Source organism: Pseudonocardia sp. Ae331_Ps2 (assembly GCF_001932405.1).
Taxonomy (GTDB): domain Bacteria; phylum Actinomycetota; class Actinomycetes; order Mycobacteriales; family Pseudonocardiaceae; genus Pseudonocardia.
In genome coordinates this window covers 3,093,444-3,316,506 of the sequence record NZ_MCIM01000001.1, presented here as the reverse complement: position 1 = coordinate 3,316,506, position 223,063 = coordinate 3,093,444, and the positions used below count along the sequence as shown (strand labels likewise).

Below are 223,063 nucleotides of genomic sequence, written 5' to 3'. Positions count from 1 at the left end.
AAGCGGGTGTGAGCCATGAGCATCGACTACTCCGAGAAGATCCCCAACAACGTCGACCTCGCCGGGGACCGCAAGCTGCAGCGCGCACTGGAGTCGTGGCAGCCCAACTTCCTCACCTGGTGGAAGACGATGGGCCCGGCCGTACCGACCCAGGACGTCTACCTGCGCACCGCCGTCGACGTCGGGAAGGAGGGCTGGGCGCAGTTCGGGCACGTCGCGATGGAGGAGTACCGCTGGGGCGTGTTCCTGGCCGAGCGCAGCGACGACCGCCGGATCGCGTTCGGTGAGAACCGCGGCGAGCCGGTCTGGCAGCAGGTCCCCGGCGAGTACCGCGCCGACCTGCAGCGCCTGATCGTCATCCAGGGCGACACCGAGCCGGCCTCGGTCGAGCAGCAGCGCCGCCTCGGTGAGACCGCCCCCAGCCTCTACGACCTGCGCAACCTGTTCCAGGTCAACGTCGAGGAGGGCCGCCACCTCTGGGCCATGGTGTACCTGCTGCACGCCTACTTCGGCCGCAACGGCCGCGAGGAGGCCGAGGCGCTGCTGCAGCGCAACTCCGGTGACCTCGACAGCCCCCGCATCCTCGGCGCGTTCAACGAGGAGACCCCGGACTGGCTGTCGTTCTTCATGTTCACCTACTTCACCGACCGGGACGGCAAGTACCAGCTCGGCACGCTGAAGGAGTCCGCCTTCGACCCGCTCTCGCGCACCTGCGAGTTCATGTTGAAGGAGGAGGCCCACCACATGTTCGTGGGCACCACCGGCATCGACCGGGTGATCCAGCGGACCTGCGAGCTGATGCGCGAGCACGACACCGCCGACATCGCCCCGCACGGCGGCATCCCGCTGGACGTGATCCAGAAGTACATCAACTTCCACTACTCGGTCAGCCTCGACCTGTTCGGCTCCGAGCAGTCGACCAACGCCGCGAACTACTTCACCGCCGGGCTCAAGGGCCGCTGGCAGGAGGAGCGGCGCCGCGACGACCACGTGCTGACCGAGGACGGCTACGGCATGGAGCAGGTCCGCGACGGCCGCGTCGTCACCGACGAGGTCCCGGCCCTGCTGGCGCTCAACCTGGACCTGCGCAACGAGTACGTGAAGGACTGCGGCTCCGGGCTGAAGCGCTGGAACCGCATCCTGGAGAAGAACGGGTTCGACGACCGCGTCTACCTCCCGCACGTCGGGTTCAACCGGCAGGTGGGGCTGTTCTCCGGGCACGAGCTGACCCCGAAGGGCGACCTGATCTCGTCCGAGGTGTGGGCGTCCCGCCGGGACGACTGGCTGCCGTCGGAGGCGGACCGGACGTTCGTGCAGAACCTGATGCGCCCGGTCTACGAGCCCGGGAAGATCGCCGGCTGGATCGCGCCGCCGTCGAACGGGATCAACGGCAAGCCCGTCGAGTACGAGTACGTCCACCTCGCCTGACCCGGGGGGCTCCCGGACCGCCCGTCAGCCGAAGTTCTCCACGTGCACGCGACGCTCCGGCACCCCGGCGGCGAGGACGGTGCGCCGGACCATCGCGGTCCACCGGCCGGGCCCGCACACGTACACCTCGCGCACCGCGATGTCCGGGATCCGGGCCCGCAGCGCGGCGAGGTCGTCGGCCCGGCCCGCGTCGGCGCCGAACCACGACCCCGACCGCCGGCGTGGCCCGGGCGAGGTCACGACGTGCAGCTTCCGCTCCCGGGCGAGGCGGGTGAACTCCCGGGCGAACAACGGCTCGCGGGTGAAGCGGTGCACCACCACGACGTCGGCGGACTCGTTGAGGAACTTCTCCGCCAGCGCCCGCAACGGGGTCATCCCGACACCGGCACCGATCAGGGCGACCCGCGGGCTGGTCCGCGTGCGCGGGGTGAGCCTGCCGTAGGGGCCCTCGATGTAGACCCGGGTGCCCTGCCGCAGGTTCGGGACGGCGGCGCTCCCGTCGCCGAGCTGCTTGACGGTGATCCGCAGCGAGCGGGCCGTGGGCGGCGCCGACAGCGAGTACGGGTTGCCCGCGGGCCAGCCGCGCCCGGACCGGAACCGCCAGACGAAGAACTGCCCGGCCGAGGCGCCGAGCTCGCGCAGCCGTTCGCCGGTCATGTGCACCGACACGCTGCCGTCGCCCTCGGGCAGCACCGCGGCGACGGTGATCCGGTGCCGGCGCGACCGCACCACCGGGACCGCGACCCGCCAGACCGCGACGGCGAGCACCGCGGCGATCCACAGGCCCCACCAGAACACCGTCCGCGACGGCGAGGTGGTGAACTCCCGCCCCGCCCACAGCTGGTGCGGCAGCGCGAGGAACACCCCGGCGTAGCCCCACAGGTGCAGCAGGTGCCACCACTCGTAGCGCAGGCGGGTGCGGATCCAGCGTGCGCTGGTCACGACGACCAGCACCACCAGGACGGTCCCGAGCGAGGCGACCGCCATCCCGGGCCAGGTCCAGGTCAGCTCCCAGAAGCCGGCGGGGACACGACCGGCGCCGGCGGGGCCGTGCGCCCAGCTCGCGCATCCGACGTGCGCCAGCACCCCGGCGAACGAGGCGATGCCGGTCCCGCGGTGCAGCGCGATGAGGTGCCGCTGGCCGAACGCGTGCTCCAGCAGCGGGATCCGGGCGGCGAGCAGCACCTGCCCGAGCAGCAGCAGCGACGCCAGCAGCCCACAGAGCCGTCCGGTCTCGGCGACCGCGCTGGTGCCGCCCTCCAGCAGCCCGGTGGGGCCACCGCCGTCGACCCACCAGGCGATGACGAGCAGCACCGCCAGGGCGGCGAGCACCCCCGTCGCACGGCGGACCCGGCGGTCGGCGCGCGCGACGTCGCGTGCGGGGACCGGTGGGTCCGGTTTGAAGCGGCCACCGGGCACCCGGACGGTGGGGGCGAAGAGGGATGACACAGTGTGGTCGTCCTCCCCGACCGCCAGGCGGCGCCGTCGCCGGACCCGGAGTTCGGCGCGCAGACGCGACCACCGACCGCCACGACCGGGTGGCCGTCCGCACCGCCCGGGGCCGGTCCGCGCGGCGGCGACGAGGATCGACGTCGATGTCCGAGTCGAACCTCCTCCTGCTCGTGACCGTCCTCGCGGTCGTGCTGCCCGTCGTCGTCGCGGTCGTCGTCACGGTGGTCACCGTGCGGCGGATCCGGCGCGATCCCCGGCGGCTGGGCAACGCCTACTGGCTGCTCGCCACGGCGGTGCTCCTCGGGTGGGTGCTCTCGATCGCCGGGTCGAGCGGCAACCCGGTGTTCGGCGCGCTCGTGCTCGCCGTGGTGCTGTCGCCACTGATCACGCTGGTGTTCGCGGTGTTCTGCGTCCTCAACGGCGCGGTCATGCTCCGCCGGGAGCGTCTCTCGCTCGGCAACTCGCTGTCACTGCTCACCGGCCTGGCGATCATCGGCCTGCTCGTCGCCGTCTGGCCGGTGCTGGCGCTGGACTCGCTCGTGCTGCGCGCGCTGTGGCTGGCCTGCCTGCTCGCGGCGGCGTTCCTGGCGTTCCAGTTCGCCGCGTTCCTCGGCTACGCGTGGCTCCACCGGTGGCTGGTGCGCGACCGGCCCGCGGACTGGGTGGTCGTGCTCGGCTCCGGGCTGCACGGCAGCGAGGTGCCACCGCTGCTGGCGTCGCGGATCGCGACCGGGATGGACGAGCTGGCCCGGCGTCGCGCCGGGCGGCTGGTGCTGTCCGGCGGCAAGGGCGACGACGAGCGGCTCGCCGAGGGCGAGGCGATGGCCCGCTGGGCCGCGGCGCACGGCGCCGACCCGGCGGTGCTGACCGCGGAGACCGGCTCGCGGACCACCGAGGAGAACCTGCGGTTCAGCTCGGCGCTGGTCGGCGACGGCCCCGGGGTCATCGTGACCAGCAACTACCACGCGTTGCGGGCCGCGCTGCTGGCCCGGCGGCTGGGCATCGACGCCCAGGCCGTCGGGGCGCCGACCGCAGGCTACTACTGGCCCAGCGCGGTGCTGCGCGAGTTCGTCGCCGTGCTGCGCGAGTACCGAGTGGCCAACGCGGTGCTGCTGGCGCTGGTCGCCGTCCCGGTACCGCTGGCGCTCGTGCTGCTCGCCGGCTGAGCCCCGCTCAGCTGCCCGCGGTCGTCGGGGACGGCGGCGGCAGCGGCGGGCACTGCTTGTCCGACCGGTCCCCGCCGGTCCGCTTCGGCAGCACGCCGGTGAGCAGGTAGTCGGCGACCGCGTCGTCGGTGCAGGCGATCCCCGACAGCGACGACGAGTGGGTGTGCCCCCCGACACCCTCGATCAGCGACGAGCCGGGGAAGGTCCGCCGGGCCTGCAGCGCGCCGGCGTAGGGGGTGGCTCCGTCGTAGGTCTCGGAGATCAGCAGCGGACCGGTCTTCAGCGTCCCGGCGACCTTCGGGGCGGGCCCGGGCTTCACCGGCCAGTCCCGGCAGGGCGCGTTGTACCAGGCGTTGCCCCAGGTCTCGAACGGCGCCTTCCGGTCGGTGGCGGTGTTGTCGCGCTTCCAGGTGGCCCAGTCGCGCGGGAACGGGGCGTCGGTGCACTGGGTGGCGAGGTAGACGGCGTAGTTGTTGTCGTCGGTCGGCGAGCCAGCCTGGTCGAAGGCGGCCTTGAGCGTCGCGGCGTCCTTCTTCGCCCCCGCGACGAACGCGTCGGCGACGGAGGTGTACTCCGCCACGTTGTAGCCGGCCCGCAGGAAGATGTCGGTCCACTCCGAGGAGCCGATCTTCCCGCCCAGCGGGGCCCTCCGGAACTCGTCGTAGAGCGCGTAGAAGCGCTTCTCGACGGCGTCACCGGTGTTGCCGAGGTGGTAGACGGCATCGTTCTTGGCGACCCAGTCGAAGAAGGTCTCGATGTTGCGCTGGAACGCGACGTCCTGGTTCAGGTTGGCCCGGTACCACCAGTCGCGGGGGTCGACGACGCCGTCGAGGACCATCCGGCGGACCTTGTCCGGGAACATCGTCGCGTAGACCTGGCCGAGCAGCGTGCCGTAGGAGAAGCCGTAGTAGTTGATCTGCTTCGCGCCGAGCGCCTGGCGGATCAGGTCCATGTCACGGACGGTGTCCTCGGTGCGCAGGTGCGCGAGCAGCTCGCCGCCGGCCTTCCCGCAGGCCTGGGCGTAGGCCTTGGCCTTCGGGAGCCACGCCTTCTCGGCGCCGTTCTCCGGCCGGTAGTCCGGGCGCGCGTAGCCGCCGTAGTCGGGGTCGCAGCTGAGCGCGGGCCGGCTGGTGCCGACCCCGCGCGGGTCGAAGCCGATCCAGTCGTAGGCGGCGCCGGCGTTCTTCGGGACGGCGGCGCCGAGCCGGGACAGGCCCAGCCCGGGGCCGCCCGGTCCGCCCGGGTTCACGAGCACGACGCCCTGGTACTGCGCCTGCGGGACGGTGTGCCGGATCCGCGAGACCGCGATCTCGATCTTCTTGCCGGCGGGCTTCGCGTGGTCCAGCGGGACCTTCAGGAAGCCGCACTCGGCCTTGGCCTGCTGCAGCGACGGGCTGGTGCACGCGCCCCAGACGATGCCCGCCCCCGGCGGGGGCGGCGCGGGTGCCGCCGGCGCGGCGACGGCGGGACCGGCGGTCCCGAACGTCACCCCCACGGCGACGAGCAGCGTGATGATCGTCCTGCGCACCGGCTCCACCTCTCCGGGCGCACGCGCCCGCCCCCCGACCGAGAGCCAGACCGTGCCACCGGCGACGCTGCGTCCACAATCGCCACGCCCGACGGTAGCCCGAACGGATCAACGAGAAACGGACGTCTCAGCCTCGACCGCCACAACCTCCGACGAGCGCGCAGGTCGCGCACCGTGCGGACGGCACCAGTCCCTCGATGACGTCCGCGGCCGCCGCGGCCCCGCCGGCAGCACGGGCGCTCGCCTTCTCCTCGGCGCAGCGGCGAGCGACCTCCTCCGACGACGACACCCGCAGCACCGCGTCGCGCAGGCTCTGCGGGGTGACCGCGTCGGCGGGCAGGTGCTCCCCCACCCCCAGCGCGGCGATCCGGTCGGCGTTCCCGAACTGGTCCACGGCCTGCGGCACGGCGACCATCGGCACCCCGTGCCAGAGGCCCTCGGTGCAGCCGCCCATCCCGGCGTGGGTGACGAACGCCGACGCGTGCGCCAGCACCGCCAGCTGCGGCACCCACTCCCGGACGGTGACGTCGTCGGGGATCGCGCCGAGGTCGGCCGGGGAGACGTGCGGGCCGGTGGCCAGCACGGTCTGCCAGCCGGTGCCGGTCATGGCCTCGATGCAGTCCCGCCAGAACGCGGGCCGGTCGGTGTAGGCCGAGCCGAGCGACACCAGCAGCAACGGGGCCTTCGGCTTGGGCCACAGCCCCTGGTGGGAGCGGTCGCCGATGACCGGGCCGACGAAGGTGTAGCGGTCGCGGTCGACCCGGTCGAGCTCGGGCTGCATCGCCTCCGGGATCAGCACCACCGAGCGGTCCGGCCGGCCGAGGAACTCCCGGTTCCCGACGCCCGCGCCGACCTCGTCGAGCCAGGCGTCCAGCTCGGCCCGCCAGGCGAGCCCCTCCGGGGTCTCCAGGAACGCGAAGGCCTCTGCCATGTCGGCCTCGAAGCCGTCCCAGGCCACCATGTGCGGGGCCAGCTCGATCCGCGGGATGCCGCGGACCCGGGAGAAGGCGTGCCCGGCCCAGCCGGAACCGTCGTAGCAGACGACGTCGGGGTGCTCGTACTGCAGCGCGTCGGCGATCTGCGCGTAGGCGGAGCGGGCCTCGGCGGAGAACAGCCGCATCGCCACGACGCCGCCGTCGGGCCACTGCTCGCCCTTCGCCGGGTCGGGCAGGTCGGTGCGGATCCGCAGCGGGGTCGCCCCGGTCGCGGCGACGGCCTCGGCGAACCGCTCGGAGACCGGGTAGGTGACGCGGTGGCCACGTGCGACCAGCTCGGCCATCACCGGCAGGTTCGGGTGGACGTGGCCGTGCGCGGCGGTGGTCGACATGAGGACGTGCACCACCCGAGTGTGCCTTGACCGGCCCGGGACGCGCCGACGAGTATCGCCGGATGGCCCGGCTGCGCTGCGACGTCGTCGCCGACTCCCTCGGACTGGCCACCTCGGTCACGGTGCTGCTGCCCCAGCCGTCGCGGACCCGGATCGGGGGCGGGGTGCGCGACCTCGACGCCCCGCCGCCGGTGCTCTACCTGCTGCACGGCCTGTCCGACGACGACACCGCCTGGACCCGCTACACCTCCGTCGAGCGTTACGCCGACGAGCTGGGGCTGGCCGTGGTGATGCCGCAGGTGCACCGCAGCTTCTACACCGACCAGGCCTACGGCGGCCGCTACCGCACCTGGGTGACCGAGGAGCTGCCCGCGCTGGTGGCGCGGTTCTTCCGGGTGTCGGCCGACCCGGCGGAGACGTTCGTGGCCGGGCTGTCGATGGGCGGCTACGGTGCGCTGTCCTGGGCGCTGTCCGAGCCGGACCGCTTCGCGGCAGCGGCGTCGCTGTCCGGGGCGCTGGACCTCGCCGCGCTGGCCGCGGGTCCGCCGCGCGAGGAGGACCCCCGGATCTGGGAACGGATCTTCGACGGCGCCCCGGTGGCCGGGAGCGACGCCGACCTGTTCGCGCTGCTCGACCGGCTCGACCCGGGAGCGGCGCCCGCCCTGTACGTGTGTGCCGGGACCGAGGACCCGCTGCACCCGCAGTCGGTGCGGTTCGCGGAGCGGGCCCGGGCCGCCGGGGTGGCCGTGACCTCCTCGTTCGGCCCGGGCGAGCACGAGTGGGGCTACTGGGAGGCCCGGATCCGCGACGTCCTGGACTGGCTGCCGCTCCCCCGCTGACCCCGCCCCGGTCCCGCGGCGTTCGACCGTCGCGGCCGGCGTCGAGCTGCACGTTTCCGCCCTGCGCGGGGCGGAAACGTGCGACTCGGCGTCGGCCGGAGTGCGGGCCTCGGCGCGGTGAGGGCAGGGCGGGGCGGGGCGTCAGCGGGGCGCGGGGACCAGGCGGACGGGCTCGCCCGCCGCGGGGTGCAGGAGCAGGGCCTCACCGTCGGTCTCGACGCGGACGGCCCCGGAGACCCAGCGCGCGACCGGCACGTTCTCGCAGCCGATCAGCGTGCTGGGGCCCGCCGTCGCGCGCAGGGCGCCGTCGCCGCCGAGGGTCCACTCGCCGCTCTGCCCGTTGCAGCCGTCCGAGCCGGTCCAGGTGCCGTCCGGGGCGAACTCGGCGAACGCGCGGCCCTGCGCGGTGCCGTCGGCGGGCAGCCAGCGCACGCCGGTGAGGTCGGAGGCCTCAGCGGCGCGCGGGCCGTCGCGGTCCGCCGCGCCGTCGGGATCGCCGTCGGGATCGCCGGCCGCACCGCAGCCGGACAGGACGAGCGCGGCGGCGGCGAGTGCGGCGAGTGCAGTTGTCCGGTTCGTCACCTCCCCGGTGTACCGGATCGCGGCCCCGGCCGGGGCGGTCAGCTCCCGGCCTCGTCGTCGCGGTGCGCGGCACCGATCTCGAAGGCGGGCAGGCAGACGGCCACGTACTCCGCCCCCTCCGGACCGGGCGAGCTGTAGCGCACCCACTCCCCCGGCGCGGTGTGCACGGCCTGCCCGGCGGCCACGGTGAGCTCGCCGCCGTCGTACTCGACGCGCAGCGCGCCCCGCAGGACCAGGGTGTACTCGTCGAACTCCGGGGTCTGGCCGGGCTCGGCCCAGCCGGACGGGCTGCGCATGTGGGCGACCGACACCGCGTCGTCGCCGGAGTTCACCCGGCCCACGTACTCGTCGATGGTCTTGGGCGGGGTCCCGGCGGCGGTGACCCGGCTGGCGTTCTCGATCAGCTTCGGCACCGCACCATCCTGCCGCCTCAGTGCTCGGCGGGCGGTCGGGGTGCGGGCAGCGGTGGCGCGGGGCGCCCGTCCACCGGCTCGGCGGGGAACGGTCCGCCGTGTGCGGACAGGTCGATGCACACCGACCAGGCGGGCAGCGCGACGAGCACCGTCTGGTCGGCACCGGGCCGCATCGGGTGCCGGTAGTGCGCGGCGACCCAGCTGCGGTTGCGCCAGTGCCCCTCGACCCGGACCACGCCGACCACCTCCCGTGGTGTCCCCGCGGGACGACCGCGACCGTACCCCGCGGGAACCGCCCCGGGGGAATACCCTGGGGGGGTATGAGCGCTCCAGCGGGCGTCCACGACGTCGGGAGGTAGACGATGCACGGCGAGCCACGGGCGGCCTCGGCCCCGCAGGAGCACGGGACGCACCCCGGGGGTGGTCACGGAGGGCACGCCGACCACACCGGACACGGACACGCCGACCACGCGGCGGCGTTCCGGGACCGGTTCGTCGTCGCGCTGGTGCTCGCCGTCCCCGTCGTCGGGTTCAGCGCGATGACCGGGATGCTGCTCGGGTACACGCCACCGACGTGGTCGGCGTGGGCCCCACCGGTGCTCGGCACCGTGATCCTCTTCTGGCCGGGGTGGCCGTTCCTGTCCGGCGCCGTCGCCGAGATCCGGGCGCGCCGGCCCGGGATGATGCTGCTGATCGGCATGGCCGTGGGCGTCGCGTGGGTGGCGAGCCTGCTGAGCTCGCTCGGCGTCGGCGGGCTGGACTTCTGGTGGGAGCTGGCGCTGCTGGTCGTGATCATGCTGCTCGGGCACTGGCTCGAGATGCGTGCGCTCGGCCAGGCGTCCGGAGCCCTCGACGCACTGGCCGCGCTGCTGCCCGACACCGCCGAGCGGATCGGGGCCGACGGCACGATCGGCGCGGTCGCACCGGCCGACCTGACTGTCGGCGACGTCGTGCTGGTCCGGTCCGGCGCCCGGGTGCCCGCCGACGGCACGGTCGTCGACGGTGCTGCCGAGGTGGACGAGTCGATGATCACCGGCGAGTCCCGGCCGGTCGCGCGCGGGACCGGCGACCGCGTGGTCGCGGGCACCGTCGCCACCGACTCCGCACTGCGGGTCCGGGTCGACGCCGTCGGCGAGGACACCGCGCTGTCGGGCATCCGCCGCCTGGTCGCGAACGCGCAGGCCTCGCGCTCCCGGGCCCAGGCACTCGCCGACTGCGCGGCGGCGCTGCTGTTCTGGTTCGCCGCGGGTGCCGGGGTGGCGACCTTCGCCGCGTGGACGCTGCTCGGCGACACCGCGCAGGCGGTCACCCGTACCGTCACCGTGCTGGTGATCGCCTGCCCGCACGCGCTCGGGTTGGCGATCCCGCTGGTCATCGCCATCTCCACGGCCCGCGCGGCGCGGTCGGGGGTGCTGGTCACCGACCGGCTCGCGCTGGAGCGCACCCGCACCGTCGACACGGTGCTGTTCGACAAGACCGGCACGCTGACCACCGGCAGCCCCCGGGTCGTCGGGACCGCGGGCGCCGAGCAGACCCTGGCCCTGGCCGCCGCCGTCGAGGCCGACAGCGAGCACCCGCTGGCCCGGGCGGTCGTCACCGCGGCCGGCGGGCGGGACGTCCCGGTCGCCGAGGGGTTCCGCTCGTACACCGGACGCGGTGTCTCCGCGACCGTCGACGGGCGGCCGGTCGCGGTGGGCGGCCCGGCGCTGCTGCGCGAGCGCGGTCTCGGTGTGCCCGCGGAGCTCGCCGGCGACGTGCGCCGGTGGGGCGACGACGGCGCCACCGTGCTGTACGTGGTGACCGGTGCGGAACCCGGCGAGGTGGTGGGCGCGCTCGCGCTCGCCGACGCGGTCCGCCCGGAGTCCCGGGCCGCGGTCGACGCACTGCACGCCCGCGGTGTGCGGGTCGTGATGCTCACCGGCGACGCGCGCCCGGTCGCCGAGGCGGTCGCCCGCGACCTGGGCGTCGACGAGGTGGTCGCCGAGGTGCTGCCCGAGGGCAAGGACGAGGCGGTGGCCCGGCTCCAGGCCCGCGGCGCGGTCGTGGCGATGGTCGGCGACGGCGTGAACGACGCCCCGGCGCTGGCCCGGGCCGACGTCGGCATCGCGATCGGGGCCGGAACCGACGTCGCCGTCGCCTCGGCCGGGGTGGTCCTCGCCTCGTCCGACCCGCGCGGGGTGCTGTCGGTGATCGCACTGTCCCGCGCCGGGTACCGGAAGATGCTGCAGAACCTGTGGTGGGCGGCCGGCTACAACCTGGTCTCGGTGCCGCTCGCGGCCGGAGTGCTCGCCCCGGTCGGGTTCGTGCTCCCGCCCGCGGTCGGTGCGCTGCTGATGAGCCTGTCGACGGTCGTCGTCGCGCTGAACGCGCAGCTGCTGCGCCGGGTGGAGCTGCGCCCGGACCGGCTGGTCAGCTGACCCGCGGTGGCGCCGTCGTCGCCCGGACCACCAGCCGGGTCGGCACCTCGACATCACCGGGGACATCACCGGAGACGCCGCCGGGGACGCCGCCGCCCAGCGCGGCGAGCAGCGCCCGGGCGGCGAGCTCACCCTGGCGGCGAACCGGCTGGGCGACCGTGGTGAGCTCGGCGACGGCGGCCGAGTCGTGGTCGTCGAACCCGACCACCGACACCTGTCCCGGCACCGTCACGCCGGCGCGGCGCAGGGTGCGCAGCACGCCGACTGCGAGCTCGTCGGACATCGCGAACACCGCGGTCGGCATCACCGGCAGCGAGAGCAGCTCGGCGGCCGCGGCGTCGCCGTCGGCCACCCCGGCCCCGGTGGCGACGACCGGGCCTCGGGGGCGCCCGGCCTCGGCGTGCGCGTCGGCCCAGCCGTCGCGCCGGTCGGTCGTCGTGGCGCGGCCGTTGGCCTCGTCGGGGTCGAACGACACCAGCGCGACGCCGCGGTGGCCGAGCCCGAGCAGGTGACGGACGGCGGTCCGGGCACCGGCGCGGTCGTCGATGCCGATCCGCGGCCGCCCGGGCATGTCCCCGCCGAGTACGACGACCGGGATCCCCAGCGCGTCCAGCGCCGCGGCCTCGGTGGTGTCGATGGCCGAGGCGACGACGATCAGCCCGTCGGCGCGACCGCGCACCGGCAGCGGCGCGAAGAAGTGCGCCCGCGCCTGCGGGTCGCCGAGGTTGTGCAGCTGGGTGACGTGCCCGGCCGCGGACAACACGCCCTCCACCCCGGCGACGGCCTCGGCGAAGAACCAGCGGGTCGGGAAGCGGGCGAGCACGGCGACCGTCAGCGGCCGGACCGGGACGGAGTAGCCGAGGGAGGCCGCCGCCCGCCGGACGCGTTCGCGGGTGTCGTGCGAGACGGGGGTGCCCTCGCGCAGGGCGCGCGACACCGTCGCCGGCGAGACCCCGGCGAGCTCGGCGACCCGCCGGACACCCACCCGGCGTACGACCTCGCGCACCGGCTCGTCCGTCACGGGGGTCATCGTGCCCGCCTCTCGACAGCGGTTGCAACCGGATGAAACACTCTGCAACACCGCCCCGCCCACGATCCGTCCCCGGGAGCATCATGTCCGTGCACGAGCAGGACTGGTGGCGCAACGCCGTCGTCTACCAGGTCTACATCCGCAGCTTCGCCGACGGGAACGGCGACGGGACCGGTGACCTCACCGGCCTGCGCAGCAGGCTCGACCATCTCGACCGGCTCGGCGTCGACGCGATCTGGATCAACCCCTGGTACCCGTCTCCGCTGGCCGACGGCGGCTACGACGTGGCCGACTACCGCGCGATCAACCCGATGTTCGGCGACACCGCGCAGGCCGAGGCCCTGATCGCCGAGGCGCACGAGCGCGGCATCAAGGTGCTGCTCGACATCGTCCCGAACCACCACTCCGACGAGCACGTGTGGTTCCGGCAGGCGCTGGCCGCCGGCCCCGGCTCGCCGGAGCGCGAGCGCTACATCTTCCGCGACGGCCGCGGCACCGACGGCGCGCTGCCGCCGAACAACTGGCAGTCGATGTTCGGCGGGTCCGCGTGGGAGCGGGTCGTCTCCCCCGACGGGACCCCGGAGCAGTGGTACCTGCACCTGTTCGACATCCGGCAGCCGGACGTGAACTGGGAGCACCCGGAGATCCGCGCCGATTTCGAGGAGACACTGCGCTTCTGGTTCGACCGGGGTGTGGACGGGTTCCGCGTCGACGTCGCGAACTCGATGGTGAAGGAGCCCGGGCTGCCCGACATCGTCGAGGGCGTCAACGACGTCCAGGACGGCAGCCACCCCTACCTCGACCGCGACGGCGTGCACGACATCTTCCGGTCGTGGCGCCGGATCGGCGACACCTACGACCCGCCGCGGGTGTTCGTCGCCGAGGCCTGGGTGCCGGACCCGCAGCGGCTGGCCCGCTACCTGCGCCCGGACGAGCTGCAGACCGCGTTCAGCTTCAACTTCCTCACCGCCGCCTGGCTGGCCGACGACCTGCGCGCCAACATCGACGACGCGATCGCCGAGAACACCCGGGTCGGCGCACCGGCGACCTGGGTGCTGTCCAACCACGACGTCTGCCGGCACCCCAGCCGGCTGGCCCGCAAGCCCGAGGCCGGACGCGGCTGGAACCTCGACGACGTGATCGCCCTGCCCGCCGACCCGGAGCTCGGGCTGCGCCGGGCCCGGGCGGCGACGCTGCTGATGCTCGCGCTGCCCGGCACCGCGTACCTCTACCAGGGCGAGGAGTTCGGGCTGCCGGAGGTCGAGGACATCCCGACCGACCGGCTCGACGACCCGACCTGGGAGCTGTCCGGGCACACCCTGCGCGGACGCGACGGCTGCCGCGTCCCGCTGCCGTGGGTCGCGGACGCGCCGGGCTTCGGCTTCGGCCCGTCCGGCGAACCGTGGCTGCCCCAGCCCGCGGTCTTCGCCCGGCACGCCGCGGACGCCCAGGAGGCCGACCCGGACTCGGTGCTGCACCTCTACCGCGACGCGCTGGCCATCCGCCGCGCCCACCCCGCGCTCGGCGGCGGCACCCTGGCCTGGCAGGAGTCGCCGGAGGGCACGCTGGCCCTGACCCGTACCTCCGACGCCGGCGACGGCGGCTTCACCTGCCTGGTGAACGTCTCCTCCGCGCCGGTGTCACTGCCCGAGGACGCCGAGGTGATGCTGGCCAGCGGCCCGCTCACCGCGCGCGGCGAGGTCCCCTCCGACACCGCGGTGTGGCTGCGCCACTGAGCTGCGGCACTGAGCTGCGTCACTGACCGTCCACACCACGACGGCCGGGCCGGGCGGGTGCCCGGCCCGGCCGTCGTCGGCTCAGGCCACGATGGGCAGCCCGGCGAACCAGACCTCGCGCAGCGTGCGCTCGGTCCAGCGCCAGACCCGCCGCGCGACGACCGGGTCGAGCGCGTGGGCGGCGACCCCGCCCGCCACTCCCGGCCCGACCGGTCCCGCCTCCGCGAGCCCGGCGAAGTAGCGCCCGCTGATCCCCCCGACCAGCGGTGACGCCGCGGCCAGTACGACCGTCGCGGCCCCCTGCTCGGGGTCGACCCCCACCGGGCCGGGGTCGGCGGCATTCACCGCGATCCCGTCGCCCGACCAGCGACGCGCGGCCTCGACCGCGTGCAGCAGCGCTGCACTCCGGGACCGGGCGTGGGCGAGGTGGGCGTCGTAGCGCTGGTCGGAGAAGTGCGGGTCCTCCGGGTCGAACGCCGCGTCCCGGTGGGCGGCGGAGGTCACGGTGACCACCCGGGCGCCGTCGACCGCGGTGAGCGCCCAGTGCAGCCCCGAGGTGAGCGACGCCGGCCCGAGGTGGTTGACGGCCAGGTGCAGCTCCCAGTCGTCGACGGTGCGGGTCAGCGGGGCACCGGCGACGGCGGCGGCGTGCACGAGCATGTGCAGCGGGCCGTCCCACAGCCGCACGAAGCGGGCGACCGAGCGCTGGTCGGACAGGTCGAGCTCGCCGACGGCGACGCGCTCGTTGCCGGTGTCGGCGACGATGCCGTCGCGGGCGACGGCCCCGGCCTCGGCGTCGCGCACGGCGAGGGTGACCTCGGCCCCGGCGGCGGCCAGTGCGCGGGCGGTGGCGAGGCCGACCCCGGTGGTGGCACCGGTGACGACGGCGCGCCGCCCGGTGAGGTCGACGCCGGCGAGGACGTCGGCGGCGGTGGCCGCGGCCGGTGCGACCGGGAGGACGGCGGCCGCCGTCGAGGTGGTCGAGGTGATGGTGGAGACGGGACGGGATCGGTCGGTCGTGGAGCGGAACAGCATGGCGTGATCCCTTCTGAGCACCGGGTACGCGGTCGGTGACGTCGTCGTTGCGTCGCCGTGTCCCCGGGGACAAGTAAGCGGAGGATCCTCCGCATGACTCGGGACTCTATCCGGAGCATCCTCCGGATCGCAAGACGTATCGTGGGATCGTCAGTCCACCCGAGGAGGCACCGTCATGGGCACCAGCACACGTTCCGGCCTGCGCGCGGACGCCGCGCGCAACCGTGAGCTGCTGCTGGCCGCGGCCGTGCGCGCGTTCACCGCGGAGAGCCGCGGCGGCCCCGCCACGACCCTCGACGGCATCGCGAAGGACGCCGGCGTCGGCATCGGCACGCTCTACCGGCACTTCCCGAACCGGGACTCCCTGGTCGAGGCGGTCTACCGCAACGAGCTCGACCGGCTCTGCGCCGCGGCCGAACAGCTGCGCACCGAGCTGCCCGCGGACCAGGCACTACGGGCCTGGATGGACCGCTTCGTCGACTACGTGATCACCAAGAAGCATCTCGCGGACTCGCTGCACGCCCTCGTCGCCTGCGGGCACAACCCGTTCGCCCAGAGTCGCGAGCGGATGGTCGAGGCCGTCCGCCTGCTCCAGCAGGCCGGCGTCGCCGACGGCACCCTGCGCGACGACGTCGACGCCGCGGACGTGCTCGTCGGCACCAGCGGGATCTGCATGGCCGTCGCCGACCCACAGGCTCGCGAGCAGGCCGGACGGCTGCTGGACCTGCTCGTCGACGGCCTGCGTCCGCGCTGAGCCCCGGCCCGGGCACCCGGGGTGATCGTCCGGACACGTAGGATCCGTCCCGGACGAGGGCACCGGCCCGGACGAGCACGGAGGCATCATGGGCGAGCCGTTGCGCCGCGGAACGGACCGCGGGGAACACCGCCGCCCGACCGTCGCGACCGCTCCGCCGGCCGACCTGGTCGCCGCCCCCGGCTACGGCGCGCGCCGCATGTACCAGGCGTACCTCGCCGCCTGGAGCCGCCACGTCGACCCGGTGCTGACCGGCCCGCAGTTCGCGGTGCTGTCGGCGATCCGCGCCTACCCGGAGTCCGACCAGAGCTCACTGGCCGGCGCCGTCGCCCTGGACACCTCCACGATGGCCGACGTCTGCCGCCGGATGGAGCGCCGAGGACTCATCGAGCGCACCGAGTCCCCCCGCGACGCCCGGCGCAAGATCCTCTCCCTCACCGACGACGGCACAGCTGCCCTCGCCGAGGTCACCCGCCGTACGCGGCGCCTGGACGCGGAGCTGCTGGCCGCGGTCCCGCAGGACCGGCGCTCGGAGATCGCCGGCCTGCTCAACACCCTCGGTGCCCACTGGGAGGCGGTCGCGGAGCGGACGTCGCTGCCCGGCGACGACTGAACCCGCCCGCCCCGTTACGTCCCGGTTTCCCTTCCGGGTCGTTCCCGCGAGAACCTTGCGTATCCGGATAGTACGTGCTCGGATTACTTCTCGTGCGGGCCACGTCACAGGTCCGCCGGATGCGAGGAGGTAGTCGTGGCACCCAGCCAGTCCCTGGAGATCACGGTCACGGGCGGCGGCCTCGGCGGGCTGACCGCCGCACTGGCCCTGCGCCGCCAGGGCTTCCGGGCCACCGTGCTCGAGGCCGCGCCGCAGCTCGGCGAGGTCGGCGCCGGGATCCAGACCGCCCCCAACGCCAGCCGCATCCTGTTCGGCCTGGGGCTGCGCCGGTCGCTGGAGCGGATCCACACCGCCCCGCAGGACCAGGTGCGGCGGCGCTGGGCCGACGGCTCGATCATCGCCCAGCTCCCGCTCGGGCAGCAGGTCGTCGAGGCCTACGGTGCGCCGTACTGGCACTACCACCGCGCCGACCTGCACCGCGTCCTGCTCGATGCCTGCCTCGACCCGGACGGCCCCGGCCCCGCCGTGACCGTGCACACCGACGCGAAGGTCGTCGAGCTCGACCGCAGCGACCCGGACCGCCCGGTGGCGGTCACCGCGCGCGGGCTGCGCGTCGCGGGCGACGTGCTGGTCGGCGCCGACGGCATCCGGTCCGGGGTGCGCGACCTCGCCGGGTTCGACGACACCCTCGCCTTCTCCGGCGAGATGGCCTACCGCGCCCTGATCCCCGGCGAGCTGATCGCCGCGGACCCGGCGACCCGGTTCCTGCTCGACCGCTACCACTCCACGATCTGGTACGGCCCCGGCAAGCACCTGGTGCACTACATGATCCGCCGCGGCGAGTACCTCAACGTCGTCGCGATCGTGCCCTGCACCGAGCAGGTCGAGCGCGACTGGAGCGCCCCCGCCACCGCCGAGGACCTCGTCGCCGACTTCGCCGACTGGGACGACCGCGTCCCGGCGATGCTGTCCAAGGCCAAGGACGACGTCTCGGTGTGGGCGCTGTACCGGCGCCGCCGCGACCCGGTCTGGCTCGACGGCCGGGTCGTCCTCCTCGGCGACGCCTGCCACGCGATGCTCCCCTACCAGGCCCAGGGCGCCTCGCAGGCGATGGAGGACGCCGCCGTGCTGGCCGAGGAGCTCGGCGCGGCCGGCCGCGGCGGGATCGACACCGCGCTCGCGCGGTACGTGCAGCGCCGCGCCAAGCACGCGGGCGTCGTCCAGGACGCCTCGCTGCAGAACATGGACTTCTACCACCTGCCCGACGGCCCCGAGCAGCGCGAACGCGACGAGAAGCTGCGCCGCTTCCAGGGCGAGTCCGACGTGTCCTACGACTGGCTGTGGCGGGGTTCCCCGTTGAACGATCCGGACGACGAGTCCGTCACCTACCCCTTCGCCCGATAGAGGAGCACCGACATGCGTACCGGAGACCAGGTCGTCCAGGACCTGCCCTGGCGCTGGGGCGTCCAGGGGAAGATCTTCCTCATCGGCGGCCTCGGCTACATGTTCGACGCCTGGGACGTCGCCCTCAACGGCTTCCTCACCCCACTGCTCGGCGTCGAGTTCGACCTCTCGACCGGCCAGCGCGGCCTCGTCGCGACGGCCAACCTCATCGGCATGGCCGTCGGCGCCGTCGCGTTCGGCACCATCGCCGACCGGATGGGCCGCAAGCGGGTCTTCAGCATCACGCTGCTGATCTTCGCCCTGTTCTCCGTACTGGGCGCCTTCTCCCCCAGCTGGGAGGTCTTCCTGGCGCTGCGCTTCCTGGCCGGCATCGGGCTCGGCGGCTGCATCCCCGTCGACTACGCGATCGTCAGTGAGTTCTCACCCCGGCGCTACCGGGGCAAGGTGCTCGCCGCGATGGACGGCTGGTGGCCGATCGGCGCCACCCTCGCCGGGCTGTCGGCGACCCTGCTGGTGCCCGTCGAGGGCAACTGGCGCTGGATGCTCGCGCTGATGGTGCTGCCCGCGCTGCTGCTGGTCTGGGTCCGCCGCGGCGTCCCGGAGTCCCCGCTCTACCTGGCCCGGACCGGCCGCGAGGCCGAGGCCCGCGCCGTCATCGACGACATGGTCCGCCGCACCGGCGCCCCCGTCGAGCAGTACACGATCACCGCCGCCGCGCCGGAGCCGACCACCTCGCGCCGCCGCGGTCTCGGCGCGCTGGCCGAGCAGCTGCGCATGGTGTGGTCGTTCAACCCGCGCATCACCGGCGTCGCCTGGTCGCTGTTCATCACCGTCATGGTCGTCTACTACGCCGCGCTGTCCTGGATGCCGTCGATCCTGCGGGCCCAGGGCATGGGCGAGGTGGCCGCGTTCGCCTCCACCACGGTCATGAACGCGGTCGGCATCCTCGGGGTCATCACCTCGGTGCTGCTGGTCGAGGTCGTCGGCCGCAAGTGGGTCATCGGCGTCGCGGGACCGTGCGCCGCACTGTCGCTGGTCGTGTTCTCGCTGGTCATGGGCTCGTCCACGGCGGCGGTCGCGATGATCGCGGTGTTCGGGTTCTTCGCCCTGGTCGTCATCCCGGTCATGTACGCCTACGTCTCCGAGCTCTACCCCACCGAGCTGCGGGCCTCGGGCTTCGGCTGGGCGTCGTCGTCGAGCCGGGCGGTGACCGGCTTCGTCCCGCTGATCTTCGGCAGCCTGCTGTGGCCGGTGCTGGGCCTGCCGCTGACCTTCACGCTGATGGCGCTGCTGGTGCTGGCCGCGGTGACGTTCATGGCGCTCGGCGCCCCCGAGACCCGGGGCCGCGAGCTGGACCGCATCACCGGCGACGAGCAGACCCTCGACGCGCCGGCCGTGGAGCGGGTGGAGAAGGCGTGAAGCCCGCCGCGTTCACCTACCACCGGGCGTCGTCGGTGCGCGGGGCGGTCGACCTGCTGACCGAGCTGGCCGACGACGAGCCCAAGCTGCTCGCCGGCGGGCAGAGCCTGGTCGCGATGATGAACTACCGGATGGCCCGCCCCGGGCACCTGATCGACCTCACGCACGTGCCGGGCCTGGCCGGCATCCGCCGCACCGGCGGTGCACTCCGGATCGGCGCACTCACCACGCACCGGGCCGTCGAGCGGGCCGACCTCGGGCCGGACTTCGCGGTCCTGTCGGCCGCGATGCGCTGGGTCGGGCACCTGCCGATCCGCACCCGCGGCACCGTCGGGGGGTCGATCGCGCACGGCGACGCCACCGCCGAGTGGTGTCTGCTGGCCGTGCTCCTCGACGCCGTGGTCGTCGCCGAGGGGCCGGGCGGGCGCCGCGAGATCCGGGCGCGGGAGTTCTTCCTCGGCCCGTTCACCACCGCCCTGGCCCCCGACGAGGTGATCGTCGAGGTCGTGTTCCCCCGGCCCGCGCCGCGGGCGGCGCTCACCGAGTACGCCGACCGGCGTGGCGACTTCGCCGTCGTCGCGGCGGGGGTGGACCTGGACACCGAGGAGGTCGTGCTCGGTGGGGTCGGCGCCGTCCCGGTGCTGGTCGGCCCGGCAGGGACGCCGTCGGAGGTCGCCGACGGGCTGGAGCTGCGCGACGAGGCCGGGATCCCCGCGGCGTACCGCCGCGGCCTGGTCCGCACCCTCGTCGCCCGGGCACGGGAGGAGGCCGCCGGTGGCTGAGCCCGGATTCCGCCGCGACGGCAGCTGGGTCGGCGCGTCCGTCCCGCGCCGGGAGGACCCGCGGCTGCTCACCGGCCGCGGCCGGTTCGTCGACGACATCACGCTGCCCCGGATGCTGCACGCCGCGTTCGTGCGCAGCACCGAGGCACACGCCAGGGTGGTCGACGTCGACCTGTCCGAGGTCCGTGCGGTCCCCGGCGTCGTCGCCGCGTTCGCCGCCGCCGACCTCGCCCTGCGCGACATCACCGCGTTGCTCGACCGGCCGATCGAGGAGTTCGTCCCGACCTCGATGCCGGTGCTGGCCGGGGAGAAGGTCCGCTACGTCGGCGAACCGCTCGCGATCGTGCTCGCCACCGACCCCTACGCCGCCGAGGACGGGGTGGAGGCCGCCGTCGTCGAGCTCGACCCGCTCGACCCGGTGGTCACCGAGGCCGCCGCGCTGGCCGCGGCCGGCCCGCCGGTGCACGACGAGGCCCCCGGCAACGTGCTCGTGGACGTGTCGCTGTTCGCGACCGAGGGCATCGACGACGTGTTCGCCGACGCGCACACGGTCGTCTCGGTCGAGGCACGGACCGGTCGGCAGAACGCGCTCCCGCTGGAGACCCGCGGCGTCGTCGCCGACTGGGACGACCGCGACGAGCAGCTGGTCGTGCGCACCTGCACCCAGGTCCCGCACCAGGTCCGCACGGTCCTGGCCCGCTGTGCCGGGCTCGACGAGAGACAGGTCCGGGTCCTGGTGCCGGACATGGGCGGCGGGTTCGGGCAGAAGTGCGTCGTCGGCCGGGAGGAGATCGCCGCCGCGGCCGCCGCGAAGCGGCTCCGCCGTCCGGTGAAGTGGATCGAGGACCGGCGCGAGGCGCTGACCGCGAGCTTCCTGGCCCGCGAGCAGCACTACACCGCCCGCGCCGCGTTCACCGCCGACGGGGAGATCCTCGCCCTGGAGTCCGACGTCGTCTGCGACATGGGCGCCTACTCCTGCTACCCGTTCACCGCGGGCATCGAGCCGCTGATGGCCTCGGCGGAGATGCCCGGCGTCTACCGGGTGCCGGCCTACCGGGTGCGCGGCCGCGCGGTCACCACGAACAAAGCGCCGACCGCACCGTACCGCGGGGTGTCCCGGCCGCAGTACGTGATGGTGATGGAGCGGCTGATGGAGCGCGCCGCCCGCGAGCTCGGGCTCGACGCCCTGGAGGTCCGCCGCCGCAACCTGATCACCGAGTTCCCCTACCGCGGGGTCAACGCGATCACCTACGACCCGGGGTCCTACCGGGAGTCGCTGGACCTGTGCGAGCAGGTGCTGCGCGACGAGGGCTGGCCCGGGCGCACCCTGTCCGACGGCCGGGTCCTCGGCATCGGCTACTCCTGCTTCTCCGAGCGCACCGGCTACGGCTCCGGCGCGTTCGCGGCGCGGAAGATGCAGGTCGTCCCCGGGTTCGACCTGTCCCAGATCACGATGGACCTGGACGGCACGGTCACCGTCACCACCGGCACGCTCTCGCACGGCCAGAGCCACGAGACGACCTTCGCCCAGATCGTCGCCGACCGGCTCGGCCTGCCCTACGACAAGGTCACGATCGTCCAGGGCGACACCGACCGGATCACCTACGGCTGGGGCTCGTTCGCGTCCCGCTCGGTGACGATCGGCGGGTCCGCGGCGGCCGCGGCGGCGGTGAAGCTGGGCGACCAGCTCCGTGCGCTGGCCGCGCACCTCGCCGGGAGCGACGTCGACTCCGCCGAGCTCGACGGCCGCGGCGGCGTCCGCGCCGGGGACCGCACGTTCTCCTACGCCGAGCTGGCCGACGTCGCCTACCTGCGCGCGCACCTGCTTCCCAAGGAGGTCGGGCCGGGCCTGACCGCGACGGCGAGCTTCGACGTCGGCGGCGACGGCACGTTCTCCAACGCCACGCACGGCTGCGTCGTCGCGCTGGACCCGGGCACCGGCGGCGTGGAGATCCTGCGCTACGTCTGCGTCGAGGACTGCGGCGTCGCCATCCACCCGCGCGTGGTCGAGGGGCAGGCCCGCGGCGGCATCGCCCAGGGCATCGCCGGGGCGCTGTTCGAGCAGGTCGTCTACGACGAGCTCGGCCAGCCGCTCGCGCCGAGCTTCATGGAGTACAAGGTCCCGACCGCCGCCGAGATCCCCGACGTGCGCATCGAGCACCTCGAGACACCGTGCGCGTTCACCGCCGACGGCGCGAAGGGCGCAGGCGAGGGCGGCACGATCGGCGCCCCCGCGGCCGTGCTCAACGCCGTCAACGACGCGCTGCGCACGACCGGCGTCGAGCTGGACTCCACCCCGATCCCCCGCGCCGCCCTCTTCGCGGCCCTGAACCAGGAGGCATCGTGACCGACGTCCAGCTGGTCGAGCTGACCGTCAACGGCGAGCGTCACGAGCTGGCGATCCCGCCGCGCCGCACGCTGGCCGACGTGCTCCGCCACGACCTGGGGCTGACCGGCACCCACGTCGGCTGCGAGCACGGGATCTGCGGGGCGTGCACCGTGCTCGTCGACGACGCGCCCGCCCGCGCCTGCCTGCTGTTCGCCGTGCAGGTGGAGAACGCAGCGATCCGCACCGTCGAGTCGCTGTCCGGGCCCGACGGCGGGCTGTCGGACCTGCAGCAGTGCTTCGGCGAGCACCACGGTCTGCAGTGCGGCTTCTGCACCCCCGGGTTCCTGATGCTGGCCGAGGGCTACCTCGCCGAGTCCCCCGACGCGGATCGCGAGGAGATCCGCGAGGTCGTGGCGTCGAACCTGTGCCGGTGCACCGACTACCAGACCATCGTCGACGCCGTGGAGGACTGCGCGGGCCGGCGCCGCGCCGCGCTGCAGTCCGCACTGGACTCCGCACCCCGTTCCGCCCCGCAGTCCGCCCCGCAGTCCGCACTGGACGGAGCATCCGCATGAGCCCGCACGCCACCGGTCCGCACGGGGCCGGCACCGACGCGACCTATGCGACCGCCGGGTTCGGCGCGGCCGCGCGGCGCGGGACCCGGCCCGCGGTCGTCGTCGTGGACCTGACGGTCGGGTTCACCGACCCCGCGCTGCCCACCGGCAGCGAGCTGTCCGAGGTCGTCGCGGCGACGTCGACCCTGGTCGGGGCGGCCCGCACCCTCGACGCCCCGGTGGTGTGGACGACGATCGCCTACACCCCCGCCGAGCTCGACACCCTGCCCTGGCTGGTGAAGGCGCCCGGCATGCGCTCGCTCGTCGAGGGTTCGGCCGCCGTCGGCTTCGACCCTCGGCTCGACGTCCGCGGCACCGACCACACCCTGACCAAGAAGGGTGCCTCGGCGTTCTTCGACACCGGGCTCGCGACCCTGCTGCAGTCCTCCGGTGTGGACACCGTGCTGGTGTGCGGGGCCACCACCTCGGGCTGTGTCCGCGCGACCGCCGTCGACGCCGTCCAGTCCGGGTTCGGCGTACTGGTGCCGCGTGAGTGCGTCGGCGACCGCGCGGCCGGGCCGCACGAGGCGAACCTGTTCGACATCCACGCCAAGTACGGCGACGTGATCGGTCTCGACGACGCGCTCGCCTACCTGAAGGGACTCCTGTGACCGTCACGTCCACCCGCCTCCGGCAGGTCCGCCAGGACGCGCTCGCCGACCTCGCCGACGTCCCCGCCGTGTCCCGCTGGGTGCGGCACGGCGACCTGGCGCTGCACGCCCTGGACTACGGCGGCGACGGCGTCGCCGTCCTGGTCCTGCCCGGCATCACCAGCCCCGCGGTGACGATGGACTTCGTCGCCCGCGAGCTCGTCGACCTGTGCCGCCCGGTGGTGCTCGACGTCCGCGGTCGCGGGCTGTCCGACACCGGCGGCTCCTGGACCCTCGACGACTACGCCGGCGACGCCGTGGCCGTGCTCGACGCGCTGGACCTGGGCCCCGACACGGTGCTGTTCGGGCACTCGATGGGCGCCCGGATCGCCGCCGTCGCCGCCACGCGACGGCCGGTCGGCGGCGCCGTGCTCGTCGACCCGCCGCTGTCGGGACCCGGCCGCGCGCCGTACCCGACGACGCTGGAGGCGTTCCTGGGCCAGCTGCACGAGGCACAGCACGGCACCGACGCCGACGGGGTCGCGCGGTCCTGGCCTCGCTGGCCCCGCCGCGAGCAGGAGCTGCGCGCACGCTGGCTGTCCTCCTGCGACGAGGCCGCGATCGCCGCGACGCACGCCGGGTTCGAGTCCGAGGACTTCTTCGACGTCTGGCCGAGCGTCCCGGCGCCGGTGACCCTGCTGTACGGCGCGGACTCCCCCGTCGTGCCCGCGTCCGGGGTCGCCGAGCTCGCCGCCGCCCGGCCGGGCTCCCGGCTCGTCGCCGTCCCGGACGCCGGGCACATGGTGTTCTGGGACAACCCGGCCGAGGCGCTGGAGCTGCTGCGCACGACGCTCACCGGGCTCCTCCGGGGCTGACCCCGCCCCGCCCTACGCCGCCCCGGCTCCCGGGGCGATCGGCGCGGGCCTACCGTCTCGGTGTGCAACCGTGCCCGCGCCCGATCACGTCCCTGCTGCGGGCGGCCGTCCTGCTGGTGGCCGCCCTGCTCCTGGCAGGCTGCTCCGCCGACCGTCCCGCCGCCTCGTCGGCGCAGGACACCGAGCCCTGGCCGGGACAGACCGCCTCGGAGCGGGTCGGCGCCCCCGGGCTGGAGGCGCTGCGGACCAAGTTCCGCTTCTACGCCCAGGACCCCTGCTGGACGGGCGACGCGGCGAAGGTCTTCCCGCGCTGCGGCCGGTTCACCACCGAGATCCGCAACGTGCTGCCCCAGGTCCGCCACGACGCACCCGCCGCGGCCACGCAGGCCGACCTCGTCGGGAAGGCGCTGGACGACTTCGCCGCGAAGGGCTGCCAGGCCGACCCGGGAACCCTCGCCGAGGGCGAGGCCACCGTCTGCGGCCCGGCGTTCCGCGCGGTCCAGGAGACCGTCCAGGGCATGGCGACGGCGGCGGGCGCCGGAACCTGAGGGCCCTGCGCCGTCCATGATCGCCAGGAGTGGAGTCCGGAGCGCAGTCCGCCCACCTCCACGCTCCACTCCTGGCGATCATGGAACGGCGACGCGCACCCCGGCCGGCCCCGGCGCGTCGACCGGCGAGCCCGCGGCGGGAGCGGCCCCGCCATCCCGCGGCGACGGAGCACACCGCCGTCCCGCGGCGACGGCGCACACCCTCACCCCGCGGCAGCCCCGGTGAGGAACGCGTCCAGCTCCGCCCGGGTCGGCGCCGTGGCCGGCCCGTGCCGGGTGACCGCGAGTGCCGCGGCCGCACCGGCCCGGGCGACCGCCTCGGACCACGCGGTGCCGCGCAGCAGCTCCGCGGCCAGGACACCGCAGTGCGCGTCCCCGGCGCCGTTGGTGTCGACGGCGTCCACCACCGGCGCCGGGACGGCCTCCACCGCCCCGTCGCGGACGACCACGCAGCCCGCGGCTCCGTCGCGGACGACCACGGCCGCGTCGTCGCGCAGTTGCCGTGCCAGCGCCTCGGCGGCGCGCGCCGCGGTCGGCTCCCCGGTCAGCAGCCGCGCCTCCCGCGCGTTGGTGCTGAGCACCCCGGTCGCGGCGAGCATCCGCTCCCACAGCGTGTCCGGCACGTCCGTGACCAGCGGCCCCGGATCGAGCAGGACCGTCGCCGACGACTCCTCGGCCGCGGCGAGCAGCGCCCCGGCCTTGTCCGGGACGAGCAGGCTGTAGCCGGACACGTAGAGCACGTCGTCGGCGGTGGTCGCGGGGAGCCCGGCGGGGAGCGCGGTCTCGACACCGCTGCCGGTGACGAAGGTCCGCTCCCCGGACGGGTCGACCAGGGTCACGCAGATCCCGGTGTCGCCACCGAGGTCGGGCGGCGCGGTCACCGTGACACCCTCCGCGGCCAGCGCGGTCCGCACCAGGTCACCGTGCGGACCGGTGCCGTGCCCGCCGGCGTAGAGGACCTCGGCCCCGGCCCGGGCGGCCGCGGCGACGACGTTGAACCCGCCGCCGGGCAGCATCGTGGTGCCGGTGGCGAGCACGTCACCGCCCGGCGGAGGCAGCGCGGGAACCTGCATGACCAGGTCGACCAGGACCTGTCCGGAGTGGACGAGCTGGCCGGTCACCGCTGCTCCCGGGCCCCGCCCAGCGCGGCGTACACCCCGGCCGCGACGACGAAGGTGATCACCCAGGCCAGCCCGTTCTCGCCGAACCAGGTGCCGGCGAGCGGCCCGGTGAACCACGGCTCCGACGACGGCCCGACGGTGGCGAACAGGTAGCCGACGACGATCGCCAGCGCCCAGGCCGCCGTCGCCCGCGGCTCGATCCCGCCGCGGTACCAGTAGCCGCTGCTGCGCGAGGTGTCCATCAGGGCCACCGGGTCGTAGTGACGGCGACGCAGCATGTCGACGGCGAACACCCCGACCCAGGCGGTGATCGGCACGGCGAGGGCGCTGATGAAGGCAATGAACGGCGGGTAGAAGCCGTCGGCGATCAGCATGAAGTAGATCGCGCCGACGAAGGTCACGAGCACGTCGACGACGACGGCGTACACCCGCGGCAGCCGCACGCCCAGGGTCAGCGTGGTCAGCCCGGCCGAGTAGACCGACAGGTGGTTGGACAGCAGCAGCCCGCCGAACGCGGCGACCAGGTACGGGATCGCCATCCACGCGGGGAGCAGGTCGCGGATCGCGGCGACCGGGTCCTCGGCGGTGGCCAGGGTCGGGTCACCGGCGGCGAGCAGGCTGCCCAGCGAGATCAGCAGCACCAGCGGGATGCCCGCACCGGCGGCGGCCGAGGCGACCAGGGAGCCGGCCCGCACCGACGGGGACTGGTAGCGGGACATGTCGGCCGAGGCGTTGGCCCAGCCGATGCCGGTGCCCGCCGCGATCACCCCGACCGCGGCGACGACCGCACCCGACGGCGCGGGGGCGGCCGCGGCGACCGCGGCCCAGTCGACGGTGGCGACCAGGAACCCGCCGACGACGATGTTCAGCGCGCCGAACACCCAGGTCGCCCAGCGCTGCACCGCGACGAGCACCGCGTGCCCCAGCCCGGCGACGAGCACCGTGCACAGCACGAACACCGCGATGCAGACGATCGTGATCACCGGGTGGTCCTTCGCCGACGGGCTGGTGCCCGCGATGATCGTGACCAGCGACAGCAGCGCGAACGCGGCCGTGGTGGTGTTGACCGTCTCCCAGCCCAGCCGCGACAGCAGCGACACCAGGGTCGGGCCGATGTTGCCGCGGGCGCCGAACACCGCACGCGACAGCGTCAGCCCGGGGGCCCCGCCGCGCCGCCCGGCGATCGAGACGGCGCCGACGATCGCGAACGACCCGACGCTGCCGAGCACCGCGGCGATCACCGCCTGGGTGATGTTCAGCCCGGAGGCGACCAGCGTCGCGCCGAGCGGGAGACCGAGGATGGAGATGTTCGCGGCGAACCAGACCCAGAAGAGCTGCCCCGGGCGGCCGTGCCGTTCGGCGACCGGGACGGGTTCGATGCCGCGGGTCTCGAGCGTGCCGGTCCCGGCGGTGCCGGTGTCGGTCGTGCTGGTGGCCATGTCGGCCTCCTGTCAGGATGGAAGGCGGAGGCGGAGCAGCCCCTCGACCACGTCGTCGAGGGGATCGAGCAGGGCGGCGTTGACCCGGCGAACGGTGCCGACGAGGTCGGCGGGCAGTGCGGCGGCGCCGTGCACCGCTCCGAGGACCGCGCCGCAGATCGCGGCGACGGTGTCGGTGTCACCGCCCAGCGAGGCGGCGGTGACCAGCGCGGCCCGGGGATCGTCGCCGAGGGCGGCGGCGAGCCCGAGGGCCGCGACGACGGACTCGGTCGCGGTGACCGAGGTGCCGACGACGTCGACGACGGTGTCGGCGAGCGCGGCGCGGTCGAGCCCGGGCAGGACCCGGAACGCGACGTCGAGGCGGGCGGCGACGTCGGCGCCCGCCGCCCAGCCGCCACGTCGCGCACCGGCCCGGGCGGCGTCGAGCGCGGCGTCCAGCGCGGCAGGGAGCCCCGCGCCGGACACCCCGGCCGACACCGCGGCGGCCACCGCGGCGGCGGCGGCGATCCCGGGTGCGGTGTGGTGGGTGACGACCGCGGACTCCACCACGGCGTCGAGGAGCCGCGGACCGGTGTGCGCGATGCCGACCGGCGCGACGCGCATCGCGGCGCCGTTGGTGACGCCGTCGCGGCCCGCGAGCTCCGGCGGCTCACCGTCCGCGAGCCGGGTCAGGGCCCGGCGGGTGGACGGGCCGAGCAGGTCCAGCGACCCGCGCCGGATCATGTCCTGCTCCCACGCCTCCAGGGCACCGGCGAACACCCGGGCCGGGACGTGGCCCCCGTGGTCGAGCAGGATCCGGGCGAGCAGCAGCGCCTGCTCGGTGTCGTCGGTGACGGTGCCCGCCGGGAGCTTCGGGGCGATCGGCTGGTCGTCGGCGCCGTCGAGGAGCCGGTCGACGACGCCGTAGCGCTCGGTGATCGCGGCCCGGGACAGCGACTGGGTGGGCATCCCGAGGGCGTCGCCGACGGCGAGGCCGAGCAGCGCGCCCATGGCGCGGTCGTGCGGGTCGCTCACCGCTGCTCCCCGAACGCGAGGTGGAACCGGAAGCGCTGCGGATCCAGCAGACTGACGACGTGCTCGACGAGCCCGCCGCGGGCGTCGCGGGTGACCCGGACGGCGCGCAGGAACAGCTCGCCGGGCTCGCGTTCGAGGGTGACGGCGTCGGCGGTGTCGAGCGGGGCGACCGAGATCCACTGCTCCCCCGCGACGCCGAGCAGGCCCGCCGCGGCGAGGGTGGCGGTGATCGATCCGTCGACGAGACCGGTCTCCGGGAGCCGGGCGAGGTCACCGGTGGCGGGCAGCGAGGCGGTCTCCAGCGAGACCGGGTCGGACCCGGCCCGCCGCAGCCGGCGCACGGTGACCAGCGGCCCCTCGTACCCGGTGGGACCGGGGTCGCCGCCGGCGGCGATGCCGAGCAGCTCGGTGCGGACGGCCGCGCCGGACGCGGCGAACGCCTGCGCCCAGCCGAGCCGCTGGTCCAGGGGCGACCCGTCGAAGGTGACGAACGAGCCGACACCGGTCTCGGTGGTGATGAGGTCGCGCCGCGCGAGCTCGGCCAGCGCGCTGCGGACCGTGCCGCGCGAGACGGCGTAGGTGCGGGCGAGCTGGTTCTCCCCCGGGAGCTGTTCACCGTTCGGCAACCGGCCGGAGCGGATCCGCCCGGCGAGGTCCTCGACGAGGCGCGCCCTCTTGGAGCGGCCACCCTGTTCAGGCATGTACAAACATGTACAGCAGCAGGGCGTCCCCGTCCACCCCCACGTCGGCACCGGTCCCGATCTCGTGATCGCCGGGTGGGGAGTGCGGACGCCGGCCCGGCGACCCCCGCGCTCCACACCCGGCGATCACGGAGGCGGTCGGGCCGCGGACACGACGGAGACCCGCGTGCCGGTGCGGCACGCGGGTCCCGGCCCCACGGGGCTCAGCCGGCGAGCAGCGCCCCCGCCCCGGGCACCCGCGGCTCCAGCCCGAGCTCGGTGAGGATGCGGTGCGCCGTCGCGGTGGCCGCGGACAGCACCGGGATCCCCACTTCCTCCTGCACGGCCTCGATCGAGGGCAGCGACGGCATCTGCACGCACGCGCTGAGCACCAGCGCGTCGGCACCGGCCAGGTCCAGCCTGCGCCAGTGTTCGCGCAGGGCGGCCGGGTCGAGCCGGGCGACGGCGAGGTTGTCGGGCACCTCCAGCGACAGCGAGTCGACGACCCGCACCCCCGCGTCCTCGATGTAGTCCACGACCGCCTTCGTCAGCGGCTCCAGGTACGGCGTGATGATCGCGACCCGGGTCGCACCCAGCGCCGCGATCCCGGACAGCAGCGCCCCCGCACTGGACACGACGGGCGCCGACGAGCCCTCGGCCCGCAGCGCGGCGGTGATGTCGTCCTCGGCGGTGCAGTGGTAGCCGGGGCCCTGCGCCATGATCGCCACCAGGCAGGCGGTCGCGACGACGTCCGGGCGGGCGTCGGCCAGCTCGGCCGCGGCCCGCCGGGCCTGGGCGTTCATCGCACGCAGCTGCTCGGGCGTCACGTGCTGCATCCGGGCCCGCGCCGCGTGGAAGACGAACCGGTCGTCGGGCAGCACGTCCTCGCGGGCGCGCAGCATCCGCGGGAGCTCGGTCTCCATCGTGAGGTTCGAGCTCGGGACGATCATCCCCACGTGGTGGTCGGTCATCGCTTCCCCACCGGGCGCATCTCCGGGACGGTCAGCTCCCCGGCGTCGACGATCAGCTCGTCGTCGAGGAACAGCGAGTTGCCGCGCATCGGGATGTCGAAGTGGCAGGCGGTGTCGTTCGGGCCGCCGAGCTCGTTGTTCGGGCCGATCGAGAACATGACGTTGCCGTAGAAGCTGCGCAGCTCCATGCCCATGCCCCCGCCGAACTGGGTCAGGCCGTGCCAGTGGGCGCGCTCGTCGAGGCCCCAGCCGACGTGGCTCATGCCGTAGCCGCGCGGGTCGTCGAAGCTCTCGATGTAGGAGCGCAGCAGGTCCGCGTCGAGCCCGGAGGAGCCCGCGCCACCGCGGATGTCGCGGATGAAGCCCTCCTCGATGGTGATCTCGACCGGGGTCTGCACGTAGGTGTTGAACGGCAGCAGCACGTCGCCGGGGGCGAGGACGATCTTCCCGTCGACGCCGTCGTCGGCACCGCCGGTGAACACGAACGCGGCCGGCCAGTGGTCCCAGCGGCCGGGGGTGTCGGTGTAGCCGTACTCGCTCATCGTCGGGTACATGCCGAGCCGGTAGGTGACGTCGGTGCCGTGCGGGCTGGTGATCCGCATGGTCGACGCCTTGGCCAGCAGCTCCGCGCCGGTCTCGACGCGCTCGCGCAGCCCGGTGGTCGGCATCAGCCGGGCCAGCAGCTCGGGCGGCTCGACGGCGGTGAGGATGCGGGTGCCCGCGTCCTGGATCGCGAACTGCTCCTTGCTGAACAGCAGGAACGTGCAGTCCACGACCATGTCCGCGGCCTTGAGCGCGTCCACGGCCAGCGGGATGTTGCCCAGGCCGGAGTCGCCGACCGCCCAGGCGCCGCCCGCGCTCGCCGGCGACGGCAGCCGCATGTGGTAGCCGGTCGCACCCAGCTTCTGGATCGCCCAGAGGAAGGCGTCGGCGTACTCGGTCCGTTCCGCGCCCCGGGTGAGGACGACGACCGTCTCCCCCTCGTGCACGCCCGACAGCGTCAGCTGCTGCAGGCAGATGTCGTTGAACAGGTTCTGGTCCATCGCGCACCTCCGTGTCTCGTCCGATTAATCCGAGCACGTACTATCCGGATACGCAATGAGGTGTTCTCAGTAGCGGGTTGATCATGTCGTGCGGTCGTACTCGGTGTGGAGTAGTACGAGCGCAGCTGCGGTGATCGCGCCGGTGCGCCAGGGACATAGCGTGACTCGCCGCAACGCGGCGAAGGTGGTCTTGAGCAGGGCGTTTCCGCGTTCGGCCAGAGCACGAAGGGCTGAGTGCAGGGTGTTGACGGTGCGCTGGTTGACCGTCTGCCCGCGGCCGGGGGCGAGTTTGATGGGCACGGTGAGCCGGTCGGCTTCGCCTTCGTAGCCGAGGTCGCCCAGCGCGGCGTGGGTGTCGTCGGTGAACGCGGCCAGGCCCTCGAGCAGCCCGGGGTGGGTACGGGCGCAGCGGGTGTCGTGCTCGCGGCCCGGCCGCACGTCGCTGGTCCATAGCGGCCATCCATCAGGTGCGGTGAGGACCTGGATGTTCCCGCCGTGGCGGCGGTGCTTGCCCGACCACCACAGGTCGACCCCGGGGGTGAGGCCGAGCGCGCGGCACCGGTCGGTGGCGATCAGGGTGCCGTCGAGATTCACGTGGGTGTGCCCGGCTGTGCGGGCGGCGAGCAGGGCTCCGTGCAGGCCGGGTGCGGCCGCGGCGAGGACGTCGATGCCTTCGTGCAGGTAACGGTAGGCCGTTGCAGTGCTGATCGCGTTGTCACCGGCCAAACATCGGACCCGGGTAGCATCACAGAACCAGCGGATCACCAGCACTGCCTGGGCGAACGGGGTCAACGCCCGCCGCCGGGTGCCACGTCGACGGCGTTGAAGGACCAGGAGCCGCGCCAGATAGGCCACGGTGCGCTCCCCGATCGGGAGGACAGCGGTGTAGGTGACAGGATCAGACATGCAGGACCTCGGTGACGGTGTCGATCTGTGCTGGACCGAACCGATCTACCGGGGTCCTGCCCCGTTCCCGCTCATCTCACCACCCTCGGCGTGTCGCCACGACCTGCCACCCCGCTACTGAGAACACCTCAATACCTTGCGACGAGCGGAAACGGCACCGTCACACGGGACGGATCAGCCGGGGGCGCCGTCGCAGACGGACTTCAGCGACCGCCCGAGGGCGTTGCGGTGGACCTCGTCGAGCCCACGGGCCTGTTCGACCGCGGCCTGGGCCAGGGTCGACGGGCACTCCTCGTTCGCCCGGGCCGGGCCGGCCAGCTTCAGCGCGGCCACCAGCTCGTCGCCGATCCGGTCCAGCTGCGGCCGCACCCGGGCCAGCTCGGGCCGCTGCGCGGGACGGGTGTCGGGCCGGTCGGTCCACTGCCGGATCAGGTCGTTCTGCACCTGGGTGCTCGCCGCGATCTGGTCGGCGACGATCCGGGCCGCCCAGTCGGGGTCGACGCCGTCGCGGGTCGCGTCGGCCCGGGTCTCGGCGACGACGGCCGCCTCCCGGCCTGCGTCGGTGACGGCCGTTGCAGTGCCGAACTTCGCCGCGGCCACCTGGTCCGAGATCCGGGCGCGCTGCGCGGACAGCTCCACGATCCGGATGAGCCCGTCGGCCGGGGACGCGCCGGGCGGACCCTCGGTCAGCGGGAGGGGCTGGTCGCCGCACCCGGCCAACAGCCCCAGGGCCAGGACGGCCCCGGCCAGTGCGGTACCGCGTCTGCCGATCACAGCGGCGAGCCTACGACCGCAGCGGTCGTGGCCCCCCGCCGCCCGCGACATTCCCGGAATCCGGCCCACCCGGTAATCCTTTCGCCACGACACACCGCGGGGGTGCGTTCCGGTCCCCCGGACACGCACCCCCGCGGAGAATGCAACGACGCCGGCCGTCACCCGGTCCGCGGATTCCCGTGACCGAGTCCGGCCGGCCCGGTCAGAACCAGGCCTTGCGTCCTCCCACCGGCCGTCCGATCGCCCCCAGGATCAGCAGGACCACACCGACGATCACCAGCAGGCCGCCGAGGTAGTAGAGAATGGAGATACCGGTGAAATAGCCCACCAGCAGCAGGATCAGACCAAGAATGATCATTTCGCGTCCCCTCCCAGGAATGTGAGGGGAAAGTACTCACGTCCGGATGGTTCCGCAGCGCGGGAATCGATTCCGATGCCCGATTCGTGACCTGCCGTGCGCCGGGCGGTACGCGGGGACCGTCACACGCCGGAACGGTTCGGCCCGGCGCCGGAGGGGGAACACGGCTCTCGCACCCGAGCGCGAGGAGGACGACATGGGCCGCACCGTGGCCGACCAGATGATCGAGCTGCTGCACCAGGCCGGCGTCGAACGGATTTACGGCCTGGTGGGCGACAGCCTCAACCCGATCGCGGACGCGATCCGCCGCGACGGCCGCATCCGGTGGGTGCACGTGCACAACGAGGAGGCCGCGGCGCTCGCGGCCGCGGCGGAGGCCCAGCTCACCGGGCGGCTCGCGGTCTGCGCCGGCAGCTGCGGCCCCGGCAACACGCATCTGATCCAGGGCCTGATGGACGCCCACCGCACCGGTGCGCCGGTGCTGGCGATCGCCTCGCACATCCCGTCGGTCCAGATCGGCACCGGCTACTTCCAGGAGACCCACCCGGAACGGCTGTTCACCGAGTGCTCGGCGTACTGCGAGCTGATCTCGCGGCCCGAGCAGATGCCCCGGATGCAGCGGATCGCGATGCAGACCGCGCTCGCCGAGTCCGACGTGTCGGTGCTGGTCCTGCCGGGCGACGTCAGCGCGCTCGATGCCCCGAACGACACCGGCTCCTCGCACCTGTCCCCGCCCACCGGCGTCGTGCGACCGTCCGAGGAGCAGGTGGCCGAGCTGGCCCGGCTCGTCGACGCCGCGGACACCGTGACGCTGTTCGTCGGGGCCGGCATCGAGCGCGCCCGCGAGCAGGTGCTCGCACTCGCCGACAGGGTGAAGGCGCCGATCGGCCACTCGCTGCGCGGCAAGGAGTGGATCCAGTACGACAACCCCTACGACGTGGGCATGTCCGGACTCCTCGGCTACGGCGCCTGCTACGAGGCGACGCACGAGGCCGACCTGCTGATCCTGATCGGCACCGACTTCCCCTACGACTCGTTCCTGCCCCAGCGCGGCACCGTGCAGATCGACGTCGACCCCGCACGCCTCGGGCGTCGCACCCTGCTGGAGCTGGGCGTGCACGGCGACGCCGCGTCCACCCTGGACGCGCTGCTGCCGCGGATCGCGGAGAAGACCGACCGCTCCTTCCTCGACCGGATGCTGCGCAAGCACGCGGAGGCGCTGGAGAAGGTCGTCGGCGCCTACACCCGCAAGGTCTCCGACCTTCGCCCGATCCACCCCGAGCACGTCGCGGCGGTCCTCGACGAGGAGATGGCCGAGGACGCGATCGCCACCGTCGACACCGGCATGTGCAACGTGTGGGCGGCGCGCTACCTGTCCCCCAACGGCCGGCGCCGGATCATCGGCTCCTACCGGCACGGGACGATGGCCAACGCCCTGCCGCACGCGATCGGTGCGCAGTTCGCGTACCCGGACCGCCAGGTCGTGTCCCTGTCCGGCGACGGCGGGCTGACCATGCTGCTCGGCGAGCTGCTGACCGCGGCCGAGCACGACCTGCCGCTGACCGTCGTCGCGTTCAACAACGGGTCGCTGGGCATGATCCGGCTGGAGATGATGGTCGCGGGCTACCCGTCGTTCCAGACCGACCACGGCCCGGCCGACCTGGCCGGGATCGCCCGCGCCGCCGGCCTGTACGCCGAGGCCGTCGACGACCCGTCGGACGTGCGCGCCGCGCTGCGCCGGGCGCTGGACCACCGCGGCCCGGCGCTGGTCGACGTGCGCACCGACCCGAACGCGCTGTCCATCCCGCCGCACATCACCGCCGCGCAGGTCCGCGGGTTCGCCCTCGCCGCGACCCGCACGGTGCTCGACGGCGGCGTCGGGAGGATGGTCGAGCTGGCGCGCAGCAACCTGCGGTCGATCCCGCGCCCCTGAGCGGGGCGCGTCAGCCGGCGCGGGCGGCGAGCCCGGGGGCCGAGACCGCGTGGTCCAGCGCGATCGCGGCGGCGCCCCGGAGCACGCCGTCCTCGCCGTGCGCGTCGTCGTGCACCGGCGGCGCGAGGGCGCGACGGAAGGCCATCAGCCCGTCGTCGTAGGCGACGGCGAACGCCTCGGGCGCCGCGGCCCGCAGCGCGGGGCCGAGCCCGGCCAGCACGACGACCTCCGGGTCGTGCGCGTTGACCAGCCCGGCGGTCCCACGGGCCAGCGACGCCGACGCGCTCGTGACCGCGGCCGCCGGGCCGGGTTCACCGGCCGCGGCACGGTCGAGCACGGCGCGGGCGTAGCTGTACGGGGCGTCCGGCTCGGGCTCGCCCAGCATCCTGGCCAGCGCCCGGCCGTCGACGCCGGTGGTCCAGCAGCCCCGCGCGCCGCAGGCGCAGCGGGCCGCCGGGTCACCGAAGGGCAGGTGCCCCAGCTCCCCCGCCGCGCCACGGGCACCGGCCTGGGCGCGCCCGTCGAGCAGCAGCGCCCCGCCGATGCCCACCTCGACGGTGAGGAACAGCGCCGTTCCCGCACCGGCCGCGGCACCGTCGCGGACCTCGGCGATGCCCGCGAGGTTGGCGTCGTTGCCGACCAGCACGGGCAGGCCCGGCCCGGCGCCGATCCGGCGCACGTCCAGCGGGCTCCAGCCCTGGCCGCCACCGGTCTCGGCGAAGTGCTCGTCGACGACCGTCGCGGCCACACCGACCCCGACCGCCACCACCGGTCCGGGTGCCTGCGCGACCAGCTCACCGACCACCCCGTCCAGCTCCGTGGCGACGGAGTCCGGGTCGCGACGCCGGTGCGGGCCCGACCGCACCGCGAACGGCACGCCGTCCAGCCCGGCGAGTCCGGCCCGCCATCCCTCGAACCGCACGTCGACGGCGACGACGCCCGGCCCGTCCGGGTTGGGTGTCAGGGTGGTGGTCGGCCGCCCGCGCCCACCGCCGGGGGCGCGCTCCTCGGTGACCCAGCCCAGGTCACGCAGCCGGGCCGCGATCTCGGTGGCCGAACCGCTGGCCAGGCGCAGCCGCCGGGCGAGCTCGACACGGGTCAGGCCGGGCTCGCGCCGGACCTCGGCCAGCACCTCGGCGGTGGCACGCCAGCGGTCGGTCTCGGCCCGTCCGGGGCGTTCACCCGGATCGGCGGCGGGCCCGGAACGTGAACCCGCCGACATCGCGGTCATCGTCGTTGACACCTCCGGCCTGCCACGATTTATCCTCGTGTCACGATGAAAAAGGCTCTCACCTCGCCCCAGTCTCCCACCACCGGGCTCGCGCTCGCCGCGATGGCCCTCGGCGGCCTGGCCATCGGCACCACCGAGTTCGCCTCGATGGGCCTCCTGCCCGCCTTCGCCGCCGACCTCGGCGCCACCGTGCCGCAGGCCGGAACCGCCATCAGTGCCTACGCGATCGGCGTCGTCGTCGGCGCGCCGGTCCTCGCCGTGCTCGGCGCACGGTGGCCGCGCAAGCACCTGCTCCTCGCCCTGGCGGGCGCGCTGGCGGTGGCCAACGTGGCGTCGGCGTTCGCCCCGACCTTCGGCACCTTCGTCGTGACCCGGTTCCTGGCCGGACTGCCGCACGGCGCCTACTTCGGCACCGCGTCGGTGCTCGCGGCCTCGCTGGTGCCGCGCGAGCGGCGCCCGCGCGCCATCGCCACCGTCATGAGCGGGCTGATGATCGCCAACATCGTCGGTGTGCCCGGGGCGACCTGGCTCGGGCAGGCGGCGGGCTGGCCGGCCGCCTACCTGACCGTCGGCGTCGTCGCGGTGGTCACGATGCTGGCCGTGTGGCGCCTGGTCCCCGACGTCCGCGAGGAGCGCCGGGGCTCGATCCTCGGTGAGCTCTCCGCGCTGCGCCGCGGCCAGGTGTGGATCACCATGGCGGTGATCGCGACCGGGTTCGGCGGGTCGTTCGCGGTGTACAGCTACATCACCCCGGTGCTCACCGAGGTGTCCGGCCTGGCCGCCGCGGCCGTGCCGCTCGCGCTCGCCGTGTTCGGCCTCGGAATGACGCTGGGCAACCAGGTCGGCGGCCGGCTCGCCGAGGCGGCACCGGTGCGCACGATCGCGGCCGGGCTCGGCGCCGCCACGGTGTCGATGGCCCTGTTCGCGCTCACCGCGTCCTCGCCGGTGTTCGCGCTGCTGGCGCTGTTCTCCCTGGCCTTCACCACCACCGCGACCACCCCGGCGCTCGCGACCCGGCTGATGGACGCCGGCCGCGAGGGCCCGACGCTGGGCGCGGCGCTGCACCACGCGGCGTTCAACGTGGCGAACGCCCTCGGTGCCGCACTGGGCGGACTCGTCCTGGCCGCCGGGTGGGGCTGGACCTCGCCCGCCGCCGTCGCGACGGTGCTGCCGCTGCTAGGCCTGGTCGCCCTGTGGCAGGCGGTGCGGATGGAGCGCGCCGAGCGGCGCGCGGAGCTCGCCCTGGCCGCCTGAGCACTCCGGTGTAAACGAGAGGTGTCGATCGGATCACCTCTGGGAAGCCTGCCTCCGAGTTGATCGTTGCGTTAAACAACGATCCCGACGGGAGGAGACCCGCGATGACCACCGGTCTGCACGAGGACGTCCTGGACGGCGCTGTCCCTGACGGCGCCGTCCCGGACGGCGGGGGCCTGTACAGCGACGTCGAGGAGCTGCTCGACGCCCTCGCCGCCGACCGCGACCGCGAGGCGCTGGTGCACCGCGACCGCCGGATCCGCGCCGGCGAGCTGGTGGACACGGTGCACCGGCTCGCCCACGTCCTCGACGGGCGGGTCGAGCGGGGATCGGTCGTCGCGCTGCTGGCGGGCAACACCCCCGAGGCCGTCGTCGCGCGGCTCGCGGTGACCCTGCTCGGTGCCGGGATCACCCAGCCGCACGAGGGCCTGTCGGCCGCCGCCACGGCCCGGATCGTCGCCGACGTCGAGGCGCCGATGGTGCTCGCCGACGCCGACGCCGCCGCGTCCGCCGAGGCGGTCCTGGCTCTCGTCGACGGCGTCGAGGTCCTCTGGCTGGGTGCCCACGACGGCGGCACCGACCTGCTGGAGCTCGCCGCGGCCGCGTCGGCCGAGCCGGTCCGGGGCCGGGCCCGCCCGCACGACGTCGAGCAGATCCGCCACACCGGCGGCACCACCGGGCACCCGAAGGGCATCACCTACACCTTCGACCACCACCGGCGCGGCGCCGAGATGCGCCGCCGGGCCGGCAACTTCGGCGCGGGCGCCACCGGCGGGCGGCTGCTCGTGGCCACCCCGGTCGCCCACGTCGGCGGCTCGATGGCCGACCGCACGCTGGCCGAGGGCGGCACCGTCGTGCTGCAGGACTCCTTCGAGCCGGGTGCGTTCCTCGCCGCGATCGAGCGGGAGCGGATCACCCACACCTTCCTGCTGCCGCCGCTGATCTACCGCCTCCTCGACCACCCCGACCTGGACCGGACCGACCTGTCGTCGCTGCGGTCGCTGGTCTACGGCGGTGCCCCCGCCAACCCGCGCCGCATCGCCGAGGCGCTGCGCCGGATCGGCCCGGTGTTCACCCAGTTCTACGGCCAGACCGAGGCCGGCGGGATCAGCGTGCTCACCGCCGAGGAGCACCGGAACCCCGACCTGCTCGGCACCGTCGGGCGGCCGATCCCCACCACCACGATCGCCATCACCGACGCCGACGGCCGGCCCGTCGCCCCGGGCGAGCGCGGCGAGCTGTGGGTGCACACCGGCATGGAGATGGACGGCTACTGGAAGCAGCCGGAGCTGAGCGCCGCGACGGTCGTCGACGGCTGGGTCCGCACCGGTGACGTCGCCCGCCAGGACGGCGACGGCTACCTACACCTGCTCGACCGCGTGAAGGACATGATCGTCGTCGTGGGCGGGCACGTGTACACCTCCGAGCTGGAGGACCTGCTCATGGAGCACCCGGCCGTCCGGCACGCCGCGGTCTTCGGGGTGCCCGACGACGACGGCACCGAGACCGTGCACGCCGCCGTCGTCACCGACTCCCCGTCTCCGAGCGCGGACGAGCTGACCGAGCTGGTCGCCGACCGCGCCGGTGCGATGTACGTGCCGCGCACCGTGGAGTTCGTCGAGCGGATCCCGCTGACCGGGATCGGCAAGACCGACAAGAAGCGGCTGCGCGCCGAGCTCGCCGGTCAGCCGCGCTGACGGACCGCCTCGTAGAGCACCACGGCCGCGGCGATCGAGGCGTTGAGCGAGTTGACCCGCCCGCGCATCGGGATGACCACCGTGGCGTCGGCCCGGTCGAGCCACGCGTCGGTCACCCCGGTCGCCTCGGTCCCGATGACCAGCGCGCTCGGCCCGGTCAGGTCGGTGGCGGCGAGCCCGGTCGTCCCCGCAGGAGTGGTGACGAGGGTGGCGATGCCGCGCCGGTCGAGCCAGTCGAGGACCTCGGGGGTCGACGCGGACGCGACCGGCACCGCGAACACCGTCCCCTTGGACGCGCGCACGACGTTGGGGTTGGCGAAGTCGGTGCCGCCCCGCTCCGGCGTCGCGATGACCACCGCGTCCACCCCGCACGCCTCGGCGGTGCGCAGCATCGCCCCGACGTTGCCGGGCTTCTCGACGCCCTCGGCGACCAGCACGAGCGGGTCCGGCCCGAGGTCCAGCTCGTCGAGCGGGCGGCCGGGGGCCGGTGCGACGGCGAGCCAGCCGTCCGGGGACTCACGGTAGGCGATCCGGGCGAACACCTCCCGGCTCACCGAGAACACCCGCGCCGACGGCATCCGGGCCAGCAGCGCGTCGGACCGCACCACCTCCGGCGCCCAGTACACCTCGCTCGGCTCGACGCCGGCGTCGAGCGCGAGCGCCAGCTCGTCGTGCCCCTCGATCACGGTGACGCCCGCCGCGTCGCGGTGGCGACGGGTGCGCAGCCGGACCAGGTTCTTGACGCGCGGGTTGGCGGTGCTGGTCAGGTCGGGCACCGGACGAGCCTAGGACACCGCCGTCCTACTCCGGGGTAACCTCCCGGTGACCGGGCTGGACACGTGGAGGGTGGGACCGATGGGCGAGCCGACGGGGATCGCGGTCGAGGTGACGGACGGGGTCGCGCGGCTGCGCCTGGACCGCCCGAAGGCGGCGAACGCGCTGCACGAGCCGATGTGGTTCGGGCTGCGTGACGCGGTGCGCGAGCTGGACGCCGACCCCGCCGTGCGGGTCGTGGTGATCAGCGGCAACGGGCGGCACTTCTGTTCGGGCATCGACGTGTCGATGCTGGGCGGGCTGCGTGAGAAGGCCTCGGGTGACTCGGTGGGTCACGGCGCCGACGCGCTGCGCCGCACGATCCTCGATCTGCAGGACTGCCTGACCGCGATCGAGCGCTGCCGCACACCGGTGATCGCCGCGATCCACGGCGTCTGCCTCGGCGCGGGCCTGGACCTGGCCGTCGCCTGCGACCTGCGCTACGCGACCGCCGACGCGTCGTTCGTGCTGAAGGAGGTCGACATGGGCCTGGCCGCCGACGTCGGCGTCCTGCAGCGGCTGCCACGCATCGTCGGCGAGGGCGTCACCCGCGAGCTGGCCTACACCTGCCGCCCGGTGTCCGGCACCGAGGCGAAGGAGCTGCGCCTGGTCAACGGCGTGTACGACGATGCCGAGGCGCTGGAGAACGGTGTCGCCGAGCTCGCCGCGTCGCTGGCGGCGAAGTCCCCGCTGGCGCTGCGCGGCACGAAGTACGCGATCACCTACGCCCGTGACCACTCCGTCGCCGACGGGCTCGACCAGATCGCCACCTGGAACGGCGGGCAGCTCGTGTCGGCCGACCTGACCGAGGCCGTCACCGCGTTCATGGAGAAGCGCCAGGGCGTCTTCCGGGACTGATCCGCCCTACCGTCGCGGGACGACCTCACCGACGACCGCGTACATCCCGGCGGGGCCGGCGGGCGACCGCCCGGCCTCGGCCCGCCAGTCGGCGACGTCGACCATGCCCGGCTCCAGCAGCTCCAGCCGGTGCCCGGGCCGGTCGACGAGCAGCCTGCGCAGCAGGGCCCGGTCCCGGGACCGGGCCGGCTGCGCGGTGTCCTGGGTGAACCGCTCGACCGTGCGCATCCGTTCGGCGATGCGCGGGTCGTCGACATCGGTGCTGCCGTGCGAGACGACGAGCATGCTGCCGGGTCCGAACGCCGTCGCGTAGCGGTCGAACAGGGCGCCGAGCAGGTCGTCGTCGCCGACGAAGTGCAGCACCGAGACCGCGAGCACGGCGACCGGCTCGGCCGGGTCGAGCAGGCCCGCCACGCCCGGGGCGGCGAGCACGGCCTCGACGTCGGTGAGGTCGGCCGCGGTGATCGAGGCACCCTCCACACCGGTCAGGAGCTGGCGGCTCATCGCGACCGACACCGGCTCGACGTCGACGTAGGCGACACGCGCCGTCGGGTCGGCACGGTGGGCGATCTCGTGCACCGGCTCGGCGGTGGGGATGCCGGAGCCGAGGTCGAGGAACTGGCGCACCCCCCGGCCGAGACAGGCACGCACGGCCCGGCCGAGGAAGGCCCGGTTGGCGAGCGCGAGCTCCCGCGTGTCGGGCAGCGCGACGAGCAGGCGCTCGGCGAACTCCCGGTCGGTGGCGAAGTTGTGGCCGCCGCCGAGCATGTAGTCGTAGATCCGCGCCGGGTTGGGCAGCGTCAGGTCGATCTCGTCCACCGGGACGGGTGCGGGTTCCGGGACGGTCATGGACCTCACCCTCCCGCCGGTGTCTCCCTGGCCGCAAGTCCCGACAGGACCTCGTGCAGCTCCGCCGCCGTGGCCGGGGTCGTGCCCGGGAGGCCCACCAGCGCGAGCAGCCGCGCGACGGCCGGTGCCCACGCCGGGCCGAGCCGGGCGTCCGCGAGCAACGCGGCGTCGCCGAGGATCTCGGCCGCCGGACCGCGCCGCACCCGCCCCCGCGCGACGACGGCGACGTCGTCGGCCCAGCGGTGGGCGAGGTCGACGTCGTGGGTGGACAGCACGACCGCGGTCCCGGCGCGTTGCAGGTCCTCCAGCACGACGACGAGCTCCTCCACCCCGGCCGGGTCCAGGCCCGCGGTCGGCTCGTCGAGCACCAGCACCCGGGGCCGGACGGCGAGGGCACCGGCGATCGCGACCCGCTTGCGCTGTCCGAACGACAGCCGGTGCGTCGGCCGGTCGGCGAGGTCGGCGATGCCGACGGCGGCCAGCGCGTCGTGCACCCGGGCGTCGACCTCGGCCCCGTCGAGACCGAGGTTGAGCGGCCCGAACGACACGTCCTGCGCGACGTCGGCGGAGAACAGCTGGTCGTCGGGGTCCTGCAGGACGAGCTGGGCGGACTCGCGCAGCCGCACCAGCCCGCGGCGGGTGCGCCGGACCGGCTCACCGTCGAGCAGTACCTCTCCGGCCGCCGGGGCGAGCAGCCCGAGCAGCAGCCGGAACAGGGTGGTCTTGCCGCCGCCGTTGGGTCCGAGCACGGCGAGCCTGCGCCCCGGGTCGACGGCGAGGTCCGCCCCGTCGAGCACGACCGGCCCGTCCGGGTAGGCGAAGACCAGTCCGCGGGCCTCCAGGACCGCGGTCACGGGAGGACCACCAGTGCCGTCAGCGGGACGGCGACGAGCAGCGCCGCGCTCGCCGCGACGAAGGCGGGCGAGACGGTGCGGGCGGGCACCCGGACGCGCAGCGATCCGTCGTAGCCGCGGGAGGCGAGGCCCGCCTCGAGGCGGCGGGCACGGTCGAAGGCCCGGACGAACACCGCGCTCCCCTGCGCGGCCAGCGACCGGAAGGTGGTCCGCCGCGTCCGGAACCCCATCCGGAGGGACTGGGCCTCCCGGACCGCGGTCAGCGAGTCCAGCAGCAGGAACAGCATCCGGTAGACGAGCAGGGTGATCTCCAGGACGGCGGGTGGCACCCACCGCAGCCGCGGCAGGGTGTCCGCGAGCGGCGTCGTCGCGGCGAAGAGGATCAGGCAGGCCACCGCCGCCAGCGAGCGTCCGACGAGCGCGGCCGCCCGGGCCGGTCCGCCCGATGCGAGTGCGAGCCACGGGTCCCCGCCCACGGTCACCAGCAGCGGCAGCGCCCCCACGACGACGAACCCGAGCGGCAGGGCGAGCAGCCGCAGCGCGGTCCGCCACGGCACCCGGGCCCCACCCAGGAGCAGCACCAGCGCCGCGCCACCGGTCAGCACGGCACCGGGCCACGGCGGGAGGACGACCGCGAGCAGCAGGAGCCCCAGCGCGAGGAACGCCTTCTCCCCCGGGTGCCGGGACCGCCAGCGGTTGGCGTGGGCGGTCTCGTCGATCAGCAGCATCAGGTCTGCCGGGCGGCCTTCTCCCGGCTGCGCGTGCGGGCGACGCCGATGCAGTAGCCGAGCACACCCGCGCCGGCCGCGGCCTGCATCGCGAAGATCCCGGACTCGATCTCGCCCGACGGCGGCTCCCACACCGGGCTGAACCACGGCTGGTAGCCGGTGGCCTCGATGGCCTCACCCGCCTGGCCGTCGGACCCGGCGTACTCGCCGGGCACGAACAGCACCGGCACCGCGAACAACGCGACGACGGCGACGACCAGCAGGATGTTCACGACGGTCGAGCGACTCACGCCGACGCCTCCTTCTCCGGGCCCTGCGCGGTCGCGGCCGGGGCGGCGCCACCGGTGTCGGTGGTCGTGCTCGTCGTCGTGGCCGTGCTCGTGGCCGGACGCAGCACGCCGAGGCGGCGCAGCTCGTCCGGGGTGATGCGCACGAGCAGCCGCACGACGAGCACGGTCAGCAGCCCCTCGGCCACGGCCAGCGGGATCTGCGTGATCGAGAAGATCGAGGCGAAGGTGACGAAGGCTCCGCCGAACCCGGAGGTGGGGTCGGGGAACGCGAGCGCCAGCTGCGCGCTGGTGATCGTGTAGGTGCCGAGGTCACCGAGGAAGGCCGCGGCGAACACCGCGGGCCCCAGCGACCCCCCGAGCCTGCGGACCACGACGTAGGCGCCGTAGGCGATCCACGGCCCGGCGATCGCCATCGAGAACGCGTTGGCGCCGAGCGTGGTCAGCCCGCCGTGGGCGAGCAGGACGGCCTGGAAGAACAGCACCACCGTCCCGAGCAGCGCCATCACCGGTGGTCGGAACAGCACCGCGCCCAGCCCGGTGCCGGTCGGGTGCGACGACGACCCGGTCACCGACGGGATCTTGAGCGCGGACAGGACGAAGGTGAACGCGCCGGCCGCGGCGAGCAGCAGCTTGGTGTCCGGATCCTCGCGCACGCGCTGTACCACGGCCCGGGCGCCGTGCACGACGAACGGCGCGGCGACGACGGTCCAGGCCGCCGCGTGCAGCGGCGGGAGATAGCCCTCGGCGATGTGCACGGGCGAACGTTACGGTCCCGCCGTTGGCTCGTGCAAGCCTGAATATCCGGACAGGTGTGCAGGATCTGACATACGGCGACGCCCGGACCCGGCCGGGTCCGGGCGTCGCCGGTGCTGCGGTGTTCTGTTCGGTGGTCAGACGCGCGCGCCGTTGGTGTGGTGCACCTCGGCGGGGCGCTCGGCGGTGGCCTTGTGCTCGGCCGCGGCGGCGAGCCGGCCGGCCGCCTGCTCGGCCTCACGACGGCGCTGCTCCCGCTCGGCGGGCGTGGTCTCGGGCGTACCGACACCGCTGCCCGGCTGCCCGGCGACGACCCGCTCCTTCGCCAGCTTCCGGGCCTTCTTCTCCGCCTTCGCGGCGGCGTCGCGCTGGGCGACCTTCTCCAGCCGCGCGGCCTTCGCCTTCGCGGCGGCCTTCTTCTCGGCAGCCGCCGCCTTCTTCTGCGCAGCACGCGCGGCCTTCGCCTGCTCGCGGGCCTTCTTCTCGGCCTTGCGGGCGGCGCGGACGGCCTTCTCCGCGTCCTTCTCCTCCGCGCGGCGGGCCTTCTTCGTCTCGGCCTTCGCGGCCTCGACGGCCTCCCGGCCGCTCTTCTTGCCCTTCTTGCTCTTCGTGCTCTTCTTGCTCACGGACTTCTTCTCCTGCACGGCCATACCCGGGTCCTCTCCTGTCCTCGCGACCGACGGCACCACGCGGGACCGGCCGACGGGGACACCGACCGGGCGCTGAGGTGAGGGTCGCGGGACGACGGTCTCGCCGACATCGTCGGATGCGCGGCACCGCGACCCGGTGAACGGGCGGCGGCGTGCGCGGAACACGACAGGGTGCCCCCGGAGACCGGCGGGGAAACGCCCAGGTGACGGCGAGGCAACGACGACCGGCCCGGCTGCCCCGGTCGGACCATCGCGGGCACCCGACCGTCGTAGCGGGAGGGCGGTCAGCCCGCCTCGGGGACCCCGTCGTGCTGGTCCTGGTCGTCGGCGAGATGACCGCGCAGGGTCACCAGGGCCCGGGCGAGCAGCCGCGACACGTGCATCTGCGACAGCCCCACCTGGGCGGCGATCTGGGTCTGGGTCTGGTTGCCGAAGAACCGCAGCATGAGGATGGTCCGCTCCCGCTCGGGGAGCTTGCGCAGGGCCGGGCGCAGCGACTCGCGGGCCTCGACCGCGTCCATCCCGGCGTCGATCCCCCCGACGATCTCGCCGAGCGGGTTGTCGGTGTCGCCGACGAGCTTGTCGAGCGAGTCCGACCGGTAGGAGTCCTGGGCCTGCAGCCCCTCGATGACCTCCTCCCGGCTGATGTCGAGGTGCTCGGCGAGCTCGGAGACCTTCGGGGCGCGGCCGTGCCGCGAGGCCAGCTCCTCCTGGGCGCGGGTCATGCGGCTCTGGATGTCCTTGAGCCGCCGCGGCACCCGCATCGACCAGGTGCGGTCGCGGAAGTACCGGCGGATCTCCCCGGTGATCGTGGGGACGGCGTAGGCCAGGAACGGGGTGCCCTGGTCCGGGTCGAACCGGTCCAGCGCGTTGAGCAGACCGATCGCGCCGACCTGCTCCAGGTCCTCGACGGGCTCGCCGCGGTGCCGGTAGCGCCCGGCGATGTGTCGGACCACCGGGTGGAAGCCCTGTGCCAGCTCGGAGCGCAGCCGCTCCCGTTCCGGGTCCCCGGGGCCGGCGGCCGCGAAGGCACGGAGAGGCTCGACGAGGTGGGTGTACTCGTCGGGGCGGGTGTCCGCGTCCGTACTCGGCTCAGCCATGCCGTCTCCGCGGCCGGCAACGATCGACTGCCATCACCGATCGACGGTAGGCCGCGGGCCGCGGGCCCGCACGTCGAACTTCGCGTGACCTGGTCGACATTTTCGATCGGCGGTCACTCCGATGAGTTGCACGGCGACCTGGTGGGTACTGCTGCCCCATGCCCCCGACTCTGCGTGTCGAGCTGCCCGTCGAACCCGCGTCGGCAGGTCGCTCCCGCCGGGAGACCGGCAGGTGGCTCGCGTCGCTGTGCGGGACCGACGAGCAGTGCCCGACCGTGCAGGACCTCGTCCTCGCGGTGAACGAGGCCGTGTCCAACTGCATCGAGCACGCCTACGGGGCCGCCGGCTCGGAGGACACGGGCTCGGAGGGCGCCGCGACGGTCCTGCTGCACGGCGAGGCCGAGGGGTACCGGGTGCGGATGGAGGTCAGCGACCGCGGGTGCTGGCGCGACCCGCCCACCGACCCCGGCCACCGTGGACGGGGCATCGGGATGATCGAGGCGGTCGCGGAGGACGTGCGGGTGGAGCCGGGTCCTGACGGGACCACCGTCACGTTCCGGGGCCGGATCGGCCGCTGCCCGGGGCTGTGCACCCCCGCGTCCTGAGACGCCCGGGCCCACGACGGGCCCCGCAACGACAGGCCCCGCAACGACAGGGTCGCCGCACCCCACGCCCGAGGGCGGGTGACGGCGACCGGTTCTCATCGGGCCCGATCCGTCGCGGACCGGGCGGTGGGGTCGGGTCAGTCCCACATGGCGGTCGACGGGTCGTCGGACCGGTGGCCGCGGTGGCCCCCGCGGGCGACCGGGGTGTAGCGCCCGTCGTGTCGGGCCTGCTCGCTCTCGGGGTGGGGCCAGGTCTCGTTCGCGTGCTGCGTGCTGCTCTCACTCATGGTCACAGGGTGCCCACCGGACGTTCCGGGCAAGCGGAGCGCAGGAGTCGGCTCGGTAACACCTGCGCCCCGCCCGGGTGAAGACGCCCGACGGTCAGCCCGTCCTCGCGAGGCTCTTGATCGAGGCCAGGATGTCCTGCACGCGCTCCTTGGCGTCGCCGAACAGCATCTGGGTGTTGTCCCGGAAGAAGAGCGGGTTCTGGACGCCCGCGTAGCCGGTGGCCATCGACCGCTTGAAGACGATCACGTCCTTGGCGTCCCACACCCGCAGCACCGGCATCCCGGCGATCGGCGAGCCCGGGTCCTCCGAGGCGGCCGGGTTCACCGTGTCGTTGGCGCCGATCACCAGCACGACGTCGGTCTCGGCGAGGTCGTCGTTGATCTCGTCCATCTCCAGGACGATGTCGTAGGGCACCTGGGCCTCGGCGAGCAGCACGTTCATGTGGCCGGGGAGCCGTCCCGCGACCGGGTGGACACCGAAGCGCACGTTCACGCCGGCGTCGCGCAGTGACCGGGTCAGCTCCGCCACCGGGTACTGGGCCTGGGCGACCGCCATGCCGTAGCCGGGGGTGATCACGACGCTCTCGGCGTTCGCGAGCAGCTCGGCGACGCCGTCGGCGTCGATCTCGCGGTGCTCGCCCTCCACCGCCGCGGCCGCCGAGGAGGTGGCCCCGAAGCCGCCGGCGATGACCGAGATGAACGACCGGTTCATCGCCTTGCACATGATGTAGGACAGGTAGGCACCGGAGGACCCGACGAGCGCGCCGGTGATGATCAGCAGGTCGTTGCCGAGCAGGAAGCCCGCCGCCGCGGCGGCCCATCCGGAGTAGGAGTTCAGCATCGACACCACGACCGGCATGTCACCGCCGCCGATCGAGGCGACCAGGTGCAGGCCGAGCAGCAGCGCCAGCACCGTGAGCACGGCCAGGATCCACATCTGCGGCGTGATGACGAAGAACACCGTCAGCACCGCGAACGCGACGAGCGCGCCGAGGTTGAGGACGTTCTTGCCGGGCAGCATCAGCGGCGCCGACTTGATCTTCGCCGACAGCTTCAGGTAGGCGATCACCGAGCCGGTGAAGGTCACCGCCCCGATGAACACCCCGACCGCGACCTCGGCGTGGTGGATGCCCAGCAGCGGCCCCTCCAGCACCAGGTGCCCGGCCTCGACCTCCAGGAAGCCGTTCCAGCCGACCAGCACCGCGGCGAGGCCGACGAAGCTGTGCATGAGCGCGATGAGCTCGGGCATGCCCGTCATCTCGACGACGCGTGCCCGCCAGAGCCCGATCGCCGCACCGACGACGACGGCCGCGAGCAGCAGCGCGACGCCGAGCCCGGACGCCTGCCCCAGCGCGACGACGGCGGTGGCGACCAGGGCGATGGTCATGCCGGTGATGCCGAACAGCACACCGGACTTGGCGGTCTCGTGCCTCGACAGCCCGGCGAGGCTGATCACGAACAGGATGGCGGCGATCAGGTACGCCGCAGTGGTCCACGTCTGCACGGCTCAGCTCCTCGTGAACATCTGCAGCATGCGGCGCGTCACCGCGAAGCCACCGACGATGTTGATGGCGGCGAGCAGCACCGCGACCGCGGCGAGCCCGATGACCAGGGCGTCGCCGCCGGTGCCGATCTGCAGGATCGCGCCGACGACGATGATCCCGGAGATCGCGTTCGTGACCGACATCAGCGGCGTGTGCAGCGCGTGGTGCACGTTGCCGATGACGTAGAAGCCGATGACGATCGCCAGCACGAACACCGTGAGGTGCCCTGCGAGCTCGGCCGGGGCCAGTGCCGTGACCGCGAACAGCGCCACCGCGCCGACGACGCCGGCGGCGAGCCCCGTGTAGGGGGACCGTGGCTTCTCCGGCTCCGTCGCCACGGGCTCGGCGGCCGGCTGGGCCGCGGGCGCCGCACTCACCTTCACCTCGGGCGGGGGCCAGAGCGTCTCCCCCGCATGCGCGATCGTGATGCCACGGACCACCGTGTCGTCCAGGTCGAGCGCGAGCCGCCCGTCCTTCTCCGGGGTCATCAGCTTGAGCAGGTTCAGTACGTTCGTGCCGTAGAGCTGCGACGCCTGCGCGGGCAACCGGGCGGCGAGGTCGGTGTAGCCGATGATCGTCACGCCGTGGTCGGTGACGACGGCCTCGCCGGCCACCGACCCCTCCACGTTGCCGCCCTGTGAGGCCGCCATGTCGACGACCACGCTGCCCGGGCGCATCGACGCCACGTCCGCGGCGGTGATCAGTTTCGGCGCGGGCCGCCCCGGGATGAGAGCGGTGGTGATGATGATGTCGCAGTCCGCGGCCTGCTCGGAGTAGATCTCGGCCGCACGCTTGTCGTAGTCCGCCGAGGTCGCCTTGGCGTAGCCGTCGGTGGACGCCTCCTGCTCCACCTCGACGGCCAGGTACTCCCCGCCGAGCGACCGCACCTGGTCGGCGACCTCGGAGCGCGGGTCGGTCGCCCGGACCACCGCGCCCAGGCTGTTGGCGGCGGCGATGGCGGCGAGCCCGGCGACGCCCGCCCCGGCCACGAGCACCTTCGCCGGCGGGACCTTGCCCGCGGCGGTGACCTGACCGGTGAAGAACCGGCCGAACACGTGGGCCGCCTCGATCACCGCCCGGTAGCCCGCGATGTTCGCCATCGACGACAGCACGTCCATCGACTGGGCCCGCGAGATCCGGGGCACCGCGTCCATCGACAGGGCGGTGACGCCCTGGGCGGCGAGCGCGGCCGTGCGTTCCTCCTCGAAGCGCGGCGCGAGCATCGCGATCAGCACGGAGCCCTCGCGCAGCTTGCCGATCTCGTCGGACTGCGGGGCGTTGATGCGCACCACGACGTCGGTGTCCCAGACGGGGCCGTCGGCGACGTCGGCGCCCGCTTCGGCGTAGGCCTCGTCGGTGAACCCGGCCCGGGCACCGGCCCCGGACTCGACGGTGACGGCGTAGCCGAGACCGACCACCTTCGCGACCGTCTCGGGGCTCATCGCCACGCGCGTCTCGGGCTCGGACTCCGCGGCCACACCGATCCGCATCACCGGTCCCGACGGCTCAGGGCTGTCGCTCATGCACTCTCCTCGATCTTGCGCGTGCCTCGTCGCTCGCACCGGTCGTGGGTCTTTCGGAAGGTAATGCCGGAAGCGGGCGCGTGCAGTCACGACTACGTCACAGGCCGGACCGGTACCCCGGCGAGGCACGGCTGACGTGGGCGGCAGCGTAGCGCCGGGAAGAAGCTCGCAGCCCCTCCGATGTGCTGGGCGGGGGGAACGCGGACCCGGTCCCGGCGCCGCCGGCGCGCGACCACGGCGCGGGCGGCACCGGGCCGGCGCGGGCCCGCGCCGGGGCGAGCGGTCAGCGCTGACGGGCGGGCCGCACCACGATCTCGTTGACGTCGACGTCCTCGGGCTGGGCGAGGGCGAAGGACACCGCGCGGGCGATGGCATCGGGGTCGATCGCGTGGGCGCGGTAGGTGCGCATCCCGCCCGCGGCGTCCGGATCGGAGATCGAGTCCGCGAGCTCGGACGTGACCACGCCGGGGGTCAGGGTGGTCACGCGGATCGAGGGGTCGCTCTCCAGGCGGAGGCCCTCGGTGATCGCCCACGCCGCGTACTTCGTGCCCGAGTACACCGCCGCCGTCGGGACGACCTGGTGCGCGCCGATGCTCGCGGTCGTGACGAAGTGCCCGCCACCCTGCTCGGTGAACACCGGCAGGGCCGCGGCGATGCCGTGCAGCAGACCGCGCAGGTTCACGTCGACCATCCGGTCCCACTCGTCGACGAGCAGGGCGTCGAGCCGGGACAGCGGCATCACGCCCGCGTTGTTCACCAGGACGTCCACCCGGCCGTGTCGTTCCCGGGCGGAGTCGACGAACGCCCGGACGTCGTCGCGGTCGGTCACGTCGACGCGCACGGCCTCCACAGCGCCCTCCGCGCTGTCGGCCAGCGCGGCGAGCCGGTCAGTACGGCGCGCCCCGGCCACGACGACGTGCCCCTCGCCCGCGAGCCGGCGCACCACCGCCTCCCCGATCCCGCTGCTGGCCCCCGTCACCAAGATGATCTTCTGTGTGGTCATGGGCCCACCGTCGCCGGTGCGCGCACGCACCGGCAGGCCCCGGTCGTCCGGGGGTGTGCCACACCCACCCACGGCCGCGGCGGACCTCCTACCGTGTGCGCCATGGCTTCGGAGCTCGGCGCGTACCTCGCCACCCGGCGCGCCCGGATCACCCCGGACGCGGTCGGTCTGCCCTCGGCGGGGCTACGCCGGGTCCAGGGGCTGCGCCGGGAGGAGGTCGCGATGCTCGCCGGGATGAGCGTGGACTACTACGTCCGCCTGGAGCAGGGGCGCGAGCGCCGCCCGTCGGCGGAGGTCCTCGAGTCGCTGTCGACGGTCCTGCAGCTCGACGCCGACGAGCGCTCGCACCTGTTCGCCCTGGCGGGGGCCACACCCAGGAAGGCCACGGCCGTCGCGACGGACCGGGTGGACCCCGCGCTGCGGCAGCTGATGGACGCGTGGCCGGACAACCCGGCGCTGGTCCACAACCGGGCCTTCGACGTCCTGGCGACCAACGAGATCGCCGATGCGCTCTTCGACGGCTGGTCGTTCTCGCGGAACCTGATGGAGATCGTGTTCTGCGACCCGGCCGCCCGCAGCTTCTACGTCGACCGGGACGCCGTCGCGGCGAACACCGTCGCGGGGTTCCGGCTCCACCACGGCCGCGCCCCGGAGGACCCGCGGATCAGGGCGGTCCTGCACCGGCTGCTCTCGAGCGGCCCGGAGTTCGAGGCGCTGTGGGCGGCGCACGACGCGCGGGGCAAGTCGCTGGAGCGCAAGCGCCTCCGGCATCCCCGGGTGGGGCCGCTGACCCTGACCGTGCAGACCTTCGACGTCCGCTCGGCCCCAGGCCAGCAGCTCGTCGTCTACCACGGTGAGCCGGGCGCCTCCGGCGACGCCCTGCGGCTGCTCGGCTCGCTGGCCGCCACGGACCGGGCACGGGGCTGAGGCGGCTCCCCGCTCGACGTCGTCCCCCGGCCTCGGCGGGCCCGCTGTTCCGCCCGTGACGGCCGACCCCGCCCGTCGCAGGAGGGGACACCGACCGGCCCGTCGAGGCCGAGCCGCCCCGACTGCAGGCGGGCGCCGGGCCGGTCGGCCGGGTCAGGTCCGGGGCGGGGCCACCGGAACGTCCCCGCCGGCCGGAGCGGAGTAGAACTGCCGGGCCCACCGCCGGTAGCGGCCGACGGGCCCGTCACCGGGGGCGAGCTTCGGGTGCTCGACGTAGATCTGGTGGTTCCACACCGGGAAGTCGGGAGCGGCGTCCCGGAGGGTGATGTGGTGCGCCAGGCGGCTGAACAGCTGCGAGAGCGGGTCGGTGATCAGCCGGCCCAGGACGTCGGGCACGAACGGGACCTTCTCCAGCGCCACGGTGGCGCCCAGGCGAAGGTGGAGCCTGCCCGGCGCCGTGGGGGTCGCGTGCAGCAGGACGTACATGTCACCGAGCGGGCCGAGCCGCGCCACGGCCGCCAACGTCGAGAGGCCGACGACGGTCAGCTCGTAGGACGCGCTGGGGACCAACGCCCGCCCGCCCGCGGTCACCGGGATCGTGCAGGTGGGCTCCCCGATCACCGGATCGGCGTCGATGGTGAGCCCGCTCAGGCCGTGCAGCTGGGTGAGGTGCCCGAAGTCGAACGCGTTCTCGACGATCATCTGCGGATGGCCCGCGAGGTCGACCGTGGTGTGCCGGAAGACGCTGGGCCGCGGGCCGTGCAGGGCGGGCACCTCCCAGGTCGGCGGCTCTCCCAGCGCATGCCGCCACACGTAGACGGAGCTGTTCACCTCGCACACGTCGTACCGCGTCAGCGCGGCCTTCGGCGGCTGCAGCCCGTAGCCGGTCGCCACGCAGGTCCCGCTCGTGTCGAAGGCGAACCGGTGGAACGGGCAGACGATGTTCTCGCCCTCGACCGCGCCGCCCGCCCCCAGATGTGCTCCCAGGTGCGGGCAGTAGGGCCGCACGGCCCGCAGCACTCCCCCGCGGGTGCGAAAGAGCACCACCTCCTCCCCCATCAGCGTGCGGGTGAGGACGCCACCGGGCGGGAGCTCGTCGGAGAAGGCGAGGCAGAACCAGCCGTCGGGATAGGGCAGCGCGGTCGCGGTGGCGGTCGCGGTCAGCGCATCGGCGCGGGCGGGACCGGAGTCGTCGTGGACGTAGCGGGTGAGACCGGACATCGCAGGTCCTCCGTGGTGGTGGGGGTGCTCACGGGCGGGGCCGCCGGCCCCAGGCGGAGATCAGCAGGAACGGCAGGTCGGCATGCCCGGGGTCGTCGAGCAGGGCGAGGCAGTCGGAGATGTCGTCGTCGGAGACGAGATCGTGCTCGCGTAGCAGCGGGCCGAACTGCGCCAGCGAGACACGCACGAGGCTGGTGGCGTTGCCGGTCGACCCCACGACGCCGGGGGTGCAGAGCACGCCGACCTCCACCAGCCCGGCTTCGGCGAGCATCAGCGGCAGGCCGGTGGCCCACCCGATGTCGGCGCCCATCCGGCCGGACGCGAGCCGGGAGAGCCCCTCCAGGCAGCGGTGGAAGGCGGTGCGGCTGCCGCCGGGCGGGGTGATGCGGAGCGTGGCGTCGACGCAGACCCACCCGCCCGGCGCGGTCCACCCCACCATCCTGGCCAGCGCGGCGGCCCGGTCGGGCAGGTGCTCCAGCAGGGCGCGGGCGTGCACGAGGTCGAACGAGGCGGCCGGGAAGTCGTCGTGCAGGACGTCGTGCCGCAACGGCGTCAGGTTCGCGACGTCGGTCGGGAGCAGGGTGGTGTCGAGATCGGTGACCACCACCTCGCCCGGCGCACAGCGCCGGGCCAGCCAGCGCCCCACCGACCCGGTCCCCCCGCCCAGCTCCAGGCATCGCCAGCCGGGCATCGGGTCCAGTCCGTCGAGGGCCCGTCGGGAACCTGCGTCGGCGAACTCCTCGTGGGCCCGGAGTCTGCGCAGCTCCAGCGGCTCGTCGTGGTCGAGGTGACCCGCTCCGTAGCCCGCCGTCATGCCGGGCACCCGGCCCCTGCCGAGGGCTCGCCGACCGCCGGTGCGGCGTCCCGTGCCACGACCCGCAGGGTCAGGCCGCGTGCGGTGATGGTGGCCTCCACCGCGGGCCGGAACGGCTCCGGGGAGAGCGGCTCGACGCGCCACCGCCGGAGGACCGCGTGCAGCGCGGTGACCATCTCGGTCAGTGAGGTGTTCTCAGTAGCGGGTTGATCATGTCGTGCGGTCGTACTCGGTGTGGAGTAGTACGAGCGCAGCTGCGGTGATCGCGCCGGTGCGCCAGGGACATAGCGTGACTCGCCGCAACGCGGCGAAGGTGGTCTTGAGCAGGGCGTTTCCGCGTTCGGCCAGAGCACGAAGGGCTGAGTGCAGGGTGTTGACGGTGCGCTGGTTGACCGTCTGCCCGCGGCCGGGGGCGAGTTTGATGGGCACGGTGAGCCGGTCGGCTTCGCCTTCGTAGCCGAGGTCGCCCAGCGCGGCGTGGGTGTCGTCGGTGAACGCGGCCAGGCCCTCGAGCAGCCCGGGGTGGGTACGGGCGCAGCGGGTGTCGTGCTCGCGGCCCGGCCGCACGTCGCTGGTCCATAGCGGCCATCCATCAGGTGCGGTGAGGACCTGGATGTTCCCGCCGTGGCGGCGGTGCTTGCCCGACCACCACAGGTCGACCCCGGGGGTGAGGCCGAGCGCGCGGCACCGGTCGGTGGCGATCAGGGTGCCGTCGAGATTCACGTGGGTGTGCCCGGCTGTGCGGGCGGCGAGCAGGGCTCCGTGCAGGCCGGGTGCGGCCGCGGCGAGGACGTCGATGCCTTCGTGCAGGTAACGGTAGGCCGTTGCAGTGCTGATCGCGTTGTCACCGGCCAAACATCGGACCCGGGTAGCATCACAGAACCAGCGGATCACCAGCACTGCCTGGGCGAACGGGGTCAACGCCCGCCGCCGGGTGCCACGTCGACGGCGTTGAAGGACCAGGAGCCGCGCCAGATAGGCCACGGTGCGCTCCCCGATCGGGAGGACAGCGGTGTAGGTGACAGGATCAGACATGCAGGACCTCGGTGACGGTGTCGATCTGTGCTGGACCGAACCGATCTACCGGGGTCCTGCCCCGTTCCCGCTCATCTCACCACCCTCGGCGTGTCGCCACGACCTGCCACCCCGCTACTGAGAACACCTCAGTAGGCAGGGCGCCGGTGCCTGTCGCGGCGGGGCGGGTGGCTCCGATGTAGTCGTCGCCGTTGTAGCGGTACCAGGCGGTCTGCACCGGCTTGCCGAACGTCGGCGCGTTCACCATCCGTCCGGAGCCGATGTACATGCCGACGTGGTGCACCTTCCTGTAGGTGCCGTAGAAGACCAGGTCCCCGGGCTGCAGCAGGGTGCCGTCGGGCACGCGGGGGCCCTGGCGGAACTGGGTGTGCGCGGTGCGCGGCAGCTCGACCCCGGCCTTGTCGTAGGCGAAGGTGGTGAGCCCGGAGCAGTCGAATCCGCGGTGCCCGTTCTCCGGGCCGTTCCCGCCCCAGATGTAGGGCAGCCCGATCTGCTTCATCGCGACCTCGACCGCGATCCTCGCGCGCTGGTCCGGCATGGCAGTGGTGGCGGCCGCTGGCTCGACGCCGGCCGTCACAGTGGACGTTGTCGACGGTGGCCCTGCTTCTGACACGAAACCGGGGCCAGAACCGAGGGACGACGGCGCCGATGCCGGGGAAGCCGGGTTCTGATCATCGATCGCAGCGGGGACCGACGCCAGACCTGAGCCGCCGAGCGACGTCACCGACCACAGCACCAGGCCCACGCACACCGCGGTCGCAGCCGACCCAACGGCATCCGGGCGCTCGGGGCGGTGCCGAGGACCCGGACCACGACCAGTGCGTTCCACGGATCCTGCGCTCGGAACGCGGGGAACCGCCGACCGAGCAGGACGTGCCAGAGCCCGATTCACTCGTCGCCTCCGGCCTCAGCCGACCAGCCGCGCCGGGGTGTGCCCGTCGTCGGCGGGGTCGGTGTCGGTTGCTGCTCGGGTCTGTCGACGGGGGAGGTTGCGGCACTGCTCGGCGGGAACGAGCAGGACCGTCGGGCTGCCGGCGAGGCCGGGATGGGAGCAGCTGCTGCGCAGGCCGTCGGACAACGACAGTCGGACGAACCCGCGTCCGACGAGCCGCTCGAGGAGCTGGTCCAGCGAGGAACAGCGGTGGTAGCCGTGCAGGAACACGATGGGGCGCCGCTGTTCCACGAGGGGCAGGAGCTGGGGCAGGGTGGCTGCACCGGTCCCGGTCAGGTCGAACCTGACCAGGTCGCAGCCGGTGAGCAGCGGCCCGGCCAGGTCCAGCAGCGCGGTTGCCCCGTCGCCGGTCGGGCAGTGGACGTGGGCGCGGTCGAGGCCGTCGAGGTGCAGGTGCCGCCGTGTGGCCTCGGCGGAGTCCCGGTCGCCTTCCACGACGATGTAGTCCCCGCGTGCGGCCCCGGCTCCCGCCCTGGTGTGCCCGCCGCCCGCCGAGCCGATCTCCACGACGCAGGACGCCGCGCCGCAGAGCCAGGCCCACCATGTCGTCGACGACTCCACCCGCACCTCGGCACCGTCGGCGCGGGCGGGGGCGTCGCGTTCGGTCGGGGTGTGGGTGTGGCGTCGCCGTCGTTCGCGCATCCGGGCGACGAATGCCCGAGGTGGCCCGAGTTGCTCGTGCTGGTCGTGCATCGTCGCTCCTCCGTCCGGGAGTGGCGTCGAGCCGGATCGTCGCGGTCGCACTCGGAGGGTCCGGTGCGCCGGAACCGGCCGTCATCGCCGCATCGTGTGCTCGTGAGGTGGACGGGCACCGAGGCCCGGTTCACCTGCTGGCTGCGGCCCACTGCTTGACCGACGCTGTGTAGGTTACACAGCGTCGGTCACCCCGGAAAGAGCAAAGTCGCATCACCCGCTTGACGGCTACGTCGAGGTCATGCACGCGGAACTCGCCGGGCCACTGGATGCCCCTGCCGCTCGACGACGGGGGTCATCGCCGTGACCGACACCCGCTCCGGGCAGGCCTGCCGCGGTGAGGGCGGGGGGCGCCGCCCCAGATCCTGATCCCCGTCCTAGCCGGTTCCGCGTCGTTCTCGTGCGCCTGACGTCGGCAGGTCCGAACACTGCAGCCCGAGGGCGATCGACGCAGGATCGGCCCGTCACATGCTGTGCAGCGCGGCGCTGGTGTAGCGGCGGTAGGCGCCGATGACGTCGTCGCGAGAGGCCTCGCCACGGTGTCGGAGCCACCAACGGCCCAGCTGCTCGCCGCCACCGGAGATCATCTGCGCGGCGACCATGACATCGGCCTCGCTCAGCTCCGGACGGCGAGCACTGATCAGCGCGGCGATGACCTGAACGCTGTCCTCACGCAGGCTCTCCAGCTGTTCGGCCGCTTCCCCGTACAGACCCGGGAAGCCGTAGAACAGAGCCCAGCGGCGCGGATCCTGCTCGATGAGAGAGAAGAACGCCTCCCCCGCGACCTGGAACAGGACCGACAGCTCCGCCGTCTCGGTCCCGGCCATCTCGGCAACCACCATCTCCTGGAACTCCACGCGGATCCGGCGCACGCAGGCGATGTAGGCGCCGGTCAGGGAGTCGAAGTGGTCGTAGAAGACCGGCCGACTCACCCCCGCCGCCCGGCAGACGTCCTCGACCGACACAGCCTGCAGTCCGCGTTCGAGGAACAACGCCTCCGCGCACTCCACGAGCTGTCGTGCGCGTACCGCCCGCGGGACCCGACCGTGGCGGAAGCCCTGGACCTCGCGGGGGCGGGTCCGGCCGTCGGGTCGTTCACCTCGAGCCGCCATGCTCTGAGGCTACATTGTGTAGGTCTAGGGCAAGCCTCATCGTGATGGAGGGGACCGGCGATCACCAGGGGAGGGCGAGGTTCTCCCACGTCGTGAAGGTGCCGTGCGCTCCGTCCGGACCGAGCCGGGCGACGCGGAGGATCTCGCGAGCGGCGTCCTCGATCGTGTCCGTCCCCTGGAAGTTGACCAGTTGGGTGTTCGCGAAGCCGGGTGACACGAGGTTGACCTTGATGCCGGTCGTCTCAGATTCGATCATCATGGCCAGCGTCACCGCGTTCAGTGCCGATTTCGACGCGGCGTACGACGTGCTGAAGTTGGCCCGGAGGTCGAGCTCGGGGTTCTCGGCAAGGGTCAGGGATCCGAGGGCGCTGGTGACGTTGACGACCCGGGCGTCGGTGGCCGCCTGCAGCAGCGGCACCATGGCCTGGTACACGGCCAGCGCGCCGATGACGTTCACTTCCCACACACCCCGCACCTCGTCGAGCGGGACCACGCTGGCCATGGACGCGGCGCGACTCGACTCGAGGTCGCCCCTGCCCGGGCGGGTGGTGGAGATCGCCGCGTTGTTGACCAGCACGTTCAGGCTGCCGACTTCCTCACGGATCCGCCTCGCCGCCGCCGCGACCGACTCGGTGTCGGTGACCTCGAGCTGAACGGCCACCGCGCCCTCCCCGATCTCCTTGGCGGCTATCTCGCCCCGACCCAGATCCCGGGAACCGATGTACACCGTGTACCCGTCTGCCACCAGGCCCGTGGCGACGTGCTTCCCCATGCCTTGATTCGCGCCGGTGACCAGGGCCGTGCGATTGTTCGTCATGGGGTTCTCCTTCGACCGGTGTGTGGGGTACACGGTTTCCTGCTTCCACTGGTGAGCCGTGCGTCCCCTCTCATTCTGCGAATCCTCGGATCGGGAGGAAGGACTCGACGATCCTGGGAGTGCCATACCCACCGCCCCTGGGGCCGAGCCCGCCACGGACCGCGCGACGAGGACGGACCACGTTGAGCGACGGCGTCGCCCCTACCCGCCTTCGTCCTCGGTCGGTACGCGGACATCCTCGTGAGCAACCCGTCGGCGGTGGCACTCTCGCCGCTCCTGACGATCACGCGGACGACCGCTGAACACCCCTGTGGACCAGTACGGCCAGGTAGACGCTCATCAGGAGCGCGATCATGATGCTCAGGCTGATACGGCCTGCGTCGAGCGGGGCATCGCCCCACAACAGCGCCGGGCCGAGCTGAGCCAGAAGAAGCAGCGACGTTGCGAACGCCTGTCCCCAGAGCGACACGGTCGGGAACTGGTGCCGTACCTTCCGCCCGATTCTGCGAACGGCCCGCTCGTCCTCGGCCCCGGTGAGGATCGCCGACACCAGTGGAGCCACGTGCCTACCGTGATCCACACCGAGCCTCAGCACACTCTCACGCCCTGGCGTCTCGATGCACAGCACGCGATGGCTGCCCCAGGACGTCGGTCGACGGATGCTCCGGGGCTCGACCGACACCGACCGAATGTCGTGTGCCGGGACCGAGAAACCGTCGGCGCGTAGCCGCTTCTCTGCCGTGTTCGGCTCGAAGACCACTTCATCCGGGGTCACCGTCACGACACCACGGCGCGGCCATCGGCCGGCATAGCTCGTCGCCGGAACCCGCACCCTCTGCACCTCCCGCGACCCCGGACCATCTGCGCCCGTCGGCGCACCGTGATCCCGTCGGACACAGCGCAAGTCAGCCGCCGATCGGACCGCCCGGCATGGACACTCGGCTGATCACTCACAACGACTGCATCCGGGTAAGAAAAAGGCCGGGACGTTAGTCCTGGCCTGGTGAAGAAGGGTGGAGCTGAGGGGATTCGAACCCCTGACCCCTTGACTGCCAGTCAAGTGCGCTACCAGCTGCGCCACAGCCCCTTGCGACATGAAGAACACTACACCGGCCGGTTTCCGGCCCGGAAAGGGGGGTGCCCCTCCCGGCGTCGCGCCCTACCGTCGACCCCGTGCAGCCCTCTGACATCGGACGACTGGTCACCCTCGGCCCCCCTGCAGTGTCCCCGGACGGCGCGCACGTCGCCGTCGCGGTCCGCCGCGTCGACCTCGGCGCCAACCGGTACCGGACGGCGATCTGGCTCACGCCGACCGACGGCAGCGGTCCACCGCGGCGGCTGACCGGCTCCGAGCACGGAGACTCCTCCCCCGCCTGGTCGCCGGACGGGACGCGGCTCGCCGTCGTCACCGGGCGCGACGGCGGCGGCGCACGGCTGCGGGTACTGCCGATCGGCGTCCCGGGCGAGCCGGTGGTGGTCTGCGAGCGTCCGGAGGGGATCTCCGAGCCGGTGTGGTCGCCGGACGGCACCCGGATCGCGTTCGTGTCCCGGGAGCGGGCGGCCCGGTGGGCCACCGGCGACGACGACCGGGCCCGCGAACCCCGCCGGATCGACCGGCTGTTCAGCCGGCTGGACGGGGAGGGCTGGATCATCGACCGTCCGTCGACGGTGTTCGTCGTCGACGCCGGGGGCGGCGACCCGGTGGCCGTCGCGGGCGGGCCGTACGAGCACTCGTCGCCCGCCTGGTCGCCCGACGGGCGGACCCTCGCCGTCGTCGCGGACCGCGAGCCGGGGTGGGACCTGGACGAGACGGCGCGGATCTACCTCGTCGATGCGGCGGGCGGAGACGCGGCGGGCGGAGATGCGGCGGGCGGCCGCGAGCCGCGGCTGCTCACCCGCAGCGGTCGCCACCACACGCACCCGTCCTGGGCGCCGGACGGCACCCGGCTGGCCACCCTGGCCTCCGACGACCACCTGGCGGCCCCGGCACACGCGTCGCCGGCGCTGGTCGACATCGCGACCGGGCGCGAGGACGTCCTGGCGACCGGCATCGACCGCACCTGGCGGCCCTTCCCCGGCGCCCGCGCCCCGATCTGGGACGACGGGCACCTGCTGGTGTCCTGCGAGGACCGCGGCGGGGTGCACCTGTACCGGGTCGCGGCCGACGGACCGGGCGCGGGCACCGCGGAGGCGCTGCTGACCGGCGCGCGGGCCGTCGCCGCCTACGACCGGGCGGGCGGGAGCACCGTCGTGCTGGTCACCGACCACGACCATCTCGGGGAGCTGCACGTCACCGACGACGGGTCGCTGCGCCGGCTCACCGCGCTCACCGAGCCCTTCCACGACGCCGTGCCGCGCGGGCGCACCCCGTACCGGCTGGCCGTGCCGTCCCCGGCCGGGGACGGCGACATCGACACCTGGGTGCTGCTGCCCGACGAGCCCGCCACCGGCGCCGGCGGCCGGCTGCCGGTGCTGCTGTCGATCCACGGCGGCCCGATGACCCAGTACGCCGACGCCTGGTTCGACGAGTTCCGGCTGTGGGCGGGCGCCGGCTACGCCGTCGTGTGGTGCAACCCGCACGGATCGACCGGCTACACCCAGGACCGGGTACGGGCGATCCGCAGCCCGCTGGCGGAGACCGCACCCGGGACCGGCTGGGGCGGGATCGACGCCGACGACGTGCTCGCCGCGCTCGACGGCGCCCTCGCGGAGTTCGACCAGCTCGACCGGGACCGGGTGGGCGTGCTCGGCGGGTCCTACGGCGGATACCTCACCTCGTGGCTGGACGCCCACCACTCCGACCGGTTCGCCGCCGCCTGCAGCGAGCGGGCGGTGAACAACCTGGAGTCGCTGGACTGGAGCTCCGACGCGGCCGGGTGGTTCGGCCACGAGCTGGGCCGCTCGTGGCTGGACGCGCCGGAGGAGTACCGGCGGATGTCCCCGCTGCACCACGTCCGCGGCATCGACGTGCCGATGCTGATCCTGCACTCCGAGGACGACCTGCGGTGTCCGGTCGAGCAGGCCGACGCGTTGTTCGTCGCGCTGCGGCTGCTCGGGCGGCCGGTGGAGTACTGGCGGTTCCCGGAGGAGAGCCACGGGATGTCGCGGGACGGGTCGCCGCGCCACCGAGTCCAGCGGGCGCAGATCATCCTCGACTTCTTCGGCCGGCACCTCGGCGGGCGCAGGCCGGCGCAGGTGCCCGCGGGCTGAGGGCGCGGGCCGAGGGCGCGGGGGGCCGTGCTCAGCCGGCCCGGCTCCGGCCGTCGTCCCCGGCGGGGTCGGCGGCGTCGCCGAGATCGTCGACGCCGCCGACGTCACCGAGGCCGCCGACGGTGTCGGTCTCCGGGCCGACCGAGCGCGGTGCGCCGTCGGCGGCCCGGACCGGCTCGCCGACGGGCTCGCGCAGCCGTCGCAGGGCGGGGTCGTCGGCCCAGAACTCGTCGAACCCGTGCTCGGCGAACCGGTCGGCGACGCGGTGCATCGCGATGTCGTGGCGCACGTAGAGGTGCGCGAGCAGCACCGCGGCCGGGTCGTCGGTGTAGAGGCCCCAGGTGCGGTCGGCGGTGAGGCCCCCGATCACCGCCTGGTCCCGGTCCGCGACGACGACGAGCATCCGCCGGCCGAGGTTGTCCTCGACCGCCGACGGGGCCGAGTAGCGGTGTTCGATGTGCCAGCCGACCGGGTCGTCGTCGACGCCGAAGACGACCGTGGCGACGTCGACGCCGTGCTCCTCGGCCCGGCGGACCGTGGGCTTGAGGGTCTCGACGTCCTCCGGCCAGCCGAGCACGTACAGCTCGGAGCGGGCCGCGGCGGCGACGTCCTCGGCCCGTTCGAGCAGCATCCGGCGCTCGGTCAGCGAGTGCACCAGCCGTACCTGCGGCGGCGCGGTCAGCCGCGGGATCTCGTTCTGCAGGATGCCCAATGTGCGGTCGAAGTCGCGGCGCATCCGCTCCAGCAGCGTCGCGGGCGGCAGCGGGACGTAGCCGGTGCCGTCGGCGGCCCGGACCTCGAAGGCCGCGCCGCGGCCGACGAGCTTGCCCAGCGTCTCGTAGACGGTGCTGCGCGGCACCCCGGACCGCTTCGCCACCTCGTACCCGTTGACCGCCTCGCCCGCGCTGACCAGCGCCACGTAGGCCTTGGCCTCGTAGCCCGACAAGCCCAGTCGCTGGAGCTCTTCCGTCACCCGACGTACGGCCATTACAAGATCATCTCAATCGTTCGTCACCGTCCCGCGACATCTCGCCGCGTCCACTCCCCAGGTCGATCGCGGGCGACCGATCGATACGCCCGAATCCGCACCATCATCACAATCGTTGATCGGGCGCGCGCGTCACGCCGGCCCGCATCGCCGCATCCGCCTCACGGAGGATCTCCCGCATGGCCGCTCCGGCGGCAGGGGCGTCACCCGCCCGGACGGCGTCGGCGACGTCGCGGTGCAGCCGGATCGCCTCCGGTTCCGGACGACTGGGCATCAGGTGGTGCCGGGTCCGCCCCGCGAGCACCTCGGCGACGACGTCGCCCAGCGCCGCGACCATCTCGTTGCCCGAGGCCGCGAGCAGGGTCCGGTGGAAGAGCTGGTCGGCCTCCAGGTAGGCGAACAGGTCCCCGGCGCGGCCGTGCGCGGTCATGTCCATCACCGCGCCGACCAGTACCCCGCACTGCTCCGGGGTGGCCCGGTCGGCCGCCAGCTCGGCGGCCAGCGGTTCGACGCCGCAGCGCAGCTCGGACAGCGACCGCAGCTGCTCGTCGCGACCCGGGCCGTCGAGCCGCCAGCGGATCACCCTCGGGTCGTGCACGTTCCACTGCCCGCGCGGGGAGACGGTGGTGCCGACCCGGCGCCTGCTGCGCACCAGGCCCATCGACTCCAGCACCCGCACGGCCTCCCGGACGACGGTCCGCGACACCCCGTAGCGGTCGCCCAGTTCCTCGGCCCGCAGGACCTCGCCGGGGCCGATCGTGCCTGCGGCGATCGCGGTCCCGAGCCGGTCCAGGACGTCCGCGTGCAGTCCCGTGCCCTCCGTCGCGCCGCTCACGGTCGAATCGTGCCACCTCACGATGCCGGGCACCGGAAAAGGCATATCTGAACCGATCCGGTATTGAAAAAGTAATACTTTTGACCGACTCTGGACCCACAACGGCCCGGGTACTCCCGGTCCGCGTGCCGATGCCGCCACACCGTGAGGAGCCGATGCAGTGACGCAACAGCCGGCGACACACCAGCCACCACCCCGCCCCCTCGTCGTCGTGATGGGGGTGTCCGGCTCCGGGAAGTCCACCGTCGGTGCCGCCCTCGCCGACGCACTCGGTGTCCCGTTCACCGACGCCGACGGTCTGCACCCGGCCGCCAACGTCGCGAAGATGACCCGGGGGATACCGCTCACCGACGCCGACCGCGAGCCCTGGCTCGACGCCGTCGGCGCCCGGTTGGCCGAGCACACCGGCACCGGGCTCGTCGTCGCCTGCTCGGCGCTGCGCCGCACCTACCGCGACCGGCTCCGCGCCCACGCGCCGTCGACGGTGTTCGTGCACCTCTCCGGCGACGCGGCGGTGCTCGCCGAGCGCATGGGCGGACGTTCCGGGCACTTCATGCCGACCGCGCTGCTCGACTCCCAGCTGGCCACCCTGGAGCCGCTGGCCGCCGACGAGGCCGGGACGACCCTGGACATCCGGAGGCCGGTCGACGAGATCGTCGCGGGCGCCGTCGCCGCCACCGGGTCGGAGGTGGCCCCGCGATGACGCTGCACCCCGCACTCGTCCTGGCCGCGGAGCAGGCCCAGCCGGTCGCGTCCGCCGGCCGCCTGGTGACCGCCGCGCTGGTGGGGATCGTCGCGCTGGTCCTGCTGATCACGCAGTTCTCGCTGCACCCGTTCCTGGCCCTGACCATCGGCTCGCTGCTGGTCGCGGCGGTGGCGGGCATGTCGATGGGCGACGCCGTGGCGGCCTTCTCCGACGGGTTCGGCTCGACCGCCGCGAGCGTCGGCACGCTGATCGCGCTGGGCGCGATGTTCGGCAAGCTGCTCGCCGACTCCGGCGGTGCCGACCGGCTGGTCGACACGATCGTCTCCCGCTCCGGCCCGCGGACCCTGCCGTGGTCGATGGCCGCCGTCGGGGCACTGATCGGCCTGCCGATGTTCTTCGAGATCGGTCTGGTCATCCTGATGCCGGTGATCTTCCTGGTCGCGCGCCGGGCCCAGGTCTCGCTGATCGCCGTCGGCATCCCGGCACTGGCCGGGCTGTCGGCGATGCACGGTCTCGTCCCGCCGCACCCCGGCCCGCTCGCCGCGATCGGCATCCTCGACGCCGACCTGGGCATCACCCTGGTCCTCGGCGTGCTCGTGTCGATCCCGGTCGTCGTGCTGGCCGGGCCGCTGTTCGCGACGCTGGCGGCCCGCTGGGTCGACGTCTCCCCGCCCGCGTTGTTCGAGTCCCCGGTCGCGGCCGGGAGCACCACCGCGTCCGCCGCGTCCGCCGGATCGGCCGGGACCGGCGCGGGTGCCGACGCCGGTCCCGGGTCCGGTGCCGATTCCGACGCCGGTGCCGATTCCGGTGCCGGCCGCGACGTGCCGGACGGCGGTCCCACCCGGCGCCCCGGGTTCGCCGCCACCCTGTTCACGGTGCTGCTGCCGGTCGTGCTCATGATGAGCAAGGCCGTCGGCGACATCGCCGCACCCGAGGGCAACCCGGTGCGCGCCGCGCTGGACTTCGTCGGCACGCCGCTGGTCGCGCTGCTGCTGTCGGTGCTGGTCGCGATGGTCACCCTCGGCACCGGCTCGGGGATGAACCGCGCCGGGATCATGGGCTCGCTGGAGAGGTCGCTCCCCGCGATCGCCGGGATCGTGCTGATCGTCGCCGCGGGCGGCGGGTTCAAGCAGACCCTGGTCGACACCGGGATCGGCGCGATGATCGCGGGCTGGGCCACCGGCGCCGGCATCTCCGCACTGCTGCTGGGCTGGCTGGTCGCGGTGGCGATCCGGCTCGCGACCGGGTCGGCGACCGTCGCGACGGTGACCGCCGCGGGGATCCTCGTGCCGCTGCTGCCGACGCTCGACCCGACCCAGACCTCACTGCTGGTGCTGGCGATCGGCGCGGGCTCGCTGTTCTTCTCCCACGTCAACGACGCCGGGTTCTGGCTGGTCAAGGAGTACTTCGGGCTCACCGTCGGCCAGAACATCAAGACCTGGTCGATCATGGAGACCGTCATCTCGGTCTCCGGCCTGGTCCTGGTGCTGCTCATCGACCTGGTGATCTGACCCCGCTCAGACGACGACGCCGGCCCGGGTCGCCGGGTCGGCGGCGGTCGCCCGGGACCCGGGTCCGTCGACGTCGGCGACAGTGCGGGCGAGCCGGCGCACCGCCTCGGTCAGCACCGGTCCGGGGTGGGTGAACGGCACCCGCAGCCGGTCGGTGAACGCGTGCCCGGCCCCGAACCGTGGGCCGGGCGCCAGCACCAGACCGTGCCGCGGGGCCGCCGCGGTCAGCGCCGTCGAGACGTGGGCACCGAGGTCACACCACAGCGCGAGCCCACCGTCGGGGACGGTGAAACGCCAGTCCGGCAGGGTCGCGGCGAGCTCGGCGGCCAGCAGGTCGCGCCCGGTGCGCAGCACCCCGACCCGTTCGGCCCGCAGCACGTCGAGCCGTTCCAGCACCTCGACGGCGACCAGCTGCTCCAGCACCGGCAGCGCCAGCTGGGCCCTGGCCAGTCGTCGTCGCAGCCGGGCCGCGCGCTCGCGGCCGGCCCGGACCCACCCGATCCGCAGCCTGCCCCAGGCGATCTTGCTGAGTCCGCCGACGGTGACGACGTCGTCGGGTCCGGCGGCGTGCGCGGCACACGGCAGCGGCCCCGTGGCGCCCCCGCGCAGGTCCAGCTCGGCGAAGGTCTCGTCGACCAGGGCGACCGTGCCCTGACGGGCGAGGCGCTGCACCAGCCGGGCGCGGGCGTCGTCGTCGAGCAGACGGCCGGTGGGGTTCTGGAAGTCCGCCATCAGGTACGCGGCCCGCGCCGCGGTCTGCCGGGCGGCCCGAGGCAGCACCGTCTGGGGCGTCGCGCTGGCGCCGTCCACCGCCACCGGGACGGCGACCGCTCCCGCGTCGGCGACGACGTCGAGCGCCGACGGGTAGGTGGGATGCTCGACGAGCACCCGGTCCCCCGGCCCGGCCAGCTCGGCGAGGACGATCCCGATCGCCTGCAGCGCCCCGCCCGTCACGACGACCTGCTCCGGCCCGGTCGGGAGCCCCCGGGTCGTGAACCGGTCGGCGATCGCGGCCCGCAGCGCAGGCAGGCCGTCCGGCCCGTAGCCGTGTCCGGCCAGCTCCGCGGCACCCCGCTCGACGGCGCGGGCGACCAGGTCGGGCAGTACCGCGGGCGCGGCGGGGGCGGCGTGGGCGAGGTCGATCGCGCCACGGTCCACCGGCCCGGGTGCCCACACCCCGTCGACGCCACCGGTCCGGTCCGGGAGCCGCACCCAGGTGCCCGCCCCGTGCCGGGCCTCGGCCCAGCCGTCGTCGCGCAGCTCGCGGTAGGCACGGGCGACCGTCACCCGGCTGACGCCCAGTGCCTCGGCCAGCGGCCGCTCCGCCGGCAGCCGGGTGCCCGAGGGCAGCCGGCCGTCGCCGGTCAGCACCCGCACCGCATCGGCCAGCACCCGGTACGCCGGGCCGCGCCCGCCGTGGACGTCGCCGCACAGCGCGGCGAGGCGCTCCGCCCCGATCCCCTGCGTCATTCCCGATCCACTTTCGCTCGAGTGGCACGGTGACGACAGGCCACCGGTGGAAGCAGCATGCCATCTCGTGACGATCGACAACTCCCGCTGGTCGCTGCGGATGCCGCGGCGCACCCGGCGACTCACCCAGCTCGTGGCCGGCCTCGTCGCCTACGGGGTCTCGATGGCGCTGACGATGCGCGCGACCCTCGGGTCGACCCCCTGGGACGTGTTCCACCAGGGCGTCGCCGGCCGTACGACGCTGTCGGTGGGCGCGGTGACCGTCGTCGTCGCGGTCGGGGTGCTGCTGCTGTGGATCCCGCTGCGGGAACGGCCGGGGATTGGCACGGTGACCAACGTCGTCGTCATCGGGGTCACGGTGGACCTGGCGCTCGCGTTGCTGCCCGCCCCGGAGGCGCTGTGGCTGCGGGTGGGGTTCGCCGCCGCCGGGATCGTGCTGAACGCGGTGGCGACGGCCGCCTACATCGGGGTCGGGCTGGGACCGGGCCCGCGGGACGGGCTGATGACCGGGCTCGCGGCCCGCACCGGCCTGTCGGTACGGCTGGTGCGGACCGCGATCGAGGTGACGGTCGTGCTGGTCGGGTGGTCGCTCGGCGGTGTCTTCGGCCCGGTGACGGTGGTCTACGCGCTCGCCGTCGGGCCGCTGGTGCAGTGGTTCCTGCCGCGTGTGAGCGTGGGTGCGGTCAGCCCGTCACCTTCGACAGCCAGTTCCCGTTGCTCAGATCCATCTTGACCCCGTCGACCATCACGGTCGGGGTGCCGAACCGGCCACCGGGCGCCACCGCCGGGTCGGCGACGGCGGCCCTGGTCGCGTCGGCGATCGCCTGGCTGTTGGCCTGGCGGGTGACGCAGCCGGCGAAGTCGCCCTTGGCGCCCAGCTCCGTGCCGAGCGCGATCAGCTCCTGCACCGACTTCCCGGCACTGCCCTCGGCGGGCTGGTCGGTGTAGAGGCGGGAGTGGTAGGCGGGAAAGATCCCGGCGTCGGCGGCGCACAGTGCGGCGTTGCCGGCGCGGGTGGAGTAGCCGGGCGGGGTCGAGCGCTCGTCGAGGATGACGATGTGGTGATAGTTGATCTTCGCCTTGCCCTCGTTCACCGCGGTGGTGAGCTGGTTCCCGACGCCGCTCTCCAGCTGCTTGCAGGCGGGGCAGAGATAGTCCTCGTAGAGGTCCACGGTCACCGGGGCGGCCTGGTTCCCGGCCTTCACGACGACGCCGTCGCGGGTCACGGGGTAGGTCGCGACGGTCGCCTGCTGGTAGTTCTGGTACAGCACGTAGACGCCGGTGGCCAGGGCGATGACCAGCACCAGGGCGCCGATCCCGAGGTTGCGACCGAGCCCGCCCGAGGTCCGCGGCGGGCTGATCCCGGCCGCCTGCAGCCGGGCCTGCGCGGCCTCCCGGCGCTCGCGCTCACTCTGTCCCATCAGTGCTCCTCCGTCGCGTCCGCCGGCGCCCGCCGGTCGTGGTCGTGTGTCCCGGCCCGGTCCCCGCGCCCGTCGAGGGAGAACAGCGTCCGCGGGCGCACCGCCAGGAACACCGCGGCCGCTGTGAAGGCGAGGTCGCGCAGCAGGGACGGGCCGTAGCTCGTGTCGTCGGGGTCGACCGGCCCGCCGCCGCCGAAGCAGCCGCAGTCGATCGCCAGCCCGCGGGCCCACGCCTGCACCAGCCCCGCGACGAACGCGAGCAGCAGCACGGTGCCCACCACCGCGGCGAGCCGGGTGGCGAGGCCCGCGAGCAGCAGCATGCCGAGCGCGATCTCCAGCGGCGGCAGCAGGGTCGCCACCGGCACGACGAGAGCGTCCGGCAGCACCCGGTAGGCGGCGACGGCGACGGCCGTGGTGAACGGCTCGCTCAGCTTCACCGCTCCCGACACCAGCCAGACCGCGGCGAGTCCCAGCCGCAGCACGGTGCCCAGCACGTCGAGCGGGCGGGCTGCGGTCACGACGGAGGAGCCTAGCGATCCCGCCGGGTCAGAACTCCTCGCGGGCGGACTCCTGCTCGAGCAGCGCGTCGAGGTCAGTCAGCCGCTTCATCGTGGCGACGGCACGGACGGTGCGGTTGTTGCCCGCCATCGTCTCCTCGTGGCGGTGCACGAACTGCCAGTAGCCCGCGGTGAACGGGCAGGCCTTCTCCCCCACCCGCACCGTCGGGTCGAAGGCGCAGCCGGAGCACAGGTCGGTCATCCGGTTGATGTAGGCGCCGCCGGAGGCGTAGGGCTTGGTGGCCATCCGTCCGCCGTCGGCGTGCTGGCTCATCCCGATCACGTTGGCGGGCATCACCCAGGCGAACCCGTCGACGAACGCCGTCGCGAACCAGTCGTTGAGCTCCGCGGGCCGGTAGCCGCGCTGCAGGGCGTGGTTGCCGAGGATCATCAGGCGCGGGATGTGATGGGTCCAGCCGCGGTCGCGGACCCCGCCCAGTGCGTGCGACAGGCAGTTCGCGGTGACGGCGTCGGCGTCGAGGTCGGTCCACCAGTCCGGCAGCGGCGTGCGGGCCCGCAGGTGGTTGCGACGCGTGTAGCCGCGCCCGAAACGCCAGTACAGCTGCCAGACGTACTCCCGCCAGCCGAGGATCTGACGGACGAACCCCTCGACGCTGGACAGCCGGGCGTCCCCGTCGCGGTAGGCCTGCTCGGCGGCGTGCACCGCCTCCAGCGGGTGCAGCGCACCCAGGTTCATCGGCACCGACAGCAACGAGTGCGCCATCGCCCAGTCCTGCTCCAGCACCGCGTCCTCGTACGGGCCGAAGGTGTCCAGACGGTGCCGGACGAAGTGCCGCAGGGCCGCGGTCGCCTCCTCGTGGGTGACGGCGAAGCGGCGCGGTCCGTCCCGGCCGACGGTGGGGTACCCGGCCGCGTCGAGGTCGGCCCGCACGCGTGCGTCGACGTCGTCCTCGCGAGGCTCCCAGGGCGGCTCGACGTCGAGTGTCCGGGCGCCCTTCGGCGGGGACTCGCGGTTGTCGTGGTCGTAGTTCCACGTCCCGCCGACGGGCTCCTCCCCGTCCATCAGCACGGAGAACCGCTCGCGCTGGGCGCGGTAGAAGTCCTCCATCCGGAAGGTCTCGCGGTCACCGGCCCAGGCGTCGAACTCGTCCTTCCCCAGCGCGAAGGTGGGGGTGGGCCGGACCTCGGTGACCAGCCCCTCCCGCACGAAGCGGCGGACCATGTCCGAGGCGGGGAACGACGTCGGCTGGTGCACCACCACCGGGCGGCCGACGCGTTCCAATGCCTCGCGGTAGGTGTCGGTGCGCAGGTGGGTGGCCCGGTCGCCGAGCTGCTCGGCGAGGTGGCGCATCCCGGACAGGACCAGGTGCAGCTTCTGGCGGTGGTGGCGACGCCTGCCCAGCGCCCGCGCGGACTCGACGATCACGATCTCGCGGTCGGCGAACTCCTCGGTGTCCCACACGTGCGGACCGAGCTGGTCGGCGAACAGCCAGAGCGGAGCCGTGTCATCGGACGACATCGACCCAGTGTCGGGCCGGTCGCGCACCGCCGCGCGGCGACCGCATCCGTCCTATCGTTGCGGGCGTGAACGATCCGGAGCTGGAGGCGGAACTCGCCGACCACAGCCACGACCACTCCCATCGGGACGTCTCGGGCGGCTGGCTGCGCGCCGCGACGTTCGGCGCGATGGACGGCCTGGTCACCACCATCGCGCTGATCGCGGGCGTCGGCGGGGGCGGGGCGGACCGCGACCTGATCGTGCTGACCGGACTGGCGGGCGTCGTCGCGGGGGCGTTCTCGATGGCCCTGGGCGAGTTCGCCTCGGTCGGCACCCAGAACGACGCGCTCGACGCCGAGGCCGCCGTCGAACGCCGCGAGCTCGTGCTGCACCCGCGCGCCGAGGAGCACGAGCTGGCCGCCCGGTTCCGCGAGATGGGACTGACCGGGCAGACGGCGGACGCCGTCGCGCGCGAGGTGCACCGCGACCCTGAGCTGGCGCTGCGGATGCACGTCAGCCAGGAGCTGGGCGTCAGCCTGGACGACAAGCCCTCGCCGTGGGTGGCGGCGACGTCGTCGTTCGCCGCGTTCGCGGTCGGTGGCCTGATCCCGCTGCTGACGTTCCTGCTCGGCTACGGCTCACTGGCGCTCGGTCTCGCCGTCGGCGGGCTCGGCCTGCTCGTCGCGGGGGCGCTGACCTCGCGGTTCACCTCCCGGTCGTGGTGGGCGGCGGCGCTGCGCCAGCTGGCGTTCGGCGCGATCGCGGCCGGTGCGACCTACCTGGTCGGGATGCTCATCGGGGTCAGCGCCGCCTGAGCGGGCTCAGTCCTCGACGCTGATCACGCGGGCCGGGCACACGTGCTCGGCCTCCTTCACCGCGTCCCGGTCGCCCTCGGCGGGCGAGTCGGTCAGCAGATCGACGATTCCGTCGTCGTCCTGGTCGAAGACGTCGGGCGCGGTCACCACGCACTGGCCGGCCCCGATGCACAGTTCCTTGTCCACGATCACGCGCATGGACATCAGAATGCCACCGGCAGCGCGTGCACGCCGTAGACGGCCATGTCGTCGCGGAACGCGATCTCCGAGTCCGGCACGGTGACACGCAGCCCCGGGAAGCGCCGCAGCAGCGCCGGATAGGCGATCTGCAGCTCGAGGCGGGCCAGCGGCTGCCCGAGGCACTGGTGCACCCCGAACCCGAACGCGACGTGCCGGTTCGTCCCGCGGGACACGTCGACCTCGTCGGGGTGCGGCCACTGCCTCGGGTCGCGGTTGGCCGCCTCGGCGGCGAGCACCACGCCCTCCCCCGCCCGGATCGTGACGCCGCCGATCTCCAGGTCCTCGGTCGCGACCCGGCGACGGCCGATGTGGGTGACGGTGAGGACCCGCAGCAGCTCCTCGACCGCGCCGCGGACCTGCGTGGCGTCGCCGTCGCGGACGGCGGCGAGCTGGTCGGGGTGGAGCAGCAGGGTCAGCGTGCCGAGGGCGATCATGTTCGCCGTCGTCTCGTGCCCGGCGACGAGCAGCAGCAGCGCCGAGGCGCTCGCCTCGTCGACGGTGAGGTCCCCGGCCGCGACCCGGGCGGCCATGCCGCCGAGCACGTCGTCGCGCGGCTCGGCCAGCCGGGCCCGGACGAGTCCGGCCAGATAGTCCTGCAGCGCGTCCGACGCCGCGGCCGAGGCCTCCGCGCTGGAGGTGAGGTCGACCATGATCCGGCTCTGGGCCTCGAAGAACGCGTGGTCGACGTAGGGCACCCCGAGCAGGTGGCAGATCACCAGCGACGGCAGCGGCAGCGCGAACGCCTGCACCAGGTCGGTCGGGTTCTCCCCGGCCTCCATGGCGTCCAGCAGCTCGGTGACGGTCTGCTCGATCAGCGGCCGGAGGCGCTCGATGCGGCGCACGGTGAACTCGCCGATGAGCATCCGCCGGTGCCGGGCGTGCTCGGGACCGTCCATCATGATGAAGCTGCGGCGGCGCCCCTGGGACCGCACGTGTCGCGACCGCGACGTGGCCGGGTAGCCCTCGCGGTCGGCGTCGGCGGACAGCCGCTCGTCGGCGAGCGCGGTGCGGACGTCGTCGTAGCGGGTGACGAGCCACGGCGTGCTGCCGTCCCAGATCCGGACGCGGGCGACGCCCGACCCCCCGGCGGGGCACTCGTCCTCACGGATGCGGGCGAGTTCGGCGGGCGGGTCGAAGGGACACTCACGCGCCATCGGGTAGGTGGGCACGGGTTGGGTCACGGCGGTCATCGGCATCACTCCCACCAGAGATGTTAGCAATGCACAGTTTCGCCGCGCAACGATCCTTCCCGGGGAGCGACCCTCCCGGGAGACGGGAACGGCCCCGTCCCGGGGTCGGGACGGGGCCGCTGGGCGGTGGAGGTGCCGGGAATCGAACCCGGGTCCTCCGTCGGTTCACGAGGGCTTCTCCGTGCGCAGTCCGCTGTGTCTCTACTCGGATCCACCGGTCACGCGAACAAGCCGGTGTGACGATCCCAGCCGCTGTTGGATGTCCCCTGCGGTTCCGCGGCCGAACCGCAGGGTGAGTCCCCTGAATGATGTCGGGACCCGGAGCGGGGACGCCTCCGGCCCGACAGCCCCTACCTGGTGATCAGGCAGCGAGCGCGTAAGCGCTCTGGGCAGTGCGACTGTTGTCGGCACTTATTTTTTTGCGACGCATGGTTAACGAGATCATCGTCGCCTTCCTCGGCACGCTTCACCTCGATCAACGATCGGAGTCGAAACCGTTCACCCCCTGGTCGGGTCCCGCGGGACCCGCGGTCCATCTGCACTCCGCCCGGACGTACCCGGACGGACGCACAGCATAACGCCCCGCGCCCGCCCGGACATTCCGGTTGCCGGTGGGTGGCGTGTCACCCGGCCGCGACCTCGTAGGTGTGCCCCGCGGCGCGCAGCCGGTCGACCAGCACGTCGCCCAGCGCGGTGGCCGGGGTGAGGCAGCCCGCGCGGTCGGGCAGCGCGGACCCGCCCAGGGCCAGGGCGAGGCCCGCCTCGGCGAACATCACCGCGGTGGCCGCGTAGCCGGGGTCCCCGGGGCCGGACACCCGCACCCGGTAGCGACGCCCGGACTCGGTCTCGGCGCGGACGTCCATCCGGAACCAGCCGCGCTCGCGGGTCCGCTCCGACGGCCCGGTGCCCGGCGCGGGCAGCACCCGGTCCAGCAGCGGGCGGATCGGCCGGACCATGAACGCGCCGACCAGCGCGCCGAGCCCGGCGGTGACCACCGCCGCTGCGACCGCGCCGGACACCCCGCGCCCGCAGCCCTGCAGCTCGCCGTAGCGCAGGCCGCGGCCGTAGGCGTGGTCGAGCAGCGCGTTCGAGCGGCGCACGATCCGGGTGTTGTACGACGCCATCACGAACGGCGCGGTCCAGGTGCCGTCCGGGAGCCGGGCCGGCGGCCCCGCGTCCGCGGGCTGCGACGGCGTCGGCTCGGCCGCGGGGTCGGGGCTCAGCGAGTGCGGACGGGCGGCCAGACGCCGGGCGTCGCGATCGGTGCGGACGGTGTCCAGCTGCCCGCGCAGCGAGTCCACCGTGCCGCCGGAGACCCCGCCGCGCATCGTCGCGACCGTGCGGACCTCGGTGAGCCCGCCGGCGCCGTCGGCCTGCGCGGCCCGGTGCGCGAGCCACACCCCCAGATCGGAGGGGACGGAGTCGTAGCCGCAGGAGTGCACGATCCGCGCACCGCTCGCGCGGGCGGTCTCGTGGAAGCGGTCGATCGCCTCGCGGACGAACAGCCCCTCACCGGTGAGGTCGGCGTAGTGGGTACCGGCCTTCGCGCACGACCCGACCAGCCCCAGGCCGTACTTCGCGTACGGGCCGACCGTGCTCAGCACCACGCGCGCGCCCGCGGCGAGCCGGTCGGTCGCGGCCGGGTCGGCGGCGTCGGCGACGATCAGCGGCCAGTCCCGGGCCGACCCGGGCAGCGACGCCCGGGTCGCGGCGAGCTTGGCCTCCGAACGCCCGGCCAGCGCGATGCGCACCCCGGGCGGGGCGTGCTCGGCGAGGTGGCGGGCGATGAGGCCGCCGACGAAACCGGTCGCGCCGTAGAGGGCGATGTCGACCGGTTCACCCGGGGCGGCTCCTCCGGTCGGGTCGTGCTGTGGGCTGACCATCTAGGAACTCCTCGTGTCGTCGACGCCCAGCAGCGCGGCCGGGGCGTCGTGCAGGACCGAGCGCAGGAACGGCGCGCCGAGGCGGGGTTCGGCGGCGGCCCAGTCGGCGATCGCGGCGAGCTGTTCGGCGTAGGCGTAGGGGATGTTGGGGAAGTCGGTGCCGAGCACGATCCGGCCCGGGTACTCGGCCAGGCGCGCCGGCCAGTCCGACGGCAGCGGGGAGAGCCGCTGGGAGAACGCGGTGCCGACCATCGTCGTGTCGAGCACCAGGTTCGGGAACCGGTCGAGCAGCTCCAGCGCGCCCCGGAAGTCCGGCATGCCCGCGTGGGCGAGCACGATCCGCAGGTCCGGGTGGGCCTCGAGCACCTCGGCGAAGATCTGCAGCCCGGTGTACTCGCCGGGGATCGGCCCGTCGCCGCAGTGCACGACCGCGGGGACACCCGCGTCGGCGAGCAGCCCCCAGGCGTCGCGCAGCAGGGGGTCCCGCGGGTCGAACCCGCCGACCTGGACGTGCACCTTGACCAGCCGCGCCCCGTCGGAGACGGCACGGCCGAGGTAGTCCACGACCGAGGGCTCCGGGTAGAGGGTGGCCGTGCGCACCGCACGCGGGTGGCTGTCGGCGAACTCGCCCGCCCAGCCGGTGAGCCACTCCCCCATGCCCGGCTTGTGCGGGTAGGTCAGCGGGGCGAACGCGAGCACGCCGAGCCGCTCCAGGACGGCATAGCGCTCATCCTCGGGCAGCCGGTAGTGCACCGGCCACGGGGTGCCGTAGTGGGTCTCGGCGGCGTCGAAGTAGGCCCAGACCTTGTCGAGCATCCGCTGGGGCAGGAAGTGCACGTGCACGTCGACCAGGCCGGGCAGGCCCAGCTCGGCGGTCCAGCGAGGCACGTCGGCATCGTCGACCGGCGGGACGGGAAGATCCACGGCCCCACCCTAGGCGGGCCGTGGCTCAGCCGCGCAGGTCCCGGGCCCGCCCCTTGGCCGCGCGGCCGACGGCACGCGCGATCTCCTTCTGGGCGTCCTTCTTGGCCAGGTCGCGGCGCTTGTCGTAGTCCTTCTTGCCCTTGGCGAGCGCGATCTCGCACTTGACCTTGCCGTCGTTGAAGTACAGCGACAGCGGCACCAGGGTGAGCCCGCCCTCGCGGGTCTTGCCCATCAGCCGGTCGATCTCCCCGCGGTGCAGCAGCAGCTTGCGGGTGCGGCGCGGCTCGTGGTTGGTCCAGCTGCCGCGCACGTACTCCGGGATGTGCAGGTTGCGCAGGAAGACCTCGCCGTCGTCGATCGTGGCGAAGGCGTCGACCAGCGACGCCCGGCCCAGACGGAGGCTCTTCACCTCGGTCCCCTTGAGCGCGACCCCGGCCTCGAACTCCTCCAGGATCGCGTAGTCGTGCCGGGCCCGACGGTTCTGCGCGATCACCTTCCGGCCCTGTTCCTTCACACCACCAGCCTACCCGCGGTGCGCCACCGGTATCCGACCGCGGCATCGCCGGAGCAGTGCTCTTGCACTTCGGCGACGCCGCGTGCAGACTCATCTGCGAGAGCACTGCTCTCGTATCGGACCAATGATCACAGGAGGCGGGCATGACGACGACGGTGCTGGTGACCGGGGCGAGCGGTGGGATCGGCGGGCATCTGCTGACCGCGCTGGCCGGCCGGGACGTGACCGTGCGGGCGCTGGTCCGCGATCCCGACCGCCTGGCCGGTGCCGGTGCCGGCGTCGGGGTCGAGGTCGTGCGGGGCGACCTGCGCGACCCGGGCGCCGTCGCCGCGGCGCTGCACGGGGTCGACGCGGCGTTCCTCAACTCCCCCTCGGCTCCCGACGCCGCGACGACCCAGATCGCGGTGGCCGACGCCGCCGCGACCGCCGGGGTGAACCGGCTGGTACTGCTGTCTCAGTTCGCGGCGCGGGCGGACTCCCCGGTGCGGTTCCTGCGCTGGCACGCCGCGGTGGAACAGCACGTCCGCGACCTGGGCATCGGCCACGTGGTGCTGCGGCCGAACCTGTTCCTGCAGGGCCTGCTGGCCTTCGCCCCCCTGGTCGCGGCGACCGGCCGGTTCGGCACCCCGATCGGCGACGCCGCGGTGAGCGCGATCGACGTGCGCGACATCGCCGACGCCGCCGCGGCGGTGCTCACCGGCGCCGGATCCGACGGCGTGGTGCACGACCTGACCGGACCGCGTGCCGTCACCCACGCCGAGATCGCGGCGGCCCTGGCCGAGGCGACCGGACACCCGGTGTCGTTCGACGACCTCACCCCGGAGGCGTTCGCCGCCGCCCTGGACGGGGTGCTGCCACCCTGGCAGGCCGCGGGACTGGTCGAGGACTACGCCCACTACGCGCGCGGCGAGGCGGCCCGGGTGGACGACGCCGTCGCCGTCCTCACCGGCCACCCGGCCCGCACCCTGGAGGAGTTCGCCCGCGACCACGCCGCGGCATTCGCCCCCGCGGGGCCGAGCGCTCAGACCTTCACGTAGGCCCGCAGCGTCACGTAGCCGGTGATCCCCGCGACGAGCGCACCGGTGGGCACGAGCAGCGCCGAGACCACCAGCACGTCGGAGATCCGGACCGGCGGGATCACCCCGGCCTGCCCCATCGCGGCGAACAGGTCGTCGACGACGGCGTACTTGGCCGCGACCAGACCGATCCCGGCGAGCGCCCCGCCGACGGCACCGGCGATGGCGGCTTCGACCAGGAACGGCAGCTGTGTGGTCCAGCGCGTCGCCCCGACCAGGCGCATCACGCCGACCTCCGTGCGCCGCATGAACGCCGACACCTGGACCGTGTTGGAGATCAGCAGGATCGCCGCGAGCGCCTGCACGACGGCGAGTGCGAACGCCACGTTGCGCACCCCGTTCAGGAAGTCGAACAGGGTCCCGACGACGTCGCGCTGGTCGATCACCCCGCGCACCCCGGGCCTGCCCTCGACGGCGGCCCGGGCGGCCGCGGCGCCCGCCTGCTGGTCGGTGAGGGTGACCCGCAGGGTGGCGGGCAGCGACTGCGGCCGGGCGACGTCGGCGACCGACTGCCCGGCGAACAGCTCGCGGAAGCGGGTGTAGGCCTGCTGCTGGGACTCGAACGTGACCCCGCCGACGCCCGGGGCGGCCTCCAGCGCGCTGCGCAGCGACGCGCACGTCGGCCCGCTGCAGTCGGGATCGGTCTCCGAGACGTCCGGGGTGAGCGCCACCTGGATCTCGAGCCGGTTCGTGTAGAGCGCGGAGATGTCGTCGATGGTGCGCAGCACGAGCAGGCCCGCACCGACCGACATCAGGGTGACCGCGGTGGTCAGCACCATCGCGACGGTCATCGTGACGTTGCGGCGCAGGCCGGAGGAGACCTCACGGGTGAGCAGGGCGGGGCGCATCTACCGGCCCGCCCCGTACACCGCGCGGGCCTCGTCGCGCAGCACGGCGCCGTCGGCCAGCTCGATCACCCTGCGGCGCATCGCGTCCACGATGGACGAGTCGTGGGTGGCCATCAGCACCGTGGTGCCCCCACGGTTGATGCGCTCCAGGACCTGCATGATCTCCCGCCCGGTCTCGGGGTCGAGGTTGCCGGTGGGTTCGTCGGCCAGCAGCAGCGGGGGCCGGTTGACCGACGCCCTGGCGATCGCGACGCGCTGCTGCTCGCCGCCGGACAGCTCGTGCGGCAGCCGCTCGGCCTTGCCCTGCAGCCCCACCATCTCCAGCAGCTCCGGGACCGCGATCCGGATCTCCGACGGCTTGCGCCCCAGCACCTCGAGCGCGAACGCCACGTTGCCGGCGACGGTGCGCTTGGGCAGCAGCCGGAAGTCCTGGAAAACGCAGCCGATCCGCTGGCGCAGCCGCGGCACCTTGCGCCGGGGCAGCCCAGCGACGTCGAGGCCGTCGACGAGGATCGATCCCGAGGTGGGGACGTCCTCGCGCAGCAGCAGCCGCAGCAGCGTCGACTTGCCCGACCCGGACGGTCCGATCAGGAACACGAACTCGCCCGCCCCGACCGTCGCGGAGACCCGGTCCAGCGCCGGACGCCCGGACGTCGGGTACCGCTTGGTGACGTCCCGCAGCTCGATCACGGAGCGGGACGGTACCGCCGCCCGGAGTGCACGGGCGGTGACGACACGCCCGTCAGTCCGGTCCGGCGACGACCGGGGCCCGCGACGGGTCGAGCGCACCGGCGAGCCGGTCCAGGGCCGGGGCCGCCGCCCGCAGCGTGACGGCGTCGGCGTCGTCGAGGTCGTCGAGGGCAACCCGGATCTGCCGCGACCAGGCCGCGACCAGCAGCTCCCGGTGCCGGGCGGCCCGCGCCGTGGGGTGGAGCAGGGCACGACGACCGTCGGCCGGGTCGGCCCGGCGCTCCACGAGGTCACGTTCGACCAGCGATCGGACGGTGGTGCTGACGTTGCTGGCCTGCAGGCCGAGCCCGCGCGCCACCGTCGAGACGGGATGCCCGGGACGCGCGGCGACCCACCGCAGGACCTCGTGCTCGGACCCGGTGATCACGTCCAGCCCGACCGCGTGCTCACCCGCCGCCCGCAGCACGCGCGACAGGTCGTGCACGGCGTCCACCATGGCCGCCCAGTCGTCGTCACGCTCCTTGACCTCGGTCACAGACGCGATACTACGCGACAGGTCATATATACCTTCATAGGTAATCGTCACAGGAGAGGACAGTCATGACCGTGGGTACCGAGCAGGCCGCGCCGAGGACGGTGCGGGGCCGCACCGTCCCGGACGGCGTGTGGATCAGCGTCCTCGCGCTGCTGACGGCCGTCGCGCCGCTGGCCACCGACATGTACCTGCCGGTGCTGCCGACGGTGGCGGCCGAGCTGGGGACCTCGGCGTCGGCGTCGCAGCTGACCCTGACCGCGTTCCTGGTGGGGCTGGCCGTCGGGCAGCTGGTGATCGGCCCGCTCTCGGACAGCTGGGGGCGGCGACGCCTGGTCGTCGCCGGCACCGTGCTGCTGTTCGTCGCGTGCCTGGCGAGCGCGGTCGCGCCGTCGGTCGCGGTGCTCGTCGTCGCCCGGTTCCTGCAGGGCTTCGGCGGGGCGGCCGGCCTGGTGCTGAGCCGGGCGATGATCTCCGACCGCACCACCGGTGCGCGGACCGCGCAGCTGTTCTCACTGATGATGGCGATCAACGGGATCGCGCCGGTGGTGGCACCGGTGATCGGCAGCTCGCTCGGCGGGGTCGTCGGCTGGCGGGGCATCTTCGTGGTGCTGGCCGGGCTGGCCCTGCTGATGCTGGTGTCGTCGCTGGTCGCGGTGCACGAGACGTTGCCGGTCACGGCCCGCAGCACCGGCGGTGTGCGACGGACCTTCGCCGACGTCGGCGCGCTCCTGCGCCGCCGTCGCTACGTCGGCTACGTGCTGGCCTTCGCCACGGCGTTCTCGATGATGTTCGCCTACATCTCCGGGTCGCCGTTCGTGCTGCAGCAGACCCTCGGCCTCTCGACGACGCAGTACGCCCTCGCCTTCGGGGCGAACGCGGCCGGCCTGGTGCTGGGCAACGTCGTCAGCGGCCGGCTCGCCGCGCGGATCGCCCCACGGCGCCAGCTCGTGACGGCCGTCGGCGGACTGGTGGTGCTGTGCGCGGCCCTGCTGGTCGTCGCGCTGCTGGGAGCGGCGCGCTGGCCGGTGCTGGTGCTGCTGTTCGCGACGCTGACGACGCTGGGCTTCGTGATGGGCAACAGCGCGGCGCTGGCCACCGGTGAGGTCCGTGACCGCGCCGGGGCCGGCTCGGCCCTGCTGGGGGCCACCCAGTTCGGCCTCGGGGCCCTGGTCTCGCCGCTGGTCGGGTCGAGCGCGACGGCGATGGCCGTGACCATGCTGACCGCGGCCGCGCTCTCCGCCGTGTCGCTCGCCGCCCTGACCCGCGGGGCGACCGCGGCCGACTGAGCCCGCCCGGGCTCGCCCGCGGCACCGCCCCGCCGCGCCGCCCGGCCGAGCCGACCCGCCGCACCGACCGACCCGCCGCACCGCCGATCCGTCCCGCCGCGCGTCGGACGCGCGCCGAGATGCAGCTCAGCGGGAGTTGTCGATCTCTGCGGCCCGCTGAGGTGCATCTCGGCGCACCGCGACCGACCCGGGGCGCGGCGCGGACCGCGACGCGCACCCCGCGACGCGCGAGGCAAGAGGCGCGAGGCACGAGACGCGAGGCGGGCGAACGACGGGACGCGGGAGCGTCGTCAGGGGGCGGTGATCTCCACCGGCAGCCCGGGGTCGGCGAACGAGACCGTGACCGCGCCCGGGACGGCGGCACCGGCGGTCCGCGTCCCGGTGGCCGGGGCCTGTGGCTCCAGACGCAGCCGGAGCAGCCGTCCGCGGTCGGCGGGGGCGGCGTCGGGGGCGCCGAGCCAGGCGGTGAACCGCGGGGTCGGCGAGACCAGCCCGGCGAGCTCGTCGAGACGGGTCCCGACCGCCGGGTCCGGGGCACCGGCCCGTGCGGCGGCGAGGTCCACGGACCCGGTGTAGGTCGTCGCGGCGACGCCGTCGACGTCGGTGGTCCCCGGCGCGGCGACGACGTCGCGCAGGCCGGGGGCGGCGTGCAGCATCCCGCCGACGGCGCCGACCGGGACGAGCCCGGTGGACAGCGGCTGCCAGCGGTCGCTCCCGCCGAAGCGGACCCAGGCACGGTCGTCGAGCACCCTGACCTGGGCGCCACGGGTGCCCAGGGCCACGGTGAGGTCCGCGGCGAACGGGGTGAAGCGGGCGGGACCGGAGGCACGCACCGGGCCGGTGACCGAGTCCAGCTCGACGTCGACCCGCGCCGAGCCGGCGTCGACGAGCGCGGTGCCCGCCGCGGCCACGGCGTCCTGGGCCGACGGTGCGGCGACGGCCGCGGGCGGGGCGCCGTCCGCGGCAGGCTCCTGGGCACCGCCGGTGCACCCGGCGAGCGCGAGCAGGACGAGCGCGCCGCAGGCGGCGGCCGCGCGACGACCCCGGCTCACGAGGCGGATTCGGTCTGCTTGCGCCAGCGGATGCCGGCCTCGATGAACTCGTCGATCTGGCCGTCGAGCACCTGCGAGGGGTTGCCCTCCTCGTGCTCGGTGCGCAGGTCCTTCACCAGCTGGTACGGGTGCAGCACGTAGTTGCGCATCTGGTTGCCCCAGGAGGACCCGGCCTCCTTGAACGAGTCGCGCAGCTCGCGCTCCTCCTGGCGCCGCTTCTCCAGCAGCTTCGCCTGCAGCACGGCCATCGCCGAGGCCTTGTTCTGCAGCTGGGAGCGCTCGTTCTGGCAGGCGACGACGATCCCGGACGGGATGTGGGTCAGCCGGACCGCGGAGTCGGTGGTGTTGACGCCCTGACCGCCGGGCCCGGAGGCGCGGAACACGTCGACCCGCAGGTCCTTCTCGTCGATCTCGATGTGGTCGGAGGTCTCGACGACCGGGGCCACCTCGACACCGGCGAACGACGTCTGGCGCCGGCCCTGGTTGTCGAACGGCGAGATCCGCACGAGGCGGTGGGTGCCGGCCTCGACCGACAGCGTCCCGAACGCGTACGGGGCGTGGACGGCGAAGGTGGCCGACTTGATGCCGGCCTCCTCGGCGTAGGACGTCTCGTAGACGTCGGTGCCGTAGCCGTGCCGCTCGGCCCAGCGCAGGTACATGCGCAGCAGCATCTCGGCGAAGTCGGCGGCGTCGACCCCGCCCGCCTCCGAGCGGATGGTCACCAGGGCCTCGCGCTCGTCGTACTCGCCCGAGAGCAGCGTGCGGACCTCCAGCGAGGAGATCTCGCTGCGGAGCTTCGCGCGCTCGGCGTCGGCGTCGGCGACCGCGGACTCGTCGCCCTCGTCCTCGGCGAGCTCGTAGAGCACGGGCAGGTCGTCGAGCCGGCGGCGCAGGTCGTCCAGCCGGCGCAGGTCGCCCTGGGCATAGGCCAGCCGGCTGGTGATCTGCTGGGCGGCGTCGACGTCGTCCCAGAGGTCCGGCCGGCCCGCCTGCTCGGACAGTTCCTCGATCTCCTGGCGCAGCCGGGGCACGTCGGCGACGGCCTCGATGCTGGACAGCGTGGTGTCGAGGTCCTTCAGGTCGGCCTGGACGTCGGAGTTCACAACGGTCGAGGGTACGCGGGGTGCGCCCCGGTTCAGTCCTGGGGGATCGCGTCGATCAGCTTGATCATCGCCCGGGTGTGGGCGACGGCGAAGTCCGCGACCGGGCGGCCGTAGGGGTCGTCGGTCGCGCGGGCGGCGGCACGCGCCACCGCGAGCCGCTCGGCGTAGGCCTCACGGGCGGCCGCGACCAGCTCGGTGCGCTGCTTGACCGTCAGCGTCCCCGCGTGCAGCAGCCGCAGCACCAGCGGGCTGCGGACGGCGTCGGCGTCGCCGCCGGTGGCGAGCCAGTGCTTGAACGACCGCTTGCCCGCCGCGGTGATCACGTACTGCTGGCTGGCCCGCGGGCCCTGCTTGCCCAGACGCAGCAGCGCCTCCTCGGTCAACGCGGGCAGCTCGCGGTAGACCTGGCTGCGGGTGACGGAGAAGAACAGCCCGAACCGCTCACCGGCCGCTGCCACCAGCTGCCCGCCGGTCATCGGCCCTCCGTGGAGCAGGCCGAGGAGAGCGGCGGCGGTGGCGTTGACCGGTGTGACGGGTGCCATCGTCCGACGGTCCCACGTCCGGGCCGGGCGCGCGAGTCCACAGCGCACATCCGCCCTGAGCAGACGGCGTGCACTGTGGCCTCGCGCCGGCCTCGCGCCGGCCTCCGGCCCGGCCGCGGTGAGCGGGCCGGGCCGGACGAAGCGCGGCCCGTGGACGGGTCAGGCGCCGACGGTCAGGGAGGCGATCCGCTCGCGGGAGACGGCGACGTCGCCGTACTGGCCGGCGAGCCGCTTGGCGCGCTTGTAGAAGAAGTGCGCCTCGTGCTCCCAGGTGTAGCCGATGCCACCGTGGAACTGGATCATCGCCGCGGTCGTCTGGAGCGCCACGTCGCTGCTCTTGGCCTTGGCGACGGCGACGGCGGGCTCGGCGTCGTCGAGCCCGGTGTCCACCGCGTGCGCGGCGTAGAGCGCCGCGTGCTCGGCCATCGTGACCCCGACGTGCAGGTCGGCCAGCGCGTGCTTGAGCGCCTGGAACGACCCGACGGGCACACCGAACTGGGTGCGCTCGCGGTCGTAGGCGACGGTGCGGGTCAGCGCCTCGCGGGCGATGCCCACCAGGTCCGCGGCGACCAGCACGGTCGCCCGGTCGGTGAGCAGCCGCTGCAGCTCGACGGTGGTGCCGGGCAGCGCCTCGGCGGTCCCGCCGCTGCACGACGCGAGCCGGGTGGTGCCGTCGTAGCTGCCGACCGGCGACGCCGTGGCGCCGGTGACCAGCGCCAGCCCGGGCAGGCCGTCCTCGGCCGGCGCGACGACGACGTCGGCCAGGGCGCCGTACTCCACCACCGGCAGACCGGTCGCGGCGCTGCCCCGGGTGGTGAACGCGCCGACCGCCTCGCCCGCGGCGAGCTTCGGCAGCCAGGCCGCCTTCTGCTCGTCGGAGCCGGCGAGCCGGATCGCGTCGGCGGCCAGCACGGTGCCGCGCCACGGGCCGGGCGCGACGCCCGCCCCGAGCGCGCGGGCGATCACCTGGGCCTCGACCAGGCCGAGACCGAGGCCGTCGTGGTCCTCGTCGACGGTGACCGCGGTCCAACCCTGCTCGCCGGCCGCGCGCCACAGCGACGCCGGGTTGCCGTCGTCGGACGGGTTCTCGACGACCGTCCGCACGGCGGCGAGGTCGAACCGCTGCGCCAGGTAGTCGCGCACCGCGGCGCCGAACTCCTGCTGGTCGGAGGTGAGTGCGAAGAACATCGGTGGCTCCTCCTGCGGATCAGCGGGGCAGGCCGAGCACGCGCTCGGCGGTGACGTTGCGCTGCACCTGGGACGAGCCGCCCCAGATCGTGACCGAGCGCGACCACATGGCCTGGGCGTGCAGCGGACGCAGGTCGGTGCCGTCGGGCAGGGCGTCCAGCGTGGCGTCCTCGCCGAGGATCCGGTCGTCGACCTCCCAGAGGTCCTGGAACGCCTCGGACCACTGCAGCTTGGTCATCGACGCCTCGAAGCCGAGGTCGCGGCCCTGCTCGACCTGGGTGAGCACGTGCATCGAGTGCAGCCTCAGGCACTCCAGCTCGGTCAGGACGCGGGCCAGGTCGTCGCGGATCACCGGGTCGTCGGCACGGCCCAGCTTCCGCGCGACGGCGGCGATCTCGTCGTACTGACGACGGAACTCGGTGTACTGGGAGATGCCGGACGCGCCGCGCTCGAAGGACAGCAGCAGCATCGCGGTGCGCCAGCCGTCGCCGATCTCGCCGAGGCAGTCGGTGACCGGGACGCGGGCGTCGTCGAAGAACACCTCGCCGAACTCGCTGGCCCCGCTCATCTGGCGCAGCGGCCGCGCGGTGACGCCGGGCTGGTTCATGTCGATCAGCAGCATCGAGATGCCGCGGTGCTTCTCCGACCCGGCCTCGGTGCGGACCAGGGTGAAGATCTTGTCGCCGTGCACGGCGTTGGTGGTCCAGACCTTCTGTCCGTTGACGAGGAAGTCGTCGCCGTCGCGGACGCCCTTGGTGGACAGCGCGGCGAGGTCGGAGCCGGCGCCGGGCTCGGAGAAGCCCTGGCACCACACGACCTCGTTGCGCAGCAGCGGGCCGATGATCTCCTTCTTCTGCGCGTCGGTGCCGATCGCCATGACCGTCGGCGCGAGGAAGGTCAGGCCGAGCGGGTTGACCGTGCGCGGCGCCTGGGCGCGGACGGTCTCCTCGTCGTAGATGGCCTTCATGCCGGGGGTGCCGCCGCGACCGCCGTACTCGACGGGCCACTGGATGCCGGCGAACCCGGCGTCGGCCTTGTCCCGCTCCCAGTCGCGCCGCAGCCGGAAGCTCTCGGAGTCCTCCAGTGACTCCCAGAACCCGGGGCGGGTCCACTCGTCGGGGATGTGGGCGCGGAGCCAGGAGCGCAGTTCCTCGCGGAACTCCTCCTCGGCGGGGGTGAAGGTCAGGTCCATGGATGCACCCGTTCTGCGTGTGAGGTCGGCACTGAGGTGTTCTCAGTAGCGGGTTGATCATGTCGTGCGGTCGTACTCGGTGTGGAGTAGTACGAGCGCAGCTGCGGTGATCGCGCCGGTGCGCCAGGGACATAGCGTGACTCGCCGCAACGCGGCGAAGGTGGTCTTGAGCAGGGCGTTTCCGCGTTCGGCCAGAGCACGAAGGGCTGAGTGCAGGGTGTTGACGGTGCGCTGGTTGACCGTCTGCCCGCGGCCGGGGACGGGTTTGATGGGCACGGTGAGCCGGTCGGCTTCGCCTTCGTAGCCGAGGTCGCCCAGCGCGGCGTGGGTGTCGTCGGTGAACGCGGCCAGGCCCTCGAGCAGCCCGGGGTGGGTACGGGCGCAGCGGGTGTCGTGCTCGCGGCCCGGCCGCACGTCGCTGGTCCATAGCGGCCATCCATCAGGTGCGGTGAGGACCTGGATGTTCCCGCCGTGGCGGCGGTGCTTGCCCGACCACCACAGGTCGACCCCGGGGGTGAGGCCGAGCGCGCGGCACCGGTCGGTGGCGATCAGGGTGCCGTCGAGATTCACGTGGGTGTGCCCGGCTGTGCGGGCGGCGAGCAGGGCTCCGTGCAGGCCGGGTGCGGCCGCGGCGAGGACGTCGATGCCTTCGTGCAGGTAACGGTAGGCCGTTGCAGTGCTGATCGCGTTGTCACCGGCCAAACATCGGACCCGGGTAGCATCACAGAACCAGCGGATCACCAGCACTGCCTGGGCGAACGGGGTCAACGCCCGCCGCCGGGTGCCACGTCGACGGCGTTGAAGGACCAGGAGCCGCGCCAGATAGGCCACGGTGCGCTCCCCGATCGGGAGGACAGCGGTGTAGGTGACAGGATCAGACATGCAGGACCTCGGTGACGGTGTCGATCTGTGCTGGACCGAACCGATCTACCGGGGTCCTGCCCCGTTCCCGCTCATCTCACCACCCTCGGCGTGTCGCCACGACCTGCCACCCCGCTACTGAGAACACCTCACTGTCCCGCCCCGGAGCCTTCCATACCCGCCGGTAACCTGCTTCCCACGGCGTGCCCGTGGCCGGTGGCGGTATGCGCGGAGTACCATTCCGGTATGCGCAGCGAGCGGGTGACGGTCACGCTGCCGGCCGAGCTGGTGGCAGAGGCGAGGGACGCGGTGTCCCGCGGATCGGCGGCGAGCCTGTCCGCCTACGTGGCGGAAGCCGTGCAGGCACGGCAGGACCGGGACCGTTCCCTGGCCACCCTCGCGGAACTCTACGGCGGTCCCCCGCCGGCCGACGAGCTGGATGCCGCGCGCCGTTCGCTGCGCCCGGTTCCGCCCGTGGCCGTCGGCTGAGCCCGCGATGATCGGCGGACGCGTCCTCGATGCCTCGGCTCTGGCGGCCTTCGCGACCGGTCGTCCCGTCTACATGCGCGCCCTGGTGTGGGCCGCGGTGGAGGAGAACATCGTGCTCGCGGTGCCCAGCGCCGCCCTCGGCCGCGCCTGGTCGATGGTCGACGCCGAGCACCACGCCGCGTTGCAGGTCCTACTGGGCCTGCCGAACACCGTGATCCACGAGCTCTCCCCGGAGAGCGCCCAGGAGGCCGGGCTGCTGCTCGCCTCCCAGGGGCTCGACGACATCGTGACCGGCCAGGTCGTCACCGCCGCCCGGCGCCGGGGCTGGCCCGCGGTGACCGGGGACCCGGGGTCGCTGCGCAAGCTCGACCCGATGGTGCCGATCGAGGAGCTGCCCTGAGGGTGCTCAGGCACCCTCCTCGCGCAGCCGGGCCCGCAGGCGCGCCAGCTCGTCGTCGGTGAGGCCGTTCTCCTGCAGCCAGCCGACCGGGCCGCCGTGGCGCTCGTCGAGCAGCCGCAGGAACTCGGCCATGACCTCGGCCCGCGGGCGGTGCCGGTCGAGCTCGTCGGCGGGCGGCATGGGCTCGCCGGAGGCGGTCGTCCACTTCTCGAACAGGGCGTCGATCCGGGTCGCGGACAGCGCGTAGTCGGCGGTGATCTCCTCCCGCGGCACCCCGACCGCGGCGCACACCAGCGCGACGAGCACCCCGGTGCGGTCCTTGCCCGCGGCACAGTGGACGACGGTCGTGCCGGAGTCCAGGGCCGCGATCCGGCGGACCCCGTCGACGACGTACTCCCCCCGGCCCTCCAGGTAGGCGAGGTAGTGGCCGAGCATCGGGTCGAGCGCCGCGTGGGCGTCCCCGGTCTCCGGCAGCGCGATGCCGGTCTCGGGGATGAAGCTGAGCCGGTGCACCGGCACCCCGGCGTCGGCGAGCGCACCGAGGCCGTAGGTCGTGCGCTCGCGGTCGGTGCGCAGGTCCAGCACCTGGACCACGCCCAGCTCGTCGGTGAGGTACGCGACGGCGGCCGGGCCCAGCCCCTCCAGGGACTCGGTGCGCAGCAGGACGCCGGTGCGGACGCGGCCCCCGCCGTCGAGCGGGAGGCCGCCGACGTCACGGGCGTTGGCGAGGCCGTCGACGGTCAACCAACGGTCCGGTACGAGATCGGTCACGACCCCAGGTTAGGCATCCCGGCCCGCCACGGCAGCGGTCGCGACCCAGGGTTCACCGGCCGTGCACCGGCGGGCGACGCAGCGCGGCGGGCAGCGTCCGGGCGCCGTCGCCGTACGCGGCGGCGGCGTCGTCGGGGTTGACCAGACGGCAGGTCGTCATCGACAGGCAGCCGCAGCCGATGCAGCCGTCGAGGCCGTCGCGCAGGGCGGTCAGCGCCTCGATCTGCTCGTCGAGCCTGCCGCGCCAGGACCGCGACAGCCGCGCCCAGTCCGACCGGGTCGGTGTGCGGTCGGCGGGGAGCGCGTCGAGGGCGGTACGGACCTCCTCCAGCCCGATCCCGATGGACCGGGCCGCCCGGACGAACGCGAGCCTGCGCAGCACACTGCGCCGGTAGCGGCGCTGGTTGCCCCGAGGTCCGGGTCGCGGAGATCAGCCCCTCGCGCTCGTAGTAGCGCAGCGCCGAGTGCGGGAACCCGCTGCGCTCGACGATCTCCCCGATGGTCAACAGGTCGCCCGTGTCCATCCCCGTCCCCCGTCCGCCACCCCGCCGCGGCCGTCCCCGCGCGCCGCTCCGCGCACGGGGACGGCCCGTGAAAACCTTGAGCCAACTCTAGTATTGCGCCGTTCGTCGCCTGCCCGCCACCTGCGGAGACCACCGTCCGTCGGCCGGGTTGCACCGTCCATCGGGTTGCCTCGCGCACACGCTCAAGATCACGAAACCGGTGAACGGTGCCTGTCGCGCGGCGACCGACAACCCCGGTGCTGGACCCCCGGGGCGGGGGCCTCTACGGTTGTCCCCAGTCATCACGGCCCGATCACGAGCGGGCTGGAGCCGGACTCCCCGACCGGCTCACCCGGGACCCCCGACCCGGCCGTTCGTGCGCGGTGCCGTCCGTGATCTGAAAGGCGTTTCCTTGACCGGACACCGCTCCCCCGGCGGCCACCACGGGTTCCCCCGATCCGTGGCGACCACACCCGCAGCAACGGCCGCTGCGCCGTCCCTCCGCTCGCCGCGGCACGGTGGCCCCGCGCACGCCGCACGGCGTGCGGGCACCCGCACGGCCGCCACCGGCGCCGCGTTCGGCGTGCTCGCCTCCGGCGCGTTCGCCGCGATCGTCCCGACCACTCTGGACGGGACCTCCGCGCAGGCCGACGCCGAGGAGGGCGGCACCACCGCCGCGACGACGCTGGCCGCGTACTCCGCGAACATCCCGTCCGCCACGAAGGCCACCGACGGCTCGACCTCCGGCTTCTTCAGCCCGGTCTCCTTCGTCCAGTCGTCCGCCGCGTCGGGCACGCTGCAGTCCGCGGCCCCCGCCGCCGACGCCGACCTCGCGTCGCTGGGCAAGGCGCACGAGATCGCGACGAAGATCGCCGCCGAGCACGCCAAGGCCGCCGCGGCCGAGCAGGCGCGCGCAGCCGAGAAGGCCCGGATCGACGCGATCGTCGCCAAGGGCGGGCTGGACGGCTGGATCGCCGAGGCCCTGGACCACATGGGGCTGTCCCAGTCCTACGCGGCCGGGCTCAAGCGGATCATCCTCAAGGAGTCCAACGGCAACCCCAACGCCATCAACAACTGGGACTCCAACGCCGCGGCCGGCAACCCGTCCGAGGGCCTCATGCAGGTCATCCCCTCGACGTTCGCGGCCTACGTGCACCCGGACTTCGCGGACCGGTCGATCACCGACCCGATCGCGAACATCACCGCGGGCGTCCGGTACATGATCGACCGCTACGGCATCGACACGCTCGACGCGGGTGGCCGGGTCGGCAGCCACGGCGGATACATCGGATACTGAGCGACACCCTGACCCATGACGGCGGTCACCGGGGGAACCCGGTGACCGCCGTCGTCGTTGAGCGGCCGGGACGTAAACTTTCCTTTACCCGACCGTGCCGAACGAGGAGCTGCCACTCGTGACGTCTCCCGGTGGAGCACCCGCCGCCCGCACCGGAACGACCGCCGGCGGTGCCACGCGTTCCCGGTTCCGTCCGGAGCTGCAGGGCCTGCGCGCCCTGGCGGTGCTGCTGGTGGTCGTCTACCACGTCTGGGTCGGCCGGGTCTCCGGCGGCGTCGACGTGTTCTTCCTGATCACCGGCTTCCTCATCACCGGTGGCCTGTACCGGGCCGCGGCGCGGGGCGGGATCGACGTGCTCGCCACCTGGCGACGGCAGTTCTCCCGGCTCCTGCCGGCGATGACGGTGGTCCTGACCGCGGGGGTGGTGGCCGGGTTCTGGCTGCTGCCGGAGAACCGGTGGATGCCGACCGTCCGGGAGACGGTCGCGTCGCTGCTGTTCCTGCAGAACTGGGAGCTGGCGCACAACTCGGTCGACTACGCGGCCCGCGACAACGCGGCGAGCATCGTCCAGCACTTCTGGTCGCTGTCCATCCAGGGCCAGTTCTACCTGCTCGCGCCGCTGGTCGTGGCCGGCGTCGCGATCGCGACCCGGCGGGACGGGGCCGACCTGCACCGCCGGCTCACCGGCACACTGCTCGCCGTCGGCGGGGCGTCGTTCGCGTACTCGGGGTACCTGACGCTGGTGAACCAGCCGCTGGCCTACTTCCACTCCGCGACGCGGATCTGGGAGTTCGCGCTCGGCGGGCTGCTGGCGCTGTGGATCTCCCGGATCGAGGACCGGCCGGAGCTGACCCCCGGCACCCGCGCCGTGCTCGGCTGGGGCGGCGTGGTCGCGCTGGTCTCCTGCGGGATCCTGCTGCAGGTGGACCGCGCGTTCCCCGGCTGGGCCGCGCTCTGGCCGACGCTGGCCGCGGCGATGGTGCTGGTCGCCGGGCGGTCCGGGCACCGGTTCGGCGTCGACCACCTGCTGTCGGGACGGGTGCTGCGCACGATCGGCGACCTCTCGTTCCCGCTGTACCTGTGGCACTGGCCGATCCTGACGCTCACGCTGGTGCGCACCGGGCAGGACCGACTGGACCTGGAGCAGGCGCCGCCGTGATCGCGGTGTCGTTCGTGCTGGCCTGGCTGACCCACCGGTTCGTCGAGCAGCGGGTCGCCGCGCTCGACGTACGCCGCGCGCTGCGCACCGGCGGGGTGCTGGCGCTGACGGTGCTCGTCGCCGCGGGGTCCTGGTACGGGCTGGCCACCGCGCGGGCGTCGACGCCGGTGCTGGCGGGCTCGCCGTCGCACCCTGGCGCGGGGGCGCTGTCCCCGCAGTTCGACCTCGCCTCGCTCGACCCGGCCGACGCCGAGCTGACCCCGTCGCTGGTGCAGGCGCCCGACGACTGGAGCTACCACGGCACCAGCTGGGACTGCGGGCCGTCCGAGCACGGCGCGGAGCTGGAGGCCTGCACGGTGCCCGCGCCGGACCCGGAGACCTCGGAGCGGACGGTCGCCGTGGTCGGCGACTCGCACGCCCAGCAGTACGCCGCCGCGCTCGCGGTGATCGCCGAGCAGCGCAACTGGTCGATGGTGGGCATGTTCCGCGGGGCCTGCCCGATGTCGGTGCGCTCGGAGACCGTCGCCGACGACCAGGGCTGCACCGACTGGAACGCCGCGGTGCACGACCAGCTGGTCGAGATGCACCCCGACGCCGTCCTGACCCTCGCCAGTCGCGACGTGCGTCCCGGGCTGCACGAGCAGACCCCCGAGGGGTTCGTGCAGGCCTGGCAGCGGCTCGACGCGGCCGGGATCCCGGTCGTCGCGGTCCGCGACAACCCGCGGTTCGACTTCAACGTGGTCGACTGCGTCGCCACGCAGGGCCGGGGCGCACCGGACTGCGACGTCGACCGGCACACGCTGTACCAGCCGTACCCGCCGTGGTCGGTGGTCCCGGGCGTCCCGCCGAACGTGGTGTTCGCCGACGTGTCCGACGGCATCTGCGACCCGGCGCTCTGCCGCAGCGAGGTGGGCAACGTGCTCGTCTACATGGACGACAACCACCTGACCGCGACCTACGCCGAGACCCTCGCCCCCACCCTGTCGACGGCCTTCGACCACCTCGGCTGGTGAGCCTCAGGCCGGGCGGAGGCTCCGCCCGGCCACCGAGACGACGTCGCCACGGCGGAGCTGGGCGCCACGACGGTGCTCCGGCGCCCCGTTGACGGTGACCTCGCGCGCCTCGAGGATCTCGCGGGCGTCCGCGCCGTCCTCGGCCAGTCCGGCGAGCTTGAGGAACTGGCCGATCCGGATCGGCTCCTCACGGATGGGGACGTCCTCGGGGATCGGCTGTGGTGTCGACATGCACCCAGTGTCCCCGCCGTAGCATCACCCGGCGTGGGTGACCACTACTTCAGCGCCACGCCGTCCGTCGCGAGCCACCGCGGGTCGGTGCGCCTGCACACCTCCGACGTGGATCTGTCGCTGGTGACCGACACCGGGGTGTTCTCGCACAGCCGCCTCGACCGCGGGACGAAGGTGCTGCTCGACACCGCGCCGATGCCGCCGGTCCGCGGGCCGCTGCTCGACGTCGGCTGCGGCTACGGCCCCATCGCGCTCACGCTGGCCAGCCGGCGCCGTCGGCTGCCCGTGTGGGCGGTGGACCTCAACGAGCGCGCGCTGGGCCTCACCCGGGAGAACGCCGAGGCGGCCGGGCTGGGCAACGTGACCGCCTGCCGGCCCGAGGAGGTTCCCGACGACGTGACCTTCGCCGGGATCTACTCCAACCCCCCGATCCGCTCGGGCAAGGCCGCGCTGCACGAGCTGCTGCTGCGCTGGCTCCCGCGGCTCCTCCCCGACGGACGGGCCTACCTGGTGGTGGCGAAGAACCTGGGCTCGGACTCGCTGCAACGGTGGCTGAGCGACGAGCAGGGCTTCCCGACGACCCGGCTCGCCTCCGAGCGCGGCTATCGGGTGCTGGAGGTCGCACCGGCGCCCTGAGCGGGCGGGAGCAGACCGTCGACGAGCGCGTCGACGACGGCGTCGGTCGGGGTGTCCGGGTCGATGGACAGGGTCAGCCGGTCCAGGAGCAGGCCGTCGACCGCGTAGTGGAACAGCGCGATCTCCGCGGGCCCGCCGGGCAGCCCCGCGGCCCGGTTGTAGGCGACGTCGCCGGCGAACGCCGCGCGCAGCCACTCCCCCATGACCTCGGCGACCTCCGGCCGCCGGGCGGCCTCCAGGCGCAGCTCGAACAGCGCCAGCGTCACCTCGGGTTCGGCGCCGAGCCGACGCACGACGTCGCGGATGTGGTCGGCGAACATCGCAGGCCCCGCCTCCCCCGCCCGCAGCCCGGCGACGGTCTCCGGGTCCGGCGCCAGCCGCTGCCCGATCCGGTCGGCCAGCGCACGGACGAGCTCGGCGCGGGTCCGGAAGTAGTTCGACGCCGTGCCGGTCGGGACACCGGCCTCCCGGTCCAGCGCGCGGTGGGTCAGCCCCCGGGCGCCCTCGCGGGCCAGCACGGCCAGCCCGGCGTCGGCCAGCCGCTGCCTGCGGTCGTCGTTGCGTGCCATACGGGCACCGTAGACGAACCACGACGCCTGTTGTACTTTCGATCAACCACGACAGCAGTCGTGGTTGATCGACCCCGGAGGTCTGCCCGTGCGTGAGCTCGTCTACTACGTCGCGGTGTCGCTCGACGGCCGCATCGCGGCCCCCGACGACACCTTCGACGCCTTCCCGCAGACCGGCGACCACATCGACATGATCCTGCGCGACTGGACCGACACGATCCCGGCCGTCGGGCTGGAGATGCTCGGGCTGACCGCGGACAACACCCGCTTCGACACCGTGCTGATGGGGTGGAACACCTATGCCGCAGGCCTGTCGGTCACCGTCGACCCGTATCCGCACCTGGAGCAGTACGTCCTGTCCCGCAGCCGCCCCGCCGACGCGGTGCCCGCCGGGATCACCCTGACCGGGCGCGACCCGGTGGAGCTCGTCCGCGAGCTGAGACGCCGCGACGGCGCCGACATCTGGCTCTGCGGGGGCGGGCGGCTCGCGACCGCGCTGGCGGGCGAGATCGACCGGCTGGTGCTCAAGATGAACCCGGTCGTCCTCGGGGCGGGCAAGTCCCTGTTCGACGACGCCGGCGGGTACCACCCGCGGTCCTGGGAGCTGGTGCGGTCGACGCCGTACCGCTCGGGCGTGGTCGTCGCCGAGTACGCGCGGACCCCCTGACAGGACGAAGGCCCCCGGGGTGTCCCCCGGGGGCCTTCGTGAGTGGTAGCGGGGGCAGGATTCGAACCTGCGACCTCTGGGTTATGAGCCCAGCGAGCTACCGAGCTGCTCCACCCCGCGCCGTCCGGGACCGCGTGCGGTCCCGTCTGTGTTGTCTCACCTCTGTGGTGTGTCCCCACCGTACACCGGACGTTCACCGGCCCCTCGGGGGGGTCGGTTCCGGTGTCCGGGGACCTCGCAACGACGAAGGCCCCCGAGGTGTCCTCGGGGGCCTTCGTGAGTGGTAGCGGGGGCAGGATTCGAACCTGCGACCTCTGGGTTATGAGCCCAGCGAGCTACCGAGCTGCTCCACCCCGCGCCGAACGGAACCGCGTGCATTCCGTCTGTGTTGTAGGCACAACCCTACACGCCGGGCCGGACCCCACCCGCAGGGGGGTCCGGCCCGACGAGGACCAGCCGCGATCAGCCGCCGGCGCTCTGGAACGCCGCGACCGCACGGTCCAGCGCCGCCAGCGCCTCGCCCTGCTTGGCGAAGTCACCGGACCGCTGGGCCGCCTTGAGGTCGTTCAACGCCGTGCGGATCTGCTGTACCGCGGTCGCCTGCGCCGCATTGGGTGCCGCCGGGGTCTGGGCGCCCTGACCGTTCGGCGTGGTCGGGGTCGTGGGCGTCGTCGGCCGGCCGGGCTGCCCGGTCGTCGGGGCGGCTCCGCCGGCGGCGGCACCGGCGCCGGCGCCGAACACCTCGTCGAGAGCCCGGGACAGGCTCGCGTCGTAGCCGAGCCGGTCGCCGTAGAACACCAGGACGCGGGCCAGCTGCGGGTAGGTCGAGTTGTCCTGCCCGCCCGCACGCTCGATGTAGACCGGCTCGACGTAGAGCAGACCACCGGCCACCGGCAGCGTCAGCAGGTTGCCGTAGTCGATCGTGGTCTGGTTCTGCCGTAGCAGGTTCAGCTCCGACGACACCTCGGGCGAGCCGAGGAACCGGGCCTGGACCTGCTGCGGGCCGAGCGTCTGGGTCTCGTTCGGCAGCTGCAGCACGGTCAGCTTCCCGTAGGTGTCGGGGTCCGAGCTGGCCGAGACGTAGGAGGCGAGGAACTGCCGCCGCAGGCTGACCAGCGCACTGGTCAGCTGGAACGACGCGCCCTCCTGCCCCGGCAGCCCCGCGTAGATGTAGTACGGGGGCTGCGCGTCCTGGCTGCCGCCGTTGCCGCCCTGCACGGTCGGGTCGGACGGGACGTCCCAGAACGACACGGTGGAGAAGAACTCGTTCGGGTCGTCGACGTGGTAGCGGGTCAGCAGCTCACGCTGGACCTTGAACTGGTCCTCCGGGTAGCGCAGGTGGGCCTGCAGGTCCGGGGTGATCGCCGAGCGCGGCTCGACCGTGCCCGGGAACGCCTTCTCCCAGGTCTGCAGGACCGGGTCGGTCTCGTCGAAGGCGTAGAGCTTCACGGTGCCGTCGTAGGCGTCGACGGTGGCCTTCACCGAGTTGCGCAGGTAGCTGATCGTGTCGTTCGGCAGCTGCTGGCCGTTCGGCCCGAGCCGCGAGTCCGACGTGGCGTCACCCAGCTGCACGCGCTCGGCGTAGGGGAAGTTCTGCAGCGTGGTGTAGCCGTCGATGATCCACTGCACCCGCCCGTCGACGACGGCCGGATACGGGTCGTTGTCCAGCGTCAGCCACGGGGCCACCGCCTGCACGCGGTCCCGCGGGTTCCGGACGTACATGATCTTCGAGTCGGCGTTGATCGAGTTGTTGAACAGGATGTTCCGCTCGCCGTAGGCCAGCGCGAACACCGTGCGGTTGAACAGCCCGCCGATCGGGACGCCGCCGGCCCCGGTGTAGGTGTACTGCGCCTCGTCGGAGTCGTACTCCCGCGGCGGGGTGCCCGGCTCGGCGCCGACGATCGAGTACTGGTTGTCGAGCAGCTCGCCGTAGTAGATGCGGGGCTGCTGGACGGGCACGAAGCCCTGCTGCTGGGTGTCGGAGACCTGGAAGTTCGGCAGGCCGCCGGAGCCGCCCGCGTCCTCCAGCGCCTCGTTCACCTGGTTCGCCGGCGCGGCCACGATCCCGTTGCCGTGGGTGTAGACCAGGTGCCGGTTGATCCAGTCCTGCTGATTGTTGACCAGGCCGTTGGCGTTCATCTCGCGCGCCGCGACGATGTAGTCGCGGGTCTGGCCGCCGACGGTGTAGCGGTCGATGTCCAGGTTGGGCGAGAACCCGTAGAAGTTCCGTCGCTGCTGGAGCTGGGTGAACGTGCGGTTGAGCTTGCCCGGGTCGAGCAGCCGGATGTTGGGGATGGTGTCGGTGTCGGCCCGGACCTGGGCCGGTGTGGCCTCCGACGTGCCCGCGTAGGGCGTGATGTCGACCTTGTCCGGCCCGATGCCGAAGGCGTCCCGGGTCGCCGCGATGTTGCGTTCGATCGACGGGGCCTCGTTGACGTTCGCGTTGGGTGCGACGACGAACTGCTGCAGCACCAGCGGGAACGCCGTTCCGACCAGGATCGAGGACACGACGAGCATGACCACGGCGACGGCCGGGATCTGCAGGTTCTGGCGGAACGCCGCGACGAAGAACGCCAGCGCACAGATCACCGCGATGACCAGCAGGATCAGCTTGGCGGGCAGGACCGCGTTGAGGTCGGTGTAGGTGGCGCCGTAGAACGTCTGCGCGTTCCGGTTGGACCACAGCAGGTCGTAGCGGTCGAACCAGTAGGCGACGGCCTTGAGCAGCACGAACACCCCGGCGAGCACGGCGAGCTGGGCCCGCGCGGCGGTGGAGACGAAGCCGGAGCGGCCCGACAGCCGGATGCCGCCGAAGATGTAGTGGGTCACCAGCGCGAGCACGAAGCAGATCGCGACGGCGACGAACAACCAGTTCAGGCTCATCCGCAGGAACGGCAGGGTGAAGGCGTAGAACCCGATGTCGTTGCCGAACTCGGGATCGGCCCGGCCGAACGGGGTGCCGTGCAGGAACATCTGCACGGTCTCCCACTGCGCCGGCGCCGCGAGACCGGCGATCAGCCCGATCACGACCGGCACGCCGACGGCGAACAGGCGCAGGCGCTGGATGATCGTGGTCCGGTAGCGCGCGACCGGGTCCTCGGGGCCGGACACCGGCACGAAGACCGGGCGGTACCGGTAGGCCAGCCACAGCGTCAGCGCGACCAGACCACCCACCACCAGGGCCACGACCCCGAAGAGCACGATCTGGGTGAACAGCCGGGTGAGCTGGACGCTCCGGAAACCGACCTCGCCGAACCACAGGTAGTCGACGTAGAAGTTCAACAGCCGCGAGCCACCGAGCAGAAGCACTACGAGGACGCCCGCGGCGACCAGCAGGATCCGGGTTCGGCGGGTCAGCGACGGCGCTCCCACAGGGGGCCGCATGGACGACACGGGCACACTCCACAGTTCGGGTACGACACGTGGAGAGCGCGGCCGGCTGGGGTGACGGCACGGTTCTCCGAGGGCAACTGTACGGAGGTTCGGTGAAGTCGCCGTCGGGTCCCGGCGTGTCGGGACGAAAACGACACATCGGGCAGCTCGGCACCGGCACCCCGACCCGCATCGTCGCAGGACGGACCGGGGTCGGGCGCACCCCCGCCGTCGCACGATCGTAGGGTTCCGTCCCGTGGGCGTTCGATCTTCGACGTGGGTGACCGCGGTCCTCGTGCTGCTGGCCCTCACCGCGGTCGGGACGGTGGTCCCCGCGCCGGTCGTCGCCCTCGGGCCCGGGCCCACGTTCGACACCCTCGGCGAGGTGGACGGCACGCCCGTGGTGTCGGCGGAGGGGCTGCCGACCTACCCGACGACCGGGCACCTGAACATGACCACCGTCGGCGTCACCGACGGGATCTCGACGCTGCGGGCCCTGGGCATGTGGGCCTCGGGCACCTACCGGCTCGCGCCGCGCTGGTCGCTGTACCCGCCCGGCGAGTCCACCGAGCAGGTCACGCAGGCCAACCAGCAGGAGTTCGACGGCTCGATCGCGAACGCCGAGGCCGCGGCGCTGAACCACCTCCACCTGCCGACCCGGGTCACGGTCGGCGCGCTGACCCCCGGCTCGCCGTCGGCGGGGGTGCTGGAGCCGGGCGACGAGATCCGCGCCGTCGGCGCGACCCCGGTGACCTCGGTCCAGGGGCTGCTCGACGCGATGGGCGCCGCGCGCCCCGGGGAGCCGGTCACGCTCACGATCCGGCGCGGGGACGCCGCGCCGAGCCGGGTCACCGTCACCCCGGCCGCCCACCCGGACGACCCGGCGCGGGCCTTCCTGGGCATCACCCCGGCCACCTCGCCCGCCGAGGGGCAGAAGCTGACCATCTCCCTGGGCGACGTCGGCGGCCCCTCGGCCGGCCTCATGTTCAGTCTGGCGCTGGTCGACAAGCTGACCCCGGGCCCGCTGACCGGCGGCCGGTTCGTCGCCGGCACCGGCACCATCGACGCGGAGGGCCGGGTCGGCCCGATCAGCGGCATCCGGTTCAAGATGCTGAAGGCCCGCGAGGTCGGCGCGCAGACGTTCCTGGTGCCGGCCGCGAACTGCGCCGAGGCCGCCGAGGACGCACCCGACGGGCTGCAGCTGGTGCGGGTCGGGACCCTCGACGAGGCGGTCGGCGCGCTGACCACCCTCGACACCGGCGGTACGCCCGCCGGATGCTCCTAGTTCCCCGGTCCGCCCGCAGCGAACACGGCCCCACCAGGCCCGATCCACCGGCCGTGGGGCGGCGACCACCCCCCGGCCCCGCGTACGGTGGACGCCATGAGCGACGTCCCCTTCGGCTTCGGCCCCGCCGACCGTGACCCCGACCGCGAGCCCGGCGACCAGCCCGACTCGGGTTCCGGCGACGCCTCCGGCAAGGACGGGGGTGCGTCGGGCACGGGTGGGAAGGGTGAGCCCGAGGGCCCGAAGGACCCGTTCGGCTTCGGGTCGCACCCGCAGTCCGACGACCCCTCGGGGCCGTCCAGCGGCGCGGGCCAGAACCCGTTCGCGGCGTTCGGCATGGGCGGGCTCCCCGGCATGCCGGGCATTCCCGGCGGCGGCCAGTTCGACATGAGCCAGCTCGGCCAGATGCTGTCCCAGCTCGGCCAGATGCTCTCCAGCAGCGGCTCCGGCGACGGTGGGCCCGTCGACTACGACCTCGCCGCCCAGATCGCCACCCAGCAGCTCGCGCAGTCGACGGCGTCGCTCACCGACGCCCAGCGCAGCGGGGTCGCCGAGGCCGTGAAGCTCGCGGAGCTGTGGCTCGACCCGGCGACGTCGTTCCCCTCCTCCGGCGGCGAGGTGAAGGCCTGGACGCCCTCGGACTGGGTGCGGGCCGGGATGCCGACCTGGAAGCGGCTCTGCGACCCGGTGGCGACGCGGCTGTCCTCGGCCTGGGTCGAGGGACTGCCCGAGGAGGTCCGCGGCGCGGCCGGCCCGATGCTGGGGATGCTCGGCAAGATGGGCGGGATGGCGTTCGGCAGCCAGCTGGGCCAGGGCCTGGCCCAGCTCGGCAAGGAGGTGCTGACCTCCACCGACCTCGGCATCCCGGTCGGCCCGGAGCGCACGTCGGCCCTGCTGCCCGAGGCCGTCGCCCGGTTCACCGAGGGCCTGGACCGCCCGGCCGGCGAGGTCACGCTCTTCCTCGCCGCGCGCGAGGCCGCCCACCAGCGGCTGTTCACCCACGTGCACTGGCTGCGCGAGCGGCTGCTCGGCGCCGTCGAGGAGTACGCCCGCGGCATCACCGTGGACACCTCACGTATCGAGGAGCTCGCCCGCGGGATCGACCCGTCGAACCCGGAGTCGATCCAGGAGGCCATGCAGTCCGGCATGTTCGAGCCGGAGGACACCCCGGCGCAGAAGGCGGCGCTGGCCCGGCTCGAGACCCTGCTCGCCCTGATCGAGGGCTGGGTGGACACCGTCGTCGCCGAGGCCCTGTCCGAGCGCCTGCCCGGGGCCGAAGCGATGCGCGAGACGATGCGTCGCCGTCGCGCCTCGGGCGGACCCGCGGAGCAGGCGTTCGCGACGATCGTCGGGCTGGAGCTGCGGCCGCGGAAGCTGCGGGCCGCGGCGGACCTGTGGAAGCTCCTGGGCGCCGAGCGCGGCGTCGAGGGTCGCGACGCCGTCTGGGCCCACCCCGACCTGATCCCGTCGGCCGACGACCTGGACGACCCGGCCGCCTTCGTGCGCGGCGGCACGGCCGGCGGGGCCGTCCCGGACGACCCGATCGCCGAGCTCGAGCGCCAGATGGCGGCCGACGCGGAGAAGGACGCGGAGAAGGACGCGGAGAAGGCCGAGTCGTCCGGCACCTCGTCGGACACCTCGTCCTCGGGCACCTCGGACTCGTCCGGGTCGTCGGAGAAGCCCTCCTCGGAGGACACCGACGGCACCGACGGCGAGGACGGGTCGGGCCGGTCGGGCTCCTGAGCCCGGCTCAGGTCCCGGTCGCGCGGACCGGCTCCACCCCGGGGCCGGTCCCGCCGAACCCGCCGACCTCTCCGTCCGTGTCGGCGGACCCGTCGGTCTCGTCGGCGGTGGCCGGGTCGCCGTCGACACCGCTGATGCCGAGTTCGGCGGCGGCGTTGAGGCCCTCCAGGTAGCCGATGGCCCGCTCGGTGCGCGGGTAGCGGCGCACCCAGGACCAGAAGACGTCGTCGTGCGCGGCGGACAGCAGGTGGGCCAGCTCGTGCACCAGCACGTAGTCGACGACCCAGCCCGGTGCGTCCCGCAGGCGTTCGCTGATCCGGATGGTGGCGTCGTCGGGGGTGCAGGATGCCCAGCGCGTGCGCATCACCGGCACCCACCGGATCGACGACGGCCGCGCCCGCCCCTCCAGCCAGCGCTTCGACAGCTCCTGGCCGCGGCGCATCAGGGCCTCGTCGTTGTCGCGGCCCGGTGAGCGGCGACGTGCCTCGCTCGCCTCGACCCGCTTCACCATCTCCGCGACCCAGTCGCGTTCCTGCTCGGGGGACATCCAGCCCGGGATGAACACGACGAGCCGCTCCCCCTCCCGCCGGGCACTCACCATGCGCTTCCGGCGGGCGCTGCGTCGGACCTCTACCGGGGGACTCGCCATGGCTCCAGGGTAGGCCGCCGCGGTTCGCGGGTGCGAACGGTGCGGACGCGTTCCGGCCCCGTCGCCACGCGGACCGGGCACCGTGGCCAGGGTGACCGGACTGCCCCCACGGCTCGCGCTCGCCGCCCACCTCGCCGTCCTCCCCACCGGGCCGCGGTCCCGCCGGATCGGGTCCGGCCCACCGCGGGCCCGGCTGCTGGAGGAGCTGTCCCCCGCCGCCGTCGCCGCGCTGGACCGGCTCGTCGACGGGCCGTGTGCGACCGGCGCGCTCACCCGGGGCGACGACGAGGTCGCGGTGCTGCTCGCCGTCCTGTGGCGGGCGGGGCTGCTCGCCGACCCCGATGTCGAGGACCGGGTCCGGCGGCGCCGGGAGGGCACGCTCGTCGAGGTCCGCGGCGCGGACGCACTCGCCGTGGCGGTCGTCGCCGGGCTGGCCCGGGCCGGGATCGGACAGCTGTACCCGCAGGTGCACGGCGTGACGGGCGCCGACGACGTCCTGGCCGGGCTGCCGGTGGGGCCGGGCCGGGACCGCGAGGTCGAGCTACGCGCCTTCCTGCGCGACGCGGGCGTCGGCACCGATCCGCCCCGGCGGGTCCCCGCGGACCTGGTGGTGCTCGTCGGCGACGGGCCGCTGCCGCCGGAGTCGCCGATGGAGCATCTGTTCGTGGCCCTGCGCGACGGCTGCGGCGCGGTCGGGCCGCTCGTCCTGCCCGGCCGCGGGCCGTGTCCCGACTGCGCCGGGGCGCCCGGCACGGCCGGGGTGCCGTCGTCGGCGGCACCGCACGTGCTGGTCGCGACGGCGGCGGTGGCGGTCGGTCAGGTGCTCGCCGCCGTCGACGGGCCGGTGCGCGGCGGGGCGCCGCCCGCGTCGTGGGGAGCGGTACTGGAGGTCGGCGCGGAGGCGGCGACGGTCGTCACCCGACCGGGGTTCCGACGCCCCGGCTGCCCCTGCGGCGCAGCGGCCGGGCCGGTACCGGACGGTGCGTCGGGGCCCACCGCGCCGTGCGGGACCACCCCGGCCGGGTGGACAATCATGGTGTGAGCGACATTCCCCGACGGACCGTCTCGCGCACCGCCAAGCTCGCCGGCCTCCCGCTCGGCGTCGCCGGACGTGCCGCGGCAGGATTCGGGCGCCGTCTCACCGGTGGTGACCGCGACGAGATCGCCGCCCAGCTCGCGGCCAAGAGCGCCGAGCAGCTGTTCGAGGTGCTCGGCGAGCTCAAGGGCGGAGCGATGAAGTTCGGGCAGGCGCTGAGCGTGTTCGAGGCGGCCGTGCCCGACGAGTACGCCGAGCCCTACCGCGAGGCACTCACCAAGCTGCAGGCCGCGGCGCCGCCGATGCCCATGGCCGACGTCGACTACATGCTCACCCAGCAGTTCGGGCGGTCGTGGCGGTCCCGGTTCGCCGACTTCGACGAGACCCCTGCCGCCTCGGCCAGCATCGGCCAGGTGCACCGCGCGGTCTGGAAGCGCGACGGTCGCGACGTCGCCGTCAAGGTGCAGTACCCCGGCGCCGAGGAGGCGCTGCGCTCCGACCTGCGCCAGCTCGGGCGGATGAGCCGCATCCTGCAGCCGCTGGTCCCCGGGATGGAGATCAAGCCGCTGGTCGCGGAGCTCAAGGACCGCATGGAGGAGGAGCTCGACTACCGCGACGAGGCCGCCTACCAGCGCGAGTTCGCCGCGTTCTACGAGGACGACCCGGACGTGAAGATCCCCCGCGTCGTCGGGTCCGCACCCAAGGCCGTCATCACCGAGTGGGTGCAGGGCCGTCCGCTGGCCTCGATCATCCGTGACGGCACCCGCGAGGAGCGCGACCACGCGGGCAACCAGCTGGCCCGTTTCCACTACTCCGCGCCGGACCGCGCGCACCTGCTGCACGCCGACCCGCACCCCGGCAACTTCGGGATCCTCGACGACGGCCGCCTGCTCGTCCTCGACTTCGGTGCCGTCGCCCGGATGCCCGACGGCATGCCGCCCGAGCTGGTCACGATGACCAAGTACGCGCTCGAGAGGCGCAGCGGCGACCTGATGGCCCTGATGCGCTCGGCCGGGTTCGTCCGCGACGGCGCCCGGATCGAGTCCGAGCAGATCCTCGGCTACCTCGCACCCTTCACCGAGCCGCTGGGGACCGAGGAGTTCCACTTCAGCCGCCGGTGGATCCAGCAGCAGGCCGAGCGGGTCGGTGACCTCCGCAGCCCGGAGGCGGCCATCGGCCGGTCGCTGAACCTGCCCCCGCGGTTCCTGCTGGTGCACCGGGTGACGATGGGGACCGTCGGCATCCTGTGCCAGCTCGACTCCCACGTGCGGCTGCGAGAGATCGTCGCCGAGTGGCAGCCGGAGATGTTCGAGCCGGACGCCCCGACGGGCTGACCCCTCCCCTCGCTCCACCGGTCCTCCGGGCAGGGGTGTGCTGTCGTCGCTTTGCTCTGCTCACCGATACGCAGCACTGCAGGTGAGCGCCGTCTCCGGGTTCGTCGCGGAGGCGGGGACGCCCGGTCGAGCACGGCCCGGCCGGGCCGCCACCACTGCGCGCTCGACGGGTTCTCCCGGCGCGTCGACCAGGTGCCACCCCGACGACTCGGCAGCCAGTTCGCTCGGACCGGACGGCCGCGCCATCACCCGATTGACATACCGATGGTATGCTGAACTCGCTCACATACCGACGGTACGCAAAGAGGGTGCGCCGTGCTCCACAGCTGCTACCCGGTCCTCGCGACGGCCGACCTCCCGGCCGCCCGCGCGTTCTGGACCGGGCCGATGGGATTCGAGAGCGTCTTCGACGCCGACTGGTACGTCAGCCTCCGGCGCGGGCGCTTCGAGCTCGCCCTGCTCGACCGGGACCATCCGACGATCCCGGCGGCGTACCGCGGCCGGTCGGCCGGCGGGATGCTGGTGAACATGGAGGTCGACGACGTCGACGCCGAATGGGACCGCCTCGTCGTCCGCGGCGGTCTGGAGGCCCTGCTCCCGGTGCGGGACGAGGCCTTCGGACAGCGGCACTTCATCGTCGCCGGGCCGGACGGGGTGCTGGTCGACGTGATCACCGAGATCGCCCCGTCGCCGGAGTTCGCCGACGCCTTCTCCGGCTCGCAGGCCCCCTGAGCTGCGGTGCTGCGTATCGGTGAGCAGAGCACAGCGACGAGCAGGCACCCTCCCACCCGCGGCACGGCAGGTCCCGGACACGACGGTGCCCCGCCCGGACGCAAGTCCGGACGGGGCACCGAGGGGTCGGCCGCAGATCAGCCGGCGCGCAGCCGCGCCCGCTCGGCTCGGGAGGCGGCCCAGGCCGCGATCCAGGACCAGCCGCGGCCCGCGGTGATCCGGCGCGCGAGCCGGTGCTCGGCCGCCACCCGTTGCGCTTCCTGCTGATGGGATCTCGCCAACGCTTCCTGGATGAGCGTCATCACGTTCTCCTGGTTCACGAGGTGGGACGAACGGTCGGTGTGGGACGTCGGTCGCACGGCCGGTGCCGGCTTCAGGTCGTTCATGTCGGTCTCCTCGGGTCTGGTGGTTCGGCGGTGCCGCGGTGCGGGTCGCGCCGGTGGTGCTGTGGTCAGCGGCTCGCGGCCAGGGCCAGTGCCCGGTCGCGCTCCAGGTCGGCCTTGCGGGGACGCCCCCTCGGGCGCTTGCGCGGGATCACCCGACCGTGGTCGAAGATCTCGCCTCCCCACACGCCCCACGGCTCGGCACGCTCCAGCGCGCCGTCCAGGCAGGCCTGCCGGAGCGGGCAGCCGCCGCAGCGGGACTTGGCCTCCTCCAGCTCGGCCGGGGCCTCGGCGAACCACAGGTCGGCGTCGCCGTTGCGGCAGGGCAGGGCCGAGCCGCGGCCGGACGGCCCGCTCGGCACCGACCGGAGCCGCACCTGGTCGGGTCCAACGCCGGCGCCGGACTGCTCGGTGATCATTCCGCCGTCACACGGAACGGATCGCACGTACACGATCGACCTCCTCGATCGAACTTCTCTGCTACAGGTCAGGACCGGTCTGGTCAGGGTGTGTCATCTCTCGGGACGGAACCTGGGACAAAAAAATCGGGGCCGCGGAACCCGTGTGCGTGGGTTCCGCGGCCCCGATGGGACTCGCTGGGTGCTGAGGAGGTCAGGTACCCCCTCGGCGCCCGGGAACGAACGCAGCTGTGCACTTGTCATCGAAGATCGGGCCGGCGACCGCGACCGACATGCCGCCCTGCGGGTACACCTCACCCGTGGAACGGGGCGTCGACGGCGCGAGCAGCGCCACCCCCTGCTGACGACGACGGACGCCGGACTCCGCGGTGACCGCGATGCCCGCGTGAGCGACGTCGTGCGCGACGACGGTCTGCTCCGGGACGCACACCGGGGCCGGAACGGACAGGGCGGTGCCGATCAGGTCGGTCGTGTTGATCGTGCCCATCTCGTCACCTCCTCCGGTTCCGCCCGCGGTCTCCCGCGCGACGCGTCTGTGTCGGGAGCGTGGCGCTCCACCTGGTGCCGACGACACTAGAAGTGCTGCACACGGCACGGCAACCGATTATTCGAAGTCTCGCCGGAAGTTCACGCAGATCCCTACCGAAGAGGGGGTCTCGCCCCCTCCGCCTCGTGCTCGGCGAGCACCCGGAGCACCTCGTCGCCGTAGCGGTCCAGCTTGGCGGCGCCGATCCCCGGGATGCCGACCAGGGCCGACGGGCCGGCCGGCCGCTGCTCTGCGATCGCGGTGAGCGTGGCGTCGGTGAGCACGACGAAACCGGGCACGTCCTGCGCCTTCGCCTCCGCCGCCCGCCACTGCTTCAGGCGGTCCAGCAGCTCCAGGTCCACATCGGACGGGCAGTCGTCGCAGCGGAGGAGCTTGGTGGCGGTGGTGCCGAACAGCGGCGTCCCGCAGACGCGGCACTTGGGCCGGGCGCCCCCGGGGCGGCGCTCGCCGGCCACCCGGGACGCGGGATGCGAGTCCGGGATCAGTCCGTAGAGGAACCGCGAGCGGCGTCGCTTCGGTCCGCGACCGGAGGCCCGGGACAGCGACCACGACATCGACAGCACCCGCCGGGCGCGGGTGACTCCGACGTAGAACAGCCGGCGTTCCTCCTCGACGGCGGCCTCGTCGTCACCCGCGTGGCCGATGGGGAGGGTGCCGTCGGCGAGCCCGACGAGGAACACCGCGTCCCACTCCAGGCCCTTCGCCGCGTGCAGCGACGCCAGCGTGACGCCGTTGACGACCGGCGCCTGCGCGTGGTCGGCGCGGGTCTCCAGCTCCACGCACAGCCGGTGCAGGTCGGCCTGCGGCTCGACCGCGGCGAGCTCCTCGGCGACGCCGACCAGCGCCAGCAGCGACTCCCACTGCGCGCGCAGGGTGGCACCCTTCGGCGGCTCGTCGGTCAGCCCGGCGCGCGCGGTCAGCACCGCGCGGGTGACGTCGACGAGGTCGGTGCCCGGCCGCTGGTCCGGCGCCGCGGTGCGTAACGCGAGCATCGCCCGGCGGATCTCGGGCCGGTTGAAGAACCGCTCGCCGCCGCGGATCTGGTAGGGCACCCCGGCGTCGGACAGGGCCTGCTCGAACGCCTCGGACTGGGCGTTGATCCGGAAGAGCACCGCGATCTCCGACGGCTCGGTGCCATCGTTGATCAGGGTCAGGATCCGGCCCGCGACGGCGGCGGCCTCCCCTGCCTCGTCCTCGTGCTCGGAGAAGTCCGGGTCGGGCCCCGGCGGGAGCTGCCCGACGAGCTGCAGCCGGGACCCGGCGGGCCGGTTGCGGGCCGCGCCGATCAGCTGGTTCGCGCAGCCGACGATCTGCGGGGTGGAGCGGTAGTCGCGCTGCAGGCGCACGACGGCGGCGTCGGGGAAGCGGCGCGGGAACTCCAGCAGGTAGCGGGGTGAGGCACCGGCGAAGGTGTAGATCGTCTGGTTGGCGTCGCCGACGACGGTCAGGTCGTCGCGGTCGCCGAGCCAGGCGTCGAGCAGGCGCTGCTGCAGCGGGGTCACGTCCTGGTACTCGTCGACGACGAAGCACCGGTAGCGCGACCGGAACTCCTCGGCGACGCCGCCGTGCTCCTCCAGCGCGATCGCCGTGTGCAGGAGCAGGTCGTCGAAGTCGAGCTGCTCGCTCGCGTTCTTCAGCTCCTCGTACGCGGCGTAGACGGCGGCCACCTGCTCGGCCGGGCCGGGCGTGTCGCGACGGCGGCGGGCGGCCTCGGCCGCGTAGTCCGACGGGGCGACCAGCGTGGACTTCGCCCACTCGATCTCGGAGGCGAGGTCGCGCAGCGCGTCGGAGTCGGTGCCGGCCCGGGCGCGGGCGGCGGCCTGGCCGACGAGCCGCAGCTTGCCGTCGAGCAGTGGCCACGGGCTGCCACCGACCATCTGCGGCCAGAAGTAGCGCAGCTGACGCAGCGCGGCGGCGTGGAACGTCCGGGCCTGCACCCCGGACGCGTCCAGGGCACGCAGCCGGGTGCGCAGCTCCCCCGCGGCCCGGGCGGTGAAGGTGACGGCCAGTACCTGGCCGGCGGCGACGTGGCCCGAGGTCACCAGGTGCGCGATCCGCCGGGTGATCGTGCGGGTCTTGCCGGTGCCCGCCCCCGCGAGGACGCACACCGGGCCACGCGGTGCGTACACCGCGGCCCGCTGCTCGGGGTCCAGGCCGTCCGCGCCGACCGGGGCCGCCGGGTCCGGCACGGCGCGGGTCGCACGGGCGGGGCGGGCGGCGGATCGGGACGGCACCCACCCATCCTGACACCCACCCCCGACGGTCACGGGTCGCCCGTCCCGCCCGTCCGGGTGCCGGGCAGGTCACAGCCGACGGGGAAGAATCCGCGGAGCGGACCGGTTGTACCCGACATGGCGGACCTGACGATGTACACGACCAGCTGGTGCGGCTTCTGCCGTCGACTCAAGCTGCAGCTCGACCAGGCCGGCATCGGCTACCGTGAGATCGACATCGAGCGCGAGCCGGACGCCGCGTCGTTCGTCGAGAAGGCCAACGGCGGCAACCGCACGGTGCCGACCGTCGTGTTCCCGGACGAGTCGGTCGCGACGAACCCCAGCTTCTCCGAGGTGAAGACCCGACTCGGGGTCTGACACCTCCCCTGATCTCCCACCACGGAGCGCGACGGCCCGCCACCGGTACCTCACCGGGGGCGGGCCGTCGCTTCGTCTGCGGCGGGTCAGCCCCCGGCGGCCGCCCAGGACTCGAGCATGGTGCGCGCGATCGAGACCTTGCCCGGCAGCATGACGACCGGGCCGTCGCCGGGGTCGGGCTCGTCCCGGGAGCCCCAGTCGCCGCGGGCCAGCGCCGCCCGCAGCGTGTCCCGGGTGATCCACAGGGCGTCGGCGATCTCGTCGTCCTGCGGGGTCAGCGGGACGTCCGGGTCCCCGATCGCGTGGAAGCCGACCATCAGCGACCGCGGGAACGGCCACGCCTGGCTGCCGAGGTAGCGCACGTCGGACACCGCGATGCCGACCTCCTCGGAGATCTCGCGGTGCACGCACGCCTCCAGCGACTCGCCGGACTCCACGAACCCGGCGAGCACCGAGTAGCGCCCGGCCGGCCACACCGGCTGACGGGCGAGCAGGACGCGGTCCGCGCCGTCGTGCACCAGGCAGATGATCGCCGGGTCGGTGCGCGGGTACTCCTCGTGGCCGTTGTCGCAGACCCGGGCCCAGCCCGCGTTGTGCGGGCGGGTGCGGGTGCCGTCGATCGCGCAGAACCGGGCGCGGTCGTGCCAGTTCAGCGTGGCGACCGCACCGGTGAGCAGGCCCGATCCGAGCGGGTCGAGGAACGCGCCGGCGGCGCGCAGGTCGGCCCACTCCCCCTCGCCGGTGAAGATGTCGCTGTCGGCGGTGCGTTCGGTCCCGACACGCACCGCCCAGTACGGGACGCCGTCGCGTTCGCCGAGCAGCACGGCCTCGGCCGGCGGCTCCACGGCGACGTCGGTGCCCGCGCGGGTCCGGACGTGCCCGCCGCGGCCCGCCGCGTCGTCCCAGGCGGCGGCGTCGACCTCGCGGAACTCGCGGCCCGGCTCGACCTCCCAGTCGACCGGGGTGCGGCCCGACTCGTCGACGACGACGACGCGTGCCGTCGCCCAGGTGTCGCGCACGTAGCCGGGGTCGAGGCGCCGGTTCTCGTCGCGGGACAGCGCGTTGCGCGACAGCACCGGCTCCTCGGTCAGGGAGAAGTCCCCGCGGCTCATCGCCCGCCTCCGCGGACCACGCCGCCGAGCGCGGCGAGCGGTGGCCCGATCACGTCGGCGTCCCCGACGATCACCCCGGTGAACCGGGTCGGTGCGAACAGCGCGGTGGCGGCCTCGGCGACCTCGTCGACGGTCACCTCCTCCAGCCGGCGCGGCCGGTCCCGGAGCCAGTCGACGTCGAGCCCCGCGGCGTGCAGCGCGGACAGGGTGCCGGCCAGCGCGGACTGGCTGTCCAACGAGATCAGCAGCGAGCCGATCGCGTAGCGACGGGCCGAGGTGACCTCCTGCTCGGCCGGCGGGACCGCCACCATGCGGCCGAGCTCGTAGCGGGTCTCGAGCAGGGCGGCGGCGGTGACGTCGGAGGCGACGTCGGCGTCGAGGCCGAGCACCGCGCCGCCGGGCACGAACTCCTGGCCGGAGTGCGCGCCGTAGGTGTAGCCCTTGTCCTCCCGGATGTTCTCCATCCAGCGCGAGGAGAAGTAGCCGCCGAACACGAGGTTCGCGAGCTGGAAGGCGGTGTAGCGCTCGTCGGTGCGGTCCAGGCCGGGCGCGGTGAGCCGCAGCTGGGACTGCACGGAGCCGGGCCGGTGGACCAGCTCCAGGTCACCCGCCTGCGGCGCCGGCGGGGCGGACAGCCGGCGCGCGGGGTGGTCGCCGGTCCACCCGCCCAGCCGGCGCGCGACCTCCGCGATCGCGGCCTCGGGGTCGATGTCGCCGACGAGGACCAGGCTCGCGCCGTCCGGGACGACGACGTCGGCGTGCAGCTCCCGCACCTGTTCCGGGGTCACCGCGGCGACGGCCTCGGCGGTCGGCATCTCCGAGACGATCGGGTGGTCGCCGAAGCGGCGGCGCATCAGCGCCTCGCGCGCGACGGTGCGCGGCTGCGCGCGGGCGACCGCGATCCGCTCGGCCAGCCGGGACCGCTCACGGGCGACCTCGGCGTCGGAGTGGGTGGCGGCGGTGAGGACGTCGGCGAGGACGTCGAGGACCGTCGGCAGCCCGGAGGCCAGCGCGGAGCCGCCCGCCTGCAGGTACTCCGGGTCGACGGCGACACCGAGCTCCCCGCCGACCGAGGCCAGTGCGTCGTCGATGCCGATCCGGTCGCGGCCCGCGGTGCCGGTCAGGATGGTCTCGGCGAGCACCTCGGTGCCCGCGGTGCGGGCGGCGTCGGCGACCGGCTCCGGAGAGGCGGCCGGGATCCGCAGGACGGTCTCGACCAGCGGGACCCCCGGACGGTGGGCGGCCAGGACGGTCAGCCCGTTCGGGAGGGTCTCGGTGAGCACGTCCGGCAGCGGCACCTCCTTGGTCCGGCCGAGCGCGGGCAGCGGGCGGGGGCCGCGCTCGGTGCGGCCGATCTCCTCCGCGCTGCGGTGGGTGCGGGCGGCGCTCACGCAGGGCCCCCTTCGGTGTGGTTCACGGTGCCGGGACGGGTCGGGGCGCTCACGCGTCGCCGTCCCCGGCCGGTTCGGCGGCCGGCTCGACCAGCAGGACGGCCCGCCCGGAGGACCGCAGCCGGGCGGCCGCGGCGGCGACGTCGGCCCCGGTCAGGGCGGCCAGCCTGCCGGGGAGCTCGACGGCGAGCTCGGCGCGGCCGTAGAGCAGCTCCCGGGCGCCCAGCCCGAGCATCCGGAACATCACGCGGTCGTCCTCACGGTGCAGCGCGGCCACCCAGCGGGCGGTCTGGCGCTCCAGTTCCTCGGTGCCGGGACCCTGCTCGGCGAGACGGTCCAGCTCCTGGTCGACGGCGGCGGTGACCCGGTCCGCGGACACCTCGGCCGGATGCACCGCGGTGATCGTGAAGGTGTCGGGGTCGCGGGCGTCGAACGGGCCGCCCATCAGGCCGTTCGACGCGGAGACGTCGGTGACCAGCTCGTCGGTGTGGACGAGGCGGCGCTGCAGCCGTGAGGCCTCGCCGTCGGCCAGGACGGTGGCGAGCATGGCGTGGGCGAGGTAGGCGTCGGGCTCGGCGGCCGGGTCGGGGACGCGGTAGCCGAGCGCGAGTGCGGGCAGCGGGGCGTGCGCGTCGGCCACCGCCTGCCGGCGCTCGGCACCGGGAGCGGGCTCGGCGAACGACGGCCGCTGCGGGACCGGCCGGGCGGGGATGTCCCCGAAGTGCCGCTCGACCAGGGCGAGGGTGCCGTCGACACCGTGCTCGGACAGGTCGCCGTGCACGGTGACCAGGGCGTTGCCCGGCGCGTAGAAGGTGTCGAAGAACGCGGCCGCGTCGTCCAGGCTCGCCTGCTCCAGCTCGGAGAAGTCGCCGTAGCCGTTGTGCGCGTTCGGGAAGGTGTCGTAGAGGACCGGGGGCAGCAGGATCCACGGGAACCCGCCGTAGGGGCGGTTGTGGACGTTGAGCCGGATCTCCTCCTTCACGACGTCGACCTGGTTGCGCAGGTTCTCGACGGTGAGCTTCGGGGCCCGCAGCCGGTCGGCCTCCAGGAACAGCGCCCGTTCCAGCGCCGCGCCGGGCAGCACCTGGAAGTAGTCGGTGTAGTCCTGGTGGGTCGAGCCGTTGAAGATCCCGCCCGCGGACTGGACCTGCCGGAAGTGCTCCAGCTTCTCCAGGCTCTCGCTGCCCTGGAACATCAGGTGCTCGAACAGGTGCGCGAAGCCGGTGCGGCCCTGCGGCTCGGAACGGAAGCCCACGTCGACGTGCACCGAGACCCCGACCACCGGGGTGGCCGGGTCCGGGACGACGAGCACGCGCAGCCCGTTGGCCAGCGTGGCCCGGTGCAGCTCGAGAGCGGATTGGTCGGCGATCACGGACACGGGAGCGAGGCTATCCCCCACCCCCGACAACCTGCCCGGTCAGGCGTGCTCGGGCGGCAGGATCACGAACTGGCGCAGCCCGAGGTCGCGGTAGGTGACCGGGCCGCGCGGGCCGGGGGTGTGGTCGACGTTGATGCCGGTCTCGGGCAGCCCGAGCAGCTTGTAGCCGTCGAGGAGCCGCGACGGCGCGTTCCAGAACACCCCGGTGCCGGTGTAGCGGTCGATGAAGCGCCGGGCGACCTGCTCGTCGGCGGCGCAGATCGTCGCGGCCAGGCCGGAGGTCTCCCGGGCGGCGGTGTCGGCGGCGTCGTCCGGCCCGTCGACGACGGCGACGGTCACGTGCGCCTCCGCCCCGGAGTCCAGGGCCCACTCGTGGCCGAGCGGGTGGTCGTGCGGGGGCAGCGACAGCGCGACGCCGCGGGCGTCGAGGGCGGCCTTCGCGACCGGCAGCAGGGTGTCGTAGACGGGCCGGTCGATGAGCAGCAGGTTCAGCCGGTTGCAGACCCCGAGCCGGTCGGTCGAGTCGGTGACCAGGCGGGTGACGTCGGCCTCGGTGGCGCTGGCGTCGAGGTAGAGCACGCCGCCGCCGTCGGCGTGGGCGAGCACCCGGGTGCCCGCGGTCGCACCGAGCACCGACAGCTTGCGGGTGACGTCCCCGGACCCGCGGACGACGACCAGCGGCACCAGGTCGGGCAGCCCGACCAGTGCCTCGGCGCCGGCGTGGCCGGGCAGCGGGACGAGCTGGACGGCGGCCTCGGGGAGCCCCGCGTCGGCCAGTGCGGGGCGCAGCACCTGCTCGACGAGTGCGGTGGCGCTGCCGAGCGCGGCCGACCCGGTGCGCAGGACGGCGGCGCTGCGGGCCTTGAGGACCTGCGAGGCGACGTCCACCGTCACGTTCGGTCGGGCCTCGAACACCGCGCCGATGACGCCGACCGGGATGCGTCGCTCGAACACCCGCTCGCCGGTCTCCAGCGTGCGGACCGGCCACTCGGTGGGCGGCTCGGGGGTCGCGGCGAGCACCTCGAGCTGGGTGGCGATGCCGGCGAGCCGCTCGGGGTCCAGGCGCAGCCGGTCGAGCAGACCCGCGGCCATGCCGTTCCGCTCGGCTGCCGCGACGTCGGCGGCGTTGACCTCGAGCAGCTCGTGCGCACGGTCCCGGATCAGCGACGCGGCGGCGCGCAGGGCGTCGTCGATCCGGCCCTCGCCCGCCGCGCGGACGGCCGGAGCGGCGGCCCGGGCGCGCTGCGCGGCCTCGCGGACGGCGGCGTACTCCGGGGCCTCGGTCGTCTCCTGCGGGGCGGTCACGGTGCTGCTCACGCAGGTCAGGGTAGGCGGTCGCCGGCGAGGGGCCGACCGGGTATCCGGTGTGGCCGCTCTGCTCACCGTGACGCAGCAGGGCCGGCGACGGATCAGGGCTCCGGGACGGCGTAGACGACGATGTTCGACTCGTAGCTCCGTGCGGCCGGGTCGAACACCCCGCCGCAGGTGATCAGGACGAGCTGCGGGTCGCCGTCGCGGCGGAACACCTCGCGGGGCAGGTCGTGCTTGCCGTACTCGCGACGCGCGACGACCCGGTAGCCGGCGGTGCGGCCGTCGGCGCCACGCACGACGACCGGCTCGCCCACGACGAGCTGCGGCAGCACCGACAGGAACCCGATGCCCTGGGTGCGGGAGTCGACGTGGCCGGCGATCACGGCGCTCCCGGTCGTGCCGCCCGGCAGGACGCCGGGTGCCCACCAGCCGACCGTGCGCACCTGCTCGGGGACGACCATCCCGCCGTCCGGGGCGGTGCCGACCGCGTCGACGGGTGCGGCCAGGCCGCGCGCGGGGAGCTCCAGGACGGCCGGGACGACCGGCGGCGCCGCGGCGCCGGGCTCGGCCGCGGGGCGCGGGAAGACCGCCGAGACGGTCCACGGCTCGCGCGGCGCGATCGGGGCCCCGGGGACCGCGACCGGGTCGGGCGGCGCCAGGACCGGCAGTACCCGGGCCACCGGCACCGCGCGCGTCGCGGCGGTGGGTTCCGCGGGGACCGCGCCGAGGTCGCTCGCCTCCAGGCGGGTGTCACCGCCGAGCGCGAGACCGGCGCCGGAGCCCAGCAGGACGACGCCGAGGAGCAGCAGCGCGGCCGCTCCCCGGACGCCCCCGGCCGGGCGCCGGCGCCGACGGGTCACGCGCGGGCGCGACGCAGCCGGACGGCGCCGGCGACGAGCAGCAGCAACCCGGCGCCGCCGAGCGCGACCGGCAGCGCGACGTCGGAGGCCGACGCCGCCTGGCCGCCGGTACCGGCGTCGACGGCGGGCGAGCCGGAACCGGAGGCAGGCCCGTCGCCGGCCCCGTTGCCGGAGCCGTTGCCGGGCGCGGTCCCGTTTCCGGCGGCGTTCCCGTCGGCGCCGGAGCCGTTCCCGTCGGCATTGCCCGAGCCCGAGCCCGGGGTCGTGGCGCCGGCCTCGGCCGCGGCCTGGTCCAGCTTGGTCTTCAGCTCACCCAGGTTCGTCAGCTGCGCCCGGGCCTGGTCGAGCTGCTCCGGCGGCAGGCCGGGCACGTTCAGCAGCTGCTGGGTCTGGTCGCTGAGCGCTCCGACCTGGGCCTGCGCGGCCTGCAGCCAGCCCTGGTCGAACTGCTCACCGGTGCGGGCCTTCAGGTCGTCGACCTGGGCCTGGATCTCCGGGGAGACCTGGTCGGGCAGCGAGACGCCGATCGCCGACGCCAGCCCCCGCAGCTTGTCGTTGAGCTGCTGGCCCTCGCCCTGCACCTGCGGCGCGAGCTCCTTGACCGTGTTCCCGACACCCTGCTCCAGGCCGATGCCGCCGAGCGCGGCGAGCCCGAGGGCCTTCTGGTGGGCGTCGCCGAACGCCTGGCGCGGGTCACCGACGCCCGGGACCTGCGGCAGGTTGTCCGGCAGGTTCGGCACCTGCGGAGTCTCGCCACCACAGGCGGTCAGTGCGACGAGCGCGGCCGCGGCGACGGCGGCACCGACGGTGCGGCTGATCCGGCGCGGGCTGGTCATGGTCCTACGCGTCATGCGAGTCATCCCCCGGGAGTCACTGCTAGGCCTTATGGGCTATCGCCCTACCCCATGTGGCGCAGCTCCAACCGCGCGGCGGACCTGGCGGGCGGCGAGTGGCTATCGCCGACGGCTGAGCGGCGCCGGGGCCGACGGCGGCGGGACGACCGGCCCGACGTCGCCGTCGGGGGCCTCGTCCAGGTCCAGGACGACCGGGGCGTGGTCGCTGGGCAGCTTTCCCTTGCGTGCCTTGCGGTCCACCCACACCGCGGCGCGCCGGTCGGCCGGGCCCGATCCGGCCAGCACGAGGTCGATCCGCATCCCCTGGTCCTGGTGGAAGCGGCCGGCCCGGTAGTCCCAGTAGCTGAAGACCCGCTCGTCGGGCCAGCGCTCGCGCAGGACGTCGCGCAGCCCGGTCCCGAGCAGCGCGGCGAGCGCGGCCCGCTCGGCGGGGGTGACGTGGGTGGCGCCGTCGAACAGGGACCGGTCCCAGACGTCGTCGTCGGTGGGGGCGATGTTGACGTCCCCGGCGACGACCGTCGAGTCCGGGTCGCCCGCCGCGACCTGCTCGCGCAGCGCGGCGAGCCAGCGCAGCTTGTAGGCGTAGTGCGGGTCCTCCGGGCTGCGGCCGTTCGGCACGTACACCGAGGTGACCCGCAGTCCGCCGCAGGTGGCGGTGACGGCGCGCGCGTCCGGCTCGGCGAGCCCGCCCTCGGTGAAGACGGGCTCGTCGGGCAGGCCGCGGACGACGTCGTCGAGCCCCACCCGCGACAGCAGGGCGACACCGTTCCACCGGCCCTGGCCGTGGTGCGCCCACGCGTAGCCGCGCTCGGCCAGTGCCTCGTCGAAGCTCGCGGCGAAGTCGTCGTCGGAGAGCTTGGTCTCCTGCAGGCAGACGACGTCGGGTTCCCGTTCGTCGAGCCACGGCAGCAGCCGGGGCAGCCGGGACTTCGCGGAGTTCACGTTCCAGGTGGCCAGACGCACGGCCCCGACCCTACGAGAGGAAGCGCGTCACCGATCGCCGGATACCCGCGACGTCCAGGCCGTGGGCGGCGTCGTGGTCGTCCGGGCTGCCGTAGCGGCGCAGCTCGGCCGCGCCGACCCCGAGTCCGAGCACCCGGTGCCGCACGTCGCGCAGCACCTCGGCCACCGGCCGCACCGAGGTCCCGGCCAGGTAGGGCTCGACGAGCACGACGTCCGGCTCGGACAGGGTGGCGCGCACCGTCGCCGTGTCGAACGGGCGCACCGTGGGCGCGTAGAGCACGGTCACGTCGAGCCCCTCGACGGCGGCGAGCGTCCGGTCCGCCAGGGGCCCGACGGCGACGACCGTCCCCCGGCCCCCGCGGCGCAGCACCGTCATCGACGGCCCGGTGCCGTACGGCCGCGCGTTGGACGCGCCCGACAGCCGGAGGTAGACCCGGTCGTCGCCGGGCAGGGCGGCGCGCAGCTGCGCCTCGGCCTCGTCGGCGTGCCCGGGCACGTGCACGGTCCAGCCTTCGAGGGTGTCGAGCAGCGGCACGTCGCGCGGGCCGAAGTGGGTCTCCCCCGCGCCCGCCATGTCGTAGGACCCGCCGGCCGACACCAGCACCGCACCGACGCCCTGGTGGCCGAGGTCGAGCTTGAGCTGCTCGTAGGGCCGTTCGACGAGGAACGGCGCGAAGGTGTGGACGACCGGGCGCATCCCGGCCAGCGCGAGCCCACCGGCGGCGGAGACCAGCAGCTGCTCGCGGATGCCGAGGTTGATCACCCGGTCGGCGACGGCGGCCGGTGCGTCGATGTAGCCGGCGCCGATGTCGGCCAGCAGCGCGACGGCCCGCGGGTCGGCCGCGAGCAGCTCCGGCAGCAGGCCGTAGAAGCGTTCCCGCAGGTCAGGCGGGGTCGCGGGCTCGGAGGTGGTGGCGTGCTGCGTATCGGTGAGCAGAGCAAAGCCGGTCATCGGACGCTCCCCTTCGGCTCGACGTGGGCGACGACCGCGAGCGGCCGGTCGGCGTGGTCGGTGCGGAACGCCCGCTCCAGCGCGTCGTGGTCGCGGCCGTCGGCGTCGACGGTCGCCCACCCCTCGACCGCGAAGCGCGCGGCGATCCCGCCGGGCCAGCCGTGCGAGGCCGAGCTGTTGTCGACGACGACCGCGGTCAGCCCGGCGAGGCCGGCCCGGCCGGCGTACTGGACGGCCTCGGCGTTGGACCCTTCGTCGAACTCGGCGTCGCCGAGCAGTACGACGGTGCGTGCGTCGCGCCCGGCCAGCCGCAGCCCGAGCGCGGTGCCGACGGCCAGGCCGAGCCCGTGCCCGAGCGAGCCGGAGGAGATCTCGACGCCGGACACGAGGGTGCGGTCGGGGTGGTGGCCGAGGTTCGAGTCGAACGCGGCGAACCGGTCGAAGGTCGCGGGGTCGAGGAAGCCGCGGGCGGCGAGGACGGCGTAGAGCGCCATCGGGCCGTGCCCCTTGGAGATCAGGAGCCGGTCGCGGTCGGGGTCGTCCGGGTGCTGCGGGTCGACGCGCAGGATGCGGTCGTAGAGGACCCAGAGGACGTCGAGGGTGGAGGTCGCGGCGGCCTCGTGCTTCTCGTCGCCGGTCAACCGGGTCATGAGCCCGGCGAGGTCGGTGTAGCCGGTCGGTGATCGCATGGTCACCACCGTGCGACCTGAAGTCCGATTCAGGTCAAGGGGCCGATTCAGGCCGAGGGGTCTACTCCTCGTCCGGCGGGGTGGCCTTGCGGACGTAGAGCAGCTGGTCGCCTCGCTCGAGCGCGTCGACGGCGGCGGAGTCCACCCGGTGGAGCTGCTCGCCGCGCACCACGCCGAGCACGATGTCGGGCAGGTGCCGCGGCGAGCCGCCGACCTCGGTCGGCTCGACCTGGCGCTGGGAGATCGCGAAGCCGGCGTCCGGGGTGAGCAGGTCCTCCACCACCTCGACGACCGCGGGCGAGCGGGTCGCGACGCCCAGCAGCCGGCCGGCCGTCTCGTCGGACACGATGACCGAGCTGGCACCGGACTGGCGGAGCAGGTGCACGTTCTCCGCCTCGCGCACCGCGGCGACGATCGAGATGGACTTGGACAGCTCGCGGGCGGTCAGGGTGACCAGCACCGCGGTGTCGTCGCGGTCCAGGGCGACGACCAGCGTCGTCGCCAGCTGCACCCCGGCGATGCGCAGCACCGCGGACCGGGTCGCGTTGCCGGACACGGTGACCAGCCCCAGCCCCGACGCCACGTCCAGCCGCGCCCGGTCGGTGTCGACGACGACGATCTTCCCGGGGTCCACGTCGTCGCCCAGCAGCGTCTCCACCGCCGCGCGACCCTTGGTGCCGTAGCCGACGACGACGATGTGCTCGCGCACGCGCGACCTCCAGCGCTGGATCCGGAACGACTGCCGCGACCGCTCGGTGAGCAGCTCGACGGTCGTGCCGACGAGGACGATCAGGAACAGCACCCGCAACGGGGTGATCACCGCGATGTTGATGCCGCGGGCCATCGGGCTGACCGGGACGATGTCGCCGTAGCCGGTCGTCGACAGCGACACCGTCGCGTAGTAGAGGGCGTCGAGCAGCGAGATCTCGCCCGCGCCGTTGTTGTCGAGGTAGCCGTCGCGCCCGAAGAAGACGATCAACGTCGTCGCGCCGAGCGCGAACACCGCGATCACCAGGCGGGTCATCAGCGAGCGCACCGGACCCGACCGCGTGTCCGGCATCCGCAGCGCACCCTCGACATGCGGGTCGAGTGCGCTGAGCCGGGTGGAGCCGATCACCTGCGCAGGCTAGCGCCCAGGTCGCGCCGCACCGACCGCGCGGGCCCTATCCTCACCCAGGTGTCGGCCGACGGGGACCACGAACGTGCGACGCCGACCGCGCGCACGTCGCTGCGGCCGCGGCTGAGCGCACGCCGGTTCCGCGGTGCTGCCGCACCGGGTCCGGACCCGACCGAGACGCTCGAGACGGGCGTCGCCGTGGCCGCGGGCCTGCGCGAACCGGCCGGGTCCCCCGCCGCGACCGAGGCATTGCGCCGGCTCGCCGGGCTCTGCGGTGCCGACGCCGCGGGCCTGGTCCGGCCCGGCCTGCCCGACTCCTGGTGGGGCCCCGGCCGCGCGGACGGCCTCGCGCTCGCCGGGCGGACCCGCGGGCGGCGGCTCACCGAGGCCGGCCGCACAGCACTGCCCGTCGGCGACGGGCCGGTGCTCGTCCTGGCCGGTGAGGTCGGGTCCGCCGCCACCCGCCGGGCCGCCGCCTTCGTCGCCGACGCCCTCGAACGCGCCCGCCTCGCCGACGGCGAGGCCGAGGCCGAGGCCGCCCGGCTGCGCGCGCTGCGGGCCCAGATCTCGCCGCACTTCGTCTACAACGCGCTCACCACGATCGCCTCGTTCGTCCGCTCGGACCCGGCGCGCGCCCGCGACCTGCTGGAGACCTTCGCCGAGTTCATCCGGCACTCGCTGGCCGCACGCGGCGACTACGTGCCGCTGGCCGGGGAGTTCCGGTCGGTCGAGGCCTACCTGACCCTCGCCCGCGCGGTGCTGGGCGAGCGGCTGCGGGTGCAGGTACGGGTGGCGCCCGAGGTGTTGCCGGTGCCGGTCCCGGTGCTGGCGCTGCAGCCGCTGGTGGAGAACGCGGTGCAGCACGGCGTCGAGCGCTCCGCCGACGGCGGGCTGGTGCAGGTCAGCGGCGAGGCCGAGGGGGACGTCTGCGTCATCACCGTCGACGACGACGGTCCGGGCATGAGCCCCGAGCACGCCCGCGACGTGCTGGCCGGGACCGCCGAGGGGGCCGGGCTGGCGCTGGTGAACGTCGACCGCAGGCTGCGCGCGGTCTACGGCCCCGACCACGGCCTGGTCATCGAGACCGCGCCCGGCGCGGGCACCCGGATCGTGCTGCGGATCCCGCGGTTCCAGCCCGGGGTGGTGATCTGAGGTGGCCCCCTCCGCCGCACCGCTGCGGGTGCTGGCCGTCGACGACGTCGCCCCCGCCCTCGACGAGATCTGCGCGCTGCTGGCCGACGCGCCCGACGTCGGCGAGGTCGCCCGGGCCGGTGGCGCGGTCGAGGCGCTGCGCGCGATCCCCACCGGCCGGTTCGACGCCGTCTTCCTCGACATCACCATGCCCGGGATGGACGGCCTGGAGCTCGGCGGCGTGCTGGCCGCGATGGCCACCCCGCCGGAGATCGTCTTCGTGACGGCGTTCGAGGAGCACGCCGTCGCCGCGTACGGACTCGGCGCCGTCGACTACCTGCTCAAGCCGGTCGGTGCGGACCGGCTCGCCGACGCGCTCGGCCGGGTGCACCGGGCCCGGGCGGGCCGCTCGGCCGCCCGGCCGGGCGCCCCCGGTGTGCGCTCTCCGGAGCCGCCGGGGCCCGCGCTGCCCCGTGTCGACGAGCTCGCGGTGCTGCCGGTGGAGGCCGCCGGGCGCAGCCGCTACGTCCGCCGCGAGGACGTCCGCTTCGTCGAGGCGCACGGCGACTACGTGCGACTGCACCTGCCCGAGGGCTCGCACCTGGTGCGGATACCGCTGTCGCGGCTGGAGGAGCACTGGGACCCGCACAGCTTCGTGCGGGTGCACCGCAGCTTCCTGCTGCACCTGCCCGCGGTCCGCGAGCTGCGCAGTGACGCCGGCGGCGGTCTCCTCGCCCACACCGACGCCGGTGACGTGCCGGTCAGCCGTCGCCACGCCCGGGACCTGCGCGACCAGCTGCTCGCCGCGGCCACCGCCGGGGCGCTCGACGGCCACCGCGGCCCCGACGGCGACGGCGGCCAGGGAAGCGGCCGGGGGCGGCCGTGAGCTCCCGCCCGCGCCGGGTCGCGGTCAGCGCACCACCCGAGCGGGCCACGGCCGTACCGCGCCCGCAGCCGACCGCGGCGCTCGACCCGGGGCTGGCCGAGCGGGCCCGCGGCCTGCGCCGGGCCCAGCTGCGCCGGGCCGTGGTCACCCTGGCCTGCGCCGCGGTGCTGTTGTTCGGGCTGCCGGTGCTGCTGCGGCTCGCGCCGGACCTGGCCCGGTGGCGGGTCGGCGGGCTCCCGCTGGGCTGGATCGCGGTCGCCTGGCTGCCGTATCCGCTGCTCGGGCTGCTGGCGTGGTGGCACCTGCGCCGGGCTGAACGCGCGGAACGCCCGTGACGGCCGCCGCGGTCGTCGCCCTGCTGCTGGTCACGGTGCTGATCGGGGCACGGGGCGTCGCGGCGATGCGGACCACCTCGGACTTCCTCGTCGCGTCCCGGCGGACCTCGCCGATGCTCAACGCGGCCGCGGTCTCCGGGGAGTACCTGTCGGCGGCCTCGTTCCTCGGCGTCGCCGGGCTGGTGATCAAGGAGGGCACCGGGGCGCTCTGGTACCCGGTCGGGTTCGCGGCGGGCTATCTGCTGATGCTCGCGCTGGTCGCCGCGCCGATGCGCCGCTCCGGCGCACTGACCGTGCCCGGGTTCGCCGAGGCCCGCCTCGGGTCGCGGTCGCTGCGCCGGTTCTGCGCGGTGGTCGTCGTGGTGATCGCGGTCCTCTACCTGGTGCCGCAGATCGTCGCGGCCGGGCAGCTGCTGACGCTGGTGTCCGGCGTCGACTACTGGGTCGGGGTCGTGGTGTCCGGGCTCGCCGTCGGGCTGACCCTGGCGCTGGGCGGGATGCGCGCGGCCACCTACGTGCAGGCGTTCCAGTTCGCGCTCAAGCTGCTGCTGTTCGCCGGGCCCGCGATCTGGCTGCTGCTGCTCGCGGGCCCGGCGCTGCGGGCCGACATGGCCGCACCGCCGGAGTTCACCCGGTTCACCGCCACGACCCCGGTCGACTTCCGGCTCGACACCGAGCTGGTGCTGACCGAGCCGACCGTCGTGGTCGTCGACGGGGCGCCGGTCCCGCTCGCCCCCGGCCCGCACCACGCCGCCGCCGACTCCGTCTGGGTCTTCCCCGACGGCGCCGCGGTGCCCGAGCTGGGCGGCGACCACGCGTCGCTGCCGGTGCCCGGCGGCGCCGAGTGGGCGCTGCCGCTGCTCGGCACCGTCGACACCTCGCCGCTGCTCACGACCTGGTCGGTACTGGTCGCGACGGCGCTGGGGACGATGGGGCTGCCGCACATCATCGTGCGGTTCCACACCAGCCCGGACGGGCGCGGGGCCCGGCGGACCGCGGCGATCACCGTCGCGATGCTCGGCGCGTTCTACCTGTTCCCGATCGTCTACGGGCTCCTCGGCACGGTGCTCACCCCCGAGCTGTACCTCTCGCAGGGCACCGACACCGCGATCGTCACGCTGCCCGGGCGGGTCACCGGCGGCGGCACCGCGGCGGCACTGACCGCGATGCTCACCGCGGGCGCCTTCGCCGCGTTCCTGGCCACCTCGCTCGGGCTACTCCTCGCACTGTCCGGCGCGCTCGCACACGACCTCATGCCCTCGGGGCTGCGCCGGCTGCGGCTGACCGCGCTGGCCGCGTCGGCGGCCGTGGTCCCGGCGGCCCTGCTGATGGTGCGCGTCGACGTCAGCGCGGCGGTGACCTCGGCGTTCACCGTCGCGGCGTCGACGTTCTGCCCGCTGCTGGTGCTGGGCCTGTGGTGGAAGGGGCTCACCGCGCGGGGCGCCTACGCCGGGATGGTCACCGGGCTCCTCGCGACGCTCGGCTCGATGGCACTGGGTGCCGCGCTCGGGCTCGGCGGGACCGCGGGGATGCTGCTCGCCCAGCCGGCGCTGTGGTCGGTGCCCTGCGCGTTCCTCGTCATGATCGCAGTGTCACTGGGCGATCACGCTCCGTCGGACGCGGAAGCTACGATGCTACGGCTCCATCTGGCCGATCGAGAGTGAGCGCTTTAGCGTAGCGGCGACATCGTCGTCAAGACCGCTCGTCGTCCGGTGCCGCGCTCGATCGTCCGGTCGTCGGCCGCTTGCATCTTGGGTCGCCCGGAGCGTGCGTGTGGGGTTCCGCACACGGCCCGAAGGCCCTTTCCTGGGTCCGGTCCCGTGGCCGTGCGTGGCTTGTGCAAGGAGGCATACGTGAGTACGACCGAGTCCGACGAGCAGCCCGGCGATCCGACGCCGGGCGCTCCCGACTGGGCCGCCGCACAGGCGAGCCCCGACTTCCAGGAGCTGCGCAGGCGGCTGCGCGGGTTCGTGTTCCCGGTGACCGCAGGGTTCCTGGCCTGGTACCTGCTGTACGTGCTGCTCGCGAGCTTCGCGACGGACTTCATGGCCACCCCGGTGCTCGGCAACATCAACCTGGGGCTGATCCTCGGGCTGCTGCAGTTCGTGTCGACCTTCGCGATCACCGTGGTCTACATCCGCTACGCCGACCGCGTGCTCGACCCACTGTCGTCGAAGCTCCGCGGCGAGATCGAGGGGACCCGATGAGCACGACAGTCCTGGCGGCGACGGCGGACAGCAACCCCGCCCTCAACATCTCGATCTTCCTGGCGTTCGTCGTCGTGACGCTGGGGATCGTGTTCTACGTCAACAACCGGCACGCGAAGAAGACCGCGGCCGACTTCTACACCGCGGGCGGCGGCTTCTCCGGCACCCAGAACGGGTTCGCGATCGCCGGTGACTACCTGTCGGCGGCGTCGTTCCTGGGGATCGCGGGTGCCATCGCGATCAACGGCTACGACGGCTTCCTCTACTCGATCGGGTTCCTGGTCGCGTGGCTGGTCGCGCTGCTGCTGGTGGCGGAGCTGATGCGCAACACCGGCCGCTTCACCATGGGCGACGTCCTGGCGTTCCGGATGAAGCAGCGCCCGATCCGCGCCGCGGCGGCCACCTCGACGCTCGCGGTGTCGTTCTTCTACCTGCTCGCGCAGATGGCCGGCGCCGGTGCGCTGGTGTCGCTGCTGCTCGGCATCTCCGGCGCCTTCGCCCAGGGTGTCGTGATCGCCGTCGTCGGCGTCGTGATGATCGCCTACGTGCTCATCGGCGGCATGCGCGGCACCACCTGGGTGCAGATGATCAAGGCGGTGCTGCTGATCACGGGCGCGCTGGTCATGACGATCTGGGCGCTGGCGCTGTTCGGCTTCAACTTCTCGGCGATCATGCAGGCCGCCGCGGACGGCTCGCCCAAGGGCGAGGGCCTGTTCGCCCCCGGCCAGCAGTACGGCAAGTCGCTGACCTCGAAGATCGACTTCATCTCGCTCGGCATCGCGCTGGTGCTCGGCACCGCGGGCCTGCCGCACGTGCTGATGCGCTTCTACACCGTGCCCACGGCCAAGGAGGCCCGCCGCTCGGTCGAGGTCGCGATCTGGCTGATCGGCCTGTTCTACCTGTTCACGCTGGTCATCGGCTTCGCGGCCGGTGCACTGGTCGGTCCGGAGGCGATCAACAACGCGCCGGGCAAGGTGAACTCGGCGGCGCCGCTGCTGGCCGCCGCGCTGGGCGGCCCGGTGCTGCTGGGGATCATCGCCGCGATCGCGTTCGCGACGATCCTGGCGGTCGTCGCCGGTCTGACGATCACCGCGTCGGCGTCGTTCGCGCACGACGTCTACATCAACGTGATCAAGCGCGGGAACGTCGAGGACACCGAGGCCACCCAGGTCCGGGTCGCCCGCCGCACCGCGATCGTGATCGGCATCGTGGCGATCGTCGGCGGCATCCTGGCCAAGGACCAGAACGTGGCGTTCCTCGTCGCGCTGGCCTTCGCCGTCGCGGCGTCGGCGAACCTGCCGACGATCCTCTACTCGCTGTTCTGGAAGCGGTTCAACACGACCGGCGGCCTGTACTCGATCTACGGCGGACTGATCAGCACCCTGGTGCTGATCGTGTTCTCGCCGGTCGTCTCGGGGTCCGAGACCTCGATCTTCCCGGACGTGAACTTCGCCTGGTTCCCGCTGGCCAACCCCGGTCTGGTCTCGATCCCGCTGTCGTTCCTGCTCGGTGTGGTCGGTACCTACATCGGGCAGAAGCGCCACGACGGCAGCAAGTACGCCGAGATGGAGGTCCGGTCCCTGACCGGTGCCGGCATCGCCAAGGCCGAGGCACACTGACAGGCCACACCGACAGCCACACCGACCCGAACCACCCCACGCGCCGAGCCCGCGTCCCCGTCACCGGGGGCGCGGGCTCTCCGCTGTCCGGGGCTGGGGCCGGCGTCCGCACCCGCGCCCGGCCCCGATGCCGGCCCCGATGCCGATGCCGCGAGACGGTGCCGCGACGGTCCGCGGTGGGACCATGACTATGGCTCGGCGGGGACCGTCGGCACTCCCGCGACGAGGTCGTGCAGCGCGCGGGCGTCGAGCAGGTCCGCCGGGCGCAGGGTGATGCCCTCGCGGACGTAGTGGAACGCCGCCCGCACCCGGTCGGGCTCGACATCCTGCAGCGCCGCCCACGCCAACCGGTACGCGGCCAGCTGCACCCCGACCGCCTGCCTGCGGTCCTCGGCGGGCAGGCCGCCGGTCTTCCAGTCCACGACCGTCCAGCCCCCGTCGGGGTCGGCGAACACCGCGTCCATCCGGCCCCGCACGGCGACCCCGGCCAGCACCGTCTCGAACGACACCTCGACCTCGACCGGCCGGCGGTCCGCCCACTCCGACGCCTCGAACGCCGCCTGCAGCTCGGCGAGCTCGGTCGCGTCGGCCTCCGAGGACACCGACTCGTCGGCGGCGCCGGGCAGCTCGTCGATGTCCAGCAGGCGTTCCGCACCGAAGCGCTGCTCCAGCCAGGCGTGGAAGGCGGTGCCGCGGCGGGCGTGCGGGTTGGGCGGCATCGGCACCGGACGACGCAGGCGGACGGCGAGCGCGTCCGGGTCGTCGGCGAGCTCGACGAGCCGGCTCACCGACAGCCGCCCGGGCAGCGACACCGTGGGCCGCTGGGCGGCCGCGGCCCGCTCCGCGAGCAGGACGTCGACGTCGGCGGCCCAGCCCTCGGGATCCCCCTCCGCGTCGACCACGCCGGCCCCGGACTCCGGGTCGGGGGCCGGGGGCAGCTCGAGTGCGAGCTGGTCGGTCTGCGCGGCGCGGCGCGGCCGCTTCGGCCGCCGGGCGCGCAGCGCGGCGCGGACCATCTCGACCCCGGAGCGCACGTCGTCGGCGCGGTCGCCGAACGGGTCCGGCGGCCACTGAGCGGTCCGTTCGACGCCGAGCGCCGGGTTCCCGGCGGCGATCTCGGGCGGGGGCGCCCAGTGCTCCAGCACGCCGACCTCGGAGCCGCCGGGCCCCTCCAGGATCTCGGCGAGCTCGGTCAGGAACACCGACGGCTCCTTCGGCCGCTCCCCCGTCGCGGGCCAGCGGTGCCCGGACACCAGCAGCACCCGTTCGGACCGGGTGAGCGCGACGTAGAACAGCCGGCGCTCCTCGGCGAGGCGGCGCTCGTCGAGGGCGTCGTCGTGGTCGTCGAGCGCGGTCTCGACCTGCTTGCGGTCGGCGCCCGGAGGGGGCAGGTGCAGACCGGGCAGGTCGTCGGCGTCGCCGCGCAGCGGCACCGGCAGCGCGGCCGGGTCCTTCAGCCAGGACCCGGACATCTTGCGACCGGGGAAGACCTGGGAGACCAGGTGCGGGACGGCGACGACCTCCCACTCCAGCCCCTTCGCCGCGTGCACGGTCAGGATCTGCACCCGGTCCGGGGCGACCTCCACCTCGCCGGGGGTCAGCCCCTCCTCCGCCTGCTCGGCGGTCTCCAGGTAGTCGAGCAGGCCCGGGAGCGACGGCACGTCCGCGCCGGCGGCGAAGTCGGCGACGACGTCGGCGAACGCGTCGAGGTGCGCGCGGCCGGTGGGGCCGGGACGGGCCGCCGTCTCGACGTCGAGGAGCAGGGTCCGCTCCACGTCGGCGACCAGGTCGGTCAGCGGGGCAGCGGTGCGGGCGCGCAGCTGGGCGAGCTCGCGGCCGATGCGCCGGATCCGGTCGAACCCGGCCGAGGAGTAGCGCTCCGGGCCGCCCGGGTCGTCGAGTGCGTCGACGAGACCGGCCTGCTCGGCCTGCTCACCGGGCAGTGCCCCCAGCGCCAGGTCGGCGGCCGACAGCGGCCCGGGGCGCGCCGGGCGGTGCGGGACGAGCTCGCGGGCGCGCTGCCACAGCGCGGCCAGGTCGGCGATCCCGAGCCGCCACCGGGGCCCGGTGAGCAGCCGTACGGCGGCCGGCCCGGCGAGCGGGTCGGACACCACCCGCAGCGCGGAGACGAGGTCGCGGACCTCGGGGGTGGACAGCAGCCCACCGAGCCCGACGACCTCCACCGGGACCCGCCGGTCGCGCAGCGCGGCAGCGAGCGCGTCCATGTCGGAGCGGCGCCGGACCAGCACCGCGGCGGTGGGCGGGGTGCCGTCGGCGTGGCCGGCGTGCCAGAGCTCGGCGATGCCGTCGGCGGTCCAGGCGACCTCGGCCGCGACGTCGGGCAGCAGGGCGGCCCGCACGTCGCCGGGGCCCGCACCGTCGAGCGGGCGCAGCTCCCCCACCCGGACGGCGCCGGGCGCGGTCCGCAGCGGCTCGGAGACCCGGTTGGCCAGCACGAGCACCTCGGCCGGGTTCCGGAAGCTGGTGAGCAGGCCGTGCACGGGGGCGGGGTCGCCGCCCGCGGCGGGGAAGTCGGTGCGGAAGCGCGCCAGGTTCCCGGCACTCGCGCCGCGCCAGCCGTAGATCGACTGGCAGGGGTCGCCGACCGCGGTGACCGAGCGGTACTCCGGGTCGTCGCCGGGCTCCGGGGCGAGCCCCGGCGGCACGCCGAACAGCGCGCGGAGCAGCACCCGCTGGGCGTGCCCGGTGTCCTGGTACTCGTCGAGCAGCACGGCCCGGTACTGGGCACGCTCGATCCGCCCGACCTCCGGGTCGGCCTCGGCGATGCGGGCCGCGAGGGCCATCTGGTCGGCGAAGTCCATGGCCTGTTCGGCCTGCTTGCGCCGGGCGAACTCCTCGACCAGCGGCAGCAGCTCGCAACGCATCCGCTGCGCGGCGATGCGGGCCTTGTACCCGGCCGAGGGTTCGGCGCGCTGCCGCTTGCCGGGCGGGGCGTGCTGCAGCACCGGCAGCATCCGCTCGGCGAGGCGCCGCACCTGGTCCGGCTCGACGAGGTGCTCCCCCAGCTCCCCGGCCAGGGAGAGCAGGTAGCCGGTGACGGTCGCGGGTACCCGGTCGATCTCCAGGTCCGCGGCCCAGGTGGAGACGACGCGGTGGGCCAGCTGCCAGGCCGCGGTCGGGCCGAGCAGCCGGGCGGCGGGCTCTGCGGGCAGCCGCAGCGCGTGCTCGCCGACCAGGCGCCCGGCGTAGGCGTGGTAGGTGGCGACGGTCGGCTCGCCCGCCAGCAGCGCGGCGCGCCGGGCGCCCGACGGGTCCAGGTCGTCGAGGATCCGGGCCCCGGCGAGGCGGCGCAACCGGGACCGGACGCGGGTGCCCAGCTGCTGCGCCGCCTTGCGCGTGAAGGTCAGCCCGAGGACCTGCTCGGGCAGCACCCGGCCGGTCGCGACGAGCCAGACGACGCGGGCCGCCATCGTCTCGGTCTTGCCGGCCCCCGCCCCCGCGACGACGAGCGCGGGCCCGGCAGGCGCGGCGATGACCGCGGCCTGCTCCTCGGTCGGCGGGTGCAGACCGAGCGCACGTGCCAGCTCGGCGGGGGTGGGGTCCACGGGGACCGTTCTACCCGGCCCCACCGACAGCGGTGCCCGGCCCCCGCCGTCGTCCCGGTTCGGTCTCGGGCGCTATCCGGCGTCGTCGACGGGTGCGAACACGCGGGCCCAGTCGACCTGCAGCCGCACCTCGTCGGGGGTGGACGCGTCCGGAGCGGGGATCCACCCGGAGGCCGGGCCCTGGTCGAGCTGGATGGCCAGGTGCATCGGGGTGGTGGGGATCGCGCGGCGGTCGGTGACCTCCCACTTCTTCACCCCGTCGACGTACCAGCTGATCCGGTCGGGCAGCCAGTCCAGCGCGAAGGTGTGCCACTGGGTGAAGTCGCCGGGGCTGGCGGTCGACAGGATGTGGTTCTGCGCGCCGTAGTGGACGAAGGCGGTGGCCGCGTGCCGGTCGCCGAACGGGATCTCCATCATGTCGAGCTCCCCGTCGTCGGGGAACCGCTCGGAGTCCGGCCAGAGCAGGATCGCGGGGCTGTACCCGGTGCCGGCGTCGGTGCGGGCGCGGAACTCCCAGCGGCCGTAGAGCTGTCCGTCGTGCATCGCGACGCCGCCGGAGACACCCCCGCCCGCGGCCCGGGGGCGAGCGGTGACGGTGAGCAGGCCGTCGCCGACGCCGACGGCGGACGGGCGGCGCAGGCCATTGCCGAACCCGCCGGGCGAGTTGTAGACGGTCCAGGTGGAGCGGTCGACGCGGGAGCCGTCGAACTCGTCGCCGCCGACCTGACGCCACTGCTGTGGCGGAGGTGGGGGCGGCGGGGGCGGCAGCTGGTTGTCCAGCGCGGACGTCGCCGGGTCGGCGCCGGCCGTGCCGTCCGGCGGGACGAGCACGGTCCAGGTCAGCCCGGCGGCGGCGACGAGCACCAGCGCCATCGCCCCGGCGCCGTGCGCGATCCGGCGGCGCAGGCCGGTGACGGCGCGGTCCGGGCGTACGGCTCTGTCCGGGTGCCCGGCTCGGTCCGGGCGGCCGGCCCGGGCGGCCGTGGCCCGGGCTCCGCGTTCGGTGGGGCGGAGGCGGGACGTGGTGGTGATCGGCCCCGGGGCTGCGGGAACCCGTGCATTCGAGGTCCGCAGCACGGGGGTCGACGCCGGCGGAGTCGGCGCCGGCGCTGTGGGGATCTGCGCTGTGGGGATCTGCGCTCTCGGGATCTGCGCGGTGGGGGTCGGCTCGGCCGAGGTCCGCGGCGGGACCGGCCTGGCTGCGGTGCCACCGACCTCCGCCGTGGCTGCGGTGGGCGGCCGGGGCCCGCGGCGCGGACCGGGCACGGCGTCCGGGGCGAGGTGCCTGCCCGTCGACCGGCGCGCGGCGACGGCGCGGGTCTCCACGGTGCGTTCCGCTCCGTCCCCGACGCTCGCGGCCGCGACGGTGCCGTCGGCGCGGACGGGCCCGCGGGCCCGCGGCACCGGGGACACGGGCCCCGGTAGGGCGCCCCGGGCGGCGGCGGACGGCCCGCGGGTAGCCTCGGCGATCTCGGCGCCGGAGGTCACGCCCGCGCGGCGCGCCCGGGCCCGTCGTCCGGTCGGCCACGGCTCGGGAGACGGCACAGCGGACGGCTCGGGAGACGGCACGGCGGACGGCCGACGGGCGTCGGGCCCGAGGGGGCGCCCACCACCGACGGCGGTGTGCTGCGAGGTGTCCGGGCGTTCCCCGCCCCGCGACACACCACTCCCCGGTTTCTCCACGCAAGCAGGACGCACGGGACCCCGTTCGGTTGCTCCGTCAGGAGGTCGCGCGCGTCACCCCGTCTGCGGTAGAGCGATCAGGCCGGCGGGGTGCCGACCGTCGCGGGGGCGCCGTGGGCCCGCAGCACCTCCGGCACGGTGACCGTCCCGTTCGCGTCCTGGAAGTTCTCCATGATCGCGAGCATCGCGCGGGCGGTGGCTCCGGTCCCGTTGAGCGTGTGCACGTTCTCGGTGGGCGCCCCGGCCTCGCGGCGGAACCGGACGTTGAGGCGTCGCGCCTGGTAGTCGGTGGTGTTGGAGCACGAGGTGATCTCCCGGTAGCGCTCCTGCACCGGGAACCAGGCCTCGATGTCGTACTTCTTCGCGGCCGGGTTGCCGAGGTCGCCGACGGCGATGTTCTGCACGCGGTAGGGCAGCCCCAGCTCCTGCACGATCGACTCCTCGTGGGCGAGCAGCTCCTCGTGCACGTCCCGGGAGTTCTCCGGCAGGCAGTAGACGAACATCTCGACCTTGTCGAACTGGTGCACCCGGAACATGCCCTTGGTGTCCTTGCCCGCCGCACCGGCCTCGCGCCGGAAGTTCGTCGAGAACGCGACGTAGCTCGCGGGCAGCGCGTCGAGGTCGACGATCTCGTCCATGTGGATCCCGGCGAGCGCGACCTCGGAGGTGCCGGTGAGGTAGAGGCCGTCCTTCTCCAGCTCGTAGAGGTTCGACGCCTCGGTCGGCAGGAAGCCGGTGCCGTACATCGCCCGCTCGTTCGCCAGGACCGGGCCGAGCACCGGGACGAAGCCCTCGCCGGCGAGCTTGTCCATGACGTAGCGGAACAGCGCCATCTCCAGCCGCGCGACGTCGCCGAAGCGGTAGGCGAACCGCGACCCGGACAGCCGCGCACCCCGGGCCATGTCGACCCGGCCCGTCGACGACGCCAGGTCCAGGTGGTCGCGCGGGGGGAAGTCGAAGGCAGGCGGGGTGCCCCAGGTGCGGACGGTGACCGCGTCCTCCTCCGCCATGCCGTCGGCGGCGGTCGGGTCGGGCAGGTTCGGAATGCGGGCGAGGATCTCGGACCGTTCGGTGTCGGCCACCGCGAGGGCGTCCTCGGCCGCGCGCAGCTCCTCCTTCTCCTGCTTGAACTGCTCCACCTGCTCCGGGGTGGGCCTGCCCTTGGGCCGCTGCTTGGCCGCGGCGCGCAGGCTGCCGACGCGGTCGGTGGCCTCTCGCCAGCGGGCGTCGACCTCCAGCAGGGCGTCGAAGTCCGCGGACGCGCCGCGACGGGACAGCGCCGTGCGGAAGGTGTCCGGGTCCTGTCGGGCCGCCTTGAGGTCGATCACTGCTGTTCCAGCCTCTCGCGTAGTGGAGGGGCCATCGTAGGACCGGGAATGATCGGACCCGCGCGGTGGTAGTCACCACCATGAGTGTTTCCCTCGGCCGGTACGGCGTCTGGCGGCACGAGACGGGGCTGTCCCCCGATCTCGCCGCGGAGATCGAGAAGCTCGGGTTCGGTGCGGTGTGGGTCGGCGGCTCACCGCCCGGCGACCTCGCGCTGGCCGAGTCGCTGCTCGACGCGACGACCTCGCTGGCGGTGGCGACCGGCATCGTGAACATCTGGGCCACCCCCGCCGACGAGGTCGCGGAGTCGTTCCACCGCATCGAGGCGCGGCACCCGGGACGCTTCCTGCTGGGGATCGGCGTCGGGCACCCGGAGGCCACCAGCGACTACACCCGGCCGTACGCCGCACTCGTCGCCTACCTCGACCGGCTCGACGAGCTCGAGGTCCCCACCGACGGCCGCGCGGTCGCCGCACTGGGCCCGAAGATGCTCGACCTGGCCCGCGACCGGTCCGCCGGGACCCACCCGTACCTGACCACGCCCGAGCACACCCGCTCCACGCGCGAACGCTACGGCGCCGGGGCGCTGATCGCGCCGGAACACAAGGTCGTGCTCGATGACGACCCGGCCGCTGCGCGCACCCTCGGTCGCCCGGCCGTCGAGAAGCCCTACCTGAGCCTGGTCAACTACCGGAACAACCTGAAGCGGCTCGGCTGGGCGGAGTCCGATCTCGACGACGGCGGCAGCGACGCCCTGATCGACGCGCTCGTCGCGCACGGCACCCCGGAGCAGGTCGCGGCCCGGCTCGACGAGCACCTCGACGCCGGCGCCGACCACGTCTGCGCCCAGCTCATCACGCCCGGGATGGCGGAGCCGGAGGGCGACCTGCGACGGCTGGCGACCGCCCTGGGGCTCGCCAGCGCGGGCTAACCTGGGCCAGGTGCGCCCCACTCCCGACGACCCGTCCCTGCTGGGACCGTTGCGACGGCCGGCGCCACTGATCGTGGCGGCGGCCGTCGCCGTCTTCGCGGTCCTGGCCTGGGCCTACCGCGGCGACGCGACCGCCGGGCGGATCGACCGCGACGCCGACGCCGTGGTGGACGCGCTGGGACACCGGTCGGGCTCGCTGCTCGCGGACGCGGTCACCTTCGGCTCCCCGCCGACGGTCGTGCTGTTCGCGCTGCTGCTCGCCGGGCTGGCCCTGTACCTGCGACGACCGCGGCTGGCCGTGCTGGCCGTCGTCGGCCCCGGCCTGACCGGCATCGCGACGACGGTGCTCAAACCACTGATCGGGCGCACCATCGGCACCGCCACCGCGGACGGCTACGCGTTCCCCTCCGGCCACACCGGCGGTGCGGTCTCGATCGGGCTCGTCGTCGCCCTGCTGCTGGTGGGGCTGCTGCCGGTGGCCCGCACCGGACCTGCCGTCGCCACCCTGGCCGCGACGGCGCTGCTGGCCGGAGGCACCGTCGGCGCGGGCATGGTGCGACTCGGGGCGCACTACGCCACCGACACCGTCGGCGGATTCTGCGCCGCGGTCGCGCTCGGGCTGGGTGCGGCGCTGGTCATCGACCGCGTCGCCGACCGCCGGGCCCGACCGGCGCGCGTGACCTGACCACCGGCCCTGACCGACGGGGCGTCCGCTCGGTGGGGCCGGGCCCGCTCACCCGTCCACCACCGTGCGGCCCGTCTCGACCGCGGGGCAGCTCGTACGGACCGGGCAGCGGTCGCAGTCCGGCCCGGCGCGGGCGACGAACACCGCCCCTGCCGAGTCCTCGGCACAGGTCATCAGCACGTCCCGCCAGTGCCCCATCTCCTCCGGGCGCAGCGCCGCCTGCTGCGGTTCCTTGGCCTCGCCGCTCGCCTTGCGGTCGGCCAGGAACAGCAGCCGCGCCCCGCCCGGCTCCACCCCTGCCCCGACGAGCTCGTCGAACGCGCCGAGCGAGGCCGCGAGCTGGTAGACGGCCAGCTGGTGGTGCTCGGCGGTGGCCTTCGCCGAGGTGGCCGTCTTCCCCGTCTTGACGTCGACGACGACCGGACGCCCCTGGTCGTCGCGTTCGAGCCGGTCGACCCGACCGCGCAGCCGGACCCGGCGCGCCGCCCGCACGGCACCGCCGCCGCGCCCCGGACCGCCGTCGGTGTCGACCGGCAGCAGCGCGGGGCCGTCCGGTGTCTCGCCACCGGAGACGGTGCCGCCGTCCGGCGCCCCCGGGTCGTCACCCTCGCTGTCGTCCCCGGCGTCCAGATCCAGCTGCACCGGTTGCTCGACGGCCACCAGCTCCAGCCCCTCGGCACGGCTGCGGCGCACCCAGTCGTCGAAGGCGGCGAGCATCTCGCGCACCCGGACCAGCTCGCGACGCCCGAACCACGGGGCCCCGGTGTCGAGTCGCCGCCACGCCGACCGCAGTGCCTCCTCCAGCTCCGCCGGGTCGGCCCCGGCGGCACGGGCCTGGACCAGTGCGTGCACCAGGGACCCGGTGACCGCCGACAGCGCGCCGGTCTCGTCGCCGCCGTGCCGGGACAGCACCCACCGCAGGGGGCAGCCGGCGATCGTCTCGACGTCGGAGGGGGAGATCGGGACGAGCTCGCCCTCGGCGCGCAGCGGGGCGCCGTCGGACAGCTCGGCGACGCCGTACCAGTCGTCGGGATGGGCCCCGGGGACGCCGTCCGCGGCGAGCCGGGCCAGCTGGGTCGCCGCCCGGCGACGACGCGCGGCGCGCCCCGGGTCGCCGTGGTCGGGCTCGGTGACGGCGCGACGCAGCTCCCCGACCAGCTCGGCCAGCACCAGGGACCGCTCGGGCCGGTGCACCGGGCGGGCCTCGGCGGCGTCGGCGGGGCGGGGGTCGAGCTCGTCGAGGAACCGGGAGGGCTGCTCGTCCTCCCCCTGCACGGCGCTGACCAGCAGCGTCGTCCGGGCACGGGTGCAGGCGACGTAGAACAGCCGGCGCTCCTCGGCGAGCAGTGGCGCCGTGCGGGAGACCGCGTCGTCGGGGGCGGCGACCCCGCCGACGAGGTCGACGAGCCGTTCGTGGCCGAGCAGGCTGCCGCGCAGCCGTACGTCGGGCCACAGACCCTCCTGCACCCCGGGCACCGCGACGACCGTCCACTCCCGGCCCCGGGCGCCGTGCGCGGTGAGCAGCTCGACCGCGCCGCCCCGGGGGGCCTGCGGGGCCAGGGTCTCCCCCGGCAGCTGCTGGTCGAGCAGGTACTCCAGGAACCCGCCGACGTCGGCACCGGGCAGCCGGTCGGTGTAGCGGGCGGCCGCGTCGAACAGGGCCAGCACCGCGTCGAGGTCCCGGTCGGCGGCCGCGCCGCCGGGCCCCCCACGGGCGCTCGCCTCGCTCCAGCGCTTCGCCAGACCGGTGCGCCGCCACACCTTCCACAGCGTCTCCTCGACCTGGTCACCCGCACCGCTGGAGCGGGCGGCGGTGTCGAGCAGGCGGCCCACGTCGCGCATCGGTGCCGCCTCGGCGGGCGAGAGCATCGGCAGCGGGTCGGGCCGGCCCGCGACCGCGTCGCGCAGCATCTCGACCAGCAGCGGATCGCTGCTCGCCGCGGCCGGGTCGACCTCACCCGCCTCGACGCGGTCGTCGTCGGCGAAGGTCCGGACGTCGTGCCCCGCGGCGGCGTGCATCCGCAGCAGGCCGCGGCGCAGCCGTCGCATCCGCATGGGGTCACCGCCGCCCAACGGTGAGGTGAGCAGGGCGGTCGCGAGGTCGGCGTCGATCGCGGACGGTCGCCAGGCCGCGCGCAGCACCAGCAGCAGCGGCACGACGGCGGGCTGGCGCGGCAGCGGCACCTCGTCCGGTGGTGCGGCCAGCGGGACCCCGGCCGCGGCGAGAGCCCGGCGCAGCGCGGGCAGGGTGCGCCGCGCGGACCGCGACAGCACCGCCATGTCCGACCACGGCACCCCGTCGACGAGGTGCGCGCGCCGCAGCCGGTCGGCGATCCAGCCGGCCTCCGCGGACGGCGACCCGAACACCCGGACCTGCAGGGCCTCACCCACCCCGGCCGCGTCCGGGCCGTCCGGACCGTCCGGGGCCTCGGGGGCCCCGTCGTCCTGCTCCGGGCCGCGCCGGGTCCGGGTCACCCCGGCGCCCGGCAGCTTCTCCGCCACCCGCAGGCCCGCCGCCCGCACCCCGGGCCGCTGGCGGTGGTCGACGGTGAGGACCTCGGTGGGCGCGTCGAGCACGGTCAGGCCCTGCGGGTCCGCGCCGCGGAAGGTCAGGACCGCCTGGTCGGGGTCGCCCGCGAGCAGCGTGGAACCGGCGTGCTCGGCCAGCGCCGCGACGAGCTCCATCTGCTGCGGGTCGAGGTCCTGCGCGTCGTCCACCAGGAGGTGGCGCACCCGGCGCCGCTCCTGCTCACGCAGGTCCGGGTCCGCGGCCAGGGTGTCCAGCGCCGCGGCGACGAGCTCGGCCGAGTCCAGCGCAGGCGCCGTGGCCTGCGGGGCGCCCCGCCCCGCCGACCCACGCAGCAACGTGACCTCCTCGTAGGTGCGGAAGAACCGGGCCGCGGCGACCCACTCCTCACGCCCGTGCTCACGCCCCAGCTCGGCCAGCTCCCGCGGACCCAGCCCGCGCTCGGCCGCCCGCAGCAGCAGCTCCCGCAGCTCCGCGGCGAACCCGGGCAGTCCGAGGGCCGGGTCGAGCCGCTCCGGCCAGCCCGAGCCGGGGACGGTGCCGTTCCAGCCGTCGATCTCCCCGGCGAGCAGCTCGCGGACCACCACGTCCTGTTCCGCCGAGGCCAGCAGCCGCGGCGGCGGGTCCTCGTGGCGCGCGGCGTGCAGCCGCAGCACCCCGAACGCGTAGGAGTGCACGGTCCGCACCAGCAGCTCACGGGTGGTGCGCACCCCGAAGTCCCCGGCGAGCTCGCCGCCGCCCGCGGTGAGCAGCGACGTCAGCCGGCCCCGCAGCTCCTCCGCGGCGCGGCGGCTGCCGACCAGCAGGAGCACCGACCCGGGCGGCTCACCGGCCCGGATGCGCCGGACCACCGCGTCGAGCAGCAGGCTCGTCTTGCCCGTGCCCGGCCCGCCCAGCACCCGCAGCGCGCCGCGCTCGTGCGCGAGCACCCGCGCGGCGGCACCGGTCCACTCCCGCGCGGGAGCGGGCCGGGGGTCCGCACGCACCAGGCGCGGCGACGCCTGCTCGGTGGCTGTTCGGCTCATGGGGCGATGAGACCACGGGGCACCGACAGCGTCAGACTGCAGGCGTGGACTCCGAGATCCTGGAGCGGGTGCGCGAGGTCGTCCGGTCGATCCCGCCCGGGCAGACCCTCAGCTACGGCGAGGTGGCCGAGCTCGCCGAGATCCGCTCGGCGCGTCTGGTCGGCCGGATCCTCGCCGAGGACGGCCACGACCTGCCGTGGCACCGGGTGCTGCGCTCCGACGGGCGCTCGGCCCCGCACCTCGCCGCCGAGCAGGCGGCCCGGCTGCGGGCCGAGGGGATCCTGATGGTCGACGGCCGGCTGCCCCGTGAGCACCGCAGGCGCTGACCGGCCTCACCCGCCACGGCGCGCGCCGATCCCGGCGACGATCGCCTCCACCCCCCAGGTGAAGGCCCCCTCCGGCAGTGCGACGACCTCGTCGCTCAGGGCGTGGCTGAGCGGCTGCGCATCCGGGTCGAGCCGGGCCCGGCGGTGCTCGGCGGTGTACGCGGCGCCGCGGACCGGGTCCCGGCGCTCCTGCTCCTCGATCACGAACCCGACGACGTAGGCGTTCACCGTGGCCAGCGCGCGCTGGGCGTCGAGCGGGGCGAACCCCGCGGCGACGAGCGCGGCCAGCGGCACCTCCAGGGAGCGCAGCGCCTCGTCGTCGAGCAGGCGGGTGCCGGCGACGAGCATCGCCCCGTCCCGGTAGCCCAGCAGCGTGTCCCGGGTGCCGGCCGCCGCGGTCCGCAACAGTGTCGCCCAGTCCGACCCGGCCGCCTCCCCGACGCGCTGCAGCACCCGCCGCACGACACGCGTCGCCATCTCGTCGCGCAGCGCCGCCATGTCCGGCAGGTGGTAGTAGAGCGCGCCCGCACGCACCCCGAGCCGAGCCGCCAGCGCGCGGGCGGTGATCGCGTCGAGCCCGCCGTCGGCGAGCAGCTCGAACGCCGCGTCGACGATGGCCTCGCGGTGCAGCGCCACCGGCCCCCCTTGACGTTGAACAGTGTTCAGAGGAGTGTAGGCCACCTGGATTTGAACAATGTTCAACGGAGGTGCCCCATGAAGGCCGCTGTCGTCACGTCGTTCACCACCCCGCCCGCGTACGCCGACTTCCCGGATCCCGATCCGGTCGCCGGGACGGTCGAGGTGCGCATGCTCGCCGCCGGGGTGCACCAGCTGGTGCGCTCGGTCGCCGCGGGCAGCCACTACTCCGCGGGGGATCGGCTGCCGTTCGTCGCCGGCGTCGACGGGATCGCCGAGCTCGACGGCCGCCGCGTCTACACCGGTGGCTGCCCCGACCCGTACGGGACGATCGCCGAACGCACACTGGTCCCGGCCGGCTGGGCCGTGCCCGTCCCGGACGCGCTGCCGACCGAGCTCGCCGCGGCCGTGGTCAACCCGGCGATGTCGTCGTGGATGCCGCTGGCCGACCGCGGTGTCCCGACCGGCGGGACGGTCCTGGTCCTGGGTGCGACCGGCGCCTCCGGCTCGCTGGCGGTGCGGATCGCGCTGCACCACGGCGCGGGCCGGGTGGTCGCGGCCGGGCGCGACCCCGCCGCGCTGGAGCGGGTCTGCGCCGACGACCGCGTCGTCGGCATCCGGATCGGCGAGGACCCCGCCGCGACGACGGCCGCGCTCGTGGCCGCGCTCGACGGCGGTCCCGACGTCGTCCTCGACTACCTGTGGGGCCCGGTCGCGGTCGCGGCGTTCGACGCGCTGCGCTCGGACAGCCTGCAGCACGGCGGGCGGCCGGTGCGCTACGTGCAGATCGGCTCGCTCGCCGGGCGGACCGTCGAGCTGGACGCGGCGATCCTGCGCGCCCGCCGGATCGAGGTCACCGGCAGCGGCGGCGGGAGCATCGACCCGGCGCTGCTGTTCGCCGAGCTGCCGCGGCTGCTGGACGCCGTCGTCACCGAGGGTCTCGACGTGCCGGTGCGGACCGCGGAGCTGGCCGACGTCGAGCGGGCCTGGACCGCCGACGGGCCCGGACGCCTGGTGATCACCACCGGGTGACCCGTCGTCGCCGACCGAGACGCCCCGGTCAGCGGGGAGCGCGGCCCTGCACCCAGGTCGCGCCGCGGTCGTCGTCGGTGCCGATCCGGGCGGTGAGCCCGTGCGCGGTGAACACCTCCGCCAGCACCGGCGCCTGTGCGGTGCCGGTCTCGATGAGCAGCGTCCCGCCGGGAGCGAGCCACTCCCCCGCCCCGGCGGCGACGCGGCGGGCCGGGCCGAGGCCGTCGGCGCCGCCGTCGAGCGCGGCGCGGGGCTCGTGGTCGCGGGCCTCCGGGGGCATCGACGCGATCGCGCCGCTGGGCACGTAGGGGGTGTTCGCGACGAGCACGTCGACCCGGCCCCGCAGCCGGCCGGGGAGCGCGGCGAACAGGTCGCCCGTGTGCACCGTCCCGATCCCGGCCAGGTTCGCCGCGGCACAGGCGGTGGCGACCGGGTCGGCGTCGGCCGCGTGGAGATCGACGGCGCGGGAGTCGGCGGCGCGACTGTCGGCGACATGACGGTCGGCGCCGTGACGGTCGGCGGCGGCCCGGCGGGCGACGGCGAGGCCCAGCGCACCGCAGCCGCAGCAGAGGTCGACCACCAGCGGTCGGTGCCCGGGAGCGAGGTCCGGCAGCGCGGCGACGGCCGCGTGCACCAGTGCCTCGCTGCGACGGCGCGGCACGAACACCCCGGGGGTGATCCGCACCCTCAGCCCGTCGAAGTCCACCCGGCCCAGGACGTGTTCCAGCGGTTCACCGGCGATACGACGCCGTACGAGTGCCTCCCGCTCCGGGCCGTCGGCCGCGGTCGCGAGCAGCGCCGCCTCGTCCTCGGCGAACACGCAGCCCGCCGCCCGCAGCCGGGCGACCAGGTCCGGGTCGGGCCGGGGCACGGTCAGGCGGCGAGCACCGCGGCGGCCCCGGCGGCGTAGCGCTTGAGGACGGCGGCGACCACGTCGTCGTGCACGCCCAGCGGGTCGGCGACGACGTCGGCGCCCGATCCGAGCAGCCGTGTCTGGAAGACACCGGGTGCCAGCAGCCAGGACGCGACCGCGACCCGCTGTTCCCCGGCGTCGTGCAGCCGGGTGACCAGCTCGGCCACCGACGGGCTGCCGGTGGCGGCGAACCCGACCGGGACGGGACGGCCGACCCGGCGGGCGAGCATCCCGGCGCTCGCGTGCACCTGGGCGACCGCGGACGGGTCCGACGAGCCGGCCGCGGCGAGGACGACGGCGTCGCCGTCGCGGTAGCCGGCCGTGCGCAACCGGTCCAGGGCCGCGGCGGCGAGCAGCGGGTCGGGCCCCATGGAGCGGGTCACCGCGAACCGGGCCGGGTCGGCGCCGGCCTCGGCGAGCTGGGCGGGCAGGTCGGTGCGGACGTGGTAGCCGGCGGCGAGGAACGCGGGGACGACGACGGCGCCGTCGTGGCCGCGGTCCTGCAGCCCGATCACGGCGTCGACGACCTTCGGACCGCGGACGTCGACGTAGCAGATCTCGACCTGCGGGCCGCGCGCGGCGACGGCCTCGGCGAGCGACCGGATCACCGCGTCGGCGGCGTCGGAGCGCGACCCGTGCGCGACGAGCAGCAGCGGGAGTCCGGTCACCGGGTCACCTCCGGGTCCTCGGCGCAGTGCGCGCCGTGCTCGGGTTCCAGTGCGAGCCGGTAGCCGCGGCGCACCACGGTCTGCACCAGGCCGGGGACACCGAGTGCGGCGCGGAGCCGGGCGATGGCGTTCTCGACGGCGTGCTCGTCGCCCGCCCCACCGGGCTGCGCGGCGAGCAGCTCGGCGCGGGACACGACCCGGCCGGGCCGCCTGGCGAGCAGCCGCAGCAACGCCATGGGCGTCGGCGGGAGCGGGCAGAACCTGCCGTCGACGAGCACCGCGTATCCGCGCAGCTCCAGCTGGTGGCCGCCGACCGGGAGCCTGCGGGCACGGGCCGGGGCGACGGACTCACAGGTCCGCACCATCGCGCCGAGCCGGGAGCGCTGCGGCTGCACGGTCGGCACGTCGAGCGCCTCCAGCGGTGCCGCGGTGACCGGGCCGACGCACAGCGCCAGCACGGGGCCGCGCAGCGCGGTGAGGAGGTCCTCGCGCAGACCCCGCTCCCCGGCACGGGCGAGGATCCCGGCCGCGGCGGGGGCGCTGGTGAACGCCAGGACGTCGATCCCGCCGGTCAGGGTGGTGTCGATCAGCCGGTCCAGCGGGGCGAGGTCCAGCGGCGGTGCCCACCGGTAGACCGGCACCGTCACGACCTCGGCGCCCGCCATCTCCAGCGCGTCGACGACGTCGGGCAGCGGCTCGCCGTGCAGCTGTACAGCGATCCGGGTCCCCTCGACGCCGCGGTCGAGCAGGTGCTCCAGCACCTCGGCGGTGGACTCCGACTCCGGGGACCAGGCGTCGACCAGGCCCGAGGCGCGGATCGCGACGCGCGCCTTGGGCCCGCGGGCCAGCATCTCCGACCGGCCGAGCGCGACGAGCAGCTCCTCGCCCAGCCCCCAGCCGTCGGCGGCCTCGATCCAGCCGCGGTAGCCGATCCCGGTGGTCGCGACGGTGATGTCCGGTGGTGCCGCGACGAGCTCGCGGGTGCGGTTCTCCAGGTCGGCGTCGTCGGCGAGGGCCACGATGCGCAGCGCGGGCCCGTGCTGGACGGTGGCGCCGCGGCGCTCCAGCATCGTGGCCAGCTCCTCGGCGCGCCGGGCCGCGGTGATCCCGACGGTGAACCCGGCCAGCGGTGGCACCGCCGCCGCGTCGGGCGCGGCGGCGACGTCTCGTGCGGCGGATCGGGTCACCGGTTCTCCGTTCCTCCGATGTCCCGGCCGGCCGGCGCGGAGGACGCGCGGAGATGGCCGGGAGCGTCGCGGGTGGTGGTGGGCACGACGGTACGGGAAGGGGTGTTCACCGTAGCCCGACCTGCAACTCCTCGCCCATCACCCGGACCACGAACGCGGGCAGGCTCACAGCGTCGCCCTCGTCGGCACCCGCCAGGCAGCGGCCGTCGCACAGGGCGAAGACCTGCTTGTACAGCGGCGAGGCGACGGTCGGCTCGCCGCCGCGGTCGCCGACGATGCCGCGGGAGACGACCGCGGCCCCGGTGAACGGGTCGATGTTGCCCAGTGCGTACACCGAGCCGTCGGCGAGACGGAACAACGCGACCTGGGTGTCGCCGACGAGTGCGGCGACACCCCGGCCGGGCTGCAACCGCTCCACCGGGCAGACCGTGAGCCAGCCGGTGGGCTCGGTCCCGGCCGGGGCGGGCGCGGCGGTCGTGGTCGCTCCGGTGCTGGTGGCGATGGTGCTGGCGGTGCTGGTGGTGGTGGACGCGTCGAGCTGGGTGCTCATCGGGAGGACACCTCCGGGAGGCCGATCAGGACGGGCTCGTCGGGACGGCCGGGGGCCGGGACGTTCTGTCCCCGCTCCTCGACGAAGCGGACGGTGGGGTCGGGGGTGTCGGGCGCGTTGACGAAGGACACGAACCGCTCCAGCTTCTGCGGGTCGGCCAGGACGCCGGCCCACTCGTCGGCGTAGGAGTCGACGTGGCGGGCCATCGCGGCGTCGAGCTCGGCACAGATGCCGAGCGAGTCGTCGACGATCACCGCGCGCAGGTGGTCCAGCCCGCCCTCCATCGCCTCGATCCACGGCGCGGTGCGCTGCAGCCGCTCGGCGGTGCGGACGTAGAACATCAGGAACCGGTCGATGGTGCGGACGAGCGTCTCGGTGTCGACGTCGGAGACGAGCAGCTCGGCGTGACGCGGGGTGAAGCCGCCGTTGCCGCCGACGTAGAGGTTCCAGCCGTGCTCGGTGGCGATCACGCCGAAGTCCTTGGAACGGGCCTCGGCGCACTCGCGCGCACAGCCGGAGACGCCGGACTTGAGCTTGTGCGGGCTGCGCAGCCCGCGGTAGCGCAGCTCCAGCTCGACGGCGAGGCCGACCGAGTCCTGCACGCCGTAGCGGCACCACGTCGTGCCGACGCAGGACTTCACGGTGCGCAGCGACTTGCCGTAGGCGTGTCCGGACTCGAACCCGGCGTCGACCAGGCGTCGCCAGATCGCGGGGAGGTCCTCGACGCGGGCGCCGAACATGTCGATCCGCTGCCCGCCGGTGATCTTGGTGTAGAGCCCGAAGTCGCGGGCGACCTCGCCGATCACGATCAGGCCCTCGGGGGTCACCTCGCCACCGGCGATCCGCGGGACCACCGAGTAGGTGCCGTTGCGCTGCATGTTGGCGAGGAAGTGGTCGTTGGTGTCCTGCAGCGTCGCGCGCTCACCGTCGAGGACGTGCTCGTTGTAGAGCGACGCGAGGATGGACCCGACCACCGGCTTGCAGATGTCGCAGCCCGAGCCGCGGCCGAAGCGGGCGACCAGGTCGGAGAACGACCGGATGCCGGCCCCGGCGACGATCTCGAACAGCTCCGCGCGGGAGTGGTCGAAGTGCTCGCACAGGGCCTTCGAGACCTCGACACCCTGCTGCTCCAGGATCCGGGCCAGCGCCGGGACGCACGAGCCGCAGGTGGTGCCCGCGCGGGTGCACGCCTTCAGCTCCGGCACGGTGTGCGCGCCGTCGGCGATCGCCGCACACAGCGTGCCCTTGGTGACGGCGTTGCACGAGCAGATCTGCGCGGAGTCCGGCAGCGCCGACGCGTCGGGCTCGGCCCCGCCCTTCGAGATGAGGGTGACCGGGTCGTCGGGCAGCCGGGACCCGACCAGCGGGCGCAGCGAGCCGTAGCGCGAGGCGTCGCCGACCAGGACCCCGCCGAGCAGCGTGGACGCGTCGTCGGACACGACCAGCTTGGAGTAGGTGCCCTCGACCGGGTCGTTGACGACGATCTCCAGCGCGCCCTCGGTCGTGGCGTGCGCGTCGCCGAAGCTCGCGACGTCGACGCCGAGCAGCTTGAGCTGGGTGGACATGTCCAGCTCCTCGGGCGTCATCCGGGCCTGCCCGCCGAGCAGCCGGTCGGCGACGACCTCGGCCATCGCGTAGCCGGGCGCGACCAGGCCGTAGGTGCGGCCCTCCAGGGCGGCGCACTCGCCGATCGCCCACACGGCGTCGTCGGAGGTGCGGCAGCGGTCGTCGACCCAGACCCCGCCGCGTTCGCCGACCGGCAGGCCGCAGTCGCGGGCGAGCTGGTCGGAGGCGCGGATGCCCGCGGAGAAGACGACGAGGTCGGCGTCGAGCTCGACGCCGTCGGAGAGCGTTCCGACGAGCCGACCGCGGTCGGCGGACACCGCGGACAGCGACACCCCGGTCCGCACGGCGATGCCCTGGGCGGTGACCAGCCGCTTGAGCAGCGCGCCGCCGCCCTCGTCGACCTGGACCGGCATCAGCCGCGGCGCGATCTCGACGACCTGCGGCGACAGCCCGAGCAGCCGCATCGCGCGGGCCGCCTCCAGGCCGAGCAGCCCGCCGCCGACGACGATCGCCGACGGCCGCCCCTTGCGGGCCGGGTCGTCGGCTGCCGCCGCGGCGGCCGCCTTGATCGCGTCGAGGTCGTCGAGGGTGCGGTAGACGAAGCAGCCGGGCAGATCCTTGCCGGGCACCGGCGGGACGAACGGGTACGAGCCGGTGGCGAGCACCAGCGCGTCGTAGGTCAGGGTGCGGCCGGACGCGGTGGTGACGCGGCGGGCGTCGCGGTCGATCGAGGCCACGGCGTCGCCGAGGTGGTAGGTGACGAGCGGATCGCTGCGCAGCTCGTCGTCGTCGAGGCGCAGCTCCTCCTCCGACTTGCCGTCCACGTAGGAGGACAGGGCGACCCGGTCGTAGGCGCGGCGGGTCTCCTCGCCGAGGACGGTGATCTCCCAGTCCCCCGCCGTGTCACGGTCCCGTACGGCGGCGACCAGGCGGTGGCCGACCATGCCGTTCCCGACGACGACCAGACGACTCATGCTCTGCTCCTTCATGCCGCACTCTCCTGCGGCGGGTCGATGTCGGCCAGCCAATCCCGGATCCCGCAGACGACGTCGCGGCAGCTCCCGCAGCCGGTGGCGGCCCGGGTGCGCCGCGAGAGCGCGTCGACGTCGTGGGCGCCCGCGCGCCAGGCGCTGACCAGGGTGTTCTTGGTGACGCTGTTGCAGCGGCAGACCACGGCGGTGCCCGGCATGCGGACGGGGTCGGTGGCGGAGGACGCCTCCCCCGGCAAGGCCCGGCCGAGCAGCAGCGCGAGCCGGTCCTCGGGGGCCGGGGCGCCGGAGTCGTACAGCTCGGTGATCATGGCCGCGGCGTCGGGGAGCCCCATGAGGACGGCCCCGACGACGCGGTCGTCGCGCAGCGCGAGCACGCCGTAGCGGCCGCGGCGTGGGTCGGAGACACGCAGCTCCTCGTCGCCCGCGGTGGGGTCGCCGAGGGCGGCGAGGTCTATGCCGCGGGCCTTGAGCCGGGTGACCGGGCGGGTGCCGCGGTAGCGCGCTGCCGGGTCGGTGCCGGTCAGCAGGTCGGCGAGGACGGCGGCCTGCTCCCAGCCGGACTGCACGAGCCCGCCCGGGGCACTGGCGTGCTGGGCACAGTCGCCGACGGCGTGCACCCGGCCGTCGTCGGTGGCGAGGCGGTCGTCGACGAGGATCCCGCGGTCGACCGCGAGCCCGGCGTCGGCGGCCAGCCCGGCGTTCGCGCGCACCCCGGCGGCGACGACGACGTGGTCCGCGGCGACCCGGGAGCCGTCGTCGCAGTCCAGGCCGGTGTCGGGATCCCAGGCCTTGGCCCCGACCCCGCAGCGGACGTCGACGCCGAGCCCGCGCAGCGCGGTCGCGAGCACGTCTCCGGCGCCCGGGTCGAGCTGGCGCTCCATCAGGTGGGTGCGCGGGTGCACCAGGGTGACGGCGACGCCGCGTCCGGCGAGCCCGCGGGCGGCCTCGACCCCGAGCAGCCCGCCCCCGACGACGGCGATCCGCGCGCCCGGCACCGCCGCGTCGAGGATGCGCTCGCAGTCGTCGAGATCGCGGAACAGGCTCACACCGCGGGTGGGCACGTCACGGTCGACCGCGTCGGCGAGGCCGTCGACCGGCGGGAGCCAGGCCCGGCAGCCGGTGGCGAGGACCAGTTCGTCGTAGGGGTGGGTGGTGCCGTCGGCGGCGCGGACGACGCGCGCGGCCCGGTCGATCCCGGTCGCCGCGACACCGGTGTGCAGGTCGATGCCGTCGACGACGGGGAGCGCGACCATGGCGGGTCGCAGCCCGCCGGCGAGCACGGTGGACAGCAGCACCCGGTTGTACGCAGGGCGGGACTCCGCGCCGAGGACGGTGAGCGACACCCGCTCGCCGTCGGGGTCGCGCCGGCGGACCTCCTCCACGAAACGGGCACCCACCATGCCGTGCCCGATCACCACCACGCGCCTGCTCATGCCATCGACGGTAGGAACGGGGGGTTACGAGGGGAACGCCCGCCATTGCACGGGCGTTACGAGGTCCTCATTCTCGGCGGGCGCAGACCGTGAGCCGGGACCCCGCACGGGTTCCGCCCACCTCGGCGCCCGTGCCGGGACCGACGAGGCGGGCCGAGGGCGTGCGAGGTGCGGCGGAGCCCGTGCCAGGTGCCGCGGCCACCAGGGGTCCGGCCACCGCGGGGACCACCCGCCATGGGTGATCCCCGGCCCGCGCGGTGATCCACGGTTCGCGCGGTGATCCACGGCCCGCGCGCGTCCGGACGCGCGCGAACGACGGATCAGCGCGCGGACCGGCTCGCTCGGGCGGCCGTTCCGGCCCCCACCGTGAGCGCCGGGGCCAGGCCGTCGGTCGCGACTCCGGCGGTGTCAGCGGCTCCGGCGGCTCCGACGGTGGTGTCCCGCCCGGTCCCGGCGGGTTCCAGCCGCACCGCGGCCACCTTGAACTCCGGCATCCGGCTCACCGGGTCCAGGGCCGGGTTGGTGACGTTGTTCGCCGCCCCCACGCCGCCGAAGTGGAAGGGCAGGAACACCGTGTCCGGGCGCAGCGTGGCGACGCAGCGGACGCGCGCCGTCGTCGTCCCGCGGCGGGACACGACGTCGGCCAGGTCGCCGTCGCCGAGACCGTGCCGGGCGGCGGTGTCCGGGTGCACCTCGACGAACACCTCCGGCGACACCTCCGCGAGCTCGGCGACCCGGCGGGTCTGCGCACCGGACTGGTAGTGCACCAGCACCCGGCCGGTCGTCACGGTCAGCGGGAACCCGTCGTCGACACCCTCGTCCGGTTCGACGTGGTCGACCGGCAGCATCCGGGCACGTCCGTCGGGGTGGCCGAAACGCTCGGTGAACAGCCGCGGGGTGCCGGGATGGTCGTCGGCGGGGACCGGCCAGTGCAGCGCCTCGCCCGCGTCGAGCCGGTCGTAGGACACGCCCGCGTAGTCGGCGATCCCACCGGCCGAGGCGCGCCGCAGCTCGTCGAACACGGTCCGCGGGTCGGCGGGGAAATCCCCCGGCGCGTCGAGGGCCGCGGCCAGCCCGGCGATCACCTCCAGGTCGGTGCGCACCCCGGGCGGCGGGGCGAGCGCACGACGGCGGCGCAGCACCCGTCCCTCCAGGTTCGTCATGGTCCCCTCCTCCTCGGCCCACTGGGCGACCGGGAGCAGGACGTCGGCGCGCATCGCGGTCTCACCGGGCAGCACGTCGGCGACGACGAGCAGGTCCAGCGCGTCGAGCCGCTCGGCGACGGCGCGGGCGTCGGGCGCGGAGACGAGCACGTTCGAGCCGAACACCAGCAGCGCACGCGGACCGCCGGGGCGGCCGAGGGCGTCGAGGAGCTCGACGGCGCTGCGGCCGGGCCCGGGGATCGAGGTCTCCGGCACCCCCCACACCTGCGCGACGTGCGCGCGGGCGGCCGGGTCGGTGATGTGCCGGTAGCCGGGCAGCTGGTCGGACTTCTGGCCGTGCTCGCGCCCGCCCTGGCCGTTGCCCTGCCCGGTGATCGTCCCGAACCCGGAGCCGGGGCGGCCGGGCAGGCCGAGCGCCAGCGACAGGTTGATCCACGCCGCGACGGTGTCGACGCCGTGCGCGTGCTGCTCGGCACCGCGCGCGGTGAGCACGTAGCGCCGGGTGGACTCCGCGAGCCACCGCACGACGGTGCGCATGTCGGTGGCGGCGACCCCGCAGACCCGCTCCGCGCGCTCGGGCCACCACTGCGAGGCGATCGCCCAGACGTCGTCGAAGCCGGTCGTGCGTTCGTCCATGTAGGACAGATCGAGGTGCCCGTCGACGACGGCGGCGTGCAGCATCCCCAGCGCCAGGACCAGATCGGTGCCCGGACGCGGCGCCAGGTGCAGCCCCCCGGAGGCGAGCGCGCGCTCCGCGGTCGGGGTGCGCCGCGGGTCGACGACGACCAGTCGCGCCGCGGTCAGGTGCGACATCAGCGGCGGCATGGTCTCGGCGACGTTCGCCCCGGCGAGGACGACCAGCTCGGCGTCGTCGAGGTCGGTGACCGGGAACGGCAGCCCACGGTCGACGCCGAAGGCCCGGTTGCCCGCGGCGGCGGCCGAGGACATGCAGAACCGGCCGTTGTAGTCGATCTGACTGGTGCCCAGCGCGACCCGGGCGAACTTGCCGAGCAGGTAGGCCTTCTCGTTGGTCAGCCCACCCGCGCCGAAGACCGCGACCGAGTCCGGCCCGTGCTCGGCACGCAGCGCGGCGAGCCTCGCGGCGACGCCGGCCAGGGCGTCGTCCCAGCCGGTCTCGACGAAACCGGTGTCGCGCGAGGCTCTGACCAGCGGCGACGTCAGGCGTTGCGGATGGGTGAGCAGAGCGCCGGAGGTCCAGCCCTTCTGGCACATGCCCCCGGCGTTCGTCGGGAACTCACGGGCGTCGACCTCGCCGGACGGGCCGACCCACTGCCCGCACTGCAGGGCGCAGTACGGGCAGTGGGTGGCGGTCCGGTCGTCCGGACCCACGGTTCAGACCCGGGCCATCGCGGCGGCGTCGGTGCTCCCGACCAGGGCGGGGCGCGGCCGCAGGTAGACGGCCCAGGTGACGCCGATGCACAGGACGTAGAAGACCAGGAAGCTCCAGAACGCGGGCGTGCCGGACTGGACCGTCATGAACGACTGGCGGAAGGCGAGGTTGATGAACAGCCCGCCCAGCGCGCCGACCGCGCCGGCGATGCCGATGACGGCGCCGGACAGCCGTCGCGCGGTGTTGAAGGAGGTCTCGCGGTCCGCGCCCCCGGCGATCGCGACGCGGGCCCGGCCGGTGAAGATCGCCGGGATCATCTTGTAGGTCGACCCGTTGCCGACACCGGACAGCGTGAACAGGGCGATGAAGCCGATGGTGAACAGCGTCAGCGACTCGATCCCCGAGGCGAAGATGATCACCAGGGTGGCGACGGCCATGCCGACGAAGTTCCACAGGGTGACCACGGCGCCGCCGAACCGGTCGGCGAGCTTTCCGCCGTAGGGCCGGATCAGCGACCCGATGAGCGGGCCGATGAAGGTGACCGCGGCGGCCTGCAGCGGCGTCCGGTCGAACTGGTTCTGCAGGACCAGGCCGAAGGCGAACGAGTAGCCGATGAACGACCCGAACGTCCCGATGTAGAGGAACGACATGATCCAGGTCTGGCGGTCGCGGCAGGCCTCGGTGAAGGCGCCGGTGTCGTTGGACATCGCGGCGATGTTGTCCATCCGCTTCCAGGCGAGGAACGCCGAGATGACGATGAACGGCAGGTAGATCGCGAGCAGCACCCGCGGGTAGCCCGCACCGAGGGTGGCGATGACGAGCAGGCCGAGCAGCTGCGCGACCGGCACGCCGAGGTTTCCGCCGCCCGCGTTGAGGCCCAGCGCCCAGCCCTTCTCCTTCTCCGGGAAGAACGCGTTGATGTTCACCATCGAGGACGCGAAGTTCCCGCCGCCGACACCGGCGACCGCGGCGACGACCAGCAGCGTCGTGTACGACACGCCCGGTTCCAGCACCACCATCGCCAGGATCGTGGGCACGATCAGCAGCGACGCCGCGAAGATCGTCCAGTTGCGGCCGCCGAAGCGGGCGACGGCGAAGGTGTAGGGCAGCCGCAGGATCGACCCGACCAGCGTCGGCACCGCGACCAGGAAGAACTTCTGCGCCGCGGTGAACCCGTACTCCGGCCCCATGAACAGCACGAGGACCGACCAGATCGTCCAGATCGAGAAGCCGATGTGCTCGGAGAAGATCGACTGCCAGAGGTTGCGACGGGCGATGGCCGAGCCGGTCCGCTGCCAGAATCCCTCGTCCTCGGGGTCCCAGTGGTCGATCCAACGGCCGCCGATGCGGCGCCCCGGGGTGGAGGTGGTGGTCACGGATCGGTCTCCTGATCGCCGGCGGTCACGTCGTCGACGACGCTAGGGAGCCACAGTTTCCGACGGGTGGCCTCACGTGACACCCCCGCAACGCTTATCTCACACGGGAGCCGCGACGGCTGTGAGCCGCCTCAGCGCATCGGGACGCCGAGCGGGGCGTCGCAGAACGCGCCGCCCACCCGGTGGTGCACCGGGTCGGCCGGGTCCGGCGGGAGACCGTCGAGCAGGTCCGCGGCGTGGACCTCGGCGTCGTCGCGCGGGTGGTAGCCGATCGCGGCGCCCTCCTCGATCGACCACCAGCGACGGGTGTTGGCCGACACGCCCCACACGACGTGGTGCCCTCGGGTGCCCGGGTCGACCGCCGCCTCGACCAGGCGGGCGGCGTCGGCCGGGGACAGCCAGGTCGCGAGCATCCGGGCGTTCGACGGCCGCGGGAAGCAGCTGCCGATCCGCGCGGAGACCACGGTCAGGCCGAACCGCTCGTGGTAGAGCCTGCCCAGCCCCTCCATCGCGTGCTTGGACCAGCCGTAGTAGGTGTCCGGGGCGTGCCCGACGGTCGCCGGCAGCGGGACGCCGTCGTCGCGGGTGCGGAAGCCCACGGCGTGGTTGCTGGAGGCGAGCACGACGGTCCGCACCCCCGCGGCGACCGCCGCGTCGAGCACGGCGCGGGTCCCCTCGACGTTGACGGCCAGGATGTCGTCCCAGCCCGCCTCACCGCTGATCCCGGCGAGATGGACGACGGCGTCGGCCCCGTCGGTCGCGGCCGCGACCGCGTCCCGGTCGGTCACCGAGCCGGTGCGGACCTGCTCGCCGGGTCCGGCCTGCAGCTCCGCGGTGTCGAACAGGCGCAGGGTCCGGCCGTCGCGGGCCAGCCGGGGACGCAGCAGCGTCCCCATGTTCCCCGCGGCTCCGGTGAGCAGCAGCGTGCCGGGAGCGGACACCTCAGAGCCGGCGGCTGACCAGGCTCGCGACCCGCTCGATCCCGGCCAGCGACTCGGCCGTCGCGTCCGGGTGCTGGGCGTGCAGGGCCAGCCGGTAGAGCACCGCGCGCAGCAGCGACTGCGGCCACTCGGGCAGCTCCGACCAGCGCTCGACCAGCTCCTCGTCGGCGCCGCCCCAGGCCACCGCGTCGACGACGACGACCGCCGCCGCCCACTCCGCGGGCCGCCAGAACGGCACGAGGTCGAGTACCGCGGGCCGCCCCGTCGGGTCGAACAGCATGGCGCCGAACAGCTCGCCGTGCACGACCTGCGGGGTCAGCCGGATCGTGCGGCGGTGCGCGGCGAGCTCGGCGAACAGCCGGCCGCCGGTCTCGGGGTGCAGATCCAGCCGACGCTCGCCGAACGCGGCGGCGGCGGACCGGGACAACAGGTCGTCGCGGTCGTCGAGCAGGCGCGGGCGCAGCACGGTCGCGGTGGCGGCGTGCAGCCGCAGCGAGGCGGCGACGACCTCGTCGTGCCGGGGCTCGGGGACGCCGGGCACGTGCCGGGACGCGGCCCAGCCGCCCACGACCCACCGGCCGTCCGAGCTGCGGACGGGGCGGGCGAGGCGGACACCGTCGACCTCGAGGTTCTCCAGGACCGTCGCCGACCAGGCGGCGACGACGTGGTCGGACACCGGCCGCAGCAGCACCTCCCCGCACTGCCAGGCCCGCTGGCCCGCCCACACGACGGGACGGGGGGACGTCTCACGCACCCCGAAGGCGGTGCGGACGTGCTCGGGCAGGACGCTCGCGGCCGGCGCGGTGGCGAGCGTGCGGGCAGCGGTCACAGCGGGGACGGTACCCGCGCCACCGGCTCACGTTCGTCACGCCACGCCCGAACCGCGCGTCGCGCCACGACCGATCGGGTGAACGGCTGGCCGATCGGGGCTCCCGCACGCACGAGCAGCGTGGCCGGCTCCGTGCGGAGCCGGCCACGGGAGACACCCCACTACCAGGAGCTGCCGCCGCCGGAACCCGACCCGGAGTCCGAGTCCGAGCTGGATCCCGAGTCCGAGCCCGACGACCGCGACCCCGAGTCCGAGTCCGAGGAGGACGACGAGGAGGAGCGGGAGTCGTCCGAGCCGCTGCTCCGCGAGGACTCGCCCCGCGACGAACCCGAATCCGACGAACCCGAATCCGACGACGAGTCCCACGACCTCGAGTCCGACGAGGACGAGGAGGAGCCGGACGACCGCGACCCCGAGGACCCGGAGTCCGACGAGCCGGAGTCCGACGACCGTGACCCCGACGAGCCGGGCCCCGACGAGCCCGAGTCCGACGACCGGGACGACCGCGAGCCCGACGACCCCTGGTCGGAACCCCGGTCGGAGGACTGCGAGGCGGACGACCGCGAGCCGGAACCGTCCGAGGAGCCGTCAGACGAGCTGCGCGAGGACTGGCTGGAGCCGGACCCCTCCGACCCGCCGCCGGAGCGCGAACCGGAGGACCCGGTGCGCTCGGCCATCTGCTCGGCCGCCTGCCGGTCGGCCTCCGCCAGCACCGGCGCGGCCGCCTCCGGTCCCAGGGCGGACTCGACATAGGGCCCGGCCACGGCGGTGACGATGCCGCCGGAGCCGCCGGAGCCGCCGCTGCCGCCGGCCCCCTGCGCCCCCGAGCCGGACCGCTCCGTGCCGGCCCCCTCCGACGGCGCGACCGACGAGGGCGCGCTGAGCACGGGCGCGCTGGGCGCGCGCAGGGTGGTCTCCGGCGAGGCGGCCGCGGGCGCGGCGGGTTCCTCCGGCGGAGCAGGGGTGGACGGGCGGGGGGCGTCGTCGGAGGAACCGGAAGCGGAGTCGCCGCCGGAGCGGGCGCCGGCCCCGGGGCCGCTGGGCTTCTTCCCGGTCAGCCCGCTCGCGACGTCGTCGACGCCCTTGCCCACCGACTCGGCGGCATCCCCGACACCCCGTGCGGCGGCGCCGACGCCGTCGCCGAGCTTCTTCACCGGACCGTCGGACGACGCCGGTGCGACCTCGGCCCGGTTCGCCTTCTTCCCCGCGTCGGAACCGGCACCGGAACCAGCGCCCGAACCAGCGCCCTCCCCGGGGCTCGGCGCGCCGCCGGCCAGGTTGGCGACGCCGTCGGCGGCACGGGACACGGCACCGCCCAGCTTCTCCCCCGGCCCCGCGTCCCGGCCGGCTGCGCTGCCCGGGCCACGGGCCGAGGCACCCTCCGGCCCCTCGGCGCGCGGCCGGGTCTCGTCCAGCGGGCCCCGCGGGTCGGGCGGCCCGGCGGTACCGACGTCGGCGCGCTCGCGGTCCCCGCCGGTCTCCCGGCCACCGGCCAGGACCTCGGGGTTGCGGCGCACGCCGGACGGCTCCGGGGGCGCGGGGTCCTCGCCGCGGGCGAGGGCCAGCACGTCGTCGGAGACCTTCTCGGTCTCGTCGCCGTCACCGGGCAGGGGGGCGGTGCGGGCCCGGTCGATGCCGTCGTCGATGGCGGCCAGCCGCTCCGCACAGGCGTCGCGGTTGCGGGCACGCAGGTCACGCTGCTCCTCGAGCGACGCGGCCGCGGCCATCTGGTCGGGGGTCCGACGGGTGGCGGGCGGCAGGGCGGCGACGATCCGGTCCATCTCGGCGAGCTGCTGCTCGGCGGCGGCCAGCGCGTCCACGGCGTCCTGCCGGGAGCTGTAGACCTGCAGCTGGGACTGCAGGGCGGCACGCTGCTGGAGCAGGGTGTCGCGCTGCTGCTGCAGCTTGGCGACCGCGACCGGGGTGCGCTCCGTCTCGTGCGCGGACGCCTGCCAGGTCCGTTCGCTCGCGTTGAGGGTCCCGAGCTTGTCGTCGAGGGCCGCCAGTGCGATCCGGGCCTGTCCGGCCCACTGGTCGGCCGTGCGGTCCTGCGGCACCGGGGTCCCGGTCACCGACGGCGAGGTCGCCAGCGCGTATCCGCCGAGGAGCACGGCCGTCGCGCCGATGAGGGCCAGGGTGCGCCGGTGCCGCAGCGGGCTGCGCGGGACCCGCAACGGTCCGGGGCGGTCCGGGCCCGACGACGCGGCCGGGCTCGCCGCGGCGAGCCGGGTCGACGTCCGCTGGGCGGGCACCGCGGGCTCGTCGACCTCGACGGCCTCGGGCTCGCGCAGCCACGGCAGCGTCTCGGCGAGCTGCTGGTCCCCCGCCGCCTGCGCCGCGGCCCGGCGGGCCTGGCGGGCCGCCAGCCGGTGGGCGGCCGAGCAGTAGCGCCGCTGTGGGCGGTCTCCGGACACGTCTCCGGTGGGCTCCAACGGTGCGTCGCACCCCTGTAGGGCGCATGTGCGCAACGAGTGGTCCACCGAGCGTCCTCCCGATCCTGGCGATCGCGTGCATCCCCATGTCGCGGCGATCGGCGGGAATGTTTCGCCCAACGGGCGAACAGCAGGGTCGAACGGGCCATGTTCACTCGGACGGTCGCGTGCGATCGATGAGCGGTCACCCTGTGCCACATCGGGAACCACGACGGCCGCCGTCCCGGGTGTACCGGTGACGGCGGCCGTCGGTGTAGTGCGGAGCGGGTCGGACCGTGGTCAGCAGGTGGGCTGCGACGGGTCGATCTGCTTGACCCAGGACAGCACCCCGCCGCCGACGTGGACGGCGTCGCGGAACCCGGCCTTGTGCAGCGCGGCGAGGGCCTCGGCGGACCGGCCGCCGGACTTGCAGTGCAGCACGACCGGCTTGTCCTGGGCGATCTCCGAGAGCGCGGCACCGGACAGGATCCGGTCCTTCGGGATCAGGACCGAGCCCGGGATCCGCACGATCTCGTACTCGTGCGGCTCGCGGACGTCGATGAGCTGGAAGTCCTTGCCCGAGTCGATCATCTGCTTGAGCTCGCCGACGGTGATCGTGCTGCCGGCGGCCGCGTCCTGGGCCTCCTGCGTCACGGTGCCGCAGAACGCGTCGTAGTCGATCAGCTCGGTGATCTTCGGTGTCTCCGGGTCCTTGCGGATCTTCACCTGACGCCAGGTGGTCTCCAGCGCGTCGTAGATCACCAGGCGGCCGAGCAGCGGCTCACCGATGCCGGTGAGCAGCTTGATCGCCTCGTTGACCATGATCGAGCCGATCGAGGCGCAGAGCACGCCCAGCACACCGCCCTCGGCGCAGGACGGGACCATCCCGGGCGGCGGCGGCTCGGGGTAGAGGTCGCGGTAGTTCAGGCCCTGCCCGTTCGGAGCGTCCTCCCAGAAGACCGAGGCCTGGCCCTCGAAACGGAAGATCGAGCCCCAGACGTAGGGCTTGCCGAGCAGTACCGCGGCGTCGTTCACCAGGTACCGGGTGGCGAAGTTGTCGGTGCCGTCCAGGATCAGGTCGTAGTCCCGGAAGACGTCCAGCACGTTCTCGCTGGTGAGGCGCTCGTTGTGCAGGCGGACGTCGACGAAGGGGTTGACCTCGCGGATCGAGTCGCGGGCCGACTCGGCCTTCGGGCGGCCCACGTCGGACTGCCCGTGGATGACCTGACGCTGCAGGTTCGACTCGTCGACGACATCGAACTCGACGATGCCGAGGGTCCCGACACCGGCGGCGGCCAGGTACAGCAGAGCGGGCGAGCCGAGGCCGCCCGCGCCGACGACCAGCACCTTCGCGTTCTTCAGGCGCTTCTGCCCGTCCATCCCGACGTCGGGAATGATGAGGTGGCGGCTGTACCGCTCCACCTCCTCCTTGGTGAGCTCGGCTGCCGGCTCCACCAGTGGCGGTAGCGCCATCTCGTCCACTCCTCGCGGGTTGCGTGCGGGTCTCAGGGCGTCTCAACGCGCCACGTGCGCGTCATCTTCCCGCACCGGCTCCGACCGGCACCGCGTCCCACAGCGCGGCGACGGCGTCAGCCACCGCCGCGGGTCGCTCGATCTGCGCGACGTGCCCGGCGCGGGGCAGCACCAGCAGCCGCGCCCCGGGCAGCGTGGCGGCCGTCCGCGCGGCCAGCCGCGGGGACACGATGCGGTCCTGCTCCCCCCACACCACCAGCGACGGCACCCGCACCCGGGCCATCCGGCGCCAGATCTCGCGCCCGGCCCACAGCCCGAGGAGACCGCGGGTGGCGCCGTCGGTCGCCGCGCCGGCCCAGGGCAGCGTCGCGCGGTGCTCGTGCTCGGAGATCAGCTCCTCGAGCCGGCGGGTGGAGCCACGCTGCGGGTCGGCGAAGCAGACCTTCACGATCCGCTCGGCCCTGGCACGCAGCGGCTCCTGCGCCAGCGCGCGGCGCGCGCGGCGCCCGAGCAGCGGCACCATGGCCAGCGCCATCCGCGGGTCCGACAGCCGTCGCGGGTCGGGGCGCCGGTCCGGTACCGCGGGCGAGACCAGGGTGAGGCTGCGGACGAGTTCGGGACGGCGGGCCGCCACCGTCGTCGCGATCACGCCGCCGAGGGAGTTGCCGACCAGGTGCACCGGGCGGTCGCGCCCGGCCAGCCAGCACAGCAGCGCGTCCGCCATGCCGTCCGGCCCGAAGTCGGCGACGGCGGTCGGCTCGGACAGCCCGAACCCGGGCAGGTCGACCGACAGGCCGGCGGCCCGCGGCGCGAGGAGCCCGGCGAGGTCGGTCCAGTTCGTGGCCGACCCGGCGAGACCGTGGACGTAGACGGCATCGGCGTCGGCGGAGCCGGGGGTCTCGCGCACGTGCAGGGTGACCCCGCCGGAGGTGACCGCGCGGCCCGGCCACGGCGGGCGTTCCGCCGAGGCACCCGGGGACGTCTCGACACCCGGCGCCGACACCGGGGCGGGCACGGTGACGGGCGAGTGAACGGACATCGACCGGGCGGCGACCATTCGACCAGCATGACGTGTCGCGCACGTCACTCGCCGTGCCGGGTGACGCCCGTCTCGCTGTGATCACCGTCCGCGTCCGGCGCTCCACGGAGCGCAACGTGACGGCCCCCCGGACGTTGTACCCCGTGGACGACGCGACGGAGGAGGTGGGCATGGGGCGGATCGGCGGATCGGCCGCGGCCCGGCTCGCCGGGTTCGGCGCCGCGTCGGTGCTGGTGTTCACCGCGGCCTGGACGGCGGGCGGCGCGGTGAGCAGCACGGCGGGCGGCGTTCCGGAGACCCCGACCGCCGGGGCGCCGGGCGATGCCGACCCCGGTGACGTGCGCGGCGACGGCGGTGTCCTCGCCGCCGGCCTGGCCACCGGCGACGCGACGACCGGCGCGGGGGGTGTGCTCACCACCGCGGCCGGCTACACCCTGACCCCGGTCGGGATCGTCTACCCGTGGCGCGAGCCGACCGAGGTCGCCTTCACCGTGACCGGCTCCGACGACGCCCCGGTGACCCGGTTCGACACCCCCTCCGACGGCTCGGGGGTCATGGACGTCGCCGTGCTGCGCCGCGACGTCGCCGGCTACCAGCGGCTGCGCGCCACCCAGGGCCCCGACGGCGTGTGGCGGGCACCCGTGCGGTTCCCCGGCCAGGGCGTCTGGCGGCTCTACGCCGGGTTCACCCCGACCGGCGGCCCGCACCTCGACCTCGGGGCCGACCTGCACGTCCCCGGCACCTACGGCGCCTTCACCTTCCCGGCCGAGAACCGGGCGGGGCTCTGCGGGGGCAGCGACCAGCAGGTCCGCCTCGACGGCGCCCTGGTCCCCGGCGGGGAGTCCCGGCTGTTCGCGACCGTGGGGCGCGACGGCACCCCGGTCACCGACCTCGAGCCCGTCGACGGCGGTGCGTTCGGCCGGATGACCGCGGTCCGCCAGGGCGACCTGGCCCGGTTCCCCGTCCGCCCCGAGATCACCGGCGCGGCCGCCACCGACCGCTCCGGGCCCGGGGTGGCGTTCGCGGTGTCGGTCCCCGCTCCGGGCAGTTACCGGCTGTTCCTCGACTACCGCTCCGGCGGTGTGCTGCGGTCGTGCGAGTTCACGCTCCCGACCGCGCCGGGGAGCTGACGGCGGTTGCGTCCGGTCCTGCGGTACGCCGCGCGGGCGGTGGCGGCCCTGCTCGCCCTGCTGCTGCCGCTCGCCGGTCCCGCCCTGGCCGGCGCGGCGTGGGCCCCGCGCTGCGCGGCGGTGGCCCTGCTGGTCGCCCTCGCCGTCGTCGCGACGACGGGCGGGCCCGGCCTGCGCGTCGCCGCCCGCGGCCTGCGGGAGGGCACGGTGACCGCCGAGACCGGCGTCGCGGCGGCGGTGCTCGCCGCGCTGGGGTGGTCGGCGGCGGTGCAGGCCGTCGCGGCGGTCTCGCCCGCGGGCCCGGTCCTGGTCCCGACCGACCCGCTCGCCGGGCCCGTCCTGCTGCCCGGGGTCGCCGCGGTGCTGACCGTCGTCGCGGCGGCGGTGCAGCGCACCGGGCGCCCACCCGGCCCGCACGGCGGGGACACGCGGGCGGACGCCGACGAGGTCCGCGCGGGCCTGCGCACAGTCGCCGACCGGTGGAGCGCCCTGCTCACCCCGCCCGCGGCGCTGATCGCGGTCGCGGTGACCGCCTTCGCGGCGGGCACCGGCACCCCGTGGCCGGCCGCGGTCCCGGCCGGGATCGCGGTCCTGGTCGGGGCCTGCCCGCTGCCGCTGCTGGCCGCGCTGCCGGCGGCGCTGCGAGCCGCGGACCGGGCGGGCGGCGACGCGGTGCGGCTGCCGGCGCCGTGGCCCGGCCGTCGCGATCCGGTGGGCTGGACCGGGTCCGCCGGCGGCCCGGGGCTCGTGGGCCGGGTGGACACCGTCGCGCTGTCCGGGCCGGACGTGCTGACCGGCACCGCCCCCGGGACGGTCGCCGTGCACGCGGGCCGCGGCGAGGATCCGGCGCTGGTGCTGCGGCTGGCCGCGTCGGTCGCCGCGGGTGCGCGGCCCGGGTCGGACCTGCGCGCGGCGGCGCGGGCGCTGGCCGCGGCCGTCGACGGCCCGGTGCCCGACGTCGCCGAGGCCGACGAGCAGCCCGGCCTCGGGGTGTCCGGCCTGGTGGCCGAGCTGCGGGACCCCGGCCCGGACGGCGGCGGCACGACCGCGACCGTCGTCGCGCACGCGGTGCTGCTCGGCAGCCCGGACTGGCTGGCCGAGCACGGGATCCGGGTGCCCCCGCCGTTGTCGGTGGAGCGGGAGCGGGCGGTCGCCGAGGGCCGGGCGGTCCTGGTCATCGCCTGGGACGGGTGCGCCCGCGCCGTGCTCGCGCTGCCCCGGGCGCCGCACCCCGAGGCCCGGCCGGGGGTGTCGGAGCTGGTGGCGGCCGGGGTCACGCCGGTCCTGCTCACCCCCGACGACGACGGCGCCGCCCGTGCCCTCGCCGCGGCGGCCGGTCTCGACCCGGCCGACCCCGACGCCGTCCGCCCGGGGCTGGACCCGGCGGCACGGGCCGCGGCCGTCGCCGGGCTGCGGGTACGGGGCCGCACGGTCGCGGTGGCGGGCGACCCGACCACCGACGAGGCCGCGCTGGCCGCCGCCGACCTGGCGGTCGAGCTGGTCCCCTGGCCCACCGCCGACGGCCGGCCCGCCGCCGACGGCACCGGCACCGGGCCGGGGTCCGCGGAGCACCCGGACGACGTCCCGGCCGCGCGTCCGGACCCGGTCGTCGCGCCCGCGCACGGGTCGGAGAGGATCTGCGCCCGTGGCGGTCCCGCCGAGGTGGCCGCCGCCCTGCTGATCGCCCGCCGAGCGCGGGCCCGGGCCCGCTCGTACGTCCGTGCGGCCGTGGTGCTCGCCGTCGCCGGCGTGGTCCTCGCCGTGCTGGGGACGCCCGCGGTCGTGGTGGCCGCCGTGCCGGTCCTGGGTGCGCTCGGGCTCGCCGCACGGAGACCGCACCGCCGATCGTGAGAGGTTGTCACCCTTCTGCGGCGACACCCGTTCACGGATCGTTCGTCAACGCGGTTACCTGCTAGTAGGGTTATCCCACGACGGTGAGAGGTAGGGGGCCCATGACCGGAACCGCCACGCCACGGGGCGCACGACTGTCCCGCGGCGCGCGTCGCGCCCAGCTGCTGCTGGCCGCCCGCGACGTGTTCGCCGACCAGGGCTACCACGCCGCCGCGATGGACGACATCGCCGAGCGGGCGGGTGTCTCCAAGCCCGTGCTGTACCAGCACTTCCCCGGGAAGCTGGAGCTGTACCAGGCGCTGCTCACGACCTACGCCGAGGAGCTCGTCGAGCGGGTCTCCAACGCGATCGAGCGGACCGAGCACAACAAGGAGCGGGTGCAGGCCGCCGTCGCCGCGTACTTCGACTTCGTCGCCGGCGAGGGCAAGGCCTACCGCCTGGTGTTCGAGTCCGACCTGCGGGGGGACCCGGAGGCCGCGGCGCTGGTGGAGAGCGCGCTGGACCGCTGCATCGACGCGGTCGCCGGCGCGGTCACCGCCGACGCCGGGCTGGACCAGGACCGCGCGCGGCTGCTCGCCGTCGGGCTCGTCGGGCTGAGCCAGGTCGGCGCCCAGTTCTGGCTGGACTCCGACCAGCGGGTCCCGCGGGACGAGGCGGTGGCGCTCATGGCGTCGCTGGCGTGGCGCGGCATCGCCGGGTTCCCGAAGCAGGGCCTCGACCAGATCTGACGCCCCACCGCCGACGACGGGGCGGGCGGCTCAGGCCACCTGCTCCGCCGCGGCCCGGCGCACCAGCGCGGCGATCCGGCCGGTGACCCCGCCGACCCGCTCGACCGGGAGCATGTGCCCGGCACCGGGGAACACGGTCAGCTCGGCGCGCGGCAGGCTGCGGTGGATCCGTCGGGCGAACCGCGGCGGCGTGAGCCGGTCCCGGGTCCCCACCAGGATCTCCACCGGCAGCGAGGAGAACGCCGCCAGCGCCTCGTCGCGCTCGTGAGTGGTGAGGGTCGGGGTGAAGCCGGAGATCGTCGTCGGACGGCAGTCGGCGATCGCCTCGCAGGTCGCGCGGACGGCGAGCCGGTCCGGCCGGGTGCCGAGCAGCAGCGGCTGCAGACCGGCCCCCAGCAGGGTCGGGTGGGTCGACAGCGACCGGCGCTCCGTCCACAGCGGACTGACAGTCACCTTGTCCTTGCCGGCCAGGAAGAGCTTCGCCGGCCGCCCGGTCATCCCCAGCGTCGCCGCCGCACCGAGGCCGCCACTCGCGGTCGCGACGAGGGCGACGCCGGCGACCCGGGAGGCGACGAGGTCGGGGTGGCGCTGGGCCAGCGCCATCGCCGTCATCCCGCCCATCGAGTGCCCCGCGATGACCAGCGGGCCGCTCGGGGCGAGCCGGGTGATCACCTCGGCCATGTCGTCGGCGAGGACGTCGAGGGTCTTGAGCTCGTCGGGGGTGTCGTCGGAGCGGCCGTGCGCGCGGTGGTCGTAGCGGATCACCCGCGGGGCGGGGCCGGCACCGGGCGCGCCGACGGCGAGGGCGTCGGCGACCGGGGCCCAGCAACGCTCGTCGAGCGTCCAGCCGTGGGCGAGCAGCACCGTGACCGGTGCCGACTCCGGACCCGAGACCCTGGCGAACAGGCCGGTCCCGTCGCAGGTGACGATCCGTGTGCTCATCGCGGGATGCCTCCTCAGATCAGGTGGGCGCGCTTCCACAGGGTCTCCGTCGGGCCGCCGACGATCCCCTGCTCGCGCAGGAACGGCACGAGCTTGCGCGAGGACCAGCGCAGCATCTCGTGGTGGTACGGGTTGGCCAGCGCCGCCTTCCGCCCGACCGCCGGGGCGATCCCGATGCTGCGGTAGACCTCGGGATGGATGAGGTTGCGGGCGACGACGAACGCGATCCGCGCGGTGAGGTAGCGGGCCCAGACACGTTCCGCGCGGTTGGTCCTCGGCATGATCCGCTGGAGCTCCTCCCGGGCGTAGCGGACGTGCCGGGCCTCCTCGGTCACGTGGATCTTGTTGATCATCCGGGACAGCGGCTGGACACGCTCGTCCCGCATCCCCTCGCGCTGGAGCTGGTCGAGGATCTCCTCGACGAACAGGGTGCCGGCGAACATCGCCGGGCCGGTGCCGATGGTCTTCATCAGCCGGCCCTGCTCGTGGGTGAGCCGGCGGGGGGCGTAGTCCGGCACGCCATAGCGCTCGGTGGCCTTGGCGAACATCATCGAGTGCCGGCACTCGTCGGCGATCTCGACCAGCGCGTACTGGATGTGCGCGCGACGGGGGTCGCGGTCGTAGGCGTAGCGCAGCAGCATCTGCATGAGGATCATCTCGAACCACAGCCCGATCCGGGCGACGCTGCAGAACTCGTGCACCGACAGCGTGATCCGCTGCTCCTCGGTGAGGCCGTCCCACAGCGGCGTGCCGTAGAGCGACACGCGCTCGGGGACGATGCCGTACCTGCCCTCGACCAGCGGGGCGTCCCAGTCGATGTCGATCGAGGGGTCGTAGGAGGTCGTCACCGAGCTCTTCAGCAGCCGCCGAGCGGTGTCCTCGCGGTCCGCGAGGTGGGCCTTGCTTCCGGTCCGGGCGGGAGCGCTCATCGGTCGCGCCTTCCTGACGAGGGGCCTGCGGTGGCGGGTTCCACACCCGGAACCCTTGCTGTTACCGCCAGTAACAGTTACCACTGGTAACGTGCCCCAGGACCCGAGGGATGTCAAGCCCGATGCGCGCAGCCGCCGACGGGAGGAACGGCGGACCGAGATGGTCGCCGCCGCCGTCGACGCGATCCGCGAACACGGTGCCGGGGTCTCGGTCGCCCAGATCGCCGGCGCGGCCGGCATCACCAAGCCGGTGCTCTACCGGCACTTCGCCGACCGCGCCGACCTGCAGCGCGCCGTCAGCGAGCACGCCGCGGACATGCTGATGCAGCGGATCTACCCGGTGCTGGCGATCGACGCCGAGCCGATCGAGCACGTCGCCGCCGTCATCGACGCCTACCTCGGGATGATCGAGGAGGAGCCCCAGCTGTACCGGTTCGTCGTCGCGAACCCGGCCGAGCCGGTGCCGGGCGCCGAGATCGCGCAGGACGTGCGCGGCCAGATCGGCGCCCTGCTGACCACGCTGTTCGGGGAGCGGCTGCGCGCCCAGGGCCGCGACTCCGGCGGCGCCGAGGCGTGGGCGCACGGGATCATCGGGATGGTCCAGACCGCGGGCGAGTGGTGGCTGGAGCGCCGGACGATGAGCCGTGACGCGCTCACCAACTACCTGTCCGCACTGATCTGGGGCGGGATCGCCGGCGTCGCCGGGCTCGACTCCCCCACCGCGACCGCCGACATCCTGCGGCTGGTCCCCGAGCCACAGGTGCACGAGGGCTCGGTGCAGGACCGGTGAGCGCCGACCACGACCACGACCACGACCGCGACGAGGGCTACCGCGGCCCCGCCACCCTGGTGCTGGGCGAGGAGACGGTCGAGGTCGAGGTGCTCCTCGACGCCCGGCACGAGCCCTTCGACGGCAGGCTGCACTGGGCGGGCCGGGTCGCCGCGCACCCCCGGCTCACCGCGCTGCTGGGCAGCCGCGGCGGCACCGCAGAGGTCCGGACGCCCGGGCACACGGCCGTCGGCACGCTGTCCGAGCCGGACGTGTGGGACCGGTTCCGGATCACCGGCACCGGCAGGCCGCCGTTCGCCCTGGACGGGCCGCCCCCGCCGGAGACCGACTGACCGGCCCCCTCCCCCGGACACGCGTCGGGCCCGGCCCCGCGGACGGGTACCGGGCCCGGACGACCCCGGGTGCGCTCAGCCGCTGAGGCCGAACCCGACCCGGCGCTCCTCGGACGGGCCGATCTCCACGTACGAGATGCGCGCGACCGGGACGACGTAGCGACGGCCCTCGTCGTCGGTGAGGTCCAGCAGCCCGTCGTCGGACTTCATCGCCCCGCTCACGAGCTGGGCCACCTCGTCCGGCGTGCGGTCGCTGGACACCACGAGCTCCCGCGGGGTCTCCGCGATGCCGATCTTGACCTTCACCGGTGGTCCTCCCGATCCGTCACTTCTGATCACCTTGCCCGCGCCAGGCTAGTCGAGATCGGGCCGGAGCATCGGCGAGCCGCGACCCCGACCACCGGGCCGGGACTCAGGAGAGTCCGAGCCTGCCCATCCGGCGGCCGTGCGCGGTCTGCACCGTCCGGATGAGCCCGGCCACGCCGCCCTTCTCCCCCGAGCCGAGCACGATGAACTCGGCCAGCTCGTCGCGCTCGGCGACGACCCGCTGGGCGTGGGTGACGGCCTCGCCGAGCAGCCGCCTGCCCCACAGGGCCAGCCGGTCGCGCTGCGCCGGGTTGGCGGCGCAGGCGGCCTGCACCTCGCGCTCGGCGAAGGCGGAGTGCCCGGTGTCGGCGAGCACCCGCTGCACCAGGTCGCCGGTGCCGGGATCCACCCAGCCCGCGACCTCGCGGTAGAAGTCGGCGCCGAGACCGTCGCCGAGATAGGCCTTGACCAGCGACTCCAGCCAGCTCCGCGGGGCGGTCGAGGCGTGGTAGCTGTCGATCAGCGCGACGAACGGCGCCATCGCGTCCGCGACGGCGATCCCGCTGCGGCCCAGGTGGTCCTCGATCAGGCGGAAGTGGCCGATCTCGGCGGCGGCCATCGTCGACAGCTGCGCGCGGCCGGCCAGCGTCGGCGCGGCCCGGGCGTCCTCGGCGAGCCGGTCGAACGCCGACAGCTCGCCGTAGGCCAGCACGCCGAGCAGCTCCACGGTCGCGGCCGTCGGCGCGTCGCCTCCAGTGGTCATGGACGCCACCCTAACCGGGCCCTACCGGCCGGCCGGGCGGCCCGCGACGGCCGTCGCGACCACGGCGCGAGGCAACTCACCCCACCCGGCGACGGCCGCGCCGTCGTGTTCGGGCGCCGTGGCGGGTACCATGCGGTCAGCGCGTCACCGGATTTCGGGCTCATGGGACTCCACGGGGACGCGCCCACCGCGCGGGGACCGGGTAACGGGACGAGCGGCCGACCCGGCCGAGCACGTCTCACCGGGACCCGCACCCGTACTGGTGCGCGCAGCGCCTCGGCTGCTCTCCCGCCCGGACCGTCCCGACGGCCCGGGGCCGGTCGACGAGCCACGCCACGGCTCCTGTGCGCGGAGAGAGGCGATCACACTGTCCCGAAGCGACAGCGCCGACACCCCCGAGGCCGACCCGGGCTTCCTGCCCACCGGCATCACCCCCAGCGAGACCCCGCTCGGCGTGACCAACCCCGGCGGCGAGAAGCTCCCCCCGACCTTCGCCGAGCTCGGCGTACGGCCCGAGATCGTCTCCGCGCTCGCGGAGAACGACATCGTGCGCACGTTCGCGATCCAGGAGCTCACCCTCCCGCTGGCACTCGCCGGCGAGGACGTCATCGGCCAGGCCCGCACCGGCACCGGCAAGACGCTGGGCTTCGGCGTCCCGCTGCTGCAGCGGATCACCCCGCCCGGTGAGCGCCCCGCCGCCACCGCCGAGGGCGAGGCCGCCGACCGCACCAAGGACGTCCCGCAGGCGCTCGTCGTCGTCCCGACCCGCGAGCTGTGCGTGCAGGTCGCCCGGGACATCGCCGCCGCGGGCAAGAACCTGGGCGTGCGCGTCGTCGCCATCTACGGCGGCCGGGCCTACGAGCCGCAGCTGGAGGCCCTGCGCAAGGGCGTCGACGTCATCGTCGGCACCCCGGGCCGGCTGCTCGACCTCGCCGAGCAGCGCCACCTGGTCCTCGGCCGGGTCAAGGCACTCGTCCTGGACGAGGCCGACGAGATGCTGGACCTGGGCTTCCTGCCCGACGTCGAGCGGATCCTGCGCATGCTCCCCGAGGAGCGGCACACGATGCTGTTCTCGGCGACCATGCCAGGCCCGATCGTGCAGCTCTCGCGGGCGTTCCTGACCCGCCCGACGCACATCCGCGCGGAGGAGGCCGACCAGGGCTCCATCCACGAGCGGACCAAGCAGCTGGTCTACCGCGCGCACGCGATGGACAAGGTCGAGCTGGTCACCCGGGCCCTGCAGGCCAAGGACCGCGGCCTCACCATGATCTTCACCCGGACCAAGCGGACCGCCCAGCGCGTCGCCGACGACCTCGCCGAGCGCGGCTTCGCCGCCGCGGCGGTGCACGGTGACCTCGGCCAGGGCGCTCGCGAGCAGGCACTGCGCGCGTTCCGCGCGGAGAAGGTCGACGTGCTGGTCGCGACCGACGTCGCGGCCCGTGGCATCGACGTCAGCGGCGTCACGCACGTCATCAACTACCAGTGCCCCGAGGACGCCAAGACCTACGTGCACCGGATCGGCCGCACCGGCCGCGCCGGACGCGAGGGCGTCGCGGTCACGCTGGTGGACTGGGACGAGACCCCGCGCTGGAAGATGATCTCCGACGACCTGTCGCTGGGCATCGACGAGCCGGTCGAGACCTACTCGACCTCGGACCACCTGTTCACCGACCTCGACATCCCGACGACGGCGTCCGGGCGGCTCCCGCTGTCCGCGCGCACCCGCGCCGGGCTCGACGCCGAGTACATCGACTCCGACGGCGACCACCAGGGCGCCCGCAAGCCGCGCGGCAGCCGTCGCGACGGTGGCGGCCGTGACGGTGGTGGCCGTGACGGTGGCAGCCGCGAGGCCAGCCGCAACGGCGACGGCGACGAGGGCGGTCGCCGCCCGCGGCGCAACCGCTCCCGTTCCCGGACCCGGGGCGGCGTCGCGGTCGAGGCGGGTGCCTCGACCACCGCCGAGGGTGCCGCCGCCGCGGGCTCCACCGAGGGCGCCCCGCAGAACGGGCCGGACGCCGGCGCGTCGGCCGAGGGCGGGGCGGCCACGCCGCGCCGTCGTCGCCGCCGCGGCGGGTCGCGGCGCGGACCCGGTGGCGGCGAGTCCGCCGACGGGGCCGACGCGGCCGCCAGCTGACACCACGCGTGCTGCGCGGCCGCCCCCTGCGGGACCGGCTCCCGCTCCCGGGCATCCCCGCCGAACGACGACACCGCGGCGACCGACTGGTCGCCGCGGTGCTCGTGCTGCTGCTGGCCGGGGTCGCGGTGCTCTACGCGGTGCAGAGCCCGGCCGCGCACACCGAGTCGGTGACGGCCGCGACCGCCCCCGCCCCGCCACCACCGGTCGGCCCGGTCCCGGCCGGGTTCACCGAGCTGTGGCGGGCGGCCAGCCCGGACACCCCGGTGCCGCTGGCGGTCGGGGACGGCGTCGCCGTCGCCGAGGGGTCGCGGGTCTCCGGGCGCGACGCGCGCACCGGCGCCGAGCGCTGGAGCTACGAACGCGACCTCCCGCTGTGCACCACCGGGTTCGCCGACGGTCGCGTGCTCGCGCTCTACCGCAACGACGAGTACTGCTCGGAGCTCTCCACGCTCCAGCCCGACTCCGGCGCCCGCGGACCGGCCAGAACCCTCGACGCCCGGCCCGGCACCCGGTTGATCGGCCAGGACCCGGTGCTCGCGACCGGCCAGGACTACGTCGAGACCTTCCGCTCCGACCTGGTCCGCACCGCCGAGTACGGCACGGTGCGCGCGCTGGAGGAGCCCGGCTCGCAGCCGCGGTCGGGGTGCACGTTCGGGTCCTTCGCCGCCGCCGAGGACCGCGCCGTGATCCTGGAGCGCTGCCCCGGTGAGCCGTCCGAGCGGTTGACGGTGCTGCGTCCCAGCCGCACCGAGGGCGACCGGCCCGCGTTCGACTCGTCGTCGGTCATCGGGACCGACGGCGCGCAGGTGATCGCCGCGTCGTCCGAGCGCGTCGCCGTCCTGCTGCCGGGCGTCCCCCGCCTGGCCCTCTACGACGGAGGCGGGCGCGGCATCGGGGAGTTCCCGGTCGAGGCGGGTGCGACGGTCGCCGCCCCGGCCGACGGCGTCGCCCGCACGACCGCCGACGACCGGAACCGCTACTGGTGGACCGGCGGGGCGACCGTCGCGCTGGACACCCGCAGCCTCCAGCCGCGCTGGAGCCTGCCGGGCACCCTCGGCCCGGGCACCCGCTACGGCGACCGGCTGCTCGTGCCCGTCCCCGGCGGGATCGCCGACGTCGACCCGGCCACCGGCGTCGTCGCCCGGACCCTGCCGGTGGACCGCGGCCCGGTGGCCGGACCGGTGCTGCTCGCCGCCCAGGGCGCGCTGCTGGTCGAGCTGCGCGGCAGCGAGATCGTCGTGCTGGGGCCCGCCGGCTGAGTCGGGACGGCCGCGCTCCCCTACAGGAACCAGCCGAGCCCGAGCACCAGCGACGCCGTCACGATCACCCCGAGCGCGGCGAGCAGCCCGGTGCGGTCGCGCCGCCGGTCCGCGACGACCTGGCCCACGACGGCGACGGCCGCCGCCCCCGCGTGCGCGACGATCGCACCGGCCCCGGGGCCGGGGACCCCGCTGCTCCCGGCCACCCACTCCACGACGACCAGCCCGAGCGCGAGCACCACGAGTCCGCCGGCGAGCACCCCGGCCAGGCCCCGCAGCAGCCGGGCGCCTGCCCCGTCGACGTCGGGTCCGGGGGCACGGCGCCGTGCCCGACGTGCGTTCTCCTCGGCGCGGCGGCGGTCGGCCCGCCGGCCGGGCGCGCGGGCGGCGGGGTGCTCGTCGTCGCGGGGCGGCTCGGCGGGACCGGAGGACAGACCGCGGCGCGGCGCGCGGCGGGACGCGGGCAGGGCCTCGGTGGGGCGTGGACCGGCCGGGGACCCGACGTCACCGCGCCTGCGGGGCGGACCGGACGGCGGGACCGGCGGGCGGGGGCCGTAGCCGTCGGGGCCGGGGTGCTGGCGCCCGTGCGACGGCCCGGCACGGTACGGGGCGGGCGCGCCCGGCGGGCGTGGCGGGATCGGGGGTCGGCCGTGCCGCGGGGGGCCGGGGAACTGCGGGTCGGCGGTCACGGGGCGAGCAGGTCCCACGGTCGCGGCTCCGGCACGGCGGCGCGGCCGGCGGCGCAGTGGCGGCGGACCGCGCAGGTCCCGCAGTGCGCACCGGTGCGGACCGGGAAGAGCGTGTCGGCGTCGCCGCCGTCGGCCAGCGCGGTCGTCGCCCCGGCGGCGGCGTCGGCGGACCCTGCGGCCGCGGCGACGTGCCGGTCGAGGGAGACCTGGTCGTGGGTGTGCACGGCGACGGTTCCGGTCGGCACGTGGTGCAGCTCGACGGTGCGGCAGGGGCGGCGGAACACCGAGGCGGTGGCGACGGCGTAGAGCGCGAGCTGGCGGGACGCGGCGGCGTCGGCCGCGGTCGGCACCCGGCGCCCGGTCTTGAAGTCGACGACGACGGCCTCGCCGTCGCGCTCGTCGATCCGGTCGACCCGGCCCTCGACCAGCAGCGGCCCGGCGGGGGCCCGTACCCACCGCTCGACCGCGAGCGGCTCGTCCCGCCCGACCGGGCCGTCGACGACGGCGGCCAGCCAGTCCCGGGCACGCTCGCGGTACCGGGCGGCCTGGGCGTCGTCGGCGAACCCCTCGCCGGTCCAGTGCCGGTCCACCAGTGCCGCGGCCTGCTCCGGGGTGCGCCGATCGACGGGCAGGGCCGCCAGCGAGCGCAGCGCCAGGTGCACCACCGCACCGAGCGTGGTGTGGGCGAACCCGCCGCCCCGCGACGGGGCCGGGCGGTCGACGTGCAGCATCCGGTAGCGGCGCGGGCAGGCGTCCCAGGTGTCGAGCCGGGCCGGGGTGACCCGGTGCAGTGCGGTCGCACCGAAGCCGGGGTCGAGCAGGTCCAGGCCGAGCTGACCGTCCGGGGCCCCGGTGGCGGGAGCGGTGGTCCGGGCCATGGGCGCCACGGTACTCCCGGACGGTCACCGACCGTCGCTCACTCCCGGCGACCCACCGTCACGCGGTGCCGCCGGATCAGCCGTGCAGCACGGGGACGCCGGTGGCCCGTTCGGTCAGGGCCGCGTAGACCTCCGGGTCGGTCGTCTCCTGCGCGAGCGGGGTCGTCTTGTTGGTGCCGTGGTAGTCACTGGAGCCGGTCGCGAGCAGGCCGTGCTCGGCGACGATCCCGCGCAGCAGCTCGCGGTCGACCGAGGCGTGGTTCGGGTGGTCGACCTCGATCCCGCCCAGCCCCCAGCCGATCAGGTCGACGAGCACCGACGGCTCCACGACCACACCACGCGTGCGGGCCAGCGGGTGCGCGAACACCGCGACCCCGCCGGCCGCGACGATCATCTCGACGGCCGTCTCGACCCGGGTGTCGGCACGCGGGACGTAGTAGGGGCTGTCGTTGTGCAGCAGCTCGGCGAAGGCCTCGTCGACCGACCCGACGACGCCGGCCGCGACGAGCGCGCGGGCCAGGTGCGGCCGGCCCGCGCTACCACCCTCGGGCAGGTGCGCGAACACGGTCTCGACGTCGACCGGGTACCCGTCGGCGGCCATCCGCCCGATCATCGTCTCCAGCCGCTGCACGCGCTCGGCCCGCAGCCGCTCCTGCTCCGCGACGATCGCGGCGTGCTCGGGGTCGAACAGGTAGCCCAGCAGGTGCACCGAGCAGCGCGGCTCGCCCGTGCGGCCGGTCGGGCTCAGGCAGGAGAACTCCGCGCCGCGCACCAGCGCGAGCCCCGGCGGGAGCGCCGCTGCCGCGTCGGCCCAGCCACCGGTGGTGTCGTGGTCGGTGATCGCGACGACGTCGAGCCCCGCGGCGCCGGCCGCCCGGACCAGCCCGGCCGGGGAGTCGGTGCCGTCGGACGCGGTGGAGTGGGCGTGCAAGTCGATGACGGACACGTGACCGACACTAGCGCCGCGCGGCGCGCGCGCATCCCGCGACGGACACGCGGGTCAGCGCCGCCAGCGTGGTTTGGCGAGCATGCCCGTCGCGCGGGTCTTGCCCTTCTCCCCGAAGACCAGCTCGGAGAGCGCCTCGTAGATCTCCTCGGGCCTCGGCATGTAGTCGATGCGGTTGAGCGCCTGGATCTGCCCCGCGGACTCGACGACCATGGTCCCGTAGCCGAGCATGCGCCCGGACAGCGAACGCTGGAACGTGAGGTCGGTGACCTTGCCCAGGGGCATCATGCCGACGTTGTGCACGATGATCCCCTGGGCGATCATCACCCGCTTGTCGGTGATCACGATCCGCTCGATCCACCAGAGGATCGACAGCGCCGTGTAGCGCAGGACCGCGACGACGACCAGGTAGAACGCCAGGTTGTCGACGACGACGTCCAGGACCGGGTCGGTCCCGGGGCGGTCGAGCAGCTGCTCGATCCCGACGACCACGATGATGAACAGCGCGGTCTGCCAGATGTGCTTGACCATCACCGCCCAGTGCTGGCGCACACGGATGACGCGCCGCTCCGTGGGGAGCAGGTACTCGTCGATCTCCCGGGGCGCGAGCACGGGCTCAGATCAGGTTGGTGACGAACACCGAGACGGACTGCGCGGCGTCGTAGAGGATGTTGCCGACGTTGGTGACCGAACCGGCTGCACCATTGGGATTGGTGATCACCAGGAAGATCCCCAGCGCCACCGCAACCAGGATCAGGATCTTCTTCACGTTCCCTGCCCACCCGTTTCTCGGTGTGTCGGACACACAGACATGTCATTGGTACCGGAGGGCCGGCTGGCCCCGGTACCGGCACCCGAGCAGCGTACCGTCGTTTCGGATGACCGACAGTAGCCGACACGTCGCCTGCGTGGGTGGAATCGTGTTCGACCCGGACGGACGATTGCTGCTCGTCCGCCGGGCCAACGAGCCTGGTCGGGGGCTGTGGTCGGTCCCCGGTGGGCGGGTCGAGGCCGGCGAGAGCGAGCACGACGCGGTGGTCCGCGAGCTCGCCGAGGAGACCGGTCTGACGGTGGTCCCCGGCCGGCTCGCCGGGGTGGTGTTCCGAGGCCCGTACCGGATCGCCGACTACGTCTGCGCCCTCGCGGCGGACGCGGGTGCGCCGCGGGCCGGCGACGACGCCACCGACGCCCGGTTCGTCGACCGGGCGGGCTACGCGGCGCTGGCCGTCGTCGAGGGCCTCACCGAGACCCTCGGCGGCTGGGACTGTCTGCCCCGGGCCTGACCACCACGGCGGGTGCCCGACCGCCCCGGCGGTATGCGTGTGGGTGACACACGACGGCCCCCGCTCCGGTGGGAGTCGGGGGCCGGTGCGCCGGGGTGCGGCCGTCGGGTCAGACCTGCGGCGTGGGACGGCCGGGCTGCTCGCCGCCGCGGCTGTCGCCGTAGGACCGCTTCGGCACCATGACCTTGCGGCGGAAGGTGCAGACGACGGTGCCGTCCTGCTTGTAGCCGCGGGTCTCGACGTACACCACGCCGCGGTCGTCCTTGGACTTCGACGGGGTCTTGTCGAGGACCTCGGTCTCGCCGTAGATCGTGTCGCCGTGGAAGGTCGGCTTCGTGTGCTTGAGCGACTCGACCTCGAGGTTCGCGATCGCCTTGCCCGACACGTCCGGCACCGACATGCCCAGCAGCAGCGAGTAGATGTAGTTGCCGACCACGACGTTCTTGCCGAAGTCGGTCGTCTCCTCCGCGTAGTGCGCATCCATGTGCAGCGGGTGGTGGTTCATGGTGAGGAGGCAGAACAGGTGGTCGTCGTACTCGGTGACCGTCTTGCCGGGCCAGTGCTTGTAGACGGCACCGACCTCGAACTCCTCGTAGTAGCGCCCGAACTGCACCGTTCACGCTCCCATCACGCCGTCGATTCGTTGCGGGAGTAATCTATCCGGTGGCCCGCGCGAGGAAGGGCGGTCCGGCTCACACGTGCGCGGTCGGGGATGTCACATCACGGTGACGTCGGCCGGCGTACGGACGAGACACAGGACGGTCCGCCGAACAGCAGGGAGGTGAGTGCGGTGTCCGCGTCCCAGACACCGGCGAGCAGTAGGTGCCGCCTCCCGCTGCGCACGGCCCCGAGGTACGTCCGGGGCTGATCCCGGCGGGAGGCGAGTTCCGGCCCGGCGGCCGCCCTGCGCGGTCGCACCGTCATCCGGTGCCGCTCGTCCCCCGAGCCGCACCGGCACGCCCGGAGGTGGTCCTCGTGATGCCCTCGCTCTCCCAGCTGCGCCCCACCATCCGCCCGTCCCGGCGCGCCGAGCGCGCCGCGGCGCGGGCCGCCGCGAGCCCGCCCGTCCGGCTGCGTGTCCCCCTGTCCGCCTACGTCGTCGACTGCAGCGTCTACCTCGACGGCCACCGGCTCCCCGGCCGCTGGACACACGACGAGGCCATCGCCGAGGTGCGCGAGCGCGGCGAGGGCTTCGTCTGGATCGGGCTGCACGAGCCCGACGAGGAGCAGATCTCCGGCATCGCCGAGACCTACGGGCTGCACGAGCTCGCCGTCGAGGACGCGGTGCACGCGCACAACCGCCCCAAGCTCGAGCGCTACGACGACACACTGTTCATGGTGCTCAAGACCGTCCGCTACGTCGGGCACGCCGACCCGACGACGTCGAACGAGATCGTCGAGACCGGCGAGGTCATGGCGTTCCTCGGGCGCGACTTCGTCGTGACCGTCCGGCACGGCCGCCACACCGGCCTGCGCGAGGTGCGCCGACGCCTGGAGGACGACCCCGAGCAGCTGTCCCTCGGCCCGGCCGCGGTGCTGCACGCGATCGCCGACCACGTCGTGGACTCCTACATCGAGGTCTGCCGGCAGATCGAGGACGACATCGACGCCGTCGAGGCCGAGGTGTTCTCTCCGCGCTCGACGATGAACCCCGAGCAGATCTACGTCATGAAGCGCGAGATCCTCGACCTGCGCCGCGCCGTGATGCCGCTGGTCGGGCCGATGCGCAAGCTCGCCGAGGGCTACAGCGCCCTGGTCCCGCACGACGTGCGGTCCTACTTCCGCGACGTCGACGACCACCTCGGTGGCGTCGCCGAGCAGGTGGCGGGCTTCAACGAGCTGCTGACCACCCTGGTCGACGCGGTCCTCGCGAAGATCAGCATGCGACAGAACAACGACATGCGGAAGATCACCGCCTACGCGGGCCTGATCTCGGTGCCGACGATGATCGCCGGTGTCTACGGCATGAACTTCGACTCGATGCCCGAGCTGCACTGGGACTTCGGTTACCCGATGGTCCTGCTCGTCATCGCGACGCTGTGCGGGCTGCTGTACCGCAACTTCCGCCGCAACGGCTGGCTGTAGACCGGCGTCATCCCGGCGTGGACCGATCATGTGCGGGCGTGCGCTGCTGCGGGCGCCGACGCGGTGGAGATCGGGCTGCCGCTCACCGACCCGATGCTCGACGGCCCCGTGCTTCAGGAGGCGGCCACGCGCGCACTCGGTCGCGGAGCCACCGTGCGGTCGCTGCACTCCCTGCGAAGTTCCGAAACTGAACAAGCAAGATCGTGACGTTGATCCGTTCTGCCCGTTTATCGGCCATAGCTCGGCCATAGTGGAGTACGCCCATCCTGCGACCGCGCCCGCCGATGCACGACCGATCTTCTTGGCGGGTAGCTGCCCTCTCACGGGACCCGGCGTACCTGCGGCCGAGCCGGCCGGGACCGCGGGCCAACCTGCCACCGCCAGCAGCCGCCCCAACCCGCTCGACCAGACTCTGCGACCCGTGCTGAACGGTCGCTGTCGGTCCCCTGTGTCAGGCTTCGAGGTGAGGCCGGGACGCCGGTGGGAGGAGGTGCGCGGTGACCATCGCTCTGGAGCTGTTCCCGCGTCGGGTCGATCCTGAGGACTTCGCCCGCGCGCAGGTCGAGCGGTTCACCGACCACCAGTTGCGCATCGGGCGGTCCCGGGTCGTGCATGCCGTCACGTTCCGGACCTGGCTCGGAGACCTGTCCCTTCCGGTGCCCCCCTGCCACCAGGGCTGGTCCGGCTTCGCCGCCGCCGGCGATCTCCTGGCCACCAGCGATCCCGTGACGTGCCGCAAGTGCGCGTCACGCACCGGCACGCCGGAGGCCGGAGTTCCGGAACAGACCACGCTGTTCCCCGCCGATCGGCCCTAACCCGCCGAAGGCGACGAGGCCGTCCCCTCGTTGGCGGGCCGGAGTGCGGGAATCGCAGTGAGGTTCGCGCCCCGGTAGCAGCGCGGCTACGTGCTGAGCGAGGATCTGGGGTGTGGACCTGACGCCGCTCCAGCACGCGACGTTGCACCGCCTCGTCGAGGGAGGGCAGGGCCCTGAGTCGCAGCCGCGGACTGCGCTGCGGTGGCTGCGCCGGTACGGGCTCGTCGATGCAGACGGCTGGCCGACCGATGAGGGGCGGGCGTACCTCGCGGAGCTTCGCCAGCAGCGTCGACGTCGGATGGATCAACACCAGGCTGCGGAGCGGCGGCGGCGCGAGGACCCGCAGTGGGCGATGCGTGATGCGATCAGGCGGTGGAAAGCCGGCGAGCGGTGACGAGACCGCGTCGCAGGACGGCTCCATGGTGCGGGGCCGGCTCGCTGGCCAAGGTCATGCCCGGGGGCTTCACGGACGGTCCGCGAGCGCCCCTGGGACCGGGGACTGACCGGCGATGTGCTCACGCAGCTCGGCCGACAACAACCCCGCCACGGTGAGGATGTCGGCGTAGCGGGCGTCGAGATTGCGCCGGATCAGTGGCTCGTTGTGCGCGACCCGGTTGCGGAGGTCGTGGAGCCGACCGACCGGGCCGTCGACCGCGGGGCGACCGGTGCCGGGTCGGAACGCGTGGTGCAGGTACGGCACCCACAGCCGCTCGGACAGTCGTCGGGCGGACAGGTACCGCCAGAACCCGAAGCCGATCTCGGCGATGACCTTCCCCGGGTCGGGGCGGCTCGTGCCGGTCGCGCGGCGCGCTGACCGCACGGCAGCGTCGATGACCTTCCGGGACGTCTCGTTGGAGTCGTAGACCTTCCCCCGCCTGGTGCGTTCGAGCAGGGGGGAGAAGTGCCGGTCCGGGGCGAACACCCAGTGCGGGCCGTCGGGGGCGGCGGCGCGCAGCGCGCGGTCGTAGGCGTTGCGGAGTCCGACTTCGAGGTGCCCGAGGTCGTGGTGGAACGCGGCGGCGGCGCGGGCGTTCCAGTCGTAGCGGGCGAGGGCGAGGTCGCGGTCGCCGGCGGCGTCGGCGAGGTAGACGTCGAACCGGGGCATCGACAGCCAGTCATCGATCCAGTCGCTCATCCCTGCTCCCGTTGGCGCCCGTTCGTGTAACGTGGTCCGCGAAGAGCCCCGGATGGCCCCTGATCACCTCAGTGATCATGTCGCCGGGGCTTTGTACGTGATGCGCCGCCCCAGAATCTGGGGCGGCGCATCGTCGTTTCACCGGACGCTACCGGCGGGCAACACCGCGGCGACGGTCATCGGCAGCGTCCGAGCAGCACGAGGCGTACGTCGCGTCGGCGCGTGCCCGGTCGCCGAGCGCACCGAGGTGTGACGCCCGGCCCGCAGCTCGCCGTGCGCCCAGTGGCGCTGCCCGGCCGCGTCGCGCCCGAACGGTGTCAACCTCGACATCGACTGGACGGCACCAGCACAGCAATGCGATCCGTTCATGGGCACGCCAGAACGGATACCGGATCGCCGAGCGTGGCTGTATCCCGGTCGAGATCATCGAGGCATACGAGAAGAACGCCGACTCAGCTCCTGCTCCGTCACCATTCGCCACATCGGCGACGTCTGCACCGCAGTTCCAGGAAGCTGGATGACTCCGGAACACCGGACCGCTCTGCCTGCCCCCGGTGGGCAGAGCGAGACCGGTGCTGCCGGGTCGGTGGACGGGGAGCAGCCTCGTGGCCCGGAGAAGCCCCAGACGGCTACCAACGACGTCGCCGCGGCGGAGAGCGCCGGTCGGCGACGTGGGATCGCCTCGCGCAATGCGAGTCCGGCGGTGACTGGGATATCGACACCGGCAACGGCTGCTCCGGCAGCCTGCAGTGCGACCAGGCCGACCTTGCTGCAGAACGGGCCGGCCGTGGACCGGGGAGCCCGCCGGTCAGACCCGGCGGGTGCCCGTCGGCGGGGTCGGCGGCTCGTCGTCCTCGGCGGGCGGGGGCGCCTCGCCGGGGCGCGGCCGCGGGGGGCCGGGGCGGCGGAGCCCGACCGGGCGGCGCGGACGAGGACCGGGTGTCGGACGCCGGGGGCCCGTGGCACCGGGGTCGGGCTCTCCAGGGCCGGGTCCCGCGGCAGCGGGGTCGGATCCGGCCGCGCCGGGGTCCGCGGAGTCGAGTCCTGCGGAGTCGGGTCCCGCGGAGTCGGGTCCCGCGGAGTCGGGTCCAGCGGAGTCGGGGCCGGGTCCCGCGCCGGGGCCGGGGCCGGGTCGCGCGCCGGGGCTGGAGGAGTCGGGCCGGGATCCCGGCAGCCCGTACCGCAGCGCCCGGGCGACGCCGTGCCCACGCGGACGGGTGTCCGGGTCCTCGTCGGGGGTGGGGCCGTCGGGGGCGCCCGACCCACCCCGGTCCTGGTCGTCCGGCCCGTCGCCGGTGTCGTCCCGGTCGTCGTCGCCGGTGCGCCCCGCGGGGCCGGCGGGCGCACCAGGAGGAGACACGGGGACCACGGCGGCGTCCCCCTCGCCCAGCTCGACGTCGTCGCCGTCGAGCACCTGGTCCGGGAGCGTCTCGGCGTAGCCGGGGTCCTCGGGGCCGCCCTCGTCGACGGGCCCGGTCGTGTCCCCGTGGGCGGGGACGGGCTCGTCCCGCCGCGGCCGCCACCCGGCCGCGGCGATGGCCGAACCGCGGGCGCAGCGTTCCTTCCGCTCCCCCACCACGTCGGGCTCGTCGGGGCGCCGCCCCAGGAACGTGTGCACGAGGTGCTGCTGGACCCCGCCGACGGTCTGGACGCGCACGTCGTCGAACCCGGCGCGCTCCATCCGGTGCACCATCTGCTCGGGCCCACCGGCCGTCGCGATCCGCCGGGCCCGGTAGCGCGCGAGATCCGCCGCCCCCCAGCGCAGCGAGGCCATCGGGAGCATCCAGGTCCAGTTCGCCGCCGTCCACCGCATCCGGCTCCGGCCGCTGACGGCGTAGTCGTGCACCGCCAGCGGAGCGCCGGGGGCGAGCAGGCTCAGCAGCCGGCGCAGGCCGTGTTCGGCGTCGGGCAGGTTGGTCACCAGGAAGGACGCGAGGATCCCGTCGAACGGGCCCTCGACACCGGCCTCGGCGAGGGTCTCCAACCGGGAGTGCACGAACGTCACCCGGGGCGACCAGTTCTTCCGCCGGGCGACGGCGAGCATCTCCGCGGACGCGTCGACCGCGACCACCTCGGCACCCCCGACGCTGGTCAACAGCGCCTCGGTGGACACCCCGGTACCGCAGCCGACGTCGAGCAGCCGCAGGCCGTGGCCGTCGCCCAGCCCCATTCGCGAGGCCGACACCCGCAGGTGGGTGCGGTAGCCGGGCAGGGTCGCGACGAAGGCGTCGTAGCCCGCGGCGCCTCGCCCGTAGGCACGGTGCACCGTGGCCGGGCGGATCTGGTCGCTCTCCTGCCACGCCTCGCCGCTCACGGGGCCTGATCCTGCCCGCACCGACCCGAGTCCGGAACCCGACGCGCCCTCCCCGGTGGGGTGTGACACCCACCCGGGAGGGCGCGCTGGGCCGAACGTGGATGCCCGGCCACCCGTGCGGCGCAACGGGACCGGTCGGAACGGCGCCACCTCAGCAGCAGCGACCCTGCGGGTTGCTCTCCTGGTACGCGGTGCGGACCCGCCAGTACTCCCGCTCGCTCATCGGCGGGTGGTCGTGCCCGCTGCGACGGTGGTGGTCGAGGTAGCGGTCGTACAGGTCCGCCCCGATCACTCCACGCCACCAGTCGTGCAGCGCCCGCAGCCGGGTGAGCGTCCTGGCCGCCACGGTCAGTGCCCCGACCGGGCCGGGGTCCCGACCGCCTCGGTCCATTCCTTCTCCAGCTCCTTCTCCGCCGGGGTCGCAATGATCCCGGCCGGGGCGTAGAGCCGAGAGGGCACCGGATCGTCCTCGTTGTCCGGGCGGCCGCCCATCGCGATCGACCTCCAGGCGGCCAGGACCGCGGCGACGATCACGACGAGCGCGAGCGTCACGAAGAGGATCGACAGCGTGCCCTGCACGAAGGTGTTGCGGACGACCGCCGCCATCGCCTGCGGGGTGCCCGCGGTGCCGAAGCTCGTCTCCCCGGACGCGATGGCCTCCCGGAACGCGAAGTGCTGTGCCCAGTACCCGATCTTGGGGTTCGCGGAGAAGATCTTGTACATCGACGCCGTGACCGTCACGACGGCGGCGAACGCCAGCGGAACGACGATGATCCACAGGTAGCGCACGTGCCCGCGCCGCGCCGCGATGGCCAGACAGACCGCGAGCGCGATCGCCGCCAGCAGCTGGTTCGCGATGCCGAACAGCGGGAAGAGCGTGTTGATCCCGCCGAGCGGGTCGGTCACCCCCATCACCAGGATCGCGCCCCAGCCACCGACCATCAGCGCGGTGCAGATCCAGGCGGCCGGCTTCCACGAGGTGTCGGCGAACCGCGGGACCACGGTGCCGATGGCGTCCTGCAGCATGAAGCGCGCCACCCGGGTGCCCGCGTCGACGGCGGTGAGGATGAACAGCGCCTCGAACATGATCGCGAAGTGGTACCAGAAGCTCATCATCGCCGGCCCGCCGATGAACTGCGCCATGATGTTCGCCAGGCCGACCGCGAGGGTCGGGGCGCCACCGGTGCGCGAGACGACGGACTCCTCGCCGACCAGGGCCGCGGTCGTCGCGAGCTGGTCGGGGGTGATGTTGACGCCCATCAGCCCGAGCTGGTTCACGAACGCGGCAGCGCCCTCGACCGTCCCGAGCGTCAGCGACGCGGGCGAGTTCATCGCGAAGTAGAGCCCGCGGTCGATCGACAGCGCCGCGACCAGCGCCATGATCGCCACGAAGGACTCCATGAGCATGCCGCCGTAGCCGATCAGGCGGGTCTGGCGCTCCTTCTCGATCAGCTTCGGGCTGGTCCCCGAGGAGATCAGGGCGTGGAAGCCCGACAGCGCGCCGCAGGCGATCGTCACGAACAGGAACGGGAACAGCGACCCGGCGACGACCGGGCCGTCGTCGCGGCCGGCGAACTCGCTGAACGCGGGCGCGGCCAGCTCCGGGCGGACGACGATGATCGCCACGGCGAGCAGCACGATCGTGCCGATCTTCATGAACGTCGACAGGTAGTCGCGCGGGGCGAGCAGCAGCCAGACCGGGAGCACCGCGGCCACGAAGCCGTAGATGATCACGCCCCAGGCGATGGTGGTGCGGTCCAGGGTGAACAGTGCCTGGCCCCAGCCGGTCTCGGCGACCCAGCCGCCGGCGACGATCGCGCCGATCAGCAGCGCGAAGCCGATCCAGGAGACCTCGGAGACCTTCCCCGGCCGCAGGAAGCGCAGGTAGACACCCATGAACAGGGCGATCGGGATGGTCAGCGCGACCGAGAAGACGCCCCAGGGGCTCTCGCCGAGGGCGTTGACGACGACCAGGGTGAGCACCGCGATCAGGATGATCATGATGGCGAGGGTCGCGATCAGCGCGGCGATGCCGCCGACCCGGCCGAGCTCCTCGCGGGCCATCTGGCCCAGCGAGCGCCCGCCGCGGCGCATCGAGAAGAACAGCACCAGGTAGTCCTGGACCGCACCGGCGACGATGACCCCGACGATGATCCAGATCGTGCCGGGCAGGTACCCCATCTGCGCGGCCAGGACCGGGCCGACGAGCGGACCGGCACCGGCGATCGCGGCGAAGTGGTGGCCGTAGAGGACCCGCCGGTCGGTCGGCAGGAAGTCCTGTCCGTTCTCCTTGTACTCGGCCGGGGTGGCGCGCCGGTCGTCCGGACGCAGCAGCCTGTTCTCGATGTAGCGGGAGTAGAACCGGTACGCGATCGCATAGGTGCTCACCGCGGCGAACACGAACCAGATCGCGTTGACCGTCTCCCCGCGGACCAGCGCGAGCATCACCCACGCCAGACCGCCCAGCAGGGCGATCCCCACCCACACCGCGATCTTCCACGGGGTCCACGCCCGCTGTTCGGCGAGGAGCACCTCTTCGTCCACCGCCGCCGGCGGGAGCTCGCGCTCCGCCGGTCCGCCTGACACCTGTGTCATCGCGCCCCTCCGATATGTCCGACGCGCGAACTATAGGAGGCAATGTGGCCTGTGGGAACAGATGTCCGACCGCCGACGCACGACGGCCGTCGCCACCCGGTCGGGTGACGACGGCCGTGGGGTCGTGCGGGCGCCGGAGCCGGTCAGAAACCCCCGCCGGGGCTGCCCATCGCCAGCTTGGCCAGCATCTCGCGGGCCCGCTCGGCGTTGCGCGGCTCGCACAGGACGTCGTAGCGGCCCGCCACCATCTGGCTGGCGGACTGGAAGTCCCGGCGGCCCTTGCTCGCGCTGTAGCTGACCGCGGCGAAGGCCATGAAGAACACCGCGCCGGACACCAGGCCGACGAGGATGGGCAGGAAGTTGCCGTCCGGGGAGAACATGAACAGCAGGAGCCCGACGAACAGGCCCAGCCAGGCACCCTGCGCCGCGCCGGAGGCGAGTACCCGGCCCCAGGTCAGGCGGGCGATGACCCGCTCGACGAGCATCAGGTCGACGCCGACGATCGTCACGTCGGCGACCGGGAAGTCGGAGTCGGCGAGGTGGTCGACGGCCCGCTGCGCCTCCTCGTAGGTGGCGTAGGAACCCACCGGCCACCCGGTCGGCGGAGTGGGCAGCTGCGGCAGGCCCGGAGCCGGACGAGTCTGGCCGCCGAAGGGATTGGTCATGGCGTGCTCCTCGTGGAAGATGTCCTGTCTCGTCGTCGGTGCAACGTTCGACCGGACCGCGACGTGCCCCGAAGACTAGTCGCGGAGCCGCAGGTCACACCCCACCGACCGAACGACACGGCCCCGCACCCCCGGGACGGGGTACGGGGCCGTGGACGCGGGTGCGGTCAGCGCAGCTTGTAGTCGCGCAGCAGCCCCCGGGAGATGATCGTCTTCTGGATCTCCGAGGTGCCCTCGCCGATGAGCAGGAACGGCGCCTCGCGCATGAGGCGCTCGATCTCGTACTCCTTGGAGTAGCCGTAGCCGCCGTGGATGCGGAACGCCTCCTCGGTGACCTCCTTGCAGTACTCCGAGGCGAGCATCTTGGCCATGCCGGCCTCGACGTCGTTGCGCTCACCGCGGTCCTTCAGACGTGCGGCGTTGACCATCATCAGGTGCGCGGCCTCGACCTTGGTCGCCATCTCGGCGATCTTGAACGCGATAGCCTGGTGCGCCACGATCGGCTTGCCGAAGGTGGAGCGCTGCTGGGCGTAGGAGACACCGAGCTCGAAGGCCCGGATCGCGATGCCGCAGGCGCGGGCGGCGACGTTCACCCGGCCGACCTCGACGCCGTCCATCATGTGCGCGAAGCCCTTGCCGCGCTCCCCGCCGAGGATCTGGTCACCGGAGATCCGGTGGCCCTTGAACACCAGCTCGGTGGTGTCGACCCCCTTGTAGCCCATCTTGTCGATCTTGCCGGGGACGACCAGGCCGGGGGCGACCTCGCCGTAGCCGGTGGGCTTCTCGACGAGGAAGGTGGTGAGGTTCTGGTGCGGGCGCTCGGCGCCCTCGTCGGTCCTCACCAGCACCGCGGTCAGGTTCGACGTGCCACCGTTGGTCAGCCACATCTTGGCGCCGTCGATGACGTACTCGTCGCCGTCCTGCACGGCCTTGGTCTTGATCGCCGCCACGTCGGAGCCCAGGTCCGGCTCGGACATCGAGAACGAGCCGCGGGTCTCCCCCGTGGCCATCTTCGGCAGGTACTTCTCCTTCTGCGCCTGCGTGCCGTGCTGGCGGAGCATGTACGCCACGATGAAGTGGGTGTTGATCACACCGGAGACGCTCATCCAGCCGCGGGCGATCTCCTCGACCACCAGGGCGTAGGTGAGCAGCGACTCGCCGAGACCGCCGTACTCCTCCGGGATCATGAGGCCGAACAGCCCCATCTCCTTCATCCCGTCGACGATGTCCTGCGGGTAGGTGTCCGCGTGCTCCAGGGCGGTCGCGTGCGGGATGATCTCCTTGTCCACGAACGAGCGGACGGTCGACAGGATCTCGGTCTGGATGTCGGTCAGACCGGCGGTCTGAGCGAGCCGGGCCATGCTGGTTACTCCTCGGTGAGCGTCGTCGGTCGGCGGGCGGTCGGGCCCTCAGCGCTGAGGTTCGTTGCGCAAGCTGCTCTCACGCCTCCGGCGGGGTCCACTTGTCGGTGCGGGTCATGCCCGCCGCGCGCCCCTTGCCCGAGATGACCAGCGCCATCTTGCGGCTGGCCTCGTCGATCATCTCGTCGCCGATCATCGCCGCGCCGCGCTTGCCGCCCGCCTCGGAGGTGAAGTACTCGTAGGCGTCGAGGATGTTCTCGGCGTGGTCGTAGTCGCTCTGCGCCGGGGAGAAGGTCTCGTTGGCGGCGTCGATCTGGCCGGGGTGCAGCACCCACTTGCCGTCGAAGCCCAGCGCGGCCGAGCGGCCGGCGACCCGGCGGAATCCGTCCACGTCCTTGATCTGCAGGTACGGCCCGTCGATGGCCTGCTTGTCGTGCGCGCGGGCCGCCATCAGGATCGACATGAGGATGTGGTGGTAGGCGTCGCCCACGTCGTAGCCGGGGGGCTGCTCGCCGACGACCAGGGACTTCATGTTGATCGAGGCCATGAAGTCGGCCGGGCCGAAGATGATCGTCTCGACGCGCGGGGACGCGGTGGCGATCGCGTTGACGTTCGTCAGGCCCAGCGCGTTCTCGATCTGCGCCTCGATGCCGATCTTCCCGACCTCGAGACCGTTCGTCTTCTCGATCTGGGTGAGCAGCAGGTCCAGCGCGACGACCTGCTGAGGGGTCTGCACCTTCGGCAGCATGATCGCGTCGAGGTTCGCGCCCGCGCCCTCGACGACCTCGATCACGTCGCGGTAGGTCCACTCGGTGGTCCAGTCGTTGACCCGGACGACGCGGATCTTCTCGCCCCAGCCGCCCTCGTTGAGGGCCTCCACGATCGTCTTCCGCGCACCGGGCTTGGCCAGCGGGGCACAGGCGTCCTCCAGGTCGAGGAAGACCTGGTCGGAGTTCAGCGTGCGCGCCTTGTCGATGAACTTCTGGCTCGATCCGGGCACGGCCAGGCAGGACCGGCGGGCGCGGAGGGTGGTGCTCACAGGCGGGCTCCTCGTCGAGTTCGTCCTCGCCCGCGTCGCGGCGACGACGTCGTCACGACCCGGGCGCTCGGGCTGGGGACTGATGCTGGCACGACGACGGCCGCGGCGCCCCGTGCAGGTGATTGGTTTCTCACCCGCCGGTGGTCAGATGGGGTTACCCGTCGGTCACCCCTGTTCGGGAGGTGGGGTCAGGGAGCCCCTGGCCACCGCGACGACGGTCCCGCCGACCCAGCTGCCGACGGCCCGCCCGCCCTCGGTGCGGACGCCGGCGTAGAGCGTGGACGGACGGCCCATCTCCACCCCCTGGGTCACGACGAAGGAGTGCTCGCCGTCGTCGGTGACCAGACCGCGGTCGGCGAGGAAGATCCCGAGCGCGACGGCGGCCGAGCCCGTCGCCGGGTCCTCGGGCACCCCGATCCCGATGCCGAACATGCGGGCGTGCACCCGCTCGGCGGTGGCGTCGACGGCGGCGACGAGCACCCCGGTCGCGCCGCTGCCGGCGACCGCGGCGGCCAGCGCCGCGGGGTCGGGCACCGCGCGGGCGACCGCACCGGCGACGACGAGCAGGATCGCGAAGTCGGTCCCGGCACCGGCCACACCCGGCACGGCGGCGCCGTCGACGTCGTCGGGGCCGAGGCCGAGCGCGGCGGCGAGGCGGACGGCGTCCAGCTCGGCGCCGATCGACGGCGTGCCGCCCCACACCCGGGCGCCGGTCCCGTCGACCCGCACCGGCAGCAGCCCGGCGCCGCACTCCTGCACGCGGTCGCCCTCGCCGATGACGCCGTCGCGGGCCAGCACCCAGGCGGTGCCGACACTGGGGTGCCCGGCGAAGGGGAGCTCGGCGAGCGGGGTGAAGATCCGCACCCGGTAGTCCGCGCCGCCCTCGGCGTCGCCGGTCGGGGCCAGCGGGAACGTGGTCTCCGACAGGTTGAACTCCCGCGCGATGGCCTGCATCCGGGCCGTGGACAGCGCCTCGGCGCCGTGGACGACGGCCAGCGGGTTGCCGGCGTACGGACGGTCGGTGAACACGTCGACGATGTCGTAGCGGAGGGGTTCGGGGTCCCGGCCGGGATCGTGCTGCGGGTCGTTCACGGCGGGCGAGCCTAGTCACACGGCCGGGGCGGCCGCGGGACCGCCGGGGGTCCTAGTCTCGGCGCCATGGCCTCGGTACGGGTGTTCGTCGCGCGGATGGCCGGCCTGGCCGTCTACGGCCCGGACGGCGAGCGGATCGGCAAGGTCCGCGACGTCGTGGTGTCGCTGCGCGTGGACAGCCATCCGCCGCGGGTGCTGGGCCTGGTCGTGGACCTGTCCGCGCGCCGCAGCATCTTCGTGCCGATGCTGCGGGTCGCCGACATCGCCCCGACCGCGGTGACGCTGGCCAGCGGCTCGGTGAGCCTGCGCTCGTTCGACCAGCGCCCCAACGAGACCCGGGTGCTCGGCCAGCTGCTGAACTCCCCCGCGACGGTGCGCGAGAACGGGACCGAGGGCTCGGTGGTCGACGTCGCGATCGAGCCGAGCCGGACCCGGGACTGGGTGATCACCAAGGTCGCGCTGCGGTTCCGGCGGACCCGGCTGGCGCGCAGGCCACGGGTCGAGGTGTACGGCTGGGAGGCCGTGTCCGGGCTGGACGTCGCCGCCGCGCAGGGTGCGGACCGGCTGCTCGCGGTGTTCGACTCGATGCGCCCGGCCGACGTCGCCGCGGCGCTGTCGCGGCTGCCCGACGACCGGCAGCGGCACGTCGTCGACGCCCTGGACGACGAGCGGCTCGCCGACGTGTTCGAGGAGCTGTCCGAGTCCGACCAGCGCGAGCTGCTCGGCTACCTCGACGACGACCGCGCCGCCGACGTCCTGGAGGCGATGAGCCCGGACGACGCGGCGGACCTGCTCGGCGAGCTCGACGACGACGAGGCCGGTCGGCTGCTGGAGCTCATGGAGCCCGACGAGTCCGAACCCGTGCGCCGCCTGATGCGCTATGAGTGGGACACCGCGGGCGGCCTGATGACCCCGGAGCCGATCACCCTGGCGCCGGACGTGACCGTCGCCGAGGCGCTCGCCCGGGTGCGCAACCCGGAGGTGCCGCCGGCCCTGGCGTCGATGGTGTTCGTCGTCCGCCCGCCGACGGCGACCCCGACCGGGCGCTACCTGGGCTGCGTGCACGCCCAGCAGCTGCTGCGGGCGGCGCCGTTCGAGCTGGTCGCGGGCATGGTCGACGCCGACCTGCCGCAGCTGGGCCCCGACGCGGGGCTCGGCGAGGTGACCCGCTACTTCGCCAGCTACAACCTGGTGGCGGGCCCGGTCGTCGACGCCGAGGACCACCTGCTGGGCGCGGTCACCGTCGACGACGTGCTGGACCACCTGCTGCCGCAGGGCTGGCGCGACCGCGACCTCGCCCCGGGCGAGGTGCACGGCGGCCCGCTGGCCGCTGCCGCGAACGGCGGCAACGGCCGCTCGCGCGACGGGGAGGTGCACGGTGGCTGAGCCGGGGATCGGTCGGCGGCTGGACCAGCCGCGCGTCGGGCGTCGGCGGTTCGAGGTGGACCCGGACGGGTTCGCCCGGTTCTCCGAGCGGATCGCCCGGTTCCTCGGGACGGGTCGCTTCCTCGCCATCCAGACGGTGATCGTCGTCGTGTGGATCGCACTGAACGGGTTCGCCTGGGTGGGCCGGTGGGACCCGTACCCGTTCATCCTGCTCAACCTGGCGTTCTCCACCCAGGCCGCGTACGCCGCACCGCTGATCCTGCTGGCCCAGAACCGGCAGGACGACCGGGACCGGATCGCGCTGGACGAGGACCGCAGGCGTGCCGAGCGGACGAAGGCCGACACCGAGTTCCTCGCCCGGGAGCTGGCGGCGCTGCGGCTGGCCGTCGGGGAGACCGCGAGCCGGGACTACCTGCGCGGTGAGCTGGAGAAGCTGGGTGACCGGCTCGACGACGCCGTGGCCCGCAGCCGCGGCGAGGAACCCCCGGTCGAGCCGGGTGCCCGGAAGAAGATGCGCAAGAAGGAACGCTGAGCGCTCAGGGGATCAGGCGGCCCATGATGCGCTCGAGCGCGGCGAGGTCCTCGGCGTCGAGCCGCTCCACGAAGTGCGCGCGGACTCCGCGCAGGTGGGTGACCGCGGCGGTGCGCAGGCGCTCGTAGCCGGTGTCGGTGAGCCGGGCGGTGACCCCGCGGCCGTCGTCGGCGACCTTGGCCCTGGCGACGAGCCCGACCCGCTCCAGGCGGTCGACGAGCCGGGTCACCCCGGAACGCGAGAGCAGCACGGCGTCGGCCAGCTCGGTCATCCGCAACCGGCGGTCGGGGGCCTCGGACAGCTGGACGAGCACGTCGTAGGCGGCCAGGGAGAGCTCCTGCTCGCTCTCCAGCTCGGCCTCGAGCCGTCGGGTGATGCCGGCGTGCGCGCGCAGGAAGCTGCGCCACGACGCGAGCTCGGCCGGGGTCGGGACCACGCGCCGGCGCACCGGGTGCTCGCGCGTCGGGGTGCCGGTCGTGTCGTCCATCGCAAGAATGCTAGAGACACCCGGACCGCCCCGTCAGCGCGGAGGTGCCGCGTGACACCGCCGGTGACCCGGATACCCCGGAACAGCCCACGTAGCATGGGGTGACGCGAGAGGAAAGAGGTCGTAGGAGCTCATGTCCGTCACCAGCAGCACCAGCACCGTCGTCGAGGCCGTGCGCGCCGCCCTCGGCACCGTCGAGGACCCGGAGATCCACAAGCCGATCACCGAGCTGGGGATGGTCAAGAGCGTCGACGTCTCCGCCGACGGCCTCGCCCACGTCGGGGTCTACCTGACCGTCGCGGGCTGCCCGATGCGGGAGACGATCACCTCCCGCGTCACCGAGGCCGTCTCGAAGGTCCCCGGCGTCGAGCGGGTCGAGGTCGAGCTCGACGTCATGAGCGACGAGCAGCGCACCCAGCTGCGTCGTTCGCTGCGCGGCGACGCCGACGAGCCCGTGATCCCCTTCGCCCAGCCCGGCTCGCTGACCCGCGTCTTCTGTGTGGCGTCCGGCAAGGGCGGCGTCGGCAAGTCCTCGGTTACCGTCAACCTGGCCGCGGCCATGGCACGGCGCGGGCTGAAGGTCGGCGTCGTCGACGCCGACATCTACGGCCACTCGATCCCGCGCATGATCGGCGCCGCGGACCGGCCGACCAAGATCGAGAACATGATCATGCCGCCGCAGTCGCACGGCGTGAAGGTCATCTCGATCGGCATGTTCACCGACGGCAACACCCCCGTCGTCTGGCGCGGTCCGATGCTGCACCGCGCGCTGCAGCAGTTCCTGGCCGACGTGTTCTGGGGCGACCTGGACGTGCTGCTGCTCGACCTGCCCCCGGGCACCGGCGACGTCGCCATCTCGACCGCCCAGCTCGTGCCGAACGCCGAGCTGCTGGTCGTCACCACCCCGCAGCAGGCCGCCGCCGAGGTCGCCGAGCGGGCCGGGTCGATCTCCACCCAGACCCGCCAGCGCCTGGCCGGGGTCGTGGAGAACATGTCCTGGATGGAGATGCCCGACGGCTCGCGCAACGAGATCTTCGGCTCGGGCGGCGGGCAGACCGTCGCGGACTCGCTGAGCCTCACGGTCGGCACCACGGTGCCGCTGCTGGGTCAGATCCCGCTCGACGTCGCGCTGCGCGAGGGCGGCGACGCCGGCACCCCGATCGTGCTCGGGAAGCCGGAGTCGGCGGCGGCGCAGGCCCTCGACGCCATCGCGGAGAAGCTGACCGTGAAGGCCCGCGGCCTGGCCGGGATGAGCCTGAACATCTCCCCCGTCGGGCGCTGACCCGCACACCCTCCGACACCACGAGGCCCCGCACACCCGACCGGTGTGCGGGGCCTCGTCCGTCCCCCGGGGCGGGTCTCAGGACAGCGCGTCGTTCAGCGCCTTGGTCCAGAGCGCCAGCCCCTCGTCGACCTGCTCGGAGGTCACGACCAGCGCCGGGATCATCCGGACGACGTTGCCGTACACACCGCAGGTCAGCAGCAGCAGGCCCTGTGCGGCGGCCGCGGCGTGCACCGTCGCGGCGGTGGCGCCGTCGGGCTTGCCGTCGGCGTCGACGAATTCGATGCCGATCATGAGTCCGCGGCCGCGGACGTCGCCGATGGCGGCGATCCCCTGCGCGGCGTCCCGGACACCGGCGAGGAGCTTCTCGCCCTGCACCCGGGCGTTCTCGACCAGCCCCTCGCCCTGCACGACCTCGAGGGTCGCGAGCGCGGCGGCGCAGGCGACGGCGTTGCCGCCGTAGGTGCCGCCCTGCGAGCCGGGCCACGCCTTCTCCATCAGGGCCTTGGGCGCGGCGATGGCCGAGAGCGGGAAGCCGGACGCGAGCCCCTTGGCGGTGACGATGATGTCCGGGACGAGGCCCTCGGCGTGCTGGTGCCCCCAGAACTTCCCGGTGCGGCCGTAGCCGGTCTGGACCTCGTCGGCGATCAGCAGGATGCCGTGCCGGTCGGCGCGCTCGCGCAGCCCCTGGAGGAACGCGGGCGGGGTCGGGACGTAGCCGCCCTCGCCGAGCACCGGCTCGACGATGAACGCGGCGACGTCGGACGCCGGCGCGGTGCTCGCCAGCTGGCGGTCGAGCTCGGACAGGGCGAACGCGACGGCCTGCTCCTCGGACCAGCCGTAGCGGTAGGCGTAGGGGAAGGGCGCGAACGCCACCCCACCCATCATCGGGCCGATCCCGGCCCGGATCTTCGCCCCGGAGGTGGTGAGCGCCGCGGCACCCATGGTGCGGCCGTGGAAGCCACCGTCGAACGCGACGATCAGCTGCCGGCCGGTGGCCTGGCGGGCCAGCCGCACCGACGCCTCGACGGCCTCGGAACCGGAGTTGGTGAAGAACACCGAGTCGATGCCCTCGGGGAGCACCTCGCCCATCCGCTCGACCAGCGCCAGCAGTGGCTGGTGCATCACGGTCGTGTACTGCCCGTGGATCAGCGTGGCCACCTGCTCCTGCGCCGCCGCGACGACCCTCGGGTGGCAGTGCCCGGTCGAGGTGACGCCGATTCCGGCGGTGAAGTCGAGGTGGCGGCGCCCGTCGGTGTCGTACAGGTAGACGCCCTCACCGCGGGCGGCCTGGACCGGGGTGGCCTGCTTGAGCAGCGGGGACAGCTGTGCCATGGGTTCGCAGCTCCTGGTGCGTCGAGGGTGGTGCGTCTCAGGTTGTCGAGTTGTCGACAATCCTAGGGAAACACGGGTGGGTGGGTCCGGGCAAGGGTCGTCCGGGCCCGCCTTTGCTCTGCTCACCGATACGCATCAGGCACCCGGGGCGACCCGGCGCTGCGGTCCCGGACGGGCCCGCGTCGCGTGCGGACAGCCGTCGTCGGCGGCGTCGAGATGCAGCTCAGCGGGAGTTGTCGATCTCCACCGCCCGCTGGGCTGCATCTCGGCGCACGCGCGACACGGGTGGCCGGCCCGCCGTGACGCCACCCGGCGCCGGCGCAGGGCCGGTGCTGCGTATCGGTGAGCAGAGCAAAAGGACGAGCGAAGGACCCCTCATCTCGGACGCAGCAAAGAGGAAAGCCCTGGTCAGGCCAGCAGGGCGGCGATCACCAGCAGCACGGGGACGGCGACGACCGTCGAGGCCAGCGCCACGTCGCGGGCCAGCGGGACGGCGCGGTCGTACCGCACGGCGTAGCCGAAGACGTTCTGCGCGGTGGGCAGCGCGGCCAGCACCACCGCGGCGAGCAGCGCCGGGCCGGTCAGGCCGAGCACCCCCGCGGCGAAGGCCCAGGCGATCACCGGGTGCGCCACGTTCTTGATCGCGACGGCGATCCACACCGAGACCGCGGTCTCCCCCGTCCCGGGGCGGCGGGCGCCGTACAGGGAGATGCCGAACGCGAGCAGCATGGCGGGCACCGCGAGGTCGGCGAGCAGCTCGATCGGGGCGGTCACCGGCTCCGGCAGGACGACGCCCGTCGCGGAGACGGTCAACCCGGCGGCGGTGGCGATCGCGATCGGGTTGCGCAGCGGGGCGAACGCGACCCGGACCCACCCGGGCCGCTCGCCGCGGCCGTCGCCGGGCAGGACGTCCATCAGGGTCGTGAACAGCGGGGTCAGGATCGCGAGCTGGAACAGCAGCACGGGGGCGACGGCGGCGGAGTCGCCGAGCACGTAGGTCGCGATCGGGATGCCGAGGTTGCCCGCGTTGACGTAGCCGGACGCCATCGACCCGACGACGACCTCGCCGGCCGGGCGCCGACGGAGCAGCGCGACCGGCACGAAGAGCAGGCAGGCCACGGTGCTGGTGACCGCGGTGACGACCAGTCCCGAGGACAGCACGGCACCGACGTCGGAGTGGCTGAGGGTCGTGAACAGCAGCGCGGGCGTCGCGACGAAGAAGGCGGTGCGGGCGAGGACCTTCGAGCCCTGGTCGCCGAGCAGCCGGCCACGGCCGAGGACGTACCCGACGGTCACGACGACGCCGATGACCAGGAAACCCTCGAGGACGCCCACCACGTCCCGACATGTTACGTATGCGAACTAGTCCCCGGGGTGTCCGGCGGTGCGGTTCACAGGTGCACTCAGGCCGCGCCGGGCATCGCGGCGAGGATCCGGCTGACGGCGTCGTCCATGTGCGCGGCCAGCCGGTCGAGCAGCAGCTCGGTGCGGCCGTCGCGCAGGGCGTCGCGCAGCAGTTCGTGCTCGGCGAGCAGCGCGCGGGCGGGCGGGGCGGTCTGCTGGAACGCGGCGAGACACATCCGCGTCTCGACGAGGAGCCCCTCGGTCATCCGGCGCAGCCGCGGGCTCCCCGAGGCGGCGACGAGCGCGGCGTGGAAGTCGTGGTCGGCGTCGGCGAGCGCGACGGCGTCACCCGCCTCGGCCGCGGCGGCCATCACCCCGAGCGGGATCTCCAGCGCGACGACGGCGGCGGCCCGGTCGCCCTCCAGCACCTTCAGCGCCGCGGCCCGCTCGACGGCGGTGCGCGCCAGGTAGACGTCGCGGACGTCGTCGGGGCCGAGCTCGCGCACGAACAGGCCACGATGGCGTTCACTGCGCAGCAGCCCCTCGGCGACCAGCCGCTGCATCGCCTCCCGCAGCGGGCCGCGGCTCACCCCGAGCCGGTTCGCGAGGTCCACCTCGCCGAGCTGGGTGCCCGGCGCGAACGTGCCGCGCATGATCGCGGCACGGATCCGGTCGGCGACGATTTCCGCGGTGGAGCGCCGGCTCACCGGCTCGAGCTCCGAGACGTCCAGGCCCACGACTCACCCTCTCCGGAACAGTGTCCCCAGGCCGGGACGGTCGATGTCGGCCCCGGCCAGGCGCAGGCCCTGCCAGATGCTCACCTGGTTCGCGGTCAGCACCGGCCTGCCCACCCGCGCCTCCAGCGCGTCGAGCACGTCCACGGTGTGCAGCGCGGTGTCGGGCAGCAGCACCGCGTCGGCGCCGGGCGCGTCCGAGGCCACCGCGGCGGCGAACTCCAGCACCGTCTCCGGCGGCAGCGTCCCGACCTCGGCGGCGGTGATGATGTCGCGCGCGGACAGCGTGTGCACGGAGATGTCGTGGTGGGTCAGGAAGTGCACGAAGGCGCCGGCGACGTCGGGCGGGTAGGTCGCCCCGACCGCCACCGAGCCGATCCCGAGCCGTCGACAGGCGTCGACGAAGGCGAACGACGTGCTCGACGTCGGCACGCCCGACACCCGTTCCAGCGCCGCGACCTGCCGGGCGGCACCGTCGGGGCCGAAGATGAACGACCCCGAGGTGCAGGCCCAGACGACCGCGTCCAGCGGGCCCGCCTCCGCGGCGACCCGACGTGCCCCCTCGGCGAGGACCTCGTCGCCGCCGATGGCGAGCAGCGCGTCCTCGCGGTGGGCGTCGGTGGCCATCTCGGTGTGGACGAGGGCGAGCCGGCTGCCATCGGCCAGCAGCTTCTCGGCGCGCGGGTAGTCGTCCTCGGCCGAGTAGCCCGGGTAGAGGAATCCGACCGTGCTCATGTTGTCGACAATCCTACAGAGGCTGGGGTGACCGCAAGGGTCAGGACGCCCGCGAGTAGACGAGCCGCTCCCCCACGCTGCCCGCGCGCCACACGTCGTGACAGGCGGTCGCCATCGCGTCGAGACCGTCGACGATGGTGGCGAACACGTTGCCCGGCACCCAGCCGACGTCGCCGTTGAGCAGCAGGTTGTTGCGCCCGTAGAAGATCGCGAGGTCGATCCCGCCCTCGGCGGCGTCGATGCCCTGGTCGTCCTTGAACGCGCTGTCGAGCATCCCGCCGTGGAAGTCGAAGTAGCAGACGTCGCCCGGGATGGGGGTCACCGTCGGGTTCTCCTGCCCGATCCGCGGGCCGAACCGCGGGACGATCGTGTAGACCTCGTTGCGGGCGTACTTGGCGTGCTGCGCGTCGCCGCCCTGCGGGCCGTCGGCCAGTGCCTCCCAGACCGCCGCGGCGGTGCGGGGCGCCTCGGTCTCCAGCAGTGCCGCGGTGCAGGCGACGCCCCGCTTCGCGAGCTCGATCCTGATCAGCTTGGTCATCCGATCCCCCTGTCCGATACGCGGATTGTTGACAATCGTAGGTGCGCTTCTTAGCGTGTCAACGCCGCCCGACCTCCCTACCGACAGGATCTCCCGTTGCCGGTTTCCGCTGGTCAGGACCCGATCACCGTCGCCGTGCTGCACGGCGGGGAGACCCCGCCCGGCCTCGAGCGCCACGCCGGTGACGCACGTCTCCGCTTCGCCGCCGACGCCGACGGGCTCGCCGCCGCACTGCCCGGCAGCGACGTGCTGCTCACCTGGGACTTCACCTCCGACGCCGTCAAGGACGTCTGGGACGCCACCGACACCTCCGCGCTGCGCTGGGTCCACACCGCCAGCGCCGGCGTCGACCGGGTCGCGTTCCCCGCCCTGCTCGCCTCGGGCGCGACGCTGACGAACTCCCGCGGCGTGTTCGACCGGCCCATCGCCGAGTTCGTGCTCGGCGCGGTGATCGCGTTCGCCAAGGACACCGCCCGCTCGCTCGCGCTGCAGCGGGAGCGGACCTGGCGCCACCGCGAGACCGAGACCGTCGCCGGGAAGGTCGCGACGGTCGTCGGGAGCGGGCCGATCGGACGCGCCGTCGCCGACCTGCTGGGTGCGGTCGGGATGCGGGTGCGGCTGGTCGGCCGGCGCGCCGCGGACGGTGTGCACGCCTTCGACGAGCTGCCCGGCCTGCTGCCCGACACCGACCACCTGGTGCTCGCCGCTCCGCTGACCGACGCGACCCGCGGGATGCTGCACTCCGGGACGATCGCCCTGCTGCCCGAGCGGGCCAGGGTCGTCAATGTGGGCCGGGGCGCGCTCGTCGTGCAGGACGACCTGACCGACGCGCTCGCGACCGGGCGGCTCGCCGGCGCGGCGCTGGACGTGTTCGAGGTCGAGCCGCTGCCCGCGACCTCGCCGCTGTGGGCGATGGAGCACGTGCTGCTCTCCCCGCACATGTCCGGTGACGTCGTCGGCTGGAAGGACATGCTCGTCGAGCTGTTCGCCGACAACCTCGCGCGCTTCCGGGACGGCCGGGAGCTGCGCAACGTGGTGGACCCCGAGCGCGGGTACGTGAGCTCATCCGCAGGAAAGGTGTGACTGCTGTGACGACTGCAGACCTCAGCGCGACCGAGCTGCTGGCGGGCTACCGCAGCGGCGAGATCTCGCCGGTGCAGGCCACCCGGGACGCGCTGGAGCGGATCGAGGCGCACGACGGCGCGGTGAACGCGTTCTGCCTGGTCGACCCCGACTCGGCACTGTCGCAGGCCAAGGACTCCGAGGCGCGCTGGCAGGCCGGTGAGCCGGTCGGGCCGCTCGACGGCGTGCCCACCTCGATCAAGGACATGCTCCTGACGATCGGCTGGCCGACCCGCCGCGGCTCGACGACGACGTCGCCGGACGGGCCGTTCGAGGTCGACGGCCCGCCGGTGGCCAGGGTCCGCGCCGCGGGTGCGGTGCTGATCGGGAAGAACACCACCCCGGAGCTGGCGTGGAAGGGCGTGACCGACTCACCGCTGACCGGCGTCACCACCAACCCGTGGGACCCGACGAGGACGGCCGGCGGCTCGTCCGGCGGCTCGGCGGCGGCCGTCGGGCTGGGGATGGGACCCCTGTCGCTGGGCACCGACGCGGGCGGCTCGGTCCGCATCCCGGCCGCGTTCACCGGGACCGTCGCGCACAAGCCCACCTACGGCCGCATCGCGCACTACCCGGGCTCGGCGTTCGGGACCCTGGCCCACGTCGGCCCGATGACCCGCACCGTCGAGGACGCCGCGCTGCTGTACGACGTCGTCGCCCAGCCCGACACGCGGGACCCGTGGGTGTTCGACGTGCCCCGTGAGTCGGCCGTCGAGCGGCTCGCCGGCGGCGCGGCGGGTCTGCGGATCGCGTTCTCCCCCACTCTCGGGTTCGTCGACGTCGACCCGGAGGTGGCGGCGCTCGTCGCCGAGGCGGTCGCGGTGTTCGCCCGTGAGCTCGGTGCGACCGTCGAGAACGCCGACCCCGGTTTCGCCGACCCGATCGAGCCGTTCCACACGCTCTGGTTCGCCGCCGCCGCGAAGTCCCTGGAGCCCATCGGCGCCGAGGCCAGGAAGGCCATGGACCCGGCGCTGGTGGAGATCGCCGAGCAGGGGGCCCGGGTCTCGGCGCTGGACTACCTGGGCGCGATGGCCGTGCGCAACGAGCTGGGGACGCTGATGGGCGCCTTCCACTCCGAGTACGACCTGCTGCTCACCCCGACCCTGCCGATCACCGCGTTCGAGGGCGGCCGGGAGGTCCCCGAGGGCTGGCACGACCCGCGCTGGACGTCGTGGACGCCGTTCACCTACCCGTTCAACATGACCCAGCAGCCCGCGACCTCGGTGCCGTGCGGCTTCACCTCCGCCGGTCTGCCGGTGGGTCTGCAGGTCGTCGGACCGCGGCACGCCGACGCCACGGTGCTGGCCGCCGCGCACGCCTACCAGCGCGCGACCACGCACCACCTGCGCCGGCCGCCGCTGCTGGGCTGAACCGACCCCGTCCACGACGACGGCGCCGCACCCCGGCCGGGGAGCGGCGCCGTCGTCGTAGGGAGGGGCCGGGGTCAGGTCGCGTCCGGGTCCACCGGGGGGCGCTCGTCGGCGGCCAGCGGTGGCTGCGGCGGACGGACCGGGGCCGGGGTGCTCGCCGCTGCCCCGCCCAGGGCTGCGGCCCCGGCGGCGCCGGCACCCGGGCCCGGGGCGAACCCGTTGGGCTTGACCGGCGGGGTGGCGGCGTCGTCGGAGAACAGGCTCCGGGTGATCGCGGTCCGCGGGTTGAGCGAGCGCAGGCTGCGCAGGTCGTTGAGCGGCTGCTGGATCTGGTCGAACTCCGGGCCCAGCTCCTTCTTCAGGTGGTTCTGGGCGCCGCTCGCGAACTCCTTGACCTGCCGGACCGCGCGACCGACCCAGGCCGCCGCCTCGGGCAGCCGTTCCGGGCCCAGGATGAAGAGCCCCGCCACGACCAGGACGAGGATCTCCGGCATGCCGATGTTCTCGAACACGACGCCAGCGTACGGGTACTAGCGCTGCCCGAGCGTCACGGTCACGGTGAGCGGTCGTCCCTGACGGACGAGGCGGACCGGGACCTGCTCGCCGGGTGAGTGCTCGCGGACGGCGACGACCAGCTCGTCGGCACTGGCGATGGGGCGCCCGGCGATGTCGACGACGACGTCGCCGTCGGCGATCCCGGCCGCGGCCGCCGGTCCCCCGGCGACGACGTTCTGCACCTGGGCGCCGTCGGTGGCGCCGTCGGTGACCGAGCGGGAGTTGACACCGAGGTCGGCGTGCGCGACGCGGCCGGTGCGGATGAGCTCCTCGGCGATGGCGCGGGCGTCGTCGATCGGGATGGCGAAGCCGAGGCCGATCGAGCCGCCCTGCCCGCCGGACTGGGCGCTGTCCGCGCTGCGGATCGCCGTGTTGATGCCGACGACGGCGCCGGTCGCGTCCACCAGCGGGCCGCCGGAGTTGCCGGGGTTGATCGCGGCGTCGGTCTGCACCGCGTCGATGACCGCGTCGCCCGCGCTGCCCTCCGGGTCGAGCCGCACCGGGCGATCGACGGCCGACACGATCCCGGTCGTCACCGTGCCGGCCAGGCCGAACGGCGACCCGATCGCGATCACCGCGTCGCCGACGGCGAGCTCGCCGGAGCGGCCGATCGCGGCGACCGTCGGGTTCGCGACGGGCACCTTGACCACCGCGAGGTCGGTCATCGGGTCCGCCCCGACCACGGTGGCCGGGACCCGGGACCCGTCGGAGAACAGGGCCTCGATGGTGCCCTGGCCCGGCCCGGTGGCGGGCGCGACGACGTGGTCGTTGGTGAGTACGTAGCCCGCGGGGTCGATCACGACGCCGGAGCCGTTGCCCGCCTGGTTGCCGACGGTCACCTCCAACGAGACGACCGCGGGCAGCACCCGCGAGGCGACCTCCGACACCGAGCCGGGCGGCCGTTCACGAGCCGGCTCGGTCGCGCTCAGCACCGCTCCGGGGCTGGTCAGGGCACCCGCCGCGGTCGCGGACCAGTACCCGACCAGTCCGCCCGCCGCGCCGACGAGCAGGGCGAGGACGCCGAGCAGCGCCAGCGCGCGCGGCTGCACCCGCCTGCCGAACAGGACCTCGCGGACGCTGAGGCGGGGACCGTCGGGGCGAGGGCCCTCCGCGGGGGCGGCGCCGTCGCCGGGGGGCGGGGCGGCGACGACCGGCGTGCCCGGGTCGCGCCACGGGTCGCCGGCCGAGCCGCCGGGCCAGAACGGGTCCTGCTCGGCGCTCTGCTCACCCCCACGCAGCGCGTCGCCCGACGCACCGGGCGGGCGTTGCAGACCGCCGGCGGGCTCGCCGTCGGATGTGCGGTCCGGCCGGCCGAAGGCGCGAGCGACGGCGGCGGTCGGCGGGGGCGCGCTCGGCAGCGACCCGTTCGCCCCGAGGTGCGACGACGGCGGCGCGAACGAGCTGTCGACGCCGTCTGGGCGGCCGAACGCCGCCCGTTCGCCGGGGTCGGTCGCCGGACGGTCCAGCGGGCGGGGGCGCAGTCGCGGCGGGGCGGAGCCGGGCGCGTCCGGATCGGCCGCGCCGTCCGGGCGTGCGCCGCGGTCGTCGCTCACCGGGTCACCCCGGAGCCCGGGGAGACTGCTCCCGACGATCGATCAGCCGGCACGGCGTCCACCCAGTACACCCGTACAGCCTGCCCGGCGGGCGGTGAAGTCGGTGTATCGGTGACGGGTCAGGGCGTCGGGGAGAGGCCGGCGTCGCCGGTCGGGGTGGCCGAGGTCGTCGGCGACAGCGACGCGCCGGTCGAGCCCGCCGTGGTGCTGACCGCCGGGACGGCCGTCCGCCGCGACGAGGCGGGCACCGGGGTGGCCGCGAACCGGGCGACGGCCGCGGCACCCGGGCCGGGCACGGTCGGCGCGGTCGGGGTGCCGGTCGTGGTGGGGGGCAGACCGAGCGCGAGTGCGCCGAGCGCCAGCCCGGACACGGCGGCGCCGGTGCCCAGGCGTACGCGTCGCGACCGGCTGGCGCGACGGCCGTGGTCGCCCTCGACCGGTGCCGGGCGCAGCACCGACACGAGCTGGCCGTCCGGGGTGAGCGAGAGGCCCGCCGGCGGCGGGGGCAGCTCGGTGTCCTGCGGGATGGCGCGCAGCGCCGACATCAGCGACGGCGGGAGCGTGGGGGCGTCGGCCGCTCGCAGCGCGGTGCGGGCCCGCCGCTGCTCGGCGACCTCCACCGCGCAGTCGGGGCAGCGCTCGAGGTGGCGGGCAGCACGGTCGTGCGGACCGGCGGCCAACTCGTCGTCCACGAAGGCGACGACCGCCTCGAGCGTCAGATGCGTCTCCCCCCAGTCCGGGGGGACGACCTGGAAACGCCGTCGCTCGGTCACGGCACCAACTCTGCCACCGGACCACGGTCGGATGCCACCGGCTGCTCCTCCGCAGCCGCCGCACGGTGCCGCTCCAGCGACGCCCGCAGCGCGGTCCGGCCTCGGTGGATGCGGCTGCGGACGGTGCCGAGCTTCACCCCGAGGGTCGCGCCGATCTCCTCGTAGGACAGGCCCTCGACGTCGCACAGGACGACGGCGACCCGGAAGTCCGGGGGCAGCTCGTCCAGCGCGGCCTGCAGGTGCGGGTCGAGGTGGTTGATCGCGAAGACGGTCTCGGGCTCGGGGCCACCGCCCGGCAGGCGGTCGGTGTCCTCGGGCAGGCCCTCCATCCGCAGCCGGGCGCGGCGGCGGACCATGTCGAGGAACAGGTTCGTGGTGATGCGGTGCAGCCAGCCCTCGAAGGTGCCCGGCTTGTAGGACGCCAGGGACCGGAACACCCGGATGAACGTCTCCTGGGTGAGGTCCTCGGCGTCGTGCTGGTTGCCGGACAGGCGGTAGGCGAGGCGGTAGACGCGGTCGGCGTGCTCCCGGACGACCTCGTCCCAGGTGGGCGGGGTCCAGTCGGCACCCTCACCGGGGCGGGTACCGGCGGCGGCGTCCCGGAACGGGGCGTCGTCGGTTGCGCGAGGGGCGGACATCGGGGCGGGGCACCTCCGTGAGTCGCGACCGTGTCGTGGAGTCGATCGGCCGCGAAGCTTCGTTCGTTGCAGCACAGCCTGCCTGCCACCCATGAGGAGGATGTGAAACCCGTCTGAGAGAAGTCTGTGAAATCGTCCGGCGATAATCTTGTTCCATGAGCACACCCGCGGGGGCGGCCGCGTACGCCGATGGCTACCTCGCCGAGGACGACGCGTGCGGCGAGGCCCGCGCACTGGGCACGGCGGCGGGCGCGCACCCCATCTCCGCGGCGGGCGGGGCGGCACTGTCGGTGCTGGCCGCGACGATCTCCGCGCGGGCCGTGGTGGAGATCGGGACCGGGGCCGGGGTGAGCGGGCTGTACCTGCTGCGCGGCATGGCCGGTGACGGGACGCTGACGACCATCGACGTCGACCCGGAGCTGCAGCGCTCGGCCCGGCGGACCTTCCTCGCCGCCGGGTACGGGCCGGGGCGGGCCCGGCTGATCAACGGGATGGCGCTGGAGGTGCTGCCGCGGCTGACCGACGGCGGCTACGACCTCGTCGTCGCCGACGCGGTCCCGGCCGAGTACCCCGGCTACCTGGCCGAGGCGATCCGGCTGCTGCGCCCCGGCGGGATGCTCGTGCTGGAGGGGGTGCTCGACGGCGGCCGGGTCGCCGAGCCCGGCGCCGAGCACGGTCCGGGCACGGCCGCGCTGCGCGAGACCGCCGCCCTGGTCCGCGACGATGAGCGCCTGCTGTCGGCGCTGCTGCCGGTCGCGGACGGGATGCTCTGCGCGGTCCGCAGGTGAGCGGAGCGAACGCGGCATCCACACCGCAGGTAGCTCAGTGGGCGGTGACGCCCTTGCCCAGGACCACGACGCCGCCGTTGGAGACCGTGTAGCGGCTGCGGTCCAGGTTCAGGTCGACCCCGATCAGGGCACCGTCGGGGACGACGACGTTCTTGTCGAGGATCGCCCGCCGCACCACCGCGCCCCGGCCGATCCGGGCGCCCGGCAGCACGACCGAGTCCGAGACCTCCGCACCGCCCGACACCGACACGTTCGGGCTGATCACCGACCGGCGCACGATCGCCCCAGAGATGATCGTGCCCGCGCCGACGATCGAGTCCTGCGCGATGCCGCCCTCGACGAACTTCGCCGGCGGCAGGGCGGGCACCGCGGTGCGGATCGGCCAGCGCTGGTTGTAGAGGTTGAAGATCGGGTGCACCGAGACGAGGTCGGTGTGCGCGTCGTAGTAGGCGTCGATGGTCCCGACGTCGCGCCAGTAGCCAGCGTCCCGTTCGGTGGCACCGGGCACGACGTTGTCGGCGAAGTCGTAGACGTGCGCCTCACCCTTGGCGACCAGCGCCGGGATGATGTCCCCGCCCATGTCGTGGTCGGAGTCGGCGTTCGCCGCGTCGGCCTTCAGCGCGTCGAGCAGGGCCTCGGTGGTGAACACGTAGTTGCCCATCGAGGCGAACGTGACGTCCGGGTCGTCGGGCACGTGCGGCGGGTCGGACGGCTTCTCGAGGAACTCGGTGATGCGACCGGACTCGTCGGAGGCGATGCAGCCGAAGGCCTTCGCCTCGGCCCGCGGCACCCGGATCCCCGCGACGGTGACGCCCGCGCCGGACTCGGCGTGCTGGGCGATCATCTGCGCCGGATCCATCCGGTAGACGTGGTCGGCGCCGAACACGGCGATGTACTCGGGCTGGTCGTCGTAGACCAGGTTGAGGCTCTGGAAGATCGCGTCCGCCGAGCCGGTGTACCACCGCCGGCCGAGCCGCTGCTGGGCCGGGACGGTGGTGATGTACTGGTCGAGCACCGACGACAACCGCCACGTCGTCGAGATGTGCCGGTCAAGCGAGTGCGACTTGTACTGGGTCAGCACGCACAGCCGGTCCATCCCGCAGTTCACGAGGTTGGACAGCACGAAGTCGATGAGCCGGTAGTTGCCACCGAACGGCACCGCCGGTTTGGCGCGGTCCGCAGTGAGCGGCCAGAGCCGCTTCCCCTCACCGCCCGCCAGCACGATGCCGAGAACCCTGCCGGGAAGACGTCCGGGCGCGGTCGGTCGCATGGCGTGAACACTAGTGGCCGCTCGGTGGTGGGGCCATACGTCCGGCCGCGCCGTGTGCGCCGTGCGCGACCCCGGGCACGACCGGACCGGATCGGGCGCACGAACTCCTCGCGCGGCGTCCGGGCGCCCCGGTAGCGTCCCGGCCCGTGCGCGTCGGCCTTCTCACCCGTGAATACCCGCCCGCCGTCTACGGCGGTGCCGGAGTCCACGTGGGACATCTCGTCCCCGCCCTGCGGGAGCTCGTCGACGTCGACGTGCACTGCTTCGCCGAGCCGGGCAGCGACGCCCCGGCCGACGCCCGCGCACACTCCGCGCCGCCGCTGCCGGACGGGGCGAACGCCGCGCTGACCACGCTCGGCGTGGACCTGTCGATGGCCGCCGAGCTGGAGCGCTGCGACGTGCTGCACTCCCACACCTGGTACGCCAACATGGCCGGCCACATCGGCGGCCTGCTGCACGGGCGCCCGCACGTGGTCACGGCGCACTCGCTGGAGCCGCTGCGGCCGTGGAAGGCCGAGCAGCTCGGCGGCGGGTACCGGCTGTCGTCGTGGGTGGAGCGGACCGCCTACGAGGCGGCGGACGCCGTCATCGCGGTGTCGCACGGCATGCGCCGCGACGTGCTGAACGCCTACCCGGCGATCGACCCGGAGCTGGTGCACGTGGTGCACAACGGCATCGACACGCAGTTCTACGCGCCCGACCCGGCGCGCGACGCGCTGCTGGCGCACGGCGTCGACCCGGACCGGCCGCTGGTGGTGTTCGTCGGGCGGATCACCCGGCAGAAGGGCCTCGGGCACCTGGTCGCGGCGGCGCACCGGTTCGACCCGTCGGCGCAGGTCGTGCTGTGCGCGGGCGCCCCGGACACGAAGGAGATCGCGGCCTCGACCGAGCGGGCGGTGGCGGAGCTGTCCGCCTCGCGCGAGGGCGTCGTGTGGATCCAGCGGATGCTCGCCACCACCGAGGTCCGCCAGCTGCTGTCGGCGGCGACGGTGTTCGTGTGTCCCTCGGTCTACGAGCCGCTGGGCATCGTGAACCTGGAGGCGATGGCCTGCGGGACGGCCGTGGTCGCCTCCGACGTCGGCGGGATCCCGGAGGTCGTCGACGACGGCGTGACCGGCCTGCTCGCGCACTACGACCCGGCCGACACCGCCGCGTTCGAGGCGGCGCTGGCCGACGGGGTCAACGCGCTGGTCGCGGACCCGCAGCGGGCCGCGACGATGGGCGAGCGGGGCCGGGAGCGCGCGGTCGCCGAGTTCGCCTGGGCCGAGATGGCCCGTCGGACGCTGGAGATCTACGAGTCGGTGGCCTGAGGCCCGTCGCCGGGACCCCCGGAGACGACGACGGCGGGGCCGGTCTCCCGGCCCCGCCGCGTCGTGTCCGTGTCGTCTACTGTCAGCCGACGGTCGACTTCAGCGCCTCACTGAGGTCGGTGGCCTCGTCCGGGGTCATCTCGACGACGAGACGCCCGCCACCCTCGAGCGGGACGCGCATGACGATGCCCCGGCCCTCCTTGGTGACTTCCATGGGCCCGTCGCCGGTGCGGGGCTTCATCGCGGCCATTCGTCCGTCCTCCGTCAACATCCACAACTGTCGTTTCCCCGGGTGCGCGCTCGGGGCGCGCGCCGACCCGTGAGACCACATTGTCCCTCATCACCGGCGTCGAGGTGCAACCGAGGCGATCACGGCTCGGGAGCGATACCCGCGGCGTTCACGCAGCGCAACGGCCCGGCGACCCTACGACGACCCCGGTCCGGTACCCCGCGGGCCCTCCGGGAGGGCCCCGGCCCGCCAGCAGTACGCGACGTGGTCGTCGACCAGACCGGTCGCCTGCATGAGCGCGTAACAGGTGGTGGGGCCGACGAACCGGAAGCCGCGCTTCTTGAGTGCCTTCGACAGCGCCGTGGACTCCCGGGTGGAGCCGGGGACCTCGGACAGCGTCGCCGGACGCGGGTGCGCGGCCGGGTCCGGTGCGTAGGACGCGAGGAACGCGCCGAGGTCGTCGCCGGCGTCGGCCATGTCGAGCACGGCGCGCGCGTTCGCCACGGTGGCCTCGATCTTCTGCCGGTTGCGCACGATCCGGGCGTCGCCGAGCAGGCGGACCACGTCGTCGTCGCCGAAGCGGGCGACGGTCTCCGGGTCGAAGCCGGCGAAGACCTCCCGGAACGCGGGGCGCTTGCGCAGCACGACGATCCAGGACAGGCCGGACTGGAAGCCCTCCAGGGTGAGGCGCTCGAACCACGCCGCGGTGCCGTGGACGGGCCGGCCCCACTCGTCGTCGTGGTAGGCGACGTAGTCGGGAGCCGAGAGCGCCCAGTCGCAGCGGCCGCGGTCGTCGGGAGGCGTGATCGCCGGCGTCGTCATCGGGTCACCGGCCCGCCCGGTAGCGGTCCTCGGTCGCCTCGGCCATCCGCCGCAGCGAGTGCGCGACCCCGGCCCGGAACGCGGGACGCACCAGCGGCCAGCCGAACCGGCCGAGCGCCCCCAGCGGCAGGTCGAGCAGCTCGGTCCACAGGAACCGCGACCGGGCCGGGCCGAGCTCGACGACGACGAACACGCCGTCGCCGCGGATCACGGTGCCGGTGTGGGTCACGACGATCCGCCGCTGCCCCGTCGTCCCCACGGGCGATTCGGTCCACTCGGTGACCCGCATCGTGTCGGCGACGCCGAGCGGCCCGACCCCGGTGACCGCGCGCAGCTCGGTGCCGACCGAGCGGCCGTCGCCCGCGGTGATCTCGACGGTGGTGCCGAGCATCCAGTCCGACTGGCCCTCGAGGTCGGACACGACCTCCCACAGGACGTCGGCGGGGACGTTGACGTCGACCGGGACGGTCAGCTCCACCCGGCCGCCGCCGGCCGGCCGAACGCCCGGGGCCCGGTCGCCGACCCCGCCTGCGGTCCCGCGGTCACCACTGCTGTCGTTGCCCGTCACCGGGGTCCTCCTCGGCGCGCATCCGCGCGATCGTCGCCTCCAACCGGGCCACCCGGTCGGCGAGCTCGTGCCGGTCGGACCGGACCCGGTCCAGCTCGCCGGCCAGCCGGTCGAGTACCCAGTCCACCTCGGCCATCCGATATCCGCGCAGCACCTGCTGGAAACGCAGGTCGCGGACGTCGGCGCCGGACACCTCGCGGGCGGGCAGCCGGGTGGGCGTCGCGTCCGGGGCGAGCGGGGCGAGCTCCTCCCCACGGCCGAAGACCGCGGCCGCCAACACGAAGACCAGCGCGGCGACGCCGGCCAGGACGATCACGTACGCGAGGGCGGTCCCCATGCCGCCATCACATCACGCCGGTCCGACGACGGGTCCCACCCCACGCGGGCGGCGGGCGCGACCACCGGCTCGGCGGACCCTCCGTCGCGCACCCGCCCTGGTGGGGGCCGGTCCACCTGACGCAGCGGACGGGTTTCGGCGCGCCATCCCGTCTCCATGCCGTGGCCGGGACGGGCGTCGTCGGAGCCGACGTCGTCGGGGAGGAACGCGGTAAGGCCGGCACCGGAGTCGTCGACCCCGCACCGGGACAGGGCCGTGGCGAGGACCTCCCGGGAGGTGTGGCCGAGCTCGTGCAGCGGACGGTTGCGGTGCCGGCGCACGCCCAGGTCGGCCTGTGCGATGGCCGCGGTCCCGCCGACGACGGTGTCGGAGTCGGTGTCGAGCAGCAGGCCGATGTCGACGCCGTAGCCGGTCGCGAACGGGAGCCGGTCGAGCAGCTCCCGGGTCGCGGCGTACTCACCGCCGATGGGCTGGCGGACGTGCCGCAGCCCGGGCCGGAGGGCGGCGAGCAGGGGGCGGGCGAGCAGCTCGGTGACACGGCCGCCCTCGTGCCCGCCCGCGTCGTCGCTGCCGCCGGGGCCTACGGAGCCGCCGGGGCCGGTCAGCGGCCGCCGGTGGTAGCCCTTGACCAGCGCGGTCCCGGGCCGGGTGAGCAGCGGGGCGAGGAGCCGTTCGACGAGCTCGGGGTGCGGGTCGACGAGGTCGGCGTCGACGAAACAGACCAGGTCGGCCGGGCGTGGCCCGCTCCCCAGAGCGACCACGGCACGCCACATCGCCTCGCCCTTGCCCGGCAGCACCGGGACACCGGGCACCGCCCGTTCCCGGCCGAGCACCCGAGCCCCGGCCGCGGCGGCGCGCTCCGCGGTGCGGTCGGTGCTGCCGGAGTCGAGGACGACGAGGTCGTCGACCAGCGGGGGGTCGCCCTCGCACAGCCGGGTCAGCCCCGCGACGAGCGGACCGACCGTCGCCTCCTCGTCCAGGGCGGGCAGGACGACGGCGACGCGACGGCCGTCCTTGCGGGCGGCGAGCCGAGCGGCGAGGGGCATGGGCTCAGACGAGCGGACGGGCGCACTCGTCGAGCGCCACGCCGGCCAGCGCCGCGGGGTCGGCCGGGGCGGCGTCGTCACCGCGGACCTGCCGCAGCCGCTCGATCGGGGCCCGCGAGGCGAACCCGCGGTCGACGAGCCCGGCGACCCACTCGACAAGGCCGTCCCAGTGGCCGTCGGGGTCGAGCAGCACGACCGGTTTGCCGTGCAGGCCGAGCGTCCCGGCCGTCCAGACCTCGAACAGCTCCTCGCAGGTCCCGATGCCGCCGGGGAGTGCGAGGAACGCGTCGGCGCGGTCCTCCATCTGCTGCTTGCGCTCGCGCATGCTCTCGACGACGAGCAGCTCGTCGCTGTCGTGGTCGGCCCACTCGCGCTCGACCATGGACCGCGGGATGACCCCGACGGTGCGGCCGCCACCGTCCCGGGCGCCGGCCGCGACCGCGCCCATCATCGACTTGCGGCCCCCACCGGAGACGAGCGTCCAGCCGCGGGCGGCGACGGCACGGCCGACCTCGCGGGCGAGGGCGAGGTAGTGCGGGGCGACGCCGTCGGAGCTGGCGCAGTAGACGCAGACGTCGAACCCGGGCTCCGGACCGGCCATCAGTGCGTCTCCTCCCAGGCGTGGTAGGCCTCGTTGACCACGTCGACGGCGTCGTCGATGTCGTCGGTGACGTGCAGCAGGTCCAGGTCCTTCTCGCTGATCTTGCCGTCGACCAGGACGGTCCTGGCGATCCAGTCGTAGAGGCCGCCCCAGTAGTCGCTGCCGAGCAGTACGACCGGGAACTTGGTGACCTTCTTGGTCTGGACGAGAACGAGCGCCTCGAACAGCTCGTCGAGCGTGCCGAACCCGCCGGGCAGACAGACGAACGCCTGCGAGTACTTGACGAACATCGTCTTGCGGGCGAAGAAGTAGCGGAAGTTGATCCCGAGGTCGACCCACGGGTTCAGGCCCTGCTCGAACGGCAGCTCGATGCCGAGCCCCACCGAGAGCCCGCCCGCCTCGGAGGCGCCGCGGTTCGCGGCCTCCATCGCGCCCGGACCGCCCCCGGTGATCACGGCGAACCCGGCTCCGGCGAGCCGCGCCCCGAGCTCGCGACCCAGCTCGTACTCCGGGGAGCCGACCTTCGTGCGGGCCGAGCCGAACACGGTGGCCGCGCGCGGGAGCTCGGCGAGCATCCCGAACCCCTCGACGAACTCGGCCTGAATGCGCAGCACCCGCCACGGGTCGGTGTGCACCCAGTCCGCCGGGCCGCGCGAGTCGAGCAGCCGCTGGTCGGTGGTGGTCGGCTCGATGCTGCGTTCGCCGCGCAGCACCACCGGGCCTCCCTGCTTCTCGGGCTGCTTCTCGTGCAGCGTCCGGGGATCGGCGTTCTCGTCGGCCATGGTGATCACGGTATTCGGGCGGCGACGGCCGGGCCGCGCCGGTGGGGTCGTGGGCGGTGTCGGGCGGCCCGACGGGGTGACCCCAGCAGTGTCGGCAGCAGTGTCGGCAGCAGTGTCGGCAGCGGTGTCGGCACAGCGTCGGTGCGGTGTCACCCGGTGCGGTGTCACCCGGTGCGGGCCGTCCGGCGGGCTTCGGTCAGACAGTCTCCGACCAGACGAGCTCCGACCAGGCGAGCTCCGACCAGGCGAGCTCCGATCAGGCGGAGTCGCCCGCGAGGTAGCGGCGCAGCACCGCGGTGCAGGCGGTGATCGCGTTCTCGGCGACGTGCTCCTCGCGGGTGTGGGCGAGGTTCGGGTCGCCGGGCCCGTAGTTGACCGCCGGGATGCCCAGCGCGGCGAAGCGCGAGACGTCGGTCCAGCCGTACTTCGCCCGCGGCACCGCCCCGGTCGCGGCGACGAACTCCGCGGCCGCCGGTGCGGACAGGCCCGGCAGCGCACCCGGCGAGAGGTCGGTCACTACGAGCGGGAACCCGTCGAACACCTCCCGGACGTGCGCGACGGCCTGCTCGGCGGACCGGTCCGGGGCGAACCGGAAGTTCACCGTGACGACGCACTCGTCGGGGACGACGTTGCCCGCGACCCCGCCGCCGATCCGCACCGCCTGCAGCCCCTCGCGGTACTCGCAGCCGTCGATGTCCACCCACCGCGGCCGGTAGGCGGCCAGCCGCGACAGGATCTCCGCGGCCCGGTGGATCGCGTTGTCCCCCAGCCACGAGCGCGCCGAGTGCGAGCGCCGCCCCGCGGTCCGCAGCTCGACGCGCAGGGTGCCCTGGCAACCGGCCTCGAGCGCACCGTCGGTGGGCTCGCCGAGGATCGCGAGGTCGGCGTCGAGCCAGTCCCCGTGCTCGCGCTCGATGCGGCCGAGCCCGTTGCGCTCCGCCTCGATCTCCTCGCAGTCGTAGAAGATCAGGGTGAGGTCGTGCCGCGGCGCGGCCAACGTGGCCGCGAGGTGCGCGAACACCGCGTCGCCGGACTTCATGTCCGAGGTGCCGCAGCCGTGCACGATCCCGTCGGCACGGCGCGACGGCACGTTGTCCGCGATCGGCACCGTGTCGATGTGCCCGGCCAGCAGCACGCGGTGCGGACGCCCCAGGTTCGTGCGCGCGAGCACCGCGTCACCGGACCGCAGCACCTCCAGATGCGGCGCCTGGGACCGCAGCGCGACCTCGAGCGCGTCGGCGAGCCGCCGCTCGTCCCCGGACACACTGGCGATGTCGACCATCGCAGCGGTCAGGGTCACCGGGTCGGACGTGAGGTCCAGCGCGGGCAGCGTCGTCGTCACCGGCGCGACGCTACCGACCCACCAGGACGGCCCTCCACCAGGACAGCCCTCACCCGCGACCCGCCCGCCCCCCGGGAGCCCCGGACCGGTCCCGCGCGTCGCCGGGTCGGTGCCCCGGGCCGCCGCCGCGCCGCCGGGGAGGGCTCCTCGGTCGTCGCTTTGCTCTGCTCACCGATACGCAGCACGGGCCCACGAGCGTCTCGCACGTCCCTGCCGCTGCCGGGCACGACCGGCGTTGCGAACGGTTTCCGGCCGCCTCCAGGGGCGACCCCGGGGCGCCCGCTGCGTATCGGTGAGCAGAGCAAAGCGAGGCACGGACGACCACCGCCGGGACGGCCGCCCGGGCCGCGGGCGCTGCGTCGCCCGTTGCCGGAACCGCTGACGGGCGGTTGTCCACAAGCGGGCGAGTTGTCCACAGGTTCGCAGGTCACCGGTGCATCCCGGGCTCGTGGGCGCAGGGTCGGTGCATGGACATCATCGAGGGCGACCGGTTGCCCGAGGAGCCGCCGCCGGCGCCGGTCGACGTCGTCGTGCCCGATCTGTCCGGGCTCGTCCGGCGGGTGCGGCGCAGCGCGGACCTGTCACAGCGGGAGCTCGCGGAGCGGACGGGGCTGGCGCCGTCGACCATCGCCCGGATCGAGAGCCGGTCGCTCGCGCCGGCGCTGGACACGCTGGCGGCGATCCTGGCGGTCGCGGGGCTGCGGATGGTCGTCGTGGACGCGGAAAACCGGCGAGTGCCGCCGATGGAGGACCCGCCGGGTGACCTGCGTGACGGGGCGGGCCGCCGGTTCCCGTCGCATCTGGACGTGATCCTCGATCCGCTGCCCGGTGAGTGGTGGGGCGACCGGTACGGCTGCGCGCGCCCGCCGGAGACGTTCCACCGGGATCGGGCGCTGCGCGATGCGATGCGGCGGCGCAGCGTGTGGGAGGTGCGGGTCGCGCAGTTCCGCACCGCGCCGCCACCGCCGACGGTCGAGCACTGGATGGTGCTGCAGGCCCGGTGCCGGGCGTGCGGGCGGCTCCCGGACCCACCACCGCCGCCGTTCGCGCCGGCCGCGGTGCTCCGCTACCTGCAGGCCGCCGCGGTGCTGCTCGCGGTGCGGGCGGCCGATCATGCCGACGTGTCCCGGCGCACCCACCGCGGCGTGCCGTGGGCGACGGCGGGACGGTAGGTTCGGGGCCCGTGAGCACCGAGTACCGCCGCGAAGGCGCTTCCGGAACCGGCCTGGCCACGGTCACGACCGACGGCACCGTCCTCGACGTCTGGTACCCGGCTCCGGTGCTGGGCGGGGACGCGTCCGACAACGGTGCCGAGCTGCAGCCCCTCGTCGGGACCGACGAGCTGCGTGAGGTCCGCACCGAGGTCGTGCGCACCGAGATCCGCTCGCTCGCCGACGCACCGGCCGACGCCGCCGACGTCTACCTCCGACTGCACCTGCTCAGCCACCGCCTCGTCCAGCCCCACCAGGTGAACCTCGAGGGCCAGTTCGGGCTGCTCGCCAACGTCGTCTGGACCAACCACGGCCCGTGCCCGGTCCCCGGGTTCGAGCTCACCCGGGCGAAGCTGCGCGGCCGCGGTCCGGTGACCGTCACCCACGTCGACAAGTTCCCGCGGATGGTCGACTACGTGATCCCCGCCGGCGTGCGGATCGGTGACGCCGACCGCGTCCGGCTCGGCGCGCACCTGGCCGAGGGCACGACCGTCATGCACGAGGGCTTCGTCAACTTCAACGCCGGCACCCTCGGCGCGTCGATGGTCGAGGGCCGGATCTCGGCCGGGGTCGTCGTCGGGGACGGCTCGGACGTCGGCGGCGGTGCCTCGATCATGGGGACGCTGTCCGGGGGTGGCAAGGAGGTCATCTCGATCGGCCGCCGCTGCCTGCTCGGCGCGAACGCCGGCCTGGGCATCTCCCTCGGCGACGACTGCGTGGTCGAGGCCGGCCTCTACCTCACCGCAGGCACCAAGGTCACGCTGCCCGACGGCAGCACCACCGCGGCACGCGAGCTGTCCGGCCGCAACGGGCTGCTGCTGCGTCGCAACTCGGTGTCCGGCGCCGTCGAGGTGCTGGCCCGCACCGGCGACGGCATCGCCCTCAACGCCGCGCTGCACGCCAACTGACGGCCCGGCAGCGGTTCACGGCGGAACACCCACAAGAGCAGGACGGCAGGGACATGGTGGGTACGGACGGGGCTGCGCAGCCTCCGGGGAACGACCTCTACGGCGCCGCGGACCTCGGTGAGCCGCTGACCGCCGGGCCGCAGGACCCGGCGGTGGCGCACGTCCGTGCGCTCCTGGACAAGCGGCTGCGCGCGATGCTGCGGCACGAACCCGGTGTACGCGACGGGTCCGACATCGAGGACCTGCACCAGATGCGGGTCTCGGTGCGGCGGATGCGGGCGGCGCTCAAGGCCGCCCGCCCCCTGCTCGATCAGACCTGGGCGGACCTGCTGCGGGCCGAGCTCGGCCGGCTCGGCCGGGCGCTCGGCCCGGTGCGCGACCTCGACGTGATGATCGACCGCCTGCGCGGCGAGGTGTCCACGCTGCCCCCGGCCGAGCTGGCCGCCGGTGAGCGGCTGGTCGCGGTGCTGGAGGCCGACCGGGTCGGTGCCCGCGCCGAGATGCTGGACGAGCTCGACTCCGACCGGTACGCCGCACTGCGTCGCTCGCTGGTCGAGGCCGTCTCGGCGCCGCTGCCGGAGCCGCCGGCGGAGGTCGCCCGCCCCGAGCTGATCGAGCTGGTCCGGGCCGAGACCCGCAAGCTCGTGAAGGCGGTGCGTCGCGCCGGGCCGAACCCGCCGGACATGACCTTGCACGACCTGCGGATCCGCACCAAGCGGTTGCGCTACACCGGTGAGCTCGTCGAGCCGGCGATGCGCGACGAGGACGGGTCCCGCACCGAGGACGCCCGCCAGGTCCGGCGGATGCTCAAGGCCGCCGCCGGGCTGCAGGAGGTCCTGGGAGACCACCAGGACGCCTGCGTCGCCGAGCACCGCATCCGCGCCCTGCTCGACGAACTGGGCCCCGGACCCGACGCCCACGAGGTCTTCGTCGGCGGCCGGCTGGTCGAGCGCGAACGGGCCCGCGCCGAGGCGCTGCGCGAGCAGTGGTGGGCCGCGTGGGAGCACCTGGCCGAGCAGGCCGAGGTCCTCTGAGCCGGACCGCTCAGCGCGGGCGGTCCCCGATCCGGACCACCGCGACGCCCTGCAGCCCGGCACCGATCAGGAGCAGCCCGATCGCGGGCGGGAACCCGGCGGCGTCGATGACCACCCCCATCACCAGCGGCCCGATCCCGGCGCAGAAGTAGCCGATCCCGAGGCCGAACCCGCTGACGGCGGCGCTGCGGGCCGGGGTCGGCGTGCGCCAGGCGATCACCGTCAGGCCCAGCGGGAACCCCGCGCCGACCCCGATGCCGATCAGGACCGCCCACAGCCACGGCAACGGTGAACCCGGCGCGGGGGCGAGCAGCACCCCGAGCGTCCCCGCGGCGGAGCTGAGCACGGTCAGGGCCGCCCAGAACCGCCACCGGCGTCGTCGCTCGGCCGCGGCCGGGAACAGCAGGGCCGCCGGGATCTGCGCGATGCCCCACACCGCGAGAAGGAGCCCCGCTGCCTGCGGTGACCAGCCCTGGGACTCGTAGAACGGGGACAGCCAGGTCAGCCAGCCGTAGAAGATCGTCGACGAGCCCGCCAGGTAGCAGGCGATGCGGCGGGCGAACGGGTCGTGACGGACCCGGACCTCCTCGGCGACCGACGGGCCGTCGTCGGTCGTTCCCCGCGCGTCCGGGGTGTCCGGGCGGGCGCGACCGATCCGGCTCGCCACCGGTGCCCACACCGCGACGGCGAGCACCGCGGGCACCGCCCACACCGCGAGCGAGAAGGACCATCCGCCCAGCGCGACGGCCAGGGGCACCGCGACGGCGGAGGCGACCGTCGCGCCGATCATCATCGAGACGACGTAGGCGCCGGTCACCGCGCCGGCCCGCTCGGCCAGGTGCTCCTTCACGACCCCGGTGAGCAGCACCCCGGACACCCCGATGCCGAGCCCGACCAGCACCGAGCCGCCGACCAGGGCCGGCAGTGCCGCCACCGACCGCAGCAGGCTGCCGACCCCGATCGTCGCCACGGCGACACCCAGTAGCCGTTCACGGCCGACCCGGGTGGCGACGGCGGCCGCGCCGAACGAGCCCGCCGACATCATCAGCACCGCACCGGCCTGGACCAGACCCGCCGCGCCCGCCCCGATCCCGAGGTCGGCGCGGGCGGTCTCCAGCAGGGGCGGGTAGCCGGCGAGCCCGGCCCGCAGGTTCACCGCGAGGGCGAGCACCCCGAACAGGACCAGTGCCGGTCGCACGGCCGGGTGCCTCCCGACCGGTCGCCCCGACCCCGGACCCGGGTCGCGATGCGCGGCCGGCCCGGAGGCCGTGCCGGGACCGGACGACGCGGACGGGTCGGCGCCACCGGGGTTGCAGGGACGCGGTGCCTGCATTCGACGGCTCCTTCGCCTGCCGGATCGCTGCACCGGCGTCGTGACTGATCCGCCGATCCTCTCCCGGGTCCTTGCCTATCGCAACGACAGTCGGGGGTTCAGGCGGTCCCGAGCCGATCCACGGCGGCGTCGATGCGCTCGTCCGGCGCGGTCAGCCCCACCCGGACGTGCCGGGCGCCCGCGGGCCCGTAGAACTCGCCGGGAGCGACAAGGATCCCCAGACCGGCGAGCCGGTCCACGGTGTCGCGGCACGGCTCGTCCGCGCTCGCCCACAGGTAGAGCCCGGCCTGCGAGTGCTCGATCGTGAGCCCGGCCTTCTCCAGCCCGGCCCGCAGGCGGGTGCGACGGGCGTCGTAGCGGGCGGCCTGCTCGGCGACGTGCGCGTCGTCGGAGACGGCCGCCTCCAGAGCGGCCTGCACCGGACGCGGAACGATCATGCCCGCGTGCTTGCGGACCTCCAGCAGCCCCGACACCAGCGCCGGGTCCCCGGCGACGAACCCGGCGCGGTACCCGGCCAGGTTCGACACCTTCGACAGCGAGTGAACCGCCAGCAGGCCGGTGGAGTCGCCGTCGCAGACGTCGGGGTGCAGCACCGAGCGCGGCGCCGGCTCGGCGTCGCCGGGCAGACCGAGGTAGCACTCGTCGGAGGCGACGACCGCGCCCCGCTCCCGGGCCCAGGTCACGACCTTGCGCAGGTGCTCGACCGGCAGGACCCGGCCGGTCGGGTTCGACGGCGAGTTCAGCCAGACCAGCCGGACCCGTGCCGGACCGGCGGCGGTGAGGCCGTCGGAACGGACGTGCTCGGCCCCCGCCAACCGGGCCCCGACCTCGTAGGTCGGGTACGCGAGCTCCGGGATGACGACGGTGTCGCCAGCGCCGAGTCCCAGCAGCGTCGGCAACCAGGCGACCAGCTCCTTCGAGCCGATCGTGGGCACCACCGCGGCCGGGTCGACCCCGGGCACGCCGAAGCGCCGCTGCAACGAGGCGACGACCGCCTCACGCAGCGACGCCGGGCCGTGCGTCGTCGGGTAGCCGGGCTCGGCGGCGGCCGGCCCGGCCAACGCCTCCCGCAGCACCCCGGGGACCGGGTCCACCGGGGTGCCGACCGACAGGTCGACGATGCCGTCGGGGTGCGCCGCCGCGCGCTCGCGCGCGCCGGTCAGCGAGTCCCACGGGAAGTCGGGGAGGTCGAGCCTGCTCACTCGTCGTGTTCCTGCGGGGGCAGGCTCTTGGCCGGCTCCACGTCACGGTCGACCTTGCCGAGCTTCGACGCCCCGCCGGGCGAGCCCAGCTCCTCGAAGAAGTCCACATTGGCCTTGGTGTAGGCGGCCCACTGGTCGGGGACATCGTCCTCGTAGTAGATGGCCTCGACCGGGCAGACCGGCTCGCACGCACCGCAGTCGACGCACTCGTCGGGGTGGATGTAGAGCATCCGTCCACCCTCGTAGATGCAGTCCACCGGGCATTCCTCGATACACGCCTTGTCGAGCAGGTCGACGCAGGGTTCGGCGATCACGTAGGTCACTTCGGTGGTCCTCCACTCGGAGCAGCGGGCACCCGGCGATCATGTGGTGGTGGGGTGCCCGGTCAAACTGGGACGCTCGCAGGTTAACCCGCGGCCCCCGGCGGGGCAGGAGTGAGGTGGTCGGCTTCATGCTCGACGAGCTGGCAGGACGGCGAGTGGCCCTGCGCCACCGCATCGCGCCGGAGGACGCGCCGGGCCCCGGACTGACCGACGCGGTCGGTGAGCTGGAGCCCGACGGGCCCGACGCGGTCATCGTCCACACCCGGTCGGGGCCGGTCCACGTGCGGCGCGACGCCGTCGTCGCCGTCCGGGAGGTGCCGCCCGCCCCGGCCCGGCGGGCGTCGCGTGCGGCGGTGGACCGGCTGGAACGCGTGCGGGCGACGGCCTGGCCGGCACCGGTCGTCGAGGAGCTGGGCGGCTGGCTGCTGCGCGCGGCTGGCGGCTGGACCCGGCGGGCGAACTCCGCGCTCGCACTCGGGGACCCGGGGATGCCGGTGGAACGCGCCCTGGAACGGGTGCGGGAGTTCGCCGGGCGGCACGGCATCGTCCCGGTGGTGCAGGCCCCGGTGGAGGCGCCCTGGTCGAACCGGGTGATCGAAGCGGGCTGGGTGCGGGACGAGGGCCCCGGGACCTGCAGCGTGCTCGTCACCCGCGCCGCGTCCGACGCCCCGGCACCGCGGTGGCCCGCAACGCCCGGACCCGACTGGTGGGCCGCGCAGGGCGAGCCGGAACCCGCGCCCGGCGCGCCCGCGTGGGCGGTGCTGACCGGGGCGCCTGCCGAGGTGCTGCGTCCCGGTGAGCAGAGCAAAGGGACGAGCACGGACCCCGTCGAGGTCGGGTTCGGCACGCTCGCCGACGCCGACGGGACGCCGGTCGCGTCGGTGCGCGCCGCCGTCGTCGACGACCACGTCTACGTGTCACGCCTGTGGGTTGTCCCGGCCGCGCGGCGGGGCGGGCTCGCGTCCCGGCTCACCGGACAGGCTCTGGCCTGGGGCGCGGCGCACGGTGCGCGGCACGGGATGCTCGACGTCGCCGACGACAACCCCGCCGCGCTCGCCCTCTACCGCGGCACCGGCTGGACCGACCACCACCGCTACCACTACCTGGTTCCCCCGGAGCCTGCCTGACCGGAGGATCAGGAGCTCAGGCGAACCCGCGGGCGAGCAGCCAGGCGCGGGCCTGCTTGGCGGCACGCTTGAGCCCCGACCACTCCCCCAGGTACTTCCCGACGACGCCGACGACCGGCAGCAGCCCGAGCCACTGGTGGTAGAAGCGGCCGTGCGGACGCTTGTCGAGCTCGTCCTCCACACCCCACAGGGCCCGTCCGAGGCGCCAGACGGCGCTGCCCACACGCTTGAGCGTGGCCCGCTTGCCGCCGTCGCCGGCGAGGTCACCGGTGAGCTCCTCGGCGCGGGCGTCGGCCGCGGCGTCCTCGGCCGCGGTGAGCTCCCGGGCGGCGAGGTCGAGCTCACGCTGGAACAGCACCGACGCCAGCAGCTCGACGAGCCGGTCCTCCGAGCGCACCCCGTGCTCGCCCGCGATCGCGACGAGCAGCAACCCCTCCCCCGCCGCGCCGACGGCGTCGGACACCGGCAGGGTGCGCGCCAGCGCCCCGCCCAGGCCCGGGATCGCGGCGATCAGCGTCGTGAACCGGCCGACCCGGTAGACCCACCAGTCGCTGCGGGCGGGGACGTCCATCGCCGCCCAGGCCGAGGTGCCGGGGACCTTCACCGACGCCAGCGCGTCGAGGATCTTGTCGGCCAACGAGCGTTCCTCGTCGCTCGTGTCCACCGCGCGGTCCGGGCCGGGCGTCACCCGGGCGCGCAGGCCGAACGGGTCGGACTCACGCAGCCCGTCGAGCACCGGCCGGGTCGCCCGCACGAACGGGCGCAGGACCCGCACCAGATCGTCGTCGGAGATCGTCATCAGCTGACCCTACGGTCGCGGCCGTCCGCCAGCCGGTCGAGCGCCCTGCGGAACGACACGACACCGGTCACGGCGCCGGCGACGAGCAGCAGCAGCGACTCCCAGTTCACCGGGAGCAGGAGGTCCCCGCCCGGCCCGAAGAAGCCGAGCACGAGCACCGCCGCGAACCACACGACCAGCGGGGCGGCGGCACCCGCCGGGGTCGGGAGGATCTCGGTGACCGTGGTGTGGATCAGCCACGGCAGCGAGACGACCACGATCACCGTGCCCAGCGGCACCGGGACCGGCCCGATGTAGAGCATCTGGAACATCAGCTCGAAGGCCACCAGCAGCACCGAGATCACCAGCAGCACCAGCGCGAGCGGGAGCCTCGTCACGTCGCTCATCCGTCGACCCCCTCGAACAGGTCCGACTCCATCGTGCCGGGCGGCGCACCGGCGAGCACGTACTCCTCGACCCCCAGCAGCGGCTGCACGATGCCGTTGCTCATCGCGAACGCGACCCAGCCGTCGCCGCTGCGGACGTCGATCTGGGTGGCGTGTGCCCGCATCGCGGCGACGCGTGCGTCGTCGTGGGCGTCGACGTCGACCCGGGTCGTGACGGCCCCGACGTCGTGGCCGGGGTGCTCGTCGGGCTCCGGCCAGCGCAGCCCGGTGCGGTCCGGGTCCCCGCCGAGGGCGGAGTGCAGCTCGGCGAGCCCGGCGTCGAGCAGCGCGCTCGACCGGACCGCGAAGTACAGCTTGGCGACGACGTCCGGGCGCGCCCCGGCGGCGGCGACGGCCAGCTCGTGCGCGCGGACGTGGTCGGGGTGGCCGTAGCTGCCGTCGGAGGCGTAGGAGACCAGCACCTGCGGGCGGACCTCGTCGATGATCTCCAACAGCTGCGCGAGCTGGGTGCCGAACGGCTCCGGGGCGGCGAACGCCCGCGGGTGCAGCTCCGGCGGCAGCGCCGCGCGGGTCCCGTGCCCGGCCAGCACCATGCCGGAGTCGCGCCAGCGCCCGGGGCCACCGAGCCAGCGGTGCCGGGGCCCGCCGAGGGCGGCCAGCGCGGCGTCGAGCTCGCGGATGCGGTAACCGCCGAGCTGGTCACCGCGGTCCGGGGCGAGCTCGGCCAGCTCCGGTCCGATCACCTCGCCCTCCTCACCGAGGGTGCAGGTCACCACGGTGACCTCGCAGTCGGGATCGGCGGTGTAGCGGGCGATGGTCCCGCCGGTGGTCAGGGTCTCGTCGTCCGGGTGGGCGTGGACGAGCAGGAGGCGACGAGCAGGCACCCGAGGAGCCTACGGGGCGATGATCGACCCCGCCGCGGCGTGGGGCACGACGGGCAGCGGGTACTCCGCCGCCTCCCCCGTCGCCGGGAGAAACGTGATCGTCGCGCCGGTCAGCGGAACGGTCGGGACGGCGGTCCCGGCCAGCCCCGCGGGCGCGACGCCGTCGCGGACCAGCAGGTCACCCAGGGCCGCGATCATCGCGCCGTTGTCGGTGCACAGCCGCGGTACGGGAACCCGCAGGGTGATCCCGGCGGCGGCGCAGGCGCGCTCCATCTCGGTGCGCAGCACCCGGTTCGCCGCGACCCCGCCGACCATGAGCAGGGTGTCCGCGCCGCGCTCGGCACACGCCCGCAGCGCCTTGCGGACCAGGACGTCCACCACGGCCATCTGGAACGACGCGGCGACGTCGGGCACCGGGACCGCGCGGCCCGCATCCTGGGCCGCCTCGACGTGCCGGGCCACGGCGGTCTTGAGCCCGGAGAAGGAGAAGCCGAACGCGGCGTCGCGCGGGCCGGTCATCGGACGCGGGAACGCGATCGCGGCCGGGTCGCCGTCGAGGGCGGCCCGCGACACCGACGGGCCGCCCGGGTAGGGCAGGCCCAGCAGCCGGGCGACCTTGTCGAAGGCCTCCCCCGCGGCGTCGTCGACGGTGTCGCCGAGGTGCTCGACGGGATCGCGGGCCAGGTCGCCCAGCGCCAGCAGCGAGGTGTGCCCGCCGGACACGATCAGGCAGACGCAGCGGTCGGGCAGCGGCCCGTGCTCCAGGACGTCGACGGCGGCGTGCCCGGCGAGGTGGTGCACCCCGTAGAGCGGCACGTCCAGGGCCGCCGCGTACGCCTTCGCCGCCGCGACACCGACGTGCAGCGCCGGCGACAGCCCCGGCCCCGCGGTGACGGCGACGGCGTCGACGTCGGACAGCGACACCCCGGCCGCCTCGACGGCCGCGCGCACCATCGGGGTCACCGCGCTCACGTGGGCACGGGCCGCGACCTCCGGGACCACACCGCCGAAACGGGCGTGCTCGTCCGCCGACGACGCCAGCCCCTCGCCGAGCAGCACCCCGTCCCGGACGAGACCGGCACCGGTCTCGTCGCACGACGTCTCGATCCCCAGAACCAGCGACACGCCACCCAGTTTCGCACCGGGTGGCGTGTCGTGGCCGTGGGGCCCTGGTCCGGCGGGTCCGCTCGGTCAGGTCCGCAGGAGCGCGCGCTCCTCGGCGAAGTGGCAGGCCACCCGGTGCCCCGGCCCGGACGCGATCTCCAGGACCGGCTTCTCGTCGATGCAACGCGCCTTGTCGGTGTCGGACAGCTCCAGGTGCTTCCAGCACCGGGTGCGGAACCGGCAGCCCGACGGCGGGTCGGCCGGGTTGGGCACGTCCCCGGTCAGCACGATCCGCTCGCGCACCCGCTCGACCTGTGGGTCCGGGACGGGAACCGCCGAGATCAGCGCCTGGGTGTAGGGGTGCTGCGGCCGGTCGAACAGGTCGTCGCGGTCGGCGACCTCGACGACGTTGCCCAGGTACATCACCGCGACGCGGTCGGAGATGTGGCGTACCACCGACAGGTCGTGGGCGATGAACAGGTAGGTCAGCCCGAAGTCGCGCTGCAGCTGCTCGAGGAGGTTGAGCACCTGGGCCTGGATGGACACGTCCAGGGCCGAGACCGGCTCGTCGAGCACCACGAACTTCGGGTTCAGCGCGATCGCTCGGGCGATGCCGACGCGCTGGCGCTGCCCGCCGGAGAACTCGTGCGGGTAGCGCTCGGCGTACTCGGCCGAGAGCCCCACGGTCTCGAGCAGCTCCGGGATCGTGGAGTCGGTGAGCTCACCGCCGAGGAGCTCGTACTTCTCCGACAGGATCGACCGGACGGTCATGCGTGGGTTCAGCGACGCGTACGGGTCCTGGAAGACGATCTGCATGTCCTCCCGGGCCGAGCGCAGCTCCCCCTGTCCGAGCGCGGTCACGTCGCGGCCGTTGACGTGCACGCTGCCCGCGGTGGGCTCGTGCAGCCGCAGGATCGCCCGGGCCGCGGTGGACTTGCCGCAGCCGGACTCGCCGACCAGCGACAGCGTCTGCCCCTCGGGGATCTCCAGGTCGATGCCGTCGACGGCCTGCACCACGCCGACCGTGCGCTGGAACAGCACCCCGGAGCGGATCGGGAAGGACTTGGTCAGCCCCGCGGTGCGCAGCATCGGCTCGCCGTCCGACGTCTCCGCGACGCGCGCCTCGGATCCCGGGACGGCCGGCTCCCGCGGCGTGGCGGCGGCCTGGCCCACCTCGTCGGGGTGCAGGCAGGCGTGCAGGTGGCCGGGCCGGTCGGAGATCTGGACCAGCTCCGGGGTCTTCTCCGCGCACGACGACGTGGCGAACCGGCAGCGCGGGTGGAACGCGCAGCCCGACGGGACGTGCGCGAGGTTCGGCGGCTGCCCGGGGATCGGCTCCAGCTTCTCCGGCCGGGCCTGGTCCATCCGCGCCAGCGACGACAGCAGCCCGTAGGTGTAGGCGTGCCGCGGCTCGGCGAAGATCTCGTCGTTGGTCCCGGTCTCGACGACCTTGCCCGCGTACATGACCATGATCCGGTCGGCGTGCGCCGCAACCAGGCCCAGGTCGTGGGTGATCAGGACGATCGCCGTCTCACGCTGCTCCTGGAGCTTCTCGAGCAGGTTCATGATCTGGGCCTGCACGGTGACATCGAGCGCGGTGGTCGGCTCGTCGGCCAGCAGGACCTTCGGGTCGTTCGCGAGCGCCATCGCGATCATCGCGCGCTGGCGCATCCCGCCGGAGAACTCGTGCGGGTACTGCGACGCCCGCGTGGCCGGATTCGGGATGCCGACCTCGCCGAGCAGGTCGACGGCGCGACGGCGGGCGGTCACCTTGCCCGCCTGCCGGTCGTGGGCCCGGATCATCTCGGCGATCTGGTCGCCCACCTTGTAGACCGGGTTCAGCGCGGTCAGCGGATCCTGGAAGATCATCGCGATGTCCTTGCCGCGCAGCTTGCGCTGCTCGGACTCCGACATCGTCAGCAGCGAGCGGCCCTCCAGCAGCACCTCGCCGCTGGGGAACGTCGCGGGCGGGGTCGGGACGAGGCCCATCAGGCTCATCGCCGACACCGACTTCCCGGAGCCGGACTCACCGACGATCGCCAGGGTCTCGCCCCGGTCGACGTGCCAGCTGACGCCGTCGACGGCCTTGACCACGCCGGCGTCGGTGGAGAAGTGCACCCGCAGGTCGCGCACCTCGAGCATGTGCTCGCTTCGGTTCTCGGTCACGGGTCAGTTCCTCCCGCGCAGCTTGGGGTCGAGGGCGTCGCGCAGGCCGTCGGCCACGAACGCGAAGCCCAGCGTGGTGATCGCGATGGCGGCGGACGGGAAGATCCACAGGAAGCTCTTGCCCGGCACCGACAGGTACTGGGAGGCCTGCGAGATCAACCGGCCCCACTCCGGGACGTCCGGCGGGACACCGACACCGAGGTAGGACAGGGTCGCCATCGCGACCACGACGACGCCGATCGAGGTGAACGAGTACACGAGCACCGGTGCCACGGCGTTGGGCAGGATGTGCCGCGTCAGGATCCGCCGGGTGCCCGCCCCGATCGAGCGGGCCGCCTCGACGTACTCGGCCTCCCGCAGGGCCAGCACCTGGCCACGCATCAGCCGGGCGGTCGTCATCCAGCCCAGCGCGACGAGTGCGATGACGACCGGGAGCGTCCCACCGCCGACCGCGCGGACGATCACCAGGGCACCCACCAGTGGTGGGAACGCAAGGAAGATGTCGATGATCCGGGCGATGACCGCGTCCCACGCGCCGCCCTTGAACCCGGCGAGCGCACCGAGCGTCAGCCCGAGGACGAGGGAGAAGAAGACCACGGACAGACCGACGATCATCGCCAGCCGGACGCCGTAGATGATCCCGGAGTACAGGTCTCGGCCGAGGACGTCGGTGCCGAAGAAGTGCGCCGACGACGGCGGCTGCAGCGTGTTGAGCAGGTTCTGCTCGAACGGGTCGTAGGGCGTCGAGAACGGCGAGATGATCGCCATGACGATCTCGAACGCGACGATGACCAGCCCGGCCATGGCGAGCTTGTTGCGGCGGTAGCGCCGCCAGATCTCGGCGAACTGGCCATTGGACCGTCCACGGCGGCGGCCGTCGGGGACCGGCGTGACGGCCTCGGCGGGGTCGCCGCCGGGCAGTCCGAGCGCGGCGGCCGGATCGGTGGCCGGCGCGCCGGGGGTGGGTGGTGGGTTCATGCGAGGGATCGCCTCACTCAGTCAGCTCAGGCGGATGCGCGGGTCGAGGTAGGCGTAGAGGATGTCGACGAGCATGGAGAGCAGCACGTAGGCCACCACGCTGTAGACGACCACCGCCATGATGACCGGCGCGTTGTTGTTCGTGATCGCGCGGGCCAGCAGGAACCCGGCGCCGTTGTACTGGAACACCGTCTCGGTGACGATCGCGCCACCGATGTAGGTGCCCAGGGTGAGCCCGACGAAGGTGACGACGGGTAGCAGCGACGTCCGCATGGCGTGTTTGCCGATGACCGTCCGCTCGGACAGACCCTTGGCGCGCGCGGTGCGGATGTAGTCGGCCTGCAGGACCTCCAACATCGACCCCCGCATCAGCCGGGCGACGAACGCCGACTCGATGATCGCGAGGGTGAACGCGGGCAGGATCACGTCCCAGTACCAGGGCACCTCCTCGAGGAAGCTGCGCGGTACCGGCGGGAACGGCCCGACTCCCGAGACGTTCGCGACCAGGAAGATCGCGACGACGAACACCGGGACACCGATGCCAATGGTGGAGACGACGGTGACGAACACGTCCCAGAACGAGTAGCGGCGCACCGCGGCGATCACACCGGCCGTCACCCCGAACAGGACGAGGAACAGCAGCGCGACGACGGCGAGCAGGATCGTGTTGGGGACGGTCTCGGCGAGGAGCTGGGAGACCGGACGCCGCTGGTCGAAGTCGAGGCCGAAGTCGCCGGTGACCATGTTGCCGAGGTAGTTCACGAACTGGACCGGCAGCGGCTGGTCGAGACCGAACTTGGCGCGGTTGATCGCGGCGACCTCCGGCGGGACGACCTTCTCCCCGGTGGAGGCGAAGGGGTCCCCGAGCGAGAACGTCGCGATGAAGATCAGGAAAGCGGTGACGACGACGACCAGGATCCCCTGGAGCAGCCGCCGAAGGATGAATCGGCCCATGGATGCACGGACTTTCGTGTGGTGG

220 protein-coding genes, 3 tRNA genes, 1 other RNA gene and 2 pseudogenes (1 of these 226 running past the window's edge) are annotated in these 223,063 nt (G+C 74.2%); 77 read left to right on the top strand and 149 right to left on the bottom strand.

All coding sequences use genetic code 11. The features are described 5' to 3' along the window. Together boxC and boxB are read left to right on the top strand one after the other, a co-directional pair. Positions 1-12, top strand: the 3' end of a protein-coding gene (gene boxC / locus Ae331Ps2_RS15995; protein WP_075312272.1) for a 2,3-epoxybenzoyl-CoA dihydrolase. It extends 1,698 nt beyond the left edge of the window; 12 of the gene's 1,710 nt are visible here — the last part of the coding sequence; its start codon lies off the left edge, out of view; it ends in the stop codon at positions 10-12. Positions 13-15: 3 nt separating this feature from the next. Continuing rightward, positions 16-1,428, top strand: a complete 1,413-nt coding sequence (boxB, locus tag Ae331Ps2_RS15990) for a benzoyl-CoA 2,3-epoxidase subunit BoxB (RefSeq protein ID WP_075307969.1) — start codon at positions 16-18, stop codon at positions 1,426-1,428. 24 nt (positions 1,429-1,452) lie between these two features. Here boxB and Ae331Ps2_RS15985 read toward each other — a convergent pair whose 3' ends face one another. Beyond that, entirely contained in the window at positions 1,453-2,877 is a 1,425-nt protein-coding gene (locus tag Ae331Ps2_RS15985) for a ferric reductase-like transmembrane domain-containing protein (protein WP_198932131.1), read from the bottom strand. 146 nt (positions 2,878-3,023) lie between these two features. Between Ae331Ps2_RS15985 and Ae331Ps2_RS15980 the strand changes: the two genes are divergently transcribed. Further along, positions 3,024-4,046 carry a YdcF family protein gene (locus Ae331Ps2_RS15980; RefSeq protein ID WP_083695620.1) on the top strand — a complete coding sequence of 341 codons (1,023 nt, stop codon included), beginning with the start codon at positions 3,024-3,026 and terminating at the stop codon, positions 4,044-4,046. A gap of 7 nt (positions 4,047-4,053) precedes the next feature. On the opposite strand, the gene Ae331Ps2_RS15975 is transcribed toward Ae331Ps2_RS15980, so the two are convergent. Beyond that, positions 4,054-5,574, bottom strand: coding sequence for an alpha/beta hydrolase (locus Ae331Ps2_RS15975; RefSeq protein ID WP_233147437.1), 1,521 nt, complete (start codon positions 5,572-5,574; stop codon positions 4,054-4,056). Positions 5,575-5,701: 127 nt separating this feature from the next. Continuing rightward, on the bottom strand, positions 5,702-6,913 hold the full coding sequence (locus Ae331Ps2_RS15970) for a macrolide family glycosyltransferase (RefSeq protein ID WP_233147436.1): 1,212 nt from the start codon (positions 6,911-6,913) through the stop codon (positions 5,702-5,704). Positions 6,914-6,927: 14 nt separating this feature from the next. Here Ae331Ps2_RS15970 and Ae331Ps2_RS15965 point away from each other — a divergent pair, with 14 nt between their 5' ends. Next, positions 6,928-7,740 carry an alpha/beta hydrolase family protein gene (locus tag Ae331Ps2_RS15965; protein WP_249265260.1) on the top strand — a complete coding sequence of 271 codons (813 nt, stop codon included), beginning with the start codon at positions 6,928-6,930 and terminating at the stop codon, positions 7,738-7,740. Positions 7,741-7,881: 141 nt separating this feature from the next. Here Ae331Ps2_RS15965 and Ae331Ps2_RS15960 read toward each other — a convergent pair whose 3' ends face one another. From Ae331Ps2_RS15960 to Ae331Ps2_RS15950, 3 genes are read right to left on the bottom strand one after another with little or no spacing between them, the layout of a single operon-like run. Continuing rightward, on the bottom strand, positions 7,882-8,322 hold the full coding sequence (locus Ae331Ps2_RS15960) for an META domain-containing protein (RefSeq protein ID WP_075307973.1): 441 nt from the start codon (positions 8,320-8,322) through the stop codon (positions 7,882-7,884). Positions 8,323-8,360: 38 nt separating this feature from the next. Beyond that, positions 8,361-8,735 carry a cupin domain-containing protein gene (locus Ae331Ps2_RS15955; RefSeq protein ID WP_060714438.1) on the bottom strand — a complete coding sequence of 125 codons (375 nt, stop codon included), beginning with the start codon at positions 8,733-8,735 and terminating at the stop codon, positions 8,361-8,363. A gap of 17 nt (positions 8,736-8,752) precedes the next feature. Next, a complete protein-coding gene (locus Ae331Ps2_RS15950) occupies positions 8,753-8,971 on the bottom strand; it encodes a hypothetical protein (RefSeq protein ID WP_139318798.1) in 219 nt (72 codons plus the stop codon). 126 nt (positions 8,972-9,097) lie between these two features. On the opposite strand from Ae331Ps2_RS15950, the gene Ae331Ps2_RS15945 reads away from it, so the two are divergent. Next, complete coding sequence (locus Ae331Ps2_RS15945) at positions 9,098-11,152, top strand: copper-translocating P-type ATPase (protein ID WP_075307977.1); 2,055 nt, start codon at positions 9,098-9,100, stop codon at positions 11,150-11,152. On the opposite strand, the gene Ae331Ps2_RS15940 is transcribed toward Ae331Ps2_RS15945, so the two are convergent. Further along, positions 11,145-12,182: a LacI family DNA-binding transcriptional regulator gene (locus tag Ae331Ps2_RS15940; protein ID WP_075307979.1), complete on the bottom strand. Its 1,038-nt coding sequence runs from the start codon at positions 12,180-12,182 to the stop codon at positions 11,145-11,147. The two genes, Ae331Ps2_RS15945 and Ae331Ps2_RS15940, sit on opposite strands and share 8 nt — an antisense overlap. Before the next feature lie 83 nt (positions 12,183-12,265). Between Ae331Ps2_RS15940 and Ae331Ps2_RS15935 the strand changes: the two genes are divergently transcribed. Further along, positions 12,266-13,918, top strand: coding sequence for a glycoside hydrolase family 13 protein (locus Ae331Ps2_RS15935; RefSeq protein ID WP_075307981.1), 1,653 nt, complete (start codon positions 12,266-12,268; stop codon positions 13,916-13,918). 81 nt (positions 13,919-13,999) lie between these two features. On the opposite strand, the gene Ae331Ps2_RS15930 is transcribed toward Ae331Ps2_RS15935, so the two are convergent. Further along, positions 14,000-14,953, bottom strand: coding sequence for an SDR family NAD(P)-dependent oxidoreductase (locus tag Ae331Ps2_RS15930; RefSeq protein ID WP_083695618.1), 954 nt, complete (start codon positions 14,951-14,953; stop codon positions 14,000-14,002). A gap of 175 nt (positions 14,954-15,128) precedes the next feature. On the opposite strand from Ae331Ps2_RS15930, the gene Ae331Ps2_RS15925 reads away from it, so the two are divergent. From Ae331Ps2_RS15925 to Ae331Ps2_RS15880, 10 genes are all read left to right on the top strand, one after another. Then, positions 15,129-15,707, top strand: a complete 579-nt coding sequence (locus Ae331Ps2_RS15925; RefSeq protein ID WP_075307983.1) for a TetR/AcrR family transcriptional regulator — start codon at positions 15,129-15,131, stop codon at positions 15,705-15,707. 88 nt (positions 15,708-15,795) lie between these two features. Continuing rightward, positions 15,796-16,320: a MarR family winged helix-turn-helix transcriptional regulator gene (locus Ae331Ps2_RS15920; RefSeq protein WP_075329749.1), complete on the top strand. Its 525-nt coding sequence runs from the start codon at positions 15,796-15,798 to the stop codon at positions 16,318-16,320. Between the two features lie 135 nt (positions 16,321-16,455). Next, entirely contained in the window at positions 16,456-17,724 is a 1,269-nt protein-coding gene (locus tag Ae331Ps2_RS15915) for an FAD-dependent monooxygenase (RefSeq protein WP_075307987.1), read from the top strand. A 12-nt stretch (positions 17,725-17,736) separates the two neighbouring features. After that, positions 17,737-19,143, top strand: coding sequence for an MFS transporter (locus tag Ae331Ps2_RS15910; RefSeq protein ID WP_075307989.1), 1,407 nt, complete (start codon positions 17,737-17,739; stop codon positions 19,141-19,143). Beyond that, complete coding sequence (locus Ae331Ps2_RS15905) at positions 19,140-19,925, top strand: xanthine dehydrogenase family protein subunit M (RefSeq protein WP_075307991.1); 786 nt, start codon at positions 19,140-19,142, stop codon at positions 19,923-19,925. Before Ae331Ps2_RS15910 ends, Ae331Ps2_RS15905 begins: the two co-directional genes overlap by 4 nt. Then, positions 19,918-22,272: a xanthine dehydrogenase family protein molybdopterin-binding subunit gene (locus Ae331Ps2_RS15900; RefSeq protein WP_075307992.1), complete on the top strand. Its 2,355-nt coding sequence runs from the start codon at positions 19,918-19,920 to the stop codon at positions 22,270-22,272. Before Ae331Ps2_RS15905 ends, Ae331Ps2_RS15900 begins: the two co-directional genes overlap by 8 nt. After that, a complete protein-coding gene (locus tag Ae331Ps2_RS15895; protein ID WP_075307994.1) occupies positions 22,269-22,829 on the top strand; it encodes a (2Fe-2S)-binding protein in 561 nt (186 codons plus the stop codon). Before Ae331Ps2_RS15900 ends, Ae331Ps2_RS15895 begins: the two co-directional genes overlap by 4 nt. Then, positions 22,826-23,479, top strand: coding sequence for an isochorismatase family protein (locus Ae331Ps2_RS15890; RefSeq protein WP_075307996.1), 654 nt, complete (start codon positions 22,826-22,828; stop codon positions 23,477-23,479). Before Ae331Ps2_RS15895 ends, Ae331Ps2_RS15890 begins: the two co-directional genes overlap by 4 nt. Next, the gene (locus Ae331Ps2_RS15885) at positions 23,476-24,333 is read left to right on the top strand and encodes an alpha/beta fold hydrolase (protein WP_075307998.1); all 858 of its coding nucleotides are present in this window, start codon (positions 23,476-23,478) and stop codon (positions 24,331-24,333) included. Before Ae331Ps2_RS15890 ends, Ae331Ps2_RS15885 begins: the two co-directional genes overlap by 4 nt. 62 nt (positions 24,334-24,395) lie before the next feature. After that, positions 24,396-24,881 (top strand): hypothetical protein, encoded by a 486-nt coding sequence (locus tag Ae331Ps2_RS15880; RefSeq protein WP_075308000.1) that lies wholly within the window; start codon positions 24,396-24,398, stop codon positions 24,879-24,881. 203 nt (positions 24,882-25,084) lie between these two features. On the opposite strand, the gene Ae331Ps2_RS15875 is transcribed toward Ae331Ps2_RS15880, so the two are convergent. The 9 genes from Ae331Ps2_RS15875 to Ae331Ps2_RS32085 all read right to left on the bottom strand — a co-directional run bounded on the left by Ae331Ps2_RS15875 (position 25,085) and on the right by Ae331Ps2_RS32085 (position 33,187). Then, positions 25,085-26,002: a PfkB family carbohydrate kinase gene (locus tag Ae331Ps2_RS15875; RefSeq protein ID WP_075308002.1), complete on the bottom strand. Its 918-nt coding sequence runs from the start codon at positions 26,000-26,002 to the stop codon at positions 25,085-25,087. Beyond that, the gene (locus Ae331Ps2_RS15870) at positions 25,999-27,441 is read right to left on the bottom strand and encodes a cytosine permease (protein WP_075308004.1); all 1,443 of its coding nucleotides are present in this window, start codon (positions 27,439-27,441) and stop codon (positions 25,999-26,001) included. Before Ae331Ps2_RS15870 ends, Ae331Ps2_RS15875 begins: the two co-directional genes overlap by 4 nt. Before the next feature lie 12 nt (positions 27,442-27,453). Then, positions 27,454-28,431, bottom strand: a complete 978-nt coding sequence (locus tag Ae331Ps2_RS15865) for an ADP-ribosylglycohydrolase family protein (RefSeq protein ID WP_075312282.1) — start codon at positions 28,429-28,431, stop codon at positions 27,454-27,456. Positions 28,432-28,451: 20 nt separating this feature from the next. Further along, complete coding sequence (locus Ae331Ps2_RS15860; protein ID WP_075329748.1) at positions 28,452-29,156, bottom strand: GntR family transcriptional regulator; 705 nt, start codon at positions 29,154-29,156, stop codon at positions 28,452-28,454. Between the two features lie 203 nt (positions 29,157-29,359). Further along, the gene (locus Ae331Ps2_RS15855) at positions 29,360-30,106 is read right to left on the bottom strand and encodes an aspartate/glutamate racemase family protein (protein ID WP_075308006.1); all 747 of its coding nucleotides are present in this window, start codon (positions 30,104-30,106) and stop codon (positions 29,360-29,362) included. After that, positions 30,103-31,149 (bottom strand): leucyl aminopeptidase, encoded by a 1,047-nt coding sequence (locus Ae331Ps2_RS15850; RefSeq protein WP_075308008.1) that lies wholly within the window; start codon positions 31,147-31,149, stop codon positions 30,103-30,105. The genes Ae331Ps2_RS15855 and Ae331Ps2_RS15850 overlap by 4 nt, the downstream gene beginning before the upstream one ends. A gap of 81 nt (positions 31,150-31,230) precedes the next feature. Continuing rightward, positions 31,231-32,055 carry a transposase family protein gene (locus Ae331Ps2_RS15845; protein ID WP_075313133.1) on the bottom strand — a complete coding sequence of 275 codons (825 nt, stop codon included), beginning with the start codon at positions 32,053-32,055 and terminating at the stop codon, positions 31,231-31,233. A gap of 174 nt (positions 32,056-32,229) precedes the next feature. Then, on the bottom strand, positions 32,230-32,829 hold the full coding sequence (gene aroQ / locus Ae331Ps2_RS15840) for a gamma subclass chorismate mutase AroQ (protein WP_083695616.1): 600 nt from the start codon (positions 32,827-32,829) through the stop codon (positions 32,230-32,232). A 202-nt stretch (positions 32,830-33,031) separates the two neighbouring features. Further along, complete coding sequence (locus tag Ae331Ps2_RS32085; protein ID WP_020622688.1) at positions 33,032-33,187, bottom strand: hypothetical protein; 156 nt, start codon at positions 33,185-33,187, stop codon at positions 33,032-33,034. A gap of 196 nt (positions 33,188-33,383) precedes the next feature. Here Ae331Ps2_RS32085 and Ae331Ps2_RS15835 point away from each other — a divergent pair, with 196 nt between their 5' ends. Next, positions 33,384-35,120 carry a pyruvate dehydrogenase gene (locus Ae331Ps2_RS15835; RefSeq protein WP_060711124.1) on the top strand — a complete coding sequence of 579 codons (1,737 nt, stop codon included), beginning with the start codon at positions 33,384-33,386 and terminating at the stop codon, positions 35,118-35,120. A 10-nt stretch (positions 35,121-35,130) separates the two neighbouring features. Here Ae331Ps2_RS15835 and Ae331Ps2_RS15830 read toward each other — a convergent pair whose 3' ends face one another. Continuing rightward, positions 35,131-36,351 carry an ROK family transcriptional regulator gene (locus Ae331Ps2_RS15830; protein ID WP_198932130.1) on the bottom strand — a complete coding sequence of 407 codons (1,221 nt, stop codon included), beginning with the start codon at positions 36,349-36,351 and terminating at the stop codon, positions 35,131-35,133. A gap of 45 nt (positions 36,352-36,396) precedes the next feature. On the opposite strand from Ae331Ps2_RS15830, the gene Ae331Ps2_RS15825 reads away from it, so the two are divergent. Then, positions 36,397-37,605, top strand: a complete 1,209-nt coding sequence (locus tag Ae331Ps2_RS15825; RefSeq protein ID WP_075308010.1) for an MFS transporter — start codon at positions 36,397-36,399, stop codon at positions 37,603-37,605. Positions 37,606-37,709: 104 nt separating this feature from the next. Continuing rightward, positions 37,710-39,302: an AMP-binding protein gene (locus Ae331Ps2_RS15820; protein WP_083695615.1), complete on the top strand. Its 1,593-nt coding sequence runs from the start codon at positions 37,710-37,712 to the stop codon at positions 39,300-39,302. Here the strand turns inward: Ae331Ps2_RS15820 and Ae331Ps2_RS15815 are convergent. Further along, a complete protein-coding gene (locus Ae331Ps2_RS15815) occupies positions 39,290-40,078 on the bottom strand; it encodes an RNA methyltransferase (protein WP_020626273.1) in 789 nt (262 codons plus the stop codon). The genes Ae331Ps2_RS15820 and Ae331Ps2_RS15815 overlap by 13 nt on opposite strands. Before the next feature lie 79 nt (positions 40,079-40,157). Here Ae331Ps2_RS15815 and Ae331Ps2_RS15810 point away from each other — a divergent pair, with 79 nt between their 5' ends. Then, positions 40,158-40,973 carry a crotonase/enoyl-CoA hydratase family protein gene (locus tag Ae331Ps2_RS15810; protein WP_075308012.1) on the top strand — a complete coding sequence of 272 codons (816 nt, stop codon included), beginning with the start codon at positions 40,158-40,160 and terminating at the stop codon, positions 40,971-40,973. 6 nt (positions 40,974-40,979) lie between these two features. Here the strand turns inward: Ae331Ps2_RS15810 and Ae331Ps2_RS15805 are convergent, their stop codons facing one another. From Ae331Ps2_RS15805 to Ae331Ps2_RS15775, 7 genes are all read right to left on the bottom strand, one after another. Further along, entirely contained in the window at positions 40,980-41,822 is an 843-nt protein-coding gene (locus Ae331Ps2_RS15805; RefSeq protein WP_020626271.1) for an SAM-dependent methyltransferase, read from the bottom strand. A gap of 5 nt (positions 41,823-41,827) precedes the next feature. Further along, complete coding sequence (locus Ae331Ps2_RS15800; protein ID WP_020626270.1) at positions 41,828-42,676, bottom strand: energy-coupling factor ABC transporter ATP-binding protein; 849 nt, start codon at positions 42,674-42,676, stop codon at positions 41,828-41,830. Then, a complete protein-coding gene (gene cbiQ / locus Ae331Ps2_RS15795) occupies positions 42,673-43,404 on the bottom strand; it encodes a cobalt ECF transporter T component CbiQ (protein ID WP_020626269.1) in 732 nt (243 codons plus the stop codon). Before cbiQ ends, Ae331Ps2_RS15800 begins: the two co-directional genes overlap by 4 nt. Further along, positions 43,404-43,694, bottom strand: coding sequence for an energy-coupling factor ABC transporter substrate-binding protein (locus tag Ae331Ps2_RS15790; protein WP_020626268.1), 291 nt, complete (start codon positions 43,692-43,694; stop codon positions 43,404-43,406). Before Ae331Ps2_RS15790 ends, cbiQ begins: the two co-directional genes overlap by 1 nt. Then, entirely contained in the window at positions 43,691-44,449 is a 759-nt protein-coding gene (locus Ae331Ps2_RS15785; RefSeq protein WP_075308014.1) for an energy-coupling factor ABC transporter permease, read from the bottom strand. Before Ae331Ps2_RS15785 ends, Ae331Ps2_RS15790 begins: the two co-directional genes overlap by 4 nt. A 135-nt stretch (positions 44,450-44,584) precedes the next feature. Then, positions 44,585-45,097: a hypothetical protein gene (locus Ae331Ps2_RS15780; RefSeq protein ID WP_075308016.1), complete on the bottom strand. Its 513-nt coding sequence runs from the start codon at positions 45,095-45,097 to the stop codon at positions 44,585-44,587. 284 nt (positions 45,098-45,381) lie between these two features. Next, positions 45,382-46,197: a SigB/SigF/SigG family RNA polymerase sigma factor gene (locus Ae331Ps2_RS15775; RefSeq protein ID WP_020626265.1), complete on the bottom strand. Its 816-nt coding sequence runs from the start codon at positions 46,195-46,197 to the stop codon at positions 45,382-45,384. 158 nt (positions 46,198-46,355) lie between these two features. Between Ae331Ps2_RS15775 and Ae331Ps2_RS15770 the strand changes: the two genes are divergently transcribed. Then, the gene (locus Ae331Ps2_RS15770; RefSeq protein WP_075308018.1) at positions 46,356-46,802 is read left to right on the top strand and encodes an ATP-binding protein; all 447 of its coding nucleotides are present in this window, start codon (positions 46,356-46,358) and stop codon (positions 46,800-46,802) included. Positions 46,803-46,939: 137 nt separating this feature from the next. Here the strand turns inward: Ae331Ps2_RS15770 and Ae331Ps2_RS32080 are convergent, their stop codons facing one another. The 4 genes from Ae331Ps2_RS32080 to Ae331Ps2_RS15755 form a co-directional block, all read right to left on the bottom strand. After that, positions 46,940-47,089, bottom strand: coding sequence for a hypothetical protein (locus Ae331Ps2_RS32080; protein ID WP_158071455.1), 150 nt, complete (start codon positions 47,087-47,089; stop codon positions 46,940-46,942). A gap of 94 nt (positions 47,090-47,183) precedes the next feature. Next, positions 47,184-48,593 carry a Re/Si-specific NAD(P)(+) transhydrogenase subunit beta gene (gene pntB / locus Ae331Ps2_RS15765; RefSeq protein WP_075329747.1) on the bottom strand — a complete coding sequence of 470 codons (1,410 nt, stop codon included), beginning with the start codon at positions 48,591-48,593 and terminating at the stop codon, positions 47,184-47,186. Between the two features lie 3 nt (positions 48,594-48,596). Then, on the bottom strand, positions 48,597-50,123 hold the full coding sequence (locus Ae331Ps2_RS15760; protein ID WP_083696279.1) for a Re/Si-specific NAD(P)(+) transhydrogenase subunit alpha: 1,527 nt from the start codon (positions 50,121-50,123) through the stop codon (positions 48,597-48,599). 316 nt (positions 50,124-50,439) lie between these two features. Next, positions 50,440-51,159 carry an SDR family oxidoreductase gene (locus tag Ae331Ps2_RS15755; protein WP_075312290.1) on the bottom strand — a complete coding sequence of 240 codons (720 nt, stop codon included), beginning with the start codon at positions 51,157-51,159 and terminating at the stop codon, positions 50,440-50,442. Between the two features lie 102 nt (positions 51,160-51,261). Between Ae331Ps2_RS15755 and Ae331Ps2_RS15750 the strand changes: the two genes are divergently transcribed. Then, the gene (locus tag Ae331Ps2_RS15750; protein ID WP_075308020.1) at positions 51,262-52,086 is read left to right on the top strand and encodes a helix-turn-helix domain-containing protein; all 825 of its coding nucleotides are present in this window, start codon (positions 51,262-51,264) and stop codon (positions 52,084-52,086) included. 153 nt (positions 52,087-52,239) lie between these two features. Here the strand turns inward: Ae331Ps2_RS15750 and Ae331Ps2_RS15745 are convergent, their stop codons facing one another. The 10 genes from Ae331Ps2_RS15745 to Ae331Ps2_RS15700 all read right to left on the bottom strand — a co-directional run bounded on the left by Ae331Ps2_RS15745 (position 52,240) and on the right by Ae331Ps2_RS15700 (position 59,817). Then, positions 52,240-53,307 carry an aromatic ring-hydroxylating dioxygenase subunit alpha gene (locus Ae331Ps2_RS15745; RefSeq protein WP_075308022.1) on the bottom strand — a complete coding sequence of 356 codons (1,068 nt, stop codon included), beginning with the start codon at positions 53,305-53,307 and terminating at the stop codon, positions 52,240-52,242. Between the two features lie 28 nt (positions 53,308-53,335). Then, entirely contained in the window at positions 53,336-54,121 is a 786-nt protein-coding gene (locus tag Ae331Ps2_RS15740) for a class I SAM-dependent methyltransferase (RefSeq protein ID WP_075312292.1), read from the bottom strand. Further along, a complete protein-coding gene (locus Ae331Ps2_RS15735) occupies positions 54,118-54,297 on the bottom strand; it encodes a hypothetical protein (protein WP_075308024.1) in 180 nt (59 codons plus the stop codon). Before Ae331Ps2_RS15735 ends, Ae331Ps2_RS15740 begins: the two co-directional genes overlap by 4 nt. 34 nt (positions 54,298-54,331) lie before the next feature. Next, on the bottom strand, positions 54,332-55,156 hold the full coding sequence (locus Ae331Ps2_RS15730; RefSeq protein ID WP_075313133.1) for a transposase family protein: 825 nt from the start codon (positions 55,154-55,156) through the stop codon (positions 54,332-54,334). 76 nt (positions 55,157-55,232) lie between these two features. Then, positions 55,233-55,694 carry a C40 family peptidase gene (locus tag Ae331Ps2_RS15725; RefSeq protein ID WP_075329745.1) on the bottom strand — a complete coding sequence of 154 codons (462 nt, stop codon included), beginning with the start codon at positions 55,692-55,694 and terminating at the stop codon, positions 55,233-55,235. Positions 55,695-56,063: 369 nt separating this feature from the next. Beyond that, a complete protein-coding gene (locus tag Ae331Ps2_RS15720; protein WP_139318800.1) occupies positions 56,064-56,801 on the bottom strand; it encodes a hypothetical protein in 738 nt (245 codons plus the stop codon). A gap of 464 nt (positions 56,802-57,265) precedes the next feature. Then, complete coding sequence (locus tag Ae331Ps2_RS15715; protein ID WP_083695613.1) at positions 57,266-57,913, bottom strand: TetR/AcrR family transcriptional regulator; 648 nt, start codon at positions 57,911-57,913, stop codon at positions 57,266-57,268. Positions 57,914-57,974: 61 nt separating this feature from the next. Beyond that, positions 57,975-58,730, bottom strand: a complete 756-nt coding sequence (locus Ae331Ps2_RS15710) for an SDR family NAD(P)-dependent oxidoreductase (RefSeq protein WP_075308034.1) — start codon at positions 58,728-58,730, stop codon at positions 57,975-57,977. Positions 58,731-59,013: 283 nt separating this feature from the next. After that, the gene (locus tag Ae331Ps2_RS15705; protein ID WP_139318801.1) at positions 59,014-59,562 is read right to left on the bottom strand and encodes a hypothetical protein; all 549 of its coding nucleotides are present in this window, start codon (positions 59,560-59,562) and stop codon (positions 59,014-59,016) included. Positions 59,563-59,744: 182 nt separating this feature from the next. After that, positions 59,745-59,817 (bottom strand) — tRNA-Ala (locus Ae331Ps2_RS15700). Positions 59,818-59,903: 86 nt separating this feature from the next. Between Ae331Ps2_RS15700 and Ae331Ps2_RS15695 the strand changes: the two genes are divergently transcribed. Further along, positions 59,904-61,940: a S9 family peptidase gene (locus tag Ae331Ps2_RS15695; RefSeq protein ID WP_075308038.1), complete on the top strand. Its 2,037-nt coding sequence runs from the start codon at positions 59,904-59,906 to the stop codon at positions 61,938-61,940. Between the two features lie 31 nt (positions 61,941-61,971). Here Ae331Ps2_RS15695 and Ae331Ps2_RS15690 read toward each other — a convergent pair whose 3' ends face one another. Both Ae331Ps2_RS15690 and Ae331Ps2_RS15685 read right to left on the bottom strand, forming a co-directional pair. Then, positions 61,972-62,913, bottom strand: a complete 942-nt coding sequence (locus tag Ae331Ps2_RS15690) for a TrmB family transcriptional regulator (protein ID WP_249265598.1) — start codon at positions 62,911-62,913, stop codon at positions 61,972-61,974. A 121-nt stretch (positions 62,914-63,034) separates the two neighbouring features. Next, complete coding sequence (locus tag Ae331Ps2_RS15685) at positions 63,035-63,763, bottom strand: FadR/GntR family transcriptional regulator (protein ID WP_043280180.1); 729 nt, start codon at positions 63,761-63,763, stop codon at positions 63,035-63,037. A gap of 160 nt (positions 63,764-63,923) precedes the next feature. Here Ae331Ps2_RS15685 and Ae331Ps2_RS15680 point away from each other — a divergent pair, with 160 nt between their 5' ends. Beyond that, positions 63,924-64,466, top strand: a complete 543-nt coding sequence (locus Ae331Ps2_RS15680) for a gluconokinase (RefSeq protein ID WP_369804809.1) — start codon at positions 63,924-63,926, stop codon at positions 64,464-64,466. Then, entirely contained in the window at positions 64,463-65,980 is a 1,518-nt protein-coding gene (locus tag Ae331Ps2_RS15675; protein ID WP_075308042.1) for an SLC13 family permease, read from the top strand. The genes Ae331Ps2_RS15680 and Ae331Ps2_RS15675 overlap by 4 nt, the downstream gene beginning before the upstream one ends. A gap of 6 nt (positions 65,981-65,986) precedes the next feature. Here the strand turns inward: Ae331Ps2_RS15675 and Ae331Ps2_RS15670 are convergent, their stop codons facing one another. Then, entirely contained in the window at positions 65,987-67,450 is a 1,464-nt protein-coding gene (locus Ae331Ps2_RS15670) for a PLP-dependent aminotransferase family protein (protein ID WP_075308044.1), read from the bottom strand. Positions 67,451-67,550: 100 nt separating this feature from the next. On the opposite strand from Ae331Ps2_RS15670, the gene Ae331Ps2_RS15665 reads away from it, so the two are divergent. Next, complete coding sequence (locus tag Ae331Ps2_RS15665; RefSeq protein ID WP_075312294.1) at positions 67,551-68,183, top strand: hypothetical protein; 633 nt, start codon at positions 67,551-67,553, stop codon at positions 68,181-68,183. On the opposite strand, the gene Ae331Ps2_RS15660 is transcribed toward Ae331Ps2_RS15665, so the two are convergent. The 3 genes from Ae331Ps2_RS15660 to Ae331Ps2_RS15650 are packed head-to-tail and all read right to left on the bottom strand — an operon-like array spanning position 68,134 to position 70,908. Beyond that, on the bottom strand, positions 68,134-68,871 hold the full coding sequence (locus tag Ae331Ps2_RS15660) for a thioredoxin domain-containing protein (protein ID WP_075308046.1): 738 nt from the start codon (positions 68,869-68,871) through the stop codon (positions 68,134-68,136). The genes Ae331Ps2_RS15665 and Ae331Ps2_RS15660 overlap by 50 nt on opposite strands. Further along, positions 68,871-69,389 (bottom strand): MauE/DoxX family redox-associated membrane protein, encoded by a 519-nt coding sequence (locus Ae331Ps2_RS15655; protein WP_075308048.1) that lies wholly within the window; start codon positions 69,387-69,389, stop codon positions 68,871-68,873. Before Ae331Ps2_RS15655 ends, Ae331Ps2_RS15660 begins: the two co-directional genes overlap by 1 nt. 28 nt (positions 69,390-69,417) lie before the next feature. Beyond that, positions 69,418-70,908 (bottom strand): cryptochrome/photolyase family protein, encoded by a 1,491-nt coding sequence (locus Ae331Ps2_RS15650; RefSeq protein WP_075312296.1) that lies wholly within the window; start codon positions 70,906-70,908, stop codon positions 69,418-69,420. A 65-nt stretch (positions 70,909-70,973) separates the two neighbouring features. On the opposite strand from Ae331Ps2_RS15650, the gene Ae331Ps2_RS15645 reads away from it, so the two are divergent. Then, positions 70,974-71,702, top strand: a complete 729-nt coding sequence (locus Ae331Ps2_RS15645; protein ID WP_020625648.1) for a VIT1/CCC1 transporter family protein — start codon at positions 70,974-70,976, stop codon at positions 71,700-71,702. 6 nt (positions 71,703-71,708) lie between these two features. Here Ae331Ps2_RS15645 and Ae331Ps2_RS15640 read toward each other — a convergent pair whose 3' ends face one another. The 6 genes from Ae331Ps2_RS15640 to smpB all read right to left on the bottom strand — a co-directional run bounded on the left by Ae331Ps2_RS15640 (position 71,709) and on the right by smpB (position 76,453). Next, positions 71,709-71,900 carry a ferredoxin gene (locus tag Ae331Ps2_RS15640; RefSeq protein ID WP_043280175.1) on the bottom strand — a complete coding sequence of 64 codons (192 nt, stop codon included), beginning with the start codon at positions 71,898-71,900 and terminating at the stop codon, positions 71,709-71,711. Positions 71,901-71,905: 5 nt separating this feature from the next. After that, a complete protein-coding gene (locus tag Ae331Ps2_RS15635; protein ID WP_075312298.1) occupies positions 71,906-73,132 on the bottom strand; it encodes a cytochrome P450 in 1,227 nt (408 codons plus the stop codon). A 124-nt stretch (positions 73,133-73,256) separates the two neighbouring features. Continuing rightward, positions 73,257-73,638: a transfer-messenger RNA gene (gene ssrA / locus Ae331Ps2_RS15630) on the bottom strand. 117 nt (positions 73,639-73,755) lie between these two features. Continuing rightward, positions 73,756-75,015, bottom strand: a complete 1,260-nt coding sequence (locus Ae331Ps2_RS15625) for a trans-acting enoyl reductase family protein (protein WP_075308050.1) — start codon at positions 75,013-75,015, stop codon at positions 73,756-73,758. Then, complete coding sequence (locus Ae331Ps2_RS15620; protein WP_075308052.1) at positions 75,016-75,939, bottom strand: amidohydrolase family protein; 924 nt, start codon at positions 75,937-75,939, stop codon at positions 75,016-75,018. It lies immediately after the preceding gene. A 25-nt stretch (positions 75,940-75,964) separates the two neighbouring features. Continuing rightward, positions 75,965-76,453: an SsrA-binding protein SmpB gene (gene smpB / locus Ae331Ps2_RS15615; protein WP_043280662.1), complete on the bottom strand. Its 489-nt coding sequence runs from the start codon at positions 76,451-76,453 to the stop codon at positions 75,965-75,967. Between the two features lie 143 nt (positions 76,454-76,596). Between smpB and Ae331Ps2_RS15610 the strand changes: the two genes are divergently transcribed. Beyond that, positions 76,597-77,490 carry an NAD(P)H-binding protein gene (locus Ae331Ps2_RS15610; protein ID WP_075308054.1) on the top strand — a complete coding sequence of 298 codons (894 nt, stop codon included), beginning with the start codon at positions 76,597-76,599 and terminating at the stop codon, positions 77,488-77,490. Here Ae331Ps2_RS15610 and ftsX read toward each other — a convergent pair. Genes ftsX through Ae331Ps2_RS15595 form a run of 3 tightly spaced genes read right to left on the bottom strand, consistent with a single transcriptional unit; the run spans position 77,475 to position 79,602 of the window. Beyond that, positions 77,475-78,377 carry a permease-like cell division protein FtsX gene (ftsX, locus tag Ae331Ps2_RS15605; protein WP_075308056.1) on the bottom strand — a complete coding sequence of 301 codons (903 nt, stop codon included), beginning with the start codon at positions 78,375-78,377 and terminating at the stop codon, positions 77,475-77,477. The genes Ae331Ps2_RS15610 and ftsX overlap by 16 nt on opposite strands. Further along, entirely contained in the window at positions 78,378-79,067 is a 690-nt protein-coding gene (gene ftsE, locus Ae331Ps2_RS15600; RefSeq protein ID WP_043280365.1) for a cell division ATP-binding protein FtsE, read from the bottom strand. It abuts the gene before it with no gap. A gap of 52 nt (positions 79,068-79,119) precedes the next feature. After that, positions 79,120-79,602 (bottom strand): MarR family winged helix-turn-helix transcriptional regulator, encoded by a 483-nt coding sequence (locus Ae331Ps2_RS15595; RefSeq protein WP_083695608.1) that lies wholly within the window; start codon positions 79,600-79,602, stop codon positions 79,120-79,122. 65 nt (positions 79,603-79,667) lie between these two features. Between Ae331Ps2_RS15595 and Ae331Ps2_RS15590 the strand changes: the two genes are divergently transcribed. Next, positions 79,668-80,888 carry a multidrug effflux MFS transporter gene (locus Ae331Ps2_RS15590; protein ID WP_075308058.1) on the top strand — a complete coding sequence of 407 codons (1,221 nt, stop codon included), beginning with the start codon at positions 79,668-79,670 and terminating at the stop codon, positions 80,886-80,888. Between the two features lie 290 nt (positions 80,889-81,178). Here Ae331Ps2_RS15590 and Ae331Ps2_RS15585 read toward each other — a convergent pair whose 3' ends face one another. The 6 genes from Ae331Ps2_RS15585 to Ae331Ps2_RS15560 all read right to left on the bottom strand — a co-directional run bounded on the left by Ae331Ps2_RS15585 (position 81,179) and on the right by Ae331Ps2_RS15560 (position 86,847). Further along, positions 81,179-81,940 carry a hypothetical protein gene (locus Ae331Ps2_RS15585; RefSeq protein ID WP_075308060.1) on the bottom strand — a complete coding sequence of 254 codons (762 nt, stop codon included), beginning with the start codon at positions 81,938-81,940 and terminating at the stop codon, positions 81,179-81,181. Further along, positions 81,937-83,043, bottom strand: coding sequence for a peptide chain release factor 2 (gene prfB, locus Ae331Ps2_RS15580; protein ID WP_060713113.1), 1,107 nt, complete (start codon positions 83,041-83,043; stop codon positions 81,937-81,939). The genes Ae331Ps2_RS15585 and prfB overlap by 4 nt, the downstream gene beginning before the upstream one ends. Before the next feature lie 32 nt (positions 83,044-83,075). Continuing rightward, complete coding sequence (locus Ae331Ps2_RS15575) at positions 83,076-83,585, bottom strand: helix-turn-helix transcriptional regulator (RefSeq protein ID WP_020621783.1); 510 nt, start codon at positions 83,583-83,585, stop codon at positions 83,076-83,078. Positions 83,586-83,744: 159 nt separating this feature from the next. Next, positions 83,745-84,773: an acyl-CoA dehydrogenase family protein gene (locus tag Ae331Ps2_RS15570; RefSeq protein ID WP_075308062.1), complete on the bottom strand. Its 1,029-nt coding sequence runs from the start codon at positions 84,771-84,773 to the stop codon at positions 83,745-83,747. Positions 84,774-84,792: 19 nt separating this feature from the next. Continuing rightward, entirely contained in the window at positions 84,793-85,965 is a 1,173-nt protein-coding gene (locus tag Ae331Ps2_RS15565; protein WP_075308064.1) for an acyl-CoA dehydrogenase family protein, read from the bottom strand. A gap of 57 nt (positions 85,966-86,022) precedes the next feature. Then, the gene (locus Ae331Ps2_RS15560) at positions 86,023-86,847 is read right to left on the bottom strand and encodes a transposase family protein (RefSeq protein ID WP_075329683.1); all 825 of its coding nucleotides are present in this window, start codon (positions 86,845-86,847) and stop codon (positions 86,023-86,025) included. A gap of 225 nt (positions 86,848-87,072) precedes the next feature. On the opposite strand from Ae331Ps2_RS15560, the gene Ae331Ps2_RS15555 reads away from it, so the two are divergent. Then, a complete protein-coding gene (locus tag Ae331Ps2_RS15555; RefSeq protein WP_075308066.1) occupies positions 87,073-87,315 on the top strand; it encodes a hypothetical protein in 243 nt (80 codons plus the stop codon). Positions 87,316-87,322: 7 nt separating this feature from the next. Continuing rightward, positions 87,323-87,715: a hypothetical protein gene (locus Ae331Ps2_RS15550; RefSeq protein WP_020621779.1), complete on the top strand. Its 393-nt coding sequence runs from the start codon at positions 87,323-87,325 to the stop codon at positions 87,713-87,715. A 6-nt stretch (positions 87,716-87,721) separates the two neighbouring features. Here the strand turns inward: Ae331Ps2_RS15550 and Ae331Ps2_RS15545 are convergent, their stop codons facing one another. Together Ae331Ps2_RS15545 and soxR are read right to left on the bottom strand one after the other, a co-directional pair. Then, the gene (locus Ae331Ps2_RS15545; RefSeq protein ID WP_075308068.1) at positions 87,722-88,486 is read right to left on the bottom strand and encodes a tyrosine-protein phosphatase; all 765 of its coding nucleotides are present in this window, start codon (positions 88,484-88,486) and stop codon (positions 87,722-87,724) included. Positions 88,487-88,538: 52 nt separating this feature from the next. Continuing rightward, positions 88,539-89,010: pseudogene (soxR, locus tag Ae331Ps2_RS15540) on the bottom strand (redox-sensitive transcriptional activator SoxR). 439 nt (positions 89,011-89,449) lie between these two features. On the opposite strand from soxR, the gene Ae331Ps2_RS33320 reads away from it, so the two are divergent. The 3 genes from Ae331Ps2_RS33320 to Ae331Ps2_RS33310 all read left to right on the top strand — a co-directional run bounded on the left by Ae331Ps2_RS33320 (position 89,450) and on the right by Ae331Ps2_RS33310 (position 92,458). Further along, positions 89,450-90,286 (top strand): transglycosylase SLT domain-containing protein, encoded by an 837-nt coding sequence (locus Ae331Ps2_RS33320; RefSeq protein ID WP_083695606.1) that lies wholly within the window; start codon positions 89,450-89,452, stop codon positions 90,284-90,286. Between the two features lie 118 nt (positions 90,287-90,404). Next, complete coding sequence (locus tag Ae331Ps2_RS33315) at positions 90,405-91,445, top strand: acyltransferase (protein WP_233147430.1); 1,041 nt, start codon at positions 90,405-90,407, stop codon at positions 91,443-91,445. Continuing rightward, the gene (locus Ae331Ps2_RS33310) at positions 91,442-92,458 is read left to right on the top strand and encodes an SGNH hydrolase domain-containing protein (protein ID WP_249265600.1); all 1,017 of its coding nucleotides are present in this window, start codon (positions 91,442-91,444) and stop codon (positions 92,456-92,458) included. Before Ae331Ps2_RS33315 ends, Ae331Ps2_RS33310 begins: the two co-directional genes overlap by 4 nt. Before the next feature lie 3 nt (positions 92,459-92,461). Here the strand turns inward: Ae331Ps2_RS33310 and Ae331Ps2_RS15525 are convergent, their stop codons facing one another. After that, the gene (locus Ae331Ps2_RS15525) at positions 92,462-92,689 is read right to left on the bottom strand and encodes an RNA-binding S4 domain-containing protein (protein ID WP_075308070.1); all 228 of its coding nucleotides are present in this window, start codon (positions 92,687-92,689) and stop codon (positions 92,462-92,464) included. A 33-nt stretch (positions 92,690-92,722) separates the two neighbouring features. On the opposite strand from Ae331Ps2_RS15525, the gene Ae331Ps2_RS15520 reads away from it, so the two are divergent. Beyond that, complete coding sequence (locus Ae331Ps2_RS15520; protein ID WP_020621771.1) at positions 92,723-93,325, top strand: class I SAM-dependent methyltransferase; 603 nt, start codon at positions 92,723-92,725, stop codon at positions 93,323-93,325. On the opposite strand, the gene Ae331Ps2_RS15515 is transcribed toward Ae331Ps2_RS15520, so the two are convergent. Next, entirely contained in the window at positions 93,292-93,894 is a 603-nt protein-coding gene (locus Ae331Ps2_RS15515) for a TetR/AcrR family transcriptional regulator (protein ID WP_075308072.1), read from the bottom strand. The genes Ae331Ps2_RS15520 and Ae331Ps2_RS15515 overlap by 34 nt on opposite strands. A gap of 88 nt (positions 93,895-93,982) precedes the next feature. Between Ae331Ps2_RS15515 and Ae331Ps2_RS15510 the strand changes: the two genes are divergently transcribed. Then, complete coding sequence (locus Ae331Ps2_RS15510; RefSeq protein WP_075308074.1) at positions 93,983-94,561, top strand: dihydrofolate reductase family protein; 579 nt, start codon at positions 93,983-93,985, stop codon at positions 94,559-94,561. 43 nt (positions 94,562-94,604) lie between these two features. Here Ae331Ps2_RS15510 and Ae331Ps2_RS15505 read toward each other — a convergent pair. The 3 genes from Ae331Ps2_RS15505 to Ae331Ps2_RS15495 form a co-directional block, all read right to left on the bottom strand. Beyond that, a tRNA-Met gene (locus tag Ae331Ps2_RS15505) sits at positions 94,605-94,681 on the bottom strand. A gap of 161 nt (positions 94,682-94,842) precedes the next feature. After that, positions 94,843-94,919, bottom strand: a tRNA-Met gene (locus Ae331Ps2_RS15500). 104 nt (positions 94,920-95,023) lie between these two features. After that, on the bottom strand, positions 95,024-97,945 hold the full coding sequence (locus Ae331Ps2_RS15495) for a UPF0182 family protein (protein ID WP_075308076.1): 2,922 nt from the start codon (positions 97,943-97,945) through the stop codon (positions 95,024-95,026). Between the two features lie 268 nt (positions 97,946-98,213). On the opposite strand from Ae331Ps2_RS15495, the gene Ae331Ps2_RS15490 reads away from it, so the two are divergent. Together Ae331Ps2_RS15490 and Ae331Ps2_RS15485 are read left to right on the top strand one after the other, a co-directional pair. Beyond that, on the top strand, positions 98,214-99,218 hold the full coding sequence (locus Ae331Ps2_RS15490; protein WP_083695605.1) for a PDZ domain-containing protein: 1,005 nt from the start codon (positions 98,214-98,216) through the stop codon (positions 99,216-99,218). A gap of 96 nt (positions 99,219-99,314) precedes the next feature. Continuing rightward, positions 99,315-100,961: a zinc-dependent metalloprotease gene (locus Ae331Ps2_RS15485; protein ID WP_075308080.1), complete on the top strand. Its 1,647-nt coding sequence runs from the start codon at positions 99,315-99,317 to the stop codon at positions 100,959-100,961. Between the two features lie 7 nt (positions 100,962-100,968). Here Ae331Ps2_RS15485 and Ae331Ps2_RS15480 read toward each other — a convergent pair whose 3' ends face one another. Beyond that, complete coding sequence (locus tag Ae331Ps2_RS15480) at positions 100,969-101,610, bottom strand: M48 family metallopeptidase (RefSeq protein ID WP_083695603.1); 642 nt, start codon at positions 101,608-101,610, stop codon at positions 100,969-100,971. Positions 101,611-101,701: 91 nt separating this feature from the next. Here Ae331Ps2_RS15480 and Ae331Ps2_RS15475 point away from each other — a divergent pair, with 91 nt between their 5' ends. From Ae331Ps2_RS15475 to Ae331Ps2_RS15465, 3 genes are all read left to right on the top strand, one after another. Continuing rightward, on the top strand, positions 101,702-102,652 hold the full coding sequence (locus tag Ae331Ps2_RS15475; protein WP_075308082.1) for a hypothetical protein: 951 nt from the start codon (positions 101,702-101,704) through the stop codon (positions 102,650-102,652). Next, complete coding sequence (locus Ae331Ps2_RS15470) at positions 102,649-103,980, top strand: AarF/ABC1/UbiB kinase family protein (protein ID WP_020621763.1); 1,332 nt, start codon at positions 102,649-102,651, stop codon at positions 103,978-103,980. The genes Ae331Ps2_RS15475 and Ae331Ps2_RS15470 overlap by 4 nt, the downstream gene beginning before the upstream one ends. 315 nt (positions 103,981-104,295) lie before the next feature. After that, positions 104,296-104,712, top strand: coding sequence for a VOC family protein (locus tag Ae331Ps2_RS15465; RefSeq protein WP_075308084.1), 417 nt, complete (start codon positions 104,296-104,298; stop codon positions 104,710-104,712). A 137-nt stretch (positions 104,713-104,849) separates the two neighbouring features. Here Ae331Ps2_RS15465 and Ae331Ps2_RS15460 read toward each other — a convergent pair whose 3' ends face one another. The 4 genes from Ae331Ps2_RS15460 to Ae331Ps2_RS15445 form a co-directional block, all read right to left on the bottom strand. After that, on the bottom strand, positions 104,850-105,098 hold the full coding sequence (locus Ae331Ps2_RS15460; protein WP_020621761.1) for a hypothetical protein: 249 nt from the start codon (positions 105,096-105,098) through the stop codon (positions 104,850-104,852). Positions 105,099-105,163: 65 nt separating this feature from the next. Next, entirely contained in the window at positions 105,164-105,514 is a 351-nt protein-coding gene (locus Ae331Ps2_RS15455) for a WhiB family transcriptional regulator (protein WP_020621760.1), read from the bottom strand. A 193-nt stretch (positions 105,515-105,707) separates the two neighbouring features. Beyond that, positions 105,708-106,001, bottom strand: coding sequence for a hypothetical protein (locus Ae331Ps2_RS15450; protein ID WP_020621759.1), 294 nt, complete (start codon positions 105,999-106,001; stop codon positions 105,708-105,710). A 152-nt stretch (positions 106,002-106,153) separates the two neighbouring features. After that, positions 106,154-108,250 carry an ATP-dependent DNA helicase UvrD2 gene (locus Ae331Ps2_RS15445; protein ID WP_075312306.1) on the bottom strand — a complete coding sequence of 699 codons (2,097 nt, stop codon included), beginning with the start codon at positions 108,248-108,250 and terminating at the stop codon, positions 106,154-106,156. 177 nt (positions 108,251-108,427) lie between these two features. Here Ae331Ps2_RS15445 and Ae331Ps2_RS15440 point away from each other — a divergent pair, with 177 nt between their 5' ends. Then, on the top strand, positions 108,428-108,652 hold the full coding sequence (locus Ae331Ps2_RS15440) for a mycoredoxin (protein ID WP_304442433.1): 225 nt from the start codon (positions 108,428-108,430) through the stop codon (positions 108,650-108,652). A gap of 86 nt (positions 108,653-108,738) precedes the next feature. On the opposite strand, the gene nudC is transcribed toward Ae331Ps2_RS15440, so the two are convergent. The 10 genes from nudC to Ae331Ps2_RS15390 all read right to left on the bottom strand — a co-directional run bounded on the left by nudC (position 108,739) and on the right by Ae331Ps2_RS15390 (position 119,222). Beyond that, positions 108,739-109,764 carry an NAD(+) diphosphatase gene (gene nudC / locus Ae331Ps2_RS15435; protein ID WP_075308086.1) on the bottom strand — a complete coding sequence of 342 codons (1,026 nt, stop codon included), beginning with the start codon at positions 109,762-109,764 and terminating at the stop codon, positions 108,739-108,741. Beyond that, a complete protein-coding gene (locus Ae331Ps2_RS15430) occupies positions 109,761-111,155 on the bottom strand; it encodes a pitrilysin family protein (RefSeq protein ID WP_075308088.1) in 1,395 nt (464 codons plus the stop codon). Before Ae331Ps2_RS15430 ends, nudC begins: the two co-directional genes overlap by 4 nt. Positions 111,156-111,204: 49 nt before the next feature. Continuing rightward, positions 111,205-112,533 carry a pitrilysin family protein gene (locus tag Ae331Ps2_RS15425; protein ID WP_083695601.1) on the bottom strand — a complete coding sequence of 443 codons (1,329 nt, stop codon included), beginning with the start codon at positions 112,531-112,533 and terminating at the stop codon, positions 111,205-111,207. Positions 112,534-112,572: 39 nt separating this feature from the next. After that, positions 112,573-113,850: an aldehyde dehydrogenase family protein gene (locus Ae331Ps2_RS15420; protein WP_083695600.1), complete on the bottom strand. Its 1,278-nt coding sequence runs from the start codon at positions 113,848-113,850 to the stop codon at positions 112,573-112,575. Positions 113,851-113,942: 92 nt separating this feature from the next. Beyond that, positions 113,943-114,704: a class F sortase gene (locus Ae331Ps2_RS15415; RefSeq protein ID WP_075308090.1), complete on the bottom strand. Its 762-nt coding sequence runs from the start codon at positions 114,702-114,704 to the stop codon at positions 113,943-113,945. After that, entirely contained in the window at positions 114,701-115,555 is an 855-nt protein-coding gene (locus Ae331Ps2_RS15410; RefSeq protein WP_158071452.1) for a DUF4142 domain-containing protein, read from the bottom strand. Before Ae331Ps2_RS15410 ends, Ae331Ps2_RS15415 begins: the two co-directional genes overlap by 4 nt. Before the next feature lie 102 nt (positions 115,556-115,657). After that, positions 115,658-116,521: an exodeoxyribonuclease III gene (locus Ae331Ps2_RS15405; protein ID WP_075308095.1), complete on the bottom strand. Its 864-nt coding sequence runs from the start codon at positions 116,519-116,521 to the stop codon at positions 115,658-115,660. A gap of 10 nt (positions 116,522-116,531) precedes the next feature. Further along, positions 116,532-117,473, bottom strand: coding sequence for a transketolase family protein (locus tag Ae331Ps2_RS15400; RefSeq protein WP_083695597.1), 942 nt, complete (start codon positions 117,471-117,473; stop codon positions 116,532-116,534). After that, positions 117,470-118,162, bottom strand: coding sequence for a transketolase (locus Ae331Ps2_RS15395; RefSeq protein ID WP_075312314.1), 693 nt, complete (start codon positions 118,160-118,162; stop codon positions 117,470-117,472). Before Ae331Ps2_RS15395 ends, Ae331Ps2_RS15400 begins: the two co-directional genes overlap by 4 nt. Positions 118,163-118,223: 61 nt before the next feature. After that, the gene (locus Ae331Ps2_RS15390; protein ID WP_226363087.1) at positions 118,224-119,222 is read right to left on the bottom strand and encodes a TrkA family potassium uptake protein; all 999 of its coding nucleotides are present in this window, start codon (positions 119,220-119,222) and stop codon (positions 118,224-118,226) included. 117 nt (positions 119,223-119,339) lie between these two features. Between Ae331Ps2_RS15390 and Ae331Ps2_RS15385 the strand changes: the two genes are divergently transcribed. The 6 genes from Ae331Ps2_RS15385 (at position 119,340) to Ae331Ps2_RS15360 (ending at position 125,457) form a co-directional block, all read left to right on the top strand. Then, a complete protein-coding gene (locus Ae331Ps2_RS15385; RefSeq protein WP_233147428.1) occupies positions 119,340-120,431 on the top strand; it encodes a sensor histidine kinase in 1,092 nt (363 codons plus the stop codon). A gap of 1 nt (position 120,432) precedes the next feature. Next, complete coding sequence (locus Ae331Ps2_RS15380; RefSeq protein ID WP_075308097.1) at positions 120,433-121,296, top strand: LytTR family DNA-binding domain-containing protein; 864 nt, start codon at positions 120,433-120,435, stop codon at positions 121,294-121,296. Beyond that, the gene (locus Ae331Ps2_RS15375; protein WP_075308099.1) at positions 121,293-121,631 is read left to right on the top strand and encodes a hypothetical protein; all 339 of its coding nucleotides are present in this window, start codon (positions 121,293-121,295) and stop codon (positions 121,629-121,631) included. Before Ae331Ps2_RS15380 ends, Ae331Ps2_RS15375 begins: the two co-directional genes overlap by 4 nt. After that, on the top strand, positions 121,628-123,295 hold the full coding sequence (locus tag Ae331Ps2_RS15370) for a cation acetate symporter (RefSeq protein ID WP_075308101.1): 1,668 nt from the start codon (positions 121,628-121,630) through the stop codon (positions 123,293-123,295). Before Ae331Ps2_RS15375 ends, Ae331Ps2_RS15370 begins: the two co-directional genes overlap by 4 nt. A 189-nt stretch (positions 123,296-123,484) precedes the next feature. After that, complete coding sequence (locus tag Ae331Ps2_RS15365) at positions 123,485-123,838, top strand: DUF485 domain-containing protein (protein WP_060713141.1); 354 nt, start codon at positions 123,485-123,487, stop codon at positions 123,836-123,838. Continuing rightward, positions 123,835-125,457, top strand: coding sequence for a cation acetate symporter (locus Ae331Ps2_RS15360; protein WP_075308103.1), 1,623 nt, complete (start codon positions 123,835-123,837; stop codon positions 125,455-125,457). The genes Ae331Ps2_RS15365 and Ae331Ps2_RS15360 overlap by 4 nt, the downstream gene beginning before the upstream one ends. Before the next feature lie 188 nt (positions 125,458-125,645). On the opposite strand, the gene Ae331Ps2_RS15355 is transcribed toward Ae331Ps2_RS15360, so the two are convergent. From Ae331Ps2_RS15355 to serS, 3 genes are all read right to left on the bottom strand, one after another. Further along, positions 125,646-129,023 carry an ATP-dependent DNA helicase gene (locus Ae331Ps2_RS15355; RefSeq protein WP_075329744.1) on the bottom strand — a complete coding sequence of 1,126 codons (3,378 nt, stop codon included), beginning with the start codon at positions 129,021-129,023 and terminating at the stop codon, positions 125,646-125,648. A gap of 72 nt (positions 129,024-129,095) precedes the next feature. Further along, entirely contained in the window at positions 129,096-130,568 is a 1,473-nt protein-coding gene (locus Ae331Ps2_RS15350; RefSeq protein ID WP_139318802.1) for a family 16 glycosylhydrolase, read from the bottom strand. A 215-nt stretch (positions 130,569-130,783) separates the two neighbouring features. Further along, positions 130,784-132,034: a serine--tRNA ligase gene (serS, locus tag Ae331Ps2_RS15345; protein WP_075308109.1), complete on the bottom strand. Its 1,251-nt coding sequence runs from the start codon at positions 132,032-132,034 to the stop codon at positions 130,784-130,786. Positions 132,035-132,114: 80 nt separating this feature from the next. Between serS and Ae331Ps2_RS15340 the strand changes: the two genes are divergently transcribed. Together Ae331Ps2_RS15340 and Ae331Ps2_RS15335 are read left to right on the top strand one after the other, a co-directional pair. Then, complete coding sequence (locus Ae331Ps2_RS15340; protein ID WP_075308111.1) at positions 132,115-132,963, top strand: LLM class F420-dependent oxidoreductase; 849 nt, start codon at positions 132,115-132,117, stop codon at positions 132,961-132,963. A gap of 10 nt (positions 132,964-132,973) precedes the next feature. Then, positions 132,974-133,648, top strand: coding sequence for a phosphatase PAP2 family protein (locus Ae331Ps2_RS15335; RefSeq protein WP_139318803.1), 675 nt, complete (start codon positions 132,974-132,976; stop codon positions 133,646-133,648). 48 nt (positions 133,649-133,696) lie between these two features. Here Ae331Ps2_RS15335 and Ae331Ps2_RS15330 read toward each other — a convergent pair whose 3' ends face one another. After that, complete coding sequence (locus tag Ae331Ps2_RS15330) at positions 133,697-137,200, bottom strand: ATP-dependent DNA helicase (RefSeq protein ID WP_083695594.1); 3,504 nt, start codon at positions 137,198-137,200, stop codon at positions 133,697-133,699. Between the two features lie 44 nt (positions 137,201-137,244). Between Ae331Ps2_RS15330 and Ae331Ps2_RS15325 the strand changes: the two genes are divergently transcribed. After that, on the top strand, positions 137,245-137,526 hold the full coding sequence (locus tag Ae331Ps2_RS15325; protein ID WP_075308115.1) for an MGMT family protein: 282 nt from the start codon (positions 137,245-137,247) through the stop codon (positions 137,524-137,526). Positions 137,527-137,532: 6 nt separating this feature from the next. On the opposite strand, the gene Ae331Ps2_RS15320 is transcribed toward Ae331Ps2_RS15325, so the two are convergent. Further along, the gene (locus Ae331Ps2_RS15320) at positions 137,533-138,162 is read right to left on the bottom strand and encodes a TetR/AcrR family transcriptional regulator C-terminal domain-containing protein (RefSeq protein ID WP_075308117.1); all 630 of its coding nucleotides are present in this window, start codon (positions 138,160-138,162) and stop codon (positions 137,533-137,535) included. 78 nt (positions 138,163-138,240) lie between these two features. On the opposite strand from Ae331Ps2_RS15320, the gene Ae331Ps2_RS15315 reads away from it, so the two are divergent. Then, the gene (locus Ae331Ps2_RS15315) at positions 138,241-139,194 is read left to right on the top strand and encodes a zinc-binding alcohol dehydrogenase family protein (protein WP_075308119.1); all 954 of its coding nucleotides are present in this window, start codon (positions 138,241-138,243) and stop codon (positions 139,192-139,194) included. A gap of 28 nt (positions 139,195-139,222) precedes the next feature. Here Ae331Ps2_RS15315 and Ae331Ps2_RS15310 read toward each other — a convergent pair whose 3' ends face one another. The 13 genes from Ae331Ps2_RS15310 to Ae331Ps2_RS15250 all read right to left on the bottom strand — a co-directional run bounded on the left by Ae331Ps2_RS15310 (position 139,223) and on the right by Ae331Ps2_RS15250 (position 157,104). Then, the gene (locus tag Ae331Ps2_RS15310; RefSeq protein ID WP_075308121.1) at positions 139,223-140,065 is read right to left on the bottom strand and encodes a putative protein N(5)-glutamine methyltransferase; all 843 of its coding nucleotides are present in this window, start codon (positions 140,063-140,065) and stop codon (positions 139,223-139,225) included. Between the two features lie 2 nt (positions 140,066-140,067). Further along, the gene (locus Ae331Ps2_RS15305; RefSeq protein WP_075308123.1) at positions 140,068-140,775 is read right to left on the bottom strand and encodes a sirohydrochlorin chelatase; all 708 of its coding nucleotides are present in this window, start codon (positions 140,773-140,775) and stop codon (positions 140,068-140,070) included. After that, positions 140,772-141,962, bottom strand: a complete 1,191-nt coding sequence (locus Ae331Ps2_RS15300) for a uroporphyrinogen-III synthase (RefSeq protein WP_075308125.1) — start codon at positions 141,960-141,962, stop codon at positions 140,772-140,774. The genes Ae331Ps2_RS15305 and Ae331Ps2_RS15300 overlap by 4 nt, the downstream gene beginning before the upstream one ends. A gap of 106 nt (positions 141,963-142,068) precedes the next feature. Then, positions 142,069-142,512, bottom strand: a complete 444-nt coding sequence (gene nirD, locus Ae331Ps2_RS15295; RefSeq protein ID WP_075308127.1) for a nitrite reductase small subunit NirD — start codon at positions 142,510-142,512, stop codon at positions 142,069-142,071. Then, positions 142,509-145,052, bottom strand: a complete 2,544-nt coding sequence (gene nirB / locus Ae331Ps2_RS15290; RefSeq protein WP_075308129.1) for a nitrite reductase large subunit NirB — start codon at positions 145,050-145,052, stop codon at positions 142,509-142,511. The genes nirD and nirB overlap by 4 nt, the downstream gene beginning before the upstream one ends. An 11-nt stretch (positions 145,053-145,063) precedes the next feature. Continuing rightward, positions 145,064-146,503, bottom strand: a complete 1,440-nt coding sequence (locus tag Ae331Ps2_RS15285; RefSeq protein ID WP_075308131.1) for an FAD-dependent oxidoreductase — start codon at positions 146,501-146,503, stop codon at positions 145,064-145,066. A gap of 320 nt (positions 146,504-146,823) precedes the next feature. After that, complete coding sequence (locus tag Ae331Ps2_RS15280; protein ID WP_083695591.1) at positions 146,824-149,016, bottom strand: molybdopterin oxidoreductase family protein; 2,193 nt, start codon at positions 149,014-149,016, stop codon at positions 146,824-146,826. A 3-nt stretch (positions 149,017-149,019) separates the two neighbouring features. Beyond that, the gene (locus Ae331Ps2_RS15275; RefSeq protein WP_083695589.1) at positions 149,020-150,393 is read right to left on the bottom strand and encodes a NarK/NasA family nitrate transporter; all 1,374 of its coding nucleotides are present in this window, start codon (positions 150,391-150,393) and stop codon (positions 149,020-149,022) included. Between the two features lie 131 nt (positions 150,394-150,524). Continuing rightward, positions 150,525-151,334, bottom strand: a complete 810-nt coding sequence (locus Ae331Ps2_RS15270; protein ID WP_254864907.1) for an NAD(P)-dependent oxidoreductase — start codon at positions 151,332-151,334, stop codon at positions 150,525-150,527. 1 nt (position 151,335) lies between these two features. Continuing rightward, on the bottom strand, positions 151,336-152,163 hold the full coding sequence (locus Ae331Ps2_RS15265; protein ID WP_020623762.1) for a TIGR02569 family protein: 828 nt from the start codon (positions 152,161-152,163) through the stop codon (positions 151,336-151,338). A 161-nt stretch (positions 152,164-152,324) separates the two neighbouring features. Continuing rightward, the gene (locus tag Ae331Ps2_RS32075) at positions 152,325-154,577 is read right to left on the bottom strand and encodes a hypothetical protein (RefSeq protein WP_075308133.1); all 2,253 of its coding nucleotides are present in this window, start codon (positions 154,575-154,577) and stop codon (positions 152,325-152,327) included. 297 nt (positions 154,578-154,874) lie between these two features. Beyond that, entirely contained in the window at positions 154,875-156,047 is a 1,173-nt protein-coding gene (gene moeZ, locus Ae331Ps2_RS15255; protein WP_075308135.1) for an adenylyltransferase/sulfurtransferase MoeZ, read from the bottom strand. A gap of 61 nt (positions 156,048-156,108) precedes the next feature. After that, positions 156,109-157,104 (bottom strand): alpha/beta fold hydrolase, encoded by a 996-nt coding sequence (locus tag Ae331Ps2_RS15250; RefSeq protein WP_075308137.1) that lies wholly within the window; start codon positions 157,102-157,104, stop codon positions 156,109-156,111. Between the two features lie 125 nt (positions 157,105-157,229). Between Ae331Ps2_RS15250 and Ae331Ps2_RS15245 the strand changes: the two genes are divergently transcribed. The 3 genes from Ae331Ps2_RS15245 to Ae331Ps2_RS15235 all read left to right on the top strand — a co-directional run bounded on the left by Ae331Ps2_RS15245 (position 157,230) and on the right by Ae331Ps2_RS15235 (position 160,795). Continuing rightward, the gene (locus tag Ae331Ps2_RS15245) at positions 157,230-158,216 is read left to right on the top strand and encodes a hypothetical protein (RefSeq protein WP_139318805.1); all 987 of its coding nucleotides are present in this window, start codon (positions 157,230-157,232) and stop codon (positions 158,214-158,216) included. A 6-nt stretch (positions 158,217-158,222) separates the two neighbouring features. Then, positions 158,223-160,067, top strand: a complete 1,845-nt coding sequence (locus Ae331Ps2_RS15240; protein ID WP_075308139.1) for an HAD family hydrolase — start codon at positions 158,223-158,225, stop codon at positions 160,065-160,067. Between the two features lie 101 nt (positions 160,068-160,168). Then, a complete protein-coding gene (locus tag Ae331Ps2_RS15235) occupies positions 160,169-160,795 on the top strand; it encodes a TetR/AcrR family transcriptional regulator (protein WP_020625908.1) in 627 nt (208 codons plus the stop codon). Positions 160,796-160,825: 30 nt separating this feature from the next. Here Ae331Ps2_RS15235 and Ae331Ps2_RS15230 read toward each other — a convergent pair whose 3' ends face one another. Next, positions 160,826-161,737 (bottom strand): alpha/beta fold hydrolase, encoded by a 912-nt coding sequence (locus Ae331Ps2_RS15230; RefSeq protein WP_075308141.1) that lies wholly within the window; start codon positions 161,735-161,737, stop codon positions 160,826-160,828. Positions 161,738-161,751: 14 nt separating this feature from the next. Beyond that, positions 161,752-162,666: a diiron oxygenase gene (locus Ae331Ps2_RS15225; RefSeq protein ID WP_075308143.1), complete on the bottom strand. Its 915-nt coding sequence runs from the start codon at positions 162,664-162,666 to the stop codon at positions 161,752-161,754. 91 nt (positions 162,667-162,757) lie between these two features. Here Ae331Ps2_RS15225 and Ae331Ps2_RS15220 point away from each other — a divergent pair, with 91 nt between their 5' ends. Together Ae331Ps2_RS15220 and Ae331Ps2_RS15215 are read left to right on the top strand one after the other, a co-directional pair. Further along, complete coding sequence (locus Ae331Ps2_RS15220; RefSeq protein ID WP_043280359.1) at positions 162,758-163,456, top strand: TetR family transcriptional regulator; 699 nt, start codon at positions 162,758-162,760, stop codon at positions 163,454-163,456. After that, positions 163,453-163,788: a DUF4873 domain-containing protein gene (locus tag Ae331Ps2_RS15215; RefSeq protein WP_075308147.1), complete on the top strand. Its 336-nt coding sequence runs from the start codon at positions 163,453-163,455 to the stop codon at positions 163,786-163,788. Before Ae331Ps2_RS15220 ends, Ae331Ps2_RS15215 begins: the two co-directional genes overlap by 4 nt. A gap of 75 nt (positions 163,789-163,863) precedes the next feature. Here Ae331Ps2_RS15215 and Ae331Ps2_RS15210 read toward each other — a convergent pair whose 3' ends face one another. Continuing rightward, positions 163,864-164,094 (bottom strand): DUF3107 domain-containing protein, encoded by a 231-nt coding sequence (locus Ae331Ps2_RS15210; protein ID WP_020625913.1) that lies wholly within the window; start codon positions 164,092-164,094, stop codon positions 163,864-163,866. A gap of 106 nt (positions 164,095-164,200) precedes the next feature. Beyond that, positions 164,201-164,857: a ferritin-like fold-containing protein gene (locus tag Ae331Ps2_RS15205; RefSeq protein ID WP_020625914.1), complete on the bottom strand. Its 657-nt coding sequence runs from the start codon at positions 164,855-164,857 to the stop codon at positions 164,201-164,203. Between the two features lie 259 nt (positions 164,858-165,116). On the opposite strand from Ae331Ps2_RS15205, the gene Ae331Ps2_RS15200 reads away from it, so the two are divergent. Together Ae331Ps2_RS15200 and Ae331Ps2_RS15195 are read left to right on the top strand one after the other, a co-directional pair. Continuing rightward, complete coding sequence (locus tag Ae331Ps2_RS15200) at positions 165,117-166,991, top strand: DEAD/DEAH box helicase (protein WP_075312326.1); 1,875 nt, start codon at positions 165,117-165,119, stop codon at positions 166,989-166,991. 8 nt (positions 166,992-166,999) lie between these two features. Next, positions 167,000-168,253: a hypothetical protein gene (locus Ae331Ps2_RS15195; RefSeq protein ID WP_083695585.1), complete on the top strand. Its 1,254-nt coding sequence runs from the start codon at positions 167,000-167,002 to the stop codon at positions 168,251-168,253. 20 nt (positions 168,254-168,273) lie between these two features. Here the strand turns inward: Ae331Ps2_RS15195 and Ae331Ps2_RS15190 are convergent, their stop codons facing one another. From Ae331Ps2_RS15190 to Ae331Ps2_RS15170, 5 genes are all read right to left on the bottom strand, one after another. Continuing rightward, a complete protein-coding gene (locus tag Ae331Ps2_RS15190; RefSeq protein ID WP_075308149.1) occupies positions 168,274-168,942 on the bottom strand; it encodes a hypothetical protein in 669 nt (222 codons plus the stop codon). Continuing rightward, positions 168,939-169,820 (bottom strand): PD-(D/E)XK nuclease family protein, encoded by an 882-nt coding sequence (locus tag Ae331Ps2_RS15185; protein WP_083695583.1) that lies wholly within the window; start codon positions 169,818-169,820, stop codon positions 168,939-168,941. The genes Ae331Ps2_RS15190 and Ae331Ps2_RS15185 overlap by 4 nt, the downstream gene beginning before the upstream one ends. A 76-nt stretch (positions 169,821-169,896) precedes the next feature. Further along, positions 169,897-170,766, bottom strand: a complete 870-nt coding sequence (locus Ae331Ps2_RS15180; protein WP_075308151.1) for a PHP domain-containing protein — start codon at positions 170,764-170,766, stop codon at positions 169,897-169,899. Positions 170,767-170,820: 54 nt separating this feature from the next. Beyond that, positions 170,821-171,378, bottom strand: coding sequence for a PH domain-containing protein (locus tag Ae331Ps2_RS15175; protein WP_020623560.1), 558 nt, complete (start codon positions 171,376-171,378; stop codon positions 170,821-170,823). Positions 171,379-171,382: 4 nt separating this feature from the next. Beyond that, a complete protein-coding gene (locus tag Ae331Ps2_RS15170) occupies positions 171,383-171,535 on the bottom strand; it encodes a hypothetical protein (RefSeq protein ID WP_020623561.1) in 153 nt (50 codons plus the stop codon). A gap of 109 nt (positions 171,536-171,644) precedes the next feature. On the opposite strand from Ae331Ps2_RS15170, the gene Ae331Ps2_RS15165 reads away from it, so the two are divergent. After that, positions 171,645-172,049 carry an NUDIX hydrolase gene (locus tag Ae331Ps2_RS15165; RefSeq protein WP_043277853.1) on the top strand — a complete coding sequence of 135 codons (405 nt, stop codon included), beginning with the start codon at positions 171,645-171,647 and terminating at the stop codon, positions 172,047-172,049. Between the two features lie 109 nt (positions 172,050-172,158). Here the strand turns inward: Ae331Ps2_RS15165 and Ae331Ps2_RS15160 are convergent, their stop codons facing one another. Then, entirely contained in the window at positions 172,159-172,662 is a 504-nt protein-coding gene (locus Ae331Ps2_RS15160; protein ID WP_020623563.1) for a MaoC family dehydratase, read from the bottom strand. Positions 172,663-173,027: 365 nt separating this feature from the next. Here Ae331Ps2_RS15160 and corA point away from each other — a divergent pair, with 365 nt between their 5' ends. From corA to Ae331Ps2_RS15140, 4 genes are all read left to right on the top strand, one after another. Further along, entirely contained in the window at positions 173,028-174,134 is a 1,107-nt protein-coding gene (gene corA / locus Ae331Ps2_RS15155; RefSeq protein ID WP_075312332.1) for a magnesium/cobalt transporter CorA, read from the top strand. A gap of 30 nt (positions 174,135-174,164) precedes the next feature. Then, the gene (locus Ae331Ps2_RS15150; protein ID WP_255407881.1) at positions 174,165-174,341 is read left to right on the top strand and encodes a tryptophan synthase subunit alpha; all 177 of its coding nucleotides are present in this window, start codon (positions 174,165-174,167) and stop codon (positions 174,339-174,341) included. A gap of 290 nt (positions 174,342-174,631) precedes the next feature. Beyond that, entirely contained in the window at positions 174,632-174,949 is a 318-nt protein-coding gene (locus Ae331Ps2_RS15145) for a hypothetical protein (RefSeq protein WP_083695580.1), read from the top strand. A gap of 112 nt (positions 174,950-175,061) precedes the next feature. Next, positions 175,062-175,343, top strand: coding sequence for a hypothetical protein (locus Ae331Ps2_RS15140; RefSeq protein WP_020623566.1), 282 nt, complete (start codon positions 175,062-175,064; stop codon positions 175,341-175,343). A 69-nt stretch (positions 175,344-175,412) separates the two neighbouring features. On the opposite strand, the gene Ae331Ps2_RS15135 is transcribed toward Ae331Ps2_RS15140, so the two are convergent. Further along, the gene (locus tag Ae331Ps2_RS15135; RefSeq protein ID WP_075308153.1) at positions 175,413-176,084 is read right to left on the bottom strand and encodes a hypothetical protein; all 672 of its coding nucleotides are present in this window, start codon (positions 176,082-176,084) and stop codon (positions 175,413-175,415) included. A 138-nt stretch (positions 176,085-176,222) separates the two neighbouring features. Further along, the gene (locus Ae331Ps2_RS31280) at positions 176,223-176,414 is read right to left on the bottom strand and encodes a hypothetical protein (RefSeq protein WP_139318806.1); all 192 of its coding nucleotides are present in this window, start codon (positions 176,412-176,414) and stop codon (positions 176,223-176,225) included. Here Ae331Ps2_RS31280 and Ae331Ps2_RS33305 point away from each other — a divergent pair. Together Ae331Ps2_RS33305 and Ae331Ps2_RS33985 are read left to right on the top strand one after the other, a co-directional pair. Next, a complete protein-coding gene (locus Ae331Ps2_RS33305) occupies positions 176,399-176,605 on the top strand; it encodes a histone-like nucleoid-structuring protein Lsr2 (RefSeq protein ID WP_075308155.1) in 207 nt (68 codons plus the stop codon). The genes Ae331Ps2_RS31280 and Ae331Ps2_RS33305 overlap by 16 nt on opposite strands. Continuing rightward, positions 176,544-176,837, top strand: a pseudogene (locus Ae331Ps2_RS33985) (transglycosylase family protein); the annotation flags it as partial. The gene Ae331Ps2_RS33305 and the pseudogene Ae331Ps2_RS33985, both read left to right, overlap by 62 nt. A gap of 55 nt (positions 176,838-176,892) precedes the next feature. On the opposite strand, the gene Ae331Ps2_RS32070 reads toward Ae331Ps2_RS33985, so the two are convergent. The 7 genes from Ae331Ps2_RS32070 to Ae331Ps2_RS15090 form a co-directional block, all read right to left on the bottom strand. Beyond that, complete coding sequence (locus Ae331Ps2_RS32070) at positions 176,893-178,398, bottom strand: trans-aconitate 2-methyltransferase (RefSeq protein WP_075308157.1); 1,506 nt, start codon at positions 178,396-178,398, stop codon at positions 176,893-176,895. Between the two features lie 151 nt (positions 178,399-178,549). After that, positions 178,550-178,789 carry a YbdD/YjiX family protein gene (locus Ae331Ps2_RS15115; protein ID WP_020623569.1) on the bottom strand — a complete coding sequence of 80 codons (240 nt, stop codon included), beginning with the start codon at positions 178,787-178,789 and terminating at the stop codon, positions 178,550-178,552. Continuing rightward, positions 178,747-180,993 (bottom strand): carbon starvation CstA family protein, encoded by a 2,247-nt coding sequence (locus Ae331Ps2_RS15110; protein ID WP_075308159.1) that lies wholly within the window; start codon positions 180,991-180,993, stop codon positions 178,747-178,749. Before Ae331Ps2_RS15110 ends, Ae331Ps2_RS15115 begins: the two co-directional genes overlap by 43 nt. A 143-nt stretch (positions 180,994-181,136) precedes the next feature. Further along, entirely contained in the window at positions 181,137-181,658 is a 522-nt protein-coding gene (locus Ae331Ps2_RS15105; RefSeq protein ID WP_020623571.1) for a general stress protein, read from the bottom strand. 167 nt (positions 181,659-181,825) lie between these two features. Further along, positions 181,826-183,019 (bottom strand): acyl-CoA dehydrogenase family protein, encoded by a 1,194-nt coding sequence (locus Ae331Ps2_RS15100; protein ID WP_075308161.1) that lies wholly within the window; start codon positions 183,017-183,019, stop codon positions 181,826-181,828. A gap of 79 nt (positions 183,020-183,098) precedes the next feature. Continuing rightward, complete coding sequence (locus Ae331Ps2_RS15095) at positions 183,099-184,058, bottom strand: CoA ester lyase (protein ID WP_075308163.1); 960 nt, start codon at positions 184,056-184,058, stop codon at positions 183,099-183,101. A 165-nt stretch (positions 184,059-184,223) separates the two neighbouring features. Next, positions 184,224-185,150 (bottom strand): PhzF family phenazine biosynthesis protein, encoded by a 927-nt coding sequence (locus tag Ae331Ps2_RS15090; RefSeq protein WP_075308165.1) that lies wholly within the window; start codon positions 185,148-185,150, stop codon positions 184,224-184,226. A 66-nt stretch (positions 185,151-185,216) separates the two neighbouring features. Between Ae331Ps2_RS15090 and Ae331Ps2_RS15085 the strand changes: the two genes are divergently transcribed. Further along, on the top strand, positions 185,217-186,536 hold the full coding sequence (locus Ae331Ps2_RS15085) for a magnesium transporter MgtE N-terminal domain-containing protein (protein ID WP_075308167.1): 1,320 nt from the start codon (positions 185,217-185,219) through the stop codon (positions 186,534-186,536). Next, a complete protein-coding gene (locus tag Ae331Ps2_RS15080; protein ID WP_075308169.1) occupies positions 186,529-187,068 on the top strand; it encodes a DUF1003 domain-containing protein in 540 nt (179 codons plus the stop codon). Before Ae331Ps2_RS15085 ends, Ae331Ps2_RS15080 begins: the two co-directional genes overlap by 8 nt. A 4-nt stretch (positions 187,069-187,072) precedes the next feature. Here Ae331Ps2_RS15080 and Ae331Ps2_RS15075 read toward each other — a convergent pair whose 3' ends face one another. Beyond that, entirely contained in the window at positions 187,073-187,555 is a 483-nt protein-coding gene (locus Ae331Ps2_RS15075; RefSeq protein ID WP_020624330.1) for a MarR family winged helix-turn-helix transcriptional regulator, read from the bottom strand. Between the two features lie 133 nt (positions 187,556-187,688). On the opposite strand from Ae331Ps2_RS15075, the gene Ae331Ps2_RS15070 reads away from it, so the two are divergent. Further along, positions 187,689-188,837 carry an Mrp/NBP35 family ATP-binding protein gene (locus Ae331Ps2_RS15070; RefSeq protein WP_075308171.1) on the top strand — a complete coding sequence of 383 codons (1,149 nt, stop codon included), beginning with the start codon at positions 187,689-187,691 and terminating at the stop codon, positions 188,835-188,837. 78 nt (positions 188,838-188,915) lie between these two features. Here the strand turns inward: Ae331Ps2_RS15070 and Ae331Ps2_RS15065 are convergent, their stop codons facing one another. The 5 genes from Ae331Ps2_RS15065 to Ae331Ps2_RS15045 form a co-directional block, all read right to left on the bottom strand. Next, positions 188,916-190,172 carry an aspartate aminotransferase family protein gene (locus tag Ae331Ps2_RS15065; RefSeq protein WP_020624328.1) on the bottom strand — a complete coding sequence of 419 codons (1,257 nt, stop codon included), beginning with the start codon at positions 190,170-190,172 and terminating at the stop codon, positions 188,916-188,918. Between the two features lie 408 nt (positions 190,173-190,580). Beyond that, on the bottom strand, positions 190,581-191,510 hold the full coding sequence (locus Ae331Ps2_RS15060) for an AEC family transporter (RefSeq protein ID WP_075308173.1): 930 nt from the start codon (positions 191,508-191,510) through the stop codon (positions 190,581-190,583). A gap of 65 nt (positions 191,511-191,575) precedes the next feature. Beyond that, positions 191,576-192,247, bottom strand: a complete 672-nt coding sequence (locus Ae331Ps2_RS15055; RefSeq protein ID WP_369804865.1) for a GntR family transcriptional regulator — start codon at positions 192,245-192,247, stop codon at positions 191,576-191,578. Positions 192,248-192,256: 9 nt separating this feature from the next. Next, positions 192,257-192,985 carry a maleate cis-trans isomerase gene (locus Ae331Ps2_RS15050; protein ID WP_020624325.1) on the bottom strand — a complete coding sequence of 243 codons (729 nt, stop codon included), beginning with the start codon at positions 192,983-192,985 and terminating at the stop codon, positions 192,257-192,259. Between the two features lie 40 nt (positions 192,986-193,025). After that, positions 193,026-193,523: a DUF3830 family protein gene (locus Ae331Ps2_RS15045; protein WP_020624324.1), complete on the bottom strand. Its 498-nt coding sequence runs from the start codon at positions 193,521-193,523 to the stop codon at positions 193,026-193,028. Between the two features lie 96 nt (positions 193,524-193,619). Between Ae331Ps2_RS15045 and Ae331Ps2_RS15040 the strand changes: the two genes are divergently transcribed. Next, the gene (locus Ae331Ps2_RS15040; RefSeq protein ID WP_075308175.1) at positions 193,620-194,606 is read left to right on the top strand and encodes a D-2-hydroxyacid dehydrogenase; all 987 of its coding nucleotides are present in this window, start codon (positions 193,620-193,622) and stop codon (positions 194,604-194,606) included. A gap of 5 nt (positions 194,607-194,611) precedes the next feature. Further along, positions 194,612-196,015 (top strand): amidase, encoded by a 1,404-nt coding sequence (locus tag Ae331Ps2_RS15035; RefSeq protein WP_075329743.1) that lies wholly within the window; start codon positions 194,612-194,614, stop codon positions 196,013-196,015. Positions 196,016-196,089: 74 nt separating this feature from the next. Here the strand turns inward: Ae331Ps2_RS15035 and tatB are convergent, their stop codons facing one another. The 4 genes from tatB to sigE all read right to left on the bottom strand — a co-directional run bounded on the left by tatB (position 196,090) and on the right by sigE (position 199,534). Further along, entirely contained in the window at positions 196,090-196,527 is a 438-nt protein-coding gene (gene tatB, locus Ae331Ps2_RS15030; RefSeq protein WP_075308177.1) for a Sec-independent protein translocase protein TatB, read from the bottom strand. An 18-nt stretch (positions 196,528-196,545) separates the two neighbouring features. Then, positions 196,546-198,123 carry a trypsin-like peptidase domain-containing protein gene (locus Ae331Ps2_RS15025; RefSeq protein ID WP_075308179.1) on the bottom strand — a complete coding sequence of 526 codons (1,578 nt, stop codon included), beginning with the start codon at positions 198,121-198,123 and terminating at the stop codon, positions 196,546-196,548. 119 nt (positions 198,124-198,242) lie between these two features. Next, on the bottom strand, positions 198,243-198,896 hold the full coding sequence (locus Ae331Ps2_RS15020) for a zf-HC2 domain-containing protein (protein ID WP_075308181.1): 654 nt from the start codon (positions 198,894-198,896) through the stop codon (positions 198,243-198,245). Then, complete coding sequence (gene sigE, locus Ae331Ps2_RS15015; RefSeq protein WP_020626064.1) at positions 198,893-199,534, bottom strand: RNA polymerase sigma factor SigE; 642 nt, start codon at positions 199,532-199,534, stop codon at positions 198,893-198,895. The genes Ae331Ps2_RS15020 and sigE overlap by 4 nt, the downstream gene beginning before the upstream one ends. Before the next feature lie 155 nt (positions 199,535-199,689). Here sigE and Ae331Ps2_RS15010 point away from each other — a divergent pair, with 155 nt between their 5' ends. Further along, complete coding sequence (locus Ae331Ps2_RS15010) at positions 199,690-200,322, top strand: O-methyltransferase (protein WP_075308183.1); 633 nt, start codon at positions 199,690-199,692, stop codon at positions 200,320-200,322. Positions 200,323-200,356: 34 nt separating this feature from the next. Here Ae331Ps2_RS15010 and glgC read toward each other — a convergent pair whose 3' ends face one another. Then, complete coding sequence (gene glgC / locus Ae331Ps2_RS15005) at positions 200,357-201,592, bottom strand: glucose-1-phosphate adenylyltransferase (RefSeq protein WP_051050304.1); 1,236 nt, start codon at positions 201,590-201,592, stop codon at positions 200,357-200,359. A 146-nt stretch (positions 201,593-201,738) separates the two neighbouring features. Here glgC and glgA point away from each other — a divergent pair, with 146 nt between their 5' ends. Continuing rightward, entirely contained in the window at positions 201,739-202,902 is a 1,164-nt protein-coding gene (gene glgA, locus Ae331Ps2_RS15000) for a glycogen synthase (protein WP_075308185.1), read from the top strand. A gap of 82 nt (positions 202,903-202,984) precedes the next feature. Here the strand turns inward: glgA and Ae331Ps2_RS14995 are convergent, their stop codons facing one another. The 8 genes from Ae331Ps2_RS14995 to dapE all read right to left on the bottom strand — a co-directional run bounded on the left by Ae331Ps2_RS14995 (position 202,985) and on the right by dapE (position 208,617). After that, entirely contained in the window at positions 202,985-203,152 is a 168-nt protein-coding gene (locus Ae331Ps2_RS14995; RefSeq protein WP_010241564.1) for a DUF3117 domain-containing protein, read from the bottom strand. 174 nt (positions 203,153-203,326) lie between these two features. After that, positions 203,327-203,953: a DNA-3-methyladenine glycosylase I gene (locus tag Ae331Ps2_RS14990; RefSeq protein ID WP_075308187.1), complete on the bottom strand. Its 627-nt coding sequence runs from the start codon at positions 203,951-203,953 to the stop codon at positions 203,327-203,329. Positions 203,954-203,957: 4 nt separating this feature from the next. Continuing rightward, positions 203,958-204,521 carry an SRPBCC family protein gene (locus Ae331Ps2_RS14985; protein WP_337819610.1) on the bottom strand — a complete coding sequence of 188 codons (564 nt, stop codon included), beginning with the start codon at positions 204,519-204,521 and terminating at the stop codon, positions 203,958-203,960. Next, complete coding sequence (locus tag Ae331Ps2_RS14980) at positions 204,496-204,858, bottom strand: DivIVA domain-containing protein (protein ID WP_020626070.1); 363 nt, start codon at positions 204,856-204,858, stop codon at positions 204,496-204,498. Before Ae331Ps2_RS14980 ends, Ae331Ps2_RS14985 begins: the two co-directional genes overlap by 26 nt. Further along, a complete protein-coding gene (locus tag Ae331Ps2_RS14975) occupies positions 204,834-205,904 on the bottom strand; it encodes a glucosyl-3-phosphoglycerate synthase (RefSeq protein ID WP_083695578.1) in 1,071 nt (356 codons plus the stop codon). Before Ae331Ps2_RS14975 ends, Ae331Ps2_RS14980 begins: the two co-directional genes overlap by 25 nt. 4 nt (positions 205,905-205,908) lie before the next feature. Then, positions 205,909-206,505 (bottom strand): TIGR00730 family Rossman fold protein, encoded by a 597-nt coding sequence (locus Ae331Ps2_RS14970; RefSeq protein WP_075308189.1) that lies wholly within the window; start codon positions 206,503-206,505, stop codon positions 205,909-205,911. Then, positions 206,505-207,287 carry a TIGR00730 family Rossman fold protein gene (locus Ae331Ps2_RS14965; RefSeq protein ID WP_075312338.1) on the bottom strand — a complete coding sequence of 261 codons (783 nt, stop codon included), beginning with the start codon at positions 207,285-207,287 and terminating at the stop codon, positions 206,505-206,507. Before Ae331Ps2_RS14965 ends, Ae331Ps2_RS14970 begins: the two co-directional genes overlap by 1 nt. A 256-nt stretch (positions 207,288-207,543) precedes the next feature. Beyond that, a complete protein-coding gene (dapE, locus tag Ae331Ps2_RS14960; RefSeq protein ID WP_233147725.1) occupies positions 207,544-208,617 on the bottom strand; it encodes a succinyl-diaminopimelate desuccinylase in 1,074 nt (357 codons plus the stop codon). A gap of 479 nt (positions 208,618-209,096) precedes the next feature. Here dapE and Ae331Ps2_RS14955 point away from each other — a divergent pair, with 479 nt between their 5' ends. Genes Ae331Ps2_RS14955 through Ae331Ps2_RS14945 form a run of 3 tightly spaced genes read left to right on the top strand, consistent with a single transcriptional unit; the run spans position 209,097 to position 211,782 of the window. Continuing rightward, positions 209,097-209,801, top strand: coding sequence for a helix-turn-helix transcriptional regulator (locus Ae331Ps2_RS14955; RefSeq protein WP_075308193.1), 705 nt, complete (start codon positions 209,097-209,099; stop codon positions 209,799-209,801). 11 nt (positions 209,802-209,812) lie between these two features. Then, entirely contained in the window at positions 209,813-210,748 is a 936-nt protein-coding gene (gene dapD / locus Ae331Ps2_RS14950; protein ID WP_075329826.1) for a 2,3,4,5-tetrahydropyridine-2,6-dicarboxylate N-succinyltransferase, read from the top strand. 53 nt (positions 210,749-210,801) lie between these two features. Then, on the top strand, positions 210,802-211,782 hold the full coding sequence (locus Ae331Ps2_RS14945; protein WP_075308195.1) for a CHAD domain-containing protein: 981 nt from the start codon (positions 210,802-210,804) through the stop codon (positions 211,780-211,782). Positions 211,783-211,792: 10 nt separating this feature from the next. On the opposite strand, the gene Ae331Ps2_RS14940 is transcribed toward Ae331Ps2_RS14945, so the two are convergent. The 3 genes from Ae331Ps2_RS14940 to fdxA all read right to left on the bottom strand — a co-directional run bounded on the left by Ae331Ps2_RS14940 (position 211,793) and on the right by fdxA (position 214,640). Further along, on the bottom strand, positions 211,793-212,980 hold the full coding sequence (locus tag Ae331Ps2_RS14940; protein ID WP_075312342.1) for a CynX/NimT family MFS transporter: 1,188 nt from the start codon (positions 212,978-212,980) through the stop codon (positions 211,793-211,795). A gap of 233 nt (positions 212,981-213,213) precedes the next feature. Continuing rightward, positions 213,214-214,317: a succinyldiaminopimelate transaminase gene (gene dapC / locus Ae331Ps2_RS14935; RefSeq protein ID WP_075308197.1), complete on the bottom strand. Its 1,104-nt coding sequence runs from the start codon at positions 214,315-214,317 to the stop codon at positions 213,214-213,216. Further along, entirely contained in the window at positions 214,314-214,640 is a 327-nt protein-coding gene (gene fdxA / locus Ae331Ps2_RS14930) for a ferredoxin (RefSeq protein WP_075308199.1), read from the bottom strand. Before fdxA ends, dapC begins: the two co-directional genes overlap by 4 nt. A 128-nt stretch (positions 214,641-214,768) precedes the next feature. On the opposite strand from fdxA, the gene Ae331Ps2_RS14925 reads away from it, so the two are divergent. After that, on the top strand, positions 214,769-215,767 hold the full coding sequence (locus Ae331Ps2_RS14925; protein ID WP_139319223.1) for an N-acetyltransferase: 999 nt from the start codon (positions 214,769-214,771) through the stop codon (positions 215,765-215,767). Between the two features lie 16 nt (positions 215,768-215,783). On the opposite strand, the gene Ae331Ps2_RS14920 is transcribed toward Ae331Ps2_RS14925, so the two are convergent. The 7 genes from Ae331Ps2_RS14920 to Ae331Ps2_RS14890 all read right to left on the bottom strand — a co-directional run bounded on the left by Ae331Ps2_RS14920 (position 215,784) and on the right by Ae331Ps2_RS14890 (position 223,038). Further along, positions 215,784-216,566: a hypothetical protein gene (locus Ae331Ps2_RS14920; RefSeq protein ID WP_075308201.1), complete on the bottom strand. Its 783-nt coding sequence runs from the start codon at positions 216,564-216,566 to the stop codon at positions 215,784-215,786. Beyond that, positions 216,566-216,952 (bottom strand): hypothetical protein, encoded by a 387-nt coding sequence (locus tag Ae331Ps2_RS14915; RefSeq protein WP_075308203.1) that lies wholly within the window; start codon positions 216,950-216,952, stop codon positions 216,566-216,568. The genes Ae331Ps2_RS14920 and Ae331Ps2_RS14915 overlap by 1 nt, the downstream gene beginning before the upstream one ends. Continuing rightward, entirely contained in the window at positions 216,949-217,836 is an 888-nt protein-coding gene (gene mshB, locus Ae331Ps2_RS14910; RefSeq protein ID WP_075308205.1) for an N-acetyl-1-D-myo-inositol-2-amino-2-deoxy-alpha-D-glucopyranoside deacetylase, read from the bottom strand. Before mshB ends, Ae331Ps2_RS14915 begins: the two co-directional genes overlap by 4 nt. 9 nt (positions 217,837-217,845) lie before the next feature. After that, complete coding sequence (tsaD, locus tag Ae331Ps2_RS14905; RefSeq protein ID WP_075308207.1) at positions 217,846-218,961, bottom strand: tRNA (adenosine(37)-N6)-threonylcarbamoyltransferase complex transferase subunit TsaD; 1,116 nt, start codon at positions 218,959-218,961, stop codon at positions 217,846-217,848. A gap of 66 nt (positions 218,962-219,027) precedes the next feature. Then, positions 219,028-221,106 (bottom strand): ABC transporter ATP-binding protein, encoded by a 2,079-nt coding sequence (locus tag Ae331Ps2_RS33980; RefSeq protein WP_075308209.1) that lies wholly within the window; start codon positions 221,104-221,106, stop codon positions 219,028-219,030. Positions 221,107-221,109: 3 nt separating this feature from the next. Then, a complete protein-coding gene (locus tag Ae331Ps2_RS14895; RefSeq protein ID WP_083695573.1) occupies positions 221,110-222,084 on the bottom strand; it encodes an ABC transporter permease in 975 nt (324 codons plus the stop codon). Positions 222,085-222,105: 21 nt separating this feature from the next. Further along, the gene (locus Ae331Ps2_RS14890; RefSeq protein WP_020626372.1) at positions 222,106-223,038 is read right to left on the bottom strand and encodes an ABC transporter permease; all 933 of its coding nucleotides are present in this window, start codon (positions 223,036-223,038) and stop codon (positions 222,106-222,108) included. Positions 223,039-223,063 lie beyond the last annotated feature (25 nt).

Excerpts from the sequence above, each read along its gene's own strand:
- boxB (WP_075307969.1), top strand. The coding sequence starts at position 16 with ATGAGCATCGACTACTCCGAGAAGATCCCCAACAACGTCGACCTCGCC.
- Ae331Ps2_RS15980 (WP_083695620.1), top strand. The coding sequence starts at position 3,024 with ATGTCCGAGTCGAACCTCCTCCTGCTCGTGACCGTCCTCGCGGTCGTG.
- Ae331Ps2_RS15945 (WP_075307977.1), top strand. The coding sequence starts at position 9,098 with ATGCACGGCGAGCCACGGGCGGCCTCGGCCCCGCAGGAGCACGGGACG.
- Ae331Ps2_RS15940 (WP_075307979.1), bottom strand. The coding sequence starts at position 12,182 with ATGACCCCCGTGACGGACGAGCCGGTGCGCGAGGTCGTACGCCGGGTG.
- Ae331Ps2_RS15935 (WP_075307981.1), top strand. The coding sequence starts at position 12,266 with ATGTCCGTGCACGAGCAGGACTGGTGGCGCAACGCCGTCGTCTACCAG.
- Ae331Ps2_RS15930 (WP_083695618.1), bottom strand. The coding sequence starts at position 14,953 with ATGCTGTTCCGCTCCACGACCGACCGATCCCGTCCCGTCTCCACCATC.
- Ae331Ps2_RS15925 (WP_075307983.1), top strand. The coding sequence starts at position 15,129 with ATGGGCACCAGCACACGTTCCGGCCTGCGCGCGGACGCCGCGCGCAAC.
- Ae331Ps2_RS15920 (WP_075329749.1), top strand. The coding sequence starts at position 15,796 with ATGGGCGAGCCGTTGCGCCGCGGAACGGACCGCGGGGAACACCGCCGC.
- Ae331Ps2_RS15910 (WP_075307989.1), top strand. The coding sequence starts at position 17,737 with ATGCGTACCGGAGACCAGGTCGTCCAGGACCTGCCCTGGCGCTGGGGC.
- Ae331Ps2_RS15890 (WP_075307996.1), top strand. The coding sequence starts at position 22,826 with ATGAGCCCGCACGCCACCGGTCCGCACGGGGCCGGCACCGACGCGACC.
- Ae331Ps2_RS15870 (WP_075308004.1), bottom strand. The coding sequence starts at position 27,441 with ATGGCCACCAGCACGACCGACACCGGCACCGCCGGGACCGGCACGCTC.
- Ae331Ps2_RS15865 (WP_075312282.1), bottom strand. The coding sequence starts at position 28,431 with ATGGGCGCGCTGCTCGGCCTCGCCGTCGGCGACGCCCTCGGGATGCCC.
- Ae331Ps2_RS15860 (WP_075329748.1), bottom strand. The coding sequence starts at position 29,156 with ATGCCTGAACAGGGTGGCCGCTCCAAGAGGGCGCGCCTCGTCGAGGAC.
- Ae331Ps2_RS15855 (WP_075308006.1), bottom strand. The coding sequence starts at position 30,106 with ATGACCGACCACCACGTGGGGATGATCGTCCCGAGCTCGAACCTCACG.
- Ae331Ps2_RS15850 (WP_075308008.1), bottom strand. The coding sequence starts at position 31,149 with ATGGACCAGAACCTGTTCAACGACATCTGCCTGCAGCAGCTGACGCTG.
- Ae331Ps2_RS15845 (WP_075313133.1), bottom strand. The coding sequence starts at position 32,055 with ATGTCTGATCCTGTCACCTACACCGCTGTCCTCCCGATCGGGGAGCGC.
- Ae331Ps2_RS32085 (WP_020622688.1), bottom strand. The coding sequence starts at position 33,187 with ATGATCATTCTTGGTCTGATCCTGCTGCTGGTGGGCTATTTCACCGGT.
- Ae331Ps2_RS15835 (WP_060711124.1), top strand. The coding sequence starts at position 33,384 with ATGGGCCGCACCGTGGCCGACCAGATGATCGAGCTGCTGCACCAGGCC.
- Ae331Ps2_RS15830 (WP_198932130.1), bottom strand. The coding sequence starts at position 36,351 with ATGACCGCGATGTCGGCGGGTTCACGTTCCGGGCCCGCCGCCGATCCG.
- Ae331Ps2_RS15825 (WP_075308010.1), top strand. The coding sequence starts at position 36,397 with ATGAAAAAGGCTCTCACCTCGCCCCAGTCTCCCACCACCGGGCTCGCG.
- Ae331Ps2_RS15820 (WP_083695615.1), top strand. The coding sequence starts at position 37,710 with ATGACCACCGGTCTGCACGAGGACGTCCTGGACGGCGCTGTCCCTGAC.
- Ae331Ps2_RS15810 (WP_075308012.1), top strand. The coding sequence starts at position 40,158 with ATGGGCGAGCCGACGGGGATCGCGGTCGAGGTGACGGACGGGGTCGCG.
- Ae331Ps2_RS15805 (WP_020626271.1), bottom strand. The coding sequence starts at position 41,822 with ATGACCGTCCCGGAACCCGCACCCGTCCCGGTGGACGAGATCGACCTG.
- cbiQ (WP_020626269.1), bottom strand. The coding sequence starts at position 43,404 with ATGCTGCTGATCGACGAGACCGCCCACGCCAACCGCTGGCGGTCCCGG.
- Ae331Ps2_RS15780 (WP_075308016.1), bottom strand. The coding sequence starts at position 45,097 with ATGGCCGTGCAGGAGAAGAAGTCCGTGAGCAAGAAGAGCACGAAGAGC.
- Ae331Ps2_RS15775 (WP_020626265.1), bottom strand. The coding sequence starts at position 46,197 with ATGGCTGAGCCGAGTACGGACGCGGACACCCGCCCCGACGAGTACACC.
- Ae331Ps2_RS15770 (WP_075308018.1), top strand. The coding sequence starts at position 46,356 with ATGCCCCCGACTCTGCGTGTCGAGCTGCCCGTCGAACCCGCGTCGGCA.
- Ae331Ps2_RS32080 (WP_158071455.1), bottom strand. The coding sequence starts at position 47,089 with ATGAGTGAGAGCAGCACGCAGCACGCGAACGAGACCTGGCCCCACCCC.
- Ae331Ps2_RS15760 (WP_083696279.1), bottom strand. The coding sequence starts at position 50,123 with ATGCGGATCGGTGTGGCCGCGGAGTCCGAGCCCGAGACGCGCGTGGCG.
- Ae331Ps2_RS15755 (WP_075312290.1), bottom strand. The coding sequence starts at position 51,159 with ATGACCACACAGAAGATCATCTTGGTGACGGGGGCCAGCAGCGGGATC.
- Ae331Ps2_RS15750 (WP_075308020.1), top strand. The coding sequence starts at position 51,262 with ATGGCTTCGGAGCTCGGCGCGTACCTCGCCACCCGGCGCGCCCGGATC.
- Ae331Ps2_RS15745 (WP_075308022.1), bottom strand. The coding sequence starts at position 53,307 with ATGTCCGGTCTCACCCGCTACGTCCACGACGACTCCGGTCCCGCCCGC.
- Ae331Ps2_RS15740 (WP_075312292.1), bottom strand. The coding sequence starts at position 54,121 with ATGACGGCGGGCTACGGAGCGGGTCACCTCGACCACGACGAGCCGCTG.
- Ae331Ps2_RS15735 (WP_075308024.1), bottom strand. The coding sequence starts at position 54,297 with ATGGTCACCGCGCTGCACGCGGTCCTCCGGCGGTGGCGCGTCGAGCCG.
- Ae331Ps2_RS15730 (WP_075313133.1), bottom strand. The coding sequence starts at position 55,156 with ATGTCTGATCCTGTCACCTACACCGCTGTCCTCCCGATCGGGGAGCGC.
- Ae331Ps2_RS15725 (WP_075329745.1), bottom strand. The coding sequence starts at position 55,694 with ATGCCGGACCAGCGCGCGAGGATCGCGGTCGAGGTCGCGATGAAGCAG.
- Ae331Ps2_RS15720 (WP_139318800.1), bottom strand. The coding sequence starts at position 56,801 with ATGCACGACCAGCACGAGCAACTCGGGCCACCTCGGGCATTCGTCGCC.
- Ae331Ps2_RS15715 (WP_083695613.1), bottom strand. The coding sequence starts at position 57,913 with ATGGCGGCTCGAGGTGAACGACCCGACGGCCGGACCCGCCCCCGCGAG.
- Ae331Ps2_RS15710 (WP_075308034.1), bottom strand. The coding sequence starts at position 58,730 with ATGACGAACAATCGCACGGCCCTGGTCACCGGCGCGAATCAAGGCATG.
- Ae331Ps2_RS15675 (WP_075308042.1), top strand. The coding sequence starts at position 64,463 with ATGACGCTGCACCCCGCACTCGTCCTGGCCGCGGAGCAGGCCCAGCCG.
- Ae331Ps2_RS15670 (WP_075308044.1), bottom strand. The coding sequence starts at position 67,450 with ATGACGCAGGGGATCGGGGCGGAGCGCCTCGCCGCGCTGTGCGGCGAC.
- Ae331Ps2_RS15665 (WP_075312294.1), top strand. The coding sequence starts at position 67,551 with ATGCCGCGGCGCACCCGGCGACTCACCCAGCTCGTGGCCGGCCTCGTC.
- Ae331Ps2_RS15660 (WP_075308046.1), bottom strand. The coding sequence starts at position 68,871 with ATGGGACAGAGTGAGCGCGAGCGCCGGGAGGCCGCGCAGGCCCGGCTG.
- Ae331Ps2_RS15650 (WP_075312296.1), bottom strand. The coding sequence starts at position 70,908 with ATGTCGTCCGATGACACGGCTCCGCTCTGGCTGTTCGCCGACCAGCTC.
- Ae331Ps2_RS15640 (WP_043280175.1), bottom strand. The coding sequence starts at position 71,900 with ATGCGCGTGATCGTGGACAAGGAACTGTGCATCGGGGCCGGCCAGTGC.
- Ae331Ps2_RS15635 (WP_075312298.1), bottom strand. The coding sequence starts at position 73,132 with ATGACCGCCGTGACCCAACCCGTGCCCACCTACCCGATGGCGCGTGAG.
- Ae331Ps2_RS15625 (WP_075308050.1), bottom strand. The coding sequence starts at position 75,015 with ATGGTCAGCCCACAGCACGACCCGACCGGAGGAGCCGCCCCGGGTGAA.
- Ae331Ps2_RS15610 (WP_075308054.1), top strand. The coding sequence starts at position 76,597 with ATGACGACGACGGTGCTGGTGACCGGGGCGAGCGGTGGGATCGGCGGG.
- ftsX (WP_075308056.1), bottom strand. The coding sequence starts at position 78,377 with ATGCGCCCCGCCCTGCTCACCCGTGAGGTCTCCTCCGGCCTGCGCCGC.
- Ae331Ps2_RS15590 (WP_075308058.1), top strand. The coding sequence starts at position 79,668 with ATGACCGTGGGTACCGAGCAGGCCGCGCCGAGGACGGTGCGGGGCCGC.
- Ae331Ps2_RS15575 (WP_020621783.1), bottom strand. The coding sequence starts at position 83,585 with ATGGCACCCGTCACACCGGTCAACGCCACCGCCGCCGCTCTCCTCGGC.
- Ae331Ps2_RS15570 (WP_075308062.1), bottom strand. The coding sequence starts at position 84,773 with ATGTTCTTCGCACTCACCTCCGACCAGCAGGAGTTCGGCGCCGCGGTG.
- Ae331Ps2_RS15565 (WP_075308064.1), bottom strand. The coding sequence starts at position 85,965 with ATGGACCTGACCTTCACCCCCGCCGAGGAGGAGTTCCGCGAGGAACTG.
- Ae331Ps2_RS15560 (WP_075329683.1), bottom strand. The coding sequence starts at position 86,847 with ATGTCTGATCCTGTCACCTACACCGCTGTCCTCCCGATCGGGGAGCGC.
- Ae331Ps2_RS15555 (WP_075308066.1), top strand. The coding sequence starts at position 87,073 with ATGCGCAGCGAGCGGGTGACGGTCACGCTGCCGGCCGAGCTGGTGGCA.
- Ae331Ps2_RS15550 (WP_020621779.1), top strand. The coding sequence starts at position 87,323 with ATGATCGGCGGACGCGTCCTCGATGCCTCGGCTCTGGCGGCCTTCGCG.
- Ae331Ps2_RS15525 (WP_075308070.1), bottom strand. The coding sequence starts at position 92,689 with ATGTCGACACCACAGCCGATCCCCGAGGACGTCCCCATCCGTGAGGAG.
- Ae331Ps2_RS15515 (WP_075308072.1), bottom strand. The coding sequence starts at position 93,894 with ATGGCACGCAACGACGACCGCAGGCAGCGGCTGGCCGACGCCGGGCTG.
- Ae331Ps2_RS15495 (WP_075308076.1), bottom strand. The coding sequence starts at position 97,945 with ATGCGGCCCCCTGTGGGAGCGCCGTCGCTGACCCGCCGAACCCGGATC.
- Ae331Ps2_RS15485 (WP_075308080.1), top strand. The coding sequence starts at position 99,315 with ATGAGCGACGTCCCCTTCGGCTTCGGCCCCGCCGACCGTGACCCCGAC.
- Ae331Ps2_RS15480 (WP_083695603.1), bottom strand. The coding sequence starts at position 101,610 with ATGGCGAGTCCCCCGGTAGAGGTCCGACGCAGCGCCCGCCGGAAGCGC.
- Ae331Ps2_RS15460 (WP_020621761.1), bottom strand. The coding sequence starts at position 105,098 with ATGAACGACCTGAAGCCGGCACCGGCCGTGCGACCGACGTCCCACACC.
- Ae331Ps2_RS15455 (WP_020621760.1), bottom strand. The coding sequence starts at position 105,514 with ATGATCACCGAGCAGTCCGGCGCCGGCGTTGGACCCGACCAGGTGCGG.
- Ae331Ps2_RS15450 (WP_020621759.1), bottom strand. The coding sequence starts at position 106,001 with ATGGGCACGATCAACACGACCGACCTGATCGGCACCGCCCTGTCCGTT.
- Ae331Ps2_RS15440 (WP_304442433.1), top strand. The coding sequence starts at position 108,428 with ATGTACACGACCAGCTGGTGCGGCTTCTGCCGTCGACTCAAGCTGCAG.
- nudC (WP_075308086.1), bottom strand. The coding sequence starts at position 109,764 with ATGAGCCGCGGGGACTTCTCCCTGACCGAGGAGCCGGTGCTGTCGCGC.
- Ae331Ps2_RS15410 (WP_158071452.1), bottom strand. The coding sequence starts at position 115,555 with ATGACGCGTAGGACCATGACCAGCCCGCGCCGGATCAGCCGCACCGTC.
- Ae331Ps2_RS15400 (WP_083695597.1), bottom strand. The coding sequence starts at position 117,473 with ATGACCGGCTTTGCTCTGCTCACCGATACGCAGCACGCCACCACCTCC.
- Ae331Ps2_RS15395 (WP_075312314.1), bottom strand. The coding sequence starts at position 118,162 with ATGCGATCACCGACCGGCTACACCGACCTCGCCGGGCTCATGACCCGG.
- Ae331Ps2_RS15390 (WP_226363087.1), bottom strand. The coding sequence starts at position 119,222 with ATGCCGGACACGCGGTCGGGTCCGGTGCGCTCGCTGATGACCCGCCTG.
- Ae331Ps2_RS15360 (WP_075308103.1), top strand. The coding sequence starts at position 123,835 with ATGAGCACGACAGTCCTGGCGGCGACGGCGGACAGCAACCCCGCCCTC.
- Ae331Ps2_RS15340 (WP_075308111.1), top strand. The coding sequence starts at position 132,115 with ATGAGTGTTTCCCTCGGCCGGTACGGCGTCTGGCGGCACGAGACGGGG.
- Ae331Ps2_RS15330 (WP_083695594.1), bottom strand. The coding sequence starts at position 137,200 with ATGAGCCGAACAGCCACCGAGCAGGCGTCGCCGCGCCTGGTGCGTGCG.
- Ae331Ps2_RS15315 (WP_075308119.1), top strand. The coding sequence starts at position 138,241 with ATGAAGGCCGCTGTCGTCACGTCGTTCACCACCCCGCCCGCGTACGCC.
- nirD (WP_075308127.1), bottom strand. The coding sequence starts at position 142,512 with ATGAGCACCCAGCTCGACGCGTCCACCACCACCAGCACCGCCAGCACC.
- nirB (WP_075308129.1), bottom strand. The coding sequence starts at position 145,052 with ATGAGTCGTCTGGTCGTCGTCGGGAACGGCATGGTCGGCCACCGCCTG.
- Ae331Ps2_RS15285 (WP_075308131.1), bottom strand. The coding sequence starts at position 146,503 with ATGAGCAGGCGCGTGGTGGTGATCGGGCACGGCATGGTGGGTGCCCGT.
- moeZ (WP_075308135.1), bottom strand. The coding sequence starts at position 156,047 with ATGGCGCTACCGCCACTGGTGGAGCCGGCAGCCGAGCTCACCAAGGAG.
- Ae331Ps2_RS15250 (WP_075308137.1), bottom strand. The coding sequence starts at position 157,104 with ATGGTCGCCGCCCGGTCGATGTCCGTTCACTCGCCCGTCACCGTGCCC.
- Ae331Ps2_RS15235 (WP_020625908.1), top strand. The coding sequence starts at position 160,169 with ATGACCGGAACCGCCACGCCACGGGGCGCACGACTGTCCCGCGGCGCG.
- Ae331Ps2_RS15230 (WP_075308141.1), bottom strand. The coding sequence starts at position 161,737 with ATGAGCACACGGATCGTCACCTGCGACGGGACCGGCCTGTTCGCCAGG.
- Ae331Ps2_RS15225 (WP_075308143.1), bottom strand. The coding sequence starts at position 162,666 with ATGAGCGCTCCCGCCCGGACCGGAAGCAAGGCCCACCTCGCGGACCGC.
- Ae331Ps2_RS15205 (WP_020625914.1), bottom strand. The coding sequence starts at position 164,857 with ATGACCACTGGAGGCGACGCGCCGACGGCCGCGACCGTGGAGCTGCTC.
- Ae331Ps2_RS15185 (WP_083695583.1), bottom strand. The coding sequence starts at position 169,820 with ATGGCCCGGACCACCGCTCCCGCCACCGGGGCCCCGGACGGTCAGCTC.
- Ae331Ps2_RS15165 (WP_043277853.1), top strand. The coding sequence starts at position 171,645 with ATGACCGACAGTAGCCGACACGTCGCCTGCGTGGGTGGAATCGTGTTC.
- corA (WP_075312332.1), top strand. The coding sequence starts at position 173,028 with ATGCCCTCGCTCTCCCAGCTGCGCCCCACCATCCGCCCGTCCCGGCGC.
- Ae331Ps2_RS15135 (WP_075308153.1), bottom strand. The coding sequence starts at position 176,084 with ATGAGCGACTGGATCGATGACTGGCTGTCGATGCCCCGGTTCGACGTC.
- Ae331Ps2_RS31280 (WP_139318806.1), bottom strand. The coding sequence starts at position 176,414 with ATGTCGAGGTTGACACCGTTCGGGCGCGACGCGGCCGGGCAGCGCCAC.
- Ae331Ps2_RS15115 (WP_020623569.1), bottom strand. The coding sequence starts at position 178,789 with ATGGACCGAGGCGGTCGGGACCCCGGCCCGGTCGGGGCACTGACCGTG.
- Ae331Ps2_RS15110 (WP_075308159.1), bottom strand. The coding sequence starts at position 180,993 with ATGACACAGGTGTCAGGCGGACCGGCGGAGCGCGAGCTCCCGCCGGCG.
- Ae331Ps2_RS15105 (WP_020623571.1), bottom strand. The coding sequence starts at position 181,658 with ATGACCAATCCCTTCGGCGGCCAGACTCGTCCGGCTCCGGGCCTGCCG.
- Ae331Ps2_RS15100 (WP_075308161.1), bottom strand. The coding sequence starts at position 183,019 with ATGGCCCGGCTCGCTCAGACCGCCGGTCTGACCGACATCCAGACCGAG.
- Ae331Ps2_RS15085 (WP_075308167.1), top strand. The coding sequence starts at position 185,217 with ATGGCCTCGGTACGGGTGTTCGTCGCGCGGATGGCCGGCCTGGCCGTC.
- Ae331Ps2_RS15075 (WP_020624330.1), bottom strand. The coding sequence starts at position 187,555 with ATGGACGACACGACCGGCACCCCGACGCGCGAGCACCCGGTGCGCCGG.
- Ae331Ps2_RS15070 (WP_075308171.1), top strand. The coding sequence starts at position 187,689 with ATGTCCGTCACCAGCAGCACCAGCACCGTCGTCGAGGCCGTGCGCGCC.
- Ae331Ps2_RS15065 (WP_020624328.1), bottom strand. The coding sequence starts at position 190,172 with ATGGCACAGCTGTCCCCGCTGCTCAAGCAGGCCACCCCGGTCCAGGCC.
- Ae331Ps2_RS15050 (WP_020624325.1), bottom strand. The coding sequence starts at position 192,985 with ATGAGCACGGTCGGATTCCTCTACCCGGGCTACTCGGCCGAGGACGAC.
- Ae331Ps2_RS15045 (WP_020624324.1), bottom strand. The coding sequence starts at position 193,523 with ATGACCAAGCTGATCAGGATCGAGCTCGCGAAGCGGGGCGTCGCCTGC.
- sigE (WP_020626064.1), bottom strand. The coding sequence starts at position 199,534 with ATGTCCGCCCCTCGCGCAACCGACGACGCCCCGTTCCGGGACGCCGCC.
- Ae331Ps2_RS15010 (WP_075308183.1), top strand. The coding sequence starts at position 199,690 with ATGAGCACACCCGCGGGGGCGGCCGCGTACGCCGATGGCTACCTCGCC.
- glgC (WP_051050304.1), bottom strand. The coding sequence starts at position 201,592 with ATGCGACCGACCGCGCCCGGACGTCTTCCCGGCAGGGTTCTCGGCATC.
- Ae331Ps2_RS14995 (WP_010241564.1), bottom strand. The coding sequence starts at position 203,152 with ATGGCCGCGATGAAGCCCCGCACCGGCGACGGGCCCATGGAAGTCACC.
- Ae331Ps2_RS14990 (WP_075308187.1), bottom strand. The coding sequence starts at position 203,953 with ATGACGACGCCGGCGATCACGCCTCCCGACGACCGCGGCCGCTGCGAC.
- Ae331Ps2_RS14980 (WP_020626070.1), bottom strand. The coding sequence starts at position 204,858 with ATGGGGACCGCCCTCGCGTACGTGATCGTCCTGGCCGGCGTCGCCGCG.
- Ae331Ps2_RS14975 (WP_083695578.1), bottom strand. The coding sequence starts at position 205,904 with ATGCCCCTCGCCGCTCGGCTCGCCGCCCGCAAGGACGGCCGTCGCGTC.
- Ae331Ps2_RS14970 (WP_075308189.1), bottom strand. The coding sequence starts at position 206,505 with ATGGCCGGTCCGGAGCCCGGGTTCGACGTCTGCGTCTACTGCGCCAGC.
- Ae331Ps2_RS14965 (WP_075312338.1), bottom strand. The coding sequence starts at position 207,287 with ATGGCCGACGAGAACGCCGATCCCCGGACGCTGCACGAGAAGCAGCCC.
- Ae331Ps2_RS14955 (WP_075308193.1), top strand. The coding sequence starts at position 209,097 with ATGGACATCATCGAGGGCGACCGGTTGCCCGAGGAGCCGCCGCCGGCG.
- Ae331Ps2_RS14945 (WP_075308195.1), top strand. The coding sequence starts at position 210,802 with ATGGTGGGTACGGACGGGGCTGCGCAGCCTCCGGGGAACGACCTCTAC.
- Ae331Ps2_RS14925 (WP_139319223.1), top strand. The coding sequence starts at position 214,769 with ATGCTCGACGAGCTGGCAGGACGGCGAGTGGCCCTGCGCCACCGCATC.
- Ae331Ps2_RS14920 (WP_075308201.1), bottom strand. The coding sequence starts at position 216,566 with ATGACGATCTCCGACGACGATCTGGTGCGGGTCCTGCGCCCGTTCGTG.
- Ae331Ps2_RS14915 (WP_075308203.1), bottom strand. The coding sequence starts at position 216,952 with ATGAGCGACGTGACGAGGCTCCCGCTCGCGCTGGTGCTGCTGGTGATC.
- Ae331Ps2_RS14895 (WP_083695573.1), bottom strand. The coding sequence starts at position 222,084 with ATGAACCCACCACCCACCCCCGGCGCGCCGGCCACCGATCCGGCCGCC.
- Ae331Ps2_RS14890 (WP_020626372.1), bottom strand. The coding sequence starts at position 223,038 with ATGGGCCGATTCATCCTTCGGCGGCTGCTCCAGGGGATCCTGGTCGTC.